The sequence below is a fragment of the Neobacillus niacini genome (genome assembly GCF_019749295.1).
GTDB classification, from domain to species: domain Bacteria; phylum Bacillota; class Bacilli; order Bacillales; family Cytobacillaceae; genus Neobacillus; species Neobacillus niacini_D.
In genome coordinates this window covers 288358-519043 of sequence record NZ_JACWFG010000011.1, presented here as the reverse complement: position 1 = coordinate 519043, position 230686 = coordinate 288358, and the positions used below count along the sequence as shown (strand labels likewise).

The window sequence follows — 230686 nt, the reverse complement described above, 5'->3', positions numbered from 1 at the left end:
CTCTATTTGCTTTGGCAAAAAAACTTCAGAAATAAAGAGACCGTTGCCATTCTCGAGTAAATCTCTCCATTGCCCCATGTATTTGATACCTATTACATTTATGGAAGGAAAATTATCTTTAATCTCTTGTGTATTTAAAGCAGTTGCCATATTAACTATTATAATAGAAGAAAATGAGTGTATTTCTGCTAATTCAGTTGTTATAAATGGGATAATCTCCTTCGCAGGGAGTGCTAAAATGAATACATCTATTTCACTAAATTTACTTTGGCTTAATGAATAGCCATTTTGATAGTTCTTTACAAACTCTTCCGTTTTTGTTTCTGATGGATGGTATACCCCTATTGGAATATTATTATTATTCCAGTGTACCATGAGTGCTTTACCTAACTTACCAATACCTGCTAAACCGACTCTCCTCAAACCTATCACCTCTCCACTCATTATTATACATTTGAAAAACAAGTCATTATGACATAAAAAGGGCTATCAGCATGTCTGTTTTGACTTTGCCGATAGACCCCCATTTTTGAACAACCTTTCTAAATTTCTAACTTTGGATACTTGTCACCAAATCAATAAAGCTATTAATGTAGCAATGAAAAGACCCGTTATTACAGGAATAAAATTCTTTCTGGCAAGCTCAAGTGGTGATATTTGTAAGAAACCTGCTACCGCAACAAGTGAAGACCAAGCTACAATGGTTCCTCCTCCCCAAATTGCGCCCATTTGTCCAATTGCTGCCATGGTCGAAGGATCAATACTACTTCCAGTTGCTAAAGCTCCAGACAATGCACCTGTCAATGGAAGTCCTGAAAACCCTGAGCCGTCCAAGCCTGTTATTAATCCAACAATCAAAATACCAAATCCAGCAATAAACGAGTTTTGTGGAATGTAAGACTGCCCTGCCTGAATCATATCAAACAGGAATGCCGGCTTAGCAGCTTCCGCATCAAGTGAAAGAATACTTGGTGTAAAATCGCCACTGCCCATGAAGAAGAAACCTGCAATAGGAATAACTGGAGCCATCGCTCTGAATGCAAAGACAAATCCTTCTGTAATATGGTCACTAATTTTATCAAGAGCATGGATCCGGTTAAAAGCAATTGTTGCTAAGATTAATAGAACAGCAGCCACGCCGCCAACAAAAGCAGCTCCGTCTGTTCCCTCAAATCCAGCTCCACCTGAAAATTTAGATTGAAACATGTAGATCATAACAGCCAACATGGATAATGGAACTAAAATAGCAAATCTCTTACTCCATTTATTTTTTCTGTTTTGCATCTCAGCACTTTCTTCTGTAGTAGCAGCAAGTTCATCCGCCACATTAAAAAATGCATTATCGTTTCCAAAATTAATGTCTGAATCTAAGCTAGAACTTTTCACAATCGATTTTCGATGAGCTAAATAGACCATACCTAGAGCACTAATCCCTGTTATCACGGAAAGAATTAATCCTTTATCCGTAACTAAGCCTTTATCTATTCCTGCTGCTTTTGCACTTAGCATAGGAGCAACTTGCATAATATAGTCGGATGAAAGTGCCATTCCTTGGCCGGCAATTACTACTACCATACCAGCGGTCATGACCGGTAATCCAGCCCGTACTGCAGCGGGAACCAGCAGCGCACAAATTAATGGAACGGCTGGTGTTGGCCAGAAAAATAATGAAATCACATAAGTCACAATCATTAGAACAAAAAAGGAGATATGGCCGTTTACCATTATTTTTTGAATGGGTATAATTAACTTTTTATCAGCCCCTATATCTCTTAAAGAATTAAGTAGTGCAATCATAAGGGAAATAATTAAGAAAATGCTAAAGAGTTCCTTTGCGGCTACGAGGTTTGCATTAAAGACTGCTTGAAATCCTGAGATCAGGCTCCCTTTATAAACTACCGCGACTAAAAATGTACCAATAATTACAGGTAGAACAACACCTTTTCTAAATAACATCGTAGTAATTACGGAAACAGTTACTAGAGCATAAATCCAATGTGCTAAAGTTAATTCCATATATTCCCCTCCGACTCTCAGCATTTTATAGGTTTAGGTACCTTTTTAGATGGCAAGTAGATGAGGTTTTTATTATGTAGGCTAACGATTTTCTGTTTTTCCTCAATTACCATTGATTCCTTAACAATGAGGCGATTTCGTTTCTGTATATTGTGCATTGTAGATTGTATACCACGATAAAATTAAATTTTTACCTGCGTTTTAAATGAATAATAAGTTCCTACTTGAATTTGTTGCTGAGATTTCAATCAATATTGACCTTCCGAAAAAAGAAGATAACGCTTTCATATTTAATTCTTCTGATATCCACCTCCTGCTTTTCACTATTAACACCTTATTAATCATAATAACACCAGTGAGTTAATCGTGCAAATAATTTTTAATTTTTAGATATTTTAGTATTTTACAAATACTATATTGCTTATATTCATAGATTTCGGTAAAATAAAGTGCAAAGTCGGTATATCGTATACCAAATAATTAATACAATATTTTCCAACACCCCCTTCTATCTTAAACTTTTACTCTCTATTAACTTTTTATTACGATAACCATACCATTTATTGCTGGTTCATCCTAGAAAGTTGTGAGAAATGCTAACAGTGTTTTTATTAAAATGATGTTAATAATCTTTTATATTAATTGAGGTGGTCTTATTATGCTTAAAGCTGGAATTATAGGTTATGGAACAATTGGAAGACATATTGCTGAATTAATTCAATCCCAACAGGCTGGTGCCATTGAACTTAAAAGCGTACTTGTTAGAAACTTAGAGCGAATTGAAGAAGCTTCAAAACATCCATTTTCTTTCACTAACAATGAAGAATCTTTTTTCAATCAGGATTTAGACATTGTGATTGAAGCTGCTGGTCATCATGCCTTAGAATTATACGGGGAAAAGGCATTGGTAAGCGGGTGTCATTTGATGGTTATTTCGGTGGGTGCTTTAGCTGATAATGAATTTCTAGATGTATTACAAAAAGCAGCACGAGAAAATAGTAAACAAATACTGATCCCGTCTGCTGCTATTGGTGGTTTAGATAGAATTGCAGCTGGAGCTTTAGGGGAGATTGAAGAGATTACTATTATAACGAGAAAGCCTGTAAAAAGTTGGTACGGAACCATTGCAGAAGAAAAAGTTAACCTTGAAACGATTTCTGAACCTTATTGTATCTTTGATGGAAATGCAAGAAATGCTTCAAAATTATTTCCGGAAAACGTTAACGTTTCAGCAACATTAAGTCTTGCAGGAATCGGATTCGAAAAAACGAAAGTTCAGGTTTATGTAGATCCTACGATAAAACGTAATATTCATACCATTAAAGCGAAGGGCTCTTTTGGAGAAATTGAGATATCTGTTCAAAATGAACCATTTAAGCAAAATCCTAAATCTAGTCCAATTGTGGGAATGAGTGTTGCAAAGGTGTTAAAAAACTTAACCTCTTCCATCGTTATTGGAGTATAAATAGGTTGAAAGAAAGAGCTAGACCCAGCTAGCTCTTTCTTCCATTGGTCTATCTTTTATCACCCTTTTTAACTGATTCCATGTATGCTTTTCTAGAATTTTCAATATGAATTTTTGTTAGAAATTCTGCCATTTCTATTTCTTGATTCACGATTGCTTCCATAATTTTTATATGTTCTTCCATTGACTGTTCTGCTCTTCCCGTTTTTTTATACCCGAGTTTTGCAAAGGCTTTTATATAATCTGATAACCCACTTAGAATTTCATACAGTTTAGAATTCTTAGCAGAACTATATAATAAATGATTCATTTCAGAGTGGAGGTCTGAGTAATCATCCTCTCTTTTATCCTGCAAACAAGCTTCGACTTTTTTAATACAAGCAATAAATTTGTTTTTTGTTTCATCGTCTAGCTTTTGGACTGCTAATTTTGCTGCCAATACTTCTAGGGATGAAAGAATGGTGAACACCTCAATAATTTCCTTCTCAGAGATATCCGCAACAATAACACCTTTTCTAGGCACGGTTTTAACAAACCCTTGCGATTCTAAACGAAATAAAGCTTCACGAATTGGCGTTCGGCTAATGTTTAATCTTTCTGCCAGTTCCCTTTCCACCAGTCGATCTCCTGCTTTGAATTCCCCTTCTAATATTAGATCTTTAATGTGGATATAAACCCTTTCTCGAATCGAGATAAGATTATCCTCCGTCCAGTTACTTACCATTTTTCTCCCTCTTCCCTACTCGGTATACTTTATACCAATTATAACGTATTCTTTTCTGAAACATCAATTTATTAGGAAGATTACCCTAGTGTAAGGCTTTCAAATAACTCATTTTTACTATAAGACACTTGTGCTCCAATGTCATTTTGCAGGGTCTTTCTCATCAAATGCAGCCTTGGTGATAATTTCAGTAATTATTTCTGCAAGAATCTTAACGGTATATAACCGCGTGCTGTTTAAGGACTGTACCGGTGAGATGGGGTCAAGATAATTTACGATTGCCTTCATATGGTAATTCCCCACACTTGGTAATACATTATTTACCGCATTTCCTGGGATAAAGGCTCCCTCTTTTATAAAAACGGATCCTATCCTCTCCTCATCCCCTAAACAAGCATCGATTCCAAAAATAAAAGGGTCTTCATATCTTATATGAATATCCTTCATAACTTTCTTAATATTTAGTGCATGGACAGGCTCTTCTAATGTCCCATAGACAGGAAAAGGTATATTCTTTTCCTTTAGCATCGTTCCCACCAATGGACCAAGCGAATCACCTGTAGAACGGTCTGACCCTACGCACAAGAAGATTATTTCTTTAGAAGTTTGGGAGAGTACTTCTTTAAGTTTATTTGAAATTTTTTCAATTTCCGATTCTTTCGTGTTTTTTTGAACTGAAATCACATTTGGATCTTCTATACTGTCTTTCCTTTTATTTTTGAAAGTAAATGACCACACCATAATCCAACTCCTCATTTTTTGGATAGAGAGTCGAAAACAAAGGAACATATAACGATACTAAGATAATCTTAATTGAATTTTATAAAAATTTCATATAAAACATTTACTTTTACTAAGAATTATTAAATTTCTGAATAAAATCGTTTAAATCAAAAGTATTCCTGAAACTTTTGATCGGAATAAACTCCAACTGTCCGCCTGAGGTGGACAGTGTCCATGGACGGTGCCTGTCACCGTGTAATGTCACTATGTATTGTCAACGCGACAGCTTTCTTTTCATGATTTTCCTAGATATATATGGTAATATAAGACTAATATCTTCCATTAGATAAAGGGGTTTTGGCCCCTTTATTGTACAGAATTTCAGATATGGCCAATATTATCGGCAGTTATCTGCTTTCTCGTATGGAAGGTTTCATTTTTTTTATTAGGAGGAATTATTTATGTACAAATTAATGAAGTTTTGCAGGAAGTTAAATCCAAGCTTGGGGGTTATTTACTATGAACCATAGTACTTTCCAAAGCAGAGAATACTTCGTTCGTCAGTTAGTTTATATTGATGAAAACATTAAGGAGTTAACAGAACTTTACTTTTCATCCACCCCTATACAAGAACGGTTAAAACACTTCTTTAACTTATATGTATTAGAGGTAGAGGACTTATTAAAAGTAAATCAAAAAAATACTCATATATCCTTTTTCCCAAAGGTATTAATCGGGACAAAAGTCACGGTATGGTATGAAGAGGATAATGAAACAGAGGATTATGTCATTTGTTACCCGGAGGAATCTGATCCGGATCGCGGCTATATCTCCTTTTTGTCACCAGTTGGCAGACAGCTACTTTTAAAAAATAATGGCGAAAAGCTATCATTAAAAATACCAACTGGGGAACTTTTAGTAACGATTAAAGAAATCTCATATGCCGGACAGCTTTTGGATCAAGGAATTAAGACAAAAGAAGCTTAAGTGAGTGCAGATGAAAACGCTGCCAAGAAGTACATGTGAAAAATAAACAACAAATAAAACAAACCTTCCACCTGTGTATCTGGAAGGTTTGTTTTATCGTTTATTAAGCTCTACTTAAATTAGCTTCAAACATATCGATGATTTCCAGGAATCTCTCTGCTTCTCTAAAAGTGTGGTCTGCTAACAAAGGATGTATATTACTTTTAATTCGACATGCTTCGATTAATTCTCTTGCTGTTTTCTTGAAATCTCTTAAAGATGAAACGGATACTTTATTCTGGTTTAAAAATTGACTCAATAAAGGTTTTGTTTCAGATTGTGGCCGCATATAATCCAAATCTACGGCTTGAAACAATAATTGGTCAAAATCATTACTAAACTCTCTCGCCTGGTCCACTAATTTCCTTTCCGATGGATCTAGAAGATGTCCGATAAACTTAGCATGGTCAGCCATAATCTTTAAGAAAAATACATTCTCTTCAATCACAGTATCTGGTGTTGGAGCTAATTTTCCTTCATTTAGTTCTTTTAACCGATTCGCAAAATAAGCAGCTTCTCTGCTAATATGATCCACTAATAAAGGGAAATTGTTGTGCCTGATTTGACATCGAAGCGTTAAATCTAATATCTTCCTTTTATACCCATAAATAGATGCAGCAGCTTGAAAAACTTCGGTATTAAAAGCTTGAACTTGACGTGGATCTGAATTCACCGTAAACCTAGATAGCTTCTCCTCAATTCTCTCGAAAAGAGCCATATACTGCTGTGCTTCTTCAATCAATTGTTTCTGTTCAAAGGTGAATCCCAGGCTTAAAAATAGAGCATGTTCTTTCATAATCCTAGACCAAAATTCTATTTCGTCTAATGATCTAGCAACAATCTGATTTGTTGCCATGGTGTCCCTCCTCGCGTTTACACACTTCCTTCTTAATATATGAAATGAATGGTAGTCCCTATTACCTAGGTCCATTTTTGTAACCTGTACAATTTTCTAACTTCATAAAAATAGTTGGTACCGCAAACAAAAAAAGCGGCCTCTACAAATATAGAGAACCACTTTTATTCAATTTACATGCAGGAACCTGTCCCTATATACACATTAGACTATTTCTGATTCAAGTTTGAAACCTTCCACAACAACATCATCGTCAATTTCCAACAATAAGCACCGTTTTCCTTGGAACATTATATATTTTACATGTTTCAGGTCTATCGGGCTGAGGGATAGATTTGCTACCTTTGTTTCAATTTTTATTGATTTAGGAACTAAATTACTTGCTTTGAAGTCATGTTTTTCATCATCGACAATCGCTTTAAATGCATGTTCAACCTTCGCAGTATCTACATTCTCGACTCCGCTAACGGTTAAAATTCGTTCAATATCCCGAGAATCCAGCATCGGTGCTTCACTTTCTTCATTTTCTTTATTCTCCTGGACCACCCTGTCAATTTCCTCGTAAACGTTAGAAATCACCTGGGAATCTACTGTGTCCCCGATTACTTTATTCAGAATAAGTTCAAAGCTGTCTTTTTCTTCCAATGCTGTAATGATTTCTTCGCAATTAAGTACCTGTTCAATAAAAGTCTCATCTGGTTGATTGGCTTTTCCTGCGCAGTATAGTATATGGTTTACATCTGCAGCATTGTCATTGAATGCAGGGAACAAGAAGCCTGACAACGGCTGTGCTAAATTAATAATCGGATCAAAGGCATTATTGGATCTAAATTCTCTTTCAATATAATCAAATACCAATGCTCTTTTTGGCTGATCGGTTTTATTGAGACTGCAGAGGATAAACTCGTTGGAATAAACCTCATCATTCCCGCCTTCTTCTGACTCCGGGTCACGTTTCTTGGTTGCTTTACGGTATTCTCCCCTTATAAACGTCACCACTGTATCAAATTCATAAACCGTATGAGCAAACATTTTTCCAACGATTTGGTGCATATGGTCAATCCAATCATCTGTGGTATCCGATTGTAATCCATCAAAAAGGATCATTTGTGTGCTGTCTTCCACATCCCGTTGAAATTTCAGCTCAAACAATTTAGCATCGAGATTTCCTGTTAAAACTTTTTTGAAATTCACCAAAAATAACTCTTGTGACTCCTGATCTAACATTTCAAATGGTGAAATAACGGAATGGTAAATCTCACCTGACTCTTTCTGAACATAAACATTTAAGATTTCTCGGATTTTCATAAGATCATTGTTTAATTTAAACTGCTTCCGGATATTAGCTATGTCTTTTGCATTCATTTATCTCAACTCCCATCCTTGATTATACTGTTCAAAAAGGAAAATAGTAATACTTGACAATTTCTCCTCTTTATATCTGAACCGCTCTCTTAGGAGCAGGGTGGTTATTTGATTTGAATACTTTTTATATATACTAACTACGCACAGGTTCTGTTGTTTTTACTGCAATTGATAATTTTTTTGTTACTGTACTTGATCTTCTCACAAAGAAAGAACCTATTAATCCTACTACTGAAATCCCTGTAATAAAGTAGAATGCATATTTAATTCCAGCAGCTAATATTTCAGGCTGGGTGGCATTAGGAAAGTCCATTACATAACTATTTTGACCACTCGTAAATACCGTGATGGCAATCGCCGTACCTGCAGCCCCTGCTACTTGATTCAACGTATTCATAGCGGCTGATCCATCAGCATATAACTCACGTGGTAATTGATTCATTGCATTTGTTTGGGCTGGCATCATAACCATTGTTAACCCAAAGAATAAAATCATAAATGCTGCTGCCACTTGCCATGCAGGTGTATGACTTGAAAGAGTGGAAAGAAAAACGATATTCCCAATCAAGACTAAGATAAAACCACTAATAGTAAAACGGCGCGCCCCAATTTTATCAAAAAGAGCTCCTACAATCGGTGACAAAATAAAGTTGACTGCATTACCAGGGAGTAATATTAAACCAGCCATCGCAGCACTAAATAATAAAGCACCTTTTAAATACATGGGCAGTAAAATTCCTGTTGATAAAATAATTAAAATACCCAGGAACATCGTTAAAGTTCCTAATGTGAACATAGGATATTTAAAGACACGTAAATTAACCATAGGCTGAGCCATTTTATTTTGACGAATCCCAAAAGATACTAATGCGATTATACCTACTAGTAATGGTGCCCATACTTTAGGTGATGAAATAGCTGCTTCAGCCATGGTACTTAAGGCATAAATTAAGCCGCCAAAACCAATGGTTGATAATAGAATGGAAGATACATCGATCTTTGGTTTCGTAATTTCCGAAACATTCTCAACTTTAACAATAGCAACCAAGATCAATAATACATATGCAATGGCACTAAACCAGAAAATATATGGCCAGCTTAATGTACTAATAATGACACCTGAAAGTGTTGGTCCTAGTGCTGGAGCTAATGTAATAACAAGACCCATAAGCCCCATTACTACTCCACGTTTCTGAATTGGGAAAATGAGAAGCATAACACTCAGCATCACAGGTAATAAAAGACCTGTTCCAATCGCTTGAACAACACGCCCAAGTAATAAAACACTAAAGTTAATATTTAACGCTGCTAAAATTGCCCCAAACAGCGAAATAGTCAGTCCCCCAATAACCAATTGTCTTGTCGTAAACCATTTCATTAATAGTGCAGAGATTGGCACTAAAATCGCTAATACCAATAAATAGCCTGTTGTCAGCCACTGTGCCGTTGCTGCTGTGACTTCAAATTGTTCCATAATATTTGATAACGCCATATTTAATGCCGTTTCACCAAATAATCCAGCAAATGCACCTAGCATTAAGATGAATGCCATTGTTTTTGGATTTTTAACTTGAATTTGTGTACTCATAAAAATCTCCTTCTATCGTAATCTATTGTGCTGAAATGATAGTCTTCATTTCAATTATCAGCCATTATCCAATCTTTCGTTGTACACCCCCGCTTACAAACGAACTTGCTTACTATATCAAATTTTCTCTTCAAACGTCAACCAAGTTGACAAAAAATTTTTTTATGTTATTATAAACCTAGTTGACGATTTGTAATGGGAGTGAATGCATGTATAATATTGGAGATTTAAGGAAAATAAATAAAAAAAACCACGCTCGGTTTCACAAAGCGTGGGTTTTCAGATGATTAAATATGCCAATCTAGCTTTAATATTTCTTTTAAAGTGCTTACTTGCTCAGCACCGATTTTTTCAGCAATTTTATTCTCAAGCTGTGCCTTCAGAGCCTCGTTTTTTTCGTAGCATTCTTCACCTAAAGCTGTTAACTGGATACACTTTTCTTTCTTATTGTTTTCAACATTTTCAACTTGGACTAGACCTTTTTCAGCAAGCTTATTGATAAACTTATGTATCGCCTGACGAGAAATCTCTACATTTTTTGTAATATACGATATGTTTGGCTTTTTTTTATAAATACGAGCCATAATATACCATTCAGAGTTAGAAATATGAATCTCACTTTGATTATTCCATGATGTTTCTGAAATTTTACGGACTAAACTATGCCGTTCACTTAATAGGTCGATCAGGTCTAAATTTTGTAATTCAGAGTTTGAAATCAAATGTTTCACTCCAATCCTATTCTACACCACCTACTATACAAAACCTGAAAAAAGATGTCAATTTGGTTGACATCTAATACTTCATTTCCACCAGGTTTTAGGAGCAGCCAGGTTACCATTTAGAAGGACGGTTTCTCCTAGTCGTGGAGCTATTATATTAACTTGTTTTTCAAGTGCTGCACTTATCGCACGTTCAACTGGATCTGTCCAGCTATGATACGCGAGTGTAAAAGCTCCCCAATGAATCAGCATCATATTTTTTCCTTTTACATCCAGATGAGCTTGAACGGATTCTTCTGGCTGCATATGAATCGCTGACCATCGTCTATCATATTGACCGCCTTCCATCAAAGTGAGGTCAAAGGGACCATATTTTTCACCGACCTGCTTAAAATGCGGTCCGTACCCACCGTCGCCACTCGTATAAATCCTTTGATTTTCTCCAAGTATCACCCAGCCATTCCATAAGGTGCTATTTCGATTGAACAATCCCCTGCCTGAAAAATGCTGGGATGGAACGGACGCAATCGTTAAACCTTCCCACTTGACTTCATCCCACCAATTACATTCTGTTATTCTGTCTTCATTAATTCCCCACTTCAAAAGATGCGCTGCTACACCAAGCGGAACAAAGAAATGTCTCACTTTATTTTTCAATCTGATCATGGATGGATAATCTAAATGATCATAATGGTCGTGTGTGATTAATACAACATCGATTGGCGGTAACTTCTCAATCACATCTAATAAATCTTCACTATAACGCTTAGTTCCAACAAACGAGACGGGTGATGGAGTGTGTCCAAACATTGGATCAATCAGAATTCTCTTTTTGTCTAATGTAAGGAGCATCGTTGAATGACCAAACCATGTTAAACAGTCTTCGTTACTGTGGATCTTATCCCAATTAAGAGAAATCGGAATAGGGGTACTTGGACTTCGCTCCGCTTTTCCTGTTAAGGAATCTTTCATTAATGAAAGAATGGCAGATACATCCATCTTCATATCGGTCGGATTTTGATTGACAAATTTACCGTTTTTATAATGGTTGAAAATACGATAACTCTCACGATCCTGCTTACTTGGGCTTGCACCAAATGTCGGGTGTAATGTTATAAATAGGATGATTCCTATCGCTAGAACACCTAAAATGATCAGTAGATATAGCATTATGCTTGCTGGTCTCCCTTCAAAATACCTTTAAAAACTACTTTTTTACCTATCATAACGAACAAGGTTATATCTATCAAATTTGTAGAGAGTAATATAAAAAATATAAAACACCGCCCAAGTTTTGTGGCGATGTTATGTAGTAAATTATTTAACCATTCCCCTAGCGTCTACCTTCCATACGTCTATTTCCTTTCCATTCTCATGAACCACATACTCTTCAAACTGATTCACGACCGTACAGGCATGGTTGGGAATGATCTGTACTTTATCATTTATCTTTAGTTTTGTTTCTCCTGTTAAACTACCTACCCCATGTTCTTCCGATAAACGTTGTATGATGACTTCAGGATGACCGATGATCTGGCCGAACCCGCTGACAGTCTGATTGCCATGTGCACCCTTGTCTAAACATAGTGACTTACTGCCTGTATCAAGAATGATCCGATCTTTATATTCACCCACCACTGATGCCAGCAGGGTTACTGCACAATTGTCTGTGTTTGCAACACCAAGACCTACTTGGATACCATCGAAAAACACTGCATTACCTGGCCTTATTTCTGTTATACCAGGTATTTTTCCTGCAACCCTAAAGGTTGGAGTGGAACCAACACTTCGAACGGGAATTAGAATACCAGCCTGTTCACATTCCTTTGCGCTTTCAACGACTGCAAGCCCTTCCTGCAGGCCTATGTTCTCAATTTCTTCATAGGTTTTCGCTGCATACGAATGTCCAGCATGTGTAAAAATACCTCCGAGTTTAAGCTTTGAATGAGACAAAATTGCTTTTGCTAATAAAACAGCTTCCTGTCCAGGTTCCACACCACAGCGATTGAGCCCAGAATTCACTTTGATCCATACTTCTAGCGTAAAAGGAGACTGTTCCAGTCCTTGCTGAAGATACCCTAGTGATTCCGTATGATCTACGGACACTTTCAGGTGAACTCCTTGCTGCAGGAGGTCTACTATTTTCTTAATTTTATCGGGACTTGATATCGGATAGGCAATTAATATATCGTTAATCCCGCCAGCAGCCATTACTTCTGCTTCGCTTACTTTTGCACAGGTGACTCCCACTGCACCTGCTTCTAGCTGGAGCTTTGCTATTTTGACAGATTTATGTGTTTTGATATGAGGTCGATAGGAAATACCCTGGTCCTCTGCAAAGTCAGCTATATTCTTTATATTCATTACCAACTTTTGATAATCAAGAAGCAATGATGGAGTTTCAAGTGTCTGAACCATCCTCATATCTCTAAATACTTCTCCATACGAATGTCAAACCACATCTTACCAGCCCAATAAGTAAAATTCTCAATTCGTCCAATTTCCTTATACCCTAACTTCTTATAAAGCTTTTGTGCTTGTGTATTAAATTCAAACACACCTAACTCAACCCGGCTAAGCCCCTGCTTCATGATTTCTTCCTCTAAAAATTGGATTGCCTGATATCCAATCCCTTTGCTTCTGCCTTCAAGCTCACCAATCGTAATTCCAATCCATGCTGTACCTTCTTCTTTTTTAAAAAGATGGTTTGGATCAACACTGTAATTCATTTCTCCAATTAATTGGTCATCCAGGTAAATCAAATAAATATGATGGTGGTCTAATCTTTGTTTTAAATCATCCAAGGTCATCGTATCCCTGCGGTCCAATTCAGCCTTGTTTTTATTCGGACGTGTCAACGGAATTAATACCTCATCATTATCCCACCGATTAAAAACATCTACGAGCGTTTCGCTGGGTTCTTTTACTTTTATAAATTTTATGTCCATAATACTCTCCTCTTACCCGTTATAATTTGAACTTATCTTTGATCGCTTTGGCTGCTTCCTCTGCACTCATGTTAGTATTGTTTATTCTAATATAATTCTTTCTTTTGATTTCACCGTCCATGGAATTTAATCGGTATTTTTTCATAGACTCTTTTAAATTATTTTCAGACCATTCAATGTTTCTCTTTGTAGGTTTATGTTCAAGTCGATGAGGGCTTTTATTGCGCTCAAGTCTTTCATCCAAATCTGCCTCAAGTTCTACGAAATAAACGTCCCCGCCTCTCGATTCAAAGATTTCACAGACTTTATTGACATATTCCCAGTCAGATGGATGGTCAAAGGCCCATACATATGTAAAAATCAAACCCTCTAAATCGCTTTTTGCTACAGACTCAAAAATTTCCTGACGGATTAAGCTTACTAACCTTTGGCCATCTTTTGTGCCAAAATCAAAAATAGGGGTAACCAGTTCTATGCTCATATGATTATGGAAAAGCTTTAAACCTGTTAGTTTCGCTAATTCCTGCCCAACTGTCATTTTTCCTACAGCCTGTGGACCAAATATCAAAACAAATTTCATGAAAATCCTCCTACAAAATCCTTCACTACGAAGTTTATACATTCTCTCTTTTTTACAGAATCCCTTCTTTTCCTTCCATTCGGTAAAAAAAAGGCACACCCGCTTGGATATGCACTTAAAGGAGGCTGCTGAAAGGAAACTAACCTCTAATAACCGTCCCGCAATCAAAAATCGCTTGGTTCTTGCCATTATGCTTTGCCTTATATAATAATTTATCTGCGCGCCTGACAATATCTACTTGATTTGAGATTCCTTGTTGATTCGAAAATAAACCGAAGCTCATAGTCACGGAAAAGCTCCCATTTTCACTTGTAAACTGGACTTCACGTAATTCTTTATAGACCTTCTCCAGACACGGTATAATTTTTTCATTATCTGCTGTTTGAAAAATTATCGCAAATTCCTCTCCCCCATAACGGAACGCATTACCTAATGAGGAAGGGATACTATGCTGAAGAATCTCTCCAATTTTCATTAAAACTTTATCACCGTTAACATGACCATGTGTATCGTTAATACTTTTAAAATTATCGATATCCGCTAAAACTACCGCCATTTCAGTCTTATTAGTACCAGATAAATAGACTTTAAGTGTTTCTTGAAAATGACGGTGATTATATAAGCCCGTTAAATAATCACGAACAACCAAGTCTTTGTAAACGTATTGGAGTTTATGATGATGGCGTTCACGGTTAACGATTAATGCACCAAAAAATCCAATGACTAACAAGAATACAAGGTTTAATAAAAAAATGACGATTGATAGATTGGGTAAGGGCAAACTTATCCAAAACAAGACCGAATAAGTTACCGCCATTAGCGAACATGATATCGCCGTTCCAAGAATCCCCCAATAAATGGTCGAATGAATGACGAGTAAGTAGGCTATTGGGAATACTGGGCTTGTGACACCTCCTGTTAAAATCAAAAGCCAAATGAGGGCTATATAATCAAAAAGAATACCCGTTTTCATAAGCAAATTAAAAATAGTATTATTCCCAGAGGCTAACCACAATGCAACTTGAGCAATGGTAATATACGTAAATCCAAAAATGAGCAAATAATTAAAGGTATGTAGATTGAAGTTAACAATAGTGGCAATCGGTGGATAATAAAAAACGATTACAGAAACGATTAAAAAAATCCATCTAACAATAGAAAATATTTGTTCTGTTACAAAATCTGTCAGTAAGAACTTATCTTTCATGTTAACCATAATCCTTCTTTTTTCAGTTTAGTTGCATGAACTGCTATATGGTAAAAGTTAAAACGACCTCAGCGTTTTTACTATGTGTATTTTAATAGAAATAAAAAACCCTTATTATTCTATTATCATACAAGTTTTAGATAATAAAATAAATAAGAGATTTTGTCAAATTCTGACTATTTATAGACTATTTTACTTTCCTTTGTTATTTGGTTTCATCAATTGTCCATTTTACAGTAATACCACCTTGTAAATCATCTCCAGTTACAACTACATGATAAACACCCGACTCATGTGCCGTAAACGTCATCTCTCTCTCCTCCGCCTCTGTCATACCGACTAAATCACCTTTAGGATTGAGAACATGATATCCGTATCCTCCACCATTTTGGTTTTTAAAATCAATAGATATGTTAATAATCTGACCTTCATTTACTTTAATAGGTATTTCATGTTTTCCATTAAAATATTCAAAGCTTGCTGTATAAGAGGTAGCCTTCCTCTCTTCATCCCACTGTTTCTTTTCTGTAAAGTTAATATTCATTAATAGGATAAAAAATAATGGAACCAGAAAGGCAAACACAAGTTTTCTACCTTTTGAGCGGTCTGTTAGGTACGTTCCAAAATAGAAAATTAATGCGCACAGCGCTCCAATGGTACCTGCAATAAAATTAATAACATTAATCCCATTGATAAAGAAAAACGCATACCCAGCAACTATATATAGAAGAATTTTTAGGGTTTTGTTTATTCTAGCTATCTTCCATTCTATGATATCAATCAAAATGGAGCAAAATATGCCATAGCCAAAAATAATGATCCAGATGTATTCACTAGAAATGGTATCAACAAATTCAACCATATCCCACTCACTTTGTAGAAATAGAAAAGTAAAGAACAGCAAAAGCGTAAAACCAGCACCAGCTAACTTAGTGAATAGAATACTAATTAACTTGAAAAGTTTTATTTTATCTAATGAAGCCATCAGAACCTCCAGTAATTAAGGAAAACTTGAGTTATCCAATATTTAATATATAAATTATTACACAAATAACAATGACATGTATTGAAAATCTTCTAAATAAAAGAATGTCTTTTTGGTTTTAGCAAACAATAATATTAGTGTTATTTTTACAACTAAAAGGATAAGAGGTGACAGAGATGAAAAAAGATTCCTATTCCAAAGGAGAACCTACTCTTGCAGAAGGGATTAATACTGAGGATATATTGAATCAAGATGCCACTCAGGAGGAAATTGAAAACGGTGAATCCACAAATGTAACGGTTTTGTCCCTAGATGAAAACGATCCTAGCTAATTAAAGCTCAGACCTGCTATGAAGAAAGTATTAAAGGAAAGCGATGCCTGTTAAAGCATCGCCTTTTTATATTATTTCAATAAGCTCACAGTTGCCTCTTTTATCCTCGCAATCAAAATGTAAATATTCTGTTACTGTAATAGAGTTGATGTTCATAGTTTGAAAGTATAAACTTTACGTACTATTTAAGGAGGGATTATCCTGAACACTGTTACAGTAGATAAACTATTATTTAAGAAAAAATTAACCATGATTGAGCAATACGCTATTAAAGATTTCCTCTATAAATGGGTCGGCGAGCCGCCAGAAGGAATAGATGATTTCCTATCGCTCGAGTATACAGAATGTGTCTTTGCGAAAATGGAGGCAAACAAAGCACTTTTCATCAATGGAAGCGAACATTTCAGGTATGCGACCATAACCGAGAAAAATCAAATGGTTATTGGTTTCTTAGATTCCAATAAAGAGTTAAAGCATAGAGTTCTCTCTCTAGATGAAGTTTTAATTGGTAAGCACTTTTAGCTGCTTACCTTTTTAAACCCTTAACCTTCCCCCAAGTGTCAAATGCCCATTTAGATACCTCTCCCTCTAGTCCCTTCGTTTTTTAACCAGTTCCCACAAATGAATTATTCTTTGGAAAGGTATACAATAATAAGGTAGAACCTCAATTAAAGGATGTATCACATGGATTGGAAACCGAGTAGAGATTCAAAAATACCTATTTATAAACAACTTGCTATATATATTGAAACCGGAATTGGTAATGGAACTTTTCCGCATGATAAACCTCTGCCTTCCGAAAGAGGTTTAGCTAAGGAACTTGGCATAAATAGAAGCACCGTAATCGCTGCTTATGATGAATTGGAATCAAATGGTTTAATTGACCGGAACAGGGGCAGCGGAACGACCATCAGTAAAGATATTTGGGGCCTTTCCAAGAAACGGATCCCAAGTTGGAACAGATATATTGAGGCCGGTTCGTTTTTGCCAAATTTGCCTGTGACGCAAAGAATACACAAAGAAATGGCACAGCATAGCCTCATTAATTTAGCTAGTGGTGAATTGTCTAAAGATCTCTTTCCGATGAATGCCTTACGAGAGATTACTTCTAATCGTTCCTTTATCGGATCATTAGGGTACGACCATCCCCAAGGAAACGCTATCCTGAGACAAACCCTTACCAACCATGTTAAGCAGTTTCGTGGAATTGAAACGAACCCATCATCGATACTAATTACATCAGGTGCACAACAAGCTGTGCACTTAGTTGTACAATGTTTGTTAAAACCTGGGGACGCTGTGGCGATTGAAAATCCTTCCTATCATTACAATCTGCCAGTTTTCAAATCAGCAGGAATCAAAACATATAATTTAATGGGAGATCATAATGGAATAAATCCCAATGATATAACTGCTTTGTATAAAAAACATAGAATCCGGATGATATTTTTGAACCCTATTTTTCAGAATCCTACCGGGACATTAATGTCTGAGGAAAGGCGCAAAAAGGTTCTTGAACTATCATCTGAATATGGAATTCCCGTTGTTGAGGATGATCCTTACAGCCTCACATCTTTTACTGGAGAAAGGATTCAAACTCTTAAATCCTTAGATCTTTATGGGAATGTCTTATATATTAGCTCCCTGACAAAAATCGTTGCTTCTGGCTTGAGGATTGGCTGGATAATTGGACCTAAAGCGGTTATTGAAAGGTTATCTGATGCCAAGCAGCAGGTGGATTTTGGACACGCCTCTTACACGCAATGGATTGCGAATGACTTTATAGAATCCAAGGATTTTGGAACTCATATAAAGAATTTAGTCAGTCAGTTAGAAAGCAGAAAAGATCAAATTGTCAGCAGCCTCCATACCTATTTAAGTGATCAAATCAAATTTACGATTCCTGAAGGCGGAATTCATATCTGGTGTAGGTTAAAAAATGAAGTAAATGAAATTCAATTGCTAGAAGAATCCATTAAAAGAGGCGTTATCTATGTACCTGGATCAACAATGGGTACTGAGAAAGGATTTATCCGTTTTACCTTTTCACGGGAAAAAGAAGAAAATATTAATGAAGGAATAAGAAGGTTTGCAAATGCTCTTCAAGCTGTTTCAAAGAAATAATGAAGGATCAGGACTAATTCTGATCCTTTTAACCATGTTTACGTTAACCAAATATAGATTCCAAGTGACACTAATGCAATAAAAATAATCACTACATATATTAAGGTTAAATTGGTTGTATTTCTTTTAGTAGAACCTCTGTAGTTTTCATCAGGCTTCCCCGTTAAGACTAAGGTCGAGCCCACAGCAATAATTAAGATGATAATGACTAAAACGGATAATATCTCCATGATGCACCTCGTCGTATTATTTAGTGCTTTTATTAATTATAATAGCGTAACTTGAACAATACTTAACCATCCAATTCACTAAAAAATAGACCATCCACTTTGAACAATATTCAAAACTATTATGTACTTTCTATTTCTATGGATTAAACCTGCCCATTAATACGGTATTATAGTAATTTCCATCGGATAAACGTTTGTCTTTTTTTAAGATACCTTCTACTTCAAATCCATATTTTTGATAAAGCTTTATAGCTTTATCATTGGTCTCGAGAACATTCAAGTTCATTTTCTTGATCCCATTGGCATCTGCCCATTGTACAGATTCTTCTAAGAACTTTTTACCAATCCCATAGCCCCAAAATTCTTTTAAAACACAAACACCAAATTCTACCTTATGAGAGGTACGTGTCAATTGGTTCCCTTCGCATCTGGAAAAACCTACAATTCTATCATGAACTTCTGCTACTAAAAATAAGTTGTGGACTCGTTCTGAATCCTCCTTAATAATCTTTTTAAAATCTGTTTCATCTATGTATGCCTCGCCTTGTTCTCTATCTAAATTCTCTGTTTCGCCGTCAATCTGCAAACGGACTTCAGACAAACTCTTTGCATCTTGCTCCATTGCAGACCTGATGGTAAAACATAAACCGTTAATGGTAAATTCCTTTGGATTTACGATCACAGCAGTATCCTCCTCCTTGTCTCATTCATTTATTTTAATATTCTATATTTTGTCTGTAAATAAAAAAGCGATGGAATAGAATCTATTCCACCGCTAGAGTTATATTAAATGCTTACGGATTCATGCTGAGGCTGGAACGCCTTTTTCAATGCTTGAACGTATTCATTTCTTGCCTTTTTTCCAATTTCAGAAGTTGGATTTAAGAGTTCAAATCCATGATAAGCTCCTGGATACAGGTGGAATTCTACCGCGACTCCAACTTGAGCTAATTTTGCAACGTATTCTATCGTTTCGTCACGGAATGGATCCAATTGGCCAACACATGTATAAGTTGGCGGCAGGTTAGACAGATTTTTTGCACGTGCCGGAGCTGCATAAGGTGAAACTTCTCCATTAGCATGGTCGCCTAAATACATCCTCCAGCCTGCTAAATTGTTCCCACGATTCCAGATGGCACGTTCGTCTGTAATTTCGTAACTAGAAGGTGTCACATTACGGTCATCAATCATCGGGTACAATGGCATTTGGAAAGAGATGGCTGGTCCTTTGCGATCACGAGCTAACAAACTTAAAGCAGCGGTTAATCCACCACCAGCACTTTGACCTGCTACAGCCACTCGCGACACGTCAATCTTAAGCTCATCTGCAGCATTTGTCATCCATAGCAAACCAGCATAGCAGTCCTCTAGAGGAGCCGGATATGGATGCTCAGGAGCAAGGCGGTAATCCACTGATACGACCACACAATGTGCCTCTTCAGCAAAGAGCTGGCAATCCCCATCGGAGCCATCTACATCTCCTAGTACATACCCGCCACCATGGATGAACAGCAATGCTGGAAGCTTTTCCACATTTCTCGATACGGGTTCATAAATTTTAACCTTCATATCCTGGCCGTCTCCACCTGGTATGGTGCGTGTCAAAATAGTAACGTTTTCAGACTTTTCAATAGGAATAGCAGGAGCTTGCCTAGCTTCCGCCAGTCCTTCAGGAAGTTTAAGCGGCGGGAAAACCGTCAGTATATCTTTCAATTCTGGTGCTACTCTATTCATAAAATCCATTACAAAACCTCCTATTAATTTCTCTATGTACCATCATTGCTCGCACAACCATCATATGCTTTTTCATATAAAGTTAGTACTATTAAATAGACTTATAGACCTATTCATTCTTAATTTTTCTTAATTCAATAAAATCCATGTTTTCTACTGAATGGTTCTTTTCCTGCCAAATAATAAATAGGAGCAGTTTAGATTCTTTATCATAATAGGTGCACTCTTTTTTACATTCAAATACATAATATCCATCTTTATTTAATGATGGTATACCACTTTCATAATGAGGATGAATATTAAAATTCAGTTGTTCAATCTTTTCGTTTCCTTTATATTTAACTACAATGGAGTAGCTGCTATTTAGTCCTTCTATTTCTGAATTTATCGTAATCCGCCAATTCTCATCCTCACCCATGTAGGTAACTGTTTTTCCTCTTAACATTATTTGATAAAATGCTGCTATCAGAATTACTATTATAATTGACCAAATAATCTTCTTTTTTCGCATAAAAAATACACCTCTTTATAAGAGATGTAAAATAAATATATTTATGACTGATATTTATACTAGAATATATGTTAAACAATGATTGCGGGATACCCTTTTGCTTTTAACTCATCGACCAAGCCCTTTGCTCGATTAATGTCTGAAAAAGCTCCAACTTGTACAGTATAAAGCACATTCGTAGTTGATGAACCAGCAGGTTTCTTTTTCAGTCCATACTGATCAACTAACCCATCCACAACTGCTTTTGCTGCTCTTTTCTGATACTCTGCACTCCTCATTTTCATGGCTTCGTTTTGGTTAGTCATAAAGGCGAATTCTATTATTATCGCTGTCATTTTCGTTTCTCTTACCATTTGGAAATCCGCAGCTTTGACTCCACGATTTCGAAACCCTAATTCCTTTACTAGGTTGGTTTGTAGTTTTTCAGCAAGGTCTGCCGCCTCTTTAGGCTTTGTTATATATGTGTAGGTTTCAGTGCCGCCTGCAGTGTTCCAACCAGTTCCGAAAGCATTCAGATGGTAGTCGATATGGACATCAGCGTCCCATTCATTTATGATATCGCATCGCCTCTTAAGTGGAATATCGCTTTTCCCAGTTGGATCATCAATCCTTTTTTGTGATACACCTTCATATGTTTCCAATTCCTTCATCACTTGCTGAACAATTTCACTCGTAACCTGCCATTCCTTATACCTATCAGGTGATTGCTTCCCTGCTGTAACTAGTGCATGTCCTGCGGCATGAGTTATTTTCATCATATTCTCTCCTCCTTTTTTTCAAAAAAGAAACCAATTAAAAAAGATTTCCTTTACCTTCTATATATAGATAAATCACAAAAATGGACAGGTTCGATAACAATTTGTTATATCAAAATAACTTTTTAGCAACCAAAGGGATTTTTATACTAAATTGGGTAAATTAAGGGTAATTGTATTTTTAACACTTTAATAGGAGGTATAGTATTGATATTAACAAACCCGTTAAGCGCTTCAGAAATAGGAACACTATGGCTTACATATCAAGAAAAGACCCTAATTATGAGAATGTTGGAACATTTTATCGAAAAGTCAGATGACCAGCAAGCCTCGAATATTCTTGGTGGTTTGTGGCAGGAGTTAAATTTCTATGTACTGCAAATGGAGCAGATCTTTGAGCAGCAAGGTATGGTGAAACCAATTGGCTACACAAAGGAAGATGTTTATTTGGAAGCTCCTAAGTTATTTGATAATGGGTTTGATGTCATGTTTGTCCGAATATTAAAAGAAGTAAGCATGGGCATGTACACCATTAATATGAATATGGCATATAATGATAAAGTTATGCAAATTTATGAGGGACTAACAACAGTCACACAGAAAATTTATAAATTGTCTACCCTTTACTTGCTTGAAAGAGGAATTCTAACTTTACCTCCAAAAGTAACGATGCCAAAGACAAATGAATTTATTAAGAGTAAAAACTACTTGGATGGCTTAAACCCTTTTGGAGATAAACGAGCTTTAAATGACATAGAGCTGGGTATTCTTCATCATGGAATTGAGACAAATAATATTGGGCTACAGCTCATTACAGGTTTTGCACAATGTGCTAAGAATAAAGAAGTTAAACAATATTTTGCTAAAGGGATGGAGCTTGCTAAGAAGCAAATCAAAATCATGGAAGATATTCTTCTAGAAAGCGATGTCCAATTTTCTGCTACTTCAGGTTGCACGGTAACAACATCAACTGTGCCCCCATTTTCTGATAAGTTAATGATGCATTGTATTTATCTTCTTAATGGATTTGGTTTGGTAGGAAATGCTTTTGGAACCTATTTTAGTATGAGGAAGGATATTTCCGTAAAAACAATGTTCTTAGCCAAAGATGGTTATACATACGCTCAAGAAGGGATTAAGCTTAAGATTAAAAACGGATGGTTTGAGGAACCGCCGCAAATGGAAGATCGCTCCAAAATTATTAATGGTGAATAATCATACCTGGAACAAAGGTTAGCACCGACAGGGTGTCGGCCTTTTTTTATTTGCACAAAAAAAATCAATACACCAGTACCTCCCCTGTTATTTTCATCACACCTTCTGCAATCTTTCGAATGTAAAATTAAATGGAATCATCAAAAAAATGTAGGAGGATGTTCTTTTGTTAAAATTATTTGTTTTCGTATTAATTCTATTTACTTTGGTCTTGATTAGTATGTTTATTGATGGTGTGGTGGAGTTACATAAGCAGGAAAAGGAAGAAAAGAAAAATATCATACGAGATGGTATGAAAGGTTATTTAGATAAAACGTTTGGATTTGGAAATGTCACCCTCTATAAAACCATTCTTGACGCTGAAGGAAATACCTGTTACTTAGTATATTTACCTAAATACGAATGGTTCAAAGCTCCAAAATACGAATGGTATGAAGTCTGCGCCACTCAGAGCGGATATAAACATGAAGCAGTAAAGGGATAATATAAATAGCCCAATGCTCGAATGAGCTCGAGTCATTGGGCTATTTATATAAATTTCGAGTTTATATTTTTAATACATACTTGGCGGGATGCTGCCTGCATTAGGCATATCCTTTAATACTGCAGGCGGTGTGTCGTGGATATAAGGCGGTGCTGGCCTTAGTTTTGGTTTCGGTGCAAGCGGTACAGGATTTTCAACATATTGGAAAACTCCTTCACCATCGATACTTGGACCATTCGCCCAACGACCTGCGGCACTTTCATTGCCAGCTGATAAATTAAATAGTGTGTATGAAACTTCTTGTTTTTCTAGGTGACGCGGGAACGTACTTGGAACCACTACATTTTCCTTGCACTCAAGTTCTTGTATAGCAGCAAGCCATTGGTTTTGGTGCATTCTATCCCTGGCGATTAACCAAGAAAGCATATCTTTAACACCAGGATCCGTAGTCATTTCGTAGATACGAACTGCCTGCAGTCTGCCTTGGGATTCAGCATTTAAATTTGCTCGAAAATCTGCTAGCAAATTTCCGCTTGCGATAATATACTCAGCTTTCCATCTATTTCCAACGCTGTCTGCCGGCATGGCACCAAGGCCTGAAACAATGGCATGCTGCACATTCATTCCACCTAGGATTGCCCCGATAATTGGGTCCTGAGCAGCCATGGCTTGATCGCCTACCGGTGCACCATCCAGCAATCTTGCTACCATTGTTGCCAGCATTTCAATATGCGCCAGTTCTTCTGCACCTGTATCCATTAACAGGTCTTTATACTTACCGTTTCCACGGACACTCCATCCTTGGAATAGATATTGCATGGCAACAGACATTTCACCGAATTGACCACCAATTAATTCTTGAATATATTTTGCCATGAACACATCGGGTCTTTCAGGTTTTGCATTGTATTGCAATTCCTTAATATGATAAAACACGTCTACACCACTCCTCGGTTCTCTATCCCTTACATAGCAGGGCTAAGAGTATCTTATTTTATTGGCAAGGGCTGGGTGTATGTCCTATCTAAAGCATTGGTAATCTTATGGAAATATTCGTTGAACTTATATTATAAACCTGTTTCTTTTTCATATATCTTGAGATAACCACCGCTAACTCCATATGCTATACCATTATTCTTCCATCCGTATTTTTCATAATATCCTTCAAGATCAGAAGTCAAATAAAGCTTTTTATAGCCTTTTATTGCAGCTTGTTTGAGACCATGATTCAGCAGTATGGATCCTATCTCCTTTCCCCTATATTCTCTATCAACAAATAGGCATGCCAGCCATGGGCATAAATCCTGTCGACTGTTAATATCATTTCTTAGTAAAGCATATGTACCTATGATCTTCTCATTTTCTACTGCTGCATAAAACCTTGGCAGATCTGAGGAGGCAGATGCAGAATGAATTATACAATCCTCATAAAACTTGAAATTATCCTCGTTTCCCCATACTTCCCAAAATACTTGTATCGCCTGTTCAAAAAGGTCATTTCTATCCTTCAGTTCAATAATTTCCATTTTCTGCTCTCCCATTGTTCAACTTTTATAGCCATTCTTCTGGTATCGTACTATTATCTGCTAGCGAGAATGCCGCATTGGTAATGGCTTCAGGTAACGACTTCCCAGCTTCACAGACATCGTTAAAGCATACTTCATTTTCTCCTTTTGTCTGATATGTATAGCCGAAGCTTTTTAATCTATCAACGATTAACTCCGCTTGGTCAAGGTTCTTCTTTGGTTGGAAGTCATAGATAAAAACCTCTTTTTCTGGGTCATACCATCGATCCCACCTGTTTAATTTCCAACCAAGTATTCTACGTGCAATTACCTCAGTTTTGTTCATATTTCACTGACCTCTTTTGCTTTAGATGATTATATTTTATCATTTCAAAATGTTACTAGCATCACAAAATTCACCCTAAAGAAATAGCATTGACTCAGAAAATCGTAAAACTTTTTTGATCTTAATCCGTATGAATAACTGCAGGAGGTTGATTATGAGTTTATTACAGGTAGATATCAAGTCTGCGGGCTATGATAAAGAAAAAACTATTATTCAAGATATCCAATTTACACTTGAGAAAGGCGAACTAGTTGGGCTGATTGGACCAAACGGAGCGGGAAAAAGTACAACGATCAAATCCATATTAGGATTATTAGATAATCTAGTTGGAACAGTATCCTATAGGACTGACGCTGCATACTCTTATATTCCGGAACGGCCAATATTTTATGACGAGCTAACGTTGTGGGAACACCTTGATTTTGCAGCATCGGTAGAAGGGCTGCCAGATAAGGAATACAAGGAAACGGCGAATGAATTACTTACATTATATAATCTAAAAGATCATGCGCACGAATTCCCTATTAAATATTCAAAAGGAATGCAGCAAAAAGCAATGCTTATATTAGCAATGATTACGAATCCTGCCTTTTATATAATTGATGAGCCATTTATTGGATTGGACCCCAATGCGATGAAACTCTTTCTAGCCTCAATCCAAAAAGAACGATTACGTGGTGCTGGAATCCTGATGTCCACTCATGTCCTGGACACTGCTGAAAAAGTGTGTGACCGATTCATTATTATCAACAATGGAAAGCTTATGGCAATAGGAACCTTAGAGGAAATAAGGACTCAGTGTCAGCTCCCAAATGGTTCGCTTTATGACTGTTTCCATCAGATTTCAGAAGGTATTCAAAATGAGTAGCAGGAAACTTTTGGTTCATCGATTAATAAAAGGATGGTTATATCAGTATGGTGTAATAAAGTCTATCGCTGATTGGACCGTGATGCTGTACATTATTATTCCAGCAATCACTATTTTTTCATTTGTGTACCATTCATGGTGGTCAGAGATTCCAAAATGGATGGAGAACGTACCATTTTTTCTACTATTTCTTTTACTCTATCTACTAACCTGGAATGGACACATAAGAACCTATACTGAAGCAGCAGACAGAGTTTTTTTAATGAAGAAGTATACTCTATTTTGGGGACTAAAAAAATGGGGCTATGGATATTCATTGATGTATCAAACAGTCTTGACACTAGCTTCTTTTGCCATTCTCCTTCCCTTTCTTCTAAATCTTTATCATTTTGATTGGAAGCAGATCGGAACTCTTTTGTTTTACTTTATTTCCTTGAAAACAGGTCTGATGTTCATAAAGTATCAATTCGTCAAAATTGAAACTAGATTTAAAAAATTTGTCTATAGTGTTTTAACCTTTATTTTAGCTGGATGGTTGAGTCAACTGATATATTTTCTATGGGAAATAGGATTGTGGTTCCCGCTATACCTTATTGGTGTACTAATCATGTCGAGTTCCATTTATCTCAGTTTACGGGCGTTGAAAAAGCTAAGTTCGACTGACCATGAAATTGAAATCGAACAAAAGCTGAAAACAGGAAACATTGAACTTATCTTTGCAATGGCCCCAGAAATTGAAAAGCCTGTGGTTACAAAAAGAACAAAGCCTCTACTTTTCCGACAATCTAAACGTATTTTTAAGAATAGAACACAAAGTAATGGTTTTATCGAACTGTTTATAAAAGTCTTTTTAAGAAATTACTCGTATGTAAGCGGGTATATTGTGATGATCAATGTTACAACTTTTGCCATTGTCCTGCTGCCGCCTCTTTGGATTAAGATAACTATTTTCACCGGTTATTTATTCATGATGTACTTTTGGATCTCCGTGATATGGGACCGAATCATGGGAACAAACCCAATGATGAAAAAATATCTGGAATCCCCCTCCTACTTTACTGCGAAAAAGAAGGTCATTATGGTGTTGTACATCATTGCAATTATGCTGCTCCTGCTATATTTCTTGTTCGCCATAACTCTATATTCTAGGTTTGGCCTGGGGGTCTAGAACGGCACACTTTATTGAATTTACTCTCATTGTTAAATGGCTCAGTCAATGGAACTGAGCCATTTTAAGCTATGAGAAAATACATGTTTTTCTGTAATAGGGTAACATAAATTATCATTGAGATAAGCCTTTAGCTTTCCTTCATAAACTAATTGAACGGCAGGAACACATTGTAAATCATGTGGTGCTATAAGTGCCAATGGCTTTTCAAAATCCATGATTGCTGATTCCTTTAGGACAAAAGCAACAAATTGAGAACAAAAGAAAGCATTTTTTCTTTTAAGTGGTTTGTTTAACATAACACCGAATAACCCTAAAAAATTATAGCGATATTGTTTCTTCCTTGCCTCGATGTCTTGTAAATAGTGTTTCATCTTTTGAATTTGGTCATCTGATACCGTAATCGAATAAAGTGCACAATCTGCTTGTTTAAATAAACCATTCCTGACATCTTCCTTTACAAATCCTCCAATAAATGGATTCCGGGCAGTTTTTCTACCAAAGCTATATACCTCTGATAAATTATGGTCAAAGGCTATTGATGCATGATTATATGGTTTTTTTGTATACAGCTTTATCATTTTTGTTAATAGAGAGCCAGTATTCGTTAAAAGAATATACACTTGTTTATCCGCCATCATAAGCCTCCTAAAACGTACTCAAGAAAACTTCTTTCATTTCTACTATACATACAAAAACTTAAGAAAAGATTTATAGAATCCTTAAGATATTCTTAAGCTTTTTAGGAGGTAAGAGTCAGAGAAACCAAAAAGTCGACTGATTTTATCAAACCAATCGACTATTTTAAGAAAATTTATTCTGTTTTTAAAACGTTCAAAAATTTATCGCTACACATTGATTTTTTAATGTTAGCACGTTATTTATATAAATTTCAATCCTTATTTATTAAAATTAATATATTGTATGATTCTGATTTTTAGATTTTTTAAACTAACTTGACCTTTCTCCATTTACGCACGCTATTAATAAACCATATCTTAGAAGCCTTTTTTAAGTCAGAGTGTGTGAGGACTTTCTCCAGAATTTCTCCTTTTTCAACCAACCTGTTACGAAAAGTTCCTGCCAATAAACCACTTTTTACTGGAGGTGTCCATAAGGTTCCATCTAGTTCCAAGACTACGTTACCATTTGTAAACTCCGTTAACTCACCCTCTTGATTCCAAAGCAGTATATCAAAAACCTCAGGAGGCTTTTGTTTTTGAAAGGTAGAATAGATCTCACGATTAGTCGTTTTATGATACAAAAAGATGTTGCTTTTATCCACTGGCTCCTTAGCAATGCTTACCCTAAGCACTGTATCCTGTTGGGTGATAGGTTGTCCTTCTATCGTGAAAACCCCATCTTTTGCTAATAGCAAACGAACCTTTAGTAAACCATGCTGATTGGTACCGCTAAATTCATGAAGCGCTTTTTTTAATCTCTTTTCGTCGAAAGGAAAGCCAAAATATTGGGCTGAATTCTCCAGCCTCTTTACATGCTCTTTGAGTAAAAAATAATCTCCGTTGTCTAGTAATAAGCTTTCTAGCAAGTGAAATTCAGAGGGATTCTCCTCTAATAGCTTTGCTTTTGCCAGAATTTCATGATATTCCCCTTCGGATGTCGAATCCCAGGTCACCCCGCCGCCAACACCATAGACTGCCTGCTCACTTTGATGGTCAATCAGTACAGTTCTGATGGGTACATTAAAAACAGCTTCCTTGTTGGGTGTAATATAGCCGATCGCGCCGCAGTAAACCTCACGCGGTTCGTTTTCTAACTCTGCAATAATGTTCATCGTGCTGATTTTAGGTGCTCCGGTAATTGAACCACATGGAAAAAGAGCCTTAAAGATATCAACGATGTTCGACGTTTCCGAAATCTGTGCAGATATTGTAGATGTCATTTGATGAACCGTTGGGTATTTTTCGATTTCAAGAATTTTATCGACCTTTACTGTACCAGATTGGGCAATCATCCCGAGGTCATTCCGAAGCAAATCAACAATCATCAGATTTTCAGCACGATTTTTTTCAGAATGGAGCAGCCAGTTGGCATTTGCAGCATCTTCTTCAGACGTCGTTCCTCTTTCTATGGTCCCTTTCATGGGCTTAGTTGTAATATTCCCATTCGTCAGGTGGAAGAACAATTCTGGCGATGCAGACAAAATGCTATGATCACCAGTATGGATATAGGCACAATAATTAGAGTTTTGTGCCTTTTTCAACCTAGTATAAAAGGCAAGACCATCTCCTTTAAATGATGAATGGAGTCTGATAGTATAATTGGTTTGGTATGTAATGCCATCCTGGATTGAATTTTTTATCGAGGTGATGGCTTGATTGTACTCTTCCATCGTAATAGATGGCTTCCATTTCCCTACCGTATATTCCCCCGAACTGCTTTGGGTTTCATGCTCAGGATTGGAAAAAAGCCCAAACCAAAGTAAGGGAAATGTTCCACCCTCTCTAACTCTAAAGGCTGAGTCAAAGGCGGGCGCGCTTTCATATGATAAAAATCCGGCAGCGTAATACCCTTTTTCAACAGCTTCTTGAACGAGATGAAGACTAGTTAGGACATCTTCAATCTTATGTGCGGTAATTACGCTGTGTGGATTTTGAAAAGTTAACGGATTTATTTTTCCGGTCGAATCTGCAAATTCAAATGTTAAAAGAGGTTCTTTATTTTCCATGCTTTTTGCTTTCACCCTTAGTTCACCTAATTTTTTGAATAGAAACCTCTTTTAGTTTATTTTTCCTGGGTAGGTTCGTCAACTTTTTCTGTTAATTCTTCTGAGAACTCGGCAGCAAAGTTTGGTTTGAGTTCTCTAGTTGTTATTGCTTTTCTTGGTGAATCCCCCGCCTTAGAGCGTTTCCGATAATACGTTACATAATAAATGAGGGAAAATATAACGACCATAGAGCTGCCAGTTATGAGTCCAGCTGTCTGCCCTGGAATGAAAGGCATACATAGTAATACGATAATCAAGCTTACTAATGCAATCCATGAGGTTAAAGGAAATCCTGGCATCTGACAAATACCTCCAGGTGGGCATCCTTCCCTTTTACGATAGCGAATATGACTTGCCATGATGACGGCATAGGTAAAGATTAAGGCAAAGCCTCCTGATGTAATCAGTACTAAGTATGCTCTTGGAAAGAGTAGACCAAAAAATAATCCAATTAGCATCGATAACCCAGAAAATAAAATACCTCGGTATGGAACATCTCTTTTGTCTCTCATCCACGCAGGTGCATGTCCTTCATCTGAAAGAGAGCGTATCATTCTTCCGAGCCCAAAAATACAGGCCAGCATGGCTGAAAGAATCGCTGAAATCAGCACCAAATTTAGTGCCGTACCTGCCCAGCCAATTCCCCATCGATTCAACGAAGCCACCATCGGACTAACATTTTCGCTAAGATCTGCTGTCGGAATGAGTGGAAGAAGAACTGCTGCATACAAAATATACAATCCCACAAGTGAAAAAACCGTATAGCGTATTGCTTTGGGAATCGTTTCAGTGGGGTTTTCAGTTTCAGTTGCGGCTAACCCAATAATTTCAAAACCCGCATATGCAAAAACAACTAGAAGCATACTGCCAGCAATTCCCTGGACGCCGCCCGGCATGATCGGTTCTCTTGCCAGCTCCCCCGCACCAATCGCTGGTGTCCCGGGCATAAATCCTAAAATAAGTACCAAGGCTGTTAGAATAAAAAAGATAATCGCGAAAATTTTTATGGCTGATAGACCGCTCGCAAGCTTCCCAATTTTATCTGCCCCTAATAAATTCAGAAGTGTGACAGCAACAATTATCGAGCCGCCTAACCAAGCAATTGATACGTTCGGATACCACTCGCGAACCAATAATGAAATCGCTGTTGCTTCACTGGACATTGACAGGACGGTCCCTGTCCAATAAAGCCAGCCCACAACAAAACCTGTACCTTGTCCAAGTTCCCGTGCTGCGAACGTACTGAAAGATCCCACCGTTGGATTTCCCACCGTCATTTCTGACAAGGCATAAAGAATTAAATAAACAAGTCCCCCCGCTAAAACATACGATAATAATATTGATGGCCCTGCTGCATTAATCGCAACAGACGACCCGAGGAAAAAAGAACCCCCGATAACACTGCCTAACGCCATCATTGTTAACTGCCACGCCGACAATCCTTTTCGCTTGCTCTTCATAACATTTTCACTCATTTTACATTTCCACCCATTTTCTAAAATAATCTAACGTTATTATTTACATCATTTTGAAAAGGATTCTTTGGGATATCCTGCTAGAAATTGTAATCATAAAGAAACCCCATTGACATGGTCAATGGGGGAAATATACCGGATCTGAAATGATTAATGTGTATAGAATAATTGACAATAAATTTACATTTCATCAATTGAACCTTTACAATCCTCTCCTATACTAAGTGTATATAGGATGCAAAGCGAAGGAGGTTTGCTTCATGCGTGAGTTCATGTTTAGAATCTGCATTTTGATTCCAATATGTACTTTTATGTAGAACATCCTAACCTATTCCTGGCAGACCCACTACTATTCCTCTATATTATTCCAACGAACTCGGCAGCTGTTGATAAGCTAACTTCCTAATGATTTCTTTATGTTCCGGATACATTCGCAAAAGCTCATCCTGCGTAAACAGTTCAAAATCTTGAAATTCAAAGCCTGGGGAAACCATACATCCCACTAAGGAACAGGTATCCTTTTCCGAAACTGACGACCCAAATATAGAATTCTTCTTTACTAAGAATTGTGGTACTTCGCCAGCATCAAGATCCATTCCCAGCTTTATTTCCTGGTAGTTCCCATTTTCATCAATCACGTGAATACTTAAAGAACTGCCAGCATGATAGTACCACAATTCATCTGATTTCAGACGGTGAAAATGGGATACATCGTCAGACGGTAACAGAAAATATATACTCGTATAAAGTTTACGTTTGCCCTCGTAATTGACAGATAACTCTTGGTCACTAATACGTTCTTCTGATTCAAAAGTTCCTTTGAAATAACCGCCTTCAGGGTGTGGAGAAAGTCCAAGTTTGGACACCCATTTATGTAAATCATTAATATGCATGGAACGACCCCTTTTTATTAAGTAAATGATTATGTCCAAGTATGAATGAACATTGATATTTTTTCAAATTGATCACTATCTCCAATTTTGCACATACAAAAGCAGTGGACTTCAAAGCATGAAATCCGCTGCTTTACTGATTAAAGAATTACACTGCTCCTGCCATATCCTTGGCTTTATTCTTATTAATAACAATTGATTCAAGTACATACGACTTTTCAAACCCATCTTTTATCGCATTTGTGATAGAGCCTGGATTAATCGCGTCACCAATGACAAAAACATTATCAAAATAATTTCTATACAATTCTTCTAATGGATTATATGACTCTGTTCCCATCGAAAACACAACATGGTCTACTTCAAGCTCACTTTGTTGGTTAAGATTATTTTCAATAACAATAGACATTGGAAGGATTTTTACTATTTTATGCTCCTCTATGATTTGGACATTAGCCTTTTTCAAGCGATTAATCAGCATTAACCTTGTGTGAGGAGTGACTTTGCTGCCAGTCTCTGTTGGCACTTCAACTAGAACCACCTCATTCCCTCTTGCTGCTAACTGGCCAACCACGCTGTAACAGACCATCCCACTTCCGACAACAACAATCTTTTTATTTGAAAAATCCCCTTTTTGTAAAAGCACATCTTCATAATCACAAACTATACTGTTGTCTACACCATGGACTTCAGGAATAATTGGTTTGGCACCTGTTGCAAGGAAAACCGCGGATGGATTTAACGTTTTTATTTTATCAATGGAAGCTTCCGTATTTAGATGAACATCCACGTTTAAACGTTTCATTTCATTTTTATGATATTGAATCATCCAGTTCATTTTCTCTTGTGCTTTTGGCGCTGTCACTAAGTTTAGTTGGCCGCCTAGTTTATGGTCTTTTTCAAAAATGGTAACCTTATATCCTTTTAAGGTGAGCACCCTCGCCGCCTCCATCCCGCCAGGACCGCCGCCAACAATCACTATTTTCCTTTCTTCACCAATATGTTTGAGCTCCTTGAATTCGAGTTCTCTTCCCGTTCTCACATTTACTGCGCACGAAACATGGGAGCCGCCTCTTGTACATTGTAAGCAGCAAATACACTTGCGAATCTCTTTTTCCCGGCCTTCCATCGCCTTCTTTGCCCATTCAGGATCCGCTAGATGGGAACGCCCCATCGCAATAAAGTCCGCTCTCTTCTCTGCCAAAACTTTTTCTGCAAATTCCGGTTCACGAATGACCCCAACCGTGATGACAGGGATATTAACTACTTCTTTAATGGCTTCAGCCAGGTATACTCTCCAGCCTTGTTCGAACATCATCGATTCAATCATTTTATTCATCGAATTATAGTTGCCGCAGCTGGCGTGGATGGCATCTGCCCCAACATTTTCTAAATGGCGCGCAATTTTCTTGCTTAATTCTATTGTTGTTCCGCCTTCTTCAAATTCATCAACACTTAGGCGAATGCTAACCGGGAAATCAGGTCCACATTTTTCCTTAATCCCTGCCACGATTTCCTCGGCAAATCTCATTCTGTTTTCAAAGCTGCCGCCGTATTCATCCCTTCGTAAATTGGTGTTTGGACTAAGGAATTGATTAATTAAATATCCGTGTGCTCCATGTAGTTCCACACCATCTGCTCCTGCACGTTTACACCTCAATGCTGCCATTACAAATTTATTGATGGTCTCTTTTACCTCAGAGTTGGTTAACTCTCTTGGTTCTTCTCCAATAGCTGCACAAGTAACAGGACTAGGTGCAACAATTTGTCTCCCGCCGCCTAAAATATGGGTAGAGGTTTCTCTTCCAGAATGTTGTAATTGCACAAATAGTTTTGCACCGTATTTCTGAACAGCAGCCGCCAATCGATGTATCCCCGGTATGAAACGGTCTTCATCAATCCTTAATTGATTAAAAGTAGATCTGCCATATTCATAATCAATGGATGTGTACTCAACTATAATTAATCCGGTCCCTCCTTTTGCTCTTTTTTCATAATAGGCAATTTGATGGTCAGTGACCTCGCCGTTAGGACCGCCAAGATTTGTTCCCATTGCCGGCATAATAACCCGATTTTTTAATTCTACACTTCCAATTCTTCCTTTTGAAAATAAATGACTGTACTTCATTTCATCCCTCCTTTTAATTGTGCAACGATTCACATACTTATGTAAAAAATTTTTTCCCGCCTTAATTATATAGGATAAAGTTGTAGATATCTGTGAATTACCAGTGACAAATAGGCCGGCTATGGTTGAGTTTTAATTAAAATTTATCCACAAAAAAATACAAAAGGCTTAAGTATTGCCTTTTGTATCTAATCATATAATTATAAAATTCTTTTCAAATCCTCAATAAGACTGGTTACCTCTTCCTCTTTTGTTGCCCACGATGTTACGAAGCGAATAGCGGATGAATCAGAATCTACCTTCTCCCAAATATGAAATGCATAATTATTTTGCAGCTTACTGATGACAGCATTCGGGAGTATCGGAAAAATTTGATTGGACGGTGAATGGGTAAGAAAGGTAATATTCGATTTCACAAGTTCCTCTCTAATCCTGCCTGCCATCTTGTTGGCATGGCTGGCCAACTCAAAGAACAAATTATCACGAAAAAGCTCTAGAAACTGTATGCCCAACAATCTTCCTTTTGCAAGAAGTGCACCTTTTTGTTTTATATGATAACGAAAATCCTCTTTTAAAGAATCTCGACAAATCACTAAGGCTTCACCAATTAATGCCCCATTTTTAGTTCCACCAATGTAAAAGGCATCAACCAAATTAGGGAGGTCACTTAACTGAAGGTCATTTTCCTCTGAACACAATGCTGAACCAAGTCTCGCACCATCCATATACAAAATAAGTTGGTTACGTTGGCAGAAATCATGTAAATTCTGAAGTTCGCTTTTTGAATAAATGGATCCAATTTCAGTAGAACTTGATATGTACACTAGCTTCGGCTTCACCATATGCTCGTCCGGATGTCCGTCGAGTACTCCCTGCAAATCGGATGGTGAAAGTTTACCATTCTCCCCTACAACAGATAGTATTTTATGACCTGTTGCCTCGATGGCACCTGTTTCATGCCCAAGAATATGTCCACTGCTAACTGCAATTGCCGCTTCATGTGGTCTAAGGAAAGCTGAAATGGCGATTAAATTGGTTTGAGTTCCGCCAGATATGAAATGAATATCAACATCCTCTGTTCCAATTTTTCCCTTTATCAGTTCTATTGCCTTTCGTGAATATCGATCTTCTCCATACCCTTCGTCCTGCTCCATATTGGTTTCAAGTAATGCATTTAATATTCTAGGATGAGCACCTTCGCTGTAATCGTTTTTAAAGCTGTACATTTTATTGCCTCCATTTGTCACTATTGAAATCTATTTGTATCTTATCATACCAAGATTTCTACGGCTTACCTAGATAAAAATGCTTATTTATTCGTTAAAAAAGAAATCATAAAAATTAATACCACCTCAGCAATCTATTTGGTATTATTACCAATATCAATACTTGACTATGGATTATTAAGGGAGACCAAAAAAGTGGAATTTTATAAGGGAAAAGGGAATTTGATTAAATTGCACCCTGCGCAAATACTTGTATTGGGATTTGGTGGTCTAATATTATTGGGTACTTTTCTATTTATGCTACCAATAGCTACTTATGAAGAGGGTCGTGGGCTCAGCTTTATTGATGCCTTATTTGAGGCCACCTCAGCCGTTTGTGTAACTGGTTTGGCTGTTGTTGATACGGGAACAACCTTTACCTTGTTCGGTGAAATTGTTCTTCTTTGTTTGATTCAGATTGGCGGCTGGGGTTTTATGACGACAGGTATATTTATGTTCATTATTTTAGGGAAAAAGATCGGATTAAAGGAACGTTTACTGCTGCAAGATTCCTTAAACGTATTTTCTCTTGCAGGTGTTGTCAGTTTAGTCAAGCGAATCATTCTTATAACATTTATTGTTGAACTGCTGGGGGCTGCTGCTTTAGCGATTCGCTGGGCTTTTGAAATGCCGCTTGGGAAAGCCATTTATTATGGAATTTTTCATTCGATTTCCGCATTTAATAATGCAGGTTTTGGCCTTGAACCTGATAATTTAAGTAAATGGGTTGGTGACCCTGCGGTAAACATCACCATCACATCTCTCTTCATTACCGGGGGTATTGGTTTTACCGTAATACTTGATTTATGGGCTAAGAAATCTTTACGTAAACTATCCTTGCACTCTAAAGTGGCACTGCTTATGTCACTCTTTTTAAACATTGTAGGATTTCTAATTATTTTAATTTCCGAATATAGTAATTCAGCAACGATTGCAAACCTTGCGTTTGAAGATAAACTCTGGGCTTCCTATTTTCAAGGAGTCGTAACCAGGACCGCTGGTTTTAATACGATTGATATTGGGGCCATGAATCTTTCCTCTCTTGTTTTTATGATGGCACTTATGTTTATAGGTGCATCTTCAGGATCGACTGGTGGTGGAATTAAAGTAACAACTTTCGCCATTATTATTTTAGCTTTTTGGGCAGTCGTTACAAATCGAGACAATGTAAACCTGTTTAAAAGAAGAATTTCATGGGAATTGGTAAATAAATCATTGTCCATCGTGGTAGCAGCTATATTTTTTATCTTTCTAATTTTCTTTTTACTAACTTTTACTGAAAAAGCGGACATGAGCACGCTCCTATTTGAAACCATTTCAGCCTTTGGAACGGTAGGATTGTCCGCAAATTTCACACCTGAACTATCCCCATTTGGAAGGGTCTTGATTACTATCATGATGTTTATAGGAAGACTTGGCCCCTTAACCATGGCATTTGCTTTATTGAACCCTCGAAAAGAAGCGAAGGTAAAATATGCAGAAGAGAAAATATTAATTGGATAATACGAAAAACACCGTTCATTTTGGACGGTGTTTTTCACATTTATTTTCAAGGATTTCTTTTATTCTTTTTAAATCTTTCATATTTGCTCTCCTCATCATTGTTGCCATGAAAGGAGAGATTAACATACTAAAACCAGTCGGGTTTCCTTTATTTCTTAAGGTCATTTTCGTGCGATTTGCATCCATCTCTTCCCATGTATAGATGGTCTCCATCGGAAAAGGTCCTTGAGCCGTTTTCATCACTAGTTTCTTCCCTGGAATGAGTTCTATAATTTCATAGATATAAGCAAGGTCTCGACCAAGAAACTTAGCTTTAAAAGCAATTTGAGAACCTATTGCGAGTGGTTTCGGCGATCTCCACTCCGCTGAATTGATATTTACATACCATTCGGGTACATGATCAGGGTTTGATGCATACTCTGAAACTTGTGAAATGGGACAGTTAATAATTATCTCCGTTACTACATCTACCATGCTCTGTTAACTCCAACTTTCTTTCTATATAATTATGTTATGTTCTATATATATAAAATAATTGTAGACAACATATTATCATGTTTGCCCTTTCTGGTAAAGGTGCTAAGATATAGTGTAGAACCTAAAATAAAAATACCGTCTATTATTAGACGGCGTTTTCAATCTATGGTTACTTTTTATATCAAACATATATTACCGCTTATGCAATAAAACCTTTACTGACCAAATTAACGTGAGCTTTTTGTCTTAGTAGTCTTAACTTCTGATTTTTGGTTAATCTTCTCCAGAAACTAACTTTAAAATACATAAAAAGCCCTCCTGTCTATTCATTAATTGGCCCCTGCTTCTACACAGTTCTACTATTTTTTATCTATGATATTAAGTCTCTTAAATTTTTTGTGATTGTATTTTCATTTTACCAAACAAATTATTTATTGAAAAATCAAAAATGTCGACTGTTTCTAACTAAATCTTACAAAATTCACTGTAAATTTCATCAAAACCAATCTTTGAAGTGGAATAACACTAGAAAACTTCCATTTAATGTCGAAATATAATTTGAAAATTATGAAAATATATGTCCATATTGTGAACGACTTTTGACAAAAATAGCCCTGCAGTGAGTAACTGAGGGCATTTTGACGATTATTATTAGATTTTGATAAATGAGGAGTATGCTGTATATAATTATTGCGACCTCCTATCTTTTCTGGGATACTGGCACCCATATTTCGCTTCTAAAGGTTGGAGAGGATACGTCTTTATGCTCGTTCCACAACATCTCTGGTCCTTGGGCTAGTTCATAATTCGAGGATGGAAACCATTCTGAATAAATTCTCCCCCAAACATTTTGCAGAGTATCCGGGAATGGTCCTACAGCTTCAAATACTGCCCAGGTTAGTGCCGGCACTTCTAGTTTTGTTAGACCTTCAGGGCACTCCTTATTAGTCACCACTCCGATATAATGGTCTAACTCTCCTTTTTCCTCCATACGGCCTTCTGAAAAGTTCGTTGAAGCACTAAGCAAACCAACAGGCTCAACATTAGATAATTGTTTTAGCTTGTTAATTTTCTCCATATCTAAACTTTGCCACATAGCAGCAATTTCCGGATTTACCCCATTGAATATAATTGGTACTCTCTTTTTAATTCCTACTAGATTAAAGGCTTCTTTTTCGACAATTCGGTAGTTCATTTCATTTCCTCCACTGATTGATATTTGAAAGGTCATTCTTGGAAAGGCTTTTAGTGATTGACCATTATTTCTAGCCTCAGAAGGTGTAATTCCGTGCAGCACTTGAAATGCTCTTGTAAAGGAATCAGGTGAGCTGTATCCATATTTAATGGCTAGATCAATTATCCTTACATGACTATTTATTAACTCAAATGCTGCCAATGAAAGACGTCTGCGGCGAATATATTCAGATAGCGATACACCTGCAAGATAAGAAAACATCCTTTGGAAATGATATTCAGAACAAAAGGCAATCCTAGCCACTTCTTTAAAATCAATGTCACCCGTCAAATTTTCTTCTATATATGCGATTGCTTCATTCAATCTCTTAAGCGAATCCATCGTATGACCTCCTCTCTTCATCAATTAGAATATCAAAAATAAAATGAACACATCCGACATATCCTGCACAGATATGCAGGGTTGTGTGAATGGACCTAACAGGCTAGGCCGCACGAACACTTCGTTTTTCCAAAATATAACGAATAAGCGGCAGGAAATTCCTGATTAACCTGCTGTACCGCTTTAGCAAATTCTTCTTCCGTATTAGGTACTGTGGCTAAATTATTTGCTTTTTCCTGTGTATCGATGTTCGCACCTGGCGGGACAAAGCTATTTGGTGCAATCTCCACTCCATTGGTAACCACCGCACCAGAAGAAATAAAACTTCCGGCCCCAATAATTGCATTATAGACAATTGCTTTGAATCCTATAAAAACATCATCATCCACCCGGCATGGCCCATGTACCAAGGCACCATGCGCACAAGAAACCCGGTCCCCGATATAAATAGAGTACTTCCTGCTGTTCTTTTCAAAATACTTGTTCTTTAGGCCATGAAGAATTACACCATCCTGAAGATTACTATTACTTCCAATAAAAAATGGAGTCCCTTCATCGGCTCGGATACTCACAAACGGTCCGACATACGTATTATTCTGAATCGTAACATCCCCTACCACAAACGTAAAGGGACTTAAGAATGCAGAACGATCAATACTCGGAAACCTTGGATACGGATTCACAGAAGTCGGTGGATTATAGCCGACATAATAACAATAAAGATTATATGGACCATTCTGATACCCTTGATAATTCCACAAAGCTACCATCTCCTTTATTTTCTAAAATCCTTAATATGTATGTGAATAAATAGCAGTCATTCACAAAAAACTGCATAAATAGGTGAAAATGTATAAATGGTGCCTGTCACCCGAAAAACAGCCAGTGTCCTATTTGGACTCTGGCTGTTTTTCTTTTGTTTCTGTATGGTTTGACTGCTGTTGATTGGTTTTGAATATGTCTTTGGAAAGGGCGTTTAGTTTGTTTACGAAGCGGTTGAATCCAAATCCTACGAAGAAGGCAAAGCTTATTTGGGCATAAGGGGTATCTTCAAAGTCGACGAATTCGATTAGTAGGATACCACTTTGAATTAAAGTGACTGCTACGATTGCTGTACCTGTTGCGAAGATTGGATAAAAGATATACATAATCCATTCCCTGTAGTCGTTTAGTTCATCCTTCATATAGTGGGAACAGAACATATATAAATGTCTCAGTGAGCCTCCAATTGACCCTGCGAAGAAGTAATACAAAAAGATTTTTATGTCATCGATAAATGGCAATGATTCATCAAGTGCTCCTGTCCACACTATGCCTATAGCAATAAAACTCCCAAAAAACAGCAATGAAAGATATAGTAAAATACCGGCTTTTAACCAATTATTCACCCAAATCACCCCGCTTGTGATATTGCATCCTATGTAGCAGGTGATAAGGGCGTGACTGATTTGGATTATATGAGCCCAGTCATTGTTATTTTGCTAAAACCTAAATAAGCAAAAAAAAATGACGTTTGAACAACGTCATTTTTTTTATTTCATCATTGTTACCCAAATAACCACAAGACTGCAGTTCGGTCAGAATCATGGCTCGATTGTGACTCAAAAAGTCGACTAGCCAGGGTTTCAGGCACAATCATGGCTCAATTGTTACCCAAAAAGTCGACTAGCCGGGGATTCGGTCAGAATCATTGCTCGATTGTGACTCAAAAGGTCGACTTGCCGAAGTTTCAGGCACAATCCATGTTGGAAGTATGAAACTACTTGCCTTCCACCACTTCTTTAAATATTTCATAAGAACGTTTTTGTTTTTCTGGATCATAGATGTAAGAAACGGCCATGATTTCATCCACAGCATATTGATCTTGGAAACTTGACAGCTGCTGACGAATGGTATCTTTACTTCCTAATAATGTCACGCTGGACATTGACTTCGCCATTTCTTCTTCCATCGGATTCCAAATTCCATCCATGCTTTTAACTGGGGGCTGTAATGGATTACGTGAACCACGGACCACATTAAGGAAAAACTGCTGCATGGTGGTTTGTTGGAATTTTGCTTCTTCATCACTTTCTGCTGCAATAACATTCAGACATACCATCATATATGGTTTATCTAGATATTCAGAAGGCTGGAATCTCTCCCTATAGATTGAAATGGCTTCTCCCATGAATTTAGGCGCAAAATGTGAAGCAAATACATATGGAAGACCTAAGCTTGCCGCTAAATAAGCAGAATCTGTAGAAGAACCCAGTATATAAATTGGAACATTGGTATCTACTCCCGGATACGCTCTTACATATCCTTGGTGCTCCTCCGGTCCAAAGTATGTTAGCAACGCCTGAACATCCTCAGGGAAAGTATAAACTGAATCATTTTTTGAACGTCTTAAGGCACTGGCTGTCATCATATCGGTTCCAGGTGCGCGTCCAAGTCCAAGTTCGACGCGATTTGGATATATAGTGGCCATTGTGCCAAATTGTTCTGCCACCACAAGTGGTGAATGGTTTGGCAGCATAATTCCGCCTGAACCCACCTTAATGGTTTGGGTATGCTCCAATGTATGTTTAATTAAAATGGGTGTCGCTGAACTGACGAGCGTCGGCGAATTATGGTGCTCGGCAATCCAGTAGCGCTCATAGCCCATTGCTTCTGTAGCTTGAGCCAGACTTACCATTTCCTCGATAGCTTGCTGCGAATTCTGACCTTGACGGATGGGGGCCAGATTTAAAACGGATACAGGTATATTAATAGTTCCCATTGTTAATATTAGTCCTTTCTTCTTAAAGGTATATTTCTATAGTAACAATAGAAATACAGGAAACAAACTTATATGCTCTCAGTTTGCTTACCTAAATTATCCTTTGTAACTTCTGAATAAATGATTCACAGAGTTATGTTGGTTTTCATGCGTACTGCTATTTGGTTTTCATTACGTGTTTCGGCTTCATAAACCCTTTATGAGAACCACTTTTCCTTTCCATCACAAGTTTGGGCTTCATGAACCCTTCATGAGTACCACTTTTCCTTTTCCATCACAAGTTTGGGCTTCATGAACCCTCTATGAGAACCACTTTTCCTTTTCCACCACAAGTTTGGGCTTCATGAACCCTCCATGAGTACCACTTTTCCTTTTCCACCACAAGTTTGGGCTTCATGAACCCTTCATGGAGTACCAATTTTCATTATCAAGCACAAATTCAGGCCTCATGAACCTTTCATTTCTAGCACCAACTCTACCAATCTGGTATTTACTTCCAATCACTAGACTTCTAATTGTCTTATCCGTGTAACTTAACTGTAATACTATTCTATTTTTTCCATTCATAGTAATAGATTTAAATACATTAAACCAACTTGGAGGACTAGAATTATGAAAAAACTTATTACACTGCTAACTTTGACTGCCTCACTCCTATTTGCTGCTCCTGCCTTTGCTTATGACGTAAAACCTGGGGACACGATGTCAAGCATTGCAAGAGATCATCATGTAACCTTACAAGAGTTAGCTGACGCGAATCCGCAAATCTCAAATCTAAATCTAATTTACATAGGACAAAAAATTAATACCCCTGCTAAATCTACTAGAACCAATGTACCCGCCGCCACGCAAAATAAGCCAATGAACACCAGCCTCTCAGATTCAGAAATAGATTTACTAGCAAGATTAGTCAGAGCGGAGGCACAAACAGAACCTATAGAGGGGAAGATTGCAGTCGCTTGTGTAGTATTGAACAGAGTCGAAAGTCCTCAATTTCCCAACAGTATTAAAGAAGTAATCTATGCCCCAGGTCAATTTCAACCTGTAAAAAATGGCCAAATCAATAAGCCTGCTGACCAAGAATCCATACAAGCAGTAAAAGCTGCACTTACTGATAAAAGACAATTTGCCCCTGGCGCCTTATTCTTTTACAATCCGACAATCGCTACCAGTAGGTGGCTTGATGAAAGAGCGACCACTCTTGTAATTGGACAACACGTCTTTAAAAAGTAGAAAAAGGACCAGCTTTGGTCCTTTTCGATAACATTTTAATTAATCTTCTTCTTATCCTTACCAAGGATGATCAACTCATATGGATCATTTCGTACTTCTGTTGCCATCTCGTGTGTTTGAATAAAATCAGTAATTTCATTTTCAATTTCTTCTGCTAGCTTTTTTGCCTCGGGATCGGTAGATTTTAGTGATATTTTTACTTTGATTTGCAATGGCAGTGGATGGAAGGAATAGGATAATCCTGTAACTCTAAAGGCTTTATTTTCATCCAAACCGCCAAATAGGACGTCAAGAACACCACTCTTACCCCATCTTAATTCTTGTTCTCGTGCGGCCATATCGATACTGGTAATTCTATATCTAAATTCTCCATATTCCTTGGTGAGCAATTTTAATTGCTCTTTTAGTTCGTCTACTCTTTTTTCTGTTTTAGGCAATGCAATATAAATAAAGTTTTCTATACTATTTATGCGGACTTCAATTGGGAAAGCAGGCTGGTAATTATTTTTCACTAGCAGGTCTTGTACCTTTCCTTCTAACTCCATGCTTTTTCTCATGTATTCATTTTCCTCAGGAGTGGGCTCCATCGGCTGCCGTAATTCGCCTCTTTTTACTTCAATATCATACTTCCCAAAGTTCTGTGCTACTAATTCATTATTCACTCTTACAATCACTTCGTCTTTCATTGCCTTAACTTCTTCTTTGGTACCGAGTACCTCAATTTGAATTTCTCTGTCTGGTATAGATACATCTAACGTGTTAAAATCATACTTATTTTCATTCATTACATCCCCTATAACATCATATAAAGCATATTTATACTCAGTTTGTTCAATAAATAAGTTAAAATAGGGAATCTTTGCCGTGACTTTTGCCATCCCTAAAGAAACATGTGTAGAGCCTATCAGCAGCAGAAATAACGCTGCCGCGGCTAGAGTAGAATAGCCCCATCTTTTCATTATAATCTTACTTCCTTTACGTTGATTCTTTTCAGGAAGATCTTTTATAGCCCCCAACACATTTTTTTTATGCTTTTCGTTGAAATGCATATGAGCATTCTTCGGATATTTTAATTTATCCTCCATAACTATACCTCCTTCAAAGAACTTTGTAATAATTTCTTGGCACGATGAAGCCTCGTCTTTACCGTATTGGAATTAAGACCTAATAGTTCGGTTATTTCATTGATTGTTAATTCTTCATAGTATTGAAGGATAATGACTTCTCTTAATTTAATGGGCAGTTTCAAAACTCTCTCAAAAATTAATTCCCTTTCTTCTTTATCAAGAATATTGCTCTCAATAGATTTCTCTCCACTTGGAAAAATCGATCGAAAAAAATCTTGATAACTAATGTTACGATGTGACCAGCTTCTAAAGTAATCCTTGCACTTATTAACGGTAATTCGGTAGAGCCAAGTTTTATAGGAAGATTTATTTTGGAAGGTCTCCAGATTTTTGTAACAGCTAATGAAAACCTCCTGTGAAATATCCTCCGCTATTTGTTTTTGTTTAACATACGTAAAAGCGAGCCTTACCACCATATCTCCATATTCATCCATCAGCCAACTGAGTTTGTCTTCTTTGGTTAACTGATCAAACTGAACAGGTGATGAAGCTGCTTCTTTTTTATTCACAAGCATTCATAACCCCCCTCTTTCTTTCCAAACCTTAGACGAAGCAAATTCAAAATCGGTTCCGTAAAAATAACTTTTTTTGTTCATTATGAATGAGTTACCACCAATTCTCGAATAAAATAACCTGCTAAAGTGTCAAAATAGAATGAAAGGAAGTGTGGGATGTCAAACGAAGTTATTATTGAAGAATTAAATACTTTATTAAGAGGTACATATATGGGTATTCGTTCTTTTGAACACTATATCCAAAGAGTTGAGGATGAAGAATTAAAAACACTCTTTCAATCCATGCAGCAAGAAGTTAAGCTGAATGCACAAAAACTTGCAGAGCGGATTCAAAATCTAGGCGGTGTCCCAGCAGATGGTGAAGGATTCTCTGGTACCATGCATAGTTATATGCATAAGGTTATGCTTCCAGATGAAACCAATGAACTGCTTGAGGACGCCTTAAAAGGCCTGGATCATTATGGGGTACAATATTCGGAGGAACTGGTTCGAGGCGACCTTGACCCACAAAGCAGGCAGCTTGCGGAAGAAGTCATTGATACAAGTCGAAAGCAGATTGAGCAGCTGCGGCAATATCTACAATAAATGACGTGTGCGAAACACACGTCATCTTACAGAAATAGTATATTTAAGACAAAAAGAAAAGCCGTCATAAAGACAGCTCGATTTCGGAAAATCAATTCAAAACATTTATTGGTCTTCATATTGGAAATGTCTGCCCTAAAACCAAATCCTTTTATTATAATCATACTCATAGAGATCCATATTATCTTCATTTTCTTTATTTGGGGCACACTCTTCACAAGGTTCTTCCTGCTTGTTATGATCGCATTGTTCGAATATAAGTTCCATGGTTCGTTCCCCTCTCCTAGTTCTTACTATTATTATAATGTAAACGGTTACATTTGTCTCTACTTTTTATAAAAAAAATAGTAGAAATAAATGCAAAAAGGGGGAATAACCCCCTCTTAGTTATAAGTCCACTTTATAGTAATCCTGAGAATGAAAGCTTCTAAATCCACATGATTCATAAAGCCTAAGGGCATTGGCATTTTTAGCCTCAACCTCTAGGAAAATAGAAAAGCCTTTTTCATCTTGCATTTTCACTACTTTTGATAATGCTTTTCTGCCAATTCCTTTTCCCTGGAGCTCCGGAAAAACAGCAAAGCCATAAATCCATGATTCACCGTTCATTTCAGAGAGGCGCATTTTTCCCGCTGCTCTTCCTTCTGCTTCAATTATTAATCGTATGTCTGTAGAAAGGTCTTTGTTTTCTTCTTTATACTGACGGGCTTCTTCCTCATTTAACCCAAAACACTGGACATCAAGTTTGATTTCCGCTTCCACATCTTCTTCAGTAAGTGACGGCCTTATGGCAACAGAATGATCTTCAGGTAACTGTGTTTTTTCCCATTTCATCTGATATTCTACCATCGATAAGGTGCAGGGAATGTTTTTTAAGAAATCTTTGGCAGATTGAGATTCTGTCGGGGCATTTAATAGTATAGTTCTAACATTATGCCTCTTTGCCTCATCAAGTACTTGTTCAAGCAACTTAGAAAATATCCCTCTTCTGCGATAATCCGGGTGCACCATTCCACAAATCTCTACTTTATTTCCAAAATAATAGCTGCCAAGAAAGCCAGCCAGCCTTCCTCCCTCAAAATGGAAGAAGTCCTCTTTCCGATTTCCCGACCTGCTTTCAAGCATATCAAAATTAAGCTTTAACTGAAGTCCGCCCTCAGTCTCACAAATTTCCTGCAGCGTTTTTATATCAACTAATTCTTCTTTTGTTAACATGTATAAACACCTCTGCCCATTCATACAAAATCTATGCTTTTTCTACGGTATTAAACATTTTAATTATTTTCAAACTGTCAATATCTTACTTAAGAGTTTCAGTTACTAAGGATTTTCATTTGCAAGTTTAATAGTGTATCAAGCTTTTTACTAAGTCTAACTGTTTCCTCAGATGTAAAACCACTTGACATTCCAGCAAAAATCATTTGATCTCTTACTAATTCAATATAATCTACTAAATCAATATTCACCAATATTCGCTCCCTATTTCAACAATAAATAGATTCTACCAGATGAAAGCGTATACAATGAAATCATTTCTATCAACAATTTACGACACAAAAAATAACACAAAAACAGAATTATCTTCAAAATTTTCATCGCTGAAACTCAAGGGCAAAGTTTCCTCACATATAAAAGAGGATAGATACTAGGTCTACCCTCGCTTGTTACTTATCCTGGGTTTTACTTTCAACGCCTTCCTTGTTTCCTTTTGCTAACGCTCTACGATCACTTGCCTTTGGGGGTTCTTCCATCCAGCCATTTTCTATCATTAGGTTAGCACCATCTTCAGCATATCTGACAAGTTCGCTTATCATGACAATATATTTTTCTGCAATGTCCGCCCTGGATGTAACACTCAAAGCCGTTCCATAGAAGGCAATAGCAATCTGAGAAGATAGTTGGACCTGATACATCATCCATTTATCTGAAAATGGAGATGTAGTAGAACTCGTTACATGGGATTGCCATGACATCGGTGAATTCAACATTTCTTCACGAAAGATTTTACCAAACGCAGCGATATGTTTATTGGAAATATCCTTGCCTCTATTAATATATTGCCTCACTTTTTTAGATTCTGCGACTTGGCTGAAACCCACCTTTAATGCGACATGCATGTGCATTTTATTCATATTAAAAGTAATATCCCCTATTTCAATCCCCGTTAATGGACGCTTCTCTCCAAACCATCCTGTTAAAAAGCTTTGATGCTTTATAAAGTCAATATTTTCAGCAGGGGTAAGGACTGCCGGCCTTGAAAATAGCCCTTTGGTCAGCATCGTTTCAATGGTTTTGTCAAAAAGCGACACGGTTTCATTATTACAGGCTATGTAGTATTTTCGAAGATCTGCTCGAATAGACGTACTGAGAGATAGGGAATAACCTGTCAGCCCCTGCAGCGACATTATGTATATATAGTACAGATAAAAAGGATCCTGAAACAGGCGGGGGGCATGAATGTTTACATCCTCGTTAGTAAAGCCCTGTGGAATAGGAATTCCTTCTACCACAAAAAACTCCTTCACTTTTTGCACATGTTTTTCTGAAAGCACCAGTGAATCTTTATATATTTCAATAATATCTTCATCTTCTAAGTGTTCAAGTGCGTACTTAATAAAACAAATGGACATGGAGTCAAACATATATTGTGTCCATAAACTAGAAACCTCAGGGGCGGTTAGTGAAATTCGAGTTGAATCCATATCACTCTTCCTTTACATTTAAAAGATTATTCAAAAATTAAAATGATGCTACTTTGAAGATAAGTCCTCACGGTTAATTGCTTTTGGGGGCTGTTCCATCCAACCGTGATCAATCATGATATTTGCCCCGTCTTCTACATATAAAGAAACCTCTGTAAGTGATTTCATATACATCATGGCGATATCTCGTCTCCCATTGACGGCCATTGAGTTGGCAAACGAACGAATCTTAATTGAAAACATATCAACTTTATGGAATAGCATGATTCGATCTGAAAATGGTGAAAAAGTACAATCCGTGACTAAATGATCAATCTGAGAAGGAAATGGTAAATTTTCTTTATGCAGTTTATCTTGAAAACGCTGAACTTCTTTGTCGGTAATTTCTTTACCTTTAATAAAAAATTCTCTAACTTTTTCTTTTTTTGCAACCTGGCTGAAACCAATCAATAGTGCTTTACTGGTAATGTTATTTTCAATATTATCGTACAAATGTGTAATCTCTAACGCATGTAAGGGTCGGATATCGCCAAAAAAGCCGTTTAAATAGTTGCCTTTTTGGATAAAGTCTACTTTTGTTGGCATAGGTATTGTAGGTGCCTTTATGAAATATCCTTTTTCCAATAAGACATTGTTAATCTGCCCTAACAAAATAGTGGTGGTGCTGTTACAATGGATGAAAAATTCACGTATATCCTCCCTCATCACTAACGGAACGGCAATCGCATATAAGCTAAGACCAGCTTTTGCAGCATATTTCAGATAATGAACGTAAAATTGATCTTCAAAGAGTCTTGGAGCCCCAAGATTAACGTCCTCAGCTGTAAATCCTACTGGAACGACAATCTTTTCTTTAGTGAGAATCTTCTCTATGGTTTCCATAAAATTAACCGTGAGATTGTAACCATTTTCTAGTAAGGTTTTAACATGCTCATCTTCTACATTTTTAAGAAAATAACTCAAAATCTTGTTAGACATACTATTTCCTACATATGTAGCCCAAAGCTTTCCCAATTCAACAGCAGTAAAAGGCTGATCAGGGCTTAATTTATCTGAGCTTATGTTAATTGGTTTCATTAAATCCATGTTAAATCCCCTTACCCTTAATTTTCCTTTAGTTTTTACATCCCTGCTTGAATATATTCTGATAGCTTATTAATTAATGGGTTCATAAAGACAAAAATAAGTAAAAATGAAAAAAACGTTTCTGTCTATACAGAAACGCAGCTTAATAATTCCTTGGCTAATTTAGAAACTTTTCCTTAAATATTGGGCTAAGTTCACTCCACACGTCGAATTTATTTCCGTCAGGGTCATAGAAAACAAAGTTTTTCCCACTATGACCGCGGTTTTCGATTTCTCCTACTCTAACTTCTTTTTCCTTAAACTCTCGATGAATGTCTTCAAGAGCTTTCAGTCCATCCACTTCAAATGTGAGGGAGAAACACTCTTCACCGTATGTATTATAGAAGTTGGCATTTTGATTTCCTTTTGCCTTTACAAGAAAGATACTTTGATTTGCCATATTAAGTATCGCTTTATCATTATCTTTATAGTTTAATACTGCTCCTAATTTAGTTACATACCAGTCTGATGAAAGGTCTACATTACTCACTGGTAAATAATTAGTTCCAACCCTTAGTAATTTTTCTGTCATTCCCTTTTCACCTCAATAGAATTAATAAAATTTTGCCCAATCTATATTCTTATTCGCCTTTTAACTAAATTTTCCTTTTTACATCTTCTAAAGAATAGACAAATGGTCTTTATACTTGGTAAGATGTCTATTAAACATAACCATAAATTTATTAGGTTGTTTAGCACCGCCTATTATAAAAAAGGAGTACATGTAATGTTTTTGACAAAGCTTCAACAAGAGGAGAAAGAAGCATTCCTTGAGCTAGCCTATTTAATGGCTGCAATTGATGGGAATTTATCGGTATTTGAGAATCCAGTTATCTCGAAGTATCAGAAAGAAATGGATCTTGAGGACTATCAAATAAAAGGATTAGCGATAGAGGATATTCTTAAGGTTTTTAAAGAAGAACGTTCCAAACATATTGTCTTAACTGAAATCCTTCGATTAGTATATTCAGACGGAATCGTTCATGAAAATGAACAAGAATCAATCAATTTAATTAAAGAACATTTCGGCTTCGACGCTGATAAATATGCTACTTTCAAGGACTGGATTGTAGGAATAAAAGAATTAGCTAATTATCCCGAACATGAATAGGTAAAATAGAAAGAGCAGCGCGCAGTCGCTGCTCTTTCTCATTTTCGACCTTTTCGTAAAAGATAAAGGTTTTTCTTTATTTCTTTTTCAAGGCTGAGGAAAAATCTCTGTATTCCTTGGTTTGCCCCTCCATTTATAACGCGCTCTGCTGCCCCTGACATAGTTCCTGTGACTTTCACTTCAGCCTGGATAGTGAGCTGGGTGCTGCCTTGTTGGTCATTAAAGAATAAATGTGCATCACCACTAATTTCCCCTAAATTTCCTTTTCCCTGCAGAAGCAGATGATAATAAGACGAAGCCTGTTCTTTATCCAAGTTAACCTCGAGCGCAAAAACATCTTTTAGAGGACCTATGTTAATGTCAATCTCAGCTCGATACAATCCAGTTGTGCTTTTGACAATCGTCCTGCAGCTTGGGATTGCGTTTCCTAAAACTTTTTCATCCTTGATGTACTTCCAGACAATTTTCCCGGGCAAACCAAAAGTATGTTGGTATTCAATTTTCAAAGGATCCCCTCCATTTTGAAGGTCTACAAGATAAAATATTCATTTAACAGATGAATATTCAAATTTTTTAATCTGAGGGTCCTTTAAGCTCATGATTATCTTTTCCCACAAGATAGGTTAGATCCACTCAAGTACTTCAATACGGTTTCCAAACGGATCAGCTGTATAAAAACGATTTGCCCCCGGAAGATTATCATCTTCAATCACTTCAACACCGCTGGCAATTAAATGCTTTTTCAAAGCTTCAATGTTTTCTACTTCAAAAGCAGGATGTGCTTTTTTAGCTGGCGCAAAAGGTTCCTCGACACCTATATGTATCTGGATATTTCCATTACGAAACCAAACTCCGCCGCGTTTTTTCAGTTCCGTTGGTTTTTCCATTTCCTCAAATCCTAATATATCTATAAAAAAACCCCTTGCCTGATTTTCACAGCCTTTTGGAGCCGCTAATTGAATGTGATCAATGGCTCTAAAACGATACATAAAGAAACTCCCTTTCAAAAAAGATTTATTATATACAATTTTCGCCACAACTTTATAAATTCCTCCTGCCGCCAACATACAACCTAACTATAAAAAATTGACCGAACTTATGATAAGTCCGGTCATTCTTTCATTAATATGGATCTGCTTCATGTCCCATTTGTTTTGCTTTATCCGTCGCATCATCAGCGTCAGCTGTACTTGTGTGAGTGGTTTCCTCTCTCATTTCCATAGCTTTCGCAACTCCATCTCTAACACGCTTTCCGTAATCTTCATCAGCATGTGTAAAATACTCAATCATTTTATTTTGGATTTCAGGTCTGCATACTTTCAGTGAGTCGACAAGATTGCTTATGAGTTCATCTCTTTCCCAGTCTTCGAGATTCCTGTACGTTTCGCCGGCTTGGCCAAAATCATTGGGACGATCAATTTTTTCACGGACCAATTTGTCATTATAGTGTGGTTCGTGGACTTTCCCTACTTGTTCTGCTTCCTTTAGTCCTCCGATCATAGAAGGCTCATAGTTTACATGTGGATTTTGACCTGAATCCACAGAATATGACATTTGGCCGCCGCGCTGATTGGTTGCTACACGCTTTTTAGGTGCATTGATAGGAAGCTGTAAATAATTCGCTCCTACGCGATGACGCTGTGTATCCGAATAAGAAAAAGTTCTTCCTTGAAGCATTTTATCATCAGAAAAATCTAATCCGTCTACCAGTACTCCTGTACCAAACGCTGCCTGCTCCACTTCATTAAAATAATTTTCTGGATTTCGGTTAAGTACCATTTTCCCTACTTTTAAAAATGGAAACTTGTCTGTTGGCCATAATTTTGTATCATCTAATGGATCAAAATCCAGCTCAGGATGGTAATCGTCACTCATGATTTGAACGCAAAGCTCCCACTCAGGATAATTACCATTCTCAATCGCCTCATACAAATCCTGTGTAGCATGACTCACATTTTTGGCTTGGATTTGTTCTGCTTCCTTTTGGGTAAGATTCTTGATTCCCTGTTTCAACGGTTCCCAATGGTACTTCACTAAAACAGCTTCTCCCTCTGCGTTGACCCATTTGTATGTATTTACACCTGATCCCTGCATTTGGCGGTAATTCGCTGGTATTCCCCATGGAGAGAATAAAAATGTAACCATATGTGTTGCTTCTGGTGTCCCAGCAAGAAAATCAAACATTCTTTCCGGATTGCTTAAATTTGTAACGGGGTCGGGCTTAAACGCATGAATCATGTCAGGAAACTTCATTGCGTCACGGATAAAGAATATTTTAAGATTATTTCCAACAAGATCCCAGTTTCCATCCTCCGTATAAAATTTCACCGCAAAGCCTCGAGGATCCCTTGCTGTTTCTGGTGACTCCATCGCTCCTGCCACCGTGGAAAAACGAACGAAAACAGGTGTGCGTTTTCCCGCTTCCTGGAATAGCTTTGCTCTTGTATATTTTGAAACGGGCTCATCTCCTGCTGTCCCATACGCTTCAAAATATCCATGTGCACCAGCTCCACGAGCATGAACCACCCGTTCTGGGACTCTTTCACGATCAAAATGAGATATTTTTTCAATAAAATCATAATTCTCAAGTGTGGATGGTCCGCGATTTCCTACTGTTCTAATATTTTGATTATCTGTCACAGGATGACCTTGGCGATTTGTTAAGGAATCTGCGCTTTCACCCGTCCCAAGATTTTTTTCGTCCACCTTTACCCCTCCAATAGTAAAAATAATACTATTTAATTATTTCCAGCAGGTTGATTTATATGTATCCGTAATCAAACAGCAGACACATGCAAAAGGACTAATCTCATCTCGAGACTAGTCCTCACACTAAAAGTTAAAGATTATTCATTTTCATCTTCCTCTTCTTCGTCCTCGTCCTCCTCATCCTCATCTTTTTCTTTCCTATCCTTATCTTTATCTTTTCTTTTTTCTTTTTTCTTTTCCTTATCTTCCTTCCATCCCTTACCTTTTCCTCTTTCTCTCTTCTTCTCTTCTTTCTCTTTTTCTTTCCTAGCTTTTTCTTCTTTTTCTCTTAGCTTTTTGATTTCGCTATTATATTTTTTCTCAATACTTGATAAAGCAAATTTTTCATCACTTAGCTCTGAACCTGACCTAGCTAGTATTTCTTTAAATATAACAGGAGTAGTTCCACTGCTTGATGTGGCTAGATAATGATTTTCGTCGGTTTGATCATAGCCAAGCCACACTGCACCGACAATTTCGGGAGTATAGCCAACAAACCAATGATCCTTCGTTCCGCCGTTAGTCGCAAATGGCAGCTGGGTAGAACCTGTTTTACCTGCAATGTCGAGACTTTCCAAGAATGCCTTCTTCCCAGTACCTTCCTCCACTACACCCTTTAACATGTAAGTAATTTTTTGGGTCACTTCTGGTTTTGTCACGATTGTTGATTTACTTTTCCATTTTGCAATAACCTTTCCATCTACATCTTCAATTTTACTGATGGAATGTGCCTCTTCCATCGTTCCATTGTTTGCGAATGCCGTATAGGCTTGTGCCATAGCTAACGGAGAGGTCCCTTCATTCATCCCTCCAAGTGCAATCCCCAGAGAATGATCTTTTTCATGTAAAGGAATACCGAAGCGCTCCACTGCCTTTGTTCCTTTATCCAGGCCTATTCTGTTTAACAGCCAAACTGGTGGAACATTGTAAGAGTTAATTACCGCATCATACATCGTTACCTCGCCTCGGTATTGCTTATCGTAATTCAACGGCTGATATCCGCCAATATTCAGCGGTCTATCTTCTAATATATCAAAGACTTCATACCCTTCTTCTAAGGCAGGTGTATAAACAGCCAATGGTTTCATCGTCGAACCAGGCTGCCTAATTAATTGCGTGGCATGGTTAAAGCCTAAAAAGGTATGTTCCCCTCTACCTCCAACAAGAGCTTGAATGCCGCCGCTTTTAGGATCAATCAAAATAGCCCCGCTTTGGAGCAGCTGATCCTCTGGACTCGCCGGGAAAAGATTATCGTTCTGATAAACTTCCTCTGTCGCCTTTTGAATGGCAGGATTCAATTCTGTGTAAATATGTAGTCCACCTGACAGAATTTCATTCTGGGTCAACTGATATTTCTTCATTGCCTCTTGGATAATGTGGTCCACATAATATGGGTATTTGCCATCATACTCGTCTTCCACTTTTTCTTCATTTAACACAACTGGCTCTTGCTTTGCTTTTTCAACCTCGTTTTGGCTAATGTATCCTTCGTTTTCCATTAATGCTAATACAAGATTTCGCCGCTGTATTGATTTTTCCATATTTTTAAAGGGTGAAAGTATGGAGGGAGCTTTAATAAGCCCAGCGAGTATGGCCGATTCGCTTAAGGTTAGCTCACTTGCTTCTTTTCCAAAATAGATTTTCGCCGCACGTTGAATTCCCCATGCGCCCTCGCCAAAATAGATTTGATTTAAATACCTTTCCATGATTTCGTCTTTTGAGTAGGTACGTTCAATTTTTTTCGTTATAATCAGCTCTTTGACCTTCCGTGTATAAGTTCGCTCATGTGTTAGGAAGGCATTTTTAGCAAGCTGCTGTGTAACGGTACTCCCGCCTGCAACAATGTCACCGCTCACCAAATTTTTGAAGAAAGCCTTCATAATCCCAAAATAATTGATACCATTATGCTTGTAAAAACGTTGATCCTCTGTTGCGATGACCGCATGTATGACTTCATCAGGAATTTGCTTTATTCCTACACCTTCAATTTTTGAATTAGAGATCTTACTCGCAATCTCCCCATTCTGATCATAGATAATCGTTGGCTGTGGTGCCGGCTCATTTAATTTACTCACATCACTGGTCCATATAAAGATATTAACGATGAAAAGTCCGCATAATACCATAAGGATTCCTGCTATAAACAACTTTCTCACTAAACCCTTTTTAAGAAACTGACTCCAGTCTCGATTTTTAGACGCCTTTCTTTGCTGTCTCTGCTCCATTCGTCCCACGTCTATACCACCTTCAACTTTAAGCTTTCACTATCATTTTGCATATTGATTAATAGTAATACGAAATTCCTTAAAGTTAATGAGAAATAAGTCTTACATTAAATAGTTCAAAAAGCTCAATATTCGCAAATAATTTATCGAATGTTACATATAATTATCTGCGTTGGAAATGATTGTACTAGGGATTAATTTATGGAGGTATTATATGGAGATAGATAAGAAAGTTAAGATTTCCTCTGCTGAACTTGCTCAGCTATGGGCGCAATATTTGAACGATAGCGGAAGTGTTTGTGTACTTAGGTTTTTTTTAGAAAAGGCAGAGGATCCAGAAATAAAACCTATTATTGAATTTGCATTAAAATTATCTATAACACATATTGAAAAATTAACAGTCTTTTTTAAGGAGGAAAACTATCCTGTTCCCTATGGCTTTAAAGTTGAAGAGGATGTTGACTTAAGCGCTCCCAAATTGTATTCAGACAGTTATGTGCTTAATTTTATTCACCAAATGTCAAAAATTGGGCTAACCAATTACTCAGCCAGTGTTGCCTCGGCAGTAAGAACAGACATAACCGATTATTATATGGAATGCTTGTCTGAAACGATGCAGCTATATAAGGTTTCAAAGGATGTCTTATTGGAAAAAGGTCTTTATGTAAGGTCCCCGGCTATATCTTCTGAGAAGGTTGAATTTGTAAATAAACAGGCATTTCTGTTTGATATTATTGGGGAAAAAAGACCGTTAATTGTCGCAGAGGTATCAAACCTCTATGCCAATACGCAGCGGAATATTTTAGGTGTGGCTACACTAATAGGATTTAGTCAGGTTGCTAGAGACAAAGAAGTTACCAAGTTTCTCCTAAAAGGCATTGACATCGGAAAAAAACACGTTAAACTATTCGGTTCTAAATTAGAAGAATGTAATCTCCCGGTTCCCGCTAGTTTATCTGCAGAAGTAACGACAAGTACGGCTTACACATTTTCTGATAAACTGATGATGTTCTTCACAACGGGACTCATCGCATTAAGTATCGGGTATTACGGTACAGCTGTTGCGCAAAGTCCTCGGATGGATTTGGGGGTTATGTATAACAGACTATCTTTAGAAGTTCAGATATATTCTGAGGATGGCTCCAATATCCTAATCAACAATAAATGGATGGAACAGCCTCCGATGGCTTCTGACCGTGGTGAATTAGGCAGTGAAGAAAAATAAACCTTTCATCAAAAAGAAGCCGGTTTTTAATCACCGGCTTTTCTCTGTGTTTATAAGTATAATCTTCGTTATTGCTGAAGCTGGTTTTCTTGATTGATCTTGGCTCGAACGTGATAAGATTCGAGATATTGGTATTCTTTCTCCAGGTCACTTAGGGTCCATTCATATAGATGTCTATCTTCCTTCTTAAATACACCAATTTTAAGCAGTTTATCAATAAGAAATTGTCTTCTTTGCTGAACGGCATTTCTCAGAACATTGTTCATCTACGCAGCACCTCCAAATATTTACAGCACATAATCCATATCTGATTTTACCCTGTTGTTTTTTGCCTGTGTGTCGAACGACAGCGAATTTACCTACTCTTCATTCAAACTTTATCTGTACTTAACAAAAGAAAACGATTTGTATTATTTTTAATGTACTAATGCAAGCCTTATACATATGACTATGCAAAAAAAAGCCCGCCTAAGTATTTAGGCGGGCTTCAGGCTGTTGAAAAGCTCTTGAAAGTCTTTTATTTTGGCTCTTTTTGTGTAGAATGTTGTTTTTTGTTTACAAATGGACCGTTCCTTTCCGCTACAGGTGCTTGCTTTCCGCGGGGAGGAAGTCGAGCCTCCTCGACGCTGCGCGTCTGTGGGGTCTCGACTTTTCCTCTACATCCCGCAGGAGTCAAGCACCTTTCGCTCCAATCCACTCTTTGCAACAATATTTGAGCGGAAATCAACAGGCCGTTGGGCAGGCAAAAAATAATAATTACCGAGAAAGATACCTTTCTCGACAATCTGAAGCCCGCCTAAGTATTTAGGCGGGCTTATCCATTATACGCCGCGCTTATTCCCCCAAAGCAGGGCATGTAGCTGAGGCAGTACTTTGACATTATTTAGCTGACTGTCTTCTACTATTTGGCTAACGAGCCACTCATATTTATTCAGCAGTTTTAGAATCAGTTCTTGGTTATTAAAATTAGTGATGTCGTCGTTCCCTGCCTGGAGATAAAATGGGATGCCTGCGTATCTCTTATGTACCATTTTTGCATAATCAATGTCACCTTCATCGAAGATTACGACTTTTAAACTAACGTTATTTTCAAACTGATTTTCATCTAGGTTAATAAAAATAGAATCAAGTATGTCAAAATTCGTTTCCATTTTTGAGCTCGGCGGCTTTGGTGAAATCGTTAGTTCATCGATTTTCAAAAACCAATCCTGCCATCTGCTGCCCTGGGTTTCAATTCCAATACTAATCTGATTTTCTTTTAATATATCAATCAGTGAATCTAGGTTTTTTAACAATGCAGGGTTCCCCCCTGAAATGGTAACAAAGGAGAATTTGTCCCCGCCTAAAGCTTTTAATTCTGCCCAAATTTCCTCTGCAGTCATTATTCTTATATCATCTTTGGCACTGCCGTCCCAAGTGAAGGCGGAATCGCACCAGCTGCAGGAATAGTCACAGCCAGCGGTTCGGACAAACATCGTTTTTTGTCCAATTACCATCCCCTCGCCTTGGATTGTCGGACCAAAGATTTCTAGAATTGGAAGTTTACTCATTCCTCCATCCACTCCCTTCTTGCCTCAGCATAGCTGGTAGGCGTTTCATACAGCCGGACAAATTCCACTCTAGCACCGTGGAACTGATCCTTATTCATTTCTTTGGTTAAGGCTTCCTGCATTTTCTCATAAATCCAAACCACGATATTTTCAGCTGTCGTATTCATAGGAGGCAGTGTTTCATTTAGGTATCGATGATCCAAGTGTATTTCTATTTCATTCTTCCAAATGTTTTTGATATCACCAAAATCCATCATTAACCCTCTAGCATCCACATAGCCGCTAATTCCAAAGATGACTTTATAGGTATGGCCATGCAGGTTCTTGCATTTCCCTTCATAGCAGTGTAAATGGTGGGCAGCATCAAAGGTAAATTCTTTACTCACCAACACACGCTTTGAATGATATTTTAGTTCCTTGCGCTGAATGTCTTCATCTATTTTCTGCAGTTTATCAACAATTCTAAATCCGTACATTTTTCGTCCTCCCGCCTAGGAAGTCATTCAGTCCCCGCTTTCTTAACACACATGCAGGACATTCACCGCAGCCGTCAGAAATCACGCCATTGTAGCAGGTTAGTGTTTTTTCGCGTACAAATTCGAACGCATTTAATTCATCTGCAAGTTCCCACGTTTCAGCTTTATTAAGCCACATTAATGGTGTGTGGATTACAAAGTCATCATCCATGGAAAGATTCAACGTTACATTAAGCGATTTGATAAATACATCGCGGCAATCTGGGTAGCCGCTGAAATCTGTTTCACAAACTCCTGTTACTAAATGCTTAGCACCTACCTGACGGGCTACTATTCCGGCAAATGTTAGGAATAGCAGGTTACGTCCAGGGACAAATGTTGAAGGAAGTTCACCCTCTTCGCCATCACTCACTTCAATATCGGACCGTGTCAGCGCATTGGGTGCCAGCTGATTTAATAAAGACATATCGAGTATATGGTGTCTTACACCTAATTCATTGGCTATATTTTTGGCACATTCAATTTCTAAACTATGCCGTTGATTGTAATCAAATGTGACTGCTTCCACCTCTTTAAATTGTTGTAACGCCCAAAATAAACAAGTAGTGCTGTCCTGCCCGCCGCTAAATACGACAATGGCCTTTTCATCTTTTAACATGTTTAAGGAAACTCCTTCCAAAATAGAAAAAGCAGTACCCCAAGATAGAAGTACTGCTTCATCTTAGTTTTTTTAACGAGGGGTGCTAGAACCTCTATTCATTTTATGTTTGTATGATACCATAAAAAAAATGAAAATTGGAACCTAAAATTTTTATTTGACGTTTTTGCCCATGTCCTTTATCATATGGAGAAGATAATACCCGTACTTACACGGGAGAGGTTCATAGCTGTTACCCTCTATAAAAAACTATGGATACATGACTTTATGCCATGTCCATAACTGGACATGGCTTTTTGTTTCTATCAAATTAGTTGTTATAGAATGATTGCTTGGGCTCTCTGGAATAAACATTTACTGGAGGTTTTTTTATGTCAGGCCGCAGCCACGAAGAAGGATTAAAAGATTTAACACTACTAGGAAATCAAAATACACAATACTCATTTGAATATGCTCCAGAGGTTTTGGAGTCAGTCGATAATCTTCACCCTGAACGTGATTATTTCGTAAAATTTAATTGCCCGGAATTTACTAGTCTTTGCCCGCTTACTCATCAGCCCGATTTTGCAACGATGTATATTTCATATATCCCGAATAAAAAAATAGTAGAGAGCAAATCTCTAAAACTCTATTTGTTCAGCTTTAGAAATCATGGTGATTTCCACGAGGACTGTGTAAATATTATCATGAACGATCTTATTAAGCTGCTAGACCCCCGTTACATTGAAGTCTGGGGTAAATTCACACCGCGCGGCGGCATCTCTATTGACCCATGGTGTAACTACGGTAAACCAGGCACAAAGTTTGAAGAGATGGCAGCCTTTCGTTTGATGAACCATGATCTTTATCCAGAAAAAGTAGATAATCGATAAGACATAAATTGAAAACTATTTTTAATACAAATTAAATAGTCTTGTAAACCTTTAACATTTTCCATGTGATACATTGAGTTTAGTAGTTATTAGACGAATGAGAATGAGTTGATTAGATGTTAAATGTTAAAGAAGTGACAGAACAGCTTAGAGCTGAGGGGATTACGGATAGTGAGCAAGTGGTCATCCGCTGGATTCTCGATGGAAAAATCAAGGCTAGAAGGACGAAGCATCTCAATCTAGATTACTCTATAAATCCTGTTGATCTAGCATCCTTTATCTTAGAAAAGAAGATTGAGAGCAAGACGAAGCAGTTCGGAGTAGATTATCACCAATGGGAAAAAACCTTTCGTGAAAATCAAACCTTCAAAGAGGAGATAGATCAATTAAGAGCCTCATTAAGGATTGAACAAGCAAAAAATAGATCACTCAAAAGAATGCTGAAAGCTGAGTATGAACTCTCAGAATCGCCGCCGCCACTGACTCTAACCACGATATTAGGCTTAGAGGCTGATAGTGATAGTGAGGTGATTAAGAAGGAGTATAAAAAGATATTAAAAGCGCTTCATCCGGATCGAGGCGGAGATGATCGACTTTTTAAAGTGTTTTATGATCACTACACAAATATTAAGGATTCAGCCAAAAGCTGAATCCTTTTTTACATGAATACCACTTTTCGTTTTTATCCTTGATATGAGCTTCATGAACCCTTTATGAGGACCACTTTTTCATTTTTATCATTAATTTGAGCCTCATGAACGCTTTATGAGGTCCATTATTTCATTATTATCCTTGATTTGAGTTTCATGAAAAATAATATTAAAACTCTATAAAACTTGATTTCCTTTTGTTCCGTTGATTGAGTAACTTGCTACTATGTTGGCGCTTAGTGAATGTGATACGGAGCAGTATTTGTCTTTTGATAGTTGGATGGCTCGGATTACTTTTTCTTCGGGAAGGTCTCCTTCTACGGAGTAGTGAATATGGAAGTCTGTAAATTTTTTTGGTTCTGTGTCTGCACGAGTCCCCTCAACTTCCATGGTAAATCCAGTTAGTTCTAAGCGCATTTTCTTCAAGATCATGACGATATCGATTCCTGTACATCCTGCAAGAGAATACAGCAGCAGTTCTGTCGGTCTTGGGCCGCTATTTTGTCCGCCGATTTCTTGTGCTGCGTCCATTCTTAATTCATGTCCTGAAGGCGTAGTGCCAGTAAAAGCCATATCCCCTGTCCATTTAATCGTTGATTTCATTGCTATCATCCTTCCTCTATGTATTTCCTTTTTTATTTTACCTTAAAAAAAGGTTTTGAACTCAAAATTGAGCCCAAAACCTTCCTTTATTACTTCACTAATGATAAATCAATTAAGCCTTTGATATCACTGCTTGGAATATATCCAGCTTCTTTGCTGATATCGGCCATTTCCTGAATTACTTTTTCATTGACATCCGTAGTTACAGCTAAACGAGAAAATGCTGCATCCACTTCGTCTTTATTTAACTCTTTACCAGTAAGATCTTTTAAATGCTTAATGACAATTTCCTTACTTTCTTCTGGATTGTCCTGAATGAATTTTACTGATTTTTTGTGAGCGTCAAGATACTTCTGTGAAATGTCTTTGTTTTTCAAGAAGTCAGATCTAGCTGCAACAACAGTATTGGTTGATTCCTTACCCCATGCAAATTCATCCCAGTCTAAAAGGAGTTTACCATTTGCTTGGTTTTCAAGGACATATCCCCAAGGCTCTTGTGTTGCGGCTGCATCTACTTGTTTTTGGATGAAAAGTGATGCAGTGTCAGCAGGCGCTGCAGCAAATAAATCGACTGTACCGCCACTTGTTTTCGCTTTTAAGTCGGCTTCTTTTAATGCTTTACGCAGCATAACATCCTGTGTGCTTCCAATAACCGGAATCGCTACTTTTTTTCCATCTAAATCTTCTAGCTTTTCTACTCCGCTGCCTTCTGCAGCTACTAGAACAGCTCCGCCATTTACCGCTCCTGAGATAAGATGATACTCTTTGTTTTTAACATAGAAGTTAAGTAATGGGCCAGGACCTACTGTACCAACGTCAATGGCCTTCGTTGCCATTGCTTCCATAAATAATCCGCCATTTGCCACTGTTTTGGTTTCAATGGTAACACCCTTACCGAAGGATTCTTCAAAATAACCTTTTTCAAGTGCTACAATCGTTGCAATATGTGTAAGGTTTGGAAAATAACCAATCTTAACAGTCTTAACTTCTCCACCGTCGCCTTTACCCTCGTTGGAGGATTGGGCACATCCACTTAAAAGTGCCATAAATAATATCGTGATCAAAACATACAGCATAGATTTTTTCAACATTTTTTTCTCTCCTGGCTACATAAGTATTTTATTAAGCTCTTTTTCTAATACCCCATTTTACTTCTACATTGCGTTCGAGTCTTGAAAATACAACATTATCGACTATAGTTCCAATAATCGCAATAATAATCATGACAGAAATAACTAAATCCATTTGACCGAGTGAACGTCCCATTTCAAGAAGTTGTCCAAGGCCGCCCCCGCCGCCGAGGAGTTCTCCTGCCATTAAGGCACGCCATGAGAATGCCCAAGCAATCCGCAGCCCTGAAATAATTTGCGGTACAGATGCAGGGAGAATCACAGTCCGTAAGAAATGAATACCACTTGAACCATATACCTTCGCAACACGCTGATAAAGCTGAGGTACATTCTTGAATCCGCTTGTTGCGTTCACCGTCATCGTCCACGTGGCACCAATTGTAACAATAAATAGAATCGAAAAGTCATTTAAACCAAACCAAATGATCGCTAGCGGAAACCAAACAATACTTGGAATCGACTGAAGTGCTGTTACCACAAAACCGAGTGTATCTTCGATCAGTTTATATCGCCAGATGAAGTACCCTAATATTAATCCCACAACGATTGCAATCGTAAACCCGAGGAGGATACGTCCCATACTTTTTCCAATGGCCAAAGTAATTTGACCACTGATTAAGCCGTTAAAAAGTGTGTCGAGTACCTGAGTCAGGCTGGGGAACATAAAATCTGGGAGGCTGGAAAATCTAGATGTGACTTCCCATATCACCGCTATCGCCGCGATGAAGATGATCCGTCTTAAAGCTGTAGTCATCACCCATTTCCTCCTTCAATACTTTTTCGATTTCTTCCTGTAAAATAGACAAAATTCTTTGTTCCGTATTTAACGTTACACTGTCTGGTGTAACCCCATCCTTCATGGTTGGAACAGGTATAATTTCTTTAATCCTTCCAGGACGTGTAGCAAAAACAACCACTTCTTCTGAAAGAAGAACCGCTTCTCTAATATTGTGAGTAATGAAGAAGATGGTAACTTTTGTCTTTCTCCAAATATCCAGCAGTTCCTTATGGAGCACCATTCTTGTTTGTTCATCTAATGCTGAAAATGGCTCATCCATTAACAGGATGTCAGGCTCCATGACTAACGCTCTAGCGATGGAAACCCTTTGCTTCATTCCGCCCGATAATTCGTGAGGATAGGAGTTCGCATGCTTACTCAGGTGAACCATTTTTAAAACATCCAGCGCCTTTGCTTTCGCCTCTTCTTTTGGCATTTTTTTCAGAATCAGCCCGTAAGTTACATTTTCTAAAACTGTCAGCCATGGAAACAGACCTGCTTCCTGGAAGACTACTACTCGTTCTGGACCTGGTTTTGATACCAATTCTCCATCGACCCGAATTTCTCCGCTATCGGCTTTGTCAAGACCTGCAACAAGGTAAAGCAAAGTAGACTTCCCACACCCTGATGGTCCAACAATGGAGACAAAGCTCCCTTTTTTAACATTCAAATTTATTCCATCGAGAACTTTTACGTTTTCTTTTCTATCATTTACAAAACTTTTTTGTATTCCATCTATTGTCAAATACATGTATGTCTCACCTCTTTTTTAATACCAAGTAAAACTATTGGTTTTATTATATTATAATCTTAAAGTAAGTCAACTACTATTCTTTTATTCTGCTAAATTTTCTAAGAATTTTTCTATTAACTGAATTTTCTTAAATATTTTTCTACATTTCATAAACAAGAATGATGGATTCCCGTCGTTATTTGCGAGAAGATACCTATTTCTAATAGAATCTGGTGATTCATGTAGATAAGTTTTTTATAGTCTAAGCAGGAGAAACCCACCTTTTTCTAAAACTATTAAAGTAGACGAAAAACAAGTCTATTGAATAAGTTGAAAGGTGGTCATTGCTATGAGTCAAGATATTACCCTACAACAAATTGCTGAAGGAGTACCAAAGACACTTTTATATGCATCTGATAGAGACATTGAAGGATTCCAAAAAATCATCGAAGAAACGATAAAACTAAGAGAAGCACATAGAAACCTGCAGAAAATGGTAAAAAGCTTCTCTACCTCTACGATCCAGCGTACCTAAGAAAATCTTCAAAAAAAAAGACCCATCTTGGACAAATGGGTGGGTCTGAATATACCTTTATTAGAATACATATAACTTAGAAGAATCTATTACTCTTGTAAGGAAGTAATAGTTTGTACGGTCTTGCTAATAATTTTTGCAAGTTCTGAATAAAGGTTAAAAGTTCTTCTTGAAATGAAGGTAATTTAGACCGTCCTTGCATTGCCGTTAATCTTCTATAGTCATTGAGCAATCTGTCTAGTTCCTGGCTGCATACGACTGTTTCTTTACTAGACAGTCCTTTTGTCATACCAATTTTAATCATCTCAGCTCTTTTCTCGCTTATTGCCTCTTCTAAATCTACTATCCTCATTACAAAATACACCTCTGAAATAAATAAATTACTTAGATGCGTTAATCTTTTAATGTCATGAAATGAATTATAGCATTTTTTTAAATCTATTAAATCGTTTCGATAAAACAAGTGAAAAAGTGACAAAACTAGACGTAGTTTGAAAATTCAGAAAAGCACTCATTAAAAAAAGAGACAGGAAATCTGTCTCTTTTTTAGTATTAATCATGAAAATTTGTACCGTCTGTCGTAGCTTTGATGATACCTGCGCGAATAACAAAATCACCAAAGTGCTCGTCTTGCTCTCGTTCTTTTGCGTAACGCGAAAGAATGACACGCAGTTCGCTCAAGATTTCTTCTTCACCGATATTTTCTCGATACATTTTGTTGAGTCGGCTGCCGTCAAAAGCCGCACCTAAATACATATTATACTTCCCTACTGCTTTACCCATAAAAGCAATTTCTCCAAGTCCAGGTCGTGCGCATCCGTTTGGACAGCCAGTCATCCGGATGGTAATTTCTTTATCCTTTAGACCATTTTCATCGAGAATATCCTCTATTTTATCGATCAGTTTAGGTAAGTATCTCTCAGCCTCTGCCATGGCTAACCCACAGGTTGGGAGTGCCACACATGCCATAGAGCTGCGGCGGAGTGCAGAATAATGACTGCCATCCGTCAACCCATATTCTTCAATTAATTCATTAATCTGCTTCTTCTTCTGGCTTGAAACATTCGCTATTATTACATTCTGATTTGCAGTTAAACGGAATTCGCCTTTATGGATTTTCGCAATTTCTTTCAAAGCAGTCTTCAGCTTATATCCGTCAAAATCCGCAACACGGCCATTTTGGATATAAAGAGTGTAATGCCATTTACCTTGAACACCTTTTACCCAGCCATATCGATCACTATTATCATCAAAATGATAGTGTCTTGCTTCACCTAGATTATAGCCAAGTCGATTTTCTAGTTCTTCCTTGACGGTTTCAAGCCCTAGGCGATCAACTGTGTACTTGAATCGTGCATTTTTTCGCTCAGAACGGTTACCGTAGTCGCGCTGAATGGTAATGATTTTTTCTGCTACATCTTGAACTTGATCAGGTGTACAGAAGCCAATAACCTTGGCTAATTGCGGGTATGTCTCCTTATCACCATGTGAACTGCCCATACCGCCGCCAATTGCAACGTTAAATCCGACAAGCTTGCCTTCTTCAACAATGGCAATCAACCCAAGATCCTGTGAAAAGACATCGATATCATTTGCTGGCGGAACTGCTATACCAATTTTGAATTTACGCGGCAGATAGAGTGGTCCATACATCGGTTCAACATCTTCTACTTCAGGAGTACTTGCCACCTTTTCTTCATCAAGCCAAACTTCATGATAGGCTCTTGTACGTGGCAGTAAGTAATTACTCAATTGTTTTGCCCATTCATATACTTCCATATGAATCTCTGATTGATATGGATTCGATGTACACAATACATTACGATTTACATCCCCGCATGCAGCGATTGTATCCAGAAGCGTCGAATGAATTTCCTGTATCGTGTTTTTCATATTCCATTTTAGAATTCCATGCATTTGAAATGTCTGACGTGTAGTCAGTTTTAACGTACCGTTGCCGTTTTTATCAGCTAACTCATCCATTACTAACCATTGGGATGGTGTCGCTACACCCCCAGGCAATCGGACACGAAGCATGAACTGATAAGCAGGCTCTAATTTTTGCTTTTGACGCTCATTCCGGAGGTCACGGTCATCCTGCAAATAACTGCCATGGTGCTTCATTAAGCGGTTATCATCATCTGGAATCCCTGCACTCATTCGGTCTAGCATGACTTCCTTCAATGTACCGCGTAGAAAATTACTCTCTTTTTTTATACGCTCGACATCGCTTGGTGCGCCCTCCGGTGCTGTTAATTTTTGCTTCACCATTTATGAAAAATCTCCTTCCAGTACTATATCAATACACATCGCGTTGGTATCGTTTTTGCTGCTGCATATCTGCCAAGTAAGCTTCTGCCTCTTCTCGGCTTAAGCTGCCTTCATTTTCAATAATGTCAATAAGTGTTTGATGAACATCATGTGCCATATGCTTCTCATCACCGCAAATGTAAATGTGAGCCCCTTCTTGAAGCCATTGGAACAATTCTTTGCTTTGTTCAAGCATACGGTGCTGAACATAAACTTTTTCAGCTGTATCACGTGAAAAAGCAACATCCATTCTAGTTAGCACACCGTCTTTCAACCATTTTTGCCATTCTGTTTGATAAAGGAAATCTGTCACGAAATGCTGGTCTCCAAAAAACATCCAAGATTTACCTTCTGCCCCAATTTCTTCACGCTCTTGCATAAAAGAGCGGAATGGTGCTGCACCTGTTCCAGGGCCAACCATAATGATTGGTGTTTCAGGATTCTCAGGAAGTTTAAAGTTTTCATTGTGTTGAATGTAGACTGGTACAGTGTCTCCCGGCTGTAATCTCTCTGCTGTAAAAATAGAGCAGACACCTTTCCGGTCACGCCCATGCGCTTGGTAACGGACAGCACCTATTGTTAAATGTACTTCCTCTGGGTTTGCAGTTAAGCTGCTTGCAATCGAGTATAAGCGTGCAGGCATTTTTCTAAGTAATTCAACAAATTCTTGTGGAGAGCTGTTCACTGGTCCAAAGTCGCGAATCACATCAAGCAAATCATGTCCTTCAAGATAGGACTTTACTTTATTACTGTCATTAACAAGTTCTTGTAAGGCGCTATTTCCAGTAAGCTTTGCCACTTTCTCAAGAAGTGGTTTTGTTAATGTCGTAATTTCATAGTACGTAGAAAAGGAATCTTTAAGAGAACGAACTTCACCCTGCTTGTTAATTGTCACGCTTTCTTCTGGATTCCATTTCAACTCACCAAGAAGCTGGTTAACCAGTTCCGGATCATTTTCCGGATAAATCCCAAGACTATCACCTGGCTGGAAGCTCAAACCAGATCCTTCAAGCGATAGTTCGAGATGTCTTGTTTCTTTATTCGATCCTCGACCGTTTAGGTTAAGATTTTCAAGTACTTCTGCCCTAAACGGGTTGGTTCTAGAGTAGGTTGATTCTACCGTTTGCGCAGATATTCCTTGAGTTTGCAAAGGAATTCCACCCTTTGCTTCCCCTAGGCTGCTAATCACACCTTCAAGCCATTCTGCTGCTGGTTCATCATAATCCAGATCACAGTCAAAACGTGGATAAAGACGGGTGCCGCCTAGTTCTTCTAAACGAGCATCAAACTGTTTTCCTGTTTGACAGAAGAATTCATATGAACTATCTCCAAGAGATAAGACCGAAAAGTTTAAGTCCCCAAGCTTTGGTGCCCGCTTGCCATGGAGAAACTCATGGAATGTAAGAGCATTATCCGGTGGATCACCTTCACCGTGTGTACTTACGATAATAAGTAGGTTTTTTACCTTTTTAAGATTATTTGGCTTAAAATCACTCATGGCGGAAACAGTTACTTGGAACCCTTTCCCCTCAAGCGTTGTTTTAGATTTATTGGCTAAGCCCTTCGCATTACCTGTTTGTGAACCGTAAAGGATGGTCACTTCTTTTGAGGATGTCCCCTCTATGCTTCCTTGCTGACTTGGTACTCCTAGGACAGAAGCCAATGGTGCAGAAGCTGCACCCGCAAGATATCCACTCAACCAAAGTTTTTGAGATTCGGTAAAAGTAGGTAAAAGACGATTTAGGAGTTCCGCCTGCTCCTGATTAAACGGACTGTTCATTACCTGAAGTTGCAACGTTATCCACCTCACTATGGAATATAAACTTTATCATACAGTATTTTTGTAGAGGCTGTAATAAATAAATTGGTCTACTTGATGACCCAGTTCTCTTTTTTAAGTAGTTAGAGTTACCAAAGTTTTTTTGGCAACTCGTTTTAGGAAAAATAGAAAGTCTGCATTGAGCCGTTTCCCTTTTCATAACGGGCTTCGGTCAACTCCGACATCCTACTCACACAGAGCACGTTCAATTACGATATCTTCGATCACATTGTGGTTGCTTAAAGCTGGGGTACAAAGAATCCTTTGACCTTCTTTTTGGCGGATACGAACAATTTTGTTTAATTCCGCAAGAAGGAGTCCAGAAAATAGCATATAAGGTACCACGATTACCCGACCTAAAGCTCCTTCTGATATATACTCCAATCCCGCACTCAACCTCGGCTCAGTTGCAGCAAAATAGCAAACGGACACCTTTTCAGGTCCTAGCCGCCTCCCGATGCCATCCGCAATCCTGCCAAAGTTGACGTGAACATCACGGTCACTGCTGCCTACACCGACGATCAATAACCTGTCTGAGGGGATCACTTCCCCTGCTGAATCCTTAATTAACTCAGCGACTGCATCCAATATGACTTCCTGTACACCGAATGGATTCTTTATTTTTACCGGAATAGTAGGATATTTGGCAATCAAGGAAGACAAGGCTTCAGGAATATCACGCTTAACGTGTCCTGCTGCCAAAAGAAACAGGGGGACTACATCAATTTCTTTTGCACCTTGCTCCACACACTTTTCAAAGCCTTCTTCAATCAGCGGCTCTGTGAGTTCTAAGAAACTCAGCTCCTGAATAGGAACGTCAATTCGTGCCTTTACCTTGTCTATAAAGGCCCTAATCTCGACAGCACCTTTTTTCGAACGAGTACCATGACCGATATAAAGAATTGCTTTCATATAAGGTGCTCCCTTCTGCTATTACCGGTTGGCTGCTGGAATATTAGGAATAATTTCTTCTTGGAACCAATTCAATTTATTGTGCAGGTTCACTACCTCTCCAATCACTATCATACTTGGATTGGTAATCTGCTCTTTCTTAACGACTTCTTCAATGGTTTCAAGTGTCCCTGTTACTGTCCTTTGGTCACTTAATGTCCCCCAATGAATTAAGGCAATCGGAGTCTGCGGGGATTTCCCGTTAGCTATCAATTGCTTCGTAATAGTAGAAAGATAGGATATCCCCATATACACACAAATCGTATCTACGCCCTTTGCTAAGTGTGCCCACTGGTGTTCTGCACAGGCATCACCGGCCTGATGTCCGGTTATAAACGCAAAGCTTTTACTCAGGGTTCGATGAGTAACAGGAATTCCGGCATAAGCGGAGGCTGCGATTCCAGCAGTAATGCCAGGAACAATTTCAAAAGGTACATTATGCTTCGCGCATTCCTCTGCTTCTTCACCGCCGCGGCCGAAAACAAAAGGATCTCCACCTTTTAACCGGACCACGTTATATCCCTTTTTGGCGTATTTCACTAGAAAATGATTAATGGTTTCCTGCTTCATTGTATGATAATGTGGAAGCTTGCCGCAATAGACAAGTTGGGCTCCCTCTTTCGCATTCTCCAAAAGTTCAGGATTTACCAGCCGATCATAGAGGATGACATCAGCTTGCTTGAGGCAGCGTAACCCTTTTACTGTAATTAAATCTGGATCTCCGGGACCCGCACCTACTAAATAAACCTTGCCAACCATTGATCAACCATCCTTTCTTATCAACTCATGTTAGAGAATGTTCTTTTCTTGAAGATAACTTAAAATCTGATTCACTGCCTCTTCCACTGTTAAAAGGTCCGAACGAACTGTAATTTCTGGAAACTCAGGTGCTTCATAAGGAGAATCAATCCCCGTAAAATCCTTTATTTCACCACGTCGAGCCTTTGCATATAGCTGCTTCGGATCACGTTTTTCACATTCCTCAATCGGACAGTCTACAAAAACTTCAATAAACTCGCCATCTTCAAATATTTCTCGAACCTGGTCGCGATCGGAACGGAATGGTGAGATAAATGCTGTCGTTACCACTGCACCGCTGTCTACAAACAACTTGGCAACTTCTCCAATTCTTCTAATATTCTCTGTTCGATCATGGTCAGAAAAGCCAAGATCCTTGTTTAAGCCATGGCGGATATTATCACCATCAAGAACATATTCATTTATTCCCTGTCGGTACAAAGCGCTTGATACCGCATTAGCTATCGTGGATTTTCCAGAACCAGAAAGTCCTGTAAACCATAGCACACAGCTTCCATGACCATTTTGAACGTGACGGTCGGATTTTGAAACGGTACTAGCATGCCAAGTAATATTCGTTGCTTTTGTCATTTGTTTCTCCTCCTTAGACCGTTGTCTCTTCTTTCATTCCTTCAATCAACACTTCGACAACCTCTTTACGGCTGAATGTGGATGGAGGAAGCTGTCCTGCACGAAGCAATTCTCTTACTTTTGTTCCAGAAAGGATCACACGATCTTCATTAGCGTGCGGGCAAGTTTTATCTGAAGCCATTCCTTCACACTTTGTGCAATAGAAGCTGTGTTCAAAGAATAATGGTTTAATGCCAAGCTCCCCTTCAGGGAATTCACTAAAAATTAACTGAGCGTCGTACGTACCATAATAATTACCTACACCTGCATGGTCACGTCCGACAATAAAATGTGTGCAGCCAAAGTTTTTACGGGCAATCGCATGGAAGATTGCTTCTCTTGGACCTGCATAGCGCATTGCCGCTGGGTAAACACCTAGCTGGACACGTTCTGCCGGGTAGTAGTTTTCAAGAAGAACACGATAGCTTTTTAGGCGAACATCAGCTGGGATGTCGTCAGACTTTGTTTCCCCAACAAGCGGGTTCACGAAAAGTCCATCAACTGTTTCAAGTGCTGCTTTTTGAATGTATTCATGAGCGCGGTGAATTGGATTTCTTGTTTGGAAGCCAACAACCGTTTTCCAGCCTTTTTCTTCAAACAATGCACGCGTTTCCTTTGGCTCAAACCAAACATCACCAAAGATTCCTTTTTCCGGCTTCTTTACTAACACTACGTCCCCAGCCACATAGACAGGTCCTCTTTCATACAGACGCTTAACGCCTGGGTGCGCTGTTTCAAGGGTTCTATATACCTCAACCGCTTCTTTATCTAAATTCGGTTCGTACCATTCTGAAACGGTAATCACACCATAAACCTCTTTATTGTATACAAGCTTAATTTTCTCCCCAACTTCTAGTGTTGCAGCAGTTTCATAGGAAACAGGAAGTGTTACGGGAATGGACCAAATCGTATTGTCTGCAAGACGCATATTCTCCACGACATTTTCATAATCAGCTTTCCCAAGGAAACCGGTTAGCGGACTGAATAACCCAACACCGATTAACTCTAGATCACTTAAGGCAATCGCGTCGATTTCAAGTTCTTTTACAATGGATGTTACATCATAGGCTGGATCAAATGCTTGGATTAGTTTACCTCCATGAGGTGCTGGTAAAAATGACAACAGAATCAAACCTTTCTTCATTTAAGTTATGTTTTATTATTAAACTCTTCAAAAAAAGAGAGTTAAATCAATGAATCTATCAAGCTACTTTTCTGCAGCTTCTGTAACGGGATGGTTAGTTTTTTTCATAAGTGACATTACACCAAATACAGAGATTAAAACACCTGCCATCGCTACAATTGGATAGAAATTATGTTCAATTAGCAGCTGGATAAGAGTATAGGAAAGAACCATTGATAAGACTGGTGAAACGATCCAAACCGTGAGAAGCTGAACAACGATCCCTTTTTTTAATACTGACTTGCCATGCTTAGCAAAGCCGATGCCAATAATTGAGGATGTCGTAATTTGAGTCAGCGGGACCGGAATCCCGAATACAGAAGCTGCGGTGACAATGGCTGCTCCTGTTCCAGAGATTACACATCCCTCCTCCAAACGGAGAGTGGTAATTTTCTTCCCATTCGTTTCAAGAACACGGTGTCCTAAGAGGATGGCACCTAATGCAACGCACAGCCCGCCCCAGAAAATCCCGGAACTTGTCGACATAATGTCAGCCCCGACTAACGGACCTACCGCATTTGCCACATTGTTCATCCCAGCCGAAAATGCTTCAAATAATCCCATACATACAACAAGAACAGAAAGGATAGGAGTAGCTTTAGGTGCACCCATCCAGCGTTTCAGAGTTTTAATTTTTAAAAGATTCGCAGCTAGGATGGCAATTAAGAATGCCACAACAGGAGTTAAGAGCCAAAAGGCCATAATCCATGCTAAACTGCCAACAAATACTGATTGATAGACAATTCCAGCACCCACTACCGATCCTACAGCTACTTCACTTGTTGATAGTGGGATCCCGAAAATATTCGCTAAAAATAACGCCAGCGCAGCAGAAGCTAAAACAATAAGCGCAATCGGTACAGTAAAGGTACTGCTCGGCACAATCCCGCTTCCAATGGTTTTCACCACTTCCCCGCCGCCAAGCCAAGCCCCAAAAAACACGGTAATACCGCATAATATTAAGGCCAGTCTTTTATTTACTACCCCAGCTCCGTAAGAAATCCCCATCGAAGCTGCTGCACCACTAGCACCGATATTGACTGCAAAAAATAACCCTATCGTAACTGCTATAATTGTGAGCAAACTAAAAGCCCCCTTTTAGGATGTGTGTAAGCCACACTCCGTCTTGCCGCTTCCCACCCAGCGTCCCGCACGTGAATCTCCATCTGCCGAAACAGGCTGTGTACAAGGAAAACAGCCGATACTTGGGTAGTTTTGATCGTGCAAGGTATTATAAGGGAGGTCTTTTTCCTTGATATAGGCCCAAACTTCGTCCCATGTCCAGTGAATAAGCGGACAGATTTTTATATTTTGAAATTTATCATCCTTATTAAGGAATTCAGTGTTTGCTCTTGTCGGTGATTGTTCGCGGCGAAGCCCTGAAATCCATGCTTGTTTAGCTGTCAGCGTTTCCCTTAATGGAATTACTTTGCGGATATTACAGCATTGGTTAGGCTCTCTTTTCCAAAGTGCTGATCCATACTGCTCACGTTGTTCATCTAATGTCAGCTTTGGCAGTTTTCGTTCAATTTTTAATGAAGGAAAACGCTCTTCAATTTTGTTAATAACCTCATAGGTTTCCGGAAAGTGTAAGCCAGTATCTAAGAAAACAATATGTGCTTCTGGCTTTACTTGCTGTATGAGATCAATTAACACAATGGCTTCTGCACCGAAGCTGGAAGCATAAACAATTTGGTCTTCTGGATAAGAGCTGTAAGCCCACTCAAGAACCGATTTTGCGCCCTTCGTTTTATCCTCGATCGGAAACGTATCGGATAATTGATTCCAGTTTTCATACGTAACACGTGTAGTCATTACTAAAATCCTCCTTTTTCCATCAAAAAAGCCTTCCCCAAAAAGGAAAGGCATCTCACGTTTGTTTAACGCCTTATCTCCCAAAATGGTTTCATTTTGCTGGAATTAGCACCTTGCACAGCAGGTTGCCGGGCTTCATAGGACCAGTCCCTCAGCCTCTCTTGATAAGTATTTGGTATTTGTTGAAATTAATCCTACCATACCAATAGGTTTTATGTAAATGAAAAACACAAAAATTTAGAAAAATTAATTTCGCACTTATTTTTCTCGCCCAAAAATCGAAAAAGCGTCCTAGACTCGATAATGTCTAGAACGCTTGAACTATGCTGTAACATTTTTATTTTGACTTGCTTTCCATTTTTCCAATTGGCGCAGCCCTTTTTGTCCTTTTAGCTGCTCCTTAGCGATTTCAATCCCTTCTCCAATACTGGGAACAACTCCAAAAATGTGATACCTTATTCCAGTGTTAAATATCACTTGGTTATAGTAGGTTTGGAGATATTCAGATTGTTCTCCACTCAGAAGCGCCATCGTAATTTCTGATTGAACACTAGCTGAAAGTTTTATATTTTTATCCAGTTCAGGTGACAACAATCCATATTCCTCTGGGTTAACGATGGTAGATTCCATTTCATTGTCTGTTATTTTAAAAATAAAACTATTGCGGTGTACAGGTAAATCTTCAGATCCTTCCATTCCTTGCACCACATACACATTTTTATAGGAAAGCCCTTTAAAAATAGGAGCGATTTTATTAATCGCTGTTCGATGATAAGCCCCCATCATCAGTGTATCTGCATTTGCCAGGTTTAATAACTTTTCTACTGTATTAAAGAGCGTTCTTACCCCCAGCTCTTTACGAATTTGCCGCAGGTTTCCTAAACTATGGCAAAATTCCTCGGTTGATGCAAAAGCAATGTTTGTATCGACCAATGATTTTGCTAGTACGGGCTTGGGTTGTGAAACATTAACACCTAAATGTAAAAGAATCTCTTTTATCGCTGTTCCATATTTCGGCGGCAGCGAATCACTTCCATGTAAAAAAACGGGAAGCCCGTATTCTGCCATCAAAATAGCCGTAGGAATGCTCCCTGTAAAAGAATTTCTTCCATTATAAGGACTGGCTAGGTCAATGATTAACTGCTGGGTTGGTGCTATTTTTTCACTGTTATCCCCAAAGGCATGGACAAACGCAAGCAGTTCTTCAGGCGACTCCGTTTTCAAACGCAGTGCTATTAGATAAGCAGCTATTTGAGCCTCTGTCGCGTTCCCATTTATGATTGAGTGTGCGACTTCTATTGTTTGTTGATAATCTAAGTCTTTAGACCCTCTTTTTCCTCTTGCTACTTCTTTAAGCCATTGTTGCATAACTTTCCGCCTTCTCTCCTTCTTCTAGTAATCTTATTTTATCACGGAAGGTGACGACTTCTCCAACAACGATCATGGCAGGATTTTGAATTTCTTCATTCATTACTATTCCTACAATAGAACTCAACGTTCCTGTTACCGTCCGCTGTTCACTTGTTGTCCCTTGCTGTATGATGGCAACAGGAGTATCTGCTTTTTTACCATGCTTCATTAATTCCTCACAAATATATGGAAGATTGGTCATTCCCATGTAGATCGCCAGTGTATCAACAGCTGTTGCTAGACTCTTCCAGTTGATGTCGGTAGGTTTCCCCTTTGGCTTGTGACCCGTTACGATTGCAAAAGAGCTTCCTAATTCACGATGAGTGATGGGAATTCCCGCATAAGCAGGTGCGGCTACTCCTGCTGTAATTCCTGGAACTACTTCTACTGGTAGACCGTTTTCTACTAGAGCTTCTACTTCCTCCGCCCCGCGTCCAAATACGAACGGGTCTCCTCCTTTTAATCGAACAACATTTTTCCCCTGTTTCGTGTATTTGACTAAAAGATGATTAATGGTTTCTTGCTGCAGTGTGTGGTAATTCGGTTTTTTACCACAATAAATTAGATGACATTCCCGTTTCGCTTCCTTTAAAAGCTCTGGATTAACCAAACGATCATAAAGAATTACATCTGCCATCTGAATACATCTTAACGCTTTAACGGTTATTAAATCAGGGTCACCAGGACCTGCTCCTACGATATACGTCTTGCCCATAATTATCCCTCCCATTTAACGTTGTGTACTCGGTATCGCCGCCTTTGTTTGCGGCAGGTCTAGCGTGATTTTAGCTTCTGGCTTTTTATGAGTATAATAGAGTGCCAATCCTGTAAACAGAACACCGCTGATTAAATTCCCAATTAATACGGGGATTTGATTCCATACCCACCAATCGGTGATTGTGACATCTGCACCCAATATCATGCCAGCTGGGATGACAAACATGTTCACCACGGCGTGCTCAAAGCCTTGAGCAAAAAAGATTAATATTGGGAGCCACATGGCAACGATTTTTCCGATAACAGACTTTGTCGTCATCGCCATTACAGCACCAAGTGTCACCATCCAATTACAGAGCATCGCTTTTACAAATACGACGAGTAAACCTTCTGAACCATGACTTTTATACCCTAGCGTTTTGGCTTCCGCCACCGCAAGAATCTTTGCTGCAACTGCATGATCGGTGACCTGTCCGAGCTGAGTGACAGCAATGATATATAGCATGGCATAAATAACAGCTCCAAGCACATGACCAATAATGACCCAAAACCAATTCTTCAACATTTGTGAAGCTTTGGCTTTTTTCGCCATCACCGCAACAGGAATGAGAGCAAAACTTCCTGTAACCAATTCCAACCCAAGGAGGATAATTATCACAAATGCGGCTGGAAAAAGCAGAGCACCCACTATTCCAAGTCCTGTCTGAACCTCAGCTGTATATGCTAATGTCGTCCCAAATCCGAGCAACGCACCGCCTAAACATCCTCGAATTAGCAAATCCTTAACAGGTAATTTCGCCTTCACTTCTCCTGCCTGAATCATACTTTCCACAACTTGATTTGGACTTACAATCGTCACCACTTCACTCCCTTAATTATTAGATTTAGATTTTCGCCAAAATGAACTTCTCATAGTGACCCAAACCACTTACTCTCTTTCGGTTCGGTCACTATGAACCTCCTATAGTTACCCAAACCCTTCACATACTTCAAGTTCGGTCACTATAAACCTCCTATAGTTACCCAAACCCTTCACATACTTCAAGTTCGGTCACTAAAGACCACTTATAGTGACCCAAACTACTTTCTCTCTATCAGTTCGGTCACTATAAACCTCCTAAACTCCTATTGCCAATGGCGTTGACCTATTTTCTAACCTATCTATTCCCTGATCAAAATATAAACTTGGTCTCCTTTGACTTCAACCGGATAGGACTGAACACATCCTACATCCGGCGCTTGGACTTTGCCATCCTTTACGCTGATTTTCCAATCGTGCATCGGACAAAATACATATTCACCGCTTAGTATTCCCTCTGCGAGTACGCCGCCTTTATGGGGACAACGGTTTTCAATAGCTCGGATATCGCCTTTTTCCGTTTTAAAAACTGCGATTTCCTTATTGCCGACGATGACTGTTTTTCCCAACTTTTGTGGTAATTCTGCTACTTCCCCGATGAAGACGCTACGTATTGTTTTTTCCATAAGATCCACTCCCCCCATTATTTCGTTTCTACTGGAATCTTTACATTTTGATATAAGTCTCTTAAAAGGTTTTTATTATTAATTGCTTCTTTCCATGGATCTTGAACCACAGACAGTGCCTCTTCGATTCGATGATTGTATTCCGTCACCATTAATTCATCCGATAATACCTCTCTAATATGGTCGATCCCTAAGCGCTCCACCCAAGCAGAGGTTCTCTCTAAATATTTAGCTGTTTCACGATAATATTGGAGGAATGCTCCAATCATCTCGACCAACTCATCTCCAGATTTAAACTTGAATAATAGATCCGCTTCACGGAGATGGGTCCCGCCGTTGCCACCGACATACATTTCCCAAGCACCCTCGACACCGACCACTCCTACATCCTTAATTCCACTTTCTGCGCAGTTACGCGGACAGGCAGACACAGCCATTTTCACTTTATGAGGAGTGTTTAAGCCTTCAAACTTCCTTTCTAATCGGATTCCCATTCCAATTGAATCCTGCGTTCCAAATCGGCAGTAATTTTCACCTACACAGGTTTTAACTGTGCGAAGTCCTTTTGAATAGGCTGATCCCGATGGCATATCAAGCTCTGCCCAAATCTTTGGCAGGTCTTCCTTATACACGCCAAGTAAATCGATTCGTTGACCACCGGTAACCTTAATCATGCCAACCTTATATTTATCCGCGACATCTGCAATTTTCCGTAAATCTTCTGAGGTTGTAACGCCGCCATACATTCTTGGAACAACGGAATAGGTACCGTCTTTTTGGATATTGGCATGCATTCTTTCATTCACATACCTGGCTTCTCGCTCATCCTGGTATTTCAATGGATTAACCATTCCTAAGTAATAATTTAAAGCTGGTTTACATTTAGAACAGCCATCTGTTTTCCACTCCAGTACGTTCATTACCTCGCGAATATGTGTCAGCCCTTTATCACGAATTTCTGCCAATACCTCTTCTCTTGACAATGTTGTACAGCTGCAGATTGCTTCCTTTTGATCTGCCTGATATTGGTCACCAAGTGTACAGGCAAGTAAATCAGAAACTAGTGATTTACAGCCTCCGCAGGAACGGGAGGCGTTCGTACAGCCTTTTACCTGGTCAACTGTCGTTAATCCATTTGCTTTAATGGCCTCTACAATACTTCCTTTTGTTACACCATTACAGCCGCAAATAAGTTCTTCATCCGCCATGCTGGCAACTAAATTTACCTCAGAATTAACACACTGAGATGACTCTAAATATTCCTCAATTAGTGCCCCTTTTTTAATAAAATCAAATAACTTATTTCCATCCTTCGTATCACCGAACAGCACAGCGCCTGCAATCTTTCCGTTTTCAATTAGTACTTTTTTATAAACACCATTCCAATCGTCGTACATTTTATATACTTTTGTTCCTTCATCCTCATTTATTTTTCCTGCTGAGAAAACATCGACACCTGATACCTTTAATTGAGTCGATAATACAGAACCTTGGTAGCCTTTATCCTGTATCCCGCAAAGTCTTTTCGCTAATACTTGTCCTTGCTGATATAGTGGTGCCACTAATCCATAGGCAATACCGCGGTGCTCGGCACATTCCCCTACCGCAAACACATTCGGGATTTCTGTTTCTAAATAATCATTTACGATGATTCCACGGTTAACTGGTATTCCAGCTTCTTGCGCCAACGCGACATTTGGTTTAATCCCAACAGCCATCACAACTAAATCAGCTTTTATTTTGCTGCCATCAGTAAACTTTAATCCTGTTACCTGTTTTCTGCCGGTAATTTCTGCGGTATTTTTTTGTAAAAGAAAGTTCATGCCCTGTTTCTCTAACTCTGCTTGCAGTAACTTTCCTGCCGTTCGGTCTAATTGACGCTCCATTAAGTAATCATAAATATGAATGACATCTACCTCCATCCCGAGGTTAAGGAGCCCTCTTGCTGCTTCTAAGCCCAGTAAACCTCCGCCAATGACCGCCGCTTTCTTAAATCTTTTTGAATATTCAATCATTTCTTCACAGTCTTTTATGTTTCGAAACGCCTTAACCCCTTCCTTATCTGCTCCCGGTAGAGGAAGCATAAAAGGGTTCGAGCCTGTTGCAATAATTAATTGATCATAGGACTCTTTACGTCCTTTATCTGTGCTCACACTTTGTGTTTTTGTGTTAATAGTTATTACACTCTCTCCAGGATAAAACTTAATTTTGTTATCTTCGTACCATTCCCATTCGTTCAACGTGATGTCACTTACCGAAGTACCACCTTGAAGGACCTTAGATAACTGAATTCGATTATAGTTTGGGTATGGCTCTGTGCCAAAAATGGTAATTTCAAAACCATCTGGATTGATTTTCAACACTTCTTCTATGGCTCTAACCCCTGCCATTCCATTTCCAATGAGAACTAGCTTTTGTTTTAACATCTGAACACCTTCCTTGTTTGTATTGAATTATCTGAATTATTTATAACATTATGACAGCTTTAATAACATGAGTTTGGAAGGTTATCTAACACATTATTTCAACACTTTAACTCAATAAAGCTCCTTATATCCCTTATTTCACAATGGTGATAACGGATACATTTAATAATGAAAAATACTACAAAAAAATTGGACTTCAATATTGAAGTCCAAAATAGATTTACCACATGAAACGTGTGTATATAAAATCCGCTGCCATTATTGCAAAGCCAATCGAAATATTGACCCAGCCTAAGAATTTTGAGGCAGTCTTTTCTTTTTTCATGGAAGCATTTCGGTATGCCTTTACATCCGTAAGCAGGATTAATCCCCCTGTCACCCAGCAGATTACGATTACATAATTTAGATATCCGATATACATAAAACGAACCCCTTATTTTGATTTCATTCCAACTCGGTGTATATGAGAATCAACACTTACATCAAACGTAATGTCCTGATAAATCTCATCCCATTTTTCTTTCGTTTTTACGTGTTTGTCCCAATATCGCGGTAATTTAGCTCGAAAATGTTCTCCAAATCCAAAAATATCAGATTTTGATTTTTGCGTCTTCGCAATTAATTTTTCAATCGATTTTTTTGTACTTTTCGATGCTTCTTTTTCTATTTTTTTCAGAATCGCAGAATCGGAAAGCTCGATACTTGCACTTTCCTTTTCATCAATCTCACTCTCGTACTGTATTTTGACTGACACATGCGGTCTCCCATTTCTAAGGGTGACCTTCGTTCTAGTTTTCCGGCTGACAGCCCTTACCAAAACAGATTCATCTTTGCCAGGAACCGTAATAAATGCACCATACCCACCTCTCCCAACTCCCCGCACGGCCATAAAAATACCAATTTCCAGGGGATTGGTCTTTCCGACCATCTTATCCCCATGAAAATATGCAAGACCATTAAGTTGTATAGTTGTCTTTTCTATTACAGTTAAATATGGCAAGTAAGGTTCCTGACCTTTACTTGAAAAAATGCTCCAAAATAAACCAATGAAACTCGGCGGAAATTTTCCTATTGCCGATAAATTGTCAACCATATCAGCCAAATAAAGAGATGGTACGCGTTCCAGCTCTGGATCTAAATTCATATATTTGGCAGCGGATTCCTTCGATACCACTAATGCTGCCGTTCTTCGAATTTCAGGGTTTCGTCTAAGGAAGTCATTGAACCGAGCAGTTCCATGTCTAGCTATTTCTTCACTCAGGACAATGATTCGTAAATGTCCTAGGAATAATTCATCTGCAACCTCCTGCTGCAAATTAAGCATAGCATCCTGCAGGGTATGGCCGACAACCTCTACAACCAAGACCGGCTTTTCAGATCCCCCTGGTTGCTGCGGTCCGAGCGGTATTCTTCCTGGAATGGCGATTTGCGCCGTTACCTTAATCATTTCTTCATCTGGAATCGGGATTCTTTTTCCTAAATGAGAGATTTCATCTTCCTTCTTTCGCTCTTCTTCGCTGGCCTTGTCAACTCCAAGCGCTAGAACATTCGCTCTCTGTTCGATTTCTTGACTGTCCCAGCAGCCGGATAATAAGGGTATAAGAAAGAATAAGAGGAAAACAACTATTAGCTCATGTTTGTTTTGCCACATTTTCCCCCCTCCTCCAGCTTCTGAGGAAATCTATGATAAGTAGAAAAGCCGGATACATAATGGTAATGAGTAAGCCCGCTCTACCGATATATTGGATAATCTCATACATATGTAATATATTTTGGGGAAGCATCGCCAAAAAAAACACAAAAGGCAAAATAAAATAGGAAAGCATCTTATGATCTTTCAGCTGGAAAAGTTCTTTTAGAGAATGAATGGTAAAGTAGTAGCTTGAGAACAAAGTAGTAAAAACAGCCAATACCCATACTGCTAAAAAGATAATATCCAGCCTTTGCAGAATGTTTCCTGGTACAGCAGTGGTTCTCGCCAGCTCTAAAGTCGGCCAAAAGATTTGTTTAATTTCTTCCGGACCAAAAATAGCCACTGTTGCAATGACAATTAACAGGTATAATCCGCCTGAAATCAAAATTCCCCAAAAACTTGCTTTCAGTGCTTTTTTTGGCGACTTCATGGAAGGGATAATCATGGTGATAATAAATGACCCCTGAAATAAGGCTGAAACCGTAAGCATTCCAGCAGCCATTCCCCGGAGGTCATTACCTAGGAATATTGGACGTAAATATAATAGATTTGCATTCTTTAATGAGAAAGCAACAACAATTAATACAGGTGCTAAAATCATGGGTACATAAAAATTGTGTATATAGGAAAAAACGTTGATATTATTTCTGCAGCTAATAGAAGCCAGTAATAGCATGACAATCACCGTCACTTCTAGCGGTGTTTCTCTTAAAACACCTGTTACAACAACAGCGCCAAATTCGCGGGCAGCCAAGCTGGTTAAGATAAGAAAGAAGGCGATAACAAAAATACTGAAAATTCTGCCCAGCCATTTACCTATAATATCCTGGCTATAGGTAATGATCGTTTTTTGAGGGTGCCGCATCCCTAGATAGGCTAGGATAAAAAGACCAACTGCAGCCAGAAAAATTCCTGTTAAAGTTACAAATGGGGCACTTGTTTCACCCGCACGGACTGCAAATAAAGGTAAAGGCAGGACTCCTACCCCAATAATGGTGCTAATTAAGATCGTCGTCGCTTGAATTGTTGTAATCTCCTTTGGATCCCCCATTTGCTGCATCCTCCCGCTGATCATTTCCGACCTTGTTGTGTTCTAAAACTTTATTATCATTAAGCCCCAGCCTATCATTGTTTGAAGACCGCAGAAATTGAGGTCTTTTTGGCATCCACCACAATGGACTGCGGATAACCACGTCTTTCATCCCTTGACTATCCTCCGGGGAGACAGGTGCCATATAAGGAACACCAAATGATTTTAAGGACAGCATATGATTGAAAATAAAAATGACCCCAATCATTACTCCGTATAGTCCAAAAATCCCAGCTAAAATCATAATAGGAAACCGAAGCATTCTAAGTGCAAAAGCAGCAGTATAGGTTGGTGTTGCAAATGAGCCGATTGTTGTTAAGGCAATAACAACAACCGTAATGGGGCTTGATAACCCCGCTTCAACAGCAGCCTGTCCGATAACCAATACGCCGACGATTGATAATGCGCCCCCTACTTGTTTTGGCAGACGGACGGTTGCTTCTCGTAATATTTCCATCGCAACCTCAATAATTAAAACCTCAATAACGGCGGGATAAGGAACACCTGCCCGGCCGCCGGCAACAGCTACTGCAAATTCTGTCGGCAAGAGCTCGGGATTAAAGGAAATAAGCGATACATATAGGGATGGAAAAATCAGTGAAAACACCAGTGCTAAAATACGGGCCAATCTAACGAAGCTTCCCATTAAAAATCTTGAAGAATAATCCTCTGTTGTTTGGTAGAATTGATTAAAAACAACCGGTACTAGTAAAGAAAAAGGCGACCCATCGACAAGAATGGCCACTCTTCCTTCTAATAGATTGGCAACGGTTTTATCCGGTCGTTCTGTCGATTGAGTCTGGGGAAATGGTGAAAAAGGATTATCTTCAATAAATTGTTCTAGATATCCTACATCTAAGATTGCATCAATATTAATCTCTGAGAGCCTTTTTTCCACTTCCTCGATAACCGTCTCATTTGCGATCCCTTTTAAATAACAAATCGCCACGGTTGATTTGGTCAAACGCCCGATTTTCATGGTTTTCACTTGGAATTCTGGTGTTGGCAGCCGGTATCTTAGCAAAGCTATATTCGTTAAGATACTTTCAATAAAACCTTCCCTCGGGCCTAGGATGACCTGTTCTGTTTCAGGCTGAGCAATCGATCTTTTTTCAATCTTGCGTGTATCAATATGAATCGATTCCTTAATACCATCAATAAAAATAACCGATTCCCCGCGGAGCATCAACTCGATTAACTGATCCATGTTTTCTCCAACCTTAGCCTGACTATGGTAAACAGTTTCAGTTACGATTAGATTAATTAACTCATTTATGGGTTTTTCTTTTCCTTTTATATGCTCAGGGACATACATTAATGGTTTTAAGATATCCTGATTAAGGACATCCTGATTAATTAAACTTGAAAGGCATACACTTGCAGCAGGAAATTGACCAAATATTTTAATTTGCTTTATTTGTAAATCCTCGTTATTACCAAGGAGTTCTTTTACTTCCTTTATTTTCACCATTAAAGAGCTAGAAGTCGGTGTGTCTCCCTTTTCCTCTGCAGCTTTACTCGGAATCAACAACTGTGGTTTTTTAACATTGCGTTTCTTCTTCCGAAATAAGGACACACTTCCACCTCCTGCCTATTAATTTTTACCAATTCCTCAATATTATTCCTCTGTTCCCTTTTCTAAACAAAATAATAAAACAGAAATCCATAGGACTTCTGCTTTATTTCAACCTGACTATAAATGTAAGAACTAAGATGACTATACCGACTAGTGAAATCCCGGCTGCTCCGAATTTGTTTTTATCCTTTATTAAAAAATAGGCATGGAGAAAGCTATAGGCTGCACCAAAAGAGACAACTGCCCAAAATATTAGCCTCATTAATCCTTCACCTTTTCCATTTCAGATTCCTTCAGCTGCTTCCCAAAGCCAATAATATCAACCTGAACATCAATATTTATGTCAGCATACGGGTAATTTTTATTCGTCCAATCCCATTCCTCGTATTCTTTTGTTGTACTGAATAATGGTCTTACAGCTAAAGACCAGTAAAAAGGTTCCGACTTAAATACTTTCTGTGTTTTTTCAACCAGCGCAATCATATTTTTCTCAATTTCCTTTGCAATCCATTTTTTCAAGATCATTTGTTTTTTCATATCACCACCATAATCAACCATACTAGGAACAGATAAAAGTTCAATTTCAAGGGGTACCTTTACATTAATTTTTGGCGGTCCCTTTCTCAATTTAACGTTTATATCTGTAGCCGTTTTTTTCTTCACCCTTATTGCAATTTTATAGTTCTTTTCAACAGGATCAGTAAAACTAACAAACATATCTTCAATTCTAGAAGTATTATCTAGTAAAAGTGAAACCCTGGTTTCTTCCCCTGTGAGTTTCCCAATCATTTTTCCTTCTTTAAAAACGGCTGATCCTATCAACTGAACGGGATTTCCGCCTTCTTTCGGAACAGAGCCTGCAATGTACTGGTCTTCTTCCTTAAAGGAGCTGCCTTCCTTTTTTTCACTCACTGACCCAGAGATAGCTAAGAATAAATCGGCATCTCCATCTGTAACCGCAAACAAACGATTAATCGTAGCCTCAGGTACTAAACCCGTTTCAATCGAACGATCAATAATAAATTGATAATACTTGTGGGGTCGAATCATCATTTCTGGTTTATTTTTACGGATAAATTCAGAGGCTTTCCCTTCAGAAACGATAATACTTGTTTCCCTCCTCACTTCTCTCTCCTTTAAGGCCGAACCTATAAACCTAAAAAACATATCCGATTTTGCTAATTCTTCTGAAACGACAATCGTTTTAGCATGACTAAATGAAATTTGCCGGGTCACAAAGGAGTTTGCCATGTTTTTTGCCGTGATAAAGTCGGGTGCAGTTAGCGTAATAATACTTTTTTCTCCTTTTTCACCTTGTCCTGTAGCACCTTTAATATTGAGTTTGGGATTCGAAAATTGAAAGGTGACGTCAATAGCCTGCTTTTCCTTTAAATCAACACCCTCTGGTATATCCAATCCAATTGCTGTTGCATACGACATTTGCTCTAGTTCCTTTCGATCCCAGCAGCCCGTCAGCATGCATACTGCAATGAGAATAACGAAGAATCTCAACCCTTTACCACCTCTTTTAACTTGATAACAATTAAAAGGAGCAGCGGCAGAAACAGCATCAGGTATTTCCCGTAGGTCATAATTTGATTTCGCAAGACAAAGATATTTTCAACTTGGTTCTCCGGCATAAGCCCAATTAACAGAATCAAGATGGTGATTGGAATAAGTGTATGCTCAAATTCTTCAATGTGAAATACATATCCGAATACTTTGCTAACCAAATAAATGTATACGGAGAATTTCACAATTACCACTAATAACCAGAAGGTTAAGAAAAAGGTTTCAATATTCGTAATAACTTTCCCTATTGATACGAATCGAATGGCCTCATTGAAAGGGTAGGTGATTTTCCCCACGCTTTGGTAATCAAATAAAAGCGCATAGGATAGATAGAGTAATGCCATGATCATAACCGAATATATAAGTGCTCCATACAGGCTTTTTGTATACGTCTTATGGCTTTTTACAAAGGGGTACATCATCGCAATGACAAGTCCATCTCCATAAATCGATATATATTTAAAACTTGCCTTCGCTATTTCCCACTTTCCAGGGCCAAATATAGGAAACATTCGATTTACCACATTATCTTTTGTGAGTAAAAAAACTAGAAGCGTTAAGGCAATTGTAACGTAGGGAAAGACCATCCATGCAACAGAACCAATTGATTCCCAGCCCTTCTTTGCACCACCCAAACAAATCAGCAAAAAGAGAAGATAAAGAATAAATGTTGGTGTTTTGGGAAAATTCATCGTCATTAATTGATCGGTATAACTTCGTGTTTCAAAGGAGGTATTTAATAACAAAATTGAGAATAGGATGAACCCAATGATAAAGGTAATCCATTTTCCAAACGCTGCTCTAGAGATTTCCAACAGATGTTTGTCTTGAAATTTTTTCAACAGAAAATTCAGGGCAAGGAAGGCTGGGAGGATGAATAAAAAAGAACCAATAATAACCATCCAGGAAGCGTTTAGGGTAATGTCGAATATAGTCGTTGCTGTCATATCGGTAGCTTTTGTACTAATCATGAATACCACAATCGCAAAAAACTCCCTGCCGCCCACTAGATCCTTTTCTACCTTCACCATACCATCACCCAATTTCACTCGTTTTTAATTGGTTTCTTTGTTAAATCTTTTGTTTTTACAAAAGCAGGTCTAAGACGCTCGTTCGTTAAAATCCTGCGGAATAGTGTGTCGTCCGAAGATTTGTATTTTGGCGTTAATGGTGCAAAATAGGGAACACCAAATGATTTTATCGTCGTTAGATAAAATAAGCCGCTTAAAAAAATTCCTACCATTCCAAATATCCCAAACACGCTGGCAGCCAGTAGAAATCCAAATCTTGCAATTCTAATCGCATAATTTAGATTTACATCACTTATGGCGAACGAAGACAAACCTGTTAGCGCAACAACGATTACGACAATAGGACTGACGACATTGGCTTCAACTGCTGCCTGCCCCAGTATCAAAGCCCCAACAATACCAATGGTTGGTCCAATTGGAGTCGGTACCCGTATTCCCGCTTCTCTAATTAATTCAAAAGCAAGTTCCATCATCAATAGTTCCAGAATGGCGGGAAATGGCACCATTTCCCTTGCGCCTGCGATGGCTAATAATAAATCAGGCGGCAGCATTTCTATATGATAATTCGTAATTGCGATATAGATAGATGGTGTGAATAATGTAATAAACATTGCTGCCATCCGGAGGAACCGAGTAAAGTTTCCATAGATAAACCGTAAGTAATGATCGTCTGCAGAATGGTAAAAAGCCCAAAAGGTAGCGGGGGCAACCATGGCAAATGGCGAATTGTTCATTACGACGATAACATGACCATCCTCGAAGAAGGAAGCTGCTCTGTCAGGTCTCTCGGTCAGTAAGATGGTCGGAAATAAGCTGGCTTTCCTGTCCTCGATGTGCTGAATGAGAAGGCTGAGATTTTGTACCGCATCCTTTTGTACAGCCCCAATTCTCGCCTTCACTTCATTTAGAACTTTTTCACCAGCCAGTTCTTTGTTGTAAATAATAAATACTTCATTATGTGAGCGCTCACCAATTACCATTTTTTCAACTGTAAAGTCCTCTGAACGTATTTTTTTATGGATTAGGGAAATATTTATATCTGCTCTTTCTACGAATGCTTCCTTAGGACCAAAAAGTGTTGTTTCGTTTTGTGGTTTTTCAACACTTCTCCCAGCAGCCGTACTAGTGTTAATCACATAGCATAGAGGCTCGCCATCAATAAGCAGCAAGGTATTACCGGTATTTAATTCTTTGATTGCCTTTTTTAGGTTTTTCTCTTCATTAAAGGCACTTGCACTAATAATGTTTGCTACTTCATTAGTCGATTGATCCCCATCCGTGAGTAAAGGTTTAATGATATGTTCATCCACCATTGTTATATCAGTTAGTGATGGAATATAGAAAATAACCCCTTTTTTCCGCATTATAGGGATCGTTAATGACCTCACCTTAAAATCAATATTTTGCGGAAAAAGATAGAGCTTTTTAAGGACTTCCTCATCTTTTGCTATATCCCCAGAGAAAGCATCAGTCTTACTATCGTTTTCAATATCAAAAATTTCTTTACTAGTTTCAAATTTGAAGCGTTTACTATTTTTAAAAAAGTGACTTTTCATATCGTTTCTCCTCCTGGGAGGGCTTCTTGAACTCATTGATATTTAGTTATTGTTTAGCAAATTAGATTAAATATCCTTTTTTTGAGGAAATCCCCATAACTCATCCTCAAAAATAAGGCTAAAGACTTAGAATGAGTTACATCCCTGGCTCATTATGCAGAGTCATATTCAAAGTTAGACTGTTAATAGAGAAAACACATAATTTAGAGGGAGAGAATGTTTTGAAAAGTAATGAAGTTTCAACTGTGTTCAAGATTGGCAGTATAAGCTTTGTATCGCTGTCCATCTTATTTTTATTTTGTATACTTGTTCAAGTGTTTTTTGCTGGATTAGCCATCTTTGTAAATCCTGTAAATTGGACAAAGCATACAGGTTTTATCCATTTATTCGAATTTATTCCTGTTTTAATGTTCGTCATCGCGTTTGTTGGAAAATTACCACGCTGGGCAATTGGACATAGTGCGGCATTATTTGGCGTCATTTTCATCATGTATTTCACAGCAAACATAACATCTGTTATCCCTTGGGCAGCAGCCCTGCATCCTGTCATCGCTTTCGTTCTGTTCTGGATGTCGGTTAAGACTGTCCCAAAGGTATGGCAAATGGCCTTTAAACGTGAGAAAGGTAAAGGGGTTGTAGGGGAATGAGAGTAGTTTTATTATTTATAACTGGCTTTGTACTAGGATTGATCACCACAGAAGTGATTAATATTTTTGGCTTCCTGTTGTATGACCAGACTATTGGATTGAAGTTTTTGCCCTTATTATTCGGCATTATGCTGGCTGCGATTGATTTTATGTTCCGCAGGAAATCAAACCTTCCAAATTACAAGAGCAGCCTCCACTAAGGAAGCTGCTCTCTTTGCATTACTTTTTCTCAAGACTAAAATTATTATCACTGTGCTTTTTACTAATATAGTAGCCTTTCTTTGGTTCTACATAGAAAAACAAAGGACATTTTAAATTTCTGGATATCATTTCCTGAAGTTTAATGGCATTATTGTGCTTTGTATGAAAAGCTCTTTCCGTCATATCAATTAAAATGGTGTGGCCATAGCTCATGAATACTTCAGTCAGATTGATTCCAACACGAGTGGTTGATTTCACATGAATTAGTGAAAACCAAACGCAGCTATGGCTTTTGATTTTCTTTGTTGGGAACATTAAAATACCCATTTGTGGATTTACACTTATAGGATGCATCCTCATCGGAGAGAGCAAATATTTAGAACTTCGTCTTGCTCCTAGAAAGTCTGAGCCCACATGTAATAATGTTTCCTCAATTAGTGCTATTGGTGTTTTTCTCACTAAAAAGGTATCTTCCCCTTCAAATACTCTTGACCATAATTCCCCTCTATCACTGTACTCTCCTGTTACGAGAACCGTCTTTTCATTAATTAGATGATTATCCCTAATATTCATATATCACTTATCCTCTTTTCTACTCGAAGTAATTGATTTTTTTGAGAATAAGAGTATACTAACCATAAAGTTGTATACTCAACTTGCTTTGCCCTTAGGTATCGTTCCTGTCAAGATCATTACCTGAGGGTAATTCTTTATCATTAGGTTTATATCAAACTTTTCCACTTAATTCCTCCTCAAAAATAAGTATATTTTACTAGAATATAGAATGTAAATCATTTGCCTAATAAAAAAATTTTGTCCTTCCATACAGATCTTTCGAGGATTATAAACCTTGTTGACTGCAGCATGTTTTGTATGTATAATGAAAGCGTTTTTATTTCCAATTAATCCGTTTCTCTTCGAAGACTGTGGTTCACATTTGATTTTAGCTGGTATTACAACTTTCCTGCTAATTCTTGAGTGTCACAGAGCACATTCAAAATTGGTTTTTGCCGTGTTTACTGAAAATTCACAGATACACAAAAAATACATATTTACCTACCCATCTATTGATTTTAAAAAATCTTACTCTTATAGGGTAAGATTTTTATGCTCTAATATGTTTACATAATATATTTATGTTCTACTTACTATTTCAATATAAGTTTCACATTTTAAAAAAACTCCTCATCACGGCTTGTGTGATGAGGAGTTTTTGTGGATTATTAATGATTGGCGGTTAACTGTTTAAACGGCTTTTAATTTTTGTGTGTCTTTGAATTTACTCTTTTGAATATAGATAAGTCTCCATGATAGGGCAATTCCTGCTGCCAATAGACCTGCGGTAAGGCCTATCCAATATCCAGTTGCTCCTAGATCAGTAAAGTTTGCCAAACCATAGCCAAGAGGAAGGCAAATTAACCAGTAGGCAATTAAGGTCATGATAAAGGCAAGATTCACATCTTTATAGCCGCGTAATGCTGCCTGTGCGGTGACTTGAATCGCATCACTAATTTGAAAGAACAATGCAAAGATTAAAAAGTGCGCCGTTAAGTTAATCACTTCTAACTCATTTGAATAAAACCCTGCCACTTGGTAACGGAATAGTACTACAAACACACCGGTAATAATGGCAATTAATATTGCTAAATAAATTCCTAACCAGCTGTAGGTTTTAGCGTCCTTGTACCTTCGTGCCCCCACTTCATATCCCACTAAAACCGTTTGTGCCATCGATATGCTAATCGGAATCATATACAAGAAGGAAACAATATTTAGTGCTGATTGATAAGCTGCAATGGTCGTAACATTAAATTTACTCAAAAGGATGGTTACGACTGCAAACATACTCGTTTCAAAAAAGGTTGACAGTCCCATAGGTACTCCAATTTTTAAAATTTCCTTACACTCTTGCCATGAAAATTGTTTCAGATTCTCGAAAACCAAAAAACTTGAAAATGGTTCCTGTTTTTTTACGATAAAAATTGTCATTCCGGTTATCACCCAATACGTGAAGGAGGTTGCGTAACCAGCACCTGCCCCGCCAAGTTCTGGGAATCCCCAATGTCCAAAGATTAACACGTAGTTTAAAAAGAAATTAAATGGCAGGGACAGAAGCAGGATATACATTACAATTCTTGTTTTTCCCAATGCATAAATAAACGATCTTAATACGTTAAAGATGAATAATGGAAGTATCCCAAAACTAAGACCAACCAAATAGTCAAAAGCAGTCCCATGGACTTCAGTTGGAAGATTCATTTTTCCCAAAAGAGGATCTAGAAAGAAAATACCAAGAACAATGATCACTACGGCGATCAAAAATGAAAGATAAAGTCCATGGCGAACCACAGACGCTACTTCACTGCTCCTCTTTTCCCCAAATCGCTGAGCAGCAATCGGTGAAACGGCAAGCAATATCCCGCTTATCCCGGTAAATATCGGACTCCAGATTGATGACCCTATGGCAACAGCGGCAAGATCTGCGGAATTGTACTTTCCTGACATAACCGTATTAAAAAACACCATCGAAAACATACCAAGCTGTGTTATTAAAATTGGTATAATCATGATAAATATTTGCTTTGTCTTTTCCTTTAAGGTAAAAGTCTGATTCATGTTGAAAACTCCTAAAACTGAAATATAAAACCAAAGATTCATTATACTGGATTTCCGGCTGTTTTTCATAAAAAAGTTAAAAGTATTATATAGAAATTTCGAATGCCGTAGTATAATAATATCGTTATTGATTAATAGAGAAACTGGTGAAGATGCGTGCGTACATACAATGAAAAGATTAGTATCTATCACGGCATGGTTTCAACCATCGCCATTAACCTTGCAGGTAATTTTTATCCCATCTTTGCTATCTCGATTCTTGGAGCGACCAATTTCCAGGTTGGATTGATTAGTTCACTTCCCCCTTTAATTGCACTCCTGATGACAATTCCTGCGGCCATATTATTGAACAGGTTAGAATCACAGAAAAGAACGGTAGCGATGTCTGTATAAGGAGCCCGCCTGCTCTTTCTGCTGCTCATTGCAGTTGTTTACATTGCCTCTCCTTACCAAGCCTGGGCATTTTTAATTATAATTGCACTTATGAATGTACCAGCCACCATTTCCAATATAGGCTGGCAGACCTTGATTAGCGGGATGATTAAAGACGAGCGAAGGGGTACTTTTTTTAGTGACCGTAACCGGTTATTAACCATAGCCGGTATGACTTCAACACTTGTCATTGGGATTATCATGAAAAACCAAACAACAAACGCTTCGGCCTACCAATGGCTATTTTTCGCTGCCTTGCTTTTTGGGTTAGGAGAGGTCTTCTTCTTAATGAAGCATAAAGAAAAAGTCCAATATTCCTCCAATACGAAAAAAGCGTCGATGAATTGGTCCATTTTTAAAGATCATGGCTATAAATGGTTTTTGATTGCGGCACTCTGCTTTAATTTCACTTGGCAAATGTCATGGGGAATATTCAATATTTATCATGTTCGAATCGCAGAAGCTACCATCCTTTGGATCAGTATCTTTTCAGTGGCATGTCAATTGGTACAAATCTTTACTTTCCCCTTGTGGAAAAAATGGGCAGAGGAAAAATCTAATACCCTCATGCTGGTCTGGGCTGCACTGGGCATGGCGCTTGTTCCTTTTCTAACTGTTCTTTCTACAAATCTATATTATTTAACTTGTGTTCAGGCACTATCCGGATTTTTTATTTCTGGTGTTGTTCTATTATTGTTCAACCTTCTGTTGGAACAATCACCACAAGAAACAAGAACGTATTGCATCACAACCTATAATGTACTGTTATCATTCGTGGCCTTTATAGCCCCTCAGATAGGAATACTTCTATTAGAAGGTCTAGGCATACAAAAATCCATGGAGTTAAATTCAATTATGAGAATAGGAAGTGCATTTGTATTTCTACTAATGTATTCTCGCACACGGAAATATACCCAAACTCTCTTATTAAAAAACTAGTCATTTTATCTAGTAAATTGGCATTTTCTATTGGACTAACTTAATATACTAGTCATATGGAGGTGTTATTTTTGCCAAACGATATCCAGGAAACAAAATCAATTCCAAGTTCCAACAACAATAAAAACACCGTAAAAGTAAACAACAACTTCAACCTCACCATTAACCTAGGGGACTCATTGAATTTACTAGCCCTCATCGGGGGTATTTACGTAATTCGAACATTAACCAAAAGAAACAAACAACAAAAACATAAACAAGAAAAAATGTAATGGAGTCTTATCCATTACATTTTTTTGTTTGGTGACAGGCACCATTTATACATTCACTGCATATCTCTTTCGCGCTTTAAAGTAGACCCATTCTTTGAAGCCTATTTCTTTGAGGCGGTTTTGGACGATTTCGAATTCGTCTCCTACTCGGTGTGGATCGTGGGCGTCGGAGCCGAAGGTAACTTTTACTCCATGGTGGAGTGCCATTTCTAATATTTCGTCCGCAGGATACCAGCCTCCTACGTATTTTGTTTTTCCTGAGGTGTTAATTTCGATAGCAATATCGCATTCTGCAATAACTTTTAAGGTGTGTTCGACTGCCGCGGTTTCTATCTTCGAAAATTCAGGATAATAGCCTTTCATGGCATCAATATGTCCTAAAATCTGAAACATGCCGCTGCGGGCAGATTGCTCAATTAAAGAATAATAGTTTTCTTTCGTCCGTATTTGTTCTTTGGAGCTTAGCCCTTCCCAGCGGTTCTTATTAAAAATACTTACTCCATCCACTTGATGTACGGACCCTATTATATAATCAAATGGATACCGGTCAAAATACGGCCGATAATTATCTACGTGTTCAGGAAAAAAATCAGCTTCAATGCCTAAAAGGACATCGATTTTTCCAGAATACTCTCGTTTTAACTTCAAGACCTCTTCTATATATTCAGGAAATTGGCTCTTTGCCATAGTTATATGTGGAAAGGGATGATCTTCTTCACTCGAAAAATAAGGTGTATGATCAGATATCCCAATGATATCCAAGCCTTTTTCTATGCCTGCTTCAATATAATTACGAATCCCTCCCCTTGCGTGCCCACAACGATCATGGTGTGTATGTAAATCAAATTTCATCCTTTGATTGCTCATTTATTCATCACCTCTAATGCCTATTTTCCCATAAAAAGGAATTCTCATTCTTTTCCCTATCTCCTGAAGTTTTTAACCAGATTCTGAATTTGGGATTAATTTATTCACCCCTTAAACATTCGTCTTCCATCCCCAAAATTCCTCTTTCTCACTACTTGTCCAAACAAAAATGCAAACCTATTCATAAGATATAATTATGAATTACGAATGAGAGGTGTTTTATGGAAGGTTGTAATTGTTGTGCAACAGTATCCTTAACTGCCATGCCAGTAGAAACCTTAATTAATCGTTTTCCATCCAATGGCATGATTACTGTATCTGCACGAATCTGTGATGTTAATTGTTCAGTCCAAAACAGTTTTATCTCCATTCTCTATGGTGACCATACAAATAAAGATAATAGCTTTGTTTTTAAATCTGTGGTATCCGGTTTACCCACTTGTGAACCTGTTTCCGGTGGCGGTGTCGGTATGATTGTGTCCGCTGATGGAGAGGCCACAGGAGTCTACTTTAATGACAACGCAACTCTATCAAACATCCATTTTCTCCACGGAACCATTATTGGTAATGCCATTTGTTCTATTTCATTAACAGCTAATGGACAAACCTTTGAAGTGCCAGGATGTATCTTTACTCATGATAACAAACAAAATTGAGCAGCTCCCAGATTGGAGCTGCTCATTTATCATTTTTTTAGATGATAGGGTACGGTTGTAATGACTACGTTTCTTTTATATAACAGGTATGCTTTAATAAGTAAGCTTGATTGATTATGGAGGACATTATGCCAGCCTTTTTTTGGTATAAATTGTGGAATAATAACTGTAACCCTGTAGTTTGCTTCACTAGCTTTATGCTGAATGGTATCCACAAATTTCGTCAGCGGCTGAATGATACTCCTATACTGGGAGTTTAGGGTTACGAGCCTTACGTCCGGCTGCCACTGTTTCCATTTCTTTTCAAATTTCTTCTCATCATCTCGCTCGAAGGAAACATATACAGCAAGAACCTGGTCTACTCCAAGTGATTTTGCATAGTTAAGAGTATTTTCTACTACTTGTGTAATACCCGCTACTGGAACAATAATTACGTTCCCTTCAATCGGAACAGCTGCCTCATTGGCATTGATTCTAAGCTGTTCTCCTACTGCCTCGTAATGTTTTCGAATTCTATAAAAAATGAAAACGATAACTGGCAAAAAGATGAATACTGGCCAAACCTGTGCGAACTTTGTTAAAAAGAACATAATCGTAACCACAAAACAGATTACTGCACCCAGTGTATTCACAATAAGCTTTTGTCTCCAGGCCTGAGGCTTTTCACGAAGCCATTTTAGCATCATTCCTGTTTGCGACAAGGTAAATGGAATGAACACCCCAACTGCATACAAAGGAATTAAGTGTTCCGTTTGTCCTTTAAAAAAGATGATCAAGAGAATGGACGCTAAACCTAAAGTGATAATACCATTGGAATACCCTAATCGGTCACCTCTAATCTTGAACATCCTTGGAATAAACTTATCATTTGCAAGATTAACTGCTAGTAATGGAAAAGCTGTAAACCCTGTATTTGCAGCAAGAATTAAGATTAAAGCCGTTGTGCCTTGTATAAAGAAATACATAATATTTCGCCCAAATGTTTGCTCCGCTATTTGAGAAACCACTGTAACCTTTTCATTGGGAGTAATACCATAGTAATAGGCTAGCACTACAATCCCCGAAAATAATATGGCCAGTAAACCTCCCATAGCAGACAAGGTTTTAGCAGCGTTATTAGGTGCCGGATCCTTAAAGTTGGGAATTGCATTTGATATCGCCTCAACACCTGTAAGTGCTGAGCTCCCCGATGCAAACGCCCTTAGAAGAAGAAATAATGAAATCCCAGCAACAGGTGTTCCAACCGGAGTATGCCATTCTGCTGGAACCTGCCCAGTAATAATATTGTATATTCCAGTACCAATTAAAATGAATAAAGCTAGTACGAATAAATAGACTGGATATGCTAAAATAGAAGCAGACTCCGTTACACCTCGCAGGTTTAAAGTCGTAATAAATAGGACAAAAAGAATCGCAATACCAACATTATAATCATGCAGGGCAGGAAAGGCAGAAGTAATGGCATCTGTTCCGGCAGAAACACTTACTGCTACCGTTAAGATATAGTCTACAAGTAGTGAACCTCCCGATATTAGCCCAAAATTCATCCCCAAATTTTCTTTTGATACTACATACGCTCCTCCCCCATGCGGGTAAGCAAAAATAATTTGGCGATAAGATAAAATTAAGGCTAATAATAAAACTAACACTCCGATTGCAATTGGAATGGAATACCAAAATGCGGCAGCGCTAATTGTCATCAGGACAATTAGTATTTGTTCCGGTCCATATGCGACCGAGGATAAAGCGTCAGATGAAAGAATTGCTAACGCTTTTGTTTTATTCAGCTTCTGCTCGCCTAATTCTGCTGATTTTAAAGGTCTTCCAATTAAGAATCTTTTGACTGACGAAACCACTGTTTCCACCACCAAGTTTTTGTGAGATTTATAATCTATTTTTAAAAAAACACAAAAAAATGCCTACAAGTCAAAGTTAAATAGACTTGTAGACATTATTAAACTTGTCTCACAAGCTCCACCTTCCTTCTCATTAACGCTTACGAGGTTAGCTGTCGGATTCGGGCCATTGAGTAGCCCTACCTATTAAAGGATTCACCCCTTGGATATACTATCCACATGAATGGGTCCCCCGCACCAATTTGGTCTCAGCGATTTAGAAATATGAAACTGTGATTATCATACTCCTGTGTTTATCAAAAGTAAATTAAAATTTTTAATAAATTATAGATTGGAGAAATTTATGTCTAAAAAGAAAAAGCCACTTTTGACTGATGAATTTCTAGATGAACTTGCTAAAGAAATAAATGAGTTATATGGTGAATCAAATGAACAAAATGATGATCAAACAGAGGATGAATAAGAGAATATAATCAACATCTCATATTTCACTATAACAATAGTACACTTGTCCAAATTACTTAAATCTCCCCCATTTTTAAGACAATACTGCTTATATGTACATATACTAACGTATCCAGTATTTATGGTTGGGAGGAATAAAAATGGAAAATGTTATTCTGCTATCCAAAAACACCTCGAATAGAGGGATATTGACTCTTCACCCCAAATTAGCAGAATCAATGGGAATTACACAAATTACAGCTAGAAAAATCAGATTTGGAGCAAATACCTATCAATCTATTGTAGACATTTCTGATGAGCTGCCATTGAATGGGGCAAGCCTTTCTGAGGATATTTTGGACATGCTGAACATTCCACAGCATTGCACTCTTGAAATCAAGCAGATTGGCAATGAAATACAGCTAGGACCCTTTATTGGTTTACTTGCAGGTTACTATCAAAGCTCCATCAAAAAATATCTTGATCAACTACGTGATTACGTCCTGCTATATCATGAGATTAAGGGCGCTATTCTTGTCTTTTCTCTTGACCATGTTGATAAAACCAATCAAACAGTAAAAGGATATCTTTATAATCCTCGGACTAAACAATGGGAAGAAGGAACATATCCATACCCTGGGTCAATTTTTGTGATGACCTCTTCAGTAAGCTCCGCATGGATTCAGCATTTCAAATCGGTCATTGGTAATGTCGTTTTTAATGATTTTTTTCTGACGAGGTGGAGTATTCACAAGAAATTAGCAGGTTCAATTGGTGTAAAATGTTATCTGCCAGATACCAATCTTTATGGCTCTCCTCAAGATCTTTACTACTTTCTAAAGAAATTCCCTAATCTAACAGTTAAGCCGCTAAATAGCGCAAATCGTTCAGCAATAAGAGTATTCCTTAAAGACTCTAACTCTCTCGTGATAACGAATCTCAGAACCAGGGAAACCAAGAGTTTCAAATTTTATAATCGGGACCAAGCCTATTCGATTTTCCGGCAGTATTTTAAAGATGGAGAATATCTGATCCAAGAATCGATTGATGTAACTGGCTATCGAACAATTACCATCCGGATAATTACCCTAAAAGACGATTCAGGTCAATGGAATGCAATGGGGTTATTTACTAGAGGAGATCAATCAGGTCAAAATGTAGAGAAATTAATGCCTTTAGTTAAATTTAAAAAAGAGCTGGTATCAGAGTTCTTAGAACAAAGTGATTTATATGCGTCCCTTACCTATCAGGAATTGATCCATATAGCAATTGATGCTGTCAAAGAAGTGGAAAGTATAGGCGTGCATTTTGCTAATGGGGCTGTAGATATAACAATCGGAGAATTAGGAGATATCTGGATCACCGAAATCGATTACTTTAATCCATCGCATGAAATTGCTCTAGTCGCCGGATATCCAAACCTTTACTATGAAATCTTAAAAACCAATATGCTTTATGCTAAAAAACTAGCAGGTTTTTAAAATAACAAAAGAGCTATCATTAGCTCTTTTTTGCTATTTCTATTATTTCCTTTAATTCATTGGTAAAGCCTTTAACTGCTTTATCTCCTAACACAGTTACCGGAACTCCTAAAAAGCCATATTTTTCAACTTCTGTTTGATAGGCAGCATCCAATGAAATATCCCTAACCTCAAATGGAATGCCTTCTTCCGTTAGGACCTTTTTTACCATTGTGCATTCAATGCAGTCGTTTGTGGTATAGACGATTACTCCTTTAGTCATTACTTTCACCCTCCTTCCACACTATTACTATTCATTAAAAAAAATATGTTCTGCGACCATTTTATCACTAATGGAGATCACTCCAAAAGAAAACAACTTCTGTCTTCTTTTGTCTGTTGGTGAACCTGGATTGAAGAGTAATAAGTCCCCTTCATACCTCATAACAGGAATATGAGAATGTCCAAAAATAATACAATCAACTTTTTCATCCTCAAATGCTGCAATGGCACGTTTTTCAGTTGTCTTCCCCTTTCCATGCCCATGTGTAATTCCTATACGAAAGCCGCACACTTCTACAACTTTTTTGTCGGGTAATAATCCAGCTAATTCTTCATTATCTACATTTCCATAAACACCTTCAACTCTTGCATAAGATTGCAGCTCTTTATATACATCTAAGGTCTGCCAGTCTCCTGCATGAATGATTAAATCTGTTGTCTTCAAATCTTCTATCAACCTAGGTGGTAATCCTTTTTCCCTTTTAGGTAAATGTGTATCTGATAGTACGACAATTTTCATTATTTTTCCCCTTGATTTTCTAAAGAATATACAAATTCGAAGTGAAATACACTCCCTTAAGAGTTGTTCAACTAGGTTTACGACATCATTTATTGACATCTTACCGCTAAAAATGTCTATTCATGCGCTTTCCCAAGAAATCAAAACTTAATTTCCTGAATATTTAAAAATCTATAATTTATTATTCTCTACATAATTTGTAATCAATTGATTTAATTTGTCAGCAGCTTTTGTAGGAATTTGATGTTTTTCCTTATCTAGGAATATTAAATTACTTTTTGGCAACTTGCTGCTTAAGAGATTGGCGCAGCGATAAAAGGATTTGTCTTTTTTTCCATAAATCAATAATATCGGAAGATTAATCTGTTCTAGCTGTTCTGTACAAGAATAAATTACACTATTTTGGAAATATTGATTAATATTTCTGGCGTCTCCTTTAATCGCTTCATTATACAATAATGTAAACGTCTCTCTAGAATCGGAATTGCCATATGTAATGGCTTTAGCGAGGAAAGATAAAGCAGATGGGTTTGCGAGTTTGATTGCTATAGAAATCCTTTGGCGAAGATAAAAATCACTAGCTTCCGACATTCCGCTTACCAGTATGCCTCCTATTGCTCTACCCGGGTAGGTCAGCATGAATTCTAGTGCAACAGAGACACCTGTAGAGTATCCGCATAGAATGACTTTTTCTATTCCTAAATGTTCTAATAAACGTTTCATATCTTCCACAATTAAAGGATAGGAAATCTTTATTGGTGAATACTCACTTTTACCATGACCTCTTATATCAAAAGTAATCACTTTGAAAGTATGAGATAGTTCATTGATTTGGTATCTAAAATTCTCACTGGTAAGTAGAGGCGGATGAATAAAAACAATCGGAATTCCATCACCGATAACAGAAAAATACAAGCTAGTTCCATCTCCCATCTCTAACATCGCCATCGAATCACCCCAATAAAGTACTCCTCAATAAAATAATAGTATTCTCAAAGCCCCACATATCATACTTAATTAATACAACAAATGTCCACCCTGAGTGGACATTTGTCTTTTTGTGGTGCCTGTCACCAAACAATATTCATTATAAAAACAGAAATGCTAATGGGGCTGTTATCAATATTGTCAGCACAACTCTTTCGAACCAAATGACAACTAGTTTTCCGATGGTTAATGGAATCTCGGTTGATAGGATACAAGGTACTACAGCTGAGAAGAAGATAATAGATGATACAGAAACGACTGCAATGACAAATTTGGTTACCAGTGCTGCTTTTGTAACGAGCAGTGCCGGCAAGAACATTTCTGCGATAGAGACTGCACTTGCTTTTGCGGCCAGCATAGGGTCTGGTAGTTGTACCAAAGCTGTGAATGGGTAGAATAGATATCCTAGCCAATCAAATACCGGGGTAAACTCTGCTAGAATAAGACCGAGTAACCCAACAGACATGATAGAAGGCAAAATACCCATTGTCATGACAAATCCATCTTTCAGATTTAACCAGATATTCTTCCCTAGACTTGGTGTTCCATTTGCCGTAACCATAGCTTCCTTCCAAGCAGTCTTGATACGCTCCTTTTTAACTATTACCTCTTTATCGCCCTCCATGTCTTGATAGTACGCATCACTCATCTTGTTTAATGGCCAAATTCGAACCGTAATCGCTGTCACGATGAAGGTTACGACAAAGGTTACCCAAAAATAAGTGTTCCAGATTTCCATTAGATTTAACGTTTTTGCAACGACAATCATAAAGGTCGCCGAAACCGTTGAGAAACCTGTAGCAATAATCGCGGCTTCCTTAATGGAATATTTACCTTCCTTAAAAACGCGATTTGTAATTAAAAGTCCGATCGAATAACTGCCAACAAAGGAAGCAACGGCATCGATTGCTGATCTTCCCGGGGTCTTCCAAATCGGTCTCATAACCGGCTGCATGAATATTCCGATAAATTCAAGCAGCCCATATCCTACTAATAAGGCTAGAAATACAGATCCAATTGGCACTAACAACCCAACAGAAATAACGAGTTTATTAAAAAGGAACGGAGCCATGTCCGAATCAAAAAACCACTTCGGACCTATATTAAAAACAAGCATAAATGATGCGATGAAACCAATTATTTTCAAAATGGAAAATACAACGGAAACACTATCCTTATTCCATGTTTTCTTCACAAACGGATAAATTGCCCCAAGCATGATTACCAGCAAAGCATAGTAGGGCAATGCACTTGGTACCGCTTTCTGAATATAAGAAACAAAATGGTCGAGCATAATCGATGATTTGCCATTTAAGGTAATTGGAATAAAAAATACAAAAATACCAATCGCGCTAAATAGAAAAAACTTTACCACATTCATTAAATTTCCATTTTGTAATACAGGCTGTTGTGCTTTTGATAACGGTTGATTCTCCAATCCCAATTCCCCCTTGTTCTACTAGATTGAAACTCATCTACCCATTTGTCCACCTGGGGTGGACAAATGGGCCAAAATGTCTTTTTGCGGTGCCTGTCACCAAGTCTAGCATTTCGATATCATTCGCTATCTATCTGCTAGCACTTTGTCGAAGCATGACTCCTGTTAGGAAAGTGAGGAATACGTGCGTTCCTAGTTTGACGGTTGGCTGGACGGCTGTGTCTTTTAGTGGATCTAGGCAGACGATGTCCATGGCTTCGACTTTTGGGTGCTTCCCGGCTGCTAGTACCCCTTCCAGCAGTTCAGCGGTTGTCATGCCCCCCGGCGTTGAGGCCGGTACCCCTGGAGCATAAGCAATATCTAGAACATCCATATCTACTGTCAAATAGATGGTATCTACTCTCGAAGATAACTCATCTAAGCATTTCAAAACTGTCTCCTCTATCCCCTGTTTTCGAGCTGCACGAAGTGTAAAATAATTGACTCCCTTTTCATCGGCATACTGTTTAAGATCCTTCGTATTATAAAAGCCATGCAGACCAATATTGTACATATTGCTCCCTTCCACCACTCCGCTCTCGATTAAATTGCGCATAGGTGTTCCGTTTGAAGGACCATTATCCGACATGTCTCTCAAATCAAAATGAGTATCAAATTGCAGGATACCAATCCTTTCAGAAGGCTTTGCCTTGTGCATTCCTTTTACCATCATGGCTGTGATTGAGTGATCGCCGCCAATACCACATACCTTTGAATTCAGAAACTGCTGATGCAGCAAGGTTGATGCTTCCATAATATTTTGATGACACTTACTTATATCCGTAACATGCATGGGAACGTCACCTGCATCTATTGCAGTTAATTCCGACAAATCAACGTCCTCATCGAGATTATAAACAGCAAAGCTCCGCCATGAACGTCTGAAAGCTTCAGGAAATTCAGATGCACCTGATGCGCTGATTGATGAACGAGATAACGGAACACCGAGAATGACCACCTCGGCGTTCTTAGCCTTTTCAAGTTCAGTTATTTCAGTAAGGGGCTGAATCCATTCATGAACCTTACTCATTAACCCATTGTCTGGACGTACCCACATAAAACCAGGAGGATTAATTTTTGGATAGAGAAAGCTCTTCAATTAATTGACCTCCCCTAACAACTACCTTCCCAGACTTCACAACGGTATGCGTATGATTCACCCCATATGAGTATTGAAGTTTCATATAATTATTTACATTGAAAATCGTAATGTCTGCCTTTTTTCCAACTTCTAAACTGCCTATTTCTAGGCCTCGATTAATGGCATGTGCTGCATTTATCGTTGCAGCACTGATTACTTCTGCAGGAGTCATCCCCATTTTCAAACAGCCAAGATTCATAATAAATGGCAGGGACACGGTTGGTGAGGAACCAGGGTTGCAATCGGTCGATAATGCGACAGGGACCCCAAGATCAATCATTTTTCGGCCGTTTGCCGACTCTGCCATTAAAAAGTAAGCAGTACCCGGTAATAACACACCCACTACTCCTTTCCCAGCCATCGCTTTCATACCTTTTTCAGAGGCCCTTAATAAATGGTCAGCAGAAATTGCCCCAACCTCAGCAGCAAGTTCTGCCCCTTCATACGGTTCAATTTCATCCGCGTGAATTTTCGGTATCAGGCCGTGCTGTTTCCCAGCCTCCAGAATTCGCTTTGATTGTTCTGGAGTAAAAACGCCATGCTCACAAAATACGTCATTGAATTCTGCTAATCCCATCTTAGCCACTTTTGGGATCATCTCAGTAATGAGCAATTCCACAAATTCATCTGGGCTCTCTTTATACTCTTTTGGTACAGCATGAGCACCCATAAAAGTTGGAACCACATCAATAACATGCTTTTCATTCAGCATTTTCGCAACTTCAAGCTGTTTAAGCTCTGTTTCCCATTCCATTCCATAGCCGCTTTTTGCTTCCACGGTAGTCACTCCGTGGCGCAGAAATTGATTTAAGCGTTCAAAGCTTTCTTCAAAAAGCTCTTCATGAGAGGCTGACTTTGTTCGCCTAGTCGTGGCATGAATCCCCCCGCCGCTATTCATGATATCCATGTAGGTTGCACCCTGCAGCCTCATATTAAACTCATTTTCCCTGCTGCCAGCAAAAACAAGATGGGTATGAGGGTCTACAAGTCCTGGTGTTACAAGCTTTCCACTAGCATCCACCACATCTGCCTCATTCAGACGACTTTCGAATTTTCCAAAAATCTCCTCATCCGCACCTACAGCCTGGATAACACCGTTTTCAATCCATACACTTCCATTTTCAATCACACCAATCTCAGACATCCCTTCCTTTACAAGGGGAGCCTGTGAACTCCCCTGTAATGTCACGAGCTGAGAAGCATTTCTTATAAAAAGTGGCTTATTCATCCAATCACCTCATTAGTCTTGATTCAACATTGGCATCTTGATGCCTTTTTCCTTAGCAGTCTTAATGGCAAGCTCATAGCCTGCATCAGCATGGCGAACAACACCCATTCCAGGGTCTGTGGTTAATACTCGCTGCAATCGAACTTCCGCATCCCTTGTACCATCCGCTACAATGACCATTCCGGAATGCTGTGAATAACCCATTCCTACACCACCGCCATGGTGAAGGGAAACCCAGCTGGCACCTCCGACTGCATTAATCATGGCATTGAGAATTGGCCAGTCAGAAACGGCATCACTTCCGTCCTTCATTCCTTCTGTTTCCCGGTTTGGCGAGGCAACAGAACCTGCGTCCAAATGATCCCGTCCAATGACAATCGGTGCCGAAACTTCACCAGATGCAACGAGGTCATTAATGATTTTCCCTAAACGGGCACGATCGCCGTATCCAAGCCAGCAAATACGAGCTGGAAGCCCTTGAAAGCTGATTTTTTCCTGTGCCATTCTTACCCATTTACAAAGGTGCTCATCATCCTTAAACTCCCTGAGCAGTGCTTCATCAATTTTCCTAATATCCTCAGGATCCCCTGATAATGCCGCCCAGCGGAAAGGTCCTTTTCCTTCGCAGAATAAAGGTCTGATATAGGCTGGCACGAAGCCAGGGAAATCAAATGCGTTTTCTACTCCCTCATCCTTTGCCACCTGACGAATGTTATTTCCATAGTCAAAAGTAATAGCGCCTTTTTCCTGCATCCTAAGCATAGCCTTTACATGGATAGCCATGCTTTGCTTCGATAGTTTTACATATTTAGAAGGGTCTTCATTTCTAAGCTTAGCTGCTTCTTCTAAACTATAACCAACTGGTACATACCCATTTAACGGATCATGAGCAGACGTTTGGTCTGTTAGCACATCAGGGATAAATCCATTTTCAATCAAAATTGGCAGCAGTTCAGCAGCGTTCCCAATTAAACCGATGGATAATGCCTTTCCAGCTTTCTTTGCCTGTATTGCAAGATTAATAGCCTCATTTAAATCGCTCGTTTTCACATCAAGGTAAGCGGTTTCAATTCGACGGTCGACTCTCGTTTCATCAACATCAATTGCTAGACAGACACCATCATTCATCGTAACCGCCAACGGCTGTGCTCCGCCCATGCCGCCAAGTCCTGCTGTTAATGTAATCGTATGCTTTAGTGATCCGCTAAATTCTTGTCGTGCAAGCTCTGCAAACGTTTCGTAGGTTCCTTGGACAATTCCTTGCGTTCCAATATAAATCCAGCTGCCTGCTGTCATTTGTCCATACATCATTAATCCTTTTTTATCTAACTCATGAAAATGCTCCCAGTTTGCCCAGGCAGGAACTAAATTAGAGTTTGCTAATAGTACTCGTGGTGCATCTTTATGTGATTTGAAAACAGCCACAGGTTTACCTGATTGAATTAACAAGGTTTCATCACTTTCTAATTCAAGCAGTGATTTGACAATACCGTCATAAGCTTCCCAGTTCCGGGCCGCCTTGCCAATTCCACCGTATACCACTAAATCCTCTGGCCGCTCGGCTACTTCTTGGTCAAGATTATTCATTAACATTCTAAGGGCAGCCTCTTGAATCCAGCCTTTCGCATGTAATTCAGTTCCTTTATAATTGGTAATTACTCTTTTTTTAGATGTACTAGCTTCCATTCTTTCACTCCTCCATATCGTATATCTCTCCTTAAGTATAAAAATAAAATCTTCTGAAAAATACAAATTAATCATTAGAATAATAGCATTATTTATCTGTACAACTCGTTTATTTTTAGCCTATAACTATATTATTTTTAGAAAAATGTTATTTTTTTAGAAAAAAATAAGACTCAGAAGATTCTGAGCCTTATTCCCTCTTATTTATTCGAAATTCTCTCGGAGACATTCCAACCACTTCTTTAAAGATTCTGCTAAAGTAGTTAGGATTATGATAGCCAACCAATGCTGCAATTTCCTTAACCGGTTTACTGGTTTCTAGGAGATATCGTTTCGCTTCTTTTATTCGTATACTTGACAGGATGTCCGTAAACCCTTGACCTGTCTTTGAAATCAGCAAATGACTGAAATAAGAAGGATTCCGGTCGACATACTTTGCTGCATCTTCAAGCTTTAGATCACTGTTTGCGAAGTGGGACTCAATAAAGGCGATACCTCTCTCAATGAGATCTTGTTTAATCAGCTTCGGACTGGAGTTTGCAGCCAAGAATAATTTTTGAACAAATAGGATTAAATTTTGTACCGAACGATATAGAACACTATCATACAAAATGGAATGAAAAATATACCTGTACTCTTTTTCGTAGTTTGGCTGGTTATCTAAATCGTAGGTTTTCATGAATCGCCTAATTTGGGCAAGGATACTCGTCAGCCTAATTCTAACCAATCCCGGATCTGGATAAGGATTTTCTAGTTGGAGAAACTCGTCGTAAAGCCATTTTTTCAACCCTTCTAAATCGTGATTTGCCAGCATGTCCACCCAAACCCTTTGCTCGGGGGGAGCCAAAAAAGGATCAATATGTACCCATTCAGGAGTGTACTCAAACTCCACAATTTGCCGATAGCCCCGATAATAGGTAAAATCAAGCATCTTTTGTATTTCATGGAATTTTTCATTAAGACTCACCTGTGTTGAAGGATTGTTACGTACCACAACGGCGAGTGCATCTGAGAATTCCTCTTCCCACTTTCTCATCGCCTTTTGGCATTGTTCCTTTCCATTCTGGCACGATTCTTTAAATAAAAGAACGACCATATCGCTTAAAGGGAAAATTCCATGAATCTCTCTAAAAGGAAAGTCTGATAAAAAGGAGTACAACACACCTATGTTCTCTGTATTTTCAATCTTAAACGCAGCCATTTTATAGTCCTCTATTATTTCACGCTGAGCGATAAACAGCGCCTCATACGATAAATCCTTATAATACTGTAAATGCGGGACTGCTATCGTATCCTGCTTCTTGTCAAGGACTTTTGCTGCTTTTTGATAAGCGGACTTCACTTTGGCAGCGGAAAACGGTTTGATCATTAGTTCTAAGGCTTGCAGGTCAATCGCTAAGCGTGCCTTTTCAAAGGTAGCCTCCGCACTTGTTAACAGCAAAATAGGCTGATAGATTTGAATGTATTCTCTAAAACTAGACCAATTATCACTGCTGATCATATCTAGTTCTAATAGAATGATATCTGGTGACTCTTTCTCAAAAGTAACAACAAAGTCTTGATAATTGGAAGCTAAATGTATGGATGACACAGGGATGGAAGATGATTTTAAAAGCCATTTTAATCCCTCCCGCTCATTTAGATCGCGGTCTGCAATTAACCATTTTCCTTCCATTATTCTCCCCCCATCTAAAAAAAGTACTACTAATATAATAAAAGTATACCTTCAATGTGGCAATCTACAAGTATTTTTAGATTTTAATTCTTATTCATGAAATGTGATAATTTGTATTGAATTCATAGGTTCATTATGCGCATAATAATTTTTGTGACTATTGAAGAGAGGGGAAAATCAAGACATGAAATGGCACAAAAATTTACTTAAAATTATACAGGACCGCCAGGGTAAAAGACTTGCATTAATTGTTGACACCTCAACAAATGAAACAAAAATTGATCTTATCGCAAATATTGTTACTTTTTTCAAGGAGCTTACTCCAGAAACCACCCTCGTTCAAGCGGATTTTAAGATACGTACTTCAGAGCAGATTACAGAAGGCAGTGAAATAAAGTATCACACACATGGTAAAGCTTCTTATACATTGGCATTAGAATGGGCGGAAGAGGAAAAAATTGAAACGGTATTTTATATTACTGATTTAACTGGTTTTTTACCCGAGGATATGGAGGTACCATCCTACGAGGTTTACTGGCTCGTACCGACTGAATTTGTTCCTAAAGCACCCTTCGGGAAGGTGATGAAAATCGTTTAGGAGAAACATGCAAAAAAGAGGAGTAACTCTCCTCTTTGACCATTTTCCTAATTTATGATGAACTTTCATCCAAATGAGCCAGAGACGAATTCAGTGCAGAAGATGATCCTTCCTCATTCGGCAGGCCTATTGCTTCCTCCCTCATTGGAAGTGATAATGTATTTTTTTCAACCAGCTGCTCTAATCGATTTATTCTATCATGTAATTGAGCTCGCTCTTTATCCGCCATTATCCCTTTTGAAGAATAGTATGGATCCTTTTCCCACCAGTCCATTCCAATTTCTCTAGCTTTATCTACCGAGGCAACCAGAAGCCTAATTTTTATTGTTAATAGATCGACATCTGCCAAAGAAATTTTTATATCACCAGCGATGACGACTCCTTTATCGAGAATTTTTTCAAGAACATCAAGTAAATTCGATGATTGCGGCGGGTGATGAATGGGCATATGAACCCTCCTCCTCTTAGATTAAAGCAGTTTTCCTAATGGCCCCAATTCAATATTGAGCTCTTCATGTTCTAAACCAAAAATCTGCTTTAATTCTTCCATTTTTTCTTCAAGTCTCATCAATGTTAAACCTAATTCTTCAATTTGCTCATCTGTTAATGTATCGCTTTCCACTCTCCGCATTGCCTGCCTTTCCATAAGCTGCCGGAGAAGTTCTATAATGGTTAGGACTAATTTTGCTAACCCTTGCTCTACCTGATTAGAATCTAGTGGTAATCTCTCCATCACATAATGCCTCCCCTGCAATTATAGGCTCGTATGGACCATAGGCGCTTTCAATCGACGAGATTAGAAGCTTAAGATCCACAACAATTAAATCGATATTGGCAACCGATATTACTATTTCTCCACTTACCACAACGCCTGTATCAATGATTCCATCAAGGAGATCCAACAGCGTCATTTTTTTATTTTGAAAAAGATGATACTGTTCCATCATTATTTCTCCTTTGAAAAATGATATGGCGGCCATGGTCCGCTAACTTGAAAAGTACAGCCTGCCTCCGCAAATTCTTCTTCTAAATCATGAATTTTATTAAGAAAGAGTTCTGATTTGTATTTATTAATTAGAAAATCACAGTTTACAATCATTTCATCCTGTCGTTCTGTTATTTCTCTTCCCCAATTTCCTCGGAGCTTAGCCTCTTCGAAAAATGACTTTAACTTTTGTTCTACTTGCTGCCACCGCTGGGATTGTTCTTTCTCTACTTCATCGGAAATCAATTGATTAAGCCTTTTCTTCATAATAAATTGCTTTCCCTTTGGCATAGTGCTAATGTTTTCTCTTAACTCTAGAACGGTTGGATTATTCTTTATTACATAAGAAAACGCCTGCTCGGTGTAACTGTATATCTTTACGTTCCATTCTTGTTTTTCTTTCAAGCGGTTTAGCTTCTCGAAAATTACATCATATTGTTCATTAAGTAAGCTTTTTAGATTATCTTCTTTTTGAAAAATTGTACAAAATGACATAGGAAGGATAGTAAACACACTATTAATAGCTGAGATGCATTCATGATGATGAAATGCTTTCTCCTTTAACCAATCAGGGTCTTTTAATTGAAGGTCGATACGCTGCTGGGAAAAATTCAGGGGGTTTGACTGGGGTAATGACTGCTGCAAGTCCTTTATAGGGAATGATTGAAGTCTTCTTTTGATCAATTCCAATAATGAAAGGAACCTCTGATTTTTGTAATTCCTCCTTTAAAATGACACCATACAAATAAATAAAATCATTTTCAACCGCAGTACGAGCCATAACTACCTCCTCCTATGAACATTAATACTCGTTCTTCTCGCGTTCTTTGGCAATTTTATATCTGTTAAGTAATTCCTGCTCTCGTTCTATATAGGATTCTTCATCCATTTCTCCCATATCAAACATCATATGCAGTTCTATCAGCTGCTGCTGTATAATAGTTAAATCGTAAAGCTCCTGATCTGCTTCTTCCTGAATTTTTTCACCTAATTTAATAATTGAAGTAATGGGGAAGGTAAATAATTTAAATATCATAATTTCCCTTCAATCCTTAATCGAATATTTACAAAGTTATAGGCCGGCCATGGTCCCGAATACTTAAACTCTGCTTTTTCCTTCCATATTTCGTAAAGCTCATTTACCTTATTGTCGAAGGCTGCTTCGTGCGCAGTATCTACTAGAAAAGCTGCATTTAACAGTGTTTTTCCTGGTATGGTTTTATTTTGCTTTCCCGCTTCTGCCAGCTCTAATAAGGCTTCAAAAATTTCCGTTGATACTTTCTTCTCTAAATGGAGAATGAAATTTTGGGCTTGCTCACCTAGATAGATTTGTTCATAAAAATTTACTTGGTCATTCTGTTTTGATTTCCACTCATTTAAAAGCGGGTCTTTCGTCATTTCCTGTTCAATCCATTCTTTCTTCGGGATTACTTTTAAGCCTACTTCCATCTTGTTTTTTAAATGCGTAAACAATTTTTCAAATTCCTCATTTAGATGTTCCATTATTAACAGGACATCATTTTTGGAGTGAAATACATTCCCGAAGCTCATTGGTATTACGCTATATTGTTTCATTACCTCTGAGATGATTTGTTGATGGGCCATTAAATTGTTCCTAGCGGGTAAAACCTCACCTGAAACGTTGGATGCTACCATTGCAACATTATTAAAGTGAATAGTATATACACCGCTTTTTCTTTCATTTAAGATAACAGTTCCAAATTTCTTAGGCGCCTTTTCACGAATCGCACAAAAAAGGTACACCCCATCTTGTGTACTCATTTTTTTCCTTCCCTTCTCAGAATTTCCTTTAGTATTAGTTCCTTAACTTTCGCAGGGGGCTGTTTCGAAAGGTTTTGAGTCATCGGTCTTATTAATACATCCATACATAGTGCCTGATAGCTGCTATTTTCAGCTATCATTTGTATGTTTGATGTTTTTGCAACTGACGCAATCATAAGTGAGGCTCGTAAACTGGGACAAAATCCATTACCATAAGACCTTAGATTGGTAACCAGCCTAACTACTTCCTCTGCTTCATGCTGTTTTAGTCCTATTTTTTGTCTTAGAATTTCTATCTCTGTTTCCCTGTCGCAAGAATCTAAATGGATGGTGATCAGTCGATCTAATAGAGCGTCCTGTGTGTGAAAAGTCCCAGCATACTCATCCGGATTACTTGTAAAAATAATCGTAAAATCAGGATGGCATTTTAAAAATGAATTTTTTCCATTTCCATACAGAGGCAGAACTCTTTCCTCAAGCAGGGATAAAAATATATTATTCGTTTCCGGGCGGGAACGTGAAAACTCATCATAAATTAGCACATGTCCGTTCTTAACGGCTTCAATGAGTTGACCTTCGATCCAAATGGGTTTGATTTCCTGCTCCTTCTTAAATACGGTGTGAATATAGTTATCAATTATTTCTTTTTTCTTGACTCCAGAATACTGTCCCAATAAATCTTTGTTGGACAATTCATGATGGCCGCGAAGAATGGTCATCTTTCTATTTAATTGTTTCGCAATAAAAATCGCTAAGCTTGTTTTTCCAACACCTGTTGGTCCAACAAAATGAACAGGAAAACCAGCTTGCATGTAGTTAAGGGTTCTGTCTATGATATCTTTGAAAAAAGGAGTGTTTACAAACTCATCTGTTCCTTTTCGTTTATCTGACGGATTCAACATTTTTCCTCCTAATATTAGATTCTTAAAAAAGGAGCCAAGGCACACTTAAGCCTCGACTCCTTCATTTAATTCAAAAAACAACCTACGACTCTTCTGCAAAAGGAGGCTGTTCCTGAAGAAGGCCAACTGCTTTTGCATATCTCAACCAAGTATCGACACTTGCAATAACAATACGGGCATCAATTGTTAAAAGCTCAATTCCCACTAAAGAAACACGAGCCCATAAATCAATCACAACACCTTTATCCAAAATACGGTCAATAACTTCTGCCAAGCTTGAAGAGTCTACACTTTTTTGAATAGCAGCCATCTAATCCCCTCCTTTCATTGACTGCAGCTATAGAGGGAGTGTAATAAATTATTCTTTCGTCCTAGACCATGTGATTTCTCTTTTATCCCCTTTTGACCACAAGTCACTATCGTTATAAATAACGATTACTATACTATATGAATAGCTGTTTAATTGGAGTGGACAAGTGCTTTTGTTTGCATGTCTTTAATAAATAAAAAGAGACCTCATTAAATGATGTCCCTTTTGGTTAATGTATTATTTTGTGGTTTATCCATTTTTTACGATTTTTGATGGATTGTTAACCTTATATAGTACCGGTGCATCGACGATGAACTCTTCTTCTACATCTTTCCCTTTTGCCAGCTTCTTTTTAGTTACTTTTCCGTCAAATTCAAGCTGATCTCCTGGCGCCAATTCGAATTTCTTTAATGTTTTACTGTGGCTGCACCAGGCAAGACCAAGATCTAACGGCTCATCTTGAACGATTTGGACATTTTCAAGAACGACTACCTCATCATTTTCTTCATTAAATGGATTGTAGGTAAGAGCAAATTGTTTAACACTTGCGGTAAAGTGTACCTTTTCTGTTGGCAGCTCAATTTTTGGTTCTTTCTCTTTTTTCGGTTTTGCTGACTTTGGCTTTTTGGGTTCTGATTTTGTTACTGGTTTAGGTTCAGGTGTTTTTGCTTCTGCTTTAGACTCTGAATCCTCTGAAGCTTGTTCTGGTGTACTGAAATCCTTTTCTTCTACCTGCAGCATGGTCTCCTTACCATAACTGGAAGCCTGCATTTCCTTTAAGAAGGCAGGGTGGATACAAGACAAATTTCCATCTTGAAATTCAATCACCAGCGTATTAAACTCCTCGGACTTCCCATAGGTCTCATATCCTTTAATGGTTACCACACGCTGGTAATTCCGCTCCTTAAACAAAAACTCCCGCTTCGCCTCCTTCGCAGACGAAAGCCCCCACTCCTTCAACTTCTCACGGTAATGCTCATCATCACGAAACCCCTCAAAATCCCCTTTCGGCGGAACATAACGAGTCAAACCACTTCGCTCTAACTGCTCATGCTCAATAACCATACTTCCACACCTTTCTTATAGTGAACACCTTATGAACATCTCACCCTGGTGACAGGCACCACTCGTGTACAACTGTCCGTCTCCAGTGGACACTCATATATACCTTTTATTATGTATTTTTAATTGATACCTTTTTTATTGTATCAAAGTTTGCTATTAATGAAAAAAGCTTAGGCATGATTTTTTGTAGGAAAGCTGGTTCATTTCTACAAATATCATGCCTGTTTTTTCAGATAATGATTGGAGGTTTTCCGATTGGATAGTATTCAATGGAGCTGCATGCTCGGATTTTCTCTTCTGGGAGGCAGTTTCTGCCGTCGATGATAATGGGTTCTTTCATTTTCCCTGCCATAGCTGCTATATCAATGTTTTTAACCTCTTTCCACTCGGTAACGATTAAAACAGCATCTGCTTCGAATATCGCTTCTTCGATGGAACCCGCATATTTTATGATGTCTCCGATAATCTGCCTAGCGTTTTTAGTCGCAACTGGGTCATAGGCAATAACTTCTGCTCCATATTTTGTTAACGCTCTCGAAATCGGAATTGACGGGGCTTCTCGCATATCGTCTGTTTCTGGTTTAAACGCTAAGCCTAAGATTGCAATTTTCTTGCCTTTTAATCCTCCAAATCTCTTTAAGGTTTTCTTCACTAGGATTTCTCGCTGATACTCATTAATCGCAATCGTCTCTTTTAACAGTGGGAAATTAACCCCATTTAAGCCAGCTGTATGGAGCAGCGCTTTGACATCCTTTGGAAAACAAGAGCCGCCGTAGCCAATACCGGCATTCAAAAATGCTTCGCCAATCCGTTTATCCTTACCCATGCCTTTTGCAACATCAGTTACATCAGCTCCAACTGCTTCACACAAATTGGCAATTTCATTGATATAACTAATCTTTGTTGCTAAAAATGCATTTGCAGCATATTTAATCATTTCTGCACTTCTTGTGCTCGTTAAAATGACAGGTACATTCAATGGGCGGTACATATCATGAATTTTCCCTGCTGCTTCATTATCTTCGGAACCGATAATGATTCGATCGGCTTTCATAGTATCTTCGATTGCGGATCCCTGTCGGAGAAATTCAGGATTGGAAACCATTTTCACTTTAAACCCACACTGGTCTTCAATCAAATTCCCTATAAAATCATTGGTTCCAACTGGCACTGTGCTCTTAATGACAACGATTGTTTTGGAAGTAACATAGGAAGAGATATCCTTTGCAGCTTGTACCAAATATGAAAGGTCCGCTGCACCATCATCCCCCTGCGGTGTTCCAACGGCTACGACAATGATTTCTACCCCAACCAACGCCTGATGAAGAGAAGTTGTAAAATGCAGCCTGCCTGCTGCCATATTAGCAGATAATAATTCTTCTAGACCTGGTTCATAAATCGGGGATATCCCTTGACGTAATTGATTAATTTTTTGCTCATTAATATCGATACATGTGACATAGTGACCAATTTGTGATAAACATACACCTGTTGACAATCCTACATAGCCTGTACCTAAAACAGCAATCTTCATATCAATCAATCTCTCTCTTACTATTCTGTAAACTTTGTAACTTAATGACTTCTTCCAAATACGCTAATACCGAATCTTTGATGTCGTCACGGCTTAGTGCGAAATCAATGGTTGCCTTAATAAAACCAATTTTGTCACCAATATCATAGCGGCTTCCTTGAAAGTTATAAGCAAAGACGGCTTGATGTTTGTTCAATTCATTGATGGCATCTGTCAGTTGTAACTCATCTCCGCGTCCCATAGGGATTCTCTCTAAAATTTCAAATATTTTAGGACTCAATACATATCGTCCCATGATGGCATATCTTGAAGGAGCCTCTTCTATGCTGGGCTTCTCAATTAACGAATCAATATGAAATAGGTCTGACTCAATCATCGTCCCTTTCGGCTTAATAATCCCGTATTTGCTGACATCCTTCTCTGAAACTGTCTGAACGGCAACAACCGAACTATTATAATACTCAAACACATCAATAACCTGCTTTAGGCAGGGTACTTCCGACATGACGATATCATCCCCAAGTAAAACCGCAAATGGTTCGTCTCCTATGACGCTTTTCGCACATAGAATAGCATGTCCCAGTCCTTTCGGCTCTTTTTGACGGACATAAACGATATTAACTAAGTTTGATATATTTTGAACTTCTGCTAACATATCGAGTTTGTTTTTCTTTAATAGAGTGTCTTCTAATTCATAAGATTTATCAAAATGATCCTCGATGGACCTTTTGCCTCTGCCGATAATGATGATAATTTCCTCAATCCCTGAAGCAGCTGCTTCTTCAACAATATATTGAATAGTGGGCTTATCAACAATCGGCAGCATTTCTTTTGGCTGTGCTTTCGTGGCTGGCAAAAATCGTGTTCCGAGGCCAGCTGCTGGAATAATGGCCTTTCGGATTTTCATATGCTGCCTCCTTTCTTTTTCTCTTTAATCTTTTATATGCATGTGGACAACCTCCGGTCACGTTAATAACCTATTAGACTCTTTATTTGACGATAAAGCCTGTCTATTTTATAAAAATAAAACTCCCTTACTAAATTGTTCCAAGGGAGTCATTCTTGATTTTGATGAATGGGTTGAAAAACTCGTTTAATAAACCTTTCCATCAGCTTTCTGAGAATTTTCTTTCGTCGTGTAACCAGCGTACTTACGATTGCTTTTCTTTCTTCATTCGTAACCTGCCAATCTTCCGGAATAAGTGCTGCTATTTCCTCTATTAAATGAATAGGAATCTCTTGAATTATTTCTAGCTGCTCATAAAATTCTTGCTCATTCTCAATAAAGCTAGCCATAATTTGGTGGGTGGCGCTTTTTAAAATGGTGATTGGAAGGGATTCAATTTCTTGAAGTGTCCAGTTGTAGGAAGCGAACACTTCGGCATGGTCGATGATCCACAAACGGTAGGATTCTCCTGCGTTATCACATAAAATGATGTTTTTCCTGGTACGGTCGCGATTGCACATCCAGTAATCAAATAAAATCACACCTGCCAAGCTTTCTTTGTTCGAAATAGCAGGAACACTTGTCACCTGATGTCCATCATAGCAATCAGGTACATACAGGCTTGCGAATTGAGTTTTTGATTGGGCCATTTGAGAGAGTTCAGGGTATTGGGAGGAAAACTCCTGGGGTATTTCTACTAATTGAGCAAACGGTATTGGCAGACCAAGGTAACGTGCAAGGCAATAGGCGACCCATTCATTTGCCAAAGCCTTATCAAATCCAGGCTGGAAGTATTTTACGACGTAGTCCCGGCCATCATCAAACGTGATTAAGTGCGCCCGTGATTTTCCTTCTAACGTTTTCTTATAAGCAATAGGCTGAATCATTCACGATTCACCCCGCTACTTTCATCTGTATTTGCACCAGTTATTTTTTTCAACAATTGAACATATTGTGCAGCGACTACTTCTATTGCGAATTTCTCATGTACCCATTTAACGGCAGACTCTGACATTTGTCGGTGGAGGGTTGGGTTATCAACTATTTCAGAAAGCTGTTTAACACCATCTTCAACATTTTGACCACGAAAAAGCAGCCCATGTTCACCATTGATAACCAATTCCGTAATGGGCATCATTTTTGAAGCAACAACGGGTACACCGCTAATCATCGACTCAATGAAGGTATTTCCAAAGGATTCGGTCTTAGTTGTAGCTAACGTACAGCCGCCAGATTGCCTAATTTTCGCATAAACATGCGGCATTTGCTGATAGGGGATTACTGGAAACCATTTCACCACATCCGTCAACTGCTCCTCCTGCCATTTAGCAGCAAATTCTTCCCTCTGTACACTTTGAGCACCGCCAATGACCCAAAATTCTATATCATCCCGTTGACTTTTCATAAGCTTTGCGATTTCTAAAAGCATTTGCCAATTCTTACGCTTGTCTAATCTGCCAATCCAGCCAATTATTTTTTTTCCATTTAAACGTTTCGGTTCACTTTCAACATTAATCTCATCATCAGATAATGCACGATAAAATGTCGTGTCTATGCCATTGTAAATAACATGTATCGGAATCTCGTCTGTTAAAATGGATACCAGTCGTCTTTGATACTGTGAAGGAACAATGATGGCTTCCGGAAGTATACCTCTGAATGATTTCAAATGCGGTTTAAGCTTAATTAGTTCTGGTGTACGTGCCTCAACCAGCACTGGCCCCTTATACTGTGCTTTCTTAATCCATTTAAAAGCAGCACCTGTGTCAACCACAATAATGGCATCATAGTGATTATCTCTAATGATTTTAATGATTTCCTGTTCATCCTTTGTCAAATAAACGGGCGCAACATCTTCCATAATATGGAGCCCGCCGTGATCAGTCGTATACAGAAATTCTGTCTCAATTCCATGTTTCTTAAAATAAATCGAGCGATTGCGCCAGCCGGCATTCACCCCGCCAACTGTCAGCAGACGCCAGATAACTAAAACTTTCATAATGGTATCTCCTTGTATTATTAGGCTTCCTCCCCATATAATTAGAACCTTATATTAGCCCAAAAGCTGTTCACTTTTTCTTATCTTTTTTTTTGTCTTTCTTATCGTTCCGTCGGTCGCGGTCATTGTGCCGATCTCCACCGTTGTGTTTACCGCCTTTACCACCCTTTGCACCCTTGCTTCGCCGGTCACGATTGTCTTTTGTGTGACGGTCCCCTTCAAAACGTCTTACGCCTTCATAATGTCTCTCACCTTCAGGATGCCTAGCCTCAAAACCTTGTTCGAGGTTGTCCCAATATTCATCAATTTTGGCCATAACCGCTTCAGGATCAGCACCTCGAGCAAGCATCGTTTTAATCCATTCTTCTTTAAAAACCTTATGAACAAGTCCCTGCAGCAGGTTTACATAGTTTTTCTCATCTGCTGTTGTCAATAAACTATTACTAAGATTCTTTATTTTGTCCTTATCTGGTTCCTGCGGGAGAAGTAAAGCAGTGATTTGCCTTGAGATTTCTTCCATCCGAATGTAATGGAGCCACTCCATATATAATTCCGGAGCCATTTCCTGGACATGCGCCATAAAGATTGCTTTATTTTGTTCCCCTAAGGATGTCAATAATTTTCGCGGGTATGGGTAGACGCGGTCACGCCAAATGGTTCTCGCTACGTCAATTACCTTAAGACTTCCGTCCGGCTGCAGGTAAATTTGCCGTTTATGATGGTCAATTCTCTCATAACCAATTTTCTTAAACGTGATCAGCATTTCAATTAATTTTGCAGAAAGTGCCTTTGTTAATGGCTGGGATTGTAAATACTCACGTAAATCAACACCTCTAATAATTTCCATCACAATATAGAGTGGACCTTTACCATAAAGCTTTGGAAAAAGAGTAGTTTGCTGCCCAAGGGATAAAGCATAATATTCGCGGTCGCAATCCTCCGTATTTCCAAACACTTTCACACAAATATCATCCGTTAATTGGAAAACGGCTCCTTGGCGACCTTTCCCCATCATAACTAACGGTGAATGATTTACCACTTCTACGTCCGCATTGACTTGGTTGGTTACTTTAATGTTGTTCATCCACTGTTCTAAATTTTGAATATACATATATTTCCTCCTTCCTTTTCAAGTTGGCAGTTTGATCATTTCTGTAATGTGGCAGTTTTAAACTGCATACTCTGCTTGTCTATTCTTTAACCCTAAAAATTTACTGCCTATTATAATAGATTCAATTTACACACAAAGTGTTAAGGCATATGACTATAAAAAGAAAAATGTATATTGCTGCTAAACTTAAATTAAAAAATCATTCTCAAAGTCCATACTTTGTTAAAGAAGTCATTAAATTTTTCTTTTATAGAAAGAAATTTCCCAGTGATAACTTTCCTGCAAATGAATCTTTAGTATCCTATCTGTTTGGTAATTAACCAAAAAGCCGGCTCCTTATCAAGGAACCGGCTTTCCTCTTTTTAGGTGTACATTATTTTCCATGATTCTTAAAATTATTGAAAAATTAACAATTATCTCCTTTATTTATTGTACAATTATGGTAGAAGCTGTACTCTTTAGGAGGTTTTCATGGACCGTCTTACGAATCATTTAATTGTCATTTCTTTTGATTGTCTGTCAGCATTAGATTTTCCTATGCTGAAAACACTCCCACATTTTAAGACAATCCTTGAAAATGGTGCATATGTAGAGAAGGTTGAGACCATTTATCCTTCGGTAACTTATCCCTGCCATACAACGATTGTGACTGGGAACTATCCTAACCGACATGGAATTATTAATAACACCCTTCTTCAGCCTGGAAGGTCTTCACCAGATTGGAACTGGTTTAGGGGTCTAATAAACGGGACAACGTTATATGATGAAGCTAAAAAGGCTAATTTAACAACTGCTGCCCTTCTTTGGCCAGTAACAGGTAAAGCAAATATTGATTACAATCTGCCTGAAATCTTTCCAAATAGGCCTTGGCAAAATCAAATATTAGTTTCGTTAAGGAACGGGAGTCCCCGTTACCAATGGGAGCTGAATAAACGATTTGGACATATTCGTAATGGATTAAATCAGCCTGAACTGGATGATTTTGTATTACAATCTACCCTGCATACCATTAAAACCAAAAAGCCAGATTTACTGCTGGTACACTTTACCGATTTGGACACGCAGCGTCATGATTATGGTTTTTCTTCGAATAAAGCCATTGCTGCTATCCAACGGCACAATGAGCGGCTTGGGCAAATCATGAAGGCTCTAGTAGAGAGCGGCATCTATGAAAATTCTACAATTGTCGCCTTAGGTGACCATAGTGCCTTAGATGAGAACAAAGCCCTAAACCTTAATGTGCTTTTCCATAAACACAGACTTATTACAACCAATCGTAAAGGGAAAATAAATAATTGGAGGGCCTATTGTAAAAGTTGTGATGGCTCCGCATATATTTATGTAAAAGACAGAAAAGATTTAGAAACTACGAGGAAAGTAAAAAGTTTATTAGATTCTCTAATTGTAAATCCGGCCACTGGTATTGAAAAAATACTTACTGCTGATGAAGCAGCCTTAAAGGGGGCAGATCCTTCCTGCGCCTTTATGCTAGAGGCCAAGAAAGGCTATTACTTTTTAGAAGATTTTCAGGGAGAATATATCAAAAATATTACCCGGGAGGATGTCAAAAAAGATAAAAAATACACATTGGCCTGTCATGGGTATTCTCCGGAAAAGCCTGAGTACTCCACCATTTTTATGGCTGCGGGTAAAGGGATACGCCCAAAAACAACCATTCCTTATGCCCGTCTCATTGATGAAGGTCCAACATTGGCTAAGCTTTTAGGCGTAGATTTAGGTGACACAGATGGAAGGATTATCGAGGACCTTTTGATCGTTTAGATGCAATTAAATAGGAGGAAAACTCTATGAGTCGATTGACGAAGCAAGAAAAAAGCTGGGTTTTTTATGATTGGGCAAATTCCGCTTACTCGATATTAATTACAACTGCTATCTTTCCATTATATTTTAAAGCGGCGGCAGATAGTGCCGGACTTGCTGGATCAACATCAACAGCTTACTTAGGTTATGCAAATTCCTTTGGAACCCTGCTTGTTTCCATTTGTGCACCTATTTTAGGGACCATAGGCGATTTTCGAGGGTTAAAAAAGAGATTATTTACTTTTTTTGTGATTCTGGGTATTGCCTTTACGGCAATGCTGGCCGTTGTCCCAAGCAGCCAATGGCTGGTCCTATTAATCTGTTACATTGTAACGGTCATTGGTTTTGGAGGCGCGAATATTTTCTATGACGCCTTTCTAGTAGATGTTACAAGTGAGGAAAGAATGAATAAGATATCGGCACGTGGTTTTGCGATGGGCTATATCGGAAGTACGATCCCTTTTATTATCGGCATTGCTCTTATTCTATTATCACAACAAGGGATTCTGCCTTTATCTGTAACTATCTCGACGCAAATAGCCTTTGCCATTACAGCCATTTGGTGGGGGACCTTCACCATTCCGATGTTAAAAAATGTTGAACAAGTCTATTACGTAGATAGAGTGGAAAAACCCATTTCTACCAGTTTTAAAAAGGTTTTTCAAACCCTTAAACGGATTAAAGCTTATAAACCTTTGTTTCTATTCCTTATTGCTTATTTCTTTTATATCGATGGTGTTCATACGATTATAACCATGTCGACTGCCTATGGTACTGATCTTGGCATATCATCTACAAACCTATTAATCATCCTATTTGCTACACAAGTTATTGCTGCTCCGTTTGCCATGCTGTATGGAAAGCTTGCAGATAAATTCACCGGAAAGAAAATGTTATTAGTTGGAATTTTTATCTATATTATTATTTGTATCTATGCTTATTTCATGAAAACAACTTTAGACTTCTGGATATTAGCGATGCTGGTTGGTTCCTCACAAGGCGGAATTCAGGCTCTTAGCCGTTCTTATTTTGCAAAGCTGGTGCCGAAGGAAAATGCAAACGAGTTTTTTGGATTCTATAATATCTTTTATAAATTTGCCTCCATTCTTGGACCAGCTTTGGTCGGTGTTACTGCCCAAATTACGGGCAATACAAATGCAGGAGTATTTAGTTTAGTCATATTGTTTATTCTCGGCGGAGCCGTTCTACTGCGTGTCCCAGAAACCAATGAGAAAATCCAAATAAATAGTTAATATGACAAAGCAAAACAACGCCTTGGGTACTGATGACCCAAGGCGTTGTTTGCTGTTAGGCAAAAAGATCATTATCGAGAATCATTTCCTTCTCGAGATGACTTGCTCGAATTCCAAATCTAGGCTTCAATTGACCGATTTCTTCACCAAGCAATAATTTTATTGCCAGGTAAGGAAAGTTGATTCCAGATAAACAGCTAAAGTGCATACCACCGCTCATCCTAGGATTAATTTCTAGGAGCTTAGCCACTCCATTATTATATTTGACTTGAATATTGAAGATGTACGGTAATTTATATTGCTGATGAAAGCGATGGGCTAGTTGAATGAGCTCATGATGTTCGACAATTTCTCTTACCCTTCCTTCCCCTTTCATCCTAGGGATGGCAGCAAATAGCTGATCATTTGAGGAAACACAGTCAATGCTGTATTCCGGTCCGTCCAAATACTCTAAAACCATGAGATCAGGAAATACCTCCTGCTGACTTAATATTTCACATGCATACTTATAAGACAGACGGCGGCTGCTCGCTCTTCTAAAAAGATGATCAATGCTTTCAATATGATCCTCGATGATGCGGAATCCAGTAGCTCCTTCTCCAATAACCGGCTTAAAACAAACCTTATGACCTTTTTCACTCAAACATTGATACGCATTCTTAAAATCATTTATCGTATTCACTACGTAAAAATCAGGAATCGAAACAAGTTCAACACCATTTTCTTCTGCCTGCATGATGGAGTGATAAGCCGCGGCTTTATTATCCAAGGTTTCCATTAATTCAGAATCTGGACAAACCAATACCTTCACACCGATTGCTTCAAAATCGGCCAATCTTTTTGAAATCAGTACATTTTCTTTCCGTGGGATGAAAATATCTATTTTATGCTGCAGACAAAATTCTAGACAAAAATCAATATATGGCTTACCAGAAATAATCGGTTCTGTGAAAGCATAATCACAATTCTGCAAATAGAGAGCATCCTTATTCGAATGAGTACCATAAACCACGAACTCCCGCCCATCATCATTCGAACGAATCATATCCATAAAATGCGTGACTGTCGTAAACCACCTGTTAAACCAAATCCTCATACGCTACCTCTTTCATGTTGAAATTCAAATAGAAACCTTAACCATTATTCGCCTATACCTTCCATTTTATACATATAACTTCCAAGAACAATGTATAATTCAGTGCATAAATGGTGCTATAATGAATAAATGGTGACAGGCACCGAAAGGGGTGCCGAAGGGGGTTAATATACATGTGTGGACGGTTTACGTTAACGGCGACTGTTGATCAGTTGATTGATCGGTTTGATGTTGAGTTTTTTCTTGAGCAGGAGGAGTATTTACCTAGTTACAATGTGGCTCCTTCGCAATCGGTGTTAGCGGTGATTAATAATGGATCTCATAAAAGAATGGGGTTTTTACGATGGGGATTAATTCCGCCTTGGGCAAAGGATATGTCAATCGGTTATAAAATGATTAATGCCCGAGCTGAGACATTATCAGAGAAACCAAGCTTCCGAAATGCTTATAAGAATAAACGCTGTTTGATTGTGGCTGATAGTTTTTATGAATGGAAACGTATTGACAGTAAAACGAAAACTCCGATGAGGATTAAACTCAAGTCAGATGAGTTGTTTGCCATGGCTGGTCTTTGGGAAAGTTGGAAATCACCTGAAGGAAAGACGATTTATTCCTGCTCAGTTATCACCACCCAGCCTAACGAGTTAGTACAAGACATCCACGATCGGATGCCAGTAATTTTAAAACCAGAAGATGAAAAAAATTGGCTTGACCCTTCCATTAGTGACACATCTAAACTTCAACCTTTACTTAAACCATTGGAGACTAGTTTGATGGAAGCATATGAAGTCAGTCCTCTCGTAAATTCACCTAAAAATAACTCGATACAACTAATACAAAAAATTTGTTAAAATCCCAAAAAAGATTGCCTGACTCAATTAGAGCCAGGCATTTTTTATACAAGAGCAATGGTTGAATTAATTTTCATGACAAAAGTCATGATTGCGGTTGTATCTAAATTTGAGGTATCCTCGGTAACTCCATTCACTTTTTTAACAATCTGCCTTTCGATAAAGTTCATTTTACTAACCAGGAATTCTCCGCCAAAAATACCGTTAGCGATTGAAATTTTCCTTAACTTCTCTGGATAAGCCAAATCGAATTGCTCAAGAGCTGTTTCACCATCGTGCCAGCAGCAAAGGAAGAGACCTAACTTTTTTGTTAACAGTTCCTCATAATACTTGCCAATAAAATGCTTGATTTTTCCTTGGATACTGCCGGCATGGATAGAGCCGCCAATGATGACGAAATCATAATCACTGACTTCATAATTAATTCTATCCCTCTTTAAATCGACTGCTAAGACGTCCCCTTCCATCCACTCACTCAGCAATTGGACAGCTTTTTCTGTTGTACCATGAGATGAGCAATAAACAATTAATGTCTTCATAAGTTAACCTACCCTCCATGGAAAAATTTTCTACGACTCCGACAAAACCAACCTTATCCTGTCCGGCTACTTGTTGTCTTACCCTAATTATAATTCAGCAATAACAAATATACGGGAAAAATATTGGCAATATTTCTACAATTCAATCCCTATAACCCCCCCCCTTTATGTCCACACATTTCCCAAGAAAATGAATATAATGTTGGAACAAAAAATGATCATGAGGTGATAAAGTGGATTCCTTAACCTTACCAATGATCTTGTCAGGACCTATCGTTCGCAGAGCAGAACCAACACAAATTACGCTATGGATTGCGACCAGTAAATGGTATGAAATTCATGCTGATTTATTTCGTATCACTTCCAATAAGGATACCTCATTATATGATTACACCCTGCTTCAGACAAATAGTGAAACCAATACGATACGTATGGGTAAGCAGTTGTTTGTCCATTTAATTAAACTCACTCCTATCCAAGGTACCTTCCCTTTGGATACCTTACTTGGATACAATACCCACTTCAAACGTGGCACGGAAATGCAAGATTTAAAATCCCTGGGGTTACTGTCCAAAGACAACTATGATTCTATCGTATACGGCAACCTTGAATATCCCTCTATATATCTCAATAGCTCACCCCAACACTGTAATGTCCTTTATGGTTCTTGTCGAAAACCCCATGGAGATGATGACGATACACTCATCACAGGAGACCTGTTACTAGAAAAAGAATTTCATAATTTAAAAATACGCCCAACCACTCTGTTTCTTATGGGAGACCAGATTTACGCAGATGATGTAGCAGATCCCTTGTTTCCGATCATCACTACATTGGAAAAGGAATTAATAGGGGCAGGTGAAAAGTTGGAATTAATCGATGAAAGGCTTACGACTTACCCCTTTCAAACTGCATTGAACCAAGTCAATGGCAGGCAATATATTATGGAGAACTTTTGCCATTTCACTTCTTCACATTCCAATAACCACTTGATGAAATTCGGGGAATACGCAGCGATGTATTTACTCTCGTGGAGCCCTCAACTCTGGGAACTCGCACAGGAAAATAACCTATTTGAATCCTTCGATGAATTATGTAGTAAAAATCAGGTATATTTTGTTTTCTCTGACGATGAAAGGTATCCAAAAGATAATAAACTAGAACAATTACACATGAAAAATCGTTATACAGAGCAGCAAGAAGCGATGATATCATTTCAACAATCTCTTTATCGGATTAGACGCCTTCTAGCAAACATTCCAACTTATATGATGTTTGATGACCATGATATTACCGATGATTGGAATATATCTTATAAATGGAAGGAAAATGTTCGTAACTCTCCTTTAGGAAGTCATGTGATTGCGAATGGACTAGCTGCAAATTGGGCCTTTCAAGGATGGGGTAATGCACCTGAATCCTTCAATGACGGTTTTCTCTGGATGATGAAATCCTATTTTAAAATGCTATCGATTGGAAAAATGGAGGCATATCAGCAAGAATGGAAAAAGACGTTATGGAGCTTTGATTCTTGGCATTTTGTTGCTCCAACAAACCCAATGGCTGTATTCCTAGATACACGTACTCAAAGGGAATATGATTCTGAACCTAGGCCGGAAAAATTCGGACACCTTATTGAAGAGACACAATGGGCACCACAACTCCTCAGTATAAAAGGGTGGGAGAATGTTACCAGCAGTCTCTTTAACAGCGGGTGGAAAAGCGGCACTCCATTGATTATGGTTTCACCCACACCTCTTTATGGATTAGGATTAATTGAAACCTTCCTCCATGATTTTGTTTATCCTTTAAGAGTGTTGGGAGTAAATGTTCATACTAGGTTTGATTTTGAAGCATGGAAGTATAACGGGAAAGGATTTACTGAATTCCTCCATCAGGCTGCAGCATGGAAACCCAGCAGGTGCATCATTTTATCAGGGGATGTTCATTATGCTTCTGCTGTAAAAGCTGCTATTTCATTTAAAGACGGGCGGAAACTGACCATTAATCAATTTACCAGTTCTCCAATGAAAAATATGAGCTTTGGCGGTATTTGGGGTATGGTGATGAAACAAATAATGGCACTGAACGCTTTGAAAAGAAAAAATAACAATATATATCGGATTTGTACTCCTTCTTATTACATTAAAGAAGTTGATAAAGAGAATCCATCAAACTCCTATTTGTGGAAGGACGAAGTAAGCTACCAGTTTTTAGAAAATAATTCTATCATAGAAACAAACAATAACCTCGGGTTTCTCATGATACGACGTCGCAGATTAAAAAACATCCTGCTTAAATCTGATCACAAATTATTACAATAAAACAATAATAATAGTGCTCTTTCCTATTGGGAGCACTATTTTTCAATGATATCTCCTTCTTCCTTGATAAAAAAGACCTTAGCCTGTTCATTCAGTTCATTTTCATAATATCTTATCTCCATTAATACAGGGAAATGTGCCTCTTGTAATAATTGACTAAGTTTCTTCATTTTCTTTAATTCTATTCTATGGTTCATTTGGGACCAATTGGTTTTAATATCTATAGGAATAGAAGTAGAGAGGATTGATACGTTTAATTTTTCATACGCAGGGATATTCCGCCCAAAAATTTCTCCTTTGTCCTTGATCTGCAGTGCTTTAAACATTCCCTCATCTAAATTTGGAAAAAGCCCTTTAATTTGTGCTTTAATTTCCTTTGCTAACTCACTATCCCACATAACTTTCGGATAATTATCTGAGTAGCCGCTCGGAGCATCCACGTCTTGCTCAATAATAAATAAAAGGTCTGGGTGATCCTTTGGATAGGCATATCCTTGGTAGGTTTCGCTCAAAAAATTGTAACTCATTTTAGATAGAACAAATTCACTTTGATATTTTTCACTGATATAGTTTTGCATATTTTTTTCATGCTTTTGTTTTCCCCATGGAGTCCCATAAAACACGGTATATGCATAAAAACTAAAAGTTAGAATGAGTCCTGCAAAAATGATTAGTATGATTTTAGTTGCCTTTATATCCCTCACCTCCCTATAGTTATCAGAATATTATAATTATAATATTCTTCACCAGATTTCCTTATTCCTTCTAGCCAAAAACAATAATAGGAATAAAAAAAGCCGTACAAAAGTACGACCTAAGGATTAACTATTTTTTCATTAATTTGTGAATGGTAACTAGGACTTCATCTAAAACTTCCTCGTCCCCATCTTGAATTCTTTCAAGGACACATGTTTTTAAATGTCCTTCTAATAAGATTTTTGCAACGCTATTAAGTGCAGACTGAGTTGCTGATATTTGTGTAATAACATCATCACAATAGGTATCCTTTTCGATTAAGCCTTTTATTCCACGAATTTGCCCTTCAATTCGATTAAGCCTCGTAACTAGATTACTCTTTACCTTATCAGAATGATGGCTTTTTCGGTGGCTTCCTTCAGTTTTGCAGCATGTTTCATCATTTATTTCTTCTTCATTAACATGATTAAAAGACATTCCATCACCTCATTTTCTGTTATTATAACATACCCCCGTACCGTAATGCGATAGGATACTTTTTAACCTTAAAAAAGAAAAACTGACAAGTTTCCTTGTCAGCCAGTTCCTCATAAAGCATCATCCCGTTTTTTCTACTGTTTCTTTTTCTGGATATTGATATTCATTTTCCCAGAAATCTGCATCCTTTATGCCTAATTTTACTGGATCAAAAACAGGATCTTTCCCATCTTTTAACTGAGCTTCATAATCTCTAAGAACTTTTAATGCTGGTTTGGTTAATAGGAGGATCGCAATTAGGTTTAACCATGCCATTGCACCAACCCCCACATCTCCTAGGGCCCAAGCAAGTCCAGCTTCTTTAACGCATCCGTAATAAACCATTCCCAGGATAACAAACTTAAGTACATATTCCGTCCACTGGTTCGTATTTTTTCTAATATAAGCAAGATTTGTTTCTGCCATATAATAATAAGCCATTATGGTTGTAAATGCGAAGAACAATAGTGCAATCGCTACAAACGGTGCACCAAATCCTGGTAAGACGGATTCAACTGCCGCTTGTGTATAGCCAGGACCGGCTTCCACTTCGGTAAGGTTTGTAACAATTGGTTCCTTCCCTTCAGGAGTAACATTATACATTCCCGTCATAAGAATCATAAAGGCTGTTGCTGTACAAACAAACCACGTATCAATATAAACGGAGAATGCTTGCACAATTCCTTGTTTAGCTGGATGTGATACTTCCGCAGCTGCTGCAGCATGCGGGCCAGTACCCTGACCAGCTTCATTGGAATAAATACCACGTTTTACTCCCCAAGATATAGCAGCACCTAAAATGCCCCCATATGCCGCGTTACCGCCAAATGCACTTGAAAAAATTAAAGAAAGCACTTCCGGTATTTGTGAGAAATTTGCAAAAGTAATGATAAAAGAAACGAGAATATAACCAACAGCCATAAATGGTACAACAAATTCAGCTGTTCGTGCAATACGTTTTACTCCACCAAAAATAATAACTGCTAAAACTAAAATTAAGACGATGCCTGTAATACTTGTATTGATTCCGAAAGCATTATCAATACTGACAGCAATACTATTTGCCTGCACCCCTGGTAAAAGAGCTCCAGTAGCAATAACTGTTACAATCGCAAATAATATGGCATACCATTTCAGCTTCAGTCCTTTTTCTATGTAGTAAGCTGGTCCACCACGGAATTGACCACCTTGTTTGGACTTATATACTTGACCGAGAGTGGATTCGATGAAGGCTGATCCTGCTCCTAAGAAGGCAATTAACCACATCCAGAAAACAGCACCTGGGCCCCCAAAAGCAATTGCAGTCGCAACACCAGCGATGTTACCTGTTCCAACCCTTCCGGACAAGGCAAGGCTTAATGCCTGAAAGGATGATATTCCGGCTTCTGATTTTTCACCTTTAAACGTCAGCCTAAAAATATCCTTCATATGCCTGAGCTGAAGGAACCGAGTTGACAACGTATAAAACAAACCTACCCCTAAACATAAATAAATAAGTGCCTGACTCCAAATGATACCATTCAGCCAATTTACAACTTGTTCCAAGTAAATCCCCCTTTTCACCTTGATGATTTCTATTATATAACAGCTTATCTATAAAATAAAAGAAAATTTTGTTTTTTAAAAATATTTAGATTATATGTTTTATAAACAAACAAAAAGCCTATTACAGATAAATTGTAATAGGCTTACTCTTATTTGATCCCGAGTTTATCTTCCATAAATGTCTCTAATAATTTAAATTTATTATTCCCGCTTCCAAAAGGCAAAAGCATCTCTTTTGCCTCATCATCTCGTTTCATCTTCTCCATTTCTTTATGGAGGTTTTCCATCTTTTGATCCAAAAGTGCTGCCATCGCAGCAGTCTCTTTTAACTCATCCAGCATTTTTTGTGGAGTAGCTTTGTTGTACTTATAATAGATTTTATGTTCTAAGCTTGCCCAAAAATCCATGGCAATTGTACGGATTTGAATCTCAACACATGTTAATTCTTCACGATCGGACATGAAAATCGGAATTTCCACAATCATATGCAAGCTTTGATAACCATTAGGTTTTGGATTTTTTATATAATCCTTATATTCTAAAATTCGAATGTCTTTTTGATTGGCAATCATGCTGCTTATTTCATAAATATCTGAAATAAACGAACAGGTTATTCTGATGCCGGCAATATCTTTTATTTTCTCCTTAATACTGTCTAAATTAAAGTTCACGCCTTTCCGCTGAACTTTTTTAAATATACTCTCAGGAGATTTCAATCGTGTTTTTATGTGTTCTATCGGGTTATAGTCATGAATATAATTAAATTCATCTTTAAGTATATTAATTTTTGTCGTCATTTCATCTAAGGCAAATTTATAGGCCATCATAAAACGAGTAAGCTCAATTTTAATTGCCTTTAAATCCTTCATATCAAGTGTCTTTTCCATTCTTAGCGATTACATCCTCTCAGATATCATTCTCTTCTTCATCTGCAGTTCCACATGTACGTAATTTAATAATCACTTCTGGCGGGAAAATTAATCGGCAAATCACCTTCGCGACTTCATGGTAATCTGTTTGGATTCCACATTGTTTCATCTTCTCAGGTGTATGTTCTGCCAAAGTCATCAACGACCATGTCACGGTATTTAAATCTAAATCAGTCCAGGTAAGACCTTTATCATTGGCCAATTTTATCCCTGAAAGAATTCTAGTAAATATCTTGCGTTTTCCAGAGGCTAAAACTTGCGCAAACTCTGCATCTTTAGCCACTAATTCGGGAAGCAAACGCTGCAGTCCCATCTCCTTTAGACGCTTATCGTGTGATTCTAATAGGCCAGCTAATGTGGTTTCTGGGTCTGAAACACCCCATTTTGGTTCAGGAGGCATAAACATCTCAATCCGATCCTCCAACAGAGACATTAATAGCTGTCGTTTATCCGAAAAGTACCGATAAAAAGTCCCGGTTGCTACCCCTGCATGAGCAGCGATTTCCTTTGCAGTTGTATGCTCATATCCCTTCAAGATAAATAATTCATGACCACTTTTAAGTAACAAATCTCTTTTTAGTTGTGCACGTTCCTGCTTTGGTATTAATGGAAACTCGCCAACCAGCTGGTCTTCTCGGTCTGACATTATTCTCACCTCACCACTATTATATCACAAAAACAAATAATTGAACCCTAGTTCATGTTTTTATTGACAGACCCATTTTTATCTGTAATACTTGAACTATAGTTCATGTTATTTCAATCTATGTTCACACCCCTTGGCATACGTTGTAAATAACATGAACAAATTATTTATTTTTAGTTTTTTTGAGACTTTTTACTCGCTTTTTTTGGTTTTATTCATATATAATATTTTATAATTAACTTTGGAAGGTGTTGATTAATATGGCAAACCAATCAGATAAAAAAGATATTTCAATCAACTCAAGTGTATCACTAAAGGGAATTGTAAAAGCCATTTTCAACGATACCGTACACGTACAAATTGGCGGTAAAATTATTACTCTGCCAAAAGCTGATTTCATTTTAGATAAATCTATGAATTAATAAGATTTATATTCGTATCCATAACAATAAAGCCCATTTCGCATGATAGCGATGGGCTTTATTTTGTTTGCTTATGTTGAGATAAATACGTTACAAGCTCTTATTGGAAGGATATGGCTTCAATTTTAAGAATGTAAGAGTTATATCACTGAGTACCCATGTCAGCAAAGCTGACAGCCAGATTTGCCGTTTTTTCGACTTTGTATGGAAATATTTGCGGTGCTATCATTAGTACTGTAGTAACCATTAAGCCGTTACGTTAAAGCGGTAAAAACCGGAGGGGTACATTATCCATTATTTGAAACTGAAATACACAAATGAAATGGAAAAGGCCATGTTGAGTGCACACGGAGTATGTTATGAGGATTACAAACGAAAGCTAAATGTGAGAATGGAAGTTGAAAAACGACGCGAGCAGGATTACTTGATTAGCAAACGGCTGTGCGCTGATTTTGACGGTAGATTACACTGTTGATATATAAATAGAGATAAAAAGGAGCATTCATTTTTGGATGCTCCTCTTTCATTAACGCAGTAAAAATATTGTATTGTAATTGGGTCTTGTTATCATCCGCATAAGGTAGGCAGATTCATCAGCATTCTCCGCTCTCTTTCCATTTAAAAAATCAATAATGGTTTTAGAATCCCTTATTCCAATTCCGTGACCATAGAATTGATCATCGCCAAAGAAGACCGCATTTTCAGCTCTCCACCACGGCTGTTTTGGGTCAAAATCTGGATTTTTGAAATGTAAAACATCACCAATGATGAAGTCCTCCCCATCTTTTTGATAAACAGGCAGATCTTCATCAAATTGCCAATCCATTAAATAAAGGCGTCGAAAGTAGGTATTAAATGCTCTTGGACCAATGGTATACAGGGTAGCAATGTATAAGACGATTGCAATCGCAGTCGCGCATTCAAAAGCATATAAAGAACCGTTTTTCACTATATCTTCAATTCCTTGTGAAGGATTGATTCCCTCTCGTAAGAGAAATCCTCCGTTAGCCAGCCGGTACCAATACTTTCTGTTCGGAAAGGAATAGGCAAAAGTAGTAAACTTCGCACCGCTTTTATCTAAATCAGTTGCTGCTTTTATGGTATTTACACGGAATAATAATTCAAATTTTAATTGTTGCAGGGACGGGTAATAATAGATCACTGGGTAACCCGCCATTTGATTCAGAATCTTCCTTTGCTCACTATTTGTAATTTCTTTATGGAGATCCTCAGGCTTAACAATCACACCATTTAAACTAATCATTTGATTCCTCCTTTCTACACCATATGACCCTCTCCTTAGTTACATGCACCGTGAATAAGAAAAGAGCCTTATATCCAATGTAAAAGGATCTGGCTCCCAAAGGTTGGTTATTTATTTCTTAAAAAGTGGATAATGACACTCCCCAAAATGCTGCCGATGGCTGCCATTCCAACTATCATGAAATAGAGTCTTTCCCCCAATTCTGCCATTCCTTCACCAGGAAAGAACTCAGCTTTTCCGTAGATAAGTATGGCGGCTAAAAGCAGTATGATTGAAGGAATCCAACTACCCCATCTAGATTTGACCTTTATGAATAACAATGGGATGACCAACCCAATTAGAAATAAAACGAAGAAAAACATGGCTTCAACCCCTCCTAATATCTTTATTAAATAGACGAATAAGAATCAGACAGCGTTTCGGTTTAATTTATTCTAAGGCAGCCCTTTTTCTATATTATTCAGTACAAGGACCAAAAACCCTCTTGCAAAATGCAAGAGGGTTAGTTTTAAGCTATAGATTCATGTTTCATTAATTTCACAATTTCTAGTAATTTAATATGATATCCATCAATTTCAAGTACCTTGAATTCATAGTCACCATATTTAATTTTGTCACCTTCGACTACATCCATTTTCTCAGATAAGATCCATCCGCCAATCGTATCCATTTCTTCCTCCTGGATGTCTAAACCGAATAAATCATTTACTTCATCAATTAACACTTTTCCGTCTACCACAGTTTTATGTTCACTGATTTTGTTGATTTCTGGTACTTCGTCTTCGTCAAATTCATCACGAATTTCCCCAACAATTTCTTCCAGAATATCTTCAACCGTCACTAACCCTGCCGTACCGCCATATTCATCCATTAAAATAGCCATATGAACACGTTCTTTTTGCATTTTAACTAATAAATCATGGATGGCTATGGATTCAATGACCTGGATTACAGGACGTGTATATTCATCAATTGGAGTATCAAGGTTTTTACCGCTAATATAATCCGTCAATACTTCCTTCATGTTCAACATACCAACAATGTTATCTTTTTCACCATCAATGACTGGATATCTCGTATAGTTTTCTACTTTAACGATTTCCAAACATTCTTCTAATGTTTGTGATTTGTCAAAAGCAACGATTTCGGTACGAGGGACCATGATTTCTTTTGCAATCCGATCGTCAAATTCAAAAATATTATTCACATATTTATATTCTGACTGATTGATTTCACCGCTTTTATAGCTTTCAGAGATAATAATTTGAAGTTCTTCCTCTGAGTGTGCTTCTTCATGCTCAGAAGCAGGCTTTAAGCCAAAGATCCCAACGATTACCCGTGCTGATCCATTTAAAACTTTAATAAATGGATACATAATCTTATAGAAAAGAATCATTGGTTTTGCAAAAACTAACGTTACAGCCTCCGCTTTATGAATGGCAATTGTTTTTGGAGCAAGCTCTCCGACCACGACGTGGATAAAGGTTACGGAAGCAAATGCAATGACAAAGGACAATATGCCTGATGCGGATTCAGCTATATTTAATTTCGTAAACAATGGGTGAAGCATGTGTTCAACGGTTGGTTCACCTAACCAACCTAATCCTAATGCCGTAACTGTGATACCTAATTGACATGCTGATAAATATTCATCTAAATTTGAAACAATTTTCTTAGCTGCAATTGCTCTTTTATTACCTTCTGCTACAAGCTGATCAATTCGTGTACTGCGGATTTTTACAATGGCAAATTCGAAAGACACGAAGAATGCCGTAAAAGCAATTAAGATTGCAATTACAATCAAGTTAATAATGGTCAATGGTCTCCTTACTCAAAAGTTTGTGAGTAAGGAATACACCTCCTGGTTTTTGTAAATGTAGTTAACTTAGTAATAATAATAGTGTTTGGGCTAATGGAACACCTTGCGAAGAAAGTTTATTCACAACTATTTCTTTTTGATTACTGTTTAGCTTTTCAAGAATAGGTTCAATTGCTTCAATTTCTTCTTTAAGATGACGCATTAAGATACCTATTTGTTCAAAGTGCTTTTCTACCTTTTGTTTGTCGACACAGTTTTCAGTCTTAATTAACTCAATCGAAGACTTTATCTCTTCAAGTGGCATATTAAGGTTTTTATAGTGTTCTATTAAATGCATAATTTTAATGCAGTCTTCTCCGTACAATCGATAATTTGAATCTGTCCGTATAGGGTTTAGTAAGCCTATTTGGGTGTAATAATCGATTGTTCTTTTGGAGATATTCATTAGCTTGGCGATTTCGCCGATACGATACAACTTCCCAACTTACTCACCCCTTTCTATAATATTATTAATATATCATGCTGAAAGTGTACAGTCAACGTAATAGTTTACATAAAAAACAAACCGTTCCTATAATAAGAACGGTTTGTTTTTTTAAATACCTTGATTAAATATATCAGTCAGAACTGGGACGATTTGTTTTTTGCGGGATACGACGCCTTTTAGGACTGCTGTGTTATTTTCTAGTGTAACGTTGTATGCTTTTTCAACTGCATTGGTTTTGCTTCCTAATGCTAAACCAACTGAATCATTTGTTAAGATATCTGTTACCACGAATAAGAATAAATCTAAGTTCTTTTCTTCAATATTTTTTGAAATGGCCGCTTCTAATTCTTCTTGGCGAGCTAGTACTTCAGCAGTATCAACAGCATTGACCTGAGCAATTTCTACCTTGCTAGATCCCATATCGAATTCTTTTGCGTCAAGTGAAATCAATTCTTCAATGGTTTTGTCACTTAAGTCTGCTCCTGCTTTAAGCATTTCTAGACCATATTCTTGCGCATCAACACCAGCAATCTCAGCTAATTCTTTTGCAGCTGCTACGTCCTCTGCTGTGCAAGTTGGTGATTTAAATAACAATGAATCGGAAATAATTGCAGAAAGCATAAGTCCGGCAATTTCCTTTTTGATTTCCTTGCCATTTTCTTTGTACATTTTGTTTAAGATGGTAGCTGTGCAGCCCACTGGCTCACAACGATAGTACAAAGGATCACTTGTTTCGAAGTTAGCAATACGGTGGTGATCGATTACTTCTAGAACACGAACGTCTGCGATATCATTGGCACTTTGCTGGCGCTCATTGTGGTCGACTAAAATAACTGAATTCACTTCAGAAGCTACGTTTTGAACTAAGCGGGGTACCTCTGCTTTAAAAGTGTCCAGTGCATATTGTGTTTCACCATTCACACTTCCCAGGCGGACAGGTTCTACATCCATCCCAAGCTGCTTTTTCAAATCTGCATAGGCAATTGCCGAACAAATCGTATCTGTGTCAGGGTTTTTATGACCGAAAATAAGTACTTTTTCCATTGTTTTGACTCCTAATCGTATTAAAATATGTAGACAAGCTCCATTACTGAGTTTGACCCTAACGAAAATTATATATGATTCTTTACTAGGATTCAAAAAAAAAGTTGGTACTAGCCCATAATTGCAAATAAAAAGAAGAAACAGGGCACCATATCCATTATGGTACCCTGTTCCCGACTAATCCTATCTATTTATTTTACCCCAATAGGAACTACTCTCTGCCCAATGGCTGCAATCAACTCTTTTGGCATTGGGAAGCTTAATGCCGCTGGATCTTTCATCACCGCTGGAATGGTCTGTGCTAAATTTTCTTCAGTGATATTATACTGTTTGAAATCTGCCGGCAGTCCGACCTTATGCTGGAGCAGACGAATTTTTTCTACAACCTTCGTTAAGGCAGCTTCAGCGCTATCACCCTTCACCTCAACATCTAAGGCTGCAGCAAGCTCATTCACCTTCGGCAGGTATAATGCAGGAACCATTTCCATGACCACTGGCAGGAAAACGGCATTTGCCAAACCATGTGGAATCCGGAATAATGCTCCATAAGCGTGTGCTAGATTGTGTACCGGTATCGCATTCAAGGCAAAGCTAAATGCTGTAATACCCATTAAACTTGCTTGCAGTAAATCCATCCGGGCAGCCAAATTCGAACCATCCGCCACGGCTGCTGGCAGATTCCTTTCAATTAACCGAATCGCATGCAGCGCATGAGCGTCTGTCAACGCTGTTGCCGTAGGAGAAGCAAGTGCTTCAATTGCATGTGTTAAGGCGTCAAAACCGGTAAAGGCAGTAATGAATGGCGGCAGTCCAACGGTTAAATCTGGATCAAGAATTGCCATATCCGCATTAATAAACGGATTAATAATATTTGTCTTCATTTGAATATCTTCATTAAAAATAACCGCAATCGGAGAAACTTCAGATCCTGTTCCTGCTGTAGTCGGGATTGCGATATGTGGAATCGGGATAAAGTTTGCCTTTGGAAACTGTTCATATAAAAGGCCGCCAGGAATTGCTTCTTTAATATCCGATAATCCTTTATGAAGGGCATATTTTACCCCTTTTACAGTATCAAGAACGCTGCCGCCTCCAACAGCCAATAAGGCATCTCCTCCTACTTCTTTTACATAACGAACAGCTTCATTTATACAGCGGCTTTCGGCATCCTGCGAGATATCAAGATATTGACCGACCAGCTGTGGTCCGCTGCCATGACCTGTTAAATTAAATATTTCTGCTACCTTCTGAACAACACCGGCTTTTTCTAAACCTCTGTCACTCAAGAGAACAACTCTTTTTGCTCCAAGGCCGGCAAAAAGGCTGGGTACCATTGCCCGAGAATTCGAACCACTGTAAATTCCAGTGCGAAGCATAAACTGTGATAAGGAAGTTTTCATTATCTTCTTCACCTCTTCATTAGTTTTGGCCAAACAGTATTCCATACCAGTTGCGTCTCTCAAGCTCTGGAGACATGGATGTATGAACATGCTTTGTTTGTGTATAGGCATCTAGTGATTGCTGACCCATTTCTCTGCCAATGCCGCTTTGCTTATAACCGCCAAATGGCGCATCGCTTCTAAGCATATGCCAGTCATTGATCCAGACAACTCCAGCCTGTAATTTTCTTGCAACGTCATATGCTTTATTGACATCACGCGTCCAAACACCTGCTGCCAAACCATAAATCGTGTCATTTGCCATCTTAATTGCTTCATCTAACTCAGAATAGCGGATCACACATAACACAGGCCCAAAAATTTCCTCCTGCGCAATTTTCATATCGTTTGTCACATTGGTGAAGATAGTAGGTTCAACAAAATATCCATCCTCACAGCCAGCGACCTTAACTTCTTTTCCACCGCAAAGGAGGGTGGCTCCCTCTTGCTTTCCTGCTTCAATATAAGAAAGAACAGTTTCTTTTTGCTTCTTAGAAATGACAGGACCTACATCTGTCATTGGATTGAGCGGATTACCGAGCTTCAGCTTGCTTGTCAGCGCGGCCAAACCTGCAACAACTTGATTATATAAGGAATCTGGAACAAATAAACGAGTTCCACTCTCACAAAGTTGACCAGAATGTAAGAACACGCCAAACAGACTGCCAGGTAGTGCAATGCTGAGGTCAGCGTCCTCTAAAAGAATGTTTGGTGACTTACCGCCAAGCTCTAAAGTGGTATTCTTTATCGTTTCTGAAGCCAAACTCATGATTCTTCTGCCTACTTCGGTGGATCCAGTAAAGGCAACCTTGTCTACCTTAGGATGGAGAACCAGCGCTTCTCCAATTTCAGCTCCAGGACCTGTTACCACGTTAATGACTCCAGGTGGAACTACTTTTGAAATCAATTCTGCGAGCTTTAAGGTTGATAACGGCGTATAGCTTGCAGGTTTGATGACCACAGTATTGCCCATTGCTAATGCCGGCGCAATTTTCCATGTTGCAATCACCATTGGTAAATTCCAAGGCGTTATCGCTGCACAGACTCCAATTGGCTCACGCCAGACAAAATTATGTGCTGGTCCTGGAAATGGCGGTACTGGCAAGGTTTCTGAGAATGGATATTCTAAGGTAAAGTTTGCCAGCGTTTGAAATAAATCAACCATTTGCAAAATATCACTATTGCCAATTCGGCGGAGTGTTCCACCTGAGCTAATCGACTCTAAATAGGCTAATTCCTCCGCATGCTCAGCAATTTGATAAGAAATCGCATAAAGCACCTTTGCGCGGTCTTTTGGATTCATATTTTTCCATTCGGTGTTATCAAACGCCTCTCTTGCAGCATTTACCGCGCGATCAACATCGGCTGCAGTCCCTTTTGCAACTTTCGCAACAAGCTCACCAGTAGCCGGATTAAAGACATCAAAGGTTTCTTGATTACTAGCAGGCTCCCACTTTCCATTAATAAACAGCGGGAAACTTTGTACTTCGACTTTTACTGTCATTTTCGTTCCTCCTTTTTAGTAAGGCCATTATAAAACGCCTAATTCAGTTTCTGAGAATCTATAAATCTCTTCGATTTTTTTGCCTTTTGCTCGTGCTAGAATTTCCATCCGGACTGAAAGCTGTTTAAGGGTGAAATCCATGACCAATGCCGGATCCCCGCCGAAGGCACTTACCTCCCTTCCTGCTATTCCTTCCTCATTTAATCTAAGTGATAAAGGAGTAAGTTCAGTCATTTTCGCCGCAACAAAATCAAAGAGATGAGGGTGTTCACAAATTAATCGTTGTAGCAGGAAGGTGCCGTAGCCAATATGCCGGGATTCATCTTTTTTCAAATTCCCAATACCCTCTAAGAGACCAGGCATGATATTTGCCGTTTCTAGTGCTTGGTAAAAAGAATAATAACCTGTTTCTGCTAATACACCTTCAACAAACATGTTATACACAACGGAGGCTTCTGCAATTGCTTCTGGAGACTGGTCTGTCACAAGACGTTCCATCGCAGTTGGGAGGATTTCATAGAAGATCTTTTTATATGTCTCTGTATGGAAATGGGATAAGTCCCCTCTTTCGCCGATAGCATTCAAGACAAGACGGAAAAACTCTGTATGCTTTGCTTCTTCATAGAGGAAAGTTGTTAAGAACATCTCTTCTTCAAGTCGCCCTTCTTTTGCAATCGCCATGATCAGCGGAAGCAAATCCAGCGTTACTGCTTCTTCCCCAGCCTGAAACTGTGAAATCAAGCGAAGAATATCTTCCTTTTGTTCATAATTGAGTTTTTTCCAATCGCTGGCATCCTGACTAAAATCGATATCCGCGGGATTCCAAGTTCCTAATCTTTTTGCCTTTTGATATAGTCGGAACGGGAATGAATCCTCCAATAAGCCTCTTTTACTTGTCGTTAACATTTTTCTCTCTGTCATGTTAAACCTCCTATTTAGTTTATCTTTATATCAACAACACACTTTCTCAAATGAGTTTTTAAAATCTTTCCAACGCCGTTTCGCGGCAGACTCTCAAGAAAGACGACTCTCCTTGGTGTTTTGTTTTTCGCTAAATGCTCCTGACTATATCGAATCAATTCCTCCTCATTTACAACTGCCCCAGGTTTTAAAACGACACAGGCAACCATTTCTTCTCCCATCTTTTCGTCTGGAATGCCTACCACCGCGACTTCTGAAACTGTTTCATGAGCATTAAGAATCTCTTCAACGTCCCGGGGATAGACATTAAATCCACCACGAATAATTAAGTCCTTTTTACGGTCAACTATATAGACATACCCCTCATCATCCATTCGTGCCATATCACCTGTATGTAACCAGGAATCGATTAGGACCTTCCTTGATTCTTCACTATTTTGATAATAGCCTGGTGTAACATTTTCGCCGCGGACACAAAGCTCACCAACCTCACCATTTACCACCTCGACTCCATTGTCATCTACAATTTTCACCTCCACTCCCGGAATCGGAATCCCTACTGAGCCAGGTTTAATTTTAATACCATCTTTATGAGCCGTTACAATCGGTGCAGCTTCCGATAAACCGTAGCCTTCATATACCTTGGCACCAAACTTTTTTTCAAAAGCATGCAGTAAGGCAACTGGAAGCGGCGCAGATCCTGAACTTACGGATTCAAGGCTGGAGGTGTCATATTGATTTGCATGAGGATACGAGACTAATGCATGAATCATCGCAGGCACAGCTGAAAATGTCTTCACCTTATACTTATCTATTGCTTTAAATACCTCTGCTGTATCAAAATTAGAAAAAACAACAATTGAGCTGCCCAATAATAAGCAAATATTTGAAATGGTCAGCCCGTAAACGTGAGCAAGTGGAAGGACTCCAATCGTTGTCCCCCGCTCCAGCTCATTATGTTTGGCTGAATTCTCAGCATTACTTGTTAAGTTCTTATGAGTTAAAAGAACACCTTTCGGATTACCAGTGGTTCCAGAGGTGTAAAGAATGACGGCTATATCATCCTCCTTTCTATCAATTGCAGGTCCTTGCTTACTTTCCTTAGGCTGTAAATCATAAAAGTTTACATAATGTCCATTTGAAGGCTTGTCAACTACAATGACTAATGGTTTTTCTATTAAGCTATTAAGTGCTTCTTCTACCTTTTCTAAAACTAGTGACGATGTAATCACTGCTTTCGCACCGGAATTCATTGCGATGTAATGCAGTTCTTTCGGATGGAGTGTGAACATAACTGGTACGATAATTCCCCCTGCTCGGGTTATACCTTGATAGGCAAAAATAACTTCTGGACAGTTTGGCATACAAACAATAACTTTGTCTTCCTCTGAGATACCGTATTCGCGAAGCCCGCCAGCAAATCTGTCCGCGATTACCTTACTTTGAATGTTTGTATATGTCTTTTCTTTAAAATATATAAAAGGAAACTCCCCAAACTGATTGATGTTTGTTTCTAGCAAATCACTAAGCCTCACAACATCCCCTCCTTTAAAGCAATCTTTTTAAATGGAAGAATAGCTTCACAAGAATCCCCCCTTGTGTAATAAAAACAACAAGAGGGTCCCTTGTATAGATATAGCTAGGTCTAACAAACTATTCCTATTAATCTACTTTTATTGGAACAATTTTTCCTTCTTCAACAGCAGCAACTGACAGATCAAATTCAAATCCGCCATCCTCACCAATTTTATTCACGATATAAATCTTTTTATCGTCAGGCAAATTATCCAGGCCTGCTTGCATATTCGCACGGATTTTTTCAACATCATCAACTGAACCAGCTGCTTTCATGGCTTCAACAAACACATGCATGCCAATATAGTTAAGTCCAGCTTCAGATCCAGGATTTTCACCATACTTCTCGTTATAGCGTTTTACAAAGTCCGGTATCGCTGCTTCTTGAGAATCAACGAGCGGCATCACTCCAATCGAGCCATTTAATAAGTCATAAGATCCTGTTACTGCCTTCATTTCATCAAATTTTGCCTGGTCCATTACGATGAACCCGCCCTTGAAGCCAAGTTCACGAGCTTGTTTTGCTACCTTCGCTGTAGGCTCAGAGGCTCCACCGATAAACAATACATCTGGCTTCTCTTTTAGTGCATTCGTTAAAATCGTGAAGAAATCTGTTTCCTTTGTAAAATCAATCGCAGAGTTGTAAACCACTTTACCGCCTTCTTTTTCCCAGTAAGCTTTTAAATTTTCTGCCCAGTCCTTACCATACTGTGACGCGGTTGGCAGGAACGCAATATTCTTACCAAAGTTCTTCATTGAGTATTCCGTAAATGGCTTTAAATATCCGTCATATCGAGGTGGAATTCGAACCGTTAATTTATTTCCAACCTCCGTAATTTGTGGTTCACTGGAATAAGCACCAATAATAAATTTATCCAGCTGATTGAATACCTGTAACGCGAAAATCCCACCGCTATGCGGCGTAAAAATGATTGGCGGTTTGTTTTCTTGAACCAATCTCTTTGCATTAGCACCAGCTTCGTTTGGCAGGTATTTATCGTCCAAGGATACAACATTTAATTTGTATTTCTTGCCGTTTACTTCAAAACCTCCAGCCGCATTAACTTCGTCAGCTGCCATCTTAACACCATTTAAGGTCCGTTCTCCATAAAAGGCAGCTGGTCCACTTAATGGCCCGGTATATCCGATGTTAACGGTTCCTGATTCTTCACTCTTATTATCATCTTCTTTTTCATCGTTTTCTCCTGATGTATTGGATGTACTATTGCAGGCTGCTAAGCTGAAAATTAATACGAAAATCATACTGAACATAAAAAGCCACTTCATTTTTTTCATGGTTTTCCCCCTCGTATTTTTATACAATTTTCAGTTGCAAAACTGGTGAATGTGAACCATCACCCCCTTAGAAGGTCAACACTATCAAGCTCCTATGTATGCCTTCCTTACCTCATCATTTGCAAATAGCTCCGCGGAAGAACCTTGAAGAACAATCGAACCATTCTCAAACACATAGCCTTTATCAGCTATTTTTAATGCCGCATTTGCATTCTGTTCGGCTAACAATATCGTCGTACCCTCCCGATTTATTTGCTGAATGACCTCAAACATTTGCTCAACAATTAATGGAGCAAGTCCTACTGAAGGTTCATCTAAGAGCATAAGCTTTGGCTTCGACATTAATGCCCTGCCGATGGCTAACATTTGCTGTTGTCCCCCGCTTAAAGAGCCTGCAGCATCGTCCTTTTTATCACGGAGAATAGGAAATAGATTATATACATGCTCCAACGATTTCTTAATCTCGTCTTTCTTCCGTCTATGGACATATGCCCCCATTCTCAGGTTTTCCTGAACAGACATAGCCGGGAAAAGTTTTCGACCCTCAGGACATTGTCCAATCCCCAATTGAACAATTTTGTCGGCAGATACCCTATTTAAGGATTTACCTTCAAAAAGAATTTCACCGACCGAAGGCTTACTTAAGCCGCTGATGGTTCTAAAAGTGGTGCTTTTGCCCGCACCATTTGAGCCTAAAAGGACGACTATTTCTCCTTCTTTCACTTCGATATTTATGTCATGAATAGCGGCAAAGCTGCCGTATTTGACAGAGATATTTTTCAAACTAAGCAATGGCACTCCCTCCCAAATAAGCCTTAATTACCGCTTCATTATTCTGGATTTCTTCTGGTTTCCCCTCGGCAATCTTTTCCCCATAATTCAACACCATAATCTTGTCAGCCAGCTTCATGATCATTTGCATTTTGTGTTCAATCAAACAGACCGTGACTCCTTTATCTGCCATCTTTCGCATTAACGCTGCCAAGCCTTCTGTTTCATCAGGGTTGACTCCGGCCGCTGGTTCATCTAGAAAAACAATTTCAGGATTTGTCGCCAATGCCAGTGCAAAGGCTGTTCTTTTTTTCTCCTCCTGTGTTAACCCTGCAACTGGTCTATGCGCAACCTTTTGCAAATCAACAAATTCAATTACCTCCATCGCTTTTTCTCGGCAAAGTGCTTCTTCTGACCTAAGGCGCTTTGTCCGAAAGATTGCATCAAACAAATTAGACTTTGTCCTTAGCCGGTGGCCGACAATGATATTATCTATAACTGTGGATTGCTCAAATAGATTTGTAGTCTGGAAGGTTCGAGCTACCCCCAGCTGGGCAATTTTATTTGCAGGCAGTTTTGTTACATCCTGTCCTTTAAAAATCACCTGTCCTGAGCTTGGAGGATGAAATCCGCTGATCAAGTTAAAAAACGTTGATTTCCCGGCACCATTTGGTCCAATTATGGCATTGATTTTTCCTTGTTCAATTGCGAAATCTACATTGTTTACTGCCACTAAACCACCGAAATTTTTGGTTAACTTCCTTGTTTCTAAAAAAATCATGTTTACCCCTCCTTTACTTGCTCTTCTGGCAGGTTGTTTAGTCTAGTTTTATGGACCGAAGACCTGCGCTTCTGACCCCAGGCCGCTGCTGTTCCCACAATTCCACGAGGATAGAATATAATCAACAGAGTTAAAACCGGTCCGAAAACAAGCATCCGGTAGTCCTGTAGAAACTGAAGACGCTGGGATAGAACGACGATCAGCAGCGTACCCACAATAGGTCCGCTTAGAGTACCAAGCCCGCCGACAAGTAGATAGGTAAGAAAATCAAACACAATCGCTATCGAGCCGATATCCGGCCCAATAAAACGAACAAAGGAGGCATAAAGTGCTCCTGATAATCCAGCAATAACCGTTGAAATAACAAAGACCGTTAATTTATTTTTCATGGTTGAAATACCGATTGTCTGGGCTAGGTCTTCACTATTACGGATGGCAATATATGTTCTTCCTGATAGGGAGTGAACAATACGATACATGATTAGAACAACGAGAAGAAGGAAGAACAAAACTAAGTAGTAATGGGATTGCAGTGTTTCAAAAGAGAGTGGTCCAATATTGGCCGGTGCTGGAATCCCGATTAAACCACGTACACCTTCTGTTAGGCTGTCCCATTTATCTATGACGAGATAAATAATATAGCCGACACACAGTGTATAAATCGCAAAGAAATGTTCCTTTGTCCGGAGCGAGATAAGTCCGGCAAAAAATCCGAGTACACCTGTTATGATCAGTGATAAAAGAAGTGCCGGCCAGAAATTCATTTCGGCTTTAACGGTTAATAAACCAAGAGAATAGGCACCGATTGCAAAGAAGCCTGCATGTGCTAACGAAAGATAGCCGGTATACCCAGCAAGCAAGTTTAGTCCGTAAACACCAATCATCCAAATAAAGGAAAGGGTCATGACGTGAATGAAATAATCATTATTACTAATTAGTGGAAAGACAATGGCAAATAAAATGAGACCGAGAATCACAATTCTTTGAATCTTTGACATTAGTGCCCCCCCTTTGAAAAAAGACCGGTAGGCTTAACAGATAGAATGATAACGAGGAGTACAAAGGCGATAATGTCCTTGTAGTCATTGGAGATATACGTCGCACCTAGGCTCTCACTAAAACCTAAAATATACCCGCCTAAGATTGCTCCCGGAACACTTCCCATTCCACCAAGAATAATGATGACAAAAGCTTTTAAGATGACAAGGTGACCCATTCCGGGGAATACCAGATTAATAGGTGCACTCAAAGAGGCAGCGATTGCAGCTAAGCCTCCGGAAATCATGAAGGTGAGCATGGCAACTTTTTTTGTATTTATTCCGACTAGGTTTGCTCCTTCACGATTTTGCGACATTGCAATAATGGTTGAACCAGTAAAGGTTTTCTTCAAAAATAATGTTAAGAGAATCATAACAACGATTGCAGCAATGACAATTAGCAAGCGCTGCATCGTAAAGGTTAATCCAAAGATTTCAACAACCTGTCCATATGGAGTTGGCATACTTTGGTATTCTGCTCCCCAGACAAATTGAGCGAATGCTTCTAAGAATAAGAGAATACCAATGGCTGCAATTTTATCATGGATGGGCGGCGCATCTCTAAGTGGATGGAAAACAAACCTTTCCATTAGAACGCCTAGTAGTCCCACTACTAAAATAGATACAATAATAGCAATCCAATAGTGGAATCCATATTTCGTCATCATGGTCAACGTTATATACCCACCCATCATATAGAGGGCACCATGTGCAAAGTTCGGAATATGAAGGATTCCATATACAAGTGTTAATCCTAAAGCTACAAGGCTGTAAACGCTTCCAATTGTTAACCCGTTAAATAATTGCTGAATCAATATTTCCATATTTCCCCTCCCTGAACCTTCACACTTTTGATACCATTGGAGCAAACTCGCTCCAATGGTGCCTATTTAATTCACCTTATTTTCTACTTTCGCCTGTTCTTCTTCTTGAAGTTTCCGCCAGAGAATTTTTCCGCTAGAGGTCATTGGAAATTGCTTTCGGAACTCTATTTGACGTGGGTACTTATACGCGGCCATATGTTGTTTTGACCATTCGATAATTTCGTCCTCACTAACTTTTCCTTCAAAACCATCGTTTAATATCACAAACGCTTTAACGCTTTCGCCTCTTCTCTCATCAGGGATCCCGACAACACATGCCTGTTGAATCGCTGGATGTTTATAGAGGTAGGACTCTATTTCAGTAGGCCATACCTTGTATCCTGAAGCATTAATCATTCTTTTTACACGGTCTACGATAAAGAAATAACCCTCATCGTCATAACGGCCAATGTCACCGGTACGGAAAAACCTTTTCCCAGCGATTTCAATAAATGATTGCCGGTTCTCGTCATCACGATTATAATATCCAACCATGATTTGGGGACCATTGACGATGATTTCACCAATCTCCCCTGCACCTAGTTCTCGTCCAGTTGCTGGTTCAATGATGCGTGCGTCAACATCAAAGGATGGAATTCCTAAACACTGCATTTTTGGCCTGTCTGCAGGATTGAAATGGGTTTGAGCAATCGTTTCAGATAAACCGTATCCCTCAACAAAACGCAGCCCGCAAAGGTTAAATAATTTTTCACCAACAGCCTCAGGAAGAGCAGCACCGCCGCCTGAGATTGAGGTTAACGTTGAAATATCCCCTGCCTTTAAGGCTGGATTTGCTAAGAAATCAATAATCATGGTTGCTATGGTCACCCAATGAGTGCAGCCAAGTTTTTTTATCAATTGAACAGCAATCTCACGATTCCATCGTGTGGTGATGACCATTGTACTTCCGCTATAGATTGGCATATGCATACTGTGCACCATCCCAGTTACATGGAACAATGGAAGAGCCATTAAATGAACTGAATTTGGTGTAGTCCGTGACCAATAATAGGCGCCGACTGTGTTTGCTTGTACTGTGCGGTTAGTATGCATACAGCCTTTTGGAAGACCGGTTGTCCCGGAGGTATATGGCAGGACGGCAAGATTATCTCCCTTGGCTGTGTGTTCACCCGGAGTAAGGTTTGCCTGAATTGCGTCCTTCCAGGCTGTATGATTCGACTCTGTAAAAAGTATTCTTTCCATCTCAACTTCCGGAGGAAGCTTACCGTCAAAATCATTTCCCTTATATTCTGAATATGCAGCGATTATTAAGTTTTTCAAAGTGGTAGTTCCTATAAGCGGCTGAACCCGTTCAAATAATTCCTGACCTATCAACGCCGTTTTAATCTCGCAATCTCGAACGTAAAATTCCAATTCATCTGCCACTAACATGGGATTAATAGGTACTACGACGGCATTAGCTCGTAAAATAGCATAATACCCAATCACAAATTGTGGAGAGTTTTGCATAAACAGAAGGACTTTCTGCCCTTCCTTTACCCCTAATTTATGCTGCAGATAGCCAGCTAAGGTATTTACCTCTCTGTCTAATTGTGCATATGAAAGATTGTTTCCATAATAATAGATTGCATTTTGATCCGGATAGCGGCTGGCACTAACCTTCAAATTGTCATATAACGAGGTGGAAGGAACTTTTAAGGATTTTGATATATTTGGCCAGTGTTTATAATGAAGAGTAAGCAATCTTCACCACTCCTTTAGTAAAACTATGGTCTTTGTAAACGCTGTCATTATTCGGGAGATTTAGCGGGTTTCCTTGTCGGAACTTTACTCTTATTGATCCCATTTAATATCAAATCCACATAAATCTCAGCAAGTTTTTTTGCTGAAACTTCTCCATTTGGATTAAACCAGTAATAACTCCAGTTCGTCATCCCTAGGATTCCCAAAGTTAAAATATCAGCTCGGCACCCCTTTTTCATTTCACCATTTGTTATACCATCCTCTAGGAGTTGTTGGATATTATCGCGGAATGTGTTTCGTTTAACACGAATGATTTCATGATTTGTTTGGGATAAATGTCTGATTTCCCGTATAAAGATTCGAGCACTTCTTTTATTTACCTTTATATTTTTTAAAAGCATATAAACGATTTCATATAATTTCTTCGTACAGTTTATTTTCGAGTTAATAAGAATCTTTTCCTGTTTGGTTATTAAATCGTCAATATACTGTATATGAATATCCCTTAACAGTTCTTCCTTACTGGGGAAGTAATAGTAAAAGGTTCCCTTCGTCACACCAATATAATCAACAATATCTTTAATAGAGGTGGATTTAAAACCATTCTCATCAAATAGATGGATACTAGCTTCCATTATTTTCTGCTTCATTGTACTTTACTCTTTTTCTATGATGGCTGCGATTCCTTGACCGCCCCCAATACAAGCCGTAATAAGCGCATATCTTCCATTCGATCGTTTTAGTTCATAAACTGCTTTCGTCGCCAAAATAGCACCTGTAGCTCCAAGCGGATGTCCGTGGGCAATGGCACCGCCATTTACATTTACCTTCTCTAAATCCATGTTAAGTTCACGATTACAGGCAAGAACCTGTGCGGCAAAAGCTTCATTGATTTCAATAATATCCATCTCTTCTACTGTTAACCCAGACTTCTCCATTACCTTCTTCACGGCTGGAACTGGCCCAATTCCCATAATATTTGGATCGACTCCTGCAACTGAATAGGCCCGAATCACTGCTAATGGGGTCAGATTTAATTCTTCCGCTTTTTCTCTCGACATAATTACTAAAGCAGCCGCTGCATCATTTAATCCAGAGCTATTTCCAGCTGTCACAGTTCCATCTTTTAAAAAGGCTGGCGCAAGCTTCGATAACGCCTCATTCGTTGTTTGCGGCCGTGGATGTTCATCAGTCTTAAATACGAAGGGTTCGCTCTTTTTTACTGGAATGGAGATAGAAACTATTTGCTCATCAAAACGGCCCTCTTCCATAGCAATTTTCATTCGCTGCTGACTCATACAGGCAAATTCGTCTTGTTCTTCTCTCGTAATCTGATATTTTTCAACGAGATTTTCAGCTGTTATCCCCATTGGCGGATCTCCAATTTCCTTCGGTGAGAGCTGTGATTTTCTAAAGCTGGGGGGTGAAGCGCTATATGGCTTTTCAGGACGATCCATCAAATACGGTGCACGGCTCATACTCTCCGTACCACCTGCAATATAAATATCTCCATCGCCTGCCCGAATCGCTTGAGCTGCTAGAGTAATCGCGTTAATACCCGACCCGCATTGACGGTCGACCGTTATACCTGGCAGATTCATTGATAATCCTGTCTGCAAAGCTGTTAATCTAGCAATATTACCTCCACCTGATAAAACATTCCCCATTAGGACATCATCGATCATTTCTGGGTCAATATTTGCCCGCTTTACGGCTTCTTTTATCACTTCTGCTCCAAGAACATGGGCTGGAATTGCCGAAAGGGCACCACCCTGCCTGCCAATGGCTGTTCTAACCGCTGAAACGATAACTGCATCTCTTTTCATCAACCTTCACCCCTTGGTATAAAATTTATTTCCACTCTACATCGCGTGGGCGCCGCCATCCACAACTACAATGTCCCCTGTAATAAAATCAGAAGCAGGTGATGCCAGGAATAGAGCAACTCCTTTTAGGTCATGTTCGGAACCAAACTTACGTAATGGAGTCCCCTCAAGGATGCCCTCACTGCCTTTTTCCAGCAAGCCTTTTGACATTTTTGTAGGAAAGAATCCGGGTGCTATCGCATTTACATAAATTCCGTGCGGCCCCCATTTTACGGCTAAATCCTTTGTAAATGTAATTACGGCCCCTTTAGAGGTATTGTAGCCAATCGTATTCATATATTTAGGGTTGCTGCCTTTGAGACCAGCGACCGACGCTATATTAATTATTTTTCCTGATTTCTGTTCAAGCATGACTCTGCCAACAGTTTGCGACATGAGGAAGGTTCCTGTCACATTGACATCGATCACCTTTTTCCATGCCTCTAATGGCATTTCCTCTGTTAATGCACCCCAAGTAGCACCACTATTATTAACAAGTATGTCAATTCTTCCAAACTTTTCTAAGGTTTGCTCTACCACAGACTTAACATCTTCTGGGTTGGTTACATCACATTTTAAGGCGATGCTTTGCACGCCAATTTTCTTTAACCCTTCGCTTACTTCCTGACATGCATCGAGCTTTCTTGAGCAAACCACTACATTTGCACCAGCTTCAGCAAATCCCTCAGCAATTTGCTGACCGAGACCCCTGCCGCCGCCTGTTACAATGGCGACTTTACCTGATAAATCGAATAACTCCTTAACGTGCATCGACTTTTCCTCCCATAGCCATTTTTACTCTCTCTATTTCGAATTCACATACTAACTAGTTGGTATGTTGCTAAGGACATATTATACAAAATATTTATAATATTCAATATTTATTTTTCACCAATTTTCTCATAGGTATTTTAAAAACATATTAATTTCTTCAAAATCAGCTTATTCAAAAGGAGCAAGCAGCATCCATATCTAAAAGTTACTATATTAATCTACTATTATTGTTTCGAAGACATTAATTTCGCTTTCACACATAGTTCACCCTGTGACATAATTCGATTCAAATCACTTTCTGCCTATCCTGTTTTCTGAATTTTTCCTTAAATGCTAATATACGGTAAATAGTTTCAAGAACAGGGGTATCAACGTTAACCTGCTTTCCTTTTCCTACCAAATATCCACAGATGGATTCAAGCTCTATTTCCTTACCACCCAGCTTATCCTGCAGCATCGAAGTTTGATGGTTTCGTGCCATTTGACCCTGAGCCATTATTTCTTCATAGTAGTTTTCATCGATGGCATACCCCATTTTCCTTGCTACAGCTATCCCTTCTATACATATCCTCTTCGCAGTATGATATAGACCCTCATCATCATAAATGGCGCCAATCGGTGATACTATCATAGTAGTAAGCGGGTTGAAGGTTACATTCCAAATAAGTTTTTTCCATTTCATTTCTATTATATTACTTGAGGTATACGTTACGATGTTTGCTGAATTAAGAAGAGAGGATATTTCGGTTACTTTTTCTTTTAAGCTCGAATCTAGTGCTCCAATCACTAGTCTAGGAAAAACCCCCATTTGCCTGACAACGCCTGGTTCTTTGACATTCGCCTGAATATAAGTCGCTGCAGATAATATTCTGCCTACTCCAAACACAGTCGAGAGAATTTCTTCATTATCCACACCATTTTGAAGTGTCAGGATTAAACACTCTTTTTTTAAAAATGGCCTAAGCTTTTCGGCAACCTGTGCAGTTGCCGTCGACTTCACACAAAACAAAAGCAAATCAACATCTGAAAACAACTCATATTGATCTGTAAATGTACCGCTGACATTAAATTTTTCTACTTCACTTTCAATGGTTAATCCATTTTCCTTTAATGTGTTTAGATGCTTTCCTCTAGCAAAGAAGATTACTTCATTTCCGGCTTTCTTTAATAAGCCGCCGAAATAACCTCCTACGGCACCTGTACCAGCAATTCCAATCTTCATACGCAATCCTCCAGAAAGTATGTATTTCCTCTGAAGAGAAAACAGATTAAACCTTCACCATCAATCTAATAAATCAGGCTGTTCTTTGACAATCCGATTCCATAACGGTTGAAATTGAAACCAGCCAGCCTCTGTAGTTCCAACTGTTTCATACGTGACAGATGCATTTTCATCGTCAATTATTACCGGTTTACCAGCACCTTCCGCAAGCAACTGTGCTTGACAGGAACGCTCCATCGTAATAAACCACCATGCTGCTTCATCCACTGATTTCCCTACAGTTAGCAACCCATGATTTCGCAAAATACATGCCTTTCGATTTCCAAGAGCTTTACCAATCCGCTGTCCTTCCTCTATATCTAGAACAACACCTGTAAAGTCATCAAATAATGAATGATCATTGTAAAAAGCACATGCATCCTGTGTAATTGGATCAAGAAGACGCCCTAATGAAGACCACGACTTTCCATATACGGAGTGGGCATGAGCAGCCGCAATCACATCTGGCCTTGCTGCATGGATCTGTGAATGAATCGCAAAGGCAGCTCTGTTAACAGGAAAATTCCCTTCCACTACTGTTCCTTCATGATCGCAAAGGATTAAGTCCGAAGCTTTTATTTGGCTAAAATGCATCCCAAACGGATTCACCCAAAAGTGATCCTTCCTCCCGGGATCACGTGCAGTGATATGGCCAGCCACACCCTCATCAAATCCAAACTTAGAAAATAAACGAAAGGCAGCCGCTAATCTTTGTTTTAAATGACTTCTCTCTTCCTCTATCGTTGAAAATACTAGCGGGGCATAGCTTAGTGACATTTTTGCATTCATCAGGCTTCTCCTCCTTTAATTGCGACACATAGTTAATAAACCCAGCCTCAAGAAATGGATAGGCCGGGTCAAAGAGTTTGCTATTAATATTGGGCAAATAAAACTTCACCTTTTAAAACTTCATTGCCATTTTGGTTCAATGCCTGGACTTCAAAGCGAAGACTAGGTTCATTTACTTCCTTCAATGTTGCTTTTAGTGTAATGACATCATTTAAAAAGACCATTCCTTTAAAACGGATTGAGTAATCCTTAACAAAGCCTACTTCATAATAGGGAGTAAAAAGCTTGGCGAGATTGCCCATCGTCCACATACCATGTGCAATGATACCCGGCAATCCAGCTCTTTTGGCTTCCTCATCAATTGTATGAATCGGATTAAAATCTCCTGATGCACCTGCATACTTAATTAAATCAATCCTTGAGACTGGCTCTAACTGAATTTCTTGAACACTTTCCCCAGCCTTCAACTGTGTAAGAGTACTCATTTTGTCAGCACCTTCCTTACTGCTTCAGATATAACTACAGTCGATGTTGAACTAAAAATCATATTTCCAGCAGCATCTTCCCCAAAGTTTTCAACAATCAGAAAACCCATTTCGCCAAAATTACCTTTTTTCTCAAAGTATTTTTTCACTTCAGAATAGCAAAGAATTTCTTCCCCGACCACTAACGGCCGCTCATAATGAAATGTCTGTTCGCCGTGGATTAATCCTTTATTCGGCAGATTTAAACCCTCAATTACCCCATAATCAAACGTCCTTGGGAAGGTAGGCGGTGCAATATTGTTTTGATACCTTGAATTTCTGCCTGTTTCTTCATCAAAGTAGATAGGATGGAGGTCTCCAATTGCTTCCGCAAATTTTTTAACTGCTCCTCTCTCAACAACATTTTTCACTTTATTGGAGCGTTTACCAACTTGGTCATTGAACAATTTATCTTCGCCTCACTTTATCTATTAATTTTTTGGTCCGCCTGCTACATAAATAACCTGACCATTTACAAAGGAAGATTTCTCATCGGCAAAGAAGGCAACAGCATTGGCTATATCAGCAGGCTTTCCGCTTCTTCCAACAGGAATGCCGGCAACACTAGCTTGAATTAATTGCTCAAATGAAACTCCAATCCTCGCAGCTGTTTCCTTCGTCATCTCAGTTTCAATAAAACCTGGGGCAACAGAGTTAGCTGTAATCCCATATCTCCCCAGCTCAATGGCAAGAGTTTTTGTAAACCCTTGTAAACCCGCTTTAGCAGCTGCATAGTTTGCCTGCCCGCGATTTCCAAGAGCGGAAGTCGATGAAATATTAATAATTCGGCCATATTTATTTTCAACCATATACTTTTGTGCTGCTCGAGCAGCGTTAAACGAACCTTTTAGATGAACATCCATCACAGTCTGCCAGTCAGAGTCGGTCATTTTAAATAATAGGTTATCACGGATAACTCCTGCATTATTTACGAGAATATCAATTGACCCAAACGCTTCGTAAGCCTCTTTAATAGCATCTTCTACCTGCTGGGCATCAACCACATTGGCAACCTTTGAAAAAACCTCATATCCTTTTTCTCTTAATTCATTTGTTGTTGCTGCTAAGGCTTCTTCATTTAAATCAATAAAGGCTACCTTTGCACCTTCTTCTGCAAAACGTTCAACAATCCCTTTTCCAATCCCACGGCTTCCTCCTGTTACAAACGCCACTCTTCCTGAAAATCTACCTGTCATGGTTATTTCCTCCTAAACATATCATTTTCGTAATCTTTAAATCTAGTAATCCTAAGATAACGCTTTCAAACTTAATTATACGTATTGACCGACTTTAACATGTCCCTTAATTAAGTTACGCGCAATAATCATACGCTGAATTTCATCGGTACCATCGTAAATTCTCCAAAGTCTTGCTTCACGGTACCAGCGTTCAATTGGCAATTCTCTTGTATAACCCATTCCTCCATGGATTTGTAAAACCCGGTCCACAACATTGTTACCCATATTCGCCCCATAAAGCTTTGCCATTGAAGCTAAGTGTCGATTATCTTCACCATTATCCAGCGTGAAGGCAGCATTTAGAACCAGCCATTTCGCCGCTTCAATCTCAACTGCCGAGTCAGCTATCTGCCACTGAATCGCTTGTCTCTCTGCAATCGGTTTTCCAAAAGTTATTCGTTCTTTAGCGTAATCAATGGCCATTTGCAGTAACCGTTCAGCTGCGCCAACCGCTCTTGCTCCAACAACCCATCTTGCAAAACCAATCCATTCTAATCCTAGATTATAGCCCTTGTGTAATTCACCAAGTATGTTTTCTTCCGGAACTCGAACATTTTCAAAGACTAGGCCGGCAGGTCCCCATTCTCCCATCGTATGTATATACTCAGATTTCCAGCCCATATCCCGGTCAACAATAAAGCATGTAACACCTTCGCGCCCCTGTGTTGATTGGTGAAGGTCTTTATCTGTTATCGCAATCGCCATAACAAAATCCGCTTCATTCCCTCCAGTGATAAACGTCTTTTCCCCATTTAACACCCAATCATTTCCATCCTTAACGGCGGTCATTTTAATATTTCTAGTATCAGATCCGGCACCGGGTTCGGTCATCGCAAAGCAAGATTTTTTCTCACCATTGATAGTAGGAATCAAATATTTTTTCTTTTGTTCTTCGTTTCCATAATAAAGGATATTGTCAGCAGAACCGCCAAAGCTAAATGGGACAAATGTTTTAGAAACCTCAATTAATACGATGGCCATCATCATTTGACCAAGGTCCGCTCCGCCATACTTTTCAGGCGTATTAATGCCCCAGAAACCTGCCTCTTTCGCTTTTAATTGAAGTTCCTTAAGTTTACCTGGAGACAGACTTGGCTTTCCTTCCCTTTCGTTTCTAAGTACTTCATTCTCTAGTGGAATTAACTCTTTTTCTACGAATCTTCTAATTGTTTTTTGGACCATCTTTTGTTCATCTGTCAGACGTAAATGCATACCTGTCACTCCATTCTTATTTTTAGAATTTAGTATTATAGCACCTAAAAAATATTATGCAGGCAAAACCGGATACATACCTACCGGTTGGTATGTTAATTTAATTTTATTCTGAACTTTCAGATAAAACAAGTTTTTTATTCATAATTTTAATTTTCTCTTCTACAAAATTAGACAATTACAAGCATAACAGCAAGTTTCCCTCCGTAAACTTGCTGCATATATTAAAATGTTCCTGGTTCTGAGAATATCCGCCAGCCATTTTCTGTCTTTTGGAAGCTAATATGGACAAATTCAAAGGAATTTGTATCACCTACAGGGACTTTAAGATCAACTTCCATTTCATTCCCCTTATCCTTTTTCTGGACAACTTCTGTTCGTTCATAATTTAAAAGCGATCCTCCATCTGCGTTAGGCTGAATCAGCTTACCAAAGAACTCAAAGATTGTTTTCCTTTTCAAAAATGAATCTATCGAGCTTGGTGTAAAGGAACTGGATAAATAGTTTACTAATTTTGCATGGATATCCAAATCTTCACCAAGATATCGATATTCATGATCATTAACCATTACGGTTTCAATTTTACCCTCCGGATATTCTCCGCCACTCATGACATACCAATATTGACTTGCTGCTTCCTTCACTTTTTGAATAATCAATTGATCCTCTAAGTTGCTATAATTACTGATATATTTAGGGGGTATACTCGTGAAATAATTTACCTTTGGCATCATTTTTTCCGCCTGCATTCTTAATGTTTGAAAGTAACCCTTTGTAGGAACGACGGAATTTAAACTCATCCCCTTATCAATTGCATGTATAGCCTGCTCAGGAAGATTCGCTTTCAAATGGGCATCTGCTAAATAATACCAATAATAGGCAGCATCAGGTACCTCCGCGATTCTTCGCTGATAATAGGTAATCACTCCTTGAAAATAAGAAGGATAATACTCTCTATCAGCTACAGCGGAATCACCTTTCCAAGTTAATAAATCGATTTTATATGCATCAGCCATATCACGCTTCCAAACAGCAAGCCTCGTTTTTTCCTCATCTTCAAATGTAACAGCTTCAACTTCGTTATACGTTAATTCCTTGAGTTTTGTCAGTTTATCCATCTTCCAATGATAGACTTCCAGAAAACTATCCGCTGATCCTTCCGTCTGCCACCCCAAAAGCAATTCCTTTTTCCTATCATCCATCACATCTGCAGCGTAAGCCCAATGAATTTTACTTCCAGACCCTTTTGTAATAAATATTTTCTCCCAGCTGTTTGTTTCTTTCTTTAATACAAATGCTCCCACTTGATTATCATTGTTCGTTGACCGAAAAAAAACCAATGCTTCTTCATCTGCATCACCATCAAGATCAACACTAACAACAGGGTCCACTCCAACCGGACCATCGGGGACTGTAAGTTTTGTTCCCTTTGGTAAATTCCTTCGAGCGATTGAAACTAAGTCCTGTCCTTGATTCACTGACTTCACTTGATTCGGAGCCTTAATTAAACTCTCTGGAGCAGGAAATAAATTGCAGCCGCTAAGGAAAACTATCCAAATCCCAGCCATCACAGCGGCGCTTAGATTCTTCCCTCTCATACCATCACTCCACCATAATAAAATCTATCTTACAGGCAGGCGGATTTCCGCTGTTGTACCTCTGCCTTCCTTACTCGCAAGTGAAAAAAGACCATGGTGGGCCTGGATAATCTCCTCAACAATAGCTAGTCCCAATCCACTTCCGGCTGCTTGTGACTTCCCTTTATAAAATTTATCTTTTACCAGCTTAAGCTCTGCCTCTGAAATTCCGATGCCGGTGTCAGTAATCGTGATTACTGCCTCCTTCCTGTCTCTCACAAGATGGACCGCAATCAAACCTCCGCTCGGTGTAAATTTCAGCGCATTATCAATAAGGTTAATCAGAACCTGCTTTAAACGATTATAATCTGCAGAAATCTCTTCTACCGACTCATCAATCTGGAACGTAACCTTGAGACCCTGCCTAACACCTCTTGGCTCTAATTGCTGGACAACTTGCTTTACTAAGGCTGGCAGCGAAACCTTGTCAAATACCAATGGAAGTCTACCAGATGATAAACTAGAAAAATCCAATAATTCATTTAACAAACCGTTTAACCGATCACTTTCGTTTGAAATTATTTCTAACCCATCTTGAAAAAAGACATCCTCCGACATAGAATGTAACGTGACAGCCCACCCTTTTATAGAGGTTAACGGCGTCCTGAGCTCATGTGACACGGATGCAATAAACTCATTCTTCAGTTGTTCATTTTTTTCAATTTTCTTTGCCATATAGTTTAACGTATCCGCTAACTTTCCAATTTCATCGTCTTTTTCCTTCGGAATCCGCGTCGATAGTTTACCAGATGCCATCTGTTCCGCCGCTATTGTAATCGCACTTACTGGCTTGGTGATGGTATTTGCTAAAAAGAGACTCATAATAGCAGCAGCTAAAATGACAATCCCTCCAAAAGATAAAAGTAAAAGTGCATTCTGAAAATGGATATCGTTAACATTCTCTAATGAAGTCGTAAACCGTATTGCCCCAATTACTGTACTCCCGCGTTTTAGGGGCTGGGTAACGATTAGTACTCTTTCGTCCTCTAATTCTGTATCTAAATATCCTATTGTTCCCAGCAACGCTGTTTCGACATCACCATATCTACTAACATTTTGTTCAGTAATATGATGTGTATCGGCTAAAACATGTCCTTTTTCATCTATTAATTGAACCTGTGCATCAACAAGAAAATTATATTGATTTAGAAGATTAACAGCATCTGGTTTTAACCGGTAGTCAATGATTTCTTGTTCATAAAAAGAAGAGAACATCGTCCCCTGATCACGTAAGGCCTGCTTCATACCCTCCATATAATAGAGTCTAAGAGCAAAAAGGATCATAGTTTCAAACAATGCCACACAAAAGATGATTAACAGCAAATAACTCCACACTACTCTTCTTTTAATCCCTTTTTTCATCCTGCGTCTCTCACTCTCCCTGAAAACAATAGCCGAAACCCCAGATGGTTTTTAGGTGAATAGGATGAGAGGGGTCATCTTCAATTTTCTCCCTTAATCTTCTTATATGGACATCTACCGTTTTCGGATCACCAAAATAGTTGACTCCCCATATTTCATCTAATAATTCATCTCTTGTAATTGGTTCATTAAAGTGTTCAAAGAATAACTTCACTAACTGATATTCTCTAGCAGTCAATTTAACTAACTGACCTGATTTATAAAATCGCTGTGTTTTCGTTTCTAATATAAATGGACCAGTCCTTATTACATTTCCAGGTGGTTTAGGAGCCCCTTGGTTTGTTCTTCTTAGAACAGACCGAATTCTTGCTACCAATTCTAATGGGTTAAACGGTTTCACAATATAATCATCTGCACCTAATTCTAAGCCCATAATCTTTTCCATATCCTGCCCCCGTGCCGAAACTATCACAATCGGTAAGTCTGGATGACTTTCTCTTAGCTTTGTACAAATCTCAAACCCATCCATGTCGGGGAGCATTAAATCTAACAAAACTAATGAAGGAGACTGGTCTTGAACAAGCTTAATCGCTTCCTTCCCGTCCCCTGCTTCCATAACTTCATAATTTGACCTTTGGAGGTTAAATACTATTAATTTACGAATAGGTATTTCATCCTCAACCACTAAAATTTTAGCTTCAGTCATCCTAGTTTCCTCACAATTTACTAAAATACGCTTCTTCTTTTATTTTACATCTTTTGTTAAAAGTTCGAAAAGTTTTTTATTGAATATTTAGTAAATTGTTTGAAATTAGAAAGCTTAACTAGCCTTTTCCCTAAGTAAAATCTCATCCATAAGAGTTCTTAATTGTTTAATAGCTCGATGTTGTGTGGTCTTCACTTTACTTTCCTTCCACCCCAGTACCTCAGCAGTCTCAAGGATAGAGAGTTCTTGGATATAACGAAGTATTATGACGCTTCTCTGGTCAATTGTACATTTTTCTAAACAGCGATACATGAGCCTCTTTTCTTCTGATTGAAAAACAATTTCCTCTGGCAACGGTGATTCATCCTTTATTGGTAAATGAATCATTTCCACTTTCTTTATCAACCGCTGGTTTATCCCTTTTTGTTTTCGAAAGAAATCAATCGCAACATTACGCGCAATCGCAATCAGCCATGTTTTTTCACTGCTTTCTCCTTTAAAGTGCTGATACGATTTTAAAACCCGAATATATACCTCTTGAACAAGGTCCTCTGCTTGTTCTTTACTCTGTACCATATAAAAAAGAAAATTAAATAGTTGATGATGATATTTCTTATAAAGCTCATTGAAAATTGCTTCCATAAATCATCTCTCCCTTGACCATCTTCAAATAAATCATACTTTTTTTGGCAAATAAAAGGGTTACACATCGGTAACCACTTTTAATAAAAGTTGTTACCAATTTGTAACCTTTTTTAAATTCTGGTTTCCCGTTGTTTCATATTGCTGTACTTTTTAGTAATATATACTATGTGACTATATTTTTCTTGAATTTCTAATACTCTTCTACCCCCAGAACAGGAGAATTACATGAAGAAAACGAAATTGGTATTCCTGTACTTAATATCAAGCTTTCTATGGATATACATAAGTAATTATGTAATAACACACTATATTCCCTCTTCCTACGATTATTATGTTGAAAGAGGAAAAGAGATCTTTTACATTTTTGTAACAGGTGCAATCTTTTATTTTTTAATCCTCAATAAAGAAGAGCTAAATAACACGAAAGAACAAGAAAAACGATTATCAACTCTTATAAATTCGATGGTGGATTTTGTAAATTTTAAAGATGGTGATGGCCGTTGGATTCAGTCTAATGAATTTGGCTTGAAATTATTCCAGCTGGAGAATGTCGACTATCGTGGTAAAAAGGACTCTGAATTAGCACAATATACCGACTTTTATGCGGAGGCACTTCAAAATTGTGAAGTATCGGATGAAGAAACGTGGGAAAGAGGGACGATTACTCGCTGCGAAGAAGTTGTTCCGCTGCCTGATGGAACATCCAAAATTTTCGATACCATTAAAGTCCCGCTGTTCCATGAGGACGGAAGCCGGGAAGGATTAGTAATTATTGGCCGTGATATTACTACCTTAAGACAAACAGAAGAACGTCTTAGCAGATCTGAAAAACTATCCGTAGTCGGCGAGCTCTCAGCTAGTGTCGCCCACGAAATTAGGAATCCACTAACCTCTTTAAAAGGTTTTGTACAATTATTGCAAATGGAAGATGATAAACATCAAGATTATTACCAAATTATGCTGGATGAATTAAATCGAATTAATCATATTGTTGGTGAACTTCTACTGTTAGCCAAACCTCAGCATTTACAATATTCTAAACAGGCAATTCAAAAGATACTTAAGGATGTCATTTCATTGTTGGGCGTTGAAGCGACACTTTATAATGTTCAAATTGAATCCAACTTTCCGAAAGAGGATCTCATAATCGAATGTGAACCAAACCAGCTAAAGCAATTGTTTATTAATCTAATAAAAAATTCAATTGAAGCTTCCAAAAATGGCGGAACCATTTGGATAAGTCTTAAACAAATTGAGGATAACCAAGTTTCTATTACGGTTAAGGATAATGGCTCTGGTATTTCTAGGGAACGTTTAGAAAAAATTGGTGAGCCTTTCTATTCTTCAAAGGAAAAAGGGACAGGCTTAGGTTTAACTGTCAGTTTTAAAATTGTTCAATCCCACAAAGGAACCATTCATTTTGACAGTGAAATCGATTTGGGAACCACTGTCGATATAATCCTGCCCATTGAACAAAATTTATCGATTAAAACGACCAACTAAAAGTAAGAAATAAAAAATTCCTTTACCAGTGGTAGAGGAATTTTTTATGCAGAATGTTTTTCTGAACTAACTCTCTGAGTATTCTTTATATGTAATCGAATAATAAAGACCATTCCCAAAATGAATCTTTTCCAAAGTCTCGGTTTTCTCACTTTAGGTCCATAAACATAACGGTTCCAAAGCAAATAGATGGACTCCTCCAGGATAATAAAAATGCTATATATAAGTATTCCCATTCCTAACCAGGACCACATATCAAGAACCCCTTCCTTACGGATACTTTATTTAAATGCCCTTTATCTTCATCTTTATTATACCTTTTACCATATCGACGATTCAGAAATTTCAATCTCCTTTTCCCAACAATATTCTACAAAAAATAAAACGCTCAACCAACCCGCATAGGTGAGTCAAGCGTTATTTGTATTAGTTTGGTTTTTTATAGGTTTTTGCCCGTTCGCTGTCGCTCATACCCTTTGTGGTTGGATCTTGAATTAGCCCCATCATTGACAGCAGAATAAATACCGCGTTAATAAAAGCTAAAACATTTTGTTGAATGGTATCTGAAAGTTGGAAATCTATAATGCCTAAAGCATTTAAACCGCCAATCAACATCTGGGCTACAATCATCAGCTGCGCAGCAAAGGCCATTACCCAGCTTCTGTTTTGAAAGCGGACCTTCCAGTTAATCATTTTCTCATCCCCTTCATACGTAATAAAGTTCTTATATTACTATATGCTTGGTCTAAGTATGGGTTGTCCGCTAATATCTCACAATCCTAAATTAAATAAGTTCATAAGGTATTCCTCAACAACAAATGCTATGATTGGCGTTTATTCGCTATTAATTTTATAATGAATAAAGCAAAATTCCTTTTGAAGGAAAGGAGACACAATGGAAAAAATACGTCCATATTGGGAAATGATTGTCCGTTTCTGGAAAAAGAAGCATATCACACAGATTTTATTATTAGTCATTCTCATTGTTATCCTCGCAACCATCGTTTATTTTGGCTGGCTTGCAACAAGGGCAAATGTTCAAACATTAAAGGAAGGACTCAGCCAGCCGACTGTTATTTATGATCATAACGGGAAAGTAGCAACGAATGTTGCGACCAATCGTACCGGTGGTGTAAAGATTGAGGAACTGCCAAAATATGTTCATGGTGCAGTTGTTGCGATTGAAGATGAACGCTTTTATGAACATAATGGTTTTGATCTTAAGGGTATTACAAGGGCATTATTCAATAATTTATTTGCAGGTGAGATAACAGGCGGCGGCAGTACCCTTACCCAGCAATTAGCGAAAAACGCCTTGCTTTCTCCTGAGCAAACCTATAAGCGAAAAGCAGAGGAGTTATTTTTAGCGGTTAAAATTGAGAAGGTATATAAAAAAGAAGAAATTCTGCAGATGTACTTAAATCAAGTTTATTTTGGCGGCGGAGCTTGGGGAATTAATAATGCCTCAAAAAGATATTTTAATAAAGATATTAAAGACATTACCATCAGTGAAGCAGCCCTGCTTGCCGGATTACTGCAATCACCGAGCTACCTCGATCCAACGAAAAATTATGATGTCGCTATGAAGCGGAGAAATGTCGTTCTTAGCAAAATGAATGAACTTGGGATGATTACGAAGGAACAATACACAGCTGCAAAAGAAGAAAAGATTAAGATTACGAGCGGCAGCGGGAGTTTTGTCGAGCGTAAATATCCTTATTATGTGGATGCAGTCCTTAATGAAGCCATTAGTAAATATGGATTAACACAGGAAGAAATTTTAACAAGAGGATATGTGATTCATACACAGTTAGACCAAAATCTACAAACAGAACTGGAAAAGGTAATGAATAATAAATCACTATTTCCAAGAGGAAAAGGCGATACTCTCGTTCAAAGTGGTTCTGTATTAATGGACCCCGCAAGTGGAGGTGTCCGAGCACTGGTCGGAGGCCGGGGAGAACATGTATTTAGAGGATTCAACCGTGCTACTCAACTAAAGGCGCAGCCTGGTTCAACGATAAAGCCTCTTGCTGTTTATACACCAGCACTTGAGGAAGGTTATACATTTGACTCAGAGCTTATTGATGAACCTACTACTTTTGGTGAATATAAACCTGAGAATTTCTCTAGAACCTACCAGGGAAAGGTTCAAATGTATAAGGCACTGGAGGAATCATTAAATATTCCAGCCGTTTGGCTATTAAATAAAATTGGAATTGACAAAGGATTAGACTCGCTCAAAAGCTTTGGTCTGCCTATCGAAAAAGAGGATAGAAATTTGGCCATCGCATTAGGCGGAATGAGTAAAGGGATCTCTCCGGTCCAATTAGCTAATGCCTTTTCTACTTTTCCAAATGGCGGTAAGCGTAATGACAGTCACCTGATTACAAAAATTGTCGGTCCTACTGGAAATATAATTGCCGAGCGGGAACCGAAAACGACAAAGGTAACCTCTAAGGAGAATGCCGATGAAATGACATCGATGCTTCTAAACGTTGTTGAAGCTGGCACAGGTAAAAAAGCTCATATACCAGGTGTTCAGATAGCAGGTAAAACAGGGTCGACCCAGCTTCCCTATAATGATATTGATGGGACGAAGGATCAATGGATGGTTGGATATACCCCAAATCTAGTTGCGGCTATTTGGATTGGATATGATCAAACGGACACCGAGCATTATCTTCCAAGCAGCAGTTCAGGTAATGTGGTTCCAATTTTCAAGGAAATCATGAAGGCATCAGTACCTCATTTACCATCGGAAACGTTTGATGTGGTCTCGATTAATGACCAACTGGCTGGTAAAACGCAAACCAGAGAGGATATCAAAAAGCAGGCTGAGAAAATTAGCAAAGAATTAAACCAAAACGCCCAAAAACTGGGTGAAAAGATTCAAGAGCAGGCGCCAGTCTGGAAAGAAGGCTTGGAGGATGTTATGTATTCAATCGGAAAAGGCATTGATACAATCCTTCAGAAACTGAATGGTCTGACAGAATGAGCACGCCAAATGGCGTGCTCTGATTGTCGAGAAAGGTATCTTTCTCGGCAATTTTTATTTTTCTGCCTGCCCAAAGGCCTGTTGATTTCCGCTCCAGGTGCTTCGCTTTCCGCGGGCGTGCCGGGGAGCCTGTCTAGCTACAGCGCCTAGCCCCTCGAGTCACTTCGGTCCTGACGATGAAGTCAAAGAGCGACTTCAACGCCAGGCCCTCCAGCGCTTGTCGGGGCTGGACACGGCGCTTCCGCTTTTCCTTCTCCTCAGCGCTTAAGCGCCTGCGGGGTCTCCCCAGCCCCGTACTCCCGCAGGAGTCTTCGCACCTTCCACTCCAATCAACAGGGAGAATTAACCTGGATATTGCCACACACTTTTTCAAACCTGGCTAAGTGAGTGGCAAACTTTTTGATGTTTTGGATGCATCGGTAAGTAACAGTTGCTCACCAATAAAAGAAAAATTAATATACTTGTCCCACCTTTCTTAACAGGTGATCGTGAGGCACTAAATCATCAATAAATACAAATTCCGCTTCATTTTGTATCTCTTTTTTAGGCTTATACATTTAATCCACCGGCCTATTAATATAAATAATTTCATGCTAAATTACCGCGGTGAATTGTTAAAATCATTGAAAAATAAAGGCTCTTTTCTAAAAGATTGTTGCAAAGAGTGAATTGGAGCGAAAGGTGCTTGACTCCTGCGGGATGTAGAGGAAAAGTCGAGACCCCACAGACGCGCAGCGTCGAGGAGGCTCGACTTCCTCCCCGCGGAAAGCAAGCAGCTGTAGCGGAAAGGAACGGTCCATTTGTTTACAAAAAACAACATTCTATACAAAAAGAGCCAAAATAAAAGACTGTCGAGAGTTTCTCGACAGTCTTTTATTTAATATCAATGGAGTGAAAATATTCACCCGCAGCACTTTTTAGTGTCTCTTCTAGCCCCTGTTCAAAGGCAACGATAAAACATGTTGCAGGGCCGGATGATTTTAAAACGTCCACATTACTATCAATCATTTCCTTTGTAAATTCTTTAGCAGGAAACATCTGGTTTAACTCTGATAGAATTCCTTTTGAACCGACTGGCCAAAGCATTGTATTTTCAAGTTTAGATACTTCCAGGAAAGTCGATAAAGGGACAACCTTTTCTGCAAGATTTATCACTTCTTTTCCAACTAACGGCATACCGACTACGGCGAATTTAATGTCTGTTGAAAATACTTTCTCAGTCTTTTTACCTAAAGATTTTTTCCCGATCACGACTACTCCAACAGCAGATTGTTCTAAATTAAAATTACTCTCTGTGCTTCCTGTGATTGGTATATTCCTTAGGTTTAATTCACCCAATCCTTTTTGAATACCATTTACGAGCTCGCTCCATGAACTATCCCCGCAAAAATTATGCAGCACAACTGAAACCAGCTCTCCGCCTGCTGCGATACATTCCATGGCTGCTACTCTAAATGAATAATAGGCGACGGTTTCGTAGGAGACCTGAACAAGATCATGTTCTTTCATCCCAATACCACCGCTATTATCACTCGCGATAATTAGCGATTCTTCATTATTTAAAGGGATTGTGATGATATCTCTCATAACTTTACTTCACCATTAATTATATCTTGCTTGACCAAGAATTTAAGCCGTGGGATCGCCGCCAAAGCAATGACCGTATTGATAACTGATCCGATTAATAATGACGGAAGTAGTGCAACATAAAATGCACTGCTCATTAAGAAAATAAATGGCAATGGGGCAGCAAATGCATTTGTTAAGATAAATAGAGTACTAGCAATAATCTTTTTATTTTTTTTATAAAGGACACCAAAAATATAGACAAGAAGTGCCATTTCAACTGCGATTAATGCATGCATAGGTCCCAATGGAAAACCTGCGATTAAGGCAGATAACAAATGCCCTAACGCACCAACAATGGCGCCTGCTCCACTGCCCAGCAAGGCAGCAGCCAGTAAAGCCGGAAATACATCTAAAGCTACACTGCCTACGATTGCCGGAATTTTTATACCAGCCCCAACTGCGGATAAAGCTGAAAACAATGCTAATAAAATGACACTTCTACTTTTCATCTTTACGTTTTCCATCCCTGAATACTTTTGCACTCCGAACATATTCTACGTCTTTTACATTGAGTCTAAAATTCACCACTCTTGCTAAGGCAAAGAAATAGTCAGAAAGGCGATTTAAATATTGCAATGCTAATTCAGGAGTTTTCTCATCGTTCTTCATTAAGGTTACAACTAATCTTTCTGCTCTTCTTGTCACTGTTCTTGCAATATGAATCGAAGCAGAGGGCTTCGTGCCGCCAGGCAGAATAAACCTTTCGAGCTCCGGAGCTTCTAGAATGTATTCATCTATTTTCTTTTCTAAGTAGTCAATGGCTTCTTTCTCCAGTTTAAACGCAACCTTATCGGAAATATTGGCAAGGTCTCCACCACAATCAAATAACTCATGCTGAATTTTCTCAAGATCAGCTAACACATCCTTAAAGATTACCTCATCCAGCTCCGTCATAACCTGCCCGACAAAACAATTTACTTCATCCACTGTTCCGTAGGCTTCCACGCGAATATCATCCTTGTCGACTCTTCCGCCAATAATACTTGTTTTTCCTTTGTCACCAGTTCTCGTATAAAGCTTCATTGCTCCTCATCCCCCGTTTGTTTAATAGTTTGATTTAATCCATACCAAATGACATCCACTTTATCTGCTTTTGCAGCAAGATCTTGATAGGCCCATCCTGTGACATCCCTCCATAATCTATTTTCGATCTCCACCGGGACAATTCCTTTTGTGATATCTGTACCAATTACCACAAGTTTTCGCTGAGGCTCTGCTTCTTCCCAGGTACGCCACTGATTTATGGTATCTATCCAAATTTCCCGGCTTTTGTTTGAATTATATGATTTGGTTGTCTCTTTCAACCAAATTTCGATTCCTTCTAAAACGAGCAAATCACTAGTAATATGGTTAAAGTCATCTGGCAGGGTTTTGACCTGATAAGCTGAGAGCCAGGTTCCAGTTAATCCGTATGTTTTCTTTACCCATTCTCTTTTGCCGTTAAAGGAACCTCCCGTAATAAAGTGCAACGTTCACCCCTCCTTAATGCTTCTCTTTCAAAAATAAGTTCATACCCTTGCTCATGCGGTGCCTGCCAAGACCAAAAATCATTTTTCCCAGGTGCAAATTTAGATAATAGATATCTTATCACCCCGCCATGTGTGATAATGGCACAGCGTTCGTTGTTACCTGAGAGAAATTCTCCAGTAAGTTTCTCCCAGCCCTTTTGAACCCTTTGTGTGAATTCCTCAAATGACTCTCCCCCTGGCGGACTATAAGATAGTGGATCGGAAAGCCAGCGTTGATAAAGAAGGAGTTCTTTTAGATCTTCATAGGTCTTTCCTTCCCATTGACCAAAATTCATTTCCCGTAATTGAGGCATTAGCTTCAGAGTATTAGTTGGAAACAGAATAGATGCGGTCTCTACACATCTTGGCAAATCACTTGAAAAATAGAGATCGTACCTGCTGTCCGTACTCAGATTCACAGAATTTGTGCATAAAGGGGAATCCCTCCAGCCTAAATAAGCTTTCCGTTTATTCTCCTCCGTTAAGCCATGGCGAAATAATGCAATAACCACACTGTCATCCATAAAAACAATTCAGTCCCTTCCACTGCAGCACCTAAAACATCTCCCGTAATCCCGCCAAACCAGCTAACTGCTTTCAAGCGGCATACTAGTAAACTAGCACAGGCAATTACGATTAAAATCGAAACAAGAAATAAGCCATTATTAATGAAAGATATAAGAACGAGTATGACTGAAATATAAATAGGATAAATCCATAATACCTTTATTGTTGCGGCACCTTGAAATAAAGAGCCTAGCCCCTCATTTTTAGCTGACTTTACCGTTAGCAGCAGGACCCCCATGACACATTTGCTCAAAAATGGGATAGCGGCAATCATCATGTATGTTAGTCCTTGTACATTTTCGGTAATCTCATATATAAAGAGAAAACGACAGCTTAATAAAATAATCACCGAGATTACACCAAACGCTCCCGTTCTTGGATCCTTCATGATCTCAAGCCTTTTTTCTTGATTCCCATATGAAAAATATGCATCGCTTGCATCCATCCAGCCGTCCAAGTGAATACCGCCTGTTAACAGAATACTCATGAGCCAAAGAAAGAAAGCAATTGCAAGAGTGGAAAAAGGCGTATATTCTGCCAATAAATAATATAGTGAGGTATAAATCCCCCCTTGGAGAAGTCCTGCTAAAGGGAAGGCTTGAACAGCACCTTTTAAATGCGGCTTATCCATTGGTAATTCCAAACGTATCGGAATGGCGGTGAAAAATTGCAGGTTTAGTAAGAAACCCTTTAGAAATTTCATTTTGAACACCACTTTTGGATGATGTCATTGAGTTTCTCAAAATTTAGGTGCCCTCTCATTTGACTGGCAATTTCATCATATCTTTTATCTTTGTGTTCACTTATATAAATAGTGTCTTTACTGTGCAGGTTTTTGCTTTTTCGAATCATGTTTAACCAATGATTTCTCCACTCATCATTATGAAAAAGATGATGCAGATACGTTCCAATAATTTGACCATTTTTGCCGTAATAGCCTTCTTCTTTTCCATTCTCAAGTGCTAGAAATGAACAGCCATGCTGATGCAGTATGGTTTTCCCTAAATGTATTTCATATCCTTCCAGCTTTCCGTTCGTAATCAAACCTGTATTTTCGTGGTAGTATCCTTCCGCTCTCACTGTTTCTTTTTCATCATAAAAAATAGTTCTGCCTGGAATCCAGCCCAGTCCTGCCACGCTTTTGTTCGGAATCCCTGTATCTGAACCCGTTTCATCAATGATTTCTTCACCCAGAATTTGATAGCCTCCACAAACACCTACAACATAGCCGCCATGTTCTATATGTTTTTGAATCTTGATATCTAATTGTCTATCTCTTAGCGTACTCAAATCATTGATGGTACTCTTAGTCCCTGGAATAATAACTGCGTCTGGATTTCCAAATTCAGATGCCTGTTTGACCCAGCGAATTGAAACATCCTCTTCATATAAAAATGGTTCAAGATCACTATAGTTCGAAACAAATGGAAGATGGATAACAGCAATATCCAGATTCCCTTTTTTCCTGTTTGAAAATTGATTGTTTAATGATAAAGAATCTTCCCCATCAATCATATGATTTTCTACATAAGGCAGTACACCTAATACAGGAATGCCCGTTTTCTTTTCCAGCCAATGAATCCCATCTTCAAATAAACTGATATCGCCGCGGAACTTATTAATAATAATGCCTGCGAATCTTTGGCTTTCTTCGGGCTCCAAAAGCTCTAAAGTACCAACTATACTCGCAAAAACGCCGCCTCTATCAATATCCGCCACTAGTATGACAGGTACATCCGCCAGCTCAGCTACCTTCATATTCACGAGTTCACGATCCTTGAGGTTGATTTCAACCGGACTCCCGGCACCTTCTATCACCACGAGTTCGTATTCATTTGATAAGTGTTTTAACGAATTCTGAATCACCTCAAGTCCCTTTTCGTAAAAGGTTTCTCGATAGCCTCTTCCGGAAAGCGTTTTTAACGACTTCCCTAAATAGACAATCTCAGAGTCCTGATTCGAGCGGGGTTTTAAAAGAATTGGATTCATCCATACAGCTGCCTCAATTTTAGCTGCTTCTGCCTGGATTCCCTGTGCTCGGCCAATTTCCTTTCCGTCTTTTGTCACATAAGAATTATTGGACATATTTTGAGACTTGAAGGGCACTACTTTTACACCATCATTGGCGAACATCCGGCAAAGTGCCGTCACAATTAGGCTTTTGCCAACATCAGATGCCGTCCCTTGAATCATTACGCCTTTCATATCCTACTTCCCTTCATGTTGACAGCCATTCCCGCTTCAACTAAAAATGCTTGGTCCGCAGCCTTCACCAAGTTCTGATGAATCTTTCCAAGAATTCGTCCATAAGAAAATACAAGATCATTTTCGGCCATTGACTCATAGAAAACTTCATTGCTAACAACCAGTAGAACTTTTGCTCTATCACGTATTTCAAGTATTCCTGACATAATACTTTCCAATGTCTGCTCTAAAAAGTGTTCATCCCATTTTTGCTTGGCTGAAAACAGCTCATTATTTAAAAGGGTCGTCACGCAATCGAGAAGAATTATATCTTCGTCGTTAAAAACACCCGCAATCTTCCCAATAGTATGTGACTGTTCAACTGTTCTCCATAGGTGATTTCCCGTTTCTCGATCACGCTGATGCTTTAAAATTCGTTCCTTCATTTCTTGATCGGATGCAACTCCCGTAGCTAAATAGTTTAATTGACCACCTTTTTTCAAAGCAATCTCTTCTGCTAATTTCTCTGCAAAGCTGCTTTTTCCGCTTCTAACTCCCCCAGAAATAAAGATTAATGAAGCTGCCGCCATTCCAGCAACACCTCCATTAATGCACTATTTTCTAGATTACTCTTTATCGCAAAGCGAAGCCAATTTCCTTCCAACCCCGGAAAGTTAAAAGTATGACGGGGAATGATCCCCTTGTGTAGCAGGAATTCAAACAGGCTAAACTGATCCGTGAGAAAGGGATCTCGTAACAAATAAAAATTCACTTGTGATGGTGTAATTTCAAAATTATTCTGGTAAAAAAATGCATGCAGCCTCTCCCGTTCTTCCAAAATATAGATTTGTGACTTCTTTATAAATTCTATATCTTGTAAACAAAGTTCGCCCGCCAATAAGGCAATGGTATTAATACTCCAATGCGGCTGCAATCTGCCTAGTTCAGCAATGATGTCTGGGTTCGCCGCCACATACCCTAAACGAAGTCCTGGAATGGCAAACATTTTTGTCATTGAACGGATAATCATCAAATTTCGGAACTTGTTTATGTAAGGAATAAAAGAATGATAATCTAGTAAAAAATCATAGAATGCTTCATCCAGAATTACGAAACAATTTTGTTTTTCACTTTCCTCAATTATAGAAAGAATAGTTGATACAGGATATTGAATACCAGTCGGATTATTAGGATTGCACAAGAATACTGCATCTACACTGTGTAAGCTTAGGCGTAACTCATCAATGCTTAGCGCAAAACTTGGCTCCTTTAATTGATGATAGTGAATTTCACAATAATTCGCACGACAAGCCTTTTCATATTCAGAAAAAGTTGGTTCCACCACTAGTACTTTCTTACCCGTAAGGAACCTTGCCACAAGTGTGATAAGTTCAGCTCCTCCATTTCCAATTAAGATGGAATCATTGGAAATTTGTTCGTTTTCTGATATCCTGCTCGTAAGTTTTTCAGCAAATGGATCTGGATACACGGTAATTTCCTGAAAAAGATCATTCCATTTCTTTTTTAAGACAGGAGGCGGGCCAAGAGGATTAATATTTGCGCTAAAATCTATATATTTCTCTGGGAGCTCAAGTCCCATGTATTTAAAAAGGTGCTGCGGATTTGATCCATGTGATGGCCATTTCAAGAATCATCCCTCCTATCCATAAAAATAGTAAAAATAAAAAGACTGTTTTATCTAAAATTTTATTAGCCAATAAGATATGACCCGCCCCAATGGGATGAAGAGGCTCTCCCATCTTTGCCCTGTTTGAAACTATTCCTTTGTAATAGTTGATACCGCCAAGCTGAATACCTAAAATCGCAGCGACCGCAGCTTCTCCCCAGCCGCTGTTTGGACTCGGATGCTTCCTGGCATCACGAAACATTATTTTCCATGCCCGTCGATATTCTATTAACATTGGCTTTGTTCCTGCTAACATTAGGATCCCAGTTATCCTGCTTGGAACCCAGTTCATTGCATCATCCCACTTCGCAGAAGCCCAGCCGAAATCTTTAAATCTCTCACTCATATAACCTACCATTGAATCACAGGTGTTAGTGGCCCGATAGACCATTGCCAGCGGAGCTCCCCCAACTAGGGCCCAAAACAATGGTGCTGTCACTCCGTCACTCGTATTTTCTGCAACCGTCTCGATTGCACCTCGTGCAATTTCACTTTCATTTAGCGTTTCCGTATCTCTGCCAACAATATAAGAAAGTTTGACCCGTGCTCCCGCCAAATCACCTTTTTCTAAGGGGCCATACACATCTAGAGAAGCTTCCTTTAAACTTCTTTGAGCAATGGCTGACGCAATAATCATACTTTCAACGACGATCCCAGCAATGGGATGAATCACATAACTAATTCCTACTAATACCATTACAATTAAAAATACTGTCATTAAAACAAAAAGGAGCATCGCCACCCCTTTTAATCTTTTACTTTTCCCATAATTTAAGCGTTTTTCAGAGAATGAAATCAGCGACCCTATCCATCTTACTGGATGGTGCCAATGGGGTGGATCTCCTACTACCTTATCAATGAAATAAGCCATCGTAATGGCTAATAAATGGTATACAATCATACTTTTTTCCTTTTTTGAGATTTTTGGATACCCTCAGTTGTGCATTCATATACGGCTTTTCCAATTAGTTTGCCTAAGGGAGTAATCGTCCCCGCATATTCTAAAGGCTCACCAGTCTGGGTAGCAGCAATTAAAATACTATCCGTCGAAGTACCAGTTGCAATGGTGCCTGTCACTCCATCGATAACATTTAAATCATGCAGCGCTTTCGCTTTTGCTTCCGTTGCAGTCATAATACATTGAATAAATGCTTCCTCCGTTAATTCACCATTAACGAAAATCCAGGTATTGATGGTGCCAGGCACCGTTTCAAAAGTATGCTGTTCACTTTTGGAAGCGTCTATGGCATTTCCAACGCCAGCGGTTACGACAACAAAGACTGAAAACCCATCCCCTTTGATATGCTTATAGGAAACATCTTCAAGGATGACTGCGGTCATCATTCCTACTGTTTCAGAAGGTTCAAAGCCATTTACTTTTAAAAAGTCTGCCATTTCCTTTCGATGATCGCTGCAGTTATAGTCCTTATCAACATGTCGATTAACGAAGGTATGATGCCATCCTGTTCCCGATCCTATTACTCCTGAGGACATTGTCCTTAATGGGGAAACTGAGTTTAACTCAATAAATTCCTTGGTCACACATAACATCGACTCATCGATATGGTTTACTTTCCTATCCTGCTTCACCTTCGGTAATAGCACCATTTGTGGTGCTGCTACTTTGGGGTGGGGATGCTTCTGGATTTCAGTATGATAAACATCACGAATTCTTTCTTCTCTAAGGACTTCGTTCGGGATATGGTTTATATTAATGGTGCCATTTTCGAGCAGCAGCAATCGATCACAGTATAAGCCTGCAAGATTTAAATCATGGAAAATTGATAGTACCGTCAAACCTGTTTCTGTTGTCCAGTTTTTTAATAAATCCAGCAATTCCTTTTGATAAGATAAATCTAAATGATTGGTTGGTTCATCTAAAAGGAGGATTTCAGGCTCCTGGGCAAGTGCTTGAGCTAAAAATACTCTTTGTTTTTCTCCGCCGGATAGCTCTTGAATACTTTTATTTTGAAAGGCTGCTACACCTGTCTGCTTCATGACACGCTGGACAATCCTTTCATCGTTTTCTCCCCAGGTCTGAAACCAGCCTGTTTGATGAGCATAACGACCAAGAGAAACGGTTTCTTTCACTGTATAGGAAAAAGATTGTGAAGAATGCTGAGACAAAACGGCTATAATTTGAGCAAGCTGTTTTGTGTTATATTCTAGAAGCCTCTTACCTTTTATGAAAATATCACCTTCCGAAATCGGTAAAATTCCACTTATCATTTTTAACAAAGTCGTTTTACCGCTTCCATTCGGCCCCAATATACCAAACATTTCACCCGTTTGGACTTCAAAGGATATATTCTTTATTACACTTTCATCTGTGTATCCGCCTGAAACATGTTGAACGCTTAGCATCCTTATCCACTTCTTTCCATCCTCTTTCGTTGTAAAAGGATTAATGCAAAAACGGGTGCTCCGATTAACGCAGTGATTACTCCGATCGGTAATTCCGTTGGTGAAATAATCGTTCTTGAAATTAAATCTGCTAAAATTAAAAATCCACTTCCTGTAATAATCGATAAAGGGAGAAGATGTCTATGATCTGGCCCCCATAATAATCTTGAAAGGTGTGGAATTACGAGCCCAACAAAACCAATCGTTCCTGATACGGCAACTGCAGCTCCGGTTAAAATCGATCCTGCTGTTAAAATCATCAGTTTTCTTTTTTGAACATTCACCCCTAAATGGCGGGCACGTTCTTCCCCAAAAGACATGGCATTTAATTCCTTAGTATTAAACATAAGGATGACTGACCCCAGGACAAAGAAAGGTAAAATAATTTTTATGTATTCCCAGCCTCTCATCGATACACTTCCCAAAAGCCAGCCGATAATCTGCCTAAGCTCATCACCTGTTAAAGCAATCATTAAAGAAATAATCGCACCGAGAAAGGAACTAAAGATGATTCCGGTTAATATAATCGTTTCCACTCTCATCGAACGTTCAATTTTCCTTGCGAATGTCAGCACTAAAAAAATAGTAACCCACGAAAACAAAATGCTGAGTAAGGGCAAGGTAAAGCTTCCGATAATAGGGATCGATAAATTAAAAAATAAAGTGACTACCGCCCCGACAGAAGCACCTGATGAAACACCTAACGTATAGGGATCTGCTAATGGATTTCTTAATAGTCCTTGAAAAGCTGCTCCAGCAATAGCTAGCGATGCTCCCACTAAACCAGCGAGAATAACCCTGGGTAACCGAATATTCAAAACGATACTCGAAAACATGGGATCGATTTGATCAAAGGAAAATCCAAATAGCTTTGAAATAATGATTTGGATGATGGTAAAGATAGGAACCGAAACGGCCCCTATTGAAATTCCTAATAATATAGAGAGAATAAGGAAGCTTCCTGCTATTACATAGGCTGCTGCTTTGTTATTTAAAAGTTTGCGGATAGACAGCCTTTGCAAGATCCTCTACTCCTTCAACAATCCTTGGGCCAGATCGTGTTACTCTGTCAGAATCTACATCAATTACCTGTTTTTTCTTAATGGCATTGACATTTTCCCAGCCTTGTCTGCTTAACACTTGTTCTGCTGCATTTTCTGTATAAAAGCCATATGTAGTTATGATGACATCTGGATTTCGATCAATTATTGCTTCTTGATCCATTTGAACCCAGCCTTCTTGATCACCTGCAATATTTTCAGCATTTATTATACTAATCATCTGATCCATAAATGTATTTTTTCCTGTTGTAAACACTTCAGGTGCAGGTGATACTTCTACAAATACTTTTTTCTTTTCTTTTATTTCTGCAGCCTTAGCTTTAATATCTGCTAATTTATTCTTCATTCCTGTAACAACTTCTTCAGCCTTTTTGGTTTCACCGGTAGCTTTGCCAATCATCATGATCGTATCAAATACCTGATCAAAATTAAGAGCATCATGAATAACTAAAACCGTTATTCCAGCATCTCTAAGCTGTTGAAGTCCTTCTTTCGTGTTATCAGCAGTAGATTCATGTGCCAATACTAGGTTAGGTTGTAAAGAAATAATCTTTTCGATATTCAGTTCCATGTCACCTATTTTTTCTTTTGAAGTGACTTCTTCGGGAAAGTTGTCAAAGTTAGATACACCTACAATTTCTTCTTCAAGTCCTAGTGCAAAAGCAATCTCTGTATTACTGGGAATTACAGACACGATCTTTTCAGGTTTTTCCTCAATCGTAACATCATTATCTAATGCATCTTTAATGGTTACAGGAAAAGCCGTTTCTTCACCCTTTTGCTCAGTGCTGCTATTTGCTTCATCCTTTACAGGCTCTTTCTGTTCACCACATGCTGCCAGTGCAATTATGGTTAGAAATAGAATTAAGAATAATGTTGATAATTTTTTCATTTTTCTCCCCCTGAATGACTTGGTGTCTAATACTTCATAAAAACTACGCCCAAACAAATAAAACACCTCTACGATAAACGTAGAGATGTTGGTTATGATTAGATTCCATTATAAAAATGACTCTAGTCGTCCACACCTCCCTATCCTCGTAGGTACTTTTTGGGGCACATAAAATAGGCAGGTTTCCTGGCTCATGGTCATTGCTTCCTGCGTCTTCCCATCAATTGACAGTGACATCTTGCAGGTTGCTCCCATTTACAGTGGCGGGACCGCGCTGGCTTTTAACCAAACTTCCCTTTTAAGCTAAAAATCTTTATTTATAGATTTTCAGCACCTATTCTTCAAATATTTTTTATGATAAGACTATTATATCGGATAGGAAATTAAAATGGTTCATTTTTCGCAAATTTCTCCAAAAAAATGTTCTATCTTTCCATATTTCGGCATAAATTCGCCATTTCGATTGCTCCAGCAGCTACATCCCAGCCCTTATTTCCTGCTTTTGTTCCTGCACGTTCAATGGCCTGTTCAATTGAATCGGTGGTTAATACTCCAAAAATAACAGGAATACCTGTATCTAAATTGATTTTTGATACACCTTTGGCTACTTCATTACACACATAATCAAAATGTGGAGTGGAACCGCGGATTACTGTACCTAATGTAATCACCGCATCATATTTTTTACTGGTTGCCATTTTTTGAGCGATTAAAGGGATTTCAAATGCTCCTGGCACCCAAGCGATGTCGACATCTGATTCACTAACACCATGTCTTTTTAGTGCATCCTGTGCACCGCTAAGCAATTTGCTGGTGATAAATTCGTTAAAACGGCCAACAACAATTCCAATCTTTAAACCTGAGCCTACTAAATTACCTTCATAAAAATTACTCATTATAATACCTCCATAAATTTAAGTGTAAAAGATTTTTATTATTTATTTTACTTTTTCATCGAGTAGTTCCATTTGCAATGGGACGGTTTCGACGACTTCTAGGTCGTAGCCTTTGATTCCTTTTATTTTCCGCGGGTTGTTGGTTAATAGTTTCATTTTACTTATTCCTAGATCCTTTAGGATTTGAGCACCAATCCCAAATTCTCGGAGTTCTTCTCCATTTTCTTCAACAGCGTTTTGCTCATCTTCTTGTACCTTGTATGAACGCAATTTATTTACTAACCCATTGCCATTCTGACGCATATAGAGGAGAACTCCGTTTCCTTCTCGTTCAATTTGACTTAATGCTGCATGCAGCTGCGGGCGGCATTCACAGCGGTAAGAACCGAAAACATCACCGGTCAGGCACTCGGAATGAACCCGAACAAGGGTAGGATTTTCAGGGTTTATTTCCCCTTTTATTAATGCTATATGCTCTTTACCATCAATGACGTTTGAATACCCTGCAGCCCTAAATTCACCAAATTCCGTTGGTAAATTGATTTCGACTTCGCGTTTGACTAACTTGTCCTTTTTATTGCGGTATTCAATCAAGTCTTTAATGGTAATCAATTTGACGTTTAGTTCATTGGCAATTTTGCGCAGCTCCGGAACACGTGCCATTGTTCCATCTTCATTCATGATTTCGCAAATGACTCCTGCAGGTTTAGACCCGCACAATCTTGCCAAATCTACTGCCGCCTCAGTGTGCCCAGTTCTCCTCAAAACTCCACCTTTTTTGGCCACTAAAGGAAAAATATGACCTGGCCGCTTGAAGTCAGAAGGCTTCGATTCCGGATCAAGCATGCTCAATACGGTTGCAGAACGCTCAAAGGCAGAAATTCCTGTGGTTGAATGCTTATGGTCAATGCTGACCGTAAACGCCGTACCATGGACATCTGTATTAACTGCCACCATTGGGAAAAGATCTAATTTCTGTGCTAACTCCTCGTCAACGGGAACGCAGATTAACCCTCTCCCATGAGTAGCCATTAGATTGATTACTTCAGGTGTAGCCTTTTCAGCTAAGGAAATAAAATCACCTTCATTTTCTCTGTCCTCATCGTCACAAACAATGATGACTTTGCCTTCTTTTAAATCTTTCAATGCTGCTTCAATAGTATCAAACAATGCTAATCTCCCCTTTCCAAAAGTGTTGTTATGTAGCTATAGGAAACCATTCTCTTCTAAAAAACTTGCACTAATACCGGATGGACTCTTACTTTTATGATTATTTTGACTGCTCATTAGAAAATGCCCAACATACTTACCAATCATATCGCATTCTAAATTGACGATATCACCAGATTCTTTAAGACCAATAATACTTTCTGATAAAGTATGGGGAATCAGTGATAAAGTAAATGACTCATCCGTAACTCCAAATACTGTCAGGCTTGTACCATCAACGGCAACCGATCCTCTTTCAATGATGTACCTTAGTATTTCTGGCGGAGCTTCAATTTCGTAATAAACTGCATTTTCGATTTGCTTCTTACTTTTAATCACACCTGTTCCATCAATATGGCCTGAAACGAAGTGACCGCCAAATCTCCCTCCTGCTGCCATCGCTCTTTCAAGATTCACCTTGGCACCACGTTTCAGGGATTGTAAACTGGATGCTTTCACGGTTTCAGGCATCACATCAACTGTAAACTGATTGCCAGAAAAGCTTGTAACAGTAAGACAAACTCCGTTTACAGAGATACTGTCTCCAAGATGAACATCCTTGAGAATTTTTTTGGCATCAATTGTAAGAACAAATGATTCTCCGCTTCGCTGGATATTGGCTACTACTCCTAATTCTTCAATAATACCGGTAAACACCGCTTTGACCTCCTTTTCTATTTTTTGCAAAGCCTTGAGAAAATAATTCTTAATCTATACTCATAATAGAATAAAAAAGGACCCCGAAGAGATAACACTTCAGGGTCCTTGGAAAAGGCAATAAGAAAATAGGGCTTAAAAAAGGGTAAACTTCTCCCTTGGTTAAACCGGATTTTTTTCCTTCTCCCATCCAGACTTTAACTGTCGGCTCTGGATTTGCACCAGATCCACCGCTTAACTTTTACGTTAACCGGGTCACGGACTAAGAAGCTATATGCTTCATCACCGCCGGTTAGGAATTTCACCTGACCCCGAAGGAATATTCAATATGATTACCACAAGTATACAGAACTTTAATAAAAAATGCTAAAAAAAAAGAAGGAGAAGAAAAATTCTTCACCCGAAATAAACCTTAGCATGTAACTTTATAGCTTTTAACAGGCAGATAAAGTTCGAACTGCATATTATCTTCTTTATCAATATTATTTCCTTTTAGTATTTCTAAGCTCAAGGCATGATGGTCTAGGTCATAGCCATATTCCTGCATCCACACTAACATTTGTCGATACGTATTTTCTACTTCTTCTAGATTCCCCTTATGTGATGTACAAACATAATTTTTCCGAGGAATGGTAAATCCGACCATTCCCTCAGGGACATGCTCTAAATTTTCCACTGGTGTTGTAACATAATAGGTAAATTCTGTTTCCCTGCTATGAAAGGGAGCAATCAAAATAGAATCATTTGTTTGATTTGGTACCTCTATTAAACGTTCTTTTAACTCATCGAATAAATCGGGTATGGTGTCCAATTGAGAATAGGTGCCATTCCTCGAAATTCCAACCACCTTTATTTCATCTTTTTCAAGCACTTGGATTTTCATATTATCCCTCCACTAACTCTATTCATATATCTATTATTCTCACTTTAATTAAAGAATTCCTCCTAAATAGGTACAACATTGTGAATTCTTTGGAGCTCTTCTATTTTTTGAACAATTTTTTAAGAATTACATTTTCCCAAAGTTTCCACGGCATAAGGTTCTTGATAAAGATAGCAGCTTTAACTCCTTGCCCAATGGGGTATCTTAGGTCTGGGTTTTTCATGCCTGCAATCTCCGTTATTTTACGGGCCACTTCTTGCGGGCTGCCAAAGTTATTTTCGCCTTCTGAAATATAGTTTTCAATTTTCACCATGTAATCGTGATAGGGAGAGTCAGCATGCAATGAACCTGCAGCAACCTGCTTTCCTGTAGTCCAAATACTCGTTTTGTATGATCCTGGTTCAACTAAGACTACTTTTACACCAAATGGCTTCATTTCTAATCGCAGACTCTCACTCCAGCCTTCTATAGCATGCTTTGAGGCACTATAAGGTGACAGACCTGGAAAAGCAGTCTTCCCGCTAATACTGCTGATATTGATAATACACCCCTGCCCTCGTTTTCTCATTGAAGGCAAAAACGCCTTGGTGACAGCGAAAACCCCAAATACATTTGTTTCAAACTGTTTTCGATATTCATCCATCGATACTTCTTCTACAAAACCAGCACCCGCATATCCTGCATTATTAACTAGTACATCCACTTTCCCAAACTCCTCGATAACCCATGTTTGGAAGTCAAGGATTAATTTTTCATCTGTTACATCCAATTTATGTACGAAAATCTTGGACTCAACCCCATGTTTCGTTGCTTCCAGCAACAAGTTAGAGCTTTTACTATAATCTCTCATTCCCGCAATTACAGTAAAGCCTTCCTTAGCCAGCTCTATAGAAGTCATTAGTCCAAACCCGCTCGATGTTCCCGTTACTATAGCTATTTTGTTTTTCATATGTAAGTTTATCTCCTATTTGCATTAATAACATATGTAATTATCAATGTTTCTCTCCCATTGTTAATAAGAATAAGTTTATTATGGGAGAATTGAAAAAGCTGTCGAAATATACGATATTTTCTTAATAAATCAGAAAACAACAAAAGACTGTCAAATGAACAGTCTTTTGTTGTTATCGTATTTATTTTACTTCTTGCGGTATGGCTAAGCCTAGACCTTTTGCTACTCTTTCACCATACTCTGGGTCTGCTTTATAGAAGTGTTGGATTTGACGAAGCTTAATATCATCTCTCTCAACTGGCATCATTGAACCTACAACAGTTTCAATAAGACGTGTACGCTCTTCCTCTGACATTAAGCGGTACAGGTCACCAGCTTGTGTGTAATGATCATTATGATCATAAGTCACACTTTCTGCAACACCCGAAACTGGGAAAGCAGTCGTTTTCGCAACAGCTGCCTCTGTTGGACCCCCAAAGCTATTAGGTTCATAGTAAACTGACCGTCCGCCATTATTGTCAGAACGCATTTGACCATCACGTTGATAGTTATTTACTTCTACTTTTGGACGATTGATAGGAAGCAGATTATGATTTGCCCCTACACGATAGCGATGTGCATCGGAATAAGCAAATAATCGACCTTGCAGCATTTTATCAGGTGATGGTTCAATCCCAGGTACCAGCGTTCCTGGTGAGAATGCTGCCTGCTCTACTTCAGCAAAATAGTTCTCAGGATTACGATTTAAAACCATTTGGCCCACTTCAATTAATGGATAATCCTTGTGTGACCATACTTTGGTTACATCAAATGGATCAAAGCGATAAGTATTTGCGTCCTCTAAAGGCATGATTTGGACATAAAGCTTCCATTTAGGGAAGTCGCCATTTTCAATCGCATTAAATAAATCTTCTGTATGATAATCTGGATTCTCACCAGCAAGCTTAGCAGCTACGTCTTTTGACATATTTTTAACGCCTTGTTCTGTTTTAAAGTGATATTTCACCCAAACAGCTTCGCCTTCTTCGTTTACCCATTTAAAGGTATGGCTTCCATATCCGTTCATATGACGAAGGGTCGCAGGTATACCCCGGTCACCCATCAAGTACGTTACTTGGTGTAATGATTCTGGTGATAACGACCAGAAATCCCAAACCGCATTTGGATTTTTTAAATGTGTTCGCGGATCTCTTTTTTGTGTATGGATAAAGTCTGGAAATTTAATCGCATCTCTGATGAAGAAAATCGGCGTATTGTTTCCTACTAAATCATAATTTCCTTCTTCTGTATAAAACTTAACAGCAAAACCGCGTGGGTCCCTCACAGTATCAGCTGAGCCCAATTCTCCGGCTACAGTTGAGAATCGGATGAACATCGGTGTGGTTTTACCAGCACCATTAAATAGTTTTGCTTTTGTATATTTTGACATATCATTGGTAACTTCAAAATAGCCATGTGCTCCAGCACCTTTGGCATGAACAACCCTCTCAGGCACGCGTTCACGGTTAAAGTGTGCTAATTTCTCAAGCAAATGCACATCTTGGATTAATGCAGGTCCACGAGAACCAGCAGTCATTGAATTTTGATTATCTCCTACTGGTGCTCCATAGCTTGTTGTTAAATGTTTTTTCTCGTTACTCATTTAATCACCTCGTAAACTATTTAATTACTAACTTCCTAAATTATAATATAAATCTTATAAAAATCAATATTAAATTATAATAATTATTATATAGAACTATTTTTAATATAATTACAATTGATTATTAACACTTTTTTATTTTTGCTGTGTTAAAGATAACTGTTGATTTTAGAACATGTTGATTTGTGCGGAAGGCGCGAGACTCCTGCAGGAGGACGGGACAGGGGAGACCCCGCAGGCGCTTCAGCGTCGAGGAGGCTTCCCGAACCGCCTGCGGAAAGCGAAGCGCCTGGAGCACAAATCAACATCCCTTTTTAACACAGCCTTTAGAAATTTTTATTAAATTGTTAATTTGTTAAGAAATAGATTATACTGTATGTATCTTAGTACTTATTTTTCAGGAGGATTTCCTTATGTCAGAAAACAATCAAACCAATCAAAATGAAGAACCGAAAAAGAAGATGAGCTTGCAGGAAGCGATGAAGCAGCAGCTGGCAAATAAGAAAAACAAGGCTGCAGCTGCGAATAATACCCAGAGTGGTCTTCCTAATAGCCAGAAAATGAAGAGTCAGCAGACAAAAAAAGTGAGTAATACTCGAAGAAAAATGGGTGTTTAATGAACGGTCAGAATAGAAAAGACATCACTGCCGGTATCGAGGTCAATATTGTTCTCAAGGCTGACCAGAGAACCGGAAAACTTACAAGAGGCATAGTAAAGGATATTTTAACGAACTCCAGCTCCCACCCTCATGGGATCAAGGTTAGGTTAACGGATGGGCAAGTTGGCAGAGTTCAGGAAATATTGAATTCAAAACGCTAAAATATACGATAGGTATTAATTCTCTACAATAACCACATACTATTAGTAACCATTTTACTTATCACATATGGAACCTCCACATTTTGTGGAGGTTTTTTTAATCTATAGGAATGTGTTTGTCCTATGAGTGACCCGCACTCTCTGTTTTTACTGTTTCTGGGCTCTCATTGCCTTCATGAGAGACCATACGCTCTTCTTTTTACTGTTAACGGGCTCTCACGGCCCTCATGAGTGACCACTCTCTCTTCTTTTTACTCTTGACGGGCTCTCATGGCCCTCATGAGTGACCACTCTCTCTTCTTTTTACTCTGGACGGGCTCTCATTGCCTTCATGTGAACGCTATCCCTCGTATTAACGTTTTCGGGCTCACTGATTTTCTCAGAAAAATAAAAAACAGACTCACAAATTGGAGTCTGTTTGTTTTTAGAAGGTTATTATGCCTTACGAACGTTAACCGCTTGTGGACCACGTTGTCCATTCTCGATTTCAAACGTTACTTCTTGACCTTCATCTAACGTTTTGTAGCCTTCGCCTTGAATAGCTGAGAAGTGTACGAAAACATCGTCTCCACCGTCACGCTCGATAAATCCAAAGCCTTTTTCACCGTTAAACCATTTTACTTTACCATGTTCCATTTTTGTAGCTCCTCCTAGCATGTAACAATTACATGAAATTGCAATATAGTCTTGCCCGATTATTATAACCAAGAGGAATTATTTTTAAACAATATCCTCTTGTAATTAAAGTATTTCACAATGCAGTCCATTTTATTTCATAAAAATAAAATTTTAAACAAGTATATTGTTTTATACTCCGTAAAAGATAGTACTAGAACACCCATTTTCGGATTGCTATTGCGACACCATCTTCATTATTGCTCGTTGTAACCCAGGCCGCTGCTTGTTTAACCATATCCTGTGCATTACCCATCGCTATACCTAAGCCAGCTTCTTCAATCATCGCTAAATCATTTAGACTGTCGCCGACTGCCATCACATTCTTCATTTCAATACCGAGACGTTCACAGACTAACTTCAGCCCTTTAGCCTTATTGATTCCAGCAGGGTTTACTTCAATATTCGTTGGAGTAGAGTTACTTAACTCAAACTCTCCCTTTTCCTGCAGTTCTTTTAATATTATATCTCTCGTCTCTACATCTTTAATGTTAAACCCAAATTTCAACCATTCCTCAGCATGGATATCTTCGGGCATTTCATCAAACCAGTTTCGATTCGTATTGATTGCCCAAAACCTTATCTTATGCTTTTGAGTTAACTCTAGCATCCATTGAATCGACTCTGAACTCAAAAGATTTCTTTCCACTAACCCTCTCTTATCGTCCCAAATCTCACTGCCGTTTACGGTCACTAAATAGGATGATAGTGCAAGGGAGTCAGCATGTTTTTCACATTTTCTTAGTGAACGGCCAGTGCTAAGTACTACAAGTACCCCTTTATCCTGAGCATCCTTAATGGCCAGCCTGTTTCCCTCTGAAATTTTGTGTTCATCATTTAACAGTGTACCATCCATATCAAGTGCAATTAGTTTAATCTCATTATCACTTTTGAAATTCTGCATTTGTGTAAATTCACTCCTTCACAGCCATACCTTTATAGAGTAACCAATTTCTTCTATCCTCAAAATAGAAAAATCTCCACGTACTTCGTAGAGATTTTCCCAAATCGTTATTTCTGGTATTGTACACGATGAAGATTTGCAAAGATACCGCCTTGCTCTATTAACTCGTCATGACCGCCTTCCTCAGCAATTCCATCTTCAGTAACCACAATTATACGGTCAGCATTCCGAATGGTTGCCAGCCTATGAGCAATAATCAAGGTGGTTCGGTTTTTGGCCAGTTCGTTCAGAGCTTCTTGAATGACCATTTCTGTTTCGGTATCGAGCGCAGAGGTCGCTTCATCCAAGATAAGGATTGGCGGATTTTTCAGAAACATTCTTGCAATCGCGAGTCTTTGCTTTTGACCACCGGAAAGCTTTAATCCACGTTCACCAATTTCTGTTTCGTAGCCTTCTGGGAGCGATTGTATAAATTTCTCAAGATGCGCTCGTTTTGCAGCCTCTATAATTTCCTCATCAGAGGCATTCCGCTTTCCATAGGCAATATTTTCCCTAATTGTCCCAGTAAACAGAAAAACATCCTGTTGAACAATACCGATTTGAGAACGAAGTGATTTTTTGGTCATGTTGCGAATATCGATACCATCAATAGTAATACTGCCATGGCTCACATCATAAAACCTAGGGATCAATGAACATATGGTTGTTTTACCTGCTCCTGATGGTCCAACAAACGCAATTGTCTCACCTGCATGAATGTTCAAATTAATACGTTCAAGTACTGATTTTTGCTGATCATAGCTGAAGGTTACCTCTTTAAAGGTAATATCACCGTTTAGTGATGCAACTTCAATCGCATCATTCGTATCTTTTACTTCTGGCTCAGAGTCAATAATTTCCATGAAGCGTTTAAACCCTGCCATTCCTTTTGGATATAATTCCATGATTGCACTAATTTTATCAATTGGTTTGAAAAGAACATTTACATATAGAACAAATCCAACAAGTTCCCCGTAAGAGAGCTGACCAGTAAAGCTAAGCCATGCTCCATAAACAAGGACAATAATCGTAATGAGTCTTGTCATCATATAAATACCTGATAAACTAAAAGACATGACACGATAGCCCATTAGTTTTGCATTTCGATATTTTTGATTATTTTTTCGAAATCTTGCAATCTCAAAATCTTCATTTGTGAAAGATTGAACCACACGGCTGCCCGAAACACTATCCTCCACTCGCGCATTTACATCTGCAATGCTTGTATACATATGGCCCCACGCTTTATTCATTTTTAAATTACTGAATACAACCAATAATGCCAACAATGGAAGAATCATAACAGCCACCAATGCCAATTTCACATTGATTGTCAGCATAATCCAGAATGCACCGATAAACGTCATCACCGCAATGAAAACATCCTCCGGTCCATGATGTGCAAGTTCCCCAAGATCAAATAAGTCGTTGGTTATTCTACTCATAATATGTCCTGTCTTGGTATTATCAAAAAAGCGGAATGACTGTTTTTGTACGTGTTCAAATAGCTCTTGACGCATGTCTGTTTCGATATTAATCCCAAGCTTGTGCCCCCAGTAATTCACAACAAACTGCAAGAAGGTACTAAGGATATAAACCGTTAGAAGCGCAGCACTGACAGTCACAATCGTTTGCCAATCTCCTCCTGGCAGCAGATCATCAATAAACCATGATACAGCCAGTGGAAAGGCTAGCTCTAAAACCGCAACAACCACTGCACTGCTAAAATCCAGAATAAAAAGCTTTTTATGCGGTCTGTAATAGGAAAAAAAACGTCGAATCATTACATATCTCCTTTTTAAGGTAAGTAATTGGATTATATGAAAATATTTCGAAAATTACAATCAAAAACTCCACCTGAAAACCTCAGGTGGAGTTCATTTCTTTCTATATTATTAATGATGGTGATGATGGCCGCCTTTTGTCGGATTGGTAATCAGCCATTCTTCTTTTGGAACATGGAACAATTGAATCCATACTCCATCTAGATATTCCTCACGAGTATCCAGAATGATATCTATATCCTTATCTGTTTTTACCACTTCATCATGTTCGGTTGGTGTATCCAGCATTAAATCATAGTGAGCATGGTCGCCATGCATATTTGTGATATACACACGGAACATTTTCCCTTCTGCTTCCGGACCTTCCAGCATTTTTTTCAATGCTTTTGCTGCATGCCGATTAATTTTGACTTTCATATTTGTCTCTCCTATTCAAATGGTATACCTATTCATTATCCCATTAATTTGAAAAAAAAGACAATTATTTTATTTGTCCAACTTTTAAGCTGATTTTTATTGGAATTAAAAACCTTAACAAATTTGTCACAAATAATTCGAAAAACGTATATAAACATCACACCTTTGTTGTTAATATTGTGGTACGGGATAATAACACCAATTTCGTAATTATTATTAGCTAGTAATTATTTTAGATAAACCTCCACCTTAGTTTGTGAATGAATTCACGAACAACTACAATGATAATCAATGAGAGGAGTAATAAAAAAATGCACAAAAAAGGTATAAAAGCAGCTTTACTTTCAGTGTTTTTCACAATCATTACTGTATTAGCTGGATGTGAACCATTACTTGTTTTGGATCCTAAAGGTCCACAAGCAGAAAGACAGGCCAGTGACATCCTATTATCGATAGGATTAATGGCTATTATTGTCATTGTTGTTTTTGCATTGTTAGTCTACATGCTGGTAAAGTATCGAGCTTCAAAACAAAGAGCTGATTATGAACCGCCTCATATTGAAGGGAACCTTTGGGTTGAGGTTATTATGGTAGGTATACCGGTAATCATCGTTGCATTTCTATCTTATGTATCTGTCCAAAGTAACTATATCGTTGAGGCAAAGCCAAAGGGGTATGAAGATACAAAGCCGTTAGTGGTGTATGCTTCTTCCTCTAACTGGAAATGGCATTTCAGCTATCCAGAAGAAGGAATTGAAACAGTTAACTACTTATATATCCCAACAGACCGAGCACTTGAATTTAGACTTTATTCCCACGGACCTATTACAAGTTTCTGGATTCCACAATTAGGCGGACAAAAGTATGCAATGGCTGACATGGTAACCACATTGCACTTAGCCGCAGATGTCCCTGGTGAATTCATGGGACGAAATGCAAACTTCTCTGGTAAAGGTTTTGCTGAGAATACCTTCAATGTTACAGCCATGTCTCAAAAGGATTTTGACGACTGGGTAAAAGAAGTAAAAGAAACAGCTAAGCCGATTACAGAGAAAAAATTTGAGGAATTATTAGAGCCAGGTCATCTTGGGCAGCAAACATATACTGGAACTCACCTTGAGTTTTCACCACCGCCATCAGGTCATGAACATGGCGAAGAATCATCAGAAACATCTGAATCAGACACACACACAGGTTCACATACCGAACATGAAGGTATGAGTCATTAATATAAAATAGTAATCTTCCGTTGAAAGGAGATAGTATAAATGGATTTCTTTGATCGTTTTGCCGTCCCACATCCTAGTATTGCAATTTATGCCTCAATGGCTGCCATTGGACTTACAGTTATTGCAGTGATTGCAGGGTTAACTTATTTTAAAAAATGGGGCTACCTATGGCGCGAGTGGTTAACAACGGTTGACCACAAACGTATTGGTATTATGTATCTGCTTTCTGCCCTCCTTATGCTATTCCGAGGCGGGGTTGACGCAATTATGATGCGTGCTCAGCTGGCAGTTCCAGAAAACACGCTGCTTGACGCACAGCATTATAATGAGATTTTCACGACCCACGGGATTGTTATGATTCTGTTTATGGCAATGCCATTTATTATGTTCTTTATGAACTTTGTTGTCCCGCTCCAAATTGGAGCACGAGACGTGGCATTTCCACGTTTGAATGCATTAAGCTTCTGGTTATTCTTTATGGGTGCGATGCTATTCAACATTTCATTCGTTGTCGGCGGTTCACCTGACGCAGGCTGGACCTCATACTTCCCGCTTGCAGGAAATGAATTTAGTGAATCTGTAGGTACCAATTATTATATGATTGCGATTCAAATTGCAGGTATTGGTACATTAATGACAGGAATTAACTTCATTACGACAATTCTTAAAATGAGAGCACCTGGTATGACATTAATGAAAATGCCAATGTTTACTTGGTCCGCTTTAATTGCGAACGTCATTATCGTTTTCGCATTCCCAGTATTAGCTGTATTACTAGCTATGGGAACACTCGATCGTCAATTTGGAACACATTTCTTTACCATGGATAATGGCGGTATGGATATGCTTTGGGCTAATATCTTCTGGGTTTGGGGACATCCTGAAGTGTATATCTTAATCCTGCCAGCGTTTGGTATTTATAGTGAGGTTATCTCAACCTTTGCACGCCGTAACCTATATGGCTATAAATCTATGGTAGGTTCAATGGTCATTATCTCCCTGCTATCCTTCTTAGTATGGGCGCACCACTTCTTTACAATGGGTCAAGGTGCTTTAACAAATAGTATCTTCTCGATTACAACCATGGCGATAGCCGTTCCGACTGGTGTTAAGATCTTTAACTGGCTCCTGACACTGAGAAAAGGAAAAATTGTTTTTACTACACCGATGCTTTACAGCATGCTGTTCATTCCGTTATTTACACTTGGCGGAGTTACCGGGGTCATGCTTGCAATGTCTGCAGCAGACTATCAATATCACAATACGATGTTCCTAGTTGCTCATTTCCATAACGTTATTATTCCTGGTGTCGTTTATGCGATGCTTGCAGGGCTGCATTATTACTGGCCAAAAATGTTTGGATTTATGTTAAATGAGAAAATTGGAAAATGGACTGCTTGGCTGCTTTCAATCGGCTTCATCTTTGCCTTCATGCCAATGTATGTATCAGGGTTAGATGGTCAGGCACGCCGTATGTACACGTACTCTGAAGCTTCAGGATTTAGCTTAATGAATATGATTTCGTTCGTAGGAGCGGCAATCATGGCCATAGGTTTTGTGTTAATAGTCTACAACATCTACTATAGTACTCGATATGAATCAAGAGATATCAGCAATGACCCTTGGGATGCCCGCACACTAGAGTGGTCTACCCATACACCAGTACCAGAATATAATTTTGCGATTTTACCCGATGTACGTTCTAATGAAGCATTATGGGACGCGAAGAAAAATGGTCATGTCCTATTCAAAGGCGATTATGAGAAAATTCACATGCCTAATAATAGCGGTATTCCATTTATCATGAGCTGTATTTTCTTTGTCTGGGGATTCTCCTTTATTTTCAGCTTGTGGATTCCAGTCATTGTTACGACTATAGGTATTTTCGTATGTATGGCACTGCGGTCCTTTGAACAAGACCATGGCCGTTATATCACTGTAAAAGAAATTGAAGAAACAGAAACAAATTTGCGAGGTGCTTAAAAAATGAAAATAGATAACTCGCTTCCATTAGAATATAGTACCGAAGAAAACAGTTTAAAAATACTAGGTTTTTGGATCTTCTTGGGTGCAGAAATTATGCTTTTCGCTACCCTTTTCGCAACCTATTTCACACTAGAAAATAGAACCGGCAGCGGACCAACTGGAGCAGAGATATTCCAAATCACTCCGGTTTTATTTGAAACACTTTTACTCCTAACAAGTAGTTTTACTGTTGGACTCGGAATTCATGCGATGCGTATTGGGAATAAAAAAGCAATGATCTCCTTCTTTTCGATCACTCTCCTTCTTGGTCTTGCCTTTTTAGGAGTGGAAGTCTTTGAATTTGTTACGTATGTGCATGAAGGAGCAACATTGCAAACCAGCGCCTTTACGGCAGCCCTTTTAACTACGCTGGGAACACATGGAGCACACGTTACACTTGGATTTTTCTGGGGATTATTCATCATCCTGCAGGTGAAAAAACGAGGATTGACTCCTCAGACTACCAATAAAGCATTTATCTTCTCACTTTATTGGCATTTCCTAGATGTCGTATGGATTTTCATCTTCAGCTTCATCTATTTGAAAGGAATGATGTAATATGAACCAATTATTCCCGATGAAACAAGTACTTGGTTTTGTATTCTCTTTACTTTTAACCACCGTTGCATTAGCCGTATACTTCCTGGATATGTCTTTTGCAGCAGGCATGACAATTCTTCTAGTCACAGCCTTCATACAAGCAGGACTTCAATTAGTTGTTTTCATGCATGCTGGTGAAACGAAGGATAAAGGTGCCATTTATACAAATGTTTTTTACGGTTTAATCATCGCGCTCGTTACCGTGTTTGGAACGCTGCTCGCTATGATTTGGGATATGTAAATGAAAAAGGAGTACCTATTGAATAGGTGCTCCTTCTTTTGATTTCATTGGAACTACTTTCGTCCCTCTATTTGATTTTTCCAACATCTCATCTGTCACAACTAAAAACACACCAATCAGAAAAATAAATACAGCACCAACAGATATACCAATTCCGACTGCAACCAACGCACTGAAACCGTTTACAAGTAATCCTGTAATAAAAGATAGTATTCCAATCATAAGGATTGTAAGACCTATATAGGCAATTGCATTAAGTACTTTCTCTCTTCCCACCATAATAACGTATCCCCTTTCTATATACTATTAATTATTCACCGTGTTCACAAAATTGTCAAACTTTTTTTCAAAAAATAAACCTCAATTCTTGACTTTATTTAAAAAAGCAATTCCCAATAAAGTGGAATTGCTCAATCACGTTTTTTGTTCAGCGGTAAAAACCTTTTTTGCTTCTATCAAAAGAATATGATGACCTTGAATTTCTTTCACGGTGAAGATAATTCCTTCTTCCTCGATTTGGTCGCCCTTTTTTGCATCAAAGTTACGCGTCAGAAACCAGCCTCCTATCGTATCCACTTCTTCAGACGAAAGGTTTGTACCTAAGATATCATTTACCTCTCCCACTAAAACTTTTGCATTGAAAAGATAGTGGTCAGAATTGACTTTTCGGACTTCAGCTACCTCATCTGTGTCGTATTCATCACGGATTTCTCCGACTATTTCTTCTAAAATATCCTCAACGGTTACCAATCCTGATGTCCCGCCATATTCGTCCAGCAGAATGGCCATGTGGGATCGTTCTTTTTGCATTTTCACCAACAAGTCATGGATGGGTATTGATTCAATGACACGAATTACTGGTCTTAACATGGACTGCAGAGTGGTATCCTTCAGTATTTCTTCTCTCCTAATTTCTTCTGTTAAAATTTCTTTAATATTAATAAGTCCTAATATATTATCCTTATCACCATCCACGACAACGGGGTAACGTGTATATTTTTCTCTTTTTATTATATCCCTGACATTTTCTATGCTGTCATTCATATTCAAGGTGACCATTTCCGTCCTTGGAACCATGATTTCCTTTGCTATTCTTTCGTCAAATTCAAAAATATTATTCACGTACTCCAGTTCGCTTTTGTTGATTTCTCCACTCTCGTAGCTTTCCGACAATAAAATTCTAAGTTCTTCCTCAGACAATCCCAATTCATTCTCTGAGACAGCTTTAAATCCAAACCAACCGACGATTACCCGTGCAGAATGATTTAAGATCCATATAAATGGATACATGATTTTATAAAACCAAATCAATGGCTTTGAGGTTGCCAGTGTAATTTGTTCTGCTTTTTGGATAGCGACAGTTTTTGGAGCAAGCTCTCCTATCACGACATGTAAAAACGTAACAGAAGCGAATGCCAATCCAAAAGATAAAACATGAGATATTGCTTCATTTAGCTCAAGCCGCTTAAATAATGGAAACAATAAGCTTTCAACCGTCGGTTCTCCAAGCCAGCCAAGACCTAAAGCTGTTACCGTGATTCCAAGCTGGCAGGCTGATAAATATTCATCCAAGTGCGTTGTTACATGTTTTGCCGCTTCTGCCCCTTTTTTCCCTTCTGCGATTAATTGTTCAATTCTAGAACCCCTTACTTTTACAATAGCAAATTCAGTTGCCACGAAAAATCCAGTTAAGGCAATTAATAGTGCAATTAATAGAAGATTTATGATTGTCAATGGCTCACCCTACAAGATGTAAGGCTTACACCTCCATAAAATATATGTATACATTATTCTTACCCATAAATAGCTATTTTTACTGACAAAGAAAGCTGCAATCGATTTTGAATGCAGCTTCGTTTCGAATCTTATTATTTTTTAGTTTTCCTTTATTGAGTGTTAATTATGAGGCTTTTGTTTCTAATTTCTCCTTTTTTGCTCCCACGTCCTTTGAGAAAAACCAGCCAGCAGCCGCAATACCTACTAACACTGCATAAAATGTTAATTTCCATTCTGTAGAATGGGCAAATTCTTCACTTAGTACAGCAAGCGATGGATGAGAAAGTGTGTATACTGCAAGCTTTACACCAACCCAGCCAACGATACAAAACGCCGCTATTTCAAGACCAGGTCTTCTCTCTAATAGTTTTACAAATTGATTTGCAGCAAAACGCATGATTACAAGCCCAATGATTCCACCGGCAAAAATAACTAAGAATTTACCGCCGTCCAAACCGCCAATATTAGGAAGCGGTGTGTCTGGAAGTACAACTGCGAGTGCCACAGCCGCTAGAATGGAGTCCACTGCAAAGGCAATATCTGCTAATTCAACCTTGAAAACAGTTGACCAAAATCCGCTTTTCTTAACAGCCTTTTCTTCTAGATTACTTTCCGATTTTCCTTTGACAGCAATCTTTCGAATAATATGGTTAACAGCCATAAACAACAGATAAAGTGCTCCAATTGCTTGAACCTGCCATACATCCACAAGGAAAGAAATGATAAACAATGAAGCAAATCGGAACACGAATGCTCCTGCTAACCCATAAAATAAAGCTTTCTTACGATCTTCTTCCGGTAAATGCTTTACCATAATTGCAAGTACTAATGCATTGTCTGCAGCTAGTAATCCTTCCAATGCTACTAACACCAACAATACCCATCCATACTCCAGCAAAAGAGAAAAGTCCATAAATAAGTCCTCCTAATAGTGTGTTTTTTTCTAAAATACCCCTTTGCTGCATAAAAAAGGCCCTTACCATTGAGTGGTAAAGGCCTAAAAGCAAACAAAAAGACCCTTACCACATCATGCAGTAAAGGTCTTGCTAACAACGTCACGTTGCCAATAAAGCCGGAGAAACATGTTCTCGGAATGACGACTTTATTGTCCAGCTACTCCCCTTTAAAAGGAAATATTTTATTACTAACAATATATGATAAAAATGAGTATTCGTCAATATAAAAATTTAATAAACCATCCTATATTTCTGAAATAGCAGTTTGAAATCCTTTACATTTTTGTGAAATAAAACGTAAAATAATAAATAATTACCATTTCTCATATGAGGATATACTAACCAAAAAGTTAATAGGATGTGAAATAATTTGGAAAAAAAGAAAAAGAAGAAATCACATTTTCCTTTCCGGCTCAATTTGCTATTTTTCAGCGTTTTTTTATTATTTTCCATCCTGATTTTACGTCTCGGCTTTGTTCAAATTGTGTATGGAGAAAATTTCAAACGTGAATTAGAGCGAAAAGAAGATATCACCATACATAATCCTGTACCAAGAGGAAAAATGTTTGACAGTAATTATAAAGTAATCGTAGATAATGTTCCGAAACGGGCGATTACATACACAAATATGGGAGCTAGCCAGGAAGAAATGCTGGATACCGCAGAACTACTAGCAAAATTAATTGTTAAGAATACAGACAAAATGACGTTAAGGGAAAAAAAGGATCTTTGGATACTGAAAAATCCAAAAAAAGCAGAAGCAAAAATCACAAAAAAGGAAACAGAGTTATTTAAAGCAAAAAAATTAAAAGATAATGATTTATATAAATTAAAGATTGAACGGGTTAGCGAAGAAGAATTAAGTGAATTAAGCGCTGATGACCTTGAAACTTGGGCCATTTATCTCGAATTCTCAAGTGGTTATAAATTCACCCAGCAAATTGTAAAAAATGAGGATGTCACACCTGAAGAGTTTGCAATTGTTAGTGAAAATCTACAATCCCTGCCAGGAGTTGATACAACCACTGATTGGGAAAGATCTTATGCCTTTGACCATACTCTAAAATCTATACTCGGTAATGTAACAAAAACGGAAGAAGGTCTGCCCGCAGACCGGCTAGATCATTATTTATCACTTGGATACAATCGTAATGACAGAGTTGGAAAAAGCCAGCTTGAACTGCAATATGAAGATGTACTGCATGGACACAAATCAAAAGTAAAAACCATAACAGATAAGCAAGGAAATGTTATTGAAACCGAAGTGGTTTCTAATGGAAAAAGAGGCAAAGACCTAGTCCTTACTGTTGATATGGATTTACAAATTGCTGTTGAGAAAATCATTGAAGAAGAGCTTTGGGCACTGAAAAGAACACCAAATACTTCACTCTTGGACCGCGCATATGTTGTTCTAATGGATCCGAATAATGGTGCAGTCTTAACAATGGCAGGTAAGAGAATCGTCAAAAATTCAGAAAACGGACAATTAGAAATGCAGGATGATGCACTAGGAACTATTACCACAACCTATAATGTCGGTTCAGCGGTGAAAGGTGCTACAATTTTGACCGGTTTTAAACAGGGGGTCATTAAACCAGGTACTCGTATTGATGACACTGGAATAAAAATTGCGGATACCCCTATTAAAAAGTCCTATTCCTATTTAGGGACGTTAAATGATGTCGATGCCTTAAAATTATCTTCAAACGTTTATATGTTCCATACTGCGATTCGAATTGGTAAAGGGAATTACCAGTATGATAAGCCACTAGGTCTTGCATCAAATACGTCTGAAATCATTCGAAATTCGTTTGCAAGCTTTGGTTTAGGTTCTAGAACAGGTATTGATCTTCCTAATGAATCAAGTGGTTTAAAGGGCTCAAGCAAGCTTCCCGGCCATATCATGGACTTAGTTATTGGGCAGTATGACACGTATTCGCCGATGCAGCTAGCGCAATATATTTCAACCATAGCAAATGGCGGTTATCGGATGAAGCCGCATATCGTCAAAGAAATTCGCGAGCCTATCGACGATACGGACGAAATTGGACCGGTCTTCCAAGAGATTAAACCCACTGTCCTTAATACAATCGATACCGAACCCGGCTGGATGGACCGTGTCCATTTAGGCTTTAAAAAGGTTTTCCAAGAGCCAGGCGGAACAGCATATAATCGGTTTAAAGGTGTTTCCTACTCTCCTGCAGGAAAAACGGGCACTGCCGAGGCCTTTTACGATGGACCAGAACGCCCTAAATTTGGGAAGGAGCCGCCTCCAGTCATGAACTTAAGCTTAGTCACCTATGCACCGAGCTCTAATCCTGAAGTGGCAATGGCCGTCATTGTTCCATGGGCCTACCAAGGAACAACCGATAATGGAGCCAACTTCCGAATCGGACGGCGAGTTATGGATACTTATTTTGAAATGAAGAAAAATTAGTATAAAAAGGCGTCTGGTATATTTTAACCAGACGCCTTTTTGGATTACCTATTTTATTGGTAAAACATAAAACAATACACAGAAAAAATGAAGTACTGTTCCCGCTATGACAAATAAATGCCAGATAGCATGGTGGTAGCGGAACCCGCGCCAGACATAAAAAATTGCCCCAAAAGTGTAGAGGAGTCCGCCAATCATTAAATAGGTCATCCCTTCAGAGGGAAGCTGAGCTGCTAATGGCTTCCATGCAAAAACCATCAACCATCCCATTACGACATATAGAATGGTCGAGGTAAATAAATATTTTTTCGCAAAAAAACATTTAAAAATCGTTCCAGCAATCGCCAGACCCCAAACGATTCCGAATAATGACCATCCCAATGGACCTCTAATTGCAACAAGCAAGAATGGTGTATAGGTTCCTGCTATAAATAAGTAGATAGAGGAATGGTCAAAGATTTCAAACAGATCTTTTGCTTTCCCTTCAGGAAAACTATGTACCAGTGTTGATGACATATACAAAATGAACATGGAGGCCCCATAAATTGTAAAGCTGACAACGTGCCATGCAGTTCCATACAGAGTGGAAAAAACAATCAAAATGACCAAAGCAGCAATACTAAGCATGGCACCAATTCCATGCGTAATTGAATTGGCAACTTCTTCGTTCCGTGAAAATATATGTGTGTTTGCCATTGCTCAAAAACTCCTTTTTAACTCGACTTTAATTGACCCAATAGCTGTGTTAAACTGGCAGTTGATTTGTGCTCCAGGCGCTTCGCTTTCCGCAGGCGGTTCGGGAAGCCTCCTCGGCGCTAAAGCCGCCTGCGGGGTCTCCCCTGTCCCGTCCTCCTGCAGGACATTGATTTACTTCCTCGAATCTGCCCACGCACGAAGAAAATGCGATAGCATTTTCGAGGAGTCTCGCGCCTTCCGCACAAATCAACAGATGTCTAAATAAAATATTCCTCTTTAACATTGTTTTTTCATTAAGTCTATTATGCTCTTTTTTGGAGTCCAGCAGTTAAATTTATAATTGGTTTTGGTTTCATACCCTAAACGACTGCAGTAGTACACCATCCGATCTGATTTTCTTTCAGCTTTAAAATGCATGCAGGTAGCACAGAAATGGAAATCCCTCATACTATTCCCCTCCACAGATTTACCAATCTATTAATTATTCATTCATAGTTTGTTCATATTTTTTCGTTAAGATTATTATAGGTTCAGTAACACTGAACCTATCCTCCCCCCCTTTTATTTTATAGATTTTTTCACATGCCCGGCATTTGCCGGGTAAATTTTTTATAATGTCAAAATTAAGTACACCGCCGTACCCCACATGATAACAGCTGATATTTTGTTTAACGTGTTAATGAATTTACCACTTTGATCAAGTTTTCCTGCCAACCTGCCAGCGATGGATACTCCGAAAAACCATAACCAGGAAACGAAAATACAAACAACGGTAAAAACTGCCTTTTCTATTCCTGTGTACGTTAGTGAACTAGTTCCGATTACGCCGATCGTATCCATAATCGCATGTGGATTTAACAACGAGACAGATGCAGCAAAGGTAATTTGTTTCCTCGCAGAAAATACTTGGACACTACTCTTCTCTGTACTAGGTTTACTTTTCCATGTTACATAACCCATATATAGTAAAAAAGCTATCCCAACTACGCTCAACGCTATTTTTAAAAAACTGATTTGTAACACAACAGCTGAAATACCTAATACCGCCAACGAAATTAAGAGTGTATCACAAAGTGCAGCCGTTAAAACCACTGGCAATGCGTTAGCCCATCTTGGCTGCATGGCTCCCTGATTAAATACAAAAACATTTTGAACCCCTAAAGGTAAAATCAGCCCAAAGGCTAAGATAAATCCATGAATGGCAGCACTTATCATCTAGTCTCTCCTTAATAATACTGGCTGTCTACAAAATAGCAGACAGCCCTTTTTAAACTACCTAAATTTTTCTTTGCATAAAAATTTCGGGGTCATCAAGCTTTTGAAAACCGTATTGTTCATATAAACCATGTGCGTCGTAGGTACATAACATCATTTTTCGCACATCTTTTAGTTCGGATTGCTCCACCATCGTTTCCATCATCCATTTCGATAAGCCTCTTCCCCTATATTCAGGAAGGACAAATACATCCATAATCCAAGCGAATCGTACAAAATCTGTTACCGCACGGACAAAGCCAATTTGCTTTGCCTCCCCTTTCGCAGGATCTCCTTCGTACATTCCAAAGCAAATTGAGGATTTCTCTATCGATTTCTTTACCTTTTCCATTGTAATCCCTTTGGCCCAGTAAGAATCAACACTTAAAAAATGGTGAATCACATCGGTATCAAGGTATTGCTTATCTGTACTAAGTATAAAACCATCACTTTCCCAACTAGCCATGCTCCATCACCTTCCATAAATTAGGAATAAACTACTATCTTGCTATTACTGAAGTATACTTCCTTCACTGCCTGTCAATAACAATACCAAACACTAGCAGAAAGAGGTGTCAGGGTATGAAGGGAATCTACTTTATTAATGATAGGATAAGTTTAAATGGGCTTTCAAAGGCAGAAAGCTTTAAACTTCAAGAAGAATCTATATTACCTTACATTCAACAAAATAAAATCGAAGTCATAAAGTTAAATCCGTATCAAATTTATGACTACTACACCATTCCACATGCACTATTACATGACCTAAAGAAGCATAGAAACTATCTTGACTGTTTCATTCAGTACTCTCCCCTTGTAATGGAGGATTTTATCAATTCTTATCCAGCGCGTTGGTTCATACTAAAAAGCTTTTTTAATGAAATAATTTCAATTGAAGAAAAAGATATCCCTATTAAATACATTGTTTAATTAACTAGATTCCTTAGCCATTTTGCGATATATAATCAAAAAATTAATTAGGAATAGAATGAGAATATAGCCGCCATATAATCCAAAAGAAAACAGCTTGTTACTGCTAAAAGAAGCACCTGCAAAGGATAAAATTAATATGTTTGGTATCTTCCCTATTGTTGAAGCGGTGAAAAATATCAGCCCATTCACTTTACTTAAACCACAAATGATGTTGACAACAGGTGCTGGTATGATTGGAATCAGTCGGCAGGTTAAGATTGCAACAAAGGAATTTCGATGAAGAAACTCCTCGTATTCCTGGACTTTCGGATATTTCATTAACTTAGATTGTGCATAATCCCGGAAACCGTACCTGCTTAAATAAAAGAAGCCCATTGTTCCAGCCATAGCTCCTGTCAAGGAAATGAATACTCCTTGAGACGTTCCAAAGACACCTCCAATGACGCCAACTAGTACTGGAAATGGAATGACAGGAAAAAAGACGCATATTGCAACAAAGAGCATGCTGATGAAAATGGAAAGGATTCCACCATCCTTAATTAAAGTAAGTAATTCATCCTTTTGAAAAAAGCCAAGGGCTATAACAATAACTAATAGTGATATGCTTAGGACTCTTTTTAACATTCTTTTCTCCTAATCTAATGTACTCTTCATTCATAAGTATAAAGCTAAATGCCCCATTCATAAACAGAAAATTATCAGATTTTTTGAATAAAAAAAGACCATTATCGCTTGATAAAGGTCTTTTTAAAGCTATTATAATGCTGTTCTTGCACCTAGATATCTAGGTTTCCAGTAAGGATTATTCATGTCTGTGATGGTTACGCCTGTTGATGAACCAGCATGAATGAATTTGTTATCACCAATATATATCCCTAGATGAGACGGACCAGGTGCGTAGGTCGTAAAGAACACAAGGTCACCAGGGCTTGGCGTGCTGACAGCTTTTAGGCCTGAAAATTGTGTTGCTGCTGTTCTTGGAAGTGAGATTCCTACTTTTTCAAAAACGTATTTTGAGAAGCCGCTGCAATCGAAACCTGCTGGACTATTTCCGCCCCATAGGTAAGGAGTGCCGATATATTTCTTGGCTTCTGTTATCACCATTTGCGCTTTTGAAACAGTAGAAATTGGTGCTGGAGTCGGTGTTGCAGCCGTACCAGAAACAGTAAGGACCTGTCCAACATAGATGGTGTCACTGGTCATGTTATTAAGAGATTTTAGCTGTGCAACAGTTAGATTATGCCGCGAGGAAATCCCCAATAATGTATCTCCTTTTTGAACAGTGTAAGTGGAAACATGTGTGTGGGGTGCCAATAATGATAGTTTTTGATTTACATAGATACTATCGCTAGAAAGATGATTCCAAGCTTTTAAATTTGAAACTGAAACATTATTATTTTGCGAGATCCTCCAAAGTGTGTCCCCTGATTTAACTGTATAGACATTCTCATGTGCACTTACAGATCCACCAAAAGTTGTAAACAAAATGCCGGCAGCTGCCGTGACTGTCAGTAAATGTTTTTTCATGGTTGTACTCCTTCATCCGTTGATAAATCTATCATAAAGGAGAGAACCTATTTGTTTATATCCTCAACATATGGGTATTTAGGAAGTAAATCCCTGCTATGGGAATGAAAGCCCTCACGTAACAAACCCTAGGATAGCTTCCAGCCCTTATAAATCAAGGGATTCCTTTTACTTCTCTATTAAAAATACATTAAATATTAGTAGTTTGGTATTTTTTTGTAATAGAAATGTAGAAATTTTGTAACAAACCTTATGAAATATTGTAACAATCCTTTCATGCACAGTGTAAAGACAAATTTATAATAAACCTATAGAAACATTTTTTATGGTTTTAATTGTTTTTAAAAATATTATGAATCTTGGTGATATGTATGCAAGGAATAGGTAAAGGACATCCACATGCAATGGGGCACCCGCATGGAATGAAAAAAATTGATTATGACGTTAACCCGTTTATTATCATTTGGGAAGTAACACGTGCCTGCCAGCTAAAATGTGTTCACTGCCGCGCTGATGCACAGTTAACACCTGATCCTCGTGAACTAACGCATGAAGAGGGTATTAACTTAATAGATCAAATCTATGAAATGGATAATCCGATGCTTGTATTCTCAGGCGGAGATTGTATGATGCGCGAAGACCTTTTTGAACTAGCTGACTATGCAGTAAAAAAAGGGATGCGTGTTAGTATGACTCCTAGTGCTACTCCGAATGTTACAAAGGAAAAAATGCAGCGTGCAAAAGAGGTTGGTCTTTCACGCTGGGGCTTAAGTCTTGACGCACCGACAGCAGAAATTCACGACAAATTCCGCGGAGTGCCAGGTTCTTTCGATTTGACGATTGAAAAGATAAAGTATCTAAACGAATTGGGTATGCCTCTACAAATCAATACAGTTATCTCTCGTTATAATTACGACCATCTTGAAGAAATGTCTAAGCTAGTTGAAGAGCTGGGAGCCGTCATGTGGTACATCTTCTTACTGGTTCCAACAGGACGCGGTCAAATGGATGCATGTATCACTCCTGCCGAGCATGAAAAGGTATTCCGCTGGTTGTATCAATTAAGTAAGACAGCTCCTTACGATATTAAAACAACTGCTGCACAGCATTACCGACGTGTTGTTTTACAAGAAAAAGCACGTGACCATGTTATTGGAAAAGGTGAAATTCGCTACGAAGACTCTATCACCACTGATTTCGCATCCATGCACGATGGCTTAAAACGTGCACCTAAGGGTGTTAATGACGGAAATGGCTTTGTATTCGTTAACCATATCGGAGATGTAATGCCTAGTGGCTTACTTCCGATCGTTGGCGGTAACATCCGCGAAGCCCCGTTAGCAGAAATTTATCGTGAAGCAAAAGTCTTTAAGGATCTAAGACAGCCTGATAACTATAAAGGTAAATGTGGTGTTTGTGAATACAATAAAATATGTGGCGGTTCACGTTCAAGAACGTATGCAGTGACTGGTGACTATATGGATAGTGAACCTTTCTGCGTGTATATCCCGCAAGCGATGCGTAAAAACGCAGAACAGACTATTTAGGACAAAAAAACGTCAAGGCATTCCAACTTTGGAATGCCTTTTTTTATTCCACTAATCCTGTATCTGAAATATTAGTATTAACATTTATTATAAATTTTAGTTCCGGATATAACCTCTGCCAGGTTTTCCAATCATCTTTTTCCATATGTCTCCCGCGGTAACGCAAGCCAAAACCAATGGGATCAACATTTGCCTCTTGAATCTTTTTCAATACTGCATGGACCTTTTTCTCCAAATCCTTATTAGCCGTTTTTTCATATTGCTTCAAGTCTTTATTCCTAACATTAAATTGTGCTTCCTCTACTCTTCCATTTACATGAATATCGACCTTAATATGTGGATCCTTTTGATTTTCGGTGATTAGTTTATACTTTGTTTTTACTGCTCTCGTATCAATGATAAATGAATTTTCACCATCAGCTATTTTTAACGCGGTCTTAGGACTTTCCGTTAAAAATAAATTCAGAAGCATTGTTTCCTTTGGGGTTAACTCTAGCTTCAGTTTTTTCTTATCCAATAATGCCACTTTATTTATATCAAATAAATCCTTTTTCGTTTCAATAATAGGCAACAGCGGGTCAAGCCCTTTCTCACCAAAACGCTTTTTAAAATCAAATAAATACTCAGGAATAATATAAGCTGTTTCTGTGCCATCTCTTCCTAACGCTAGAAATAAAGAGTTCGATGGAAGCCGTTCGGATTTAGGCTTTGCCTTCAGTACTTCTAAAGCCGTTGGCCTTCCAATCGCTACCCACGACATTTCTTGAAAATCCCTTCTTCTTATAAACCAATAATAAAGATTAGGCTCAATCTCATCTTTAAGAACATCCTCATGATAAACAATCAATTTTGCATGGCTGAAATCAATTTCCTTGTCAACCCTGGACTTCATAAGTCTTACCGCTTCAGCAATGGTATCGCCCTCTTGAGAGATAATAAACGATTCATTTGATATTTTTTCAACAATGGGAACAGCAAATTTTAAACTTACTAGAACTCTTTTGGGATTCTCTTTCACAGGGTCAATTGCGACACTTACCACAAAGAGTCGTTTATCGATATCCTTAAATCCACAGCCTGTAAGGAAAAACCCCAGTAATAAGAATACTAGGACGACCATCATTCGTTTAACATTTTGATTCATACCTTCCTCCTTTTAAGGAAAAAGAAAAACCCAAGAACAGCAAGAATTTCGAAAAACATTCGGGCTATCAGCCAATACACAGAGAGAAGTTCAGGCTGCATATAATCAATCCGAATCACTAAAAGGATGGGGATGGTAAAAAATAACGCTAGTACAATCCTATTTTTCTTTTTCCCCTTACCTCTCGAAAAGGTACCCTTCATCAATTCAAATGCTACATGCCAATGGACAGCTACACTAATTACCGTAATATTGATATATAACATTAAGAAAATAAACAAAGCCCGTTCTATTGGACTATAAGGTAGTCGCAGTGAATCGACCATAAGAATCCAAGGGTAAATATACTCACTGACCTTATCCACACCATGCATACCAATTGGAACCATAACGGAAGTAAATAATGTAAGAATGGACAATCCAAAAATAATGAGAAAATTAACACCTTTTAATTTCACTTTAAACAATCTATTGAAAATAATAATATTCGTATATCCAGAGAATACATAACTGGCAACTGCTACTGCACTGATATTAGGCATACTGTAAAAATGAGTGCCTGCCTCAAAAATAGAATCCCAGCTTAAATATTCACTCGTAACGGCTTTAAAGAAAATAAAGACAATAAAAGGCACGTTAATAAAAAGAATGATTTCAAGCAGGTACATCACTTTTTTCGTAGGAATTTGAATCACAAAACAAAGAATAAGTAAAAAAATCGCTATCAGCCACGCCTTAGAAAGTTCAGGATTGATAAATCGATGCAGAATATCGATGTACCCCAGCAAGGTTAATAATCCTGCTATAAACCAAAATAATGCGAAAGTAACAAGGATTATTGTTTTCAAAGGTTTATTTAATTGGTCTTGGATAATATCAGGGAAACCCTGACCGGGAAACCTTGCGAATACAAGGGAATCGACATACATTAATGCCATCCCAACGCCAATAGCAATGATTATACTGATTAACATCCCGTCAAACCGATATTGAAGGAGAAATTTGGGTACAAAAATAATGACATTCGTCAGCATATTTAATAAAACTAAATATAAGAAATAGCGATTCATCCCCGCCACCACATTCCATAAAAGCGTTTATTAGACTCTTTCTTCTCTAAAGGTTAAGTATGGTTTTCCAAAGCTATCAAGACTCACCATATAGGCAAGCAGCATGAAGACCCCTAAAATCACACCCACTAAACCATAAAAGATAGATAATAATAAAATAAAATACTTGGATACTCTAACAGCAAAACTAAAAGTACTAATTGGGATAACAAAATTTGATATCGCACCTAAAGAGACAATGATGATCATGATATTGCTGACCAGTCCAGCCTCTGTTGCAGCTTGCCCTAAAATTAACCCGCCAACGGTTGTGGCAGTTGAACCAATGGCTTTAGGAAGTCGTATACTTGCCTCCATCAATAGCTCCATCATCAAAAGCATAATGATTACTTCAACAAAGGATGGGTATGGCACTGCATGCCGGCTGCCGGCTACAGACAAAGCTAACTGTGCTCGGAATACCTCAGGGTTATAGCTTGTGAGGGCTACATACAATGCAGGCAGTGTGATGGTCGTAATTAAACCAATATAACGCACGATTAATAGAAATTTACCAATCCAATACGTTTGGTAGATATCCGCCATTGCAGACATTTGATCTTTCAGAACCGTTGGCATCAGCATGGCAAATGGCGACCCAGCTATGAGTAATATTACCTTCCCTGCTGCAATATTTACGGCCGTACGATCAGGTCTTTCCGTTACCATGATAGTAGGAAATAAAGTGCGTTTTGACTTTTTGGTGAAATCGAGCAATTGTTCTCCAGATTGAAACATTTCAATTTCAATAGAGGAAAGAAACTCTTTTACTTTATTTAGAACATCCTGATCTACCTTTTTGGAATCATAAACAATATTCACTGATGTTTTTGAAATAGAGCCAATATTTGTTGACTCTATTACTAATGTCTTCTCGGGATACCGCTGGCGAATCAGTCCGACATTGGTTGGCAGACTTTCGCTAAACCCTGATTGCGGCCCTAGAATGGTAACTTCAACCGAGGTCTCTGTTACAGTATTGTTTTTATCCAATTTACTATCTAATAAAAAGATATGATTTTCAAAAAATACCACGCTTTTTCCGCTGATCAGTTCTTCTTGGACTGTTTTTTTACTATCAAAGAGTTTCACTTTAGGATGTGACAGGAGATAGGATAAAAAATGAGAATTTTCCCCTATTTCAAAGAAAGGTTTTATGAGGAAGTCTTGTAATTGTGTTTCATCACAAATAGTATTAATATAAATTACTTCTAAATACTTTTCTTCTGCCTTTAATTCCTTTATTACAAGGTCTTCTGACTGTTGGATATTTGCTTTTATTGATTCTTTTATAGGATGAATGTTCATTGATATTTATACCTCGTTCGAAGTCTTATCCTTACCATTCCTTTTTGCTTGGGATATTATTCCGCAAATGCTCTTTCATTATTTAGTGGAGAGTACATTTTTGATAAATGCTCCTTTTATCGTTATGATTATGTATAGGTACAAGTGAATTTAGATACAAGAAGGATGTTAATCATGATTAGTCTTATCGGTATAAATAATAAAAATCAAATTGTAAAACATGTCACGATCGATCAATTTAAATTAGAGGATTATAAATGGTTATGGGTAGATTTTAGTGAGCCTACCGATGACGAAATTAAACATTTATCACAAACATTTCATTTCCACCCTCTGGCGATTGAAGATTGCTTATATAACTCACCTCAGAGACCTAAACTCGATTATTACGATGACTATACTTTTTTTATCACCCATATTGTCCGGGAGGCAGAAAAAGAAATCATAAAAGAGGAGTTAGACTTTTTTGTAGGCGATAACTTTATTGTTACATTTCATCTCATGCCTTCTATAGAAGTTTCTCAAGTTGCAGGGAGATTGGGAACTCAAAAAGATAGTGGAAATTTCACCAGCCATCATGTGTTTTATGAAGTATTAGATAAAATTGTCGATAACTACTTTCCCATTATCTATAAAATTGAAGATATATTAGATTCAATTGAAGATAACACCCATAATAAATCAATGAACAATTTACTTAAGGAATTATTCGATACGAGGTATATGTTATTAAATTTACTGCACACCGTTAATCCAATGCGGGATTTACTCTATCGGATGTTAAACTCCCAACATTTGAAGAATATCATCAAGAGGAAAGAATATTTTTCGGACATTTACGACCATCTTTTAAAATTATCTGAAATGTTGATGTCAAATAGAGAAATCACTGCTGATATACGAGATAATTATCTCTCTTTAAATTCTCATCAGACAAATAATGTGATGAAGGTTCTTACCGTTATGACTTCCATTTTTGCTCCATTAACATTCATTGCGGGAATTTTCGGCATGAATTTTCAACATATGCCAGAACTAACTTGGAAATACGGCTATCACGTTGCGCTTATTCTGATGGGAATAATTGGTTTAAGTATGTTTCTATGGTTTAAGAAAAAAGGATGGTTCAAGTTCTAAGAAAAAGATTGATAACGAAAAGGGTGACCAATTTATGGTCACCCCTTTTTTAGTGTTATTCCCAGTTCTCATAAGTAACGGTTCCACCTGTTAAGTCAATCGTATTCCGCTCTCCCTTATAGTAAGTCCGTCCATCTTTTTCAAAGATATAATTTTCATAGGTAAAGACTTCTTTGCCATCTGGCAGCTGAATAACAACTTTGGAACCTGCATTTTCTTCTGGTGCTTCAATTTTAATTGAATTTTGATAATAGTGATGTGCCATGAAGAGCCCTGCTGTTGCTATGATAAAAGTAAGAATGAAAAAAAATGGTCCCTTCCACGATATTTGCTTTGTTTTTTGGTGATATAATTCTAATCTGGTCATTTTCTCCCCCACTAGCTTTTAAATAGTAATAATTTTTTAATTATTTCCTATATTTCCAAAATAGCGGAAAAATAAACGGAAATTACCACACTTCCTACACTATGCAGCAACACGAAGAAAGTTGACGTAATTTGAAATTCATTGATTTTTAAATTAAATGTTATAATAGTAGAGAGTGTTATTTAGAAAGGAGATACAACTTTGGCAAATAAAAACACAGAAGAAACAATGAAATTGCTTGTAGATTTGGTCTCAATCCCCAGCCCTTCTGGGAATACAAACGAAGTAATTTCATACGTTGAAAAATACCTTGCAGATCTAAACATTGAAACAAAGAGGAATCGAAAAGGCGGTCTTATTGCCACAATAGTTGGAAAAGATACAAGCCAGCACCGAATGCTTACTGCTCATGTCGATACCCTTGGCGCTATGGTGAAGGAAATTAAATCAAATGGCAGGTTAAAGATCGACCTGATTGGCGGCTTTAAGTATAATTCGATTGAAGGTGAGTACTGCCAAATCGAAACTAGCAGCGGAAAGACATTTACAGGGACAATTCTAATGCACCAAACTTCTGTACATGTTTACAAAGACGCTGGAAAAGCCGAACGCAACCAGGACAATATGGAAATTAGACTGGATGAGAAAGTACATAATGCAGATGATATTCGTGCACTTGGGATTGAGGTTGGCGATTTCGTATCCTTTGATCCAAGAGTAGAAGTGACTCCAAGTGGATTTATTAAATCCCGTCATTTAGATGATAAAGCAAGTGTAGCCATACTACTTCAATTAATAAAGCAAGTAAAAAATGATAACATCCAATTACCTTACACAACCCATTTCTTAATCTCGAACAATGAGGAAATTGGTTATGGCGGGAATTCCAACATTTCTCCTGAAACAGTTGAATATTTAGCTGTTGATATGGGTGCGATGGGGGATGGCCAATCAACTGATGAATACACTGTGTCTATTTGTGTGAAGGACGCCAGTGGACCGTATCACTATGCCCTTCGCAAGAATTTAGTACGGCTTGCAGAAGAAAACAGTATACAATACAAACTCGATATCTATCCCTTCTATGGTTCCGATGCCTCAGCAGCTATCCGTTCTGGGCATGATATCGTACACGGTTTAATTGGTCCTGGCATTGATTCATCACATGCTTTTGAACGGACTCACGAATCATCCATAGAAAATACTGCAAAGCTTCTATATCATTACGTCCAATCTAATTTAGTTATTTAAGATTTTAAATAGGAGGTTTTGTTATGTTTTCAAACATTGGTGTACCAGGACTTATCTTAATTCTTGTACTTGCCTTAATTGTCTTTGGTCCAAATAAATTGCCTGAAATCGGCCGTGCCTTCGGTAAATCACTTCGTGAATTCAAACGTGCAACAGACGGAATCACAAACGACATTAAAGAAGAATTTAAAGATGACCTAAACGAAGCAAAAAAGGATCATATTGAATTAAAGAAATAAAAAATGCAAGCTGCACTGTCGCAGCTTGCATTTTTTATCTTCGCGTTTTATCACCGGCAAAGTTCTGAAGTTGATTGATTAATTTCTTTCGCGCTCTATCATTTCTAAGCAGGTATGCTGCACCCAACGCAGCGGTAGTCAGTAAAAATCCATTTCTTGCCAAGTAAATCAACTCCATAATTCTATTCTGCTAACATTGTCTTTATTTTTTCATTATGTTGTTTAGACTGGTCGAGCAATTGATTTAAAAGCTCTGCAGCCTTATTATTATCTTTCGCTTCAACTGCTGCTTTTAGGTCATGGAAAGTTTTCCAATTCCCCATCGCTTTGCCGCCATGTGCTTTTTGAACAAATTCCTCTTTTGTGATTTTTCCCTCGTCTAATTGTTTCTTTAACTCCTGAATTTTTGCCATTTTTTCTTGCTTCCACTTTTCACGCTTTTCTGCATTTTCGGGACTCACCCATTTATTTCTTAATTCCTTTTTCTCAGCCAACACCTTTGTCCAGTCTTCTTTTTTATCAGGAGTAAATTGATCAACCCATGCTAGCAGCTTTTGTTCACGCTCTGCCATTTTTGCCTGCCAATCCTTATGGTTATGCTCCTGTTTTTCACAGTCACATTCCTCAGTCTCCTCTTTCTCTTGTGAACCTGATTCAGGTCTTTTTTCAGTTTGTTTTTCACCTGCTTCTGGTTTCTCAACATTGGCTAAGGTTAGCCCTGGCATAACTAGTAATAACCCTAGTAAAATCATCATCATTCTTTTCTTCATACTGAAATCTCCTTCTTTCTTACTTTATTGATATAATTTAACCTCTTTATCAATTGGCACGAATTTATCATTCCCCTGATGTCGGAAAAAAATTTACCAATTCGACAAATTTTAATATAAATACCCACTAGTTTCTTACTAAGAGATATCGTATACTATGAATATAGAAGATATGTGAAAAACTTCACAATATCGAGCGGATAGCTCGTTATTTTTTAAAGAATCATTGTGAAATAATTCACAATAAAGCCGTATATTTATTTTTTCATAGATAGGGAGATGTTATTTTTATGAACAAACCAAAAATAGTAATATTGGGCGCAGGATATGGCGGAATCATCACAAGTAAAAAATTAGAAAAATTACTAAAGTCTGGTGAAGCAGACGTTACTCTAATTAATAAACATGAGTACCACTACATTACAACACAACTCCATAAAACGGGTGCAGGAACTGCAGCTGATCGTCAAATTGCGATGCAGATTCCAGAATTAATTAATCCTGAAAAAACGAAATTTAAAAAGGGCATTGTTACCACGGTAGATGTAACAAAACAAGCGGTACACCTTGAAGGCGGAGAAACGGTAGAATATGACTACCTATTAATCGCTTTAGGTTTTGATATTGAAACATTCGGTATCCCTGGCATTAAGGAACATGCTTTCGCCATCCGGAGCTTTAGAAGTACGAAAGCCATTTATAATCAAATCATCAGACAGCTTTCTCTTTATAAAGAGGACAAAGATCCTTCACGCTTAACCTTTGTTGTTGCTGGCGGCGGGTTTACAGGAATTGAAATGCTGGGTGAATTAGCAGAAGGCCTCCCTAAGCTTTGTAAAAAATATGATGTTCCATTTGAAGATGTAAAAATTGTTGCAGTAGAGGCTGCAGCATCTGTTATTCCGTTTTTCCCTAAGGAATCCATTCAATATACAACGGAGGTACTAGAAAAATTTAATATTAACATGTTCATGTCCACCAAAATCTTAGAATGTACCCCTGAAAAAGTGGTACTAGAAGGTAATATTGAGATTCCAACTCGCACATTAATTTGGTCTTGCGGAGTTAAGGGAAATCCAATTATTCAAAACTGTGGGTTACCTATTGAAAAAGGCAAACTCCCAGTCGACTCATTCCTTCGTGTTAAAGATAGAAAAAACATATTTAGTATTGGTGACTGTTCTTTATTCAAGAAAGATGAAAAAAATGCACTGCCTCCAACAGCACAAGTTGCCCTTCAAGAAGCAGATGTTTGTGCAAAAAATATTGTAACAACATTAAGAGGAGGAAGCTTGAAAGCTTTTGAATACCATCATAAAGGATCAGTTGCATCAATTGGAACCTTTGCTGCAGTAGGAAAAGTAGGAAACTTTAGACTTTCAGGATTATTTGGCGCCTTTATGAAGCAAGTAATTGAAGCCCGCTATTTATTAAACCTTGGAGGACCTTCTCTAATCATTAAACAACATTTTGGAGTAAGTAAAGAACCTGTTAAAGTAACAGCTAATCAGTAATTTGTATGAACAAATATTTCCCTGGATAAAAGGCTTCCCTCCCTTTTATGCCAATTGATTGAACATCCCTTTTAGAATATGGCCTTAATCCCCCATTGTTAAGGCATAAAAACCATCTTTCTTATAGAGAGATGGTTTTTAAATCTAAGAATATTTGATTTCAAAGGACGGCTCCCTTCCAAAACTTATTACGTCTGAATACTATGCGTAGTAAGGTTTTATTAAGGAGGGAAAGAAATGGTGAAAGTAATCAATGAAAGGTTCAGCAAATATTCCCACTTAGTAAAGGTGGAAGAAATTGCTCCATTCTTACCTGAAACTGCTTTATTAAACGCGCACAGCTTTAAGGATTATACAGATAAATACGTACAGGTGTTCTTGCGTCCTTGTCATGACTTTAAAATTAACATTTTAGTCACTTCACTCGATGAGAATCAATATTTAATTGAAACAGGCAGTAAGAAACAAATCATCAGCGGAAAAGAAGAAGCTTATCAATACCTAAACAATAATCTATTAGATGGGAAAAGGTTCATTATCCAACAGTCAATCCCTCGTGCACAACTTGAGGAGAAAGATTTTGAAGTCAGAGTGTACGCTGCTAAAGTTTCCTCTATATGGAGTATTACTGAAAAAATTGCACGAATTACCCCTAACGGATACTCCTTTGTCGATGAAGTAGTGGAAATCTTCCCTGTCTCTTCTGTTCTGCCGCAGGCACTTTGTGACCGCGGTATCTCCTCTATCTTAGATGATATTTCCCTCAAAGCTGCTATAAACCTTGAGGAAAAATATCCTAATTACAACACGGTAATTCTGGACTTCTTTTTTGATCAATTAGGAAAACCATGGGTCAATGAGATTAGGTATAGATTTTCAGATGGTAAATGGGACTGGCATCAGGTGTTAAGAGGCGAAAGAGATCTTTTACCATATCTTCCTGAAACTTATCTATATCATGAAAAGGTCCTCCCTCAATACCTTGAAGTATACGGAAGCTGTGTGATCAAGCCTAATCTAAGCCAATGGGGCCTTGGTATGGCACTTATTTCAAAGCTAGAAGACCAGACATTTGAGATACATTCGGAAAGAAATAAAATTCCATTCACTACTATCAAAGAGATGTTACTTACTATCGAGGATCGTTTTACTTCAAAAAAATCATATCTAATCCAAGAGGAGATTCTTCTTGCAACCATTAAAGACTGCCCTTTTGATATTCGAGTCATGGTCCAACGAGAGTCTGTTAACTCCCATTGGGTTGTCACTGGGAAAATGACCAGAATCGCAGCAAAAGGCTTTATTGTAACCAACGTTGCAAAGGCGATTTCTACCGTAGAGGATGCATTAGAGGCATCTTCGATTACAAATAAAAGTGTTGATGCACTCCTATGGGAAATCGACCAAATAGGTATTATGGCAGCAAAACAGCTGGAAAAGGTATACCCTGATGCCTGCTTATGGGGAATGGATATCGGAATCGATCAATACGGAAAACCATGGTTTATCGAGGCAAATCTAGTTCCCGACATAGCCATCTTCCGTTACCTGCCTGATAAAACAATGTACAAAAGAATAAGAAAATATATTAGAGAGGGTAGAGAAAAATCGGAAGGACAATAAAAGAGTTATTCCCTATCATTTAGGAATAACTCTTTCTTAAATCCTTAATATACATCCTTTTTGGTAAATACAAGGAATGAAACAAAAAGCCCAATTGCCCACCATACAAGTAACACCAACATTGAAAATGACAGGGTCATCCCTTCAATTGGCGGAGGATTCCCATTCATATAGTTTGTTAGCTTTAGGTTCACCATAAAGAAATATTTAGCTGACTCCCAGGAAGAAACCATATTACTTAAGATGGCTCCAGAAATTAGTGCAGCCAGCATTACACCCATCCCTGCAGCCGTACTCCTAATTAAAACAGAGAGCATAAAAGAGAGTGTCCCAACTACAATCGCAACAAACCAAACTAGTCCAAAATCCATTAAAAGAAATTGCCATTGATTGATTAATTTTACACCGGCGGTATCTAAACCTGCATCAGTAACACTAAAACCAGTCAATACTGGTGCTCCCCAGCCTTTATAGCCAAATACTAAGCCAGAAATACCGTAAGAAAGGATTCCGGCAATGGCTACAATCAACGAAATAGCAAAAGCTAGGGTTATATATTTACTTAATAAGACCTTCCACCTTTTAACTGGCCGCGTTAATAATAACTTTATAGAGCCTTGACTATGCTCAGAGGAGACTATATCGCTGGCAATGACCATAACCATTAATGGGATAAAGAGTTCAATCGAGTTCTCTAAGAAAATCCTCATAAATGTTGGAGCACCAGGCTCTGAGGGGTTAATATCATGATCTAAATAATATTGATTCTGCTGCAGTGCTATTTGTAGCTGTTGTTTCCATTCGTCCGAAATACGGGCACTGCTTATCCGGTTTTGCTGGTCAATAATGGTTTGCTGAATCATCGTCCGCCAATCGTCAGTTCCTAATTTTTCTCTTTGCCTTTCAACCTCTTTAAATTGGGCATATGTAAACATTGCAACCAAGATACCAATAATTATTGCAATTACAATCAGACGCTTTTTAGCGATTAGCTTCATCATTTCATTTTGAATCAGTTTATTCAATCGAATCACCCCCGGTTAATTCGAGGAATAAATCTTCCAATACTGGCATTTTACGATTCATTTCCGTCACAGAAACTCCTGCTTCTACGAGCAGCTTATTCCATTCCGCCGTTTTAATTTCATCATATTCTGTCGTAATGAATCCATCTTCTCTTTCATCAATGGCTGTAACGGAACGTAGTACCCTCTTACCTTCCTCAATTGGATGGAATCGCCATACGACTCGTTCTCTATTTGATAACAAGTTATGGACGGAATCAATTTTAATCACGGTTCCCCTTGAGATAATCGCCACTCGATCACATAATAATTGAATTTCACTTAGCAAGTGGCTGGATACAAGGACACTTAGTCCTTCCTCTTCAGCAAGAAACCGTATAAACTCCCTCATTTCTCTTATTCCAGCAGGGTCTAAACCATTTGTAGGTTCATCAAGAATTAATACCTTGGGCCTTCCTAATAATGCTTGTGCAATCCCCAATCTCTGTCTCATCCCAAGTGAATAGGTTTTTACTCTATCATGGATTCGGTCTTTTAAACCCACAAGCTCTGTTACTTCTTTAATTCTCTCTTTGCCAATTCCATCAAGCATATTCGCAAAGTGGAGCAGATTGTCGTAGCCCGACAAATATGGGTATAATTCAGGGTTCTCAACAATACATCCGAGATGCTTCATAGCTTCCTCGAAGTTTTCTGTAATGTTATAGCCGCCAATCTGAATTCTTCCGGAAGTAGGTTTAATCAAGCCTACCAGCATTCTGATGGTCGTCGTTTTTCCTGCTCCATTCGGACCCAAGAAACCAAAGACCTCGCCTTCTTTTAAATCAAAACTAATGCCCTTAATGATTTCTTTTTTACCGATTACTTTTTTTAAATTATGTACAGATAACGTTATTTTCTCCATTTTGCTCTACTCTCCTTACCAGGTAAGCAATGAAGCAACTCGTTCAGCAATTAAACGATAGCCCTTTTTGTTCGGATGAAATTTGTCAGTATAAAGATAATCATTAACTTTTAACTCAAACAGATCAAACGTTGGAACAAACACAATTTTTGGAAAAGCTGCACTTAATTCCGCACTTTGATAATTCCAATGACGAACTACCTTCGACATTTCTTTTCCCTCTTCCAGGTCACTAAAGGGATTGTATAGACCAATGAAAAAGACGTTTGCTTTTGGATTGCTTGTGCGAATCTGCTGAAAAATAAAATTCATATTGTCCAGGAACTTCTTCTCTATTTCAGCTATGTCTTCTTCTTTAAACTCTAATAAACCTTGTCCACCTCTAAACAAATCATTGCCGCCCATCGTTACTAATATCATATCTGCTGTTTGAATTTGCCGCTTGACTTCCGTTTGCTGAATTTGTTCCTTAAGCTGGTCAGAGCGCTGTCCGCTAATCCCTAAATTCGTCAGCTGGACATCCTGCTTTGTTTTTTCCTTTATTTCGTCCATTAGGACACCTACATAGCCTTTTCCTGTTTCATCGCCGGTTCCTCTCGTTAAAGAATCACCTATGGCTACGATATGTAATCCATCTTTTTTCTCGGCCTTCTTTTCGATTTTGGTTTTCTCTGGGATTTTTTCAGGCTTGCCGCCATAATATTCGGCTACAGCCCACCCAAGTCCGACAAGCCAGAGGAGGCAAAAAAATACTGATACCATGGTTACAGACCGTATAACGTTTTTATTCACATAGCTTCTTCCTTTCTGGCTATTTCTACCTTTTATTTAATCACAATTAGTGTCTGAATCAAACTTTCTAAACATAAAAAAACCGATTTCCTAGACGGAAACCGGTTCTTTCTTCACACTTTCTTCTAAACTGTCTTTTGGTCCAAAGAATTCAAAGTGAATTCTTTCTGCGTTTACTCCTAAATTCTTTAAAGAAGTATTAATCGCTCTCATAAATGGTACCGGACCGCAGAAATAAAATTCTGCTTCTGCTGTTGGCAGGTTGTTGGCAAGCCACTCCTCAGTTACGTAGCCTTCAACATCGAAGTTATGGTTCATACGGTCTTCTTCGGTTGGTGAATCATAAAAGAAAAATGAGTTTACATTTTCCAGAGAAGTTAGTGATTCAACTTCCTCTCTTAATGCATGAACCTTCCCATTTGCAGCCGCATGGATGAACGTTACCTTTCTATCCGGCTGAACCTCAACCACGGTTTTTAACATGCTCAGCATTGGTGTTAATCCCACACCTCCGCTTAATAATACAACTGGTGTATTTTTATCTGTATCAAGAACAAAATCCCCTGCTGGAGCACTCACCTGTAAGATTTCTCCCTCTGTAACAGTGTCATGAAGGTAATTAGATACCATTCCGTCTGGATTTGCTGTTCCTGCTTCACGTTTAACGCTAATACGGTAATAATTTTTACCAGGTGCATCAGATAAGCTATATTGGCGGATATGTGTAAATTCTTCGCCTTCGATTTCAAGTTTAATACTGATATATTGTCCAGGAAGAAAATCCGCAATTTCCTTTTGGTCTACAGGTTTTAGATAGAAAGAGGTAATGACATCACTTTCTATTACTTTACGGTCAACAATAAAACTGCGGAAACCATCCCAACCGCCTTTTTGGCCCGCTGCTTCATTGTACATCTCAGCTTCAACACCGATAAATGCGTCCGCAATAACACTATACGCTTTCGCCCATGCATCAATAATTTCATCAGTAGCTGCATCACCTAGTACATCTTTAATGGCTAATAAAAGGTGCTTCCCGACAATTGGATAATGTTCGGCTTTAATCCCAAGGCTTCTGTGCTTATGAGCAATCTGCTTAACCACAGGAAGAATGGCTTCAAGATTATCAATATATTGAGCAGCGGCATACACCGTACCTGCAAGTGCCCTTTGCTGTCTTCCTTGTTTTTGGTTTGCGTGGTTAAAAATATTTAATAGTTCTGGATGATTTCCAAACATCATTTGATAAAAACGTGTTGTAATGGCTTCTCCATGTTGCTCTAAAACAGGGACAGTTGATTTAATAATTTCAATTGTTTTTTGATTTAACAATATTAACACTCCTTATATAGTAGTTATTACTATTCATATAGTGATTATATGAGATTTTACACAAGGAGTAAGTGATGTAAATCACATTCTATTATTTTTGAATATTTAGCCCTAGACCGAATGTACTGAAAAACTTACAGTATACCCTTCGTTTTTGCTTCTTCCAGCCATTGAGGAAATTCATTTAGCAGATTGTTATACAATTCTTCGTCCGATACTTTTTCAATATCCTTAATGTGAAAGAAATTGGCATTATCTACGAAGCGGCCTTCCATGGTATCCAATTTTTCTAGTACTTCGAAGTTAGAATCACCTATCCCAACAAACTGCCAAAAGATTGGTTTATTAGAGGACGCCACGATTGGTTTTTTTATCGTTCTTTTGCAGCCGCCGTCATTAATAAACACAATAAAAGTAGGTTCTTTTCCTGGTTCTTCTACTGTATATTTACTGATTGCATCCTCCATCACCGGAGGTTCATCATTTCTTCCAAATTTATGAATTAAGTCGTTGCTTAGAATGTAATCCTCCACATAATTTTCAAAATCCCTTTCGGTTACTGACTTCAAGCGTGAAAATTCATTATCATATACCCAAACATCGAGACTTCCATCATCATCAAATTGACTTGCAACCGCTAGAATCCGCTCTACCACTTTTTGAACAGTTCCATTTTTGTATAGTGAGCGCATCGATCCTGAGATATCCAGGATTAATCCAACTCTTGCAACCACATCGGTAAGTTTTTTCTTATCTAAAATTACTCCTGCCGTCTTTTTCATTAAACTTATTGTCGCCATAATATATATCCCCTTTCAAAATTTAACACTTCCATAATTATACTATTGTGGATAAATAATAGTAATTAATGCACATCTAACTTAAACTATTATTTTTCCCCTTTATATACAAAATTAAGGGTGCCCATATCTTAGGACACCCTTCTTTATTTTAGATTGTTCATCTATTATATGATTTTAGCAAAAATACATGTATCTCTTAATTCCTCGCTATTAATACCCATACTGTTATTTTTTAGAATTCCTTCTAATGTAAAGCCCAATCTTTCTGGAATGGCACGGCTCCTGCTATTTTTAGAATCACAGCGGATTTCTACCCGCTTGGCTTTTAATTCTTGAAATGCATAGTTTGTAATCGCCTCTGTTGCTTCAGTTATATATCCCCGGCCGGTGTAACGTGTATCAATCCAATAACCAATCTCAAACTTCGGCACTGCCCAATCGATTCTATGCAGCCCTGAAGAACCAATGAATTCGCCAGTTTCTTTATCTAAAATATGTAATCTTAAATCTTCACGGGTAATAAACTTTGCAATGCTTTCACGTATATTTGCTTCTACATCCTGCTCTGTTTGATTCATATGAGCCCATGGCATCCACGGCTTTAGTTCATTTAATGAAGCCTCGATAGCGGCGTGGACGGCTTTGCCATCACCTGGTAAAGGACTGCGGATTAATAACCGCTCTGTAGTAAACTCCTCTGGAAATTCTAGTAAACTTGGTTTCAATTTGTCTCCCCCTTAAATACCATTGGTCCTCATGAGTACCATTTTCCCTTTTCTTTTTCGACTTTGGGCTTCATAAAACCTCCATGAGGACTACTTTTTTATTTTCACACTGAATTTGGGCTTCATGAAAGCTTCATGAGGATCAATTTTTCATTTTCTTTATGTGTTTGGGTCCCATGAGCACTTCATGAGGACTAATTTTTCCTTTACCCTATCATTTTGGGCTTCATGAACCCTTCTTGGTTAACACTTTTCTATTTTCTTTTAATTTAGGCGCCAAAAATTGTATTAATAAAAGACTCCTCCATATAGGAAGAGTCTTAAAATATTAGTATGCTTTTGCCCAATAAACCATTTTGTCTGCTTCTTTCCCGCAGCATACACAAGTGTCAGATACCTGTTCTTGTTCAAATGGAATACATCTTGAAGTGGCTGTTGTTTCTTCTTTGATTTTCTCCTCACAAGCAAGCTCTCCGCACCACATTGCTTTAATGAAGCCTGGTTTCGCATCTAACTTTTCCTTTAATTCAGGAAGCGTCACAGCCACAGAGGTTCTTTCTTCACGGTGATTCAACGCTTTATTATATAAATTCGATTGAATATCATCGAGTAATTCCACAAGCTTGGTTTCTAATTGATCTAAAGGAACGAATACCTTTTCCAATGTATCTCTTCTAACCAAAACAACCTGCTTATTCTCAATATCTTTTGGTCCAACTTCTAAACGAACTGGAATCCCCTTCATTTCGTATTCATTGAATTTCCAGCCTGGTTTTTTATCGCTTGCGTCGATATCTACACGAGCAATACTTGAAAGAGATTTTTTCAAATCATAAGCGAAATCAAGAACTCCTTCTTTGTGCTGTGCGATTGGCACAATCATGACTTGAGTTGGCGCCGCTTTTGGAGGAATCACAAGACCACGGTCGTCGCCATGCACCATAATCAAGGCTCCAATGATTCTTGTTGTAAAGCCCCATGATGTTTGGTGTACATACTGAAGCTTTCCTTCTTTATCGGTATATTGGATATTGAATGCTTCCGCAAATCCAGTACCAAAGTGGTGAGAAGTTCCGGATTGAAGTGCTTTCCCATCATGCATTAAGCTTTCAATTGTAAAAGTAGCTTTCGCACCTGCAAATTTTTCTTTTTCTGTCTTCTGACCTTTTACTACTGGAATCGCAAGAATCTCTTCACAGATTGCTGCATAGACATTCAGCATTTTGATTGTTTCTTCCATCGCTTCCTCATCCGTAGCATGTGCGGTATGACCTTCCTGCCATAAAAACTCTAATGTACGTAAGAAAGGACGAGTCGTTTTTTCCCAGCGGACCACGTTTGCCCATTGATTATAGAGCTTTGGTAAATCCCTGTACGAATGAATGATATTGCTGTAATGCTCACAGAAAAGTACTTCAGATGTAGGACGGACTACTAAACGCTCAGCCAATTCCTCAGAACCACCGTGTGTAACCCAAGCCACTTCAGGTGCAAAGCCTTCCACATGATCCTTTTCTTTTTGCAGCAGGCTCTCAGGAATAAATAATGGCATATAGACATTTTCATGTCCGGTTTCTTTAATGCGGCGGTCTAATTCATTTTTTATATTATCCCAAAGTGCATATCCATAAGGGCGGATAATCATCGATCCGCGTACACTTGAATAATCAATTAAGTCTGCCTTTGTTACAACATCGGTATACCATTGGGCGAAATCCTCGTCCATGCTGGTTACATCTTTTACAAATTCCTTTGCCATTTTGACACCTCATTATTTTTTTAAATATAAAAAGGCCTTGGCCCCAAAAAGGGACCAAGACCTGGCGATACCACCCTAAATTCATAAAGCAATTGCTTTATACTCTCGACATGATAACGGATTTTATCCGCATGTATCTTCAAAAAGGATCCGATACAGAACTCCGAGGCAGGTTCAACTGTCTGTCTTAAGAAGCCTTCCACCAATGGCTTCCTCTCTTTGTAAGACCTTTACAATTTACTAATCCTCATCACAGTTTCAATAGTATTTTTGTCAAAATTATATATTTCAGATACTAAAATGTCAAATATTATTTTGGAAAATTATTCTGAATTCCTTCTCCCTTCCTTTATTCCTGACCGCTGTTTAGGTTACAATTAACGCAATGAGGTGATTTACATGAAAAACGAAGAAATGAATGAGGAACAAAAGGAAGAGGAAGAAAAGCGTTATTTACTGGACCTTATGAAAATGCAAAATGAAGCCTTGAAAAGAATCTATAAACACACTTTAAATCAGGAAGAGAAAGAAGAGTAACCCCTACACACCTCCCCATCGACGTTTTTAACGTCTTTTTATTTTCTCTAATTTTCATCAAACGTTCATAAACACTGCCCAAAATCCAATCTATTACCTTATTAATACATTTATAATGTTCATATATTGTTTATTAATTTTAGAGGGGATTTTCAAATGTATATACTTTCGATTTTCACCATCATTATTATGAGTTTGTTGACTGGATATTCTATTTACCTTTTACATCGCGTTATCGAATTGAAGGATGGCACCGAGAAGGGCACCAATGATACCACTGGTAATTCCGGAAACAGATCCGCTTAGTATGGCCAATAAGCCAACTGGCTGACCAGCTAAAAACCCGAGTGTAAATCCAATCAATGTTCCCAAGCCAACTGGTAAAAATAACTCTCCAGATAGAATGCCGCTGATATAGCCAGATAAAAGACCTCCCATCATGGTCAGTACGATTACGACTATTGTGCCAGAAAAGTTGGCCAGCTTCCCTTTATTCCCTGTGATTATGCTGGGAATATTCCTAGGATTATATGTGATTATCCTAGGTCTTGTTATTATATTTATGATCGTTGATACGAACGGAAAGCTTTCATTAGATACGAAAGGTATTTCTCCCTTTAATATTTTGTCAGCTGGGTTGGTTCTGATTGCATTATTCTTATTTTTATACAGTAGTGATTTGGTTGAAATTCCTGGCAGTAGTGAAGCAGCACAAGCACAAGAGAAAAATGATTTAAGTACTCCACCCACAAAAACAGAACTTGATATAACAATGGAAAAAAGTCCTAAAATTGAAATGATGGTTACACCAACGGGCTATTCTCCCAATGTTATAAAAGTAAAAAAGGGTGTACCTGTGGAATTAAATATCACAAACCCTGGTGATAATAGCTGTTTCTCAACCTTCATGATGCCAGATTTTGATTTAAATAATGTGAATTTAAAGGCTGGTACAACCAAGTTAACCTTTACCCCTGACAAAGCAGGAGAATATACCTTTACTTGTGGCATGAATATGTTTAAAGGAACTGTGATTGTAGAGTAATTAGAAAGCACGCTGAGATTTTTCAGCGTGCTTCTTTTTTACATATGTGTAGTGTGGTTATCAATGTAACTGTCGTTTTTCTTTCTAAACGGCCACCAGTTTGCTTCTCCGAACGTTTTTACCATTACTGGAACAAATAATGGCAAAATCACGAGTGCATAGAGAGAAAGTCCAATTAATAATATAGCCGCAATTTGAAGCAGAGATAAAACACCAGCAGGCATCATTGCTGCAAATGTACCTCCCAAAATGACTGCTGCAGAGATAATAACCGTTCCCATTTTCTTCATAGCCATCAGAATCGCTTGTTCTACTGGCATATGTTTAAACTCATTGAATCGGTCCATTAAGAAAATACTGTAGTCAATTCCAAGAGCGATTAAGATAACAAACGCGAAAAACGGTACAGCCCAGCTGATACCTGAATAACCTAACCAATTTACGAAAATAACTTCAGCAAGTGCCATTGAAGTATAGTAGGTTAAAATCAATGATCCTATCAAATAAAGCGGCATGATGATGGAACGGAATAGGATGATTAAAATAAGCGTAATCCCAATTAACATAAGCACCACTGTTCGTGAATAATCCGCTTGTGAGATATTATCAAGGTCATGGTGCATACTTGATACTCCACCCACTGCTACTTCTGCGTTTTCAAGTTTCGTATCTTTTACCACTCGTTCAACACTTTCCTTAATTTCTGGAACTCGGTCTAAGGCTTCATTAGAATACGGATTTTTACTAAATACTACATCTATTGTCATTACCTTGTGGTCCTTTGACATATAGGTATCTAATACTTGCTCAAACTCTTTACTGTCTAAAACGTCCTGAGGAATATAAAAGCCGTTTTTCTCCTGCTTTCCTACACCCGCCAGGTACTCCTCTGCAGAATCCAAGCCATCTGATACTTGATTTAAGCCATCAGCGCTTTGCGTTAAACCATCAGTCAGTTGAGTAATTTGACCCCCTAAATCTTTAAAGCCGTTCATGATCTGCTGCTGCCCATTATTTACTCCATTCAAGCCAGCTGAAAATTGAGGCAGCCCATCAACAATTTGACCTTGGCCATTACCCATTGTGTAAAGTCCTGATTCAATTTCTGTTAGACCTTTTAAGAGATCTTCCATTCCTTTTACAAGTGCTTCCTGACCAGCAATAGCCTCAGCAAATTTACTATTCGCAAAACTGATTCCTTCCTGAGCCCCTTTTAATCCTGCATTCAACTGATTCAAGATGCCTGCCAGTTCTGCAGTTGCCGCCTGTGAACCTTGAATGGTCATTTTAATAGCTTGATAATTTTTGTTATTTCCGATATCACTATAATCACTTTCTAGGTTTGTAAAATACTGATTTGTTGCCGCCAAGGTTTCGTGTAAACCACTGACACCCTTTGCAACTTGATCGTAGTTTCCAGCAAGAATCCCAATGCCTCCCGCTGTTTGTTTGTACCCTTCAAGCAATTGTTTGCTGCCTGCGAGTACCTTAGCAGATTCAGATTTGATTGTTATTAAGCCATCTTTTACCTGAGTTGTACCAGCAGCACCTTTATTTAAACCATCTTCAATTTTGGCAAGATTCTCTTGAATGGTACCCATATTTGACTGTAACTGGTTCGTTCCGTCAATTAACTGACCAATACCATTTACAGCCTCTTCCATTTTTGGCTGGTTGGCTTCAAGCTGATCTCCAGCCTCGGCAAGACCGCTGCTAATCTTTTGAATACCATCATTACCTTGGCCAAGCCCGTCACCTAAGCTTTTAACTTGTTCAGATATATAGAGATCATCAATTGGTTCACCAGTTGGACGTGTCACAGAACGCACTGAATCTACATCGCTGATTTTATTAAGTTCTTGACTTATATTTTCCGTTAGAGCAATGTACTCTGACGTATTCAACTCATCATCATTTTTAATGACAATTTGTGTAGGCATGGATTCACCAGGACCGAATCCATCAGAAATCAGATTAAATCCTTTAATAGAATTAAATTCATCACCAATCTCTTCTAAAGAGTTAAACGACAAATCTCCATCGTAGGTAAATAAAGCTGGGACTGAGATAACTGCCACAATGAGTAAGGCAATTAAAGGACGTGCTAAAGCAAAGCTTCCCACATATCCCCAAAACTTACTTTCACCATGTTCAAGCTTTCCTTTTGAAGGCCAGAATAGCTTCTTTCCTAACACCGCCATAAAAAATGGAACAACCGTAAACAGTGCTAACAGCAAAAGCGCAACCCCAATTGCTACAGCCGAAGCCGATTGATAGAGAACAAAGGTTGAAAAACCAATCGATGCGAATCCAATCATAACGGCTAATCCGCTAAAGAAAACCGTTTTCCCTGCATTTTTATAGGTTATTACAATTGCCTCTACTACACTATCATTCTTTGACATTTCCTCTTTAAAACGACTTAACAATAAGATACAATAGTCCGTTCCAATACCGAACAATACCGCAACTAAGAAAATTTGCGTAAATGTTGATAATGGGAAATTCACCTTATCTACTAAAATCGCAACAATCGATTGTGCAGCTAGATAACTAAATCCAACCGTTACTAATGGAATGATTGGAGCAATTGCAGATTTAAATACTAGTAATAATACAATTAAAATGAAAACAACGGTAATTCCTTCTGTTTTCTTGAGACCTTCTTGCGAGTTAGTCACAAGGTCCTCTGCAATCAGCCAGTTGCCGGTATAGTAGTGTTCTAATTCGACGTTATCAAGCGCTTTATATAAATCATTTGATATTTCTTTTCCTTCACGGCCATCTGCTGTTACATTTATCGAAACTAGGATTGTCTTCTCGTCCTCTGATACGAGCTGTTCCTTTAATTCCTCTTGATTAAAATGAGATAGGATTGAGGTAATACCCAGCTCTCTCTTATTCTTTTCAAGTTGAGTAACTGCCTTTTCTGCATTAGCATAGTCTTCCTTCGTTAACTTTTTATCGCTATGAAATACTAATGCTGTTTGCAGCTCATTTCCGCTATTTTCACTCGACTGGACTTCTGTAAGAATTTCCTCTGCCAAAGTCGATGAATAACCTTCAGGAACATTAATCTGCCCCTTCTCTCGGACAAGCTTTTCCATATTAGGTGCTGCCATAAAGAGCACTGCAATAATAGCTATCCATGCAGCAAGGACAAACCATTTGCCTTTAATAATCGATCTCACGTGTTATTCCCCCACTTCTTCCTTTTTCATGGTTGTTAATATTTGCGCTAATTTTTCATAGGTATTAATAAAGGCAGTAATTTCAGATTCATCAAATTGAGTGATAAAGGATTCTACTAGAAGATGAACCTTTTCCTGTGTTTTATGATGTAAGTCTATACCCTTATCACTTAAAGTTAAATAAACCACTCTCCGGTCTTTTTCATCACGAGTTCTCTCAATAAGCCCTCTGTCTGCTAACCGGTTGATAATAGCCGTAATCGCACTTTTATTTACATCAAATGCTTCTGCTAATTCAGAGGATGTGCACTCCTTTGAATTCTGGATGTATCGGATAATATAATGTTGATCAACCGTTAGATCTTCCTCTATTTGTCCTTTAATTAATGACTCTGCTTTCTTATTGACATCAAAAGAAACGGACACATATCGGTCGATTAATTCTTGTATAATTTTTTTATCCATCGCCCATTTCCCCCTCACTTTTATATATTAGTTAACGTATTAAACTATTCACGCGTTTAACTATATGATATGTTTTATATGGTGTCAACAAAAAAAGGCCAGCATTTTTTTGCTAACCTTTTTCTAGTTATATTCGCTATTTCTATTCTCAATTATACTTTTGGGTAAAGAATCTCATCGATGATTCCATACTCTTTTGCTTCTTCGGCACTCATAAAATAATCTCTGTCCGTATCTTTTGCTATCTTCTCAACAGACTGTCCTGTCCGCTCAGCAATTATTTGATTTATATGTTCTCTTAACTTTAAGATACGCCTTGCTGAAATTTCTATTTCTGTTGCCTGCCCCCTAACCCCTCCAAGCGGCTGATGAATCATAATTTCACTATTTGGAAGGGCGTACCGTTTCCCTTTGGTACCAGCAAGAAGCAGCATCGCACCAAATGAGGCTGCCATCCCCGTACAAATCGTCCGAACATCCGGTTTAATGTACTGCATGGTATCGTAGATGGCAAATCCAGCTGAAGTGGATCCTCCCGGACTATTAATATAAAGAGAAATTTCTTTATCAGGTGCATCCGCAGCTAAAAATAATAATTGAGCTACAACGCTGTTAGCAACATGATCATTAATTTCATCACCAATGATGATGATTCGATCCTTTAATAAACGAGAATAAATATCATATGACCGTTCACCACGGTTCGATTGTTCTATTACATAAGGAATTGTACTCATTTATTTGTCCTCCTTGAAAGCAGATATTGGCTACGCAGCCATACAGAGAGTGCTTGAAGGAGTGTACCTGTTAAACGAACGGATTTCCCTTGTAACCATTTGTGGAATGTCAGCGACACTTTTTAATAATGGTATCGATTGAATGAGGGTTGATGGATCTTGAATTTTCAGCGCTTGATAAAAAAGATCTGTCAATAACTCTCGTTCTTCTTCGTCCCAGAAAAATTCCATTGGAAAGGCCTTCTCATCTTTACTTATTTTCTCAAGTCTTTTCTTTGCGCGATATAAATTCGACTTTACAGCCTCTTCTGACGTCTTGAGGATGAGTGCTATTTCTTTCGATTGATATTGAAATGCTTCTTTCAACATAAAGATGATAGCTTGCTTTGGTGTAAAATGCTTGATCAGCAATTCAACGGAATACATTAAATCAACAGCATCATTCTCTTGACTTACTAAATCTCCATCTAACTCGGTTGTCTCCTTTTTCCTTTTGCGAACCTGATCAATCCAATGATGGTAGGCAATTTTATTTAATAAGGCTGAGGTGAATGTTTGCTTATTACTATAATATTTCTTTACTTTCAGATAAACCTCTTGTGCAATATCATCAGCCTCCCATTTATTTTGGGTAAGAAAGTGACAATATTGATGAAGTTTTGGATAAAACCCCAGCCATAAAGACTCCTCAGTCTCAGTTTCTTGCTGTACGTCTTCTGTGTTGTGCAAGCTCAGCTTGTTAGACATTTTGTTCACTCCTTTAACACTCTCTACCTACTAAACGTTTCAAGGACGATAAAAAGATACGGGGTAAAAATTTTATTTTTATTATCATATACAAAAACTGACTCAGGATGTACCCAAGTCAGTCTGAGTTCTAATGAAAAAGTCATAAATATGTTTCCCTATTTTCCTGATGGTCTGTTTTGCATTTTCTTGATCATTAAAACGGTCCATTAAAACAGCAACATAGCCAATTCTTCCCTGACAATCAAATATCGCACAATCATGTTCGACATTTGACAATTCCCCGGTTTTATTAAAAACGGTGATCTTATCTTCGTCAACCAGTGCCGGGAGCTTCTCTCTGAATTGCTGATGTTTCAATATTTCTTTCGCGATATTTTGTCCATCAATTCCAAAATGATCATTAAATTCATTCACTAATTTGAGGCAATGAATGATTTCTTCCGGAGTTGTCTGGTTGTCCTTCCCTTGTTTTATCATAGAAAAATCCATCATTTTCCTGTTCAGCTTCGTTTGTTTAAGACCCATTTCTTGAAATCTTGCGTTAATCGCATGGATTCCCAATAAATCAATTAAAATATTGGTTGCAGTATTATCTGATACGATGATCATCAAGGTCATTAAATCTTTAACGGATAGCGTGAATCCATTGGACAACGCTTGTAAAACTCCAGAACCTCCTACTTTATTCTCGCTTGGAATCGTTACCTGTTGCTGTATATCAATTTTACCTTTATGATGTGCAAGCTGGACAGATAGTAAAATCGGAATCTTAATAAGGCTAGCCGATTGAAAGACTTCCTGGCTATTCAGGTAAATAGGTTTTATGTCGTCCAAATCTATTGCTAAACCCACGCGCCCATGAAAACCGTTTAGTTCTTCTTGAATCTTCTTTTTTAATATCTCCATATCTACCGTGTAACCGCAACCTGCGAATAGTCATGGTCGCCAGTTTTGTTTTTATCATATAAATGACATGCAATGAAATGGCCAGCTTCCACTTCCTTCCAGCTTGGTTTATGCGAGGAGCAAACTTCCATCGCCATCGGGCAGCGAGTTCGGAAGACGCAGCCGCTTGGTGGATTGATTGGGCTAGGCAGCTCACCCTTTAAAATAATCCGTTCACGATGGTCCTCAATGTCTGGGTCTGGAATCGGTATCGCAGATAGCAGCGCCTGGGTATATGGGTGCAGAGGTTTTTTATATAACTCACTGCTTTCTGTTAATTCAACTAATTGCCCTAAATACATAACCCCAATCCGGTCACTAATTTGTTTCACCATCGAGAGGTCATGGGCGATAAATAGATAGGTTAACCCTTTTTCCTTCTGAAGGCGTTTTAACAAATTCACCACTTGTGCTTGTACAGACACATCAAGCGCAGAAATCGGTTCATCAGCGATAATAAACTCCGGTTCTAATGCCAGCGCACGGGCGATGCCAATCCTTTGACGCTGCCCGCCGCTGAATTCATGCGGATAGCGATTGGCATGGCTGCGATTTAACCCAACATCCTCTAGTAATTGATAAACTCGTTTTACCCGCTCTTGTTTATTTGCGTACAAGCCATGGACTTCCATGGGCTCGGATATGATTTCGGCTACTGTGGATCTAGGGTTTAACGACGCATATGGATCTTGAAAAATCATCTGCATTTGCCGGTGAAAGGTATGTTTTTCCTTAGACTTTAAAGTATGAATGTTTTTTCCATTAAAAATAACTTCGCCTTCGGTTTGGTCGTAGAGGCCGATAATGGTTCTTCCAGCTGTAGACTTCCCGCAGCCTGATTCACCAACAATCCCAAAGGTTTCCCCTTTATTGATATGAAAAGAAACACCATCCACCGCTTTTAATATTTCATTTTTCCCTAAATGAAAATGTTTCTTCAGATTGTTTACTTGTAATAATTTCACCATATTATGCCTCCGATTCAACCCAATATCGCCTTGCTGCACAAAGTTCTTGTTCATAGATTGTTCCAGCTAATGAAATAATTTCAACTGTTTTTCCTGTATTAGGAGAATGGAGTAATTTTCCCTCACCATAATAAATTCCAACATGATGAATTCTGCCCTTCCCTTCTTCGTAAGCAAAAAAGAGCAAATCACCTGGTTGTATTTCTTCGATACTTATTTCTCCCCCAGCCTTTGCCTGGTCGTGTGCATCACGGGGGATGATATACCCATTTGCTTTACACATAGAATAACTGAAACCTGAGCAATCATATCCGTAGCTGCTCATACCCCCCCATAAGTATGGAAGATTAAGAAATTTCATACCATCAGCAACAATGTCGTTTCCATTTCCCTTATATCGATTGACTAACGACTCAGAAATGGTAACATGGTCTGAACTCAAGAATTCTGTCCCAGTTGGAGTCTTTACTAGAACCTTCCCTTCCCCTTCTTTAATTAGAGGCAGGATAGTTTGATAAGAAAGTTCTATATTTGAATCCATTAAAACTGCTTTAGGTTTTTTGACAATCACAACTGGACCTTCATTAATATTCCAGTCTAATGGGCATTCTGCCAATTGAGATGACGGAACCCAGCCAGGGTAGCCATTTTTATTTTTTGATGTCGGCTGGTCCGGGATGATCACATGAACCCAATTCTCTTTCTCTTCGATTACGATGACTTCTTCACCATAAAGAAGCTGAGTTTGAACAAGATTTTGTTCGCACAATCCAAGTCGTGTTTCAAATGTTAACCCTTCTAACCATCGATTGATGTCGGCCGGGCTGCTTATTGCTGCCACATCCAAATCTCTTGCAGAGTTATAGGACGTCCAGACTGTAGCGACCGGGACGTTTACAAGTCGTTTATCCAACCTTAACATCTCCTTCTATTGTTACCTGCTTAATTCCGAGGCCAGGACAATCTGGAAGTGTAATGAATCTATTCTTATAATGAATACCTCCTTCAACAATAT

At 38.4% G+C, this 230686-nt stretch carries 239 protein-coding genes, 1 pseudogene, 5 riboswitches and 1 other annotated feature (2 of these 246 running past the window's edge); of the genes and pseudogenes, 49 read left to right on the top strand and 191 right to left on the bottom strand.

What is annotated here, in order from left to right:
* On the bottom strand, positions 1-423 hold the 5' portion of the coding sequence (locus tag H0184_RS16345; protein ID WP_260631607.1) for an NAD(P)-binding domain-containing protein. It extends 264 nt beyond the left edge of the window; the window shows 423 of its 687 coding nt (coding positions 1-423); the start codon lies at positions 421-423; its stop codon lies beyond the left edge, outside the window.
* A 144-nt stretch (positions 424-567) separates the two neighbouring features.
* On the bottom strand, positions 568-2016 hold the full coding sequence (locus tag H0184_RS16340; protein WP_221827059.1) for a hypothetical protein: 1449 nt from the start codon (positions 2014-2016) through the stop codon (positions 568-570).
* A 658-nt stretch (positions 2017-2674) separates the two neighbouring features.
* Here H0184_RS16340 and nadX point away from each other — a divergent pair.
* Positions 2675-3481 (top strand): aspartate dehydrogenase, encoded by an 807-nt coding sequence (nadX, locus tag H0184_RS16335; protein WP_221827058.1) that lies wholly within the window; start codon positions 2675-2677, stop codon positions 3479-3481.
* 49 nt (positions 3482-3530) lie between these two features.
* On the opposite strand, the gene H0184_RS16330 is transcribed toward nadX, so the two are convergent.
* Positions 3531-4205, bottom strand: coding sequence for a GntR family transcriptional regulator (locus H0184_RS16330; RefSeq protein WP_221827057.1), 675 nt, complete (start codon positions 4203-4205; stop codon positions 3531-3533).
* A 141-nt stretch (positions 4206-4346) separates the two neighbouring features.
* Positions 4347-4946, bottom strand: a complete 600-nt coding sequence (gene yyaC / locus H0184_RS16325) for a spore protease YyaC (RefSeq protein WP_260631606.1) — start codon at positions 4944-4946, stop codon at positions 4347-4349.
* Positions 4947-5447: 501 nt separating this feature from the next.
* Here yyaC and H0184_RS16320 point away from each other — a divergent pair.
* Positions 5448-5915 carry a GreA/GreB family elongation factor gene (locus H0184_RS16320; protein WP_221827056.1) on the top strand — a complete coding sequence of 156 codons (468 nt, stop codon included), beginning with the start codon at positions 5448-5450 and terminating at the stop codon, positions 5913-5915.
* 103 nt (positions 5916-6018) lie between these two features.
* Here the strand turns inward: H0184_RS16320 and H0184_RS16315 are convergent, their stop codons facing one another.
* The 10 genes from H0184_RS16315 to H0184_RS16270 all read right to left on the bottom strand — a co-directional run bounded on the left by H0184_RS16315 (position 6019) and on the right by H0184_RS16270 (position 16205).
* Positions 6019-6810 (bottom strand): DUF2935 domain-containing protein, encoded by a 792-nt coding sequence (locus H0184_RS16315; protein WP_221827055.1) that lies wholly within the window; start codon positions 6808-6810, stop codon positions 6019-6021.
* A 204-nt stretch (positions 6811-7014) separates the two neighbouring features.
* A complete protein-coding gene (locus H0184_RS16310) occupies positions 7015-8175 on the bottom strand; it encodes a DUF4317 domain-containing protein (RefSeq protein ID WP_221827054.1) in 1161 nt (386 codons plus the stop codon).
* Between the two features lie 133 nt (positions 8176-8308).
* Complete coding sequence (locus H0184_RS16305; protein WP_221827053.1) at positions 8309-9763, bottom strand: DHA2 family efflux MFS transporter permease subunit; 1455 nt, start codon at positions 9761-9763, stop codon at positions 8309-8311.
* A gap of 287 nt (positions 9764-10050) precedes the next feature.
* Positions 10051-10485 (bottom strand): MarR family winged helix-turn-helix transcriptional regulator, encoded by a 435-nt coding sequence (locus H0184_RS16300; protein ID WP_221827052.1) that lies wholly within the window; start codon positions 10483-10485, stop codon positions 10051-10053.
* An 81-nt stretch (positions 10486-10566) separates the two neighbouring features.
* Positions 10567-11655, bottom strand: coding sequence for an MBL fold metallo-hydrolase (locus H0184_RS16295; protein WP_221827051.1), 1089 nt, complete (start codon positions 11653-11655; stop codon positions 10567-10569).
* 147 nt (positions 11656-11802) lie between these two features.
* Positions 11803-12909: an alanine racemase gene (locus H0184_RS16290; RefSeq protein ID WP_221827050.1), complete on the bottom strand. Its 1107-nt coding sequence runs from the start codon at positions 12907-12909 to the stop codon at positions 11803-11805.
* On the bottom strand, positions 12906-13433 hold the full coding sequence (locus tag H0184_RS16285; RefSeq protein ID WP_221827049.1) for a GNAT family N-acetyltransferase: 528 nt from the start codon (positions 13431-13433) through the stop codon (positions 12906-12908). Before H0184_RS16285 ends, H0184_RS16290 begins: the two co-directional genes overlap by 4 nt.
* Positions 13434-13452: 19 nt before the next feature.
* Complete coding sequence (locus H0184_RS16280) at positions 13453-14013, bottom strand: AAA family ATPase (protein WP_221827048.1); 561 nt, start codon at positions 14011-14013, stop codon at positions 13453-13455.
* A 139-nt stretch (positions 14014-14152) separates the two neighbouring features.
* A complete protein-coding gene (locus H0184_RS16275) occupies positions 14153-15220 on the bottom strand; it encodes a GGDEF domain-containing protein (protein ID WP_221827047.1) in 1068 nt (355 codons plus the stop codon).
* 205 nt (positions 15221-15425) lie between these two features.
* On the bottom strand, positions 15426-16205 hold the full coding sequence (locus H0184_RS16270; RefSeq protein ID WP_221827046.1) for a hypothetical protein: 780 nt from the start codon (positions 16203-16205) through the stop codon (positions 15426-15428).
* Between the two features lie 176 nt (positions 16206-16381).
* Here H0184_RS16270 and H0184_RS16265 point away from each other — a divergent pair, with 176 nt between their 5' ends.
* The 3 genes from H0184_RS16265 to pdxR all read left to right on the top strand — a co-directional run bounded on the left by H0184_RS16265 (position 16382) and on the right by pdxR (position 18661).
* Positions 16382-16537, top strand: coding sequence for a hypothetical protein (locus H0184_RS16265; RefSeq protein ID WP_221827045.1), 156 nt, complete (start codon positions 16382-16384; stop codon positions 16535-16537).
* A 249-nt stretch (positions 16538-16786) separates the two neighbouring features.
* Positions 16787-17059: a hypothetical protein gene (locus H0184_RS16260; protein WP_221827044.1), complete on the top strand. Its 273-nt coding sequence runs from the start codon at positions 16787-16789 to the stop codon at positions 17057-17059.
* Positions 17060-17221: 162 nt separating this feature from the next.
* Positions 17222-18661 carry a MocR-like pyridoxine biosynthesis transcription factor PdxR gene (gene pdxR, locus H0184_RS16255; protein ID WP_221827043.1) on the top strand — a complete coding sequence of 480 codons (1440 nt, stop codon included), beginning with the start codon at positions 17222-17224 and terminating at the stop codon, positions 18659-18661.
* Positions 18662-18699: 38 nt separating this feature from the next.
* On the opposite strand, the gene H0184_RS16250 is transcribed toward pdxR, so the two are convergent.
* The 5 genes from H0184_RS16250 to H0184_RS16230 all read right to left on the bottom strand — a co-directional run bounded on the left by H0184_RS16250 (position 18700) and on the right by H0184_RS16230 (position 21894).
* On the bottom strand, positions 18700-18891 hold the full coding sequence (locus H0184_RS16250; protein ID WP_221827042.1) for a hypothetical protein: 192 nt from the start codon (positions 18889-18891) through the stop codon (positions 18700-18702).
* A gap of 136 nt (positions 18892-19027) precedes the next feature.
* On the bottom strand, positions 19028-19513 hold the full coding sequence (locus tag H0184_RS16245; RefSeq protein WP_260631635.1) for a GNAT family N-acetyltransferase: 486 nt from the start codon (positions 19511-19513) through the stop codon (positions 19028-19030).
* Between the two features lie 164 nt (positions 19514-19677).
* Positions 19678-20634, bottom strand: coding sequence for an alpha/beta hydrolase (locus tag H0184_RS16240; protein WP_221827040.1), 957 nt, complete (start codon positions 20632-20634; stop codon positions 19678-19680).
* A 100-nt stretch (positions 20635-20734) separates the two neighbouring features.
* A complete protein-coding gene (locus tag H0184_RS16235) occupies positions 20735-21136 on the bottom strand; it encodes a hypothetical protein (protein ID WP_221827039.1) in 402 nt (133 codons plus the stop codon).
* A 71-nt stretch (positions 21137-21207) separates the two neighbouring features.
* On the bottom strand, positions 21208-21894 hold the full coding sequence (locus H0184_RS16230; RefSeq protein ID WP_221827038.1) for an N-acetylmuramoyl-L-alanine amidase: 687 nt from the start codon (positions 21892-21894) through the stop codon (positions 21208-21210).
* Between the two features lie 204 nt (positions 21895-22098).
* Here H0184_RS16230 and H0184_RS16225 point away from each other — a divergent pair, with 204 nt between their 5' ends.
* Together H0184_RS16225 and H0184_RS16220 are read left to right on the top strand one after the other, a co-directional pair.
* Entirely contained in the window at positions 22099-23106 is a 1008-nt protein-coding gene (locus H0184_RS16225) for a DUF3231 family protein (RefSeq protein ID WP_221827037.1), read from the top strand.
* Between the two features lie 166 nt (positions 23107-23272).
* Positions 23273-23590 carry a hypothetical protein gene (locus tag H0184_RS16220; RefSeq protein WP_221827036.1) on the top strand — a complete coding sequence of 106 codons (318 nt, stop codon included), beginning with the start codon at positions 23273-23275 and terminating at the stop codon, positions 23588-23590.
* A 69-nt stretch (positions 23591-23659) separates the two neighbouring features.
* On the opposite strand, the gene H0184_RS16215 is transcribed toward H0184_RS16220, so the two are convergent.
* From H0184_RS16215 to H0184_RS16205, 3 genes are all read right to left on the bottom strand, one after another.
* Positions 23660-24526, bottom strand: coding sequence for a manganese catalase (locus H0184_RS16215; protein WP_221827035.1), 867 nt, complete (start codon positions 24524-24526; stop codon positions 23660-23662).
* A gap of 131 nt (positions 24527-24657) precedes the next feature.
* Complete coding sequence (locus tag H0184_RS16210) at positions 24658-25116, bottom strand: GNAT family N-acetyltransferase (protein WP_221827034.1); 459 nt, start codon at positions 25114-25116, stop codon at positions 24658-24660.
* 25 nt (positions 25117-25141) lie between these two features.
* Positions 25142-25441, bottom strand: coding sequence for a BC1872 family protein (locus tag H0184_RS16205; RefSeq protein WP_221827033.1), 300 nt, complete (start codon positions 25439-25441; stop codon positions 25142-25144).
* 154 nt (positions 25442-25595) lie between these two features.
* On the opposite strand from H0184_RS16205, the gene H0184_RS16200 reads away from it, so the two are divergent.
* Together H0184_RS16200 and H0184_RS16195 are read left to right on the top strand one after the other, a co-directional pair.
* The gene (locus H0184_RS16200) at positions 25596-26309 is read left to right on the top strand and encodes an ABC transporter ATP-binding protein (RefSeq protein ID WP_221827032.1); all 714 of its coding nucleotides are present in this window, start codon (positions 25596-25598) and stop codon (positions 26307-26309) included.
* Positions 26302-27477, top strand: coding sequence for an ABC transporter permease (locus H0184_RS16195; protein ID WP_221827031.1), 1176 nt, complete (start codon positions 26302-26304; stop codon positions 27475-27477). Before H0184_RS16200 ends, H0184_RS16195 begins: the two co-directional genes overlap by 8 nt.
* 41 nt (positions 27478-27518) lie before the next feature.
* On the opposite strand, the gene H0184_RS16190 is transcribed toward H0184_RS16195, so the two are convergent.
* The 6 genes from H0184_RS16190 to H0184_RS16165 all read right to left on the bottom strand — a co-directional run bounded on the left by H0184_RS16190 (position 27519) and on the right by H0184_RS16165 (position 35927).
* On the bottom strand, positions 27519-28115 hold the full coding sequence (locus H0184_RS16190) for a hypothetical protein (RefSeq protein WP_221827030.1): 597 nt from the start codon (positions 28113-28115) through the stop codon (positions 27519-27521).
* A gap of 308 nt (positions 28116-28423) precedes the next feature.
* Positions 28424-30181 (bottom strand): aminodeoxychorismate synthase component I, encoded by a 1758-nt coding sequence (gene pabB / locus H0184_RS16185; RefSeq protein WP_313771778.1) that lies wholly within the window; start codon positions 30179-30181, stop codon positions 28424-28426.
* A 41-nt stretch (positions 30182-30222) separates the two neighbouring features.
* Positions 30223-31680, bottom strand: coding sequence for an amino acid permease (locus H0184_RS16180; protein WP_260631605.1), 1458 nt, complete (start codon positions 31678-31680; stop codon positions 30223-30225).
* Between the two features lie 362 nt (positions 31681-32042).
* Entirely contained in the window at positions 32043-32573 is a 531-nt protein-coding gene (locus H0184_RS16175; protein WP_221827029.1) for a cupin domain-containing protein, read from the bottom strand.
* A gap of 148 nt (positions 32574-32721) precedes the next feature.
* A complete protein-coding gene (locus tag H0184_RS16170) occupies positions 32722-34701 on the bottom strand; it encodes an oxidoreductase (RefSeq protein ID WP_221827028.1) in 1980 nt (659 codons plus the stop codon).
* Between the two features lie 200 nt (positions 34702-34901).
* Positions 34902-35927 (bottom strand): threonine aldolase family protein, encoded by a 1026-nt coding sequence (locus H0184_RS16165; RefSeq protein ID WP_221827027.1) that lies wholly within the window; start codon positions 35925-35927, stop codon positions 34902-34904.
* Between the two features lie 195 nt (positions 35928-36122).
* On the opposite strand from H0184_RS16165, the gene H0184_RS16160 reads away from it, so the two are divergent.
* Positions 36123-37469, top strand: coding sequence for a TrkH family potassium uptake protein (locus tag H0184_RS16160; RefSeq protein WP_313771777.1), 1347 nt, complete (start codon positions 36123-36125; stop codon positions 37467-37469).
* 15 nt (positions 37470-37484) lie between these two features.
* Here the strand turns inward: H0184_RS16160 and H0184_RS16155 are convergent, their stop codons facing one another.
* The 5 genes from H0184_RS16155 to H0184_RS16135 form a co-directional block, all read right to left on the bottom strand.
* Entirely contained in the window at positions 37485-37943 is a 459-nt protein-coding gene (locus tag H0184_RS16155; protein ID WP_221827026.1) for an SRPBCC family protein, read from the bottom strand.
* A gap of 703 nt (positions 37944-38646) precedes the next feature.
* Positions 38647-39522: an AraC family transcriptional regulator gene (locus tag H0184_RS16150; RefSeq protein ID WP_221827025.1), complete on the bottom strand. Its 876-nt coding sequence runs from the start codon at positions 39520-39522 to the stop codon at positions 38647-38649.
* A gap of 95 nt (positions 39523-39617) precedes the next feature.
* Positions 39618-40283, bottom strand: a complete 666-nt coding sequence (locus H0184_RS16145) for an LbetaH domain-containing protein (RefSeq protein ID WP_260631604.1) — start codon at positions 40281-40283, stop codon at positions 39618-39620.
* A gap of 129 nt (positions 40284-40412) precedes the next feature.
* Positions 40413-40910 carry a hypothetical protein gene (locus H0184_RS16140; protein WP_221827023.1) on the bottom strand — a complete coding sequence of 166 codons (498 nt, stop codon included), beginning with the start codon at positions 40908-40910 and terminating at the stop codon, positions 40413-40415.
* Between the two features lie 371 nt (positions 40911-41281).
* The gene (locus H0184_RS16135) at positions 41282-42283 is read right to left on the bottom strand and encodes an LLM class flavin-dependent oxidoreductase (RefSeq protein WP_221827022.1); all 1002 of its coding nucleotides are present in this window, start codon (positions 42281-42283) and stop codon (positions 41282-41284) included.
* Positions 42284-42895: 612 nt separating this feature from the next.
* Between H0184_RS16135 and H0184_RS16130 the strand changes: the two genes are divergently transcribed.
* Positions 42896-43516, top strand: a complete 621-nt coding sequence (locus H0184_RS16130) for a cell wall hydrolase (RefSeq protein WP_221827021.1) — start codon at positions 42896-42898, stop codon at positions 43514-43516.
* Positions 43517-43551: 35 nt separating this feature from the next.
* Here the strand turns inward: H0184_RS16130 and H0184_RS16125 are convergent, their stop codons facing one another.
* Together H0184_RS16125 and H0184_RS16120 are read right to left on the bottom strand one after the other, a co-directional pair.
* Positions 43552-44601, bottom strand: a complete 1050-nt coding sequence (locus H0184_RS16125) for a DUF4030 domain-containing protein (RefSeq protein WP_221827020.1) — start codon at positions 44599-44601, stop codon at positions 43552-43554.
* Between the two features lie 2 nt (positions 44602-44603).
* Positions 44604-45158 carry a sigma-70 family RNA polymerase sigma factor gene (locus H0184_RS16120; RefSeq protein WP_221827019.1) on the bottom strand — a complete coding sequence of 185 codons (555 nt, stop codon included), beginning with the start codon at positions 45156-45158 and terminating at the stop codon, positions 44604-44606.
* 156 nt (positions 45159-45314) lie between these two features.
* On the opposite strand from H0184_RS16120, the gene H0184_RS16115 reads away from it, so the two are divergent.
* Positions 45315-45743, top strand: a complete 429-nt coding sequence (locus H0184_RS16115) for a PA2169 family four-helix-bundle protein (RefSeq protein WP_221827018.1) — start codon at positions 45315-45317, stop codon at positions 45741-45743.
* A 135-nt stretch (positions 45744-45878) separates the two neighbouring features.
* Here H0184_RS16115 and H0184_RS27730 read toward each other — a convergent pair whose 3' ends face one another.
* The 6 genes from H0184_RS27730 to H0184_RS16090 all read right to left on the bottom strand — a co-directional run bounded on the left by H0184_RS27730 (position 45879) and on the right by H0184_RS16090 (position 50102).
* Positions 45879-46010, bottom strand: a complete 132-nt coding sequence (locus H0184_RS27730) for a hypothetical protein (protein WP_260631603.1) — start codon at positions 46008-46010, stop codon at positions 45879-45881.
* Between the two features lie 120 nt (positions 46011-46130).
* Positions 46131-46958, bottom strand: coding sequence for a GNAT family N-acetyltransferase (locus H0184_RS16110; RefSeq protein WP_221827017.1), 828 nt, complete (start codon positions 46956-46958; stop codon positions 46131-46133).
* Between the two features lie 98 nt (positions 46959-47056).
* Positions 47057-47209, bottom strand: a complete 153-nt coding sequence (locus tag H0184_RS16105; protein WP_313771776.1) for an aspartyl-phosphate phosphatase Spo0E family protein — start codon at positions 47207-47209, stop codon at positions 47057-47059.
* A gap of 198 nt (positions 47210-47407) precedes the next feature.
* Positions 47408-48445, bottom strand: a complete 1038-nt coding sequence (locus tag H0184_RS16100) for a DUF3231 family protein (protein WP_221827016.1) — start codon at positions 48443-48445, stop codon at positions 47408-47410.
* Between the two features lie 48 nt (positions 48446-48493).
* On the bottom strand, positions 48494-49531 hold the full coding sequence (locus H0184_RS16095; protein WP_221827015.1) for a DUF3231 family protein: 1038 nt from the start codon (positions 49529-49531) through the stop codon (positions 48494-48496).
* Positions 49532-49688: 157 nt separating this feature from the next.
* Positions 49689-50102: a VOC family protein gene (locus tag H0184_RS16090; RefSeq protein ID WP_221827014.1), complete on the bottom strand. Its 414-nt coding sequence runs from the start codon at positions 50100-50102 to the stop codon at positions 49689-49691.
* Positions 50103-50297: 195 nt separating this feature from the next.
* Between H0184_RS16090 and H0184_RS16085 the strand changes: the two genes are divergently transcribed.
* Entirely contained in the window at positions 50298-50681 is a 384-nt protein-coding gene (locus H0184_RS16085; protein WP_221827013.1) for a hypothetical protein, read from the top strand.
* Between the two features lie 38 nt (positions 50682-50719).
* On the opposite strand, the gene H0184_RS16080 is transcribed toward H0184_RS16085, so the two are convergent.
* The 4 genes from H0184_RS16080 to H0184_RS16065 all read right to left on the bottom strand — a co-directional run bounded on the left by H0184_RS16080 (position 50720) and on the right by H0184_RS16065 (position 55654).
* Positions 50720-51187, bottom strand: a complete 468-nt coding sequence (locus H0184_RS16080) for a CoxG family protein (protein WP_221827012.1) — start codon at positions 51185-51187, stop codon at positions 50720-50722.
* Positions 51188-51304: 117 nt separating this feature from the next.
* On the bottom strand, positions 51305-51670 hold the full coding sequence (locus tag H0184_RS16075; RefSeq protein ID WP_221827011.1) for a VOC family protein: 366 nt from the start codon (positions 51668-51670) through the stop codon (positions 51305-51307).
* A 133-nt stretch (positions 51671-51803) separates the two neighbouring features.
* Positions 51804-53387: a catalase gene (locus tag H0184_RS16070; RefSeq protein ID WP_313771775.1), complete on the bottom strand. Its 1584-nt coding sequence runs from the start codon at positions 53385-53387 to the stop codon at positions 51804-51806.
* Between the two features lie 140 nt (positions 53388-53527).
* Positions 53528-55654, bottom strand: a complete 2127-nt coding sequence (locus H0184_RS16065; RefSeq protein ID WP_221827193.1) for a transglycosylase domain-containing protein — start codon at positions 55652-55654, stop codon at positions 53528-53530.
* A 214-nt stretch (positions 55655-55868) separates the two neighbouring features.
* On the opposite strand from H0184_RS16065, the gene H0184_RS16060 reads away from it, so the two are divergent.
* On the top strand, positions 55869-56879 hold the full coding sequence (locus H0184_RS16060; protein ID WP_221827010.1) for a DUF3231 family protein: 1011 nt from the start codon (positions 55869-55871) through the stop codon (positions 56877-56879).
* A 68-nt stretch (positions 56880-56947) separates the two neighbouring features.
* Here the strand turns inward: H0184_RS16060 and H0184_RS16055 are convergent, their stop codons facing one another.
* From H0184_RS16055 to queC, 4 genes are all read right to left on the bottom strand, one after another.
* The gene (locus H0184_RS16055) at positions 56948-57145 is read right to left on the bottom strand and encodes a Fur-regulated basic protein FbpA (RefSeq protein WP_221827009.1); all 198 of its coding nucleotides are present in this window, start codon (positions 57143-57145) and stop codon (positions 56948-56950) included.
* A gap of 555 nt (positions 57146-57700) precedes the next feature.
* A complete protein-coding gene (gene queE / locus H0184_RS16050; protein WP_221827008.1) occupies positions 57701-58429 on the bottom strand; it encodes a 7-carboxy-7-deazaguanine synthase QueE in 729 nt (242 codons plus the stop codon).
* Positions 58426-58905, bottom strand: coding sequence for a 6-carboxytetrahydropterin synthase QueD (gene queD / locus H0184_RS16045; protein ID WP_221827007.1), 480 nt, complete (start codon positions 58903-58905; stop codon positions 58426-58428). The genes queE and queD overlap by 4 nt, the downstream gene beginning before the upstream one ends.
* A complete protein-coding gene (gene queC / locus H0184_RS16040; protein ID WP_221827006.1) occupies positions 58892-59563 on the bottom strand; it encodes a 7-cyano-7-deazaguanine synthase QueC in 672 nt (223 codons plus the stop codon). Before queC ends, queD begins: the two co-directional genes overlap by 14 nt.
* A 212-nt stretch (positions 59564-59775) precedes the next feature.
* A riboswitch (PreQ1 riboswitch) is annotated at positions 59776-59822 on the top strand.
* A 112-nt stretch (positions 59823-59934) separates the two neighbouring features.
* Here queC and queF point away from each other — a divergent pair.
* Positions 59935-60435: a preQ(1) synthase gene (queF, locus tag H0184_RS16035; RefSeq protein ID WP_221827005.1), complete on the top strand. Its 501-nt coding sequence runs from the start codon at positions 59935-59937 to the stop codon at positions 60433-60435.
* A 116-nt stretch (positions 60436-60551) separates the two neighbouring features.
* Positions 60552-61085, top strand: coding sequence for a J domain-containing protein (locus tag H0184_RS16030; protein WP_221827004.1), 534 nt, complete (start codon positions 60552-60554; stop codon positions 61083-61085).
* A gap of 177 nt (positions 61086-61262) precedes the next feature.
* Here H0184_RS16030 and H0184_RS16025 read toward each other — a convergent pair whose 3' ends face one another.
* The 4 genes from H0184_RS16025 to H0184_RS16010 form a co-directional block, all read right to left on the bottom strand.
* Positions 61263-61688, bottom strand: a complete 426-nt coding sequence (locus tag H0184_RS16025) for an OsmC family protein (protein WP_221827003.1) — start codon at positions 61686-61688, stop codon at positions 61263-61265.
* An 89-nt stretch (positions 61689-61777) separates the two neighbouring features.
* Positions 61778-62779: an aliphatic sulfonate ABC transporter substrate-binding protein gene (locus H0184_RS16020; RefSeq protein ID WP_221827002.1), complete on the bottom strand. Its 1002-nt coding sequence runs from the start codon at positions 62777-62779 to the stop codon at positions 61778-61780.
* Positions 62780-62810: 31 nt separating this feature from the next.
* Positions 62811-63572 (bottom strand): ABC transporter permease, encoded by a 762-nt coding sequence (locus H0184_RS16015; RefSeq protein WP_221827001.1) that lies wholly within the window; start codon positions 63570-63572, stop codon positions 62811-62813.
* Positions 63505-64347, bottom strand: coding sequence for an ABC transporter ATP-binding protein (locus H0184_RS16010; protein ID WP_221827000.1), 843 nt, complete (start codon positions 64345-64347; stop codon positions 63505-63507). Before H0184_RS16010 ends, H0184_RS16015 begins: the two co-directional genes overlap by 68 nt.
* A gap of 331 nt (positions 64348-64678) precedes the next feature.
* On the opposite strand from H0184_RS16010, the gene H0184_RS16005 reads away from it, so the two are divergent.
* Positions 64679-64864, top strand: a complete 186-nt coding sequence (locus H0184_RS16005) for a hypothetical protein (protein WP_090759593.1) — start codon at positions 64679-64681, stop codon at positions 64862-64864.
* A gap of 76 nt (positions 64865-64940) precedes the next feature.
* Here H0184_RS16005 and H0184_RS16000 read toward each other — a convergent pair whose 3' ends face one another.
* From H0184_RS16000 to H0184_RS15895, 22 genes are all read right to left on the bottom strand, one after another.
* Positions 64941-65216 carry an aspartyl-phosphate phosphatase Spo0E family protein gene (locus H0184_RS16000; protein WP_221826999.1) on the bottom strand — a complete coding sequence of 92 codons (276 nt, stop codon included), beginning with the start codon at positions 65214-65216 and terminating at the stop codon, positions 64941-64943.
* A gap of 200 nt (positions 65217-65416) precedes the next feature.
* Positions 65417-67135 (bottom strand): assimilatory sulfite reductase (NADPH) hemoprotein subunit, encoded by a 1719-nt coding sequence (cysI, locus tag H0184_RS15995; RefSeq protein ID WP_221826998.1) that lies wholly within the window; start codon positions 67133-67135, stop codon positions 65417-65419.
* 28 nt (positions 67136-67163) lie between these two features.
* The gene (locus tag H0184_RS15990) at positions 67164-68969 is read right to left on the bottom strand and encodes an assimilatory sulfite reductase (NADPH) flavoprotein subunit (RefSeq protein WP_221826997.1); all 1806 of its coding nucleotides are present in this window, start codon (positions 68967-68969) and stop codon (positions 67164-67166) included.
* Positions 68970-69179: 210 nt separating this feature from the next.
* The gene (locus H0184_RS15985) at positions 69180-69905 is read right to left on the bottom strand and encodes a sirohydrochlorin chelatase (protein ID WP_221826996.1); all 726 of its coding nucleotides are present in this window, start codon (positions 69903-69905) and stop codon (positions 69180-69182) included.
* Positions 69906-69926: 21 nt separating this feature from the next.
* Positions 69927-70703 carry a uroporphyrinogen-III C-methyltransferase gene (gene cobA, locus H0184_RS15980; RefSeq protein WP_221826995.1) on the bottom strand — a complete coding sequence of 259 codons (777 nt, stop codon included), beginning with the start codon at positions 70701-70703 and terminating at the stop codon, positions 69927-69929.
* A 30-nt stretch (positions 70704-70733) separates the two neighbouring features.
* Positions 70734-71333, bottom strand: coding sequence for an adenylyl-sulfate kinase (cysC, locus tag H0184_RS15975; RefSeq protein ID WP_221826994.1), 600 nt, complete (start codon positions 71331-71333; stop codon positions 70734-70736).
* Between the two features lie 13 nt (positions 71334-71346).
* Positions 71347-72516: a sulfate adenylyltransferase gene (gene sat / locus H0184_RS15970; protein WP_221826993.1), complete on the bottom strand. Its 1170-nt coding sequence runs from the start codon at positions 72514-72516 to the stop codon at positions 71347-71349.
* A gap of 63 nt (positions 72517-72579) precedes the next feature.
* Positions 72580-73638 (bottom strand): inorganic phosphate transporter, encoded by a 1059-nt coding sequence (locus tag H0184_RS15965; RefSeq protein ID WP_221826992.1) that lies wholly within the window; start codon positions 73636-73638, stop codon positions 72580-72582.
* 15 nt (positions 73639-73653) lie between these two features.
* Positions 73654-74370: a phosphoadenylyl-sulfate reductase gene (locus tag H0184_RS15960; RefSeq protein WP_221826991.1), complete on the bottom strand. Its 717-nt coding sequence runs from the start codon at positions 74368-74370 to the stop codon at positions 73654-73656.
* Positions 74371-74440: 70 nt separating this feature from the next.
* Positions 74441-74541: riboswitch (SAM riboswitch) on the bottom strand.
* 150 nt (positions 74542-74691) lie between these two features.
* A complete protein-coding gene (locus H0184_RS15955; RefSeq protein WP_221826990.1) occupies positions 74692-75738 on the bottom strand; it encodes an anthranilate phosphoribosyltransferase in 1047 nt (348 codons plus the stop codon).
* Positions 75722-76495, bottom strand: a complete 774-nt coding sequence (gene cobA / locus H0184_RS15950) for a uroporphyrinogen-III C-methyltransferase (RefSeq protein ID WP_221826989.1) — start codon at positions 76493-76495, stop codon at positions 75722-75724. Before cobA (H0184_RS15950) ends, H0184_RS15955 begins: the two co-directional genes overlap by 17 nt.
* A 15-nt stretch (positions 76496-76510) precedes the next feature.
* Positions 76511-77356: a formate/nitrite transporter family protein gene (locus H0184_RS15945; protein WP_221826988.1), complete on the bottom strand. Its 846-nt coding sequence runs from the start codon at positions 77354-77356 to the stop codon at positions 76511-76513.
* A gap of 302 nt (positions 77357-77658) precedes the next feature.
* Positions 77659-77982 carry a nitrite reductase small subunit NirD gene (nirD, locus tag H0184_RS15940; protein WP_221826987.1) on the bottom strand — a complete coding sequence of 108 codons (324 nt, stop codon included), beginning with the start codon at positions 77980-77982 and terminating at the stop codon, positions 77659-77661.
* 17 nt (positions 77983-77999) lie between these two features.
* Positions 78000-80408, bottom strand: a complete 2409-nt coding sequence (nirB, locus tag H0184_RS15935; protein ID WP_221826986.1) for a nitrite reductase large subunit NirB — start codon at positions 80406-80408, stop codon at positions 78000-78002.
* 220 nt (positions 80409-80628) lie between these two features.
* Positions 80629-80829, bottom strand: coding sequence for a CLC_0170 family protein (locus H0184_RS15930; protein ID WP_221826985.1), 201 nt, complete (start codon positions 80827-80829; stop codon positions 80629-80631).
* A 12-nt stretch (positions 80830-80841) separates the two neighbouring features.
* Positions 80842-82059: a Ger(x)C family spore germination protein gene (locus H0184_RS15925; protein WP_221826984.1), complete on the bottom strand. Its 1218-nt coding sequence runs from the start codon at positions 82057-82059 to the stop codon at positions 80842-80844.
* Positions 82040-83152, bottom strand: coding sequence for a GerAB/ArcD/ProY family transporter (locus tag H0184_RS15920; RefSeq protein WP_221826983.1), 1113 nt, complete (start codon positions 83150-83152; stop codon positions 82040-82042). The genes H0184_RS15925 and H0184_RS15920 overlap by 20 nt, the downstream gene beginning before the upstream one ends.
* Positions 83100-84767: a spore germination protein gene (locus tag H0184_RS15915; protein WP_313771774.1), complete on the bottom strand. Its 1668-nt coding sequence runs from the start codon at positions 84765-84767 to the stop codon at positions 83100-83102. The genes H0184_RS15920 and H0184_RS15915 overlap by 53 nt, the downstream gene beginning before the upstream one ends.
* A gap of 103 nt (positions 84768-84870) precedes the next feature.
* Positions 84871-85029 carry a hypothetical protein gene (locus H0184_RS15910; protein WP_221826982.1) on the bottom strand — a complete coding sequence of 53 codons (159 nt, stop codon included), beginning with the start codon at positions 85027-85029 and terminating at the stop codon, positions 84871-84873.
* On the bottom strand, positions 85029-86279 hold the full coding sequence (locus H0184_RS15905; protein ID WP_221826981.1) for a Ger(x)C family spore germination protein: 1251 nt from the start codon (positions 86277-86279) through the stop codon (positions 85029-85031). Before H0184_RS15905 ends, H0184_RS15910 begins: the two co-directional genes overlap by 1 nt.
* Complete coding sequence (locus H0184_RS15900) at positions 86276-87370, bottom strand: GerAB/ArcD/ProY family transporter (RefSeq protein ID WP_221826980.1); 1095 nt, start codon at positions 87368-87370, stop codon at positions 86276-86278. The genes H0184_RS15905 and H0184_RS15900 overlap by 4 nt, the downstream gene beginning before the upstream one ends.
* A gap of 14 nt (positions 87371-87384) precedes the next feature.
* Positions 87385-88926, bottom strand: a complete 1542-nt coding sequence (locus tag H0184_RS15895) for a spore germination protein (RefSeq protein WP_221826979.1) — start codon at positions 88924-88926, stop codon at positions 87385-87387.
* Positions 88927-89147: 221 nt separating this feature from the next.
* Here H0184_RS15895 and H0184_RS15890 point away from each other — a divergent pair, with 221 nt between their 5' ends.
* The gene (locus tag H0184_RS15890; protein ID WP_221826978.1) at positions 89148-89573 is read left to right on the top strand and encodes a DUF6220 domain-containing protein; all 426 of its coding nucleotides are present in this window, start codon (positions 89148-89150) and stop codon (positions 89571-89573) included.
* On the top strand, positions 89570-89773 hold the full coding sequence (locus tag H0184_RS15885) for a DUF5957 family protein (protein ID WP_221826977.1): 204 nt from the start codon (positions 89570-89572) through the stop codon (positions 89771-89773). Before H0184_RS15890 ends, H0184_RS15885 begins: the two co-directional genes overlap by 4 nt.
* 19 nt (positions 89774-89792) lie before the next feature.
* Here H0184_RS15885 and H0184_RS15880 read toward each other — a convergent pair whose 3' ends face one another.
* Together H0184_RS15880 and H0184_RS15875 are read right to left on the bottom strand one after the other, a co-directional pair.
* Entirely contained in the window at positions 89793-90347 is a 555-nt protein-coding gene (locus tag H0184_RS15880; protein WP_221826976.1) for a competence protein ComK, read from the bottom strand.
* A gap of 672 nt (positions 90348-91019) precedes the next feature.
* Entirely contained in the window at positions 91020-92390 is a 1371-nt protein-coding gene (locus tag H0184_RS15875) for an MATE family efflux transporter (RefSeq protein WP_221826975.1), read from the bottom strand.
* A gap of 156 nt (positions 92391-92546) precedes the next feature.
* Here H0184_RS15875 and H0184_RS27725 point away from each other — a divergent pair, with 156 nt between their 5' ends.
* The 3 genes from H0184_RS27725 to H0184_RS15865 all read left to right on the top strand — a co-directional run bounded on the left by H0184_RS27725 (position 92547) and on the right by H0184_RS15865 (position 94033).
* Complete coding sequence (locus H0184_RS27725) at positions 92547-92783, top strand: hypothetical protein (RefSeq protein WP_260631600.1); 237 nt, start codon at positions 92547-92549, stop codon at positions 92781-92783.
* A 9-nt stretch (positions 92784-92792) separates the two neighbouring features.
* Positions 92793-93761, top strand: coding sequence for an MFS transporter (locus H0184_RS15870; RefSeq protein WP_313771787.1), 969 nt, complete (start codon positions 92793-92795; stop codon positions 93759-93761).
* Between the two features lie 71 nt (positions 93762-93832).
* On the top strand, positions 93833-94033 hold the full coding sequence (locus H0184_RS15865; RefSeq protein ID WP_221826974.1) for a hypothetical protein: 201 nt from the start codon (positions 93833-93835) through the stop codon (positions 94031-94033).
* Positions 94034-94078: 45 nt separating this feature from the next.
* Here the strand turns inward: H0184_RS15865 and H0184_RS15860 are convergent, their stop codons facing one another.
* The gene (locus tag H0184_RS15860; protein ID WP_221827191.1) at positions 94079-94885 is read right to left on the bottom strand and encodes a histidinol-phosphatase; all 807 of its coding nucleotides are present in this window, start codon (positions 94883-94885) and stop codon (positions 94079-94081) included.
* 236 nt (positions 94886-95121) lie between these two features.
* Here H0184_RS15860 and H0184_RS15855 point away from each other — a divergent pair, with 236 nt between their 5' ends.
* Entirely contained in the window at positions 95122-95556 is a 435-nt protein-coding gene (locus H0184_RS15855) for a hypothetical protein (protein ID WP_221826973.1), read from the top strand.
* Between the two features lie 29 nt (positions 95557-95585).
* Here H0184_RS15855 and H0184_RS15850 read toward each other — a convergent pair whose 3' ends face one another.
* Positions 95586-97412 carry an APC family permease gene (locus H0184_RS15850; RefSeq protein ID WP_221826972.1) on the bottom strand — a complete coding sequence of 609 codons (1827 nt, stop codon included), beginning with the start codon at positions 97410-97412 and terminating at the stop codon, positions 95586-95588.
* A gap of 122 nt (positions 97413-97534) precedes the next feature.
* Positions 97535-97676: riboswitch (cyclic di-AMP (ydaO/yuaA leader) on the bottom strand.
* A gap of 79 nt (positions 97677-97755) precedes the next feature.
* On the opposite strand from H0184_RS15850, the gene H0184_RS15845 reads away from it, so the two are divergent.
* Complete coding sequence (locus tag H0184_RS15845) at positions 97756-97875, top strand: hypothetical protein (RefSeq protein WP_221826971.1); 120 nt, start codon at positions 97756-97758, stop codon at positions 97873-97875.
* Positions 97876-98017: 142 nt separating this feature from the next.
* Positions 98018-99337: a YheC/YheD family protein gene (locus tag H0184_RS15840; protein WP_221826970.1), complete on the top strand. Its 1320-nt coding sequence runs from the start codon at positions 98018-98020 to the stop codon at positions 99335-99337.
* A 19-nt stretch (positions 99338-99356) separates the two neighbouring features.
* Here H0184_RS15840 and H0184_RS15835 read toward each other — a convergent pair whose 3' ends face one another.
* From H0184_RS15835 to H0184_RS15800, 8 genes are all read right to left on the bottom strand, one after another.
* The gene (locus H0184_RS15835; protein WP_221826969.1) at positions 99357-99599 is read right to left on the bottom strand and encodes a glutaredoxin family protein; all 243 of its coding nucleotides are present in this window, start codon (positions 99597-99599) and stop codon (positions 99357-99359) included.
* Positions 99600-99626: 27 nt separating this feature from the next.
* Positions 99627-100118, bottom strand: a complete 492-nt coding sequence (locus tag H0184_RS15830; protein WP_221826968.1) for a metallophosphoesterase family protein — start codon at positions 100116-100118, stop codon at positions 99627-99629.
* A gap of 171 nt (positions 100119-100289) precedes the next feature.
* The gene (locus tag H0184_RS15825) at positions 100290-101066 is read right to left on the bottom strand and encodes an alpha/beta fold hydrolase (RefSeq protein WP_221826967.1); all 777 of its coding nucleotides are present in this window, start codon (positions 101064-101066) and stop codon (positions 100290-100292) included.
* Between the two features lie 139 nt (positions 101067-101205).
* A complete protein-coding gene (locus tag H0184_RS15820) occupies positions 101206-102486 on the bottom strand; it encodes a YjiH family protein (RefSeq protein WP_221827190.1) in 1281 nt (426 codons plus the stop codon).
* A 187-nt stretch (positions 102487-102673) separates the two neighbouring features.
* On the bottom strand, positions 102674-103681 hold the full coding sequence (locus H0184_RS15815; RefSeq protein WP_260631598.1) for an agmatinase family protein: 1008 nt from the start codon (positions 103679-103681) through the stop codon (positions 102674-102676).
* Positions 103653-104951, bottom strand: coding sequence for an imidazolonepropionase (gene hutI, locus H0184_RS15810; RefSeq protein WP_221826966.1), 1299 nt, complete (start codon positions 104949-104951; stop codon positions 103653-103655). Before hutI ends, H0184_RS15815 begins: the two co-directional genes overlap by 29 nt.
* 12 nt (positions 104952-104963) lie before the next feature.
* Positions 104964-106637 (bottom strand): urocanate hydratase, encoded by a 1674-nt coding sequence (gene hutU / locus H0184_RS15805; RefSeq protein ID WP_221826965.1) that lies wholly within the window; start codon positions 106635-106637, stop codon positions 104964-104966.
* A 190-nt stretch (positions 106638-106827) separates the two neighbouring features.
* Positions 106828-108312 carry a helix-turn-helix domain-containing protein gene (locus H0184_RS15800; protein ID WP_221826964.1) on the bottom strand — a complete coding sequence of 495 codons (1485 nt, stop codon included), beginning with the start codon at positions 108310-108312 and terminating at the stop codon, positions 106828-106830.
* 184 nt (positions 108313-108496) lie between these two features.
* Here H0184_RS15800 and H0184_RS15795 point away from each other — a divergent pair, with 184 nt between their 5' ends.
* Positions 108497-108910: a VWA-like domain-containing protein gene (locus H0184_RS15795; protein WP_221826963.1), complete on the top strand. Its 414-nt coding sequence runs from the start codon at positions 108497-108499 to the stop codon at positions 108908-108910.
* 166 nt (positions 108911-109076) lie between these two features.
* Here the strand turns inward: H0184_RS15795 and H0184_RS15790 are convergent.
* The 15 genes and pseudogenes from H0184_RS15790 to H0184_RS15720 all read right to left on the bottom strand — a co-directional run.
* A pseudogene (locus tag H0184_RS15790) lies at positions 109077-109358 on the bottom strand (gas vesicle protein); the annotation flags it as partial.
* Between the two features lie 21 nt (positions 109359-109379).
* Complete coding sequence (locus tag H0184_RS15785; protein ID WP_221826961.1) at positions 109380-109643, bottom strand: gas vesicle protein K; 264 nt, start codon at positions 109641-109643, stop codon at positions 109380-109382.
* On the bottom strand, positions 109618-109854 hold the full coding sequence (locus H0184_RS15780; RefSeq protein ID WP_260631597.1) for a gas vesicle protein: 237 nt from the start codon (positions 109852-109854) through the stop codon (positions 109618-109620). Before H0184_RS15780 ends, H0184_RS15785 begins: the two co-directional genes overlap by 26 nt.
* Positions 109855-109856: 2 nt before the next feature.
* Positions 109857-110540 carry a GvpL/GvpF family gas vesicle protein gene (locus tag H0184_RS15775; protein ID WP_221826959.1) on the bottom strand — a complete coding sequence of 228 codons (684 nt, stop codon included), beginning with the start codon at positions 110538-110540 and terminating at the stop codon, positions 109857-109859.
* Positions 110464-110676, bottom strand: coding sequence for a GvpL/GvpF family gas vesicle protein (locus H0184_RS15770; protein ID WP_221826958.1), 213 nt, complete (start codon positions 110674-110676; stop codon positions 110464-110466). Before H0184_RS15770 ends, H0184_RS15775 begins: the two co-directional genes overlap by 77 nt.
* A 21-nt stretch (positions 110677-110697) precedes the next feature.
* Positions 110698-110931 carry a gas vesicle protein GvpG gene (locus tag H0184_RS15765; RefSeq protein WP_221826957.1) on the bottom strand — a complete coding sequence of 78 codons (234 nt, stop codon included), beginning with the start codon at positions 110929-110931 and terminating at the stop codon, positions 110698-110700.
* Entirely contained in the window at positions 110928-111677 is a 750-nt protein-coding gene (locus H0184_RS15760) for a GvpL/GvpF family gas vesicle protein (protein ID WP_221826956.1), read from the bottom strand. Before H0184_RS15760 ends, H0184_RS15765 begins: the two co-directional genes overlap by 4 nt.
* Positions 111674-112579 carry a gas vesicle protein GvpN gene (gene gvpN, locus H0184_RS15755; protein ID WP_221826955.1) on the bottom strand — a complete coding sequence of 302 codons (906 nt, stop codon included), beginning with the start codon at positions 112577-112579 and terminating at the stop codon, positions 111674-111676. The genes H0184_RS15760 and gvpN overlap by 4 nt, the downstream gene beginning before the upstream one ends.
* Positions 112580-112661: 82 nt before the next feature.
* Positions 112662-112889 carry a gas vesicle protein GvpJ gene (gene gvpJ / locus H0184_RS15750; RefSeq protein WP_221826954.1) on the bottom strand — a complete coding sequence of 76 codons (228 nt, stop codon included), beginning with the start codon at positions 112887-112889 and terminating at the stop codon, positions 112662-112664.
* 249 nt (positions 112890-113138) lie between these two features.
* Positions 113139-113954, bottom strand: a complete 816-nt coding sequence (locus H0184_RS15745; RefSeq protein ID WP_221826953.1) for a hypothetical protein — start codon at positions 113952-113954, stop codon at positions 113139-113141.
* Positions 113955-114183: 229 nt separating this feature from the next.
* Entirely contained in the window at positions 114184-115488 is a 1305-nt protein-coding gene (locus H0184_RS15740) for a UDP-glucose dehydrogenase family protein (protein ID WP_221826952.1), read from the bottom strand.
* Between the two features lies 1 nt (position 115489).
* The gene (gene galU, locus H0184_RS15735; protein WP_221826951.1) at positions 115490-116395 is read right to left on the bottom strand and encodes a UTP--glucose-1-phosphate uridylyltransferase GalU; all 906 of its coding nucleotides are present in this window, start codon (positions 116393-116395) and stop codon (positions 115490-115492) included.
* A gap of 149 nt (positions 116396-116544) precedes the next feature.
* Positions 116545-117321, bottom strand: a complete 777-nt coding sequence (locus H0184_RS15730) for a HipA family kinase (protein WP_221826950.1) — start codon at positions 117319-117321, stop codon at positions 116545-116547.
* Positions 117318-118433 (bottom strand): glycosyltransferase family 4 protein, encoded by a 1116-nt coding sequence (locus tag H0184_RS15725; protein WP_221826949.1) that lies wholly within the window; start codon positions 118431-118433, stop codon positions 117318-117320. The genes H0184_RS15730 and H0184_RS15725 overlap by 4 nt, the downstream gene beginning before the upstream one ends.
* A gap of 70 nt (positions 118434-118503) precedes the next feature.
* Positions 118504-119544 carry a protein kinase family protein gene (locus H0184_RS15720; protein WP_221826948.1) on the bottom strand — a complete coding sequence of 347 codons (1041 nt, stop codon included), beginning with the start codon at positions 119542-119544 and terminating at the stop codon, positions 118504-118506.
* 471 nt (positions 119545-120015) lie between these two features.
* Here H0184_RS15720 and H0184_RS15715 point away from each other — a divergent pair, with 471 nt between their 5' ends.
* Both H0184_RS15715 and H0184_RS15710 read left to right on the top strand, forming a co-directional pair.
* Complete coding sequence (locus tag H0184_RS15715) at positions 120016-121326, top strand: alkaline phosphatase family protein (RefSeq protein WP_221826947.1); 1311 nt, start codon at positions 120016-120018, stop codon at positions 121324-121326.
* A gap of 26 nt (positions 121327-121352) precedes the next feature.
* A complete protein-coding gene (locus H0184_RS15710; RefSeq protein ID WP_221826946.1) occupies positions 121353-122618 on the top strand; it encodes an MFS transporter in 1266 nt (421 codons plus the stop codon).
* A gap of 55 nt (positions 122619-122673) precedes the next feature.
* Here the strand turns inward: H0184_RS15710 and H0184_RS15705 are convergent, their stop codons facing one another.
* Positions 122674-123714 carry an ATP-grasp domain-containing protein gene (locus H0184_RS15705; RefSeq protein ID WP_221826945.1) on the bottom strand — a complete coding sequence of 347 codons (1041 nt, stop codon included), beginning with the start codon at positions 123712-123714 and terminating at the stop codon, positions 122674-122676.
* Between the two features lie 173 nt (positions 123715-123887).
* Here H0184_RS15705 and H0184_RS15700 point away from each other — a divergent pair, with 173 nt between their 5' ends.
* Positions 123888-124565 carry an SOS response-associated peptidase gene (locus tag H0184_RS15700; protein WP_221826944.1) on the top strand — a complete coding sequence of 226 codons (678 nt, stop codon included), beginning with the start codon at positions 123888-123890 and terminating at the stop codon, positions 124563-124565.
* 44 nt (positions 124566-124609) lie between these two features.
* Here H0184_RS15700 and H0184_RS15695 read toward each other — a convergent pair whose 3' ends face one another.
* Positions 124610-125104, bottom strand: a complete 495-nt coding sequence (locus tag H0184_RS15695; RefSeq protein WP_221826943.1) for a flavodoxin domain-containing protein — start codon at positions 125102-125104, stop codon at positions 124610-124612.
* 233 nt (positions 125105-125337) lie between these two features.
* Between H0184_RS15695 and H0184_RS15690 the strand changes: the two genes are divergently transcribed.
* Positions 125338-127428: a metallophosphoesterase family protein gene (locus H0184_RS15690; RefSeq protein ID WP_313771773.1), complete on the top strand. Its 2091-nt coding sequence runs from the start codon at positions 125338-125340 to the stop codon at positions 127426-127428.
* A gap of 35 nt (positions 127429-127463) precedes the next feature.
* Here the strand turns inward: H0184_RS15690 and H0184_RS15685 are convergent, their stop codons facing one another.
* From H0184_RS15685 to H0184_RS15665, 5 genes are all read right to left on the bottom strand, one after another.
* A complete protein-coding gene (locus H0184_RS15685; protein WP_463674760.1) occupies positions 127464-128132 on the bottom strand; it encodes a YfjL-like protein in 669 nt (222 codons plus the stop codon).
* Positions 128133-128253: 121 nt separating this feature from the next.
* The gene (locus H0184_RS15680) at positions 128254-128601 is read right to left on the bottom strand and encodes a metal-sensitive transcriptional regulator (RefSeq protein WP_260631596.1); all 348 of its coding nucleotides are present in this window, start codon (positions 128599-128601) and stop codon (positions 128254-128256) included.
* A gap of 120 nt (positions 128602-128721) precedes the next feature.
* Positions 128722-130185, bottom strand: coding sequence for an alanine/glycine:cation symporter family protein (locus H0184_RS15675; protein WP_221826941.1), 1464 nt, complete (start codon positions 130183-130185; stop codon positions 128722-128724).
* 149 nt (positions 130186-130334) lie between these two features.
* Positions 130335-131072, bottom strand: a complete 738-nt coding sequence (locus tag H0184_RS15670; RefSeq protein ID WP_221826940.1) for a GTP pyrophosphokinase — start codon at positions 131070-131072, stop codon at positions 130335-130337.
* Between the two features lie 19 nt (positions 131073-131091).
* Positions 131092-131760, bottom strand: a complete 669-nt coding sequence (locus tag H0184_RS15665) for a TetR/AcrR family transcriptional regulator (protein WP_221826939.1) — start codon at positions 131758-131760, stop codon at positions 131092-131094.
* A 260-nt stretch (positions 131761-132020) separates the two neighbouring features.
* Here H0184_RS15665 and H0184_RS15660 point away from each other — a divergent pair, with 260 nt between their 5' ends.
* Positions 132021-132182 carry a hypothetical protein gene (locus H0184_RS15660; RefSeq protein ID WP_221826938.1) on the top strand — a complete coding sequence of 54 codons (162 nt, stop codon included), beginning with the start codon at positions 132021-132023 and terminating at the stop codon, positions 132180-132182.
* 526 nt (positions 132183-132708) lie between these two features.
* On the opposite strand, the gene H0184_RS15655 is transcribed toward H0184_RS15660, so the two are convergent.
* From H0184_RS15655 to sigX, 28 genes are all read right to left on the bottom strand, one after another.
* A complete protein-coding gene (locus H0184_RS15655) occupies positions 132709-133446 on the bottom strand; it encodes a protein-glutamine gamma-glutamyltransferase (protein WP_221826937.1) in 738 nt (245 codons plus the stop codon).
* Positions 133447-133553: 107 nt separating this feature from the next.
* Positions 133554-133808 (bottom strand): hypothetical protein, encoded by a 255-nt coding sequence (locus H0184_RS15650; protein ID WP_221826936.1) that lies wholly within the window; start codon positions 133806-133808, stop codon positions 133554-133556.
* Positions 133809-133954: 146 nt separating this feature from the next.
* Positions 133955-135265, bottom strand: coding sequence for a hemolysin family protein (locus H0184_RS15645; RefSeq protein WP_221826935.1), 1311 nt, complete (start codon positions 135263-135265; stop codon positions 133955-133957).
* 61 nt (positions 135266-135326) lie between these two features.
* Positions 135327-135740 (bottom strand): MerR family transcriptional regulator, encoded by a 414-nt coding sequence (locus H0184_RS15640; protein WP_221826934.1) that lies wholly within the window; start codon positions 135738-135740, stop codon positions 135327-135329.
* A 120-nt stretch (positions 135741-135860) separates the two neighbouring features.
* Positions 135861-136796 carry a manganese-dependent inorganic pyrophosphatase gene (locus H0184_RS15635; RefSeq protein ID WP_221826933.1) on the bottom strand — a complete coding sequence of 312 codons (936 nt, stop codon included), beginning with the start codon at positions 136794-136796 and terminating at the stop codon, positions 135861-135863.
* A 191-nt stretch (positions 136797-136987) separates the two neighbouring features.
* Complete coding sequence (locus H0184_RS15630; RefSeq protein ID WP_221826932.1) at positions 136988-138196, bottom strand: iron-containing alcohol dehydrogenase; 1209 nt, start codon at positions 138194-138196, stop codon at positions 136988-136990.
* A 19-nt stretch (positions 138197-138215) separates the two neighbouring features.
* Complete coding sequence (locus tag H0184_RS15625; RefSeq protein ID WP_221826931.1) at positions 138216-139739, bottom strand: aldehyde dehydrogenase family protein; 1524 nt, start codon at positions 139737-139739, stop codon at positions 138216-138218.
* A 27-nt stretch (positions 139740-139766) separates the two neighbouring features.
* The gene (locus H0184_RS15620) at positions 139767-140660 is read right to left on the bottom strand and encodes a R2-like ligand-binding oxidase (RefSeq protein WP_221826930.1); all 894 of its coding nucleotides are present in this window, start codon (positions 140658-140660) and stop codon (positions 139767-139769) included.
* 14 nt (positions 140661-140674) lie between these two features.
* Positions 140675-142195 (bottom strand): long-chain-fatty-acid--CoA ligase, encoded by a 1521-nt coding sequence (locus H0184_RS15615; protein WP_221826929.1) that lies wholly within the window; start codon positions 142193-142195, stop codon positions 140675-140677.
* 127 nt (positions 142196-142322) lie between these two features.
* Positions 142323-143531: an ABC transporter substrate-binding protein gene (locus H0184_RS15610; protein ID WP_221826928.1), complete on the bottom strand. Its 1209-nt coding sequence runs from the start codon at positions 143529-143531 to the stop codon at positions 142323-142325.
* An 84-nt stretch (positions 143532-143615) separates the two neighbouring features.
* On the bottom strand, positions 143616-144323 hold the full coding sequence (locus H0184_RS15605) for an ABC transporter ATP-binding protein (protein ID WP_221826927.1): 708 nt from the start codon (positions 144321-144323) through the stop codon (positions 143616-143618).
* Positions 144316-145083 carry an ABC transporter ATP-binding protein gene (locus tag H0184_RS15600; RefSeq protein WP_221826926.1) on the bottom strand — a complete coding sequence of 256 codons (768 nt, stop codon included), beginning with the start codon at positions 145081-145083 and terminating at the stop codon, positions 144316-144318. The genes H0184_RS15605 and H0184_RS15600 overlap by 8 nt, the downstream gene beginning before the upstream one ends.
* A gap of 2 nt (positions 145084-145085) precedes the next feature.
* Positions 145086-146081, bottom strand: a complete 996-nt coding sequence (locus H0184_RS15595; protein WP_221826925.1) for a branched-chain amino acid ABC transporter permease — start codon at positions 146079-146081, stop codon at positions 145086-145088.
* Positions 146081-146944 carry a branched-chain amino acid ABC transporter permease gene (locus H0184_RS15590; RefSeq protein WP_221826924.1) on the bottom strand — a complete coding sequence of 288 codons (864 nt, stop codon included), beginning with the start codon at positions 146942-146944 and terminating at the stop codon, positions 146081-146083. Before H0184_RS15590 ends, H0184_RS15595 begins: the two co-directional genes overlap by 1 nt.
* Positions 146945-147010: 66 nt before the next feature.
* The gene (locus H0184_RS15585; protein ID WP_221826923.1) at positions 147011-148687 is read right to left on the bottom strand and encodes a long-chain fatty acid--CoA ligase; all 1677 of its coding nucleotides are present in this window, start codon (positions 148685-148687) and stop codon (positions 147011-147013) included.
* Positions 148688-148734: 47 nt separating this feature from the next.
* Positions 148735-149337, bottom strand: a complete 603-nt coding sequence (locus tag H0184_RS15580) for a TetR/AcrR family transcriptional regulator (RefSeq protein WP_221826922.1) — start codon at positions 149335-149337, stop codon at positions 148735-148737.
* 6 nt (positions 149338-149343) lie between these two features.
* Complete coding sequence (locus H0184_RS15575) at positions 149344-150513, bottom strand: thiolase family protein (protein WP_221826921.1); 1170 nt, start codon at positions 150511-150513, stop codon at positions 149344-149346.
* 36 nt (positions 150514-150549) lie between these two features.
* Positions 150550-151323: an SDR family oxidoreductase gene (locus H0184_RS15570; RefSeq protein WP_221826920.1), complete on the bottom strand. Its 774-nt coding sequence runs from the start codon at positions 151321-151323 to the stop codon at positions 150550-150552.
* A gap of 289 nt (positions 151324-151612) precedes the next feature.
* Positions 151613-152548, bottom strand: a complete 936-nt coding sequence (locus H0184_RS15565; RefSeq protein ID WP_221826919.1) for a ketopantoate reductase family protein — start codon at positions 152546-152548, stop codon at positions 151613-151615.
* A 60-nt stretch (positions 152549-152608) separates the two neighbouring features.
* The gene (locus tag H0184_RS15560; protein ID WP_221826918.1) at positions 152609-153376 is read right to left on the bottom strand and encodes a class II aldolase/adducin family protein; all 768 of its coding nucleotides are present in this window, start codon (positions 153374-153376) and stop codon (positions 152609-152611) included.
* An 83-nt stretch (positions 153377-153459) separates the two neighbouring features.
* On the bottom strand, positions 153460-153861 hold the full coding sequence (locus H0184_RS15555; protein WP_221826917.1) for a MaoC/PaaZ C-terminal domain-containing protein: 402 nt from the start codon (positions 153859-153861) through the stop codon (positions 153460-153462).
* Positions 153858-154307: a MaoC family dehydratase N-terminal domain-containing protein gene (locus tag H0184_RS15550; protein ID WP_221826916.1), complete on the bottom strand. Its 450-nt coding sequence runs from the start codon at positions 154305-154307 to the stop codon at positions 153858-153860. Before H0184_RS15550 ends, H0184_RS15555 begins: the two co-directional genes overlap by 4 nt.
* 24 nt (positions 154308-154331) lie before the next feature.
* Entirely contained in the window at positions 154332-155096 is a 765-nt protein-coding gene (gene fabG, locus H0184_RS15545; RefSeq protein ID WP_221826915.1) for a 3-oxoacyl-ACP reductase FabG, read from the bottom strand.
* A gap of 75 nt (positions 155097-155171) precedes the next feature.
* On the bottom strand, positions 155172-156350 hold the full coding sequence (locus tag H0184_RS15540) for an acyl-CoA dehydrogenase family protein (RefSeq protein WP_221826914.1): 1179 nt from the start codon (positions 156348-156350) through the stop codon (positions 155172-155174).
* Between the two features lie 224 nt (positions 156351-156574).
* Positions 156575-157948, bottom strand: coding sequence for an IseA DL-endopeptidase inhibitor family protein (locus tag H0184_RS15535; RefSeq protein WP_221826913.1), 1374 nt, complete (start codon positions 157946-157948; stop codon positions 156575-156577).
* Between the two features lie 24 nt (positions 157949-157972).
* Positions 157973-159349, bottom strand: coding sequence for a sensor histidine kinase (locus H0184_RS15530; RefSeq protein ID WP_221826912.1), 1377 nt, complete (start codon positions 159347-159349; stop codon positions 157973-157975).
* A gap of 10 nt (positions 159350-159359) precedes the next feature.
* Positions 159360-160055, bottom strand: a complete 696-nt coding sequence (locus tag H0184_RS15525; RefSeq protein WP_221826911.1) for a response regulator transcription factor — start codon at positions 160053-160055, stop codon at positions 159360-159362.
* A 114-nt stretch (positions 160056-160169) separates the two neighbouring features.
* Positions 160170-160697, bottom strand: coding sequence for an RNA polymerase sigma factor SigX (gene sigX, locus H0184_RS15520; RefSeq protein WP_221826910.1), 528 nt, complete (start codon positions 160695-160697; stop codon positions 160170-160172).
* Between the two features lie 228 nt (positions 160698-160925).
* Here sigX and H0184_RS15515 point away from each other — a divergent pair, with 228 nt between their 5' ends.
* Positions 160926-162203: an ATP-binding protein gene (locus H0184_RS15515; RefSeq protein WP_221826909.1), complete on the top strand. Its 1278-nt coding sequence runs from the start codon at positions 160926-160928 to the stop codon at positions 162201-162203.
* Positions 162204-162629: 426 nt separating this feature from the next.
* On the opposite strand, the gene H0184_RS15510 is transcribed toward H0184_RS15515, so the two are convergent.
* Complete coding sequence (locus tag H0184_RS15510) at positions 162630-162896, bottom strand: phage holin (RefSeq protein ID WP_221826908.1); 267 nt, start codon at positions 162894-162896, stop codon at positions 162630-162632.
* Between the two features lie 202 nt (positions 162897-163098).
* Between H0184_RS15510 and H0184_RS15505 the strand changes: the two genes are divergently transcribed.
* Complete coding sequence (locus H0184_RS15505) at positions 163099-165201, top strand: PBP1A family penicillin-binding protein (protein WP_221826907.1); 2103 nt, start codon at positions 163099-163101, stop codon at positions 165199-165201.
* 873 nt (positions 165202-166074) lie between these two features.
* Here the strand turns inward: H0184_RS15505 and H0184_RS15500 are convergent.
* The 19 genes from H0184_RS15500 to katA all read right to left on the bottom strand — a co-directional run bounded on the left by H0184_RS15500 (position 166075) and on the right by katA (position 183371).
* Complete coding sequence (locus H0184_RS15500; RefSeq protein ID WP_221826906.1) at positions 166075-166788, bottom strand: ATP-binding protein; 714 nt, start codon at positions 166786-166788, stop codon at positions 166075-166077.
* On the bottom strand, positions 166785-167279 hold the full coding sequence (locus tag H0184_RS15495) for an ECF transporter S component (protein ID WP_221826905.1): 495 nt from the start codon (positions 167277-167279) through the stop codon (positions 166785-166787). Before H0184_RS15495 ends, H0184_RS15500 begins: the two co-directional genes overlap by 4 nt.
* Positions 167269-167853, bottom strand: a complete 585-nt coding sequence (locus H0184_RS15490) for a cob(I)yrinic acid a,c-diamide adenosyltransferase (protein WP_221826904.1) — start codon at positions 167851-167853, stop codon at positions 167269-167271. Before H0184_RS15490 ends, H0184_RS15495 begins: the two co-directional genes overlap by 11 nt.
* Entirely contained in the window at positions 167850-168299 is a 450-nt protein-coding gene (locus H0184_RS15485; RefSeq protein ID WP_221826903.1) for a bifunctional adenosylcobinamide kinase/adenosylcobinamide-phosphate guanylyltransferase, read from the bottom strand. The genes H0184_RS15490 and H0184_RS15485 overlap by 4 nt, the downstream gene beginning before the upstream one ends.
* The gene (locus tag H0184_RS15480; RefSeq protein ID WP_313771772.1) at positions 168251-168850 is read right to left on the bottom strand and encodes a histidine phosphatase family protein; all 600 of its coding nucleotides are present in this window, start codon (positions 168848-168850) and stop codon (positions 168251-168253) included. Before H0184_RS15480 ends, H0184_RS15485 begins: the two co-directional genes overlap by 49 nt.
* The gene (gene cobS, locus H0184_RS15475; RefSeq protein ID WP_221826901.1) at positions 168820-169608 is read right to left on the bottom strand and encodes an adenosylcobinamide-GDP ribazoletransferase; all 789 of its coding nucleotides are present in this window, start codon (positions 169606-169608) and stop codon (positions 168820-168822) included. Before cobS ends, H0184_RS15480 begins: the two co-directional genes overlap by 31 nt.
* Positions 169605-171110, bottom strand: a complete 1506-nt coding sequence (locus H0184_RS15470; protein WP_221826900.1) for a cobyric acid synthase — start codon at positions 171108-171110, stop codon at positions 169605-169607. The genes cobS and H0184_RS15470 overlap by 4 nt, the downstream gene beginning before the upstream one ends.
* The gene (locus tag H0184_RS15465; protein WP_221826899.1) at positions 171107-171679 is read right to left on the bottom strand and encodes a bifunctional adenosylcobinamide kinase/adenosylcobinamide-phosphate guanylyltransferase; all 573 of its coding nucleotides are present in this window, start codon (positions 171677-171679) and stop codon (positions 171107-171109) included. The genes H0184_RS15470 and H0184_RS15465 overlap by 4 nt, the downstream gene beginning before the upstream one ends.
* The gene (gene cobD, locus H0184_RS15460) at positions 171661-172737 is read right to left on the bottom strand and encodes a threonine-phosphate decarboxylase CobD (RefSeq protein WP_221826898.1); all 1077 of its coding nucleotides are present in this window, start codon (positions 172735-172737) and stop codon (positions 171661-171663) included. Before cobD ends, H0184_RS15465 begins: the two co-directional genes overlap by 19 nt.
* The gene (gene cbiB, locus H0184_RS15455) at positions 172694-173677 is read right to left on the bottom strand and encodes an adenosylcobinamide-phosphate synthase CbiB (protein WP_221826897.1); all 984 of its coding nucleotides are present in this window, start codon (positions 173675-173677) and stop codon (positions 172694-172696) included. The genes cobD and cbiB overlap by 44 nt, the downstream gene beginning before the upstream one ends.
* Complete coding sequence (locus H0184_RS15450) at positions 173674-175140, bottom strand: adenosylcobinamide amidohydrolase (RefSeq protein ID WP_221826896.1); 1467 nt, start codon at positions 175138-175140, stop codon at positions 173674-173676. The genes cbiB and H0184_RS15450 overlap by 4 nt, the downstream gene beginning before the upstream one ends.
* A 2-nt stretch (positions 175141-175142) precedes the next feature.
* A complete protein-coding gene (locus H0184_RS15445; protein WP_221826895.1) occupies positions 175143-176201 on the bottom strand; it encodes a FecCD family ABC transporter permease in 1059 nt (352 codons plus the stop codon).
* On the bottom strand, positions 176167-177132 hold the full coding sequence (locus H0184_RS15440; protein WP_221826894.1) for an ABC transporter substrate-binding protein: 966 nt from the start codon (positions 177130-177132) through the stop codon (positions 176167-176169). The genes H0184_RS15445 and H0184_RS15440 overlap by 35 nt, the downstream gene beginning before the upstream one ends.
* A gap of 159 nt (positions 177133-177291) precedes the next feature.
* A riboswitch (cobalamin riboswitch) is annotated at positions 177292-177485 on the bottom strand.
* A gap of 72 nt (positions 177486-177557) precedes the next feature.
* A complete protein-coding gene (gene ribH, locus H0184_RS15435; protein ID WP_221826893.1) occupies positions 177558-178028 on the bottom strand; it encodes a 6,7-dimethyl-8-ribityllumazine synthase in 471 nt (156 codons plus the stop codon).
* A 42-nt stretch (positions 178029-178070) separates the two neighbouring features.
* Positions 178071-179198, bottom strand: coding sequence for a bifunctional 3,4-dihydroxy-2-butanone-4-phosphate synthase/GTP cyclohydrolase II (locus tag H0184_RS15430; protein ID WP_221826892.1), 1128 nt, complete (start codon positions 179196-179198; stop codon positions 178071-178073).
* A gap of 36 nt (positions 179199-179234) precedes the next feature.
* Complete coding sequence (gene ribE / locus H0184_RS15425; RefSeq protein WP_221826891.1) at positions 179235-179894, bottom strand: riboflavin synthase; 660 nt, start codon at positions 179892-179894, stop codon at positions 179235-179237.
* A 174-nt stretch (positions 179895-180068) separates the two neighbouring features.
* Positions 180069-180217: riboswitch (FMN riboswitch) on the bottom strand.
* 89 nt (positions 180218-180306) lie between these two features.
* The gene (locus H0184_RS15420; protein ID WP_221826890.1) at positions 180307-180777 is read right to left on the bottom strand and encodes a GyrI-like domain-containing protein; all 471 of its coding nucleotides are present in this window, start codon (positions 180775-180777) and stop codon (positions 180307-180309) included.
* 100 nt (positions 180778-180877) lie between these two features.
* Positions 180878-181726, bottom strand: coding sequence for an oxidoreductase (locus H0184_RS15415; RefSeq protein ID WP_221826889.1), 849 nt, complete (start codon positions 181724-181726; stop codon positions 180878-180880).
* A 184-nt stretch (positions 181727-181910) separates the two neighbouring features.
* Positions 181911-183371, bottom strand: coding sequence for a catalase KatA (katA, locus tag H0184_RS15410; RefSeq protein ID WP_221826888.1), 1461 nt, complete (start codon positions 183369-183371; stop codon positions 181911-181913).
* Between the two features lie 413 nt (positions 183372-183784).
* Here katA and H0184_RS15405 point away from each other — a divergent pair, with 413 nt between their 5' ends.
* Complete coding sequence (locus H0184_RS15405; RefSeq protein WP_221826887.1) at positions 183785-183988, top strand: hypothetical protein; 204 nt, start codon at positions 183785-183787, stop codon at positions 183986-183988.
* Positions 183988-184191 (top strand): YwbE family protein, encoded by a 204-nt coding sequence (locus H0184_RS15400; RefSeq protein WP_221826886.1) that lies wholly within the window; start codon positions 183988-183990, stop codon positions 184189-184191. Before H0184_RS15405 ends, H0184_RS15400 begins: the two co-directional genes overlap by 1 nt.
* Before the next feature lie 435 nt (positions 184192-184626).
* Here H0184_RS15400 and H0184_RS15395 read toward each other — a convergent pair whose 3' ends face one another.
* The 4 genes from H0184_RS15395 to H0184_RS15380 all read right to left on the bottom strand — a co-directional run bounded on the left by H0184_RS15395 (position 184627) and on the right by H0184_RS15380 (position 188010).
* Positions 184627-184827, bottom strand: coding sequence for a cold-shock protein (locus tag H0184_RS15395; RefSeq protein WP_045515670.1), 201 nt, complete (start codon positions 184825-184827; stop codon positions 184627-184629).
* A gap of 193 nt (positions 184828-185020) precedes the next feature.
* Complete coding sequence (locus H0184_RS15390; protein WP_260631594.1) at positions 185021-185770, bottom strand: Cof-type HAD-IIB family hydrolase; 750 nt, start codon at positions 185768-185770, stop codon at positions 185021-185023.
* A 107-nt stretch (positions 185771-185877) separates the two neighbouring features.
* The gene (locus H0184_RS15385; RefSeq protein ID WP_221826885.1) at positions 185878-187593 is read right to left on the bottom strand and encodes an ABC transporter ATP-binding protein; all 1716 of its coding nucleotides are present in this window, start codon (positions 187591-187593) and stop codon (positions 185878-185880) included.
* A gap of 111 nt (positions 187594-187704) precedes the next feature.
* The gene (locus tag H0184_RS15380) at positions 187705-188010 is read right to left on the bottom strand and encodes an iron-sulfur cluster assembly accessory protein (RefSeq protein ID WP_221826884.1); all 306 of its coding nucleotides are present in this window, start codon (positions 188008-188010) and stop codon (positions 187705-187707) included.
* Between the two features lie 311 nt (positions 188011-188321).
* Here H0184_RS15380 and qoxA point away from each other — a divergent pair, with 311 nt between their 5' ends.
* From qoxA to qoxD, 4 genes are read left to right on the top strand one after another with little or no spacing between them, the layout of a single operon-like run.
* Entirely contained in the window at positions 188322-189239 is a 918-nt protein-coding gene (qoxA, locus tag H0184_RS15375; protein ID WP_221826883.1) for a cytochrome aa3 quinol oxidase subunit II, read from the top strand.
* Positions 189240-189278: 39 nt separating this feature from the next.
* Positions 189279-191222: a cytochrome aa3 quinol oxidase subunit I gene (gene qoxB / locus H0184_RS15370; protein ID WP_221826882.1), complete on the top strand. Its 1944-nt coding sequence runs from the start codon at positions 189279-189281 to the stop codon at positions 191220-191222.
* 3 nt (positions 191223-191225) lie between these two features.
* Complete coding sequence (gene qoxC / locus H0184_RS15365) at positions 191226-191822, top strand: cytochrome aa3 quinol oxidase subunit III (RefSeq protein ID WP_221826881.1); 597 nt, start codon at positions 191226-191228, stop codon at positions 191820-191822.
* A 1-nt stretch (position 191823) separates the two neighbouring features.
* Positions 191824-192105, top strand: coding sequence for a cytochrome aa3 quinol oxidase subunit IV (gene qoxD / locus H0184_RS15360; protein WP_221826880.1), 282 nt, complete (start codon positions 191824-191826; stop codon positions 192103-192105).
* Between the two features lie 15 nt (positions 192106-192120).
* Here qoxD and H0184_RS15355 read toward each other — a convergent pair whose 3' ends face one another.
* The 3 genes from H0184_RS15355 to H0184_RS15345 all read right to left on the bottom strand — a co-directional run bounded on the left by H0184_RS15355 (position 192121) and on the right by H0184_RS15345 (position 194794).
* Positions 192121-192384: a hypothetical protein gene (locus H0184_RS15355; protein WP_221826879.1), complete on the bottom strand. Its 264-nt coding sequence runs from the start codon at positions 192382-192384 to the stop codon at positions 192121-192123.
* Positions 192385-192519: 135 nt separating this feature from the next.
* Complete coding sequence (locus H0184_RS15350) at positions 192520-193839, bottom strand: hemolysin family protein (RefSeq protein WP_221826878.1); 1320 nt, start codon at positions 193837-193839, stop codon at positions 192520-192522.
* A gap of 166 nt (positions 193840-194005) precedes the next feature.
* Positions 194006-194794, bottom strand: coding sequence for a TerC family protein (locus tag H0184_RS15345; protein WP_221826877.1), 789 nt, complete (start codon positions 194792-194794; stop codon positions 194006-194008).
* A 413-nt stretch (positions 194795-195207) separates the two neighbouring features.
* Here H0184_RS15345 and H0184_RS15340 point away from each other — a divergent pair, with 413 nt between their 5' ends.
* Entirely contained in the window at positions 195208-197274 is a 2067-nt protein-coding gene (locus tag H0184_RS15340) for a peptidoglycan D,D-transpeptidase FtsI family protein (protein ID WP_221826876.1), read from the top strand.
* 48 nt (positions 197275-197322) lie between these two features.
* On the opposite strand, the gene trhA is transcribed toward H0184_RS15340, so the two are convergent.
* From trhA to H0184_RS15325, 3 genes are all read right to left on the bottom strand, one after another.
* On the bottom strand, positions 197323-197970 hold the full coding sequence (gene trhA / locus H0184_RS15335) for a PAQR family membrane homeostasis protein TrhA (RefSeq protein ID WP_221826875.1): 648 nt from the start codon (positions 197968-197970) through the stop codon (positions 197323-197325).
* A 609-nt stretch (positions 197971-198579) separates the two neighbouring features.
* Positions 198580-199185 carry a LysE/ArgO family amino acid transporter gene (locus H0184_RS15330; RefSeq protein WP_221826874.1) on the bottom strand — a complete coding sequence of 202 codons (606 nt, stop codon included), beginning with the start codon at positions 199183-199185 and terminating at the stop codon, positions 198580-198582.
* Positions 199186-199246: 61 nt separating this feature from the next.
* Positions 199247-199690, bottom strand: a complete 444-nt coding sequence (locus tag H0184_RS15325) for a GNAT family N-acetyltransferase (RefSeq protein WP_221826873.1) — start codon at positions 199688-199690, stop codon at positions 199247-199249.
* 116 nt (positions 199691-199806) lie between these two features.
* On the opposite strand from H0184_RS15325, the gene H0184_RS15320 reads away from it, so the two are divergent.
* Positions 199807-200154: a hypothetical protein gene (locus H0184_RS15320; RefSeq protein ID WP_221826872.1), complete on the top strand. Its 348-nt coding sequence runs from the start codon at positions 199807-199809 to the stop codon at positions 200152-200154.
* Here H0184_RS15320 and H0184_RS15315 read toward each other — a convergent pair whose 3' ends face one another.
* Positions 200155-200781, bottom strand: coding sequence for a TVP38/TMEM64 family protein (locus H0184_RS15315; protein WP_221826871.1), 627 nt, complete (start codon positions 200779-200781; stop codon positions 200155-200157).
* Positions 200782-200913: 132 nt separating this feature from the next.
* On the bottom strand, positions 200914-201684 hold the full coding sequence (locus H0184_RS15310; RefSeq protein ID WP_221826870.1) for a C40 family peptidase: 771 nt from the start codon (positions 201682-201684) through the stop codon (positions 200914-200916).
* Positions 201685-202055: 371 nt separating this feature from the next.
* Between H0184_RS15310 and H0184_RS15305 the strand changes: the two genes are divergently transcribed.
* A complete protein-coding gene (locus tag H0184_RS15305) occupies positions 202056-203231 on the top strand; it encodes a TIGR04053 family radical SAM/SPASM domain-containing protein (RefSeq protein WP_221826869.1) in 1176 nt (391 codons plus the stop codon).
* Between the two features lie 43 nt (positions 203232-203274).
* On the opposite strand, the gene H0184_RS15300 is transcribed toward H0184_RS15305, so the two are convergent.
* Genes H0184_RS15300 through H0184_RS15290 form a run of 3 tightly spaced genes read right to left on the bottom strand, consistent with a single transcriptional unit; the run spans position 203275 to position 206792 of the window.
* Positions 203275-204375: a Ger(x)C family spore germination protein gene (locus H0184_RS15300; RefSeq protein ID WP_221826868.1), complete on the bottom strand. Its 1101-nt coding sequence runs from the start codon at positions 204373-204375 to the stop codon at positions 203275-203277.
* On the bottom strand, positions 204372-205445 hold the full coding sequence (locus H0184_RS15295) for a GerAB/ArcD/ProY family transporter (RefSeq protein ID WP_221826867.1): 1074 nt from the start codon (positions 205443-205445) through the stop codon (positions 204372-204374). The genes H0184_RS15300 and H0184_RS15295 overlap by 4 nt, the downstream gene beginning before the upstream one ends.
* Before the next feature lie 30 nt (positions 205446-205475).
* Complete coding sequence (locus tag H0184_RS15290; protein WP_221826866.1) at positions 205476-206792, bottom strand: spore germination protein; 1317 nt, start codon at positions 206790-206792, stop codon at positions 205476-205478.
* Positions 206793-206966: 174 nt separating this feature from the next.
* On the opposite strand from H0184_RS15290, the gene corA reads away from it, so the two are divergent.
* Positions 206967-207929 (top strand): magnesium/cobalt transporter CorA, encoded by a 963-nt coding sequence (gene corA, locus H0184_RS15285; RefSeq protein WP_221826865.1) that lies wholly within the window; start codon positions 206967-206969, stop codon positions 207927-207929.
* Positions 207930-207984: 55 nt separating this feature from the next.
* Here the strand turns inward: corA and H0184_RS15280 are convergent, their stop codons facing one another.
* Complete coding sequence (locus H0184_RS15280) at positions 207985-208296, bottom strand: hypothetical protein (RefSeq protein WP_221826864.1); 312 nt, start codon at positions 208294-208296, stop codon at positions 207985-207987.
* Between the two features lie 228 nt (positions 208297-208524).
* Between H0184_RS15280 and H0184_RS15275 the strand changes: the two genes are divergently transcribed.
* A complete protein-coding gene (locus tag H0184_RS15275) occupies positions 208525-209547 on the top strand; it encodes a M42 family metallopeptidase (protein WP_221827185.1) in 1023 nt (340 codons plus the stop codon).
* Positions 209548-209570: 23 nt separating this feature from the next.
* Positions 209571-209786 carry a twin-arginine translocase TatA/TatE family subunit gene (gene tatA, locus H0184_RS15270; RefSeq protein ID WP_221826863.1) on the top strand — a complete coding sequence of 72 codons (216 nt, stop codon included), beginning with the start codon at positions 209571-209573 and terminating at the stop codon, positions 209784-209786.
* 34 nt (positions 209787-209820) lie between these two features.
* Here tatA and H0184_RS27720 read toward each other — a convergent pair whose 3' ends face one another.
* Complete coding sequence (locus H0184_RS27720) at positions 209821-209949, bottom strand: hypothetical protein (RefSeq protein WP_260631593.1); 129 nt, start codon at positions 209947-209949, stop codon at positions 209821-209823.
* A 19-nt stretch (positions 209950-209968) separates the two neighbouring features.
* Positions 209969-210556, bottom strand: a complete 588-nt coding sequence (locus H0184_RS15265; protein WP_221826862.1) for a hypothetical protein — start codon at positions 210554-210556, stop codon at positions 209969-209971.
* Positions 210557-210846: 290 nt separating this feature from the next.
* Between H0184_RS15265 and H0184_RS15260 the strand changes: the two genes are divergently transcribed.
* Both H0184_RS15260 and H0184_RS15255 read left to right on the top strand, forming a co-directional pair.
* Entirely contained in the window at positions 210847-212070 is a 1224-nt protein-coding gene (locus H0184_RS15260) for an NAD(P)/FAD-dependent oxidoreductase (RefSeq protein ID WP_221826861.1), read from the top strand.
* Positions 212071-212307: 237 nt separating this feature from the next.
* Positions 212308-213693, top strand: coding sequence for a YheC/YheD family protein (locus H0184_RS15255; protein WP_221826860.1), 1386 nt, complete (start codon positions 212308-212310; stop codon positions 213691-213693).
* 44 nt (positions 213694-213737) lie between these two features.
* On the opposite strand, the gene H0184_RS15250 is transcribed toward H0184_RS15255, so the two are convergent.
* From H0184_RS15250 to proS, 7 genes are all read right to left on the bottom strand, one after another.
* A complete protein-coding gene (locus H0184_RS15250; protein WP_221826859.1) occupies positions 213738-214718 on the bottom strand; it encodes an ABC transporter permease in 981 nt (326 codons plus the stop codon).
* On the bottom strand, positions 214711-215622 hold the full coding sequence (locus H0184_RS15245) for an ABC transporter ATP-binding protein (RefSeq protein WP_221826858.1): 912 nt from the start codon (positions 215620-215622) through the stop codon (positions 214711-214713). The genes H0184_RS15250 and H0184_RS15245 overlap by 8 nt, the downstream gene beginning before the upstream one ends.
* Before the next feature lie 15 nt (positions 215623-215637).
* Positions 215638-216414, bottom strand: coding sequence for an SGNH/GDSL hydrolase family protein (locus H0184_RS15240; RefSeq protein ID WP_313771771.1), 777 nt, complete (start codon positions 216412-216414; stop codon positions 215638-215640).
* 90 nt (positions 216415-216504) lie between these two features.
* Positions 216505-217746 carry an NO-inducible flavohemoprotein gene (hmpA, locus tag H0184_RS15235; RefSeq protein ID WP_221826857.1) on the bottom strand — a complete coding sequence of 414 codons (1242 nt, stop codon included), beginning with the start codon at positions 217744-217746 and terminating at the stop codon, positions 216505-216507.
* A gap of 134 nt (positions 217747-217880) precedes the next feature.
* Positions 217881-218546: a vWA domain-containing protein gene (locus H0184_RS15230; RefSeq protein ID WP_221826856.1), complete on the bottom strand. Its 666-nt coding sequence runs from the start codon at positions 218544-218546 to the stop codon at positions 217881-217883.
* A 167-nt stretch (positions 218547-218713) separates the two neighbouring features.
* Positions 218714-219274 (bottom strand): GNAT family N-acetyltransferase, encoded by a 561-nt coding sequence (locus H0184_RS15225; RefSeq protein WP_221826855.1) that lies wholly within the window; start codon positions 219272-219274, stop codon positions 218714-218716.
* A 328-nt stretch (positions 219275-219602) separates the two neighbouring features.
* Complete coding sequence (proS, locus tag H0184_RS15220) at positions 219603-221033, bottom strand: proline--tRNA ligase (protein WP_221826854.1); 1431 nt, start codon at positions 221031-221033, stop codon at positions 219603-219605.
* A 46-nt stretch (positions 221034-221079) separates the two neighbouring features.
* Positions 221080-221296: a binding site (T-box leader), on the bottom strand.
* Between the two features lie 136 nt (positions 221297-221432).
* On the opposite strand from proS, the gene H0184_RS15215 reads away from it, so the two are divergent.
* Positions 221433-221570, top strand: coding sequence for a hypothetical protein (locus H0184_RS15215; protein WP_221826853.1), 138 nt, complete (start codon positions 221433-221435; stop codon positions 221568-221570).
* A 222-nt stretch (positions 221571-221792) separates the two neighbouring features.
* Here H0184_RS15215 and H0184_RS15210 read toward each other — a convergent pair whose 3' ends face one another.
* Positions 221793-222011 (bottom strand): hypothetical protein, encoded by a 219-nt coding sequence (locus tag H0184_RS15210; protein WP_221826852.1) that lies wholly within the window; start codon positions 222009-222011, stop codon positions 221793-221795.
* Between H0184_RS15210 and H0184_RS15205 the strand changes: the two genes are divergently transcribed.
* Entirely contained in the window at positions 222010-222615 is a 606-nt protein-coding gene (locus tag H0184_RS15205; protein ID WP_221826851.1) for a cupredoxin domain-containing protein, read from the top strand. The two genes, H0184_RS15210 and H0184_RS15205, sit on opposite strands and share 2 nt — an antisense overlap.
* Positions 222616-222653: 38 nt before the next feature.
* Here the strand turns inward: H0184_RS15205 and H0184_RS15200 are convergent, their stop codons facing one another.
* From H0184_RS15200 to H0184_RS15165, 8 genes are all read right to left on the bottom strand, one after another.
* On the bottom strand, positions 222654-225806 hold the full coding sequence (locus H0184_RS15200; RefSeq protein WP_221826850.1) for an MMPL family transporter: 3153 nt from the start codon (positions 225804-225806) through the stop codon (positions 222654-222656).
* A gap of 3 nt (positions 225807-225809) precedes the next feature.
* The gene (locus H0184_RS15195; RefSeq protein ID WP_221826849.1) at positions 225810-226271 is read right to left on the bottom strand and encodes a MarR family winged helix-turn-helix transcriptional regulator; all 462 of its coding nucleotides are present in this window, start codon (positions 226269-226271) and stop codon (positions 225810-225812) included.
* 152 nt (positions 226272-226423) lie between these two features.
* A complete protein-coding gene (gene clpP, locus H0184_RS15190; RefSeq protein WP_221826848.1) occupies positions 226424-227008 on the bottom strand; it encodes an ATP-dependent Clp endopeptidase proteolytic subunit ClpP in 585 nt (194 codons plus the stop codon).
* A 30-nt stretch (positions 227009-227038) separates the two neighbouring features.
* The gene (locus H0184_RS15185) at positions 227039-227755 is read right to left on the bottom strand and encodes a sigma-70 family RNA polymerase sigma factor (RefSeq protein WP_260631592.1); all 717 of its coding nucleotides are present in this window, start codon (positions 227753-227755) and stop codon (positions 227039-227041) included.
* 102 nt (positions 227756-227857) lie between these two features.
* The gene (locus H0184_RS15180; RefSeq protein ID WP_221826847.1) at positions 227858-228664 is read right to left on the bottom strand and encodes a serine hydrolase; all 807 of its coding nucleotides are present in this window, start codon (positions 228662-228664) and stop codon (positions 227858-227860) included.
* Positions 228665-228666: 2 nt separating this feature from the next.
* On the bottom strand, positions 228667-229671 hold the full coding sequence (locus tag H0184_RS15175; protein ID WP_221826846.1) for an ABC transporter ATP-binding protein: 1005 nt from the start codon (positions 229669-229671) through the stop codon (positions 228667-228669).
* Position 229672: 1 nt separating this feature from the next.
* Positions 229673-230593, bottom strand: a complete 921-nt coding sequence (locus tag H0184_RS15170; protein WP_221826845.1) for a C40 family peptidase — start codon at positions 230591-230593, stop codon at positions 229673-229675.
* Positions 230577-230686, bottom strand: the 3' portion of a protein-coding gene (locus H0184_RS15165) for a mandelate racemase/muconate lactonizing enzyme family protein (RefSeq protein WP_221826844.1). It continues 991 nt past the right edge of the window; only the last 110 of its 1101 coding nucleotides appear in the window; its start codon lies off the right edge, out of view — the gene reads right to left on this strand; its stop codon occupies positions 230577-230579. The genes H0184_RS15170 and H0184_RS15165 overlap by 17 nt, the downstream gene beginning before the upstream one ends.

Coding starts and splice junctions, on each gene's coding strand:
- H0184_RS15840 (WP_221826970.1), top strand. CDS start 98,018: ATGGAAAATGTTATTCTGCTATCCAAAAACACCTCGAATAGAGGGATA.
- qoxC (WP_221826881.1), top strand. CDS start 191,226: ATGAAAATAGATAACTCGCTTCCATTAGAATATAGTACCGAAGAAAAC.
- H0184_RS15260 (WP_221826861.1), top strand. CDS start 210,847: ATGAACAAACCAAAAATAGTAATATTGGGCGCAGGATATGGCGGAATC.
- cysC (WP_221826994.1), bottom strand. CDS start 71,333: ATGACAAAAGCAACGAATATTACTTGGCATGCTAGTACCGTTTCAAAA.
- corA (WP_221826865.1), top strand. CDS start 206,967: ATGATTAGTCTTATCGGTATAAATAATAAAAATCAAATTGTAAAACAT.
- H0184_RS15490 (WP_221826904.1), bottom strand. CDS start 167,853: ATGAAGCTTTATACGAGAACTGGTGACAAAGGAAAAACAAGTATTATT.
- H0184_RS15325 (WP_221826873.1), bottom strand. CDS start 199,690: ATGGCTAGTTGGGAAAGTGATGGTTTTATACTTAGTACAGATAAGCAA.
- H0184_RS15745 (WP_221826953.1), bottom strand. CDS start 113,954: ATGGTTATTGAGCATGAGCAGTTAGAGCGAAGTGGTTTGACTCGTTAT.
- H0184_RS16195 (WP_221827031.1), top strand. CDS start 26,302: ATGAGTAGCAGGAAACTTTTGGTTCATCGATTAATAAAAGGATGGTTA.
- H0184_RS15715 (WP_221826947.1), top strand. CDS start 120,016: ATGGACCGTCTTACGAATCATTTAATTGTCATTTCTTTTGATTGTCTG.
- hutU (WP_221826965.1), bottom strand. CDS start 106,637: ATGGAAGCTAGTACATCTAAAAAAAGAGTAATTACCAATTATAAAGGA.
- H0184_RS16245 (WP_260631635.1), bottom strand. CDS start 19,513: ATGGAGCAAGATGCAAAGAGTTTGTCTGAAGTCCGTTTGCAGATTGAC.
- H0184_RS15920 (WP_221826983.1), bottom strand. CDS start 83,152: ATGGGGGATCCAAAGGAGATTACAACAATTCAAGCGACGACGATCTTA.
- H0184_RS15875 (WP_221826975.1), bottom strand. CDS start 92,390: ATGAATCAGACTTTTACCTTAAAGGAAAAGACAAAGCAAATATTTATC.
- H0184_RS15695 (WP_221826943.1), bottom strand. CDS start 125,104: ATGAAGACATTAATTGTTTATTGCTCATCTCATGGTACAACAGAAAAA.
- katA (WP_221826888.1), bottom strand. CDS start 183,371: ATGAGTAACGAGAAAAAACATTTAACAACAAGCTATGGAGCACCAGTA.
- galU (WP_221826951.1), bottom strand. CDS start 116,395: ATGAAAATCCGAAAGGCCATTATTCCAGCAGCTGGCCTCGGAACACGA.
- H0184_RS15390 (WP_260631594.1), bottom strand. CDS start 185,770: ATGCAGAATTTCAAAAGTGATAATGAGATTAAACTAATTGCACTTGAT.
- nadX (WP_221827058.1), top strand. CDS start 2,675: ATGCTTAAAGCTGGAATTATAGGTTATGGAACAATTGGAAGACATATT.
- H0184_RS15705 (WP_221826945.1), bottom strand. CDS start 123,714: ATGAGGATTTGGTTTAACAGGTGGTTTACGACAGTCACGCATTTTATG.
- H0184_RS15820 (WP_221827190.1), bottom strand. CDS start 102,486: ATGAATGTGGTAAAGTTTTTTCTATTTAGCGCGATTGGTATTTTTGTA.
- H0184_RS16315 (WP_221827055.1), bottom strand. CDS start 6,810: ATGGCAACAAATCAGATTGTTGCTAGATCATTAGACGAAATAGAATTT.
- H0184_RS15415 (WP_221826889.1), bottom strand. CDS start 181,726: ATGAAAAACAAAATAGCTATAGTAACGGGAACATCGAGCGGGTTTGGA.
- queF (WP_221827005.1), top strand. CDS start 59,935: ATGTCAGGCCGCAGCCACGAAGAAGGATTAAAAGATTTAACACTACTA.
- H0184_RS15880 (WP_221826976.1), bottom strand. CDS start 90,347: ATGAATATTAGGGATAATCATCTAATTAATGAAAAGACGGTTCTCGTA.
- H0184_RS16180 (WP_260631605.1), bottom strand. CDS start 31,680: ATGAGTGAAAATGTTATGAAGAGCAAGCGAAAAGGATTGTCGGCGTGG.
- H0184_RS15780 (WP_260631597.1), bottom strand. CDS start 109,854: ATGGAACAGTATCATCTTTTTCAAAATAAAAAAATGACGCTGTTGGAT.
- H0184_RS15420 (WP_221826890.1), bottom strand. CDS start 180,777: ATGAAAATCCAAGTGCTTGAAAAAGATGAAATAAAGGTGGTTGGAATT.
- H0184_RS15275 (WP_221827185.1), top strand. CDS start 208,525: ATGAAATTGCTTGTAGATTTGGTCTCAATCCCCAGCCCTTCTGGGAAT.
- H0184_RS15560 (WP_221826918.1), bottom strand. CDS start 153,376: ATGAATGCAAAAATGTCACTAAGCTATGCCCCGCTAGTATTTTCAACG.
- H0184_RS16025 (WP_221827003.1), bottom strand. CDS start 61,688: ATGAAATCAACGATTAAATGGACAGGGGATATGGCTTTTACTGGCACT.
- qoxB (WP_221826882.1), top strand. CDS start 189,279: ATGGATTTCTTTGATCGTTTTGCCGTCCCACATCCTAGTATTGCAATT.
- H0184_RS15265 (WP_221826862.1), bottom strand. CDS start 210,556: ATGAAGAAAAGAATGATGATGATTTTACTAGGGTTATTACTAGTTATG.
- H0184_RS16280 (WP_221827048.1), bottom strand. CDS start 14,013: ATGAAATTTGTTTTGATATTTGGTCCACAGGCTGTAGGAAAAATGACA.
- H0184_RS15525 (WP_221826911.1), bottom strand. CDS start 160,055: ATGACTGAAGCTAAAATTTTAGTGGTTGAGGATGAAATACCTATTCGT.
- H0184_RS16310 (WP_221827054.1), bottom strand. CDS start 8,175: ATGAATGCAAAAGACATAGCTAATATCCGGAAGCAGTTTAAATTAAAC.
- H0184_RS16115 (WP_221827018.1), top strand. CDS start 45,315: ATGTCAAACGAAGTTATTATTGAAGAATTAAATACTTTATTAAGAGGT.
- H0184_RS15530 (WP_221826912.1), bottom strand. CDS start 159,349: ATGAAAAAAGGGATTAAAAGAAGAGTAGTGTGGAGTTATTTGCTGTTA.
- H0184_RS16305 (WP_221827053.1), bottom strand. CDS start 9,763: ATGAGTACACAAATTCAAGTTAAAAATCCAAAAACAATGGCATTCATC.
- H0184_RS16285 (WP_221827049.1), bottom strand. CDS start 13,433: ATGGACATAAAATTTATAAAAGTAAAAGAACCCAGCGAAACGCTCGTA.
- H0184_RS15405 (WP_221826887.1), top strand. CDS start 183,785: ATGTCAGAAAACAATCAAACCAATCAAAATGAAGAACCGAAAAAGAAG.
- H0184_RS15655 (WP_221826937.1), bottom strand. CDS start 133,446: ATGATTAGTTTAAATGGTGTGATTGTTAAGCCTGAGGATCTCCATAAA.
- H0184_RS15210 (WP_221826852.1), bottom strand. CDS start 222,011: ATGATGGGAGGTCTTTTATCTGGCTATATCAGCGGCATTCTATCTGGA.
- cobA (WP_221826989.1), bottom strand. CDS start 76,495: ATGGGCAAGACGTATATCGTAGGAGCAGGTCCTGGTGACCCTGATTTA.
- H0184_RS15590 (WP_221826924.1), bottom strand. CDS start 146,944: ATGGAAATATTGATTCAGCAATTATTTAACGGGTTAACAATTGGAAGC.
- H0184_RS15720 (WP_221826948.1), bottom strand. CDS start 119,544: ATGTATATTCAAAATTTAGAACAGTGGATGAACAACATTAAAGTAACC.
- H0184_RS15930 (WP_221826985.1), bottom strand. CDS start 80,829: ATGTATATCGGATATCTAAATTATGTAATCGTAATCTGCTGGGTGACA.
- H0184_RS16015 (WP_221827001.1), bottom strand. CDS start 63,572: ATGACTACAGCTTTAAGACGGATCATCTTCATCGCGGCGATAGCGGTG.
- H0184_RS15175 (WP_221826846.1), bottom strand. CDS start 229,671: ATGGTGAAATTATTACAAGTAAACAATCTGAAGAAACATTTTCATTTA.
- H0184_RS15205 (WP_221826851.1), top strand. CDS start 222,010: ATGGTCAGTACGATTACGACTATTGTGCCAGAAAAGTTGGCCAGCTTC.
- H0184_RS15565 (WP_221826919.1), bottom strand. CDS start 152,548: ATGAAGATTGGAATTGCTGGTACAGGTGCCGTAGGAGGTTATTTCGGC.
- H0184_RS15385 (WP_221826885.1), bottom strand. CDS start 187,593: ATGATTCGACGTTTTTTTTCCTATTACAGACCGCATAAAAAGCTTTTT.
- H0184_RS16125 (WP_221827020.1), bottom strand. CDS start 44,601: ATGGAGGATAAATTAAAATATCCGAAGAATGCTCATATGCATTTCAAC.
- H0184_RS15650 (WP_221826936.1), bottom strand. CDS start 133,808: ATGTTTTTCTTCGTTTTATTTCTAATTGGGTTGGTCATCCCATTGTTA.
- H0184_RS15925 (WP_221826984.1), bottom strand. CDS start 82,059: ATGTGGCAAAACAAACATGAGCTAATAGTTGTTTTCCTCTTATTCTTT.
- H0184_RS16270 (WP_221827046.1), bottom strand. CDS start 16,205: ATGGCTTCATTAGATAAAATAAAACTTTTCAAGTTAATTAGTATTCTA.
- H0184_RS16135 (WP_221827022.1), bottom strand. CDS start 42,283: ATGGGAACTATTAATATACCTGTATCCGTTTTAAATCTGGCCCCCATC.
- cbiB (WP_221826897.1), bottom strand. CDS start 173,677: ATGATTGTATACCATTTATTAGCCATTACGATGGCTTATTTCATTGAT.
- sigX (WP_221826910.1), bottom strand. CDS start 160,697: ATGGAAGCAATTTTCAATGAGCTTTATAAGAAATATCATCATCAACTA.
- H0184_RS15910 (WP_221826982.1), bottom strand. CDS start 85,029: ATGAGGCTAATATTTTGGGCAGTTGTCTCTTTTGGTGCAGCCTATAGC.
- H0184_RS15660 (WP_221826938.1), top strand. CDS start 132,021: ATGGCAAACCAATCAGATAAAAAAGATATTTCAATCAACTCAAGTGTA.
- H0184_RS15195 (WP_221826849.1), bottom strand. CDS start 226,271: ATGGATAAAAAAATTATACAAGAATTAATCGACCGATATGTGTCCGTT.
- H0184_RS15580 (WP_221826922.1), bottom strand. CDS start 149,337: ATGAAGCAGAAAATAATGGAAGCTAGTATCCATCTATTTGATGAGAAT.
- H0184_RS15895 (WP_221826979.1), bottom strand. CDS start 88,926: ATGAAAAGTCACTTTTTTAAAAATAGTAAACGCTTCAAATTTGAAACT.
- ribH (WP_221826893.1), bottom strand. CDS start 178,028: ATGAGTAATTTTTATGAAGGTAATTTAGTAGGCTCAGGTTTAAAGATT.
- H0184_RS15770 (WP_221826958.1), bottom strand. CDS start 110,676: ATGGCTCGTACTGCGGTTGAAAATGATTTTATTTATTTGTATGGTGTC.
- H0184_RS15730 (WP_221826950.1), bottom strand. CDS start 117,321: ATGATTCAGCCTATTGCTTATAAGAAAACGTTAGAAGGAAAATCACGG.
- H0184_RS16165 (WP_221827027.1), bottom strand. CDS start 35,927: ATGTACAGCTTTAAAAACGATTACAGCGAAGGTGCTCATCCTAGAATA.
- H0184_RS16210 (WP_221827034.1), bottom strand. CDS start 25,116: ATGGAAATTATTGAACTGAAGGATAGAAATGACCTTTTTGAACAGGCG.
- cysI (WP_221826998.1), bottom strand. CDS start 67,135: ATGGTGAAGCAAAAATTAACAGCACCGGAGGGCGCACCAAGCGATGTC.
- H0184_RS15295 (WP_221826867.1), bottom strand. CDS start 205,445: ATGAATCGCTATTTCTTATATTTAGTTTTATTAAATATGCTGACGAAT.
- H0184_RS16055 (WP_221827009.1), bottom strand. CDS start 57,145: ATGAACAATGTTCTGAGAAATGCCGTTCAGCAAAGAAGACAATTTCTT.
- H0184_RS15830 (WP_221826968.1), bottom strand. CDS start 100,118: ATGAAAATTGTCGTACTATCAGATACACATTTACCTAAAAGGGAAAAA.
- H0184_RS15380 (WP_221826884.1), bottom strand. CDS start 188,010: ATGAAAGTCAAAATTAATCGGCATGCAGCAAAAGCATTGAAAAAAATG.
- H0184_RS15400 (WP_221826886.1), top strand. CDS start 183,988: ATGAACGGTCAGAATAGAAAAGACATCACTGCCGGTATCGAGGTCAAT.
- gvpJ (WP_221826954.1), bottom strand. CDS start 112,889: ATGGCTGCTATTCAAAAAAGTGTAGACTCTTCAAGCTTGGCAGAAGTT.
- H0184_RS15330 (WP_221826874.1), bottom strand. CDS start 199,185: ATGATAAGTGCTGCCATTCATGGATTTATCTTAGCCTTTGGGCTGATT.
- H0184_RS16060 (WP_221827010.1), top strand. CDS start 55,869: ATGGAGATAGATAAGAAAGTTAAGATTTCCTCTGCTGAACTTGCTCAG.
- H0184_RS16190 (WP_221827030.1), bottom strand. CDS start 28,115: ATGGCGGATAAACAAGTGTATATTCTTTTAACGAATACTGGCTCTCTA.
- H0184_RS15310 (WP_221826870.1), bottom strand. CDS start 201,684: ATGAAAAAACATTTACTGACAGTCACGGCAGCTGCCGGCATTTTGTTT.
- H0184_RS15185 (WP_260631592.1), bottom strand. CDS start 227,755: ATGTCTAACAAGCTGAGCTTGCACAACACAGAAGACGTACAGCAAGAA.
- H0184_RS15740 (WP_221826952.1), bottom strand. CDS start 115,488: ATGAAGATTGCTGTTTTAGGTACAGGCTATGTAGGATTGTCAACAGGT.
- H0184_RS15800 (WP_221826964.1), bottom strand. CDS start 108,312: ATGGAAGGAAAATGGTTAATTGCAGACCGCGATCTAAATGAGCGGGAG.
- H0184_RS15960 (WP_221826991.1), bottom strand. CDS start 74,370: ATGACTACACGTGTTACGTATGAAAACTGGAATCAATTATCCGATACG.
- H0184_RS15610 (WP_221826928.1), bottom strand. CDS start 143,531: ATGAAAAAAATGAAGTGGCTTTTTATGTTCAGTATGATTTTCGTATTA.
- nirB (WP_221826986.1), bottom strand. CDS start 80,408: ATGTTAAAACAAAAGCTAGTTCTCATTGGAAATGGAATGGCAGGGGTT.
- H0184_RS16000 (WP_221826999.1), bottom strand. CDS start 65,216: ATGAGGATAGTAGATTTAGAAGAGGCAATAAGCGAGAAAAGAGCTGAG.
- H0184_RS16075 (WP_221827011.1), bottom strand. CDS start 51,670: ATGTATCGTTTTAGAGCCATTGATCACATTCAATTAGCGGCTCCAAAA.
- H0184_RS15570 (WP_221826920.1), bottom strand. CDS start 151,323: ATGCACGTTAAGGAGTTATTCGATTTATCAGGTAAAGTCGCCATTGTA.
- H0184_RS15280 (WP_221826864.1), bottom strand. CDS start 208,296: ATGACCAGATTAGAATTATATCACCAAAAAACAAAGCAAATATCGTGG.
- H0184_RS15600 (WP_221826926.1), bottom strand. CDS start 145,083: ATGATTTTTTTAGAAACAAGGAAGTTAACCAAAAATTTCGGTGGTTTA.
- H0184_RS15450 (WP_221826896.1), bottom strand. CDS start 175,140: ATGCTAAGCGTTCAACATGTTTCAGGCGGATACACAGATGAAAGTGTA.
- H0184_RS15860 (WP_221827191.1), bottom strand. CDS start 94,885: ATGAAATTTGATTTACATACACACCATGATCGTTGTGGGCACGCAAGG.
- queC (WP_221827006.1), bottom strand. CDS start 59,563: ATGTTAAAAGATGAAAAGGCCATTGTCGTATTTAGCGGCGGGCAGGAC.
- hutI (WP_221826966.1), bottom strand. CDS start 104,951: ATGAATAAGCCACTTTTTATAAGAAATGCTTCTCAGCTCGTGACATTA.
- H0184_RS15855 (WP_221826973.1), top strand. CDS start 95,122: ATGGAAGGTTGTAATTGTTGTGCAACAGTATCCTTAACTGCCATGCCA.
- H0184_RS16155 (WP_221827026.1), bottom strand. CDS start 37,943: ATGGTAGATGTAGTAACGGAGATAATTATTAACTGTCCCATTTCACAA.
- H0184_RS15345 (WP_221826877.1), bottom strand. CDS start 194,794: ATGGACTTTTCTCTTTTGCTGGAGTATGGATGGGTATTGTTGGTGTTA.
- H0184_RS15625 (WP_221826931.1), bottom strand. CDS start 139,739: ATGACAGTAAAAGTCGAAGTACAAAGTTTCCCGCTGTTTATTAATGGA.
- H0184_RS15300 (WP_221826868.1), bottom strand. CDS start 204,375: ATGAATCAAAATGTTAAACGAATGATGGTCGTCCTAGTATTCTTATTA.
- H0184_RS15170 (WP_221826845.1), bottom strand. CDS start 230,593: ATGTTAAGGTTGGATAAACGACTTGTAAACGTCCCGGTCGCTACAGTC.
- H0184_RS15630 (WP_221826932.1), bottom strand. CDS start 138,196: ATGAAAACTTCCTTATCACAGTTTATGCTTCGCACTGGAATTTACAGT.
- fabG (WP_221826915.1), bottom strand. CDS start 155,096: ATGACAGGTAGATTTTCAGGAAGAGTGGCGTTTGTAACAGGAGGAAGC.
- H0184_RS15710 (WP_221826946.1), top strand. CDS start 121,353: ATGAGTCGATTGACGAAGCAAGAAAAAAGCTGGGTTTTTTATGATTGG.
- H0184_RS15985 (WP_221826996.1), bottom strand. CDS start 69,905: ATGAAAGCAATTCTTTATATCGGTCATGGTACTCGTTCGAAAAAAGGT.
- H0184_RS15825 (WP_221826967.1), bottom strand. CDS start 101,066: ATGGCGATGTTAGAGATGGGAGATGGAACTAGCTTGTATTTTTCTGTT.
- H0184_RS16170 (WP_221827028.1), bottom strand. CDS start 34,701: ATGAAGTACAGTCATTTATTTTCAAAAGGAAGAATTGGAAGTGTAGAA.
- H0184_RS15395 (WP_045515670.1), bottom strand. CDS start 184,827: ATGGAACATGGTAAAGTAAAATGGTTTAACGGTGAAAAAGGCTTTGGA.
- gvpN (WP_221826955.1), bottom strand. CDS start 112,579: ATGTTGAATCCGTCAGATAAACGAAAAGGAACAGATGAGTTTGTAAAC.
- nirD (WP_221826987.1), bottom strand. CDS start 77,982: ATGGAAAAAACAATACGTAGCGTCTTCATCGGGGAAGTAGCAGAATTA.
- H0184_RS16275 (WP_221827047.1), bottom strand. CDS start 15,220: ATGAAAGATAAGTTCTTACTGACAGATTTTGTAACAGAACAAATATTT.
- H0184_RS16240 (WP_221827040.1), bottom strand. CDS start 20,634: ATGGATTTTATGAATAGAGTAGCACCAGAATTGAAAGATATACTGACG.
- H0184_RS16320 (WP_221827056.1), top strand. CDS start 5,448: ATGAACCATAGTACTTTCCAAAGCAGAGAATACTTCGTTCGTCAGTTA.
- H0184_RS15635 (WP_221826933.1), bottom strand. CDS start 136,796: ATGGAAAAAGTACTTATTTTCGGTCATAAAAACCCTGACACAGATACG.
- H0184_RS15320 (WP_221826872.1), top strand. CDS start 199,807: ATGAAGGGAATCTACTTTATTAATGATAGGATAAGTTTAAATGGGCTT.
- H0184_RS16250 (WP_221827042.1), bottom strand. CDS start 18,891: ATGGAGATATTATCCGTTTTAGTCATTATCATCTTAATTATTGCTGTG.
- H0184_RS15700 (WP_221826944.1), top strand. CDS start 123,888: ATGTGTGGACGGTTTACGTTAACGGCGACTGTTGATCAGTTGATTGAT.
- H0184_RS16095 (WP_221827015.1), bottom strand. CDS start 49,531: ATGGATTTAATGAAACCAATTAACATAAGCTCAGATAAATTAAGCCCT.
- H0184_RS15795 (WP_221826963.1), top strand. CDS start 108,497: ATGAAATGGCACAAAAATTTACTTAAAATTATACAGGACCGCCAGGGT.
- H0184_RS15760 (WP_221826956.1), bottom strand. CDS start 111,677: ATGAGTACACAAGATGGGGTGTACCTTTTTTGTGCGATTCGTGAAAAG.
- queE (WP_221827008.1), bottom strand. CDS start 58,429: ATGAGTAAACTTCCAATTCTAGAAATCTTTGGTCCGACAATCCAAGGC.
- H0184_RS16200 (WP_221827032.1), top strand. CDS start 25,596: ATGAGTTTATTACAGGTAGATATCAAGTCTGCGGGCTATGATAAAGAA.
- H0184_RS15515 (WP_221826909.1), top strand. CDS start 160,926: ATGAAGAAAACGAAATTGGTATTCCTGTACTTAATATCAAGCTTTCTA.
- H0184_RS16030 (WP_221827004.1), top strand. CDS start 60,552: ATGTTAAATGTTAAAGAAGTGACAGAACAGCTTAGAGCTGAGGGGATT.
- H0184_RS15495 (WP_221826905.1), bottom strand. CDS start 167,279: ATGAAAAGTAGAAGTGTCATTTTATTAGCATTGTTTTCAGCTTTATCC.
- qoxD (WP_221826880.1), top strand. CDS start 191,824: ATGAACCAATTATTCCCGATGAAACAAGTACTTGGTTTTGTATTCTCT.
- H0184_RS15955 (WP_221826990.1), bottom strand. CDS start 75,738: ATGCAACAATGGCTTAAAGAAGTAGCAAGAGGAAAAAGAGGGTCTAAA.
- H0184_RS15470 (WP_221826900.1), bottom strand. CDS start 171,110: ATGAAAGGCGTAATGATTCAAGGGACGGCATCTGATGTTGGCAAAAGC.
- H0184_RS15620 (WP_221826930.1), bottom strand. CDS start 140,660: ATGACAGAGAGAAAAATGTTAACGACAAGTAAAAGAGGCTTATTGGAG.
- H0184_RS16110 (WP_221827017.1), bottom strand. CDS start 46,958: ATGTTAACAAAAGAAGAATTAGTTGATATAAAAACGCTGCAGGAAATT.
- H0184_RS15845 (WP_221826971.1), top strand. CDS start 97,756: ATGTCTAAAAAGAAAAAGCCACTTTTGACTGATGAATTTCTAGATGAA.
- H0184_RS15595 (WP_221826925.1), bottom strand. CDS start 146,081: ATGTCAAAGATTCAAAGAATTGTGATTCTCGGTCTCATTTTATTTGCC.
- H0184_RS15665 (WP_221826939.1), bottom strand. CDS start 131,760: ATGTCAGACCGAGAAGACCAGCTGGTTGGCGAGTTTCCATTAATACCA.
- H0184_RS16340 (WP_221827059.1), bottom strand. CDS start 2,016: ATGGAATTAACTTTAGCACATTGGATTTATGCTCTAGTAACTGTTTCC.
- H0184_RS15355 (WP_221826879.1), bottom strand. CDS start 192,384: ATGGTGGGAAGAGAGAAAGTACTTAATGCAATTGCCTATATAGGTCTT.
- trhA (WP_221826875.1), bottom strand. CDS start 197,970: ATGGCAAACACACATATATTTTCACGGAACGAAGAAGTTGCCAATTCA.
- H0184_RS16005 (WP_090759593.1), top strand. CDS start 64,679: ATGAGTCAAGATATTACCCTACAACAAATTGCTGAAGGAGTACCAAAG.
- H0184_RS15510 (WP_221826908.1), bottom strand. CDS start 162,896: ATGATTAACTGGAAGGTCCGCTTTCAAAACAGAAGCTGGGTAATGGCC.
- clpP (WP_221826848.1), bottom strand. CDS start 227,008: ATGAGTACAATTCCTTATGTAATAGAACAATCGAACCGTGGTGAACGG.
- cobA (WP_221826995.1), bottom strand. CDS start 70,703: ATGGTTGGCAAGGTTTATTTAGTAGGTGCGGGTCCCGGAGATCCAGAT.
- H0184_RS16175 (WP_221827029.1), bottom strand. CDS start 32,573: ATGCATATTAATGATTTACATAAATGGGTGTCCAAACTTGGACTTTCT.
- H0184_RS16260 (WP_221827044.1), top strand. CDS start 16,787: ATGATTGAGCAATACGCTATTAAAGATTTCCTCTATAAATGGGTCGGC.
- H0184_RS16290 (WP_221827050.1), bottom strand. CDS start 12,909: ATGAGGATGGTTCAGACACTTGAAACTCCATCATTGCTTCTTGATTAT.
- H0184_RS27730 (WP_260631603.1), bottom strand. CDS start 46,010: ATGGAACTTATATTCGAACAATGCGATCATAACAAGCAGGAAGAACCT.
- H0184_RS15885 (WP_221826977.1), top strand. CDS start 89,570: ATGAGAGTAGTTTTATTATTTATAACTGGCTTTGTACTAGGATTGATC.
- H0184_RS16085 (WP_221827013.1), top strand. CDS start 50,298: ATGTTTTTGACAAAGCTTCAACAAGAGGAGAAAGAAGCATTCCTTGAG.
- H0184_RS15900 (WP_221826980.1), bottom strand. CDS start 87,370: ATGGTGAAGGTAGAAAAGGATCTAGTGGGCGGCAGGGAGTTTTTTGCG.
- H0184_RS15215 (WP_221826853.1), top strand. CDS start 221,433: ATGAAAAACGAAGAAATGAATGAGGAACAAAAGGAAGAGGAAGAAAAG.
- H0184_RS15765 (WP_221826957.1), bottom strand. CDS start 110,931: ATGATATTTAAATTATTTACCTTCCCCATTACTTCAATTATTAAATTA.
- H0184_RS15500 (WP_221826906.1), bottom strand. CDS start 166,788: ATGAGAGATATCATCACAATCCCTTTAAATAATGAAGAATCGCTAATT.
- H0184_RS15255 (WP_221826860.1), top strand. CDS start 212,308: ATGGTGAAAGTAATCAATGAAAGGTTCAGCAAATATTCCCACTTAGTA.
- H0184_RS16295 (WP_221827051.1), bottom strand. CDS start 11,655: ATGCTATATCTACTGATCATTTTAGGTGTTCTAGCGATAGGAATCATC.
- H0184_RS15540 (WP_221826914.1), bottom strand. CDS start 156,350: ATGCATTTACGTCTGACAGATGAACAAAAGATGGTCCAAAAAACAATT.
- H0184_RS16130 (WP_221827021.1), top strand. CDS start 42,896: ATGAAAAAACTTATTACACTGCTAACTTTGACTGCCTCACTCCTATTT.
- sat (WP_221826993.1), bottom strand. CDS start 72,516: ATGAAGAAAGGTTTGATTCTGTTGTCATTTTTACCAGCACCTCATGGA.
- H0184_RS15505 (WP_221826907.1), top strand. CDS start 163,099: ATGGAAAAAATACGTCCATATTGGGAAATGATTGTCCGTTTCTGGAAA.
- H0184_RS15535 (WP_221826913.1), bottom strand. CDS start 157,948: ATGAGAGGGAAGAATCTAAGCGCCGCTGTGATGGCTGGGATTTGGATA.
- H0184_RS16150 (WP_221827025.1), bottom strand. CDS start 39,522: ATGGATTCGCTTAAGAGATTGAATGAAGCAATCGCATATATAGAAGAA.
- yyaC (WP_260631606.1), bottom strand. CDS start 4,946: ATGGTGTGGTCATTTACTTTCAAAAATAAAAGGAAAGACAGTATAGAA.
- pdxR (WP_221827043.1), top strand. CDS start 17,222: ATGGATTGGAAACCGAGTAGAGATTCAAAAATACCTATTTATAAACAA.
- H0184_RS15305 (WP_221826869.1), top strand. CDS start 202,056: ATGCAAGGAATAGGTAAAGGACATCCACATGCAATGGGGCACCCGCAT.
- H0184_RS15440 (WP_221826894.1), bottom strand. CDS start 177,132: ATGAAAAAATTATCAACATTATTCTTAATTCTATTTCTAACCATAATT.
- H0184_RS16235 (WP_221827039.1), bottom strand. CDS start 21,136: ATGCGAAAAAAGAAGATTATTTGGTCAATTATAATAGTAATTCTGATA.
- cobS (WP_221826901.1), bottom strand. CDS start 169,608: ATGAAATTTCTAAAGGGTTTCTTACTAAACCTGCAATTTTTCACCGCC.
- qoxA (WP_221826883.1), top strand. CDS start 188,322: ATGCACAAAAAAGGTATAAAAGCAGCTTTACTTTCAGTGTTTTTCACA.
- tatA (WP_221826863.1), top strand. CDS start 209,571: ATGTTTTCAAACATTGGTGTACCAGGACTTATCTTAATTCTTGTACTT.
- H0184_RS15575 (WP_221826921.1), bottom strand. CDS start 150,513: ATGAAAAGAGATGCAGTTATCGTTTCAGCGGTTAGAACAGCCATTGGC.
- H0184_RS15290 (WP_221826866.1), bottom strand. CDS start 206,792: ATGAACATTCATCCTATAAAAGAATCAATAAAAGCAAATATCCAACAG.
- H0184_RS16205 (WP_221827033.1), bottom strand. CDS start 25,441: ATGAACAAAACTGAGGTAATTGCACGTAGAATACTTGGTTGGAAATTA.
- H0184_RS16010 (WP_221827000.1), bottom strand. CDS start 64,347: ATGTATTTGACAATAGATGGAATACAAAAAAGTTTTGTAAATGATAGA.
- H0184_RS15785 (WP_221826961.1), bottom strand. CDS start 109,643: ATGGAGAGATTACCACTAGATTCTAATCAGGTAGAGCAAGGGTTAGCA.
- H0184_RS15180 (WP_221826847.1), bottom strand. CDS start 228,664: ATGGAGATATTAAAAAAGAAGATTCAAGAAGAACTAAACGGTTTTCAT.
- H0184_RS15555 (WP_221826917.1), bottom strand. CDS start 153,861: ATGAGTACTCTTACACAGTTGAAGGCTGGGGAAAGTGTTCAAGAAATT.
- H0184_RS16120 (WP_221827019.1), bottom strand. CDS start 45,158: ATGCTTGTGAATAAAAAAGAAGCAGCTTCATCACCTGTTCAGTTTGAT.
- H0184_RS15315 (WP_221826871.1), bottom strand. CDS start 200,781: ATGTTAAAAAGAGTCCTAAGCATATCACTATTAGTTATTGTTATAGCC.
- H0184_RS15465 (WP_221826899.1), bottom strand. CDS start 171,679: ATGGCGGCAGCTTCATTAATCTTTATTTCTGGGGGAGTTAGAAGCGGA.
- H0184_RS16090 (WP_221827014.1), bottom strand. CDS start 50,102: ATGACAGAAAAATTACTAAGGGTTGGAACTAATTATTTACCAGTGAGT.
- H0184_RS15670 (WP_221826940.1), bottom strand. CDS start 131,072: ATGGAAAAGACACTTGATATGAAGGATTTAAAGGCAATTAAAATTGAG.
- H0184_RS15230 (WP_221826856.1), bottom strand. CDS start 218,546: ATGGCGACAATAAGTTTAATGAAAAAGACGGCAGGAGTAATTTTAGAT.
- H0184_RS15245 (WP_221826858.1), bottom strand. CDS start 215,622: ATGGAGAAAATAACGTTATCTGTACATAATTTAAAAAAAGTAATCGGT.
- H0184_RS16330 (WP_221827057.1), bottom strand. CDS start 4,205: ATGGTAAGTAACTGGACGGAGGATAATCTTATCTCGATTCGAGAAAGG.
- H0184_RS15725 (WP_221826949.1), bottom strand. CDS start 118,433: ATGAAAGTTTTAGTTATCTGGCGTCTGCTGACAGTTGGCGGGGTGAAT.
- H0184_RS15680 (WP_260631596.1), bottom strand. CDS start 128,601: ATGTCTTTTAATCATGTTAATGAAGAAGAAATAAATGATGAAACATGC.
- H0184_RS16230 (WP_221827038.1), bottom strand. CDS start 21,894: ATGATGAAAATAACTCATGCCGCAGGACATGCACTAGTTACAGCAGGG.
- proS (WP_221826854.1), bottom strand. CDS start 221,033: ATGGCAAAGGAATTTGTAAAAGATGTAACCAGCATGGACGAGGATTTC.
- H0184_RS15835 (WP_221826969.1), bottom strand. CDS start 99,599: ATGACTAAAGGAGTAATCGTCTATACCACAAACGACTGCATTGAATGC.
- H0184_RS16065 (WP_221827193.1), bottom strand. CDS start 55,654: ATGGAGCAGAGACAGCAAAGAAAGGCGTCTAAAAATCGAGACTGGAGT.
- H0184_RS16265 (WP_221827045.1), top strand. CDS start 16,382: ATGAAAAAAGATTCCTATTCCAAAGGAGAACCTACTCTTGCAGAAGGG.
- queD (WP_221827007.1), bottom strand. CDS start 58,905: ATGTACGGATTTAGAATTGTTGATAAACTGCAGAAAATAGATGAAGAC.
- H0184_RS16100 (WP_221827016.1), bottom strand. CDS start 48,445: ATGGATTCAACTCGAATTTCACTAACCGCCCCTGAGGTTTCTAGTTTA.
- H0184_RS16020 (WP_221827002.1), bottom strand. CDS start 62,779: ATGTTGAAAAAATCTATGCTGTATGTTTTGATCACGATATTATTTATG.